Origin of the sequence: Caballeronia sp. LjRoot34 (assembly GCF_964253815.1) — a bacterium.
GTDB lineage: Bacteria > Pseudomonadota > Gammaproteobacteria > Burkholderiales > Burkholderiaceae > Caballeronia.
Genome location: NZ_CAXUSB020000003.1, coordinates 170,919 through 401,604 on the forward strand (window position 1 = coordinate 170,919; position 230,686 = coordinate 401,604).

Here is a 230,686-nt window from a genome sequence, read left to right on the forward strand (position 1 = left end):
GCCGCGGGAGCGCGTAGCAGCTTGTCTTTCCCTCGATCCCGCCGATATCCTCGTCGACGCTCACCCACCACAGGTCGCCTCGGTCGGCCTCCCGTTCGTCGTTGTTGAACTTGCGTCCCGGGATGCACTGCGCCGGTGTACACCCAACCTCGTCGCTTACAAAGGCTTGCTGCCCATTGATGGCGCTGTGTCCATCTACGCCTATACACGCGATGCAAGCCGCGACGCGACTAACGCTGACTGCGATCTGCAAGCCCGCATGTTCACGCCCCGCATGACGGAAGACCCGGCGACGGGCAGCGCAACGGCCGCCATGGCAGCGCTCGTCGCCCAGGTCCGGGGGCAATCGGATCTCGTGCTGCGCGTGGGTCAAGGCGTAGACATGGGGCGGCCGAGCGTCTTGATCGCCAGCGTGGATACTGACAACGGCAAGACAAGGGTCCGCATTGGCGGCAAATGTGTCAGCGTGATGGAAGGATCGTTTTGGCTCGCTTCTTCTGAGCTGACCTGAGCGTGAGCAGCAGCGCGGCCAACGTAGAGCTTCGTAGCCCGCTTTGGCTACGCCCTGCTCTATTCAGTGCCGATGATGCATCCACCAATGCCGAGGATGCTCAGTCGTGCGCTCGCGTTTTTGAGCGGGCCATTTCGACTCGTTAATTAACAGGATAATTGCCACCAGCGCCAAGCCGCCGAGACCGACCAGTACGTTGATTAAATCGATGGCGGAACTGTGCAAGGTTAGTCGCGACGCGGATCCAAGGATATCCATTACCGTGTTTACAAACTCGTCCATGATGCCCTCCTGCGTCCTCTGCACTTACCTCTTTATGATAGGTAAACAGAGGCTTAAGAGTAAGCGGTCAGTATTCAAAATTCTTAGGTATTTTCACGGGTGGATTCCAGCGTTTCCGGCTAACGTGCCGAAACAATCGCTCTTGCTACTCGATTAATGGGCGACCGGCCGATATCCATTGCTCCAGCTCTTTCAGCCTCAACCTGTAACGGGCAAAGTTGTGTTCGCCGAGCCTGGAAATGTCGCCTCTCACCATGTCGATAAGGCGCGCCGCTTCGTCGTCCCGAAGCTTGAACTCTGCGATAACGGTTCCCAGTGCTTCCCGATCCCGCACGATCCGCGAGACCATCTCATTGATGGCTTCGCGGTACCTTGCACGGAACGGATCTGGCACTCCGGCGGCGTCGATCTGCGCTGCATACTTGGCAATGGAGCGGCGATAAGTCCATGCAAAGAGATCCGCTGCAATACTCGTGTCGAGCCGCTCATAGACACCGATTTTTGCACGGGCATAGTCTTCGTCGCCCACATCCAGAAAGCTGAGCGGCGCGCAGTTGTACAGCAGCAGCGGGATGTTCGCACTAAGGCGGCTGGTTCGTTTGTTGCCGTCCTCGAAAGGCTGGAGGTAGGCCAGGTTCACCCAAAGGAAAAACGCGGCTTCGACGGGATTTTTAATGTGACGCGCCTTCTCGGTGATCTGCTCCAGCATTTCACCAAGCAAAGAAGGCACGTGAGACGGGATATAAACGGTATTGCTGATATTCACGACTCTTTCGCGAATCGAGCCAAGTGCGCCCTCATCATTAAGCAGTCCTTGCATCAGCAATGTGTGCAGATTGCGAATGACCATTGCAGTCAATCCGTACGATGGCACGTCGTCGATCAGGAACTCGATCGCCCTCTTATGGTTGAGCAACATGGTGGCGTCTTTATCGGCCGGATCGGCGGTTCCGGCGTCGAACAAGACCTCGGTGTCGAGCCTCGAATATCGATTGCCCTCAAGACGTGAGGAGGAGAAGGACAAATCGATCAGCAGCGGCTCAATGACCTTGCGCGCGTACGTGCCGGCGGGTTGCTGGCCCGGTGATCGTCCTTCTTGATACAGATCGTTGGCGAGCGCTTGGGGAAGAAGGTAGCTCTGGTTTGGCACGTAGCCGTCAACAAAATGCCGTTGATAGCTGATGGGCTGACGCGCCCCCAGCGGGACGTTCAGTTCGTCGATAAGCGCCGCAGCAGCCTCAGACCAGGCTGGCGAAGCCGTCAGTTTCGCCTTGGCCGGGCTTGCAGCCACCACTGAAGCCATGGGTTCGACTTTGCGCCCCGGCAACCTGTAACGGACAGCCGAAGTTGCTCCAACCCGTTCGACCTTGCCGTCGCCGATGAGTCTGTCCAGATAGCGCAGGACCGTTGCTGGCGGAGCGCCCATTGCCTCGGCGATCTCGCGGCGTGATAAGAGATCCTGGCCTGCTGCTGCCCGTCTCACCAGAAGGTCCGAAATGGCGCTGTACAGCTCGCGCTTTGCCATGGTGGCCACCTAAAAATGATTTAAGAATGATTCTTGAATCAATCTTAAATCAAAATTTGATTTGAGGGGCCATTTTGATTCGAGAATGAGGTGAGAATGATTCAAGAATGAGGCGATGGAGCACGAAATAAGCGATCCAATCGCTCTCCGCATTCGCGGAGCAACAGCCTGCTTTCGAGAGCACTCCGCCTAAGTGAGTGAGCGCTGGCGAAGGATTCAAGCCGTCATCCGAGCCAGCCATGCAGCCAAAGACGCCTTGCCGCGCGCGCAGTTTCCTGCGGCGTAACACCGCACGCCATCTCTTAAACGTAAAAACCTTTCAAGTTAAAGGGGTTAACTGCCGTTATGTCCTTGTAACGCGAAACGCGTTCTCGCGTTACGTTCCAGATCGAAGAAAGGACACAATAAATGCGCAATAACCAGCCCGTCTCGCAGCAGGAGTACGACTTTCCCGCATCAGACATGCTCGTTTCGGCCACGGATCTTTCAGGCAACATCAAATACTGCAATCCCGCCTTTGTCGAAGTCTCCGGCTATTCGAGAGAAGAACTCATCGGCCAGCCGCACAATCTGATCCGCCACCCCGACATGCCCCGCGAGGCTTTCGCCGACATGTGGTCGACGATCCAGGAAGGTCGCCCGTGGACTGCCCTGGTCAAGAACCGTCGCAAGAATGGCGATTACTACTGGGTTCGCGCGAACGTGACGCCGGTGATCGAGCATGGCAAGGCCGTCGGTTTTCTTAGCGTGCGCGTGAAGCCGGGCCGCGACGAAGTAGCAAGCGCGTCCGGCCTGTATGCGCGGATGCAGGCCGGCGCAATGGGTTCGCTGCGCCTGAAACGAGGCGCGCTTGTACGCACCGGCCTGGCCGGCAAGCTTGGGGAACTGATGCGCATGCCGGTCGCGTCGCGTATTGCGATTGGCTATGCAGCCGGACCGCTGGCGGTGCTCGCGACCGGGTTGATCGCGTACCAGGGACTTCCGCCACTGCCCTTGTGGATCGCCTTTGGCGTGAGCGCACTGACGGGCGCCATCGGCTGGGTGACCGTTTCACATCACGTAGGCGCGCCCGTGCGCGTCATGTCCCGATTTGCCGCGCGCATGGCCGCCGGTGATCTGACGGCGGCGATGGAAACCGGCGCTCGCGACGACCTCGGCGACGTCCAGCGCGCGCTGAACCAGCTCAAGGCGAACCTGTCCGCAATGGTCCTCGATGTACGCGGACAGATCGGCGGGATGATGGATGCTACGCGGGAAATTTCGAGCGGCAACATGGATCTGTCGCGCCGGACCGAATTGCAGGCTGCGTCGCTGCAGCAAACCGCCGCGACGATGGACCAGTTGACCGCCACGGTAAAGGGCAACGCGGACGCGAGCGTGCGCGCACTGGATCTGGTGAAGGACGCGCAGACCGCAGCCAGCGATGGCGGCAAGATCGCGATCCAGGTCGAGCAGACCATGGCCGGCATCAACACGGCGTCGCAGCGTATCGCGGACATTATCGGCGTGATCGACGGTATCGCGTTCCAGACGAATATCCTCGCATTGAACGCGGCGGTGGAAGCAGCGCGTGCAGGCGAAGCGGGCCGCTCGTTCGCGGTGGTCGCAACAGAAGTGCGCAATCTCGCGCAACGATGCGCGGCGTCGGCGAAGGAGATCAAGGCGGTGGTGGAAACCAGCGTGGCACAGATCGCGGAAGGGACCGACCTGGTGTCACGTACAACCCTCCAGATGCATGCAATCGACGCGGCCGTGCTGCGGGTGTCGACGATCATCGGAGAGGTGGCGAATGCGAGCAGCGAACAGGCCGAGGGCATTCGTCAAGTGAACCAGGCGGTAGCGCATCTGGACGGTTCAACCCAGCAGAACGCCGCGCTGGTCGAGCAAGCTGCTGTGACTGCGCAACGGCTGGCCGAACGAGCCGATGTGCTCGATGACGCCGTGCGGTTATTTACTGTTGGGCAAAGGTGAGAGGAGCGCTCGCGGTACGTTTGATGCGAGCGCAACCCCAGCTTAATCAGCATCGGCGGCAGGCTCAGCGTCCAGCGCCAGCACTGTCACCCCTACATCGATCCGATGTGACCCGCCGCCGAGAATCATCCCCCGCAGCAGCGATACGTCGCTATAGTCCCGCCCCGTCGCGAGCGTCACATGTTCGAGATCGGCGAGCACATCGTTTGTCGGATCAAGATCGATCCAGCCGCTGCCGGGACAAAACACCGACACCCAAGCATGCGATGCATCCGCGCCGATCAGCTTCTCCTGCCCCGGCGCGGGATCATTGCGCAAATATCCGCTCACGTACCGGGCCGGCAACCCGAGCGCACGCATGCAGCCGATCATCACCTGCGCAAAATCCTGACAGACGCCCCGGCGCATTTCAAACGCGCGATGCGCAGGCGTGTCATAGGACGTTGCCAACGGCTTGTACTTGAAGTCCCCGTGAATCCTGTGCATCAAGTCAATCGCGCCTTCCGCCAGCGGTTTGCCCGCGGGAAAACTCTCCAGCGCGTAATCCCGCAGGTCCTGTCCGAGACTGATATTGGGCGACGCAAAGCAAAACTCTGTCTCAGGGCGAAACGGCGCACTGGCGCTAAAACGCATACCCTTCGCGACCTCGTCCCACGCCGGCGTGGTCGCCGGATCGAGCGAGGCCCATCGCGGCGTCAGTTCAACGGTTGTTTCGCTGACCATCTGCAATGAGCGGTGCGGCGACTCGAGCGAAAAATACAGCACGTCGTTACCGAAGGTATCGACGCGACTATTGATGTAAGGCGGCTTCGGATCAATGCTTTCGGTGTGTGAGATCACACGTTGCCATGCGCAATTCTGCGGCCGGATAGTCGCGAGATGCTGGGCCGTTTCCACGTACGTTGAATAGCGGTAGGTCGTCCGGTGCGACACCCACAACACGGTTTTCGGAATCTTCACGACGACACCTGCAATGCCTGCGTATTCGCGTGGCTGAAGTAACGTGCGCTGATTTCATGCGCAGCGGCGCTCACGTGATCGCCGAGTGTCTCGCAGGCCTGGATGAGTTCGCCATAGTTGCCCTCCTCGTCGGTCGTACAGAGTTGCTCGAGTCCTCGCAGCGACTTCAGCAACAGCGTTGCTTCGCTGAACGCGCCGTGATTTGTATTGCCGGCCGCAATCGAAATCTCGTTGAGCTTCGTGCACAAGCGCGAATACACGCCATACAGCCCGCGCGGGTTGGTCGGCTCGACCACCAGCAGGTCGATCAGCGCGGGAACCTCGAAACGCCCCGGATAAAGCGATCGATACGTGAGCGTGCTGTCGAACAATTGCAGCAGCAGATCGAACCCGGCCGGCGTCGTCATCTGGCCATGCTCGGCGACTACGCGCAGGAAGGTGGTCATCGTCCATACCCGTTCGATATGCCGTCCCGCGAACACCAGCTTCCACGCTTCATCGCGCGTCATGCGGTCGCCCTGAGCGCCGCTGATCGCGAGCAGTTGCGTCGATAGTGCTTCAAGCGTTCGCGTCAGCTTCACCCGGTCGTAACGCTCCACGCCCGGTCCCGGCTTGAACTGCTGGATGGCGTCGCGGAAATCGTTTCGCGCGGCCAGGATGGTGCGCCAGTGATCGGTCGAAAGACGTCCGCGGATTTCGCTGCTCGCGCGCACCTGGCTCGCCAGGTTCTGGCCGATACTCGCCGCCGTGCCGTTCTCGCCTATGTTGGCGACCAGCAAACGTTCGAGCCCGCGCGCGGTGTGCCCCTGGAGCGGTGTGCCCGGCGGCAACAAGCCACTTTGCCACGCCAGGTCCACCATGGTCTCCAGCATGCCCTCGGAGTCGTTGCTATCAATAGACGAGAGGATCACGCGCAGCAGCCGCACGTTGTTCTCCGCGCGCTCTCCGTATCGTCCGGCCCAGAAGAGGTTTTCTGCAGCGCGGCTCGATACGGTCCGATGCTTGCGCGCAAGGTCGGCGGGTTTAATAGGCGTAGGGAGCAGCGAGAAGGTTGAACCCGGCTTGCTCGACAGCACCCAGGTGTCGACGCTGCTGCTGCCGTATTGCATCGATACCGACGGTTGCCGCTCAGCCCCAAGCCGCGTGAATCCGCCCGGCATCACGGACCAGCCGCCATCGATGTTCGCAATCGCATAAACACGCAGCACCGACGGCCGTCCCGTCAACGTGTTGTCTTCATAACGCGGCGCGTGTGAACTCGGAAACAGGTTCTGGATGGTGAACGCATCAGGCATGGCGTCGATCCGCGCGCGCCAGCCGGCCAGCGGTTGCAGGCCATCGCCGAAACCGCGCGGACCGCCGCCGTTGAGCGGCAAGCCCGGCCAGGTGGGAATCACGAATGCCTTGTCCAGACGTGCCAGCACCGCTTCGCGCGCCGCTGCTTCACCGCACCACCAGGTCGGCACGCTGGCGAGTTCCAGCGGCTCGCGCAGCAGCGCACGCGAGATGGCCGGCAGGAAACCATGCAGCGCCGGCGATTCGACAAAACCCGAACCCGGCACGTTGGACACCATCACGTTGCCGGCCCGCATCACCTGCAACAGGCCCGGCACGCCGATGGTCGAATCGGCGCGCAATTCGACCGGATCGCAGAAGGCATCGTCCAGTCGGCGCATCAGTACGTGAACCCGTTCCAGTCCGGCGAATGTCTTCAGGAACAGCATGTCGTCGCGCACGGTCAGGTCCTTGCCTTCGACCAGCGTAACGCCGAGATAACGCGCAAGGAACGCGTGCTCGAAGAAGGTTTCGCTGAAAGGCCCGGGCGTCAGCAATGCGATATGCGGCGAGCCTTCGCCCGACATCATCGCCCGGCCGCCCTGGACCAGCGCGGCGATCAGTTGCGAGTAGAACGGGGCGAGCCTCCGGACCTTCATGGAGCGGAACGGCTCGGTGAATACGTCGGAAACGATCAACCGGTTTTCCAGCGCATAACCCAGTCCGGACGGCGCTTCCGTGCGGTGCGCCATCACGGTCCAGGTGCCGTTGGGAGCACGCGTCAGGTCCACGGCAACAAGTTGCAGATACTGCGCGCCGGGCGGCACGAAGCCCTTCACCGAGCGCAGATAGCCTGGATGCCCGAACACCAGCGCGGGCGGCAGCAGGCCGTCATGCAGCAGCGTCTGCGGCCCGTAGATATCGGCGACGATGGCATTGAGCAGCTTCGCGCGCTGCGTCACCGCGCGCTCGATCACCGACCACTCGCTTTCATCGATAAGAAACGGCAGCAGGTCCAGCGCCCACGGACGCGGCTCGCCCTTGTCCGCGTAGACGTTGTAGCTGATGTCGTTGTCGCGGACCTGCTGCGCGATGGAAGCGGTCGCCCGGTCGAGGCCGGCTATGCCGTCGTCGCCGAGCGCATCGAAGAATTGCCGCCAGGGAGCGCGCAACTGGCCCGACGCGTCGCGCAGTTCGTCCCAATGACCCTCCCGGGCCGGTACCGCGCGAAGGTGTGACGACACACTCGCGCGGTTCGTGATTGCTTCAAACGGAAGCGTGGATTGGAAGGCCAAATTGAGCAGCTACCGTTGAAGAGTTGATGAGGCTACCGTCGGCGCAAATCGAGCGTGAACGGAAACTCCAGGCTGCGCTTCGGTTCTTCCACGACCATCCGTCCAGGCGTATGGCCGATTCTGAAAAAGCGCGCGCGCCGCCGGCTTTCCGCCTCGTATGCGTTGACCGGATAGGTCACGTAATTGCGGCCACCCGGATGGGCTACATGATACCGGCATCCGCCGATAGACCGGTTGCTCCAGGTGTCAACAATGTCAAACGTAAGCGGTGCATCCACGCCAATCGACGGATGCAGCGCCGTCGGCTGGGACCATGCCCGAAAGCGCACGCCGGCCACATGCTCGCTAACCCGGCCGGTGGGTTGCAGCGGCAGCGGCACGCCGTTGACCGTCACCACATGGCGGTTGTCGTTGAGACCGAGCACCCGCACTTCCATCCGTTCCACCGACGAATCCACATAGCGCACCGTCCCGCCCGGCGACCCCTGCTCGCCCATCACGTGCCACGGCTCCAGCGCGCTGCGCACGGTCAGTTCGATACCGTTCGTCTGGACCGCGCCCACCAGCGGGAACCGGAACTCGAAATGCGGCGCAAACCACGCGGTATCGAACGCATAACCGGCTTCGTTGAGGTCCGCGATGACATCGTGGAAATCCATTTCGATAAACGTACCAAGCAGGAAACGGTCATGCAGTTCCGTGCCCCAGCGCGTGAGGCGCGTGGTGTACGGCTTATCCCAGAACCGCGCGACCAGCGCCCGCAACAGCAATTGCTGGACGAGGCTCATGCGCGCGTGCGGCGGCATTTCAAAACCCCGCAGTTCGAGCAGGCCGAGGCGGCCGGTGGGACCATCGGGAGAATACAGCTTGTCGATGCAGAATTCCGCGCGGTGCGTGTTGCCGGTCACATCGATCAGCAGATTGCGCAACGTCCGGTCGATCAGCCACGGCGGCAGCAACGCGCTGTCGCGCCCGCCCAGGCGTTCAAGCTGATGCTCGATCTCCTTGAACGCGATCTCCAGCTCGTAAAGCTGGTCGTTGCGCGCTTCGTCAACGCGCGGCGCCTGGCTCGTCGGTCCGAGAAACAATCCCGAGAACAGGTACGACATCGAAGGATGGTTGATGAAGTACGCGATCAGGCTTGCAAGCAGGTCGGGACGCCGCAGGAACGGGCTGTCGGCAGGCGTCGCGCCGCCGAGCACGAAGTGATTGCCGCCGCCCGTGCCGGTGTGGCGCCCATCCGTCATGAACTTCTCGGTGCTGAGGTAACTTTCATGCGCCGATTGATACAGGAACTCGGTGTGATCGACGAGTTGATCCCAGCTCGACGCCGGATGAATGTTCACCTCGATCACGCCCGGGTCCGGCGTGACTTGCAGCATCTTGAGACGGGCATCGCGTGGCGGCGGATACCCTTCTATCACCACTTTCATGCGCAGATCGGCAGCGGTTGCTTCAATGGCCGCGAGCAGGTCGAGGTAGTCATCGAGTTCGGTCAGCGGCGGCATGAACACGTGCAGCAGGCTCTTGCCGCTTCCAAACGATTTCTCTTCAACTTCGGGTCCCGCCGCACGCGCCGGATCTCGCGCTTCAACGCACAACGCCGTACGCCGGATCCACGAAGCAGACTCGCCGCGTGAGGGCTCGCGGGTTGACGTTGCAGGCGCGCTTGCAGGCGCATGCCCGGTGCCCGAGGCTACGCCAGTGCCTGCTTCTACACCCTCGCCCGTTCTTCCTTCTACACCTTCTCCAACTACCGCTTCCCCGCGATATTGCATGCGCAATTCCATCGCCTGACGCAACGGCGCTGGCGGCCCGAACGGGTCGTGCGGATGTTGATACGGATAGTCCCCCGCACTCACCCACGGCAGCGATTCAAGCGGCAGCCGATACCCCATCGGCGAGTCGCCGGGAATCAGGTACATGCGGCCATCGCGGAAAAACCAGGGGCCGCTGACCCATGCCGGCGCTTGCATCGGGATATCGCGCTCGCGCGCTATAGGCAGCACATAACCCGTCACCTGCGACAAGCCTGCATCGAATACGCGACGCAAGCGCATGCGTTCCATCTCGTCGTCGAGTTCCGATTCGAACGGGTCCACATTCACCGGCAAGCGACGTTCACGCCACAGGTAGTAGAACGTGTCTTCGTAGCCGGGCTGGATATACGACGGATCCAGCGAGACTTTGCTCGCCAGATGCTCGATAAACCGCCTCGCATCTTCGGCCGTGTACTGGCCAGGATCGCGTTCATCGGCGAATAGCTTGGGGTCTTCCCAGATCGGCTCGCCATCGGCACGCCAGAACAGCGACATGGCCCAGCGCGGCAACTGCTCGCCCGGATACCACTTGCCTTGACCGAGATGCAGGAAGCCGCCTACGCCATAACGTGCACGCAGCTTGTCCATCAGCGAGACGGCATAACCGCGCTTCGTCGGCCCCAGTGCGTCGGTGTTCCATTCCGCCGCGTCGCGGTCGCTCACGGCGACGAACGTGGGCTCGCCGCCCATCGTCAGGCGAACGTCCATGTCGGTCAGTTCCTGATCGACTTGCGCGCCCATCTTCTGCACCGCGGCCCACACTTCTTCCGTGTACGGTTTCGTCACGCGCGGGGTTTCGAGTACGCGCTGCACCTGCATGATGTGCTCGAACTCGACTTCGCTTTCATCGACAGCGCCGGAGATCGGTGCGGCGCTCCCCGGTTCGGGCGTGCAAGCGACGGGGATATGCCCTTCGCCGGCCAGCAGCCCGGAGGTCGGGTCGAGTCCGATCCAGCCCGCGCCGGGCAGGAAAACTTCGCACCACGCGTGCAGGTCGGTGAAGTCGACTTCGGTGCCGCTGGGGCCATCGAGGGACTTCTGGTCGGGGGTAAGCTGGATCAGGTAACCCGAAACGAAACGCGCGGCCAGCCCGAGCTGACGCAAGGTTTCGACGAGCAGCCAACCTGTGTCGCGGCACGATCCCAACGCTTTTTCAAGCGTCTCTTCCGGCGTCTGAACGCCGGGTTCCATGCGGATCACATAGCCAATGTCGTGTTGCAGCCGCTGGTTCAGTTCGACGAGGAAATCGGCCGTTATCTTGGGCGTCTTGTCGATGCTCTCGACAAACTTCGCCAGCAACGGTGTTGGCTCGCGCTTGACCAGATACGGAGCCAACTCGACCGCGAGTTCCGGTTCGTACGCGAACGGGAATTTCTCGGCGTAGGGCTCGAGGAAGAAGTCGAAGGGGTTGTACACCGCCATCTCGGCGACCAGATCGACCGTGATCTTGAATTCCCGCGTTTTCTCGGGAAAGACAAGCCGCGCCTGATAGTTGGCGAACGCGTCCTGCTGCCAGTTGATGAAGTGTTCGGCTGGCTCGACCCGCATCGAATAGGAAATGATCGGGGTACGGCAATGCGGCGCAGGCCGCAGGCGCACGACCTGCGGTGAAAGGCCGACGAGGCGGTCATAACGGTAGTGCGTGACATGGTTCAACGCGACACGGATTGACACACCTGACTCCTGGACGAATTTTGGCAATCTTCAAAAGCAAACTCCATGCCGTTTGGTTGAACGCACCATCGGGCAAGGCTCCCGGGAACTTCCATGCACTCAATACTGCGGTTAAACCGTTTTCATCGTCCGCTGACGCACCAAATTAGAGCGTAAAACGCCCTTTACGTCTGGACTGGACCGTTCCTGCGGCGGCACGTGGCTTGCTTGATAACCACCATCGCAGTTACTACGCCCGCCTTCCAGCCTATCTCTTCAATATGAAAACATTCCATTGCGGCCGTTGCCAGCATCACGTTTTTTTCGAGAACGTGAAATGCGAATCCTGCGCGGCGTTGCTGGGCTTCGTGCCTGAATTGTCTGAAGTTTGCGCGTTCGAACCGGCCGGCGAGACGCTGTGGCGCGCGCTGAATCCATCGGCGAACGGTGCGCTGTTCCGGCAGTGCAACAACTACGCGCTCGAGAATGTCTGCAACTGGATGATCCCGGCCGACTCGCCTGACGTGTTGTGCCCGGCGTGCAGCCTGACGCGCACCATCCCCAACCTGTCCCAGCCGGAAAATCGCGTCTACTGGTACAAGCTGGAGACGGCCAAGCGGCGCCTGTTGTTCGCGCTCTCGGCGCTCGGGCTGAACACGGATTCGCGGCGGACCAATCCGGAAACCGGTTTGCAATTCGAGTTTCTTGAAGACGGCGACAGGGGGTCAAAGGTGCTGACCGGTCACGACAATGGCCTCATTACGATGAACATAGCCGAAGCCGACGACGCCCTGCGTGAACGCATGCGCGCGGATATGCACGAGCCGTACCGGACCTTGCTCGGGCATTTCCGGCACGAGATAGGCCACTACTATTTCGATCGTCTCGTGGCGAATACGAGCTGGGAAGAGCCGTTTCGCGAGATGTTCGGCGATGAGCGCGCCGACTACGCTCAGTCACTCCAGGCCCATTACGACAATGGACCGCCGGCCGACTGGGACCAGTCTTATGTGAGCGCGTACGCTACCACGCATCCGTGGGAAGACTGGGCGGAGACGTGGGCACATTACCTGCATATCGTCGACACGGTGGACACTGCGGCCGCATGCGGATTCAAGCTCGATCCGAAGTCCGACAACGAACCGTCGCTTACCGAGATCGAGCCGGTCGAGAACACCAGTTTCGATAACCTCATGAAGCAATGGTTTCCGCTGATGTATGCATTGAACAGCTTGAATCGAAGCCTGGGCCTGGCCGATGCATATCCGTTCACGCTCTCGCCAAAGGTCGTCGCCAAACTGCGTTTCGTGCATAGGGTAATTGCGAGCGCGAGTGCCCCGAAACAAGCGGACGAAGCGACTGCCGACGTTCAGCAAGACATCAAGCAGGATCAGCCGGCGGCAGCGGGTTGATCGGAAATTAATCAGGAGTTCGATGGTTTTAACTCCGCCTTGAACATCGTCCTGGTGAAGCAAGCGAGGTCGATGCCGAGGTCGATGCCGATGTCGATGCATTAACTCCCCGGCCACTCATGCGCCCCAACCTAAAAAGGTCAGTCCGATGAAGCTCCGCGTTGGTTACGAACTGGTCTATGAATGCGTGCAGCCAACCCCGATGCTGCTGATGTTGAACATGCACGCATCGCGGGCGCAGAACATCCTTGTCCCGGACATCCTGAGGGTCAACCCGCAGGTGCCCTACTCGCAGTATCACGATTCATTCGGCAACCTGTGCAGCCGGCTGGTTGCACCGCAAGGCTGGCTTACGCTGTCCACGCAGGGATTGATCGACGTGCCGCCTTATATGGAGTTGCCGGAGCCTAACGGTTATCAGCATGCCGTTGAAGAGTTGCCCGACGAGTGCATGCAATTCCTTCTCGGCAGCCGCTACTGCGAGACCGACCTGCTCTCCGATGCCGCCTGGCAGATGTTCGGCCATACGCCCCTCGGACGCGCCCGGGTGCAGGCTATTTGCGACTACGTTCACGGGCACATACGGTTCGACTACAACTGCGCGCGTCCGACCAAGACGGCATTCGAAGCGTACCGGGAAGGCGTGGGCGTGTGCCGGGACTTTGCTCATCTAGCCGTCGCGTTATGCCGCGCGATGAACATTCCGGCGCGTTATTGCACGGGGTATATCAGCGATGTCGGTTTGCCGCCGCCCTACGCGCCCATGGACTTCTGCGCCTGGATCGAGGTGTATCTGGGCAACACGTGGCAGACATTCGATCCCCGCAACAATGCGCCGCGCACCGGACGCGTATTGATGGCGCGAGGCCGCGACGCCGCCGACGTCGCGTTGAGCAACACGTTCGGCGCCACCACGCTGGTGAGGTTCAGCGTGGTCTGCGAACCTCAGTAATCCGCACGACGTATTCAACCAGGAAAATTCAGCAAAGCGCAGGCGCCGTGCGAGCCAGCCTATGGAAGTGGCGACCGAAATAAATCAGGCTGTCGCCGTCGCCGCGCACGACGATGTCCGCCACTTCCACGAACATCACGGAGTGCGAACCAACTGTTTTAGTATCGACGATACGGCCTTCAAGGCTGGCGAGTGCATCGGCGAGAACGGGCAAGCCGAGGCGTCCCGCGGTCCATGCCTGCTGCTCGAATCGTTCGCTCATCGGCAGGTTGGTCATGCCGGCGAAATGACGCGCCAGCTCCTGGTGATCGGCAGGCAGCACGTTGATGCAGACGTTGCCATTGCCCGCGAGCATGGCATGCGCCGCGCTGGACTGGTTCACGCAGACAAGCATGGTGGGCGGCGTGTCGGTAACCGAACACACCGCGCTGGCGGTCATGCCGCAGCGGCCGCGCGGACCGTCCGTGGTGATGATGTTGACGGCCGCCGACAGGTACGCCATGGCCTCCCGAAACAGCTTGCGGGTGCTTTCGTTATTCATGTCCTGTTCCCCGGTTCACGCTAATACCCCTGAAACACCCGAATACAACGGACTGTTGCGCCTGGTGCGTTTCATCGGGTCGTTCGCCGGGAATGGCGGGCTACATAACGACCGTGGCGACCGTGCGATGGGCAAACCAGGCGGCTGCATCCGGTAATGGCCGTAGCTTGCCGCGATCCCGGCAGGCCGGTATGCCTGCTGGACCACATCCGCGGACAAATGATCGGGGAACGGCCACGCTGCGTCAGCCGGATTGCCCGGCTGCCGCAGCAGTTCAGCGCATGGGTTCGCTACGTGGAAAGATGGCGCCCGATGTTACTTCGCAAACAGCGAAGCGATGTTCGCAAACGCCTTGATCTCTAGCGCATTGCCCGACGGGTCCAGGAAAAACATGGTCGCCTGTTCACCGACTTCGCCCTTGAAACGCACATGCGGCTCGATGATGAATTCCACTCCGGCCGCCGTGAGTTTGTCCGATGTCGCTTGCCACTGATCCATTGGCAGCACCACGCCGAAGTGCCGGACCGGGACTGCATCGCCGTCTACCGCGCTCGTCTTCCGATGACCGATTTCGTCCGGCGCGAGATGGGCCACGATCTGGTGCCCGTAGAAATTGAAGTCCACCCAGTCGGCAGAACTGCGGCCTTCCGGGCAACCGAGCAGGTCGCCATAAAACTCACGGGCGGCCGCAATGTCATGGACCGGAAAGGCGAGATGAAACGGGGAAATGGCAGCAGTGGTGTCGCTCATGGCAGGCTCGGATATCGGTTGAATTACGTATTCGACGACGCGGACGAGGTCTGTCCGCACCGCGTTCATGGTGCGCGAAAAATGGATGTCACGCCATGGATGGACAGTTTAGGGCAACGAGAATAGTTGAATAATGATAGTTTTTTTAGCTCAGCATCAATAAAATTGATTAATCAAAACCTGCCAAAGATCCACCAAAGCGGTCGACAAAGTCATGATGCGAGAGCTGAAAACCTTTCTGGCGGTGGTGCGTTTCGGGACGTTCGCGAGTGCCGGGGCGCATATCGGACTGACGCAATCCGCTGTCAGCGCGCAGATCCAGCGGCTGGAGGAAGACCTGGGTTTCCTGCTATTCGACCGGACCGGACGCTCGGCCACGCTCAATGCCGCCGGCAAGCAGACGGTCGACACGGCCGAGGAATTGTTGTCGGTTTACGCGCGCCTCGCCGCGCGTGGCGGCACAGCGGAACAGTCCGGCCTGCTGCGGGTGGGGGCTATTGCTTCTGCACAGGCTTCGTTTCTCGTCAGCGCAATCGAATTGTTCCGGCGGACTTCGCCCGGGTGGCGAATCCGCGTGGTTCCCGGCGTGTCGCTCAACTTGCTCGCGCAGGTGGACTCCGGCGAGGTCGACGTCGCGGTGATCATCAAACCCCCTTTCGCGTTGCCGGCCGAATTGCAATGGCGCACGCTGCTCACCGAAACCTTCGTGCTGCTGGTCCCGCGCGAGCTTGCGGACCGGCCGTGGCGCACGCTGCTCAAGTCAGAGCCCTTTATCCGATACGAGCGGAGCTCCTTTGGAGGCCGCCTTGTCGACCGCTTTCTCAGAAGGATTCGCGTGACGGTGCAGGACGTGGTCGAACTGGATGAATTGCAGGGAATCGTCGGGCTCGTGGCGCACGGGGCAGGCATTGCGCTCATCCCGCAATCGTCCGCGCTGCATATACCGGAGACCGTGCGCGCGTTGTCTCTTGGAGACGATACCTTCACGCGTGAAATCGGCCTCGTCCAGCGGCATACGAGAAATGAGCAAACCGTCACCGTGCAATTCGCCGGGTCTGTCTGTGCAGTTCTGCCACGGTGAGGGATGCCGCTTCATTGGGGTCCAAGGCGCAGGGGAACGGAAAACCGGGTTAAGCCGCGCTCTCGCAAGAGCGCCGGGATCTGGTTGGTCTTGGCTCCTCTTCTGAACGTGTCGCGCTAGGCCCAGTGGCGGCTCAGGAACGCCGCCACCTCGTCGAGCGCGCGGCGCGCGGTCGGCAGGTCTCTCGTCGCACCCTGGAAGACGTGGTGCAGCCCTTCGAAGATATCGAGCCGCACCTCGCCGCCCTTGTCCGCGGCCGCCTGCGCATAGCGCCGCGCGTCGTCCAGCAGGATCTCGTCGCCGCCCACCTGGATGAGCAACGGCGGCAGGACCTCGGGCACGGCGTAGAGCGGTGACGCCCGGCCGTCCTTCGGATCGGCGCCGGCAAGATAGGCTCCTGCAGGCCCAGCAAGCATTTCCGGCTGAAAGATAGGGTCGTGAATGTCGGGACTGGTGAACGAGGCGCCGGTCATCGCCAGATCGAGCCAGGGCGAAAAGACCGCGACGGCCGTTATCGCCGGCGAAGTCGCTGCATCGCCGAGCACGCTGAGGGCCAGCGCGCCGCCTGCGGAGTCGCCGACCAGCGCGACCTGCGAAACACCCTGGCCCTGGCTGCCCAACCAGCGGCGAACAGCGGCGGCGGCCTCAGGCGCGGCCGGGAACACGTGCTCCGGAGCCAATGGATAGTCGGCCACGAACGCCGATACCCCGGCGCGGACCGCGACCTGGCTGGCCAAGCCACGATAGGCCTTGGCCGAGCCCAGCAGGTAGGCACCGCCGTGCAGGAAGAGGATTGCCCGATCGGCCGGGGCACCGCTCGGGCGCACCCACCAGCCGCTGACGCCGTCTCGGTTAATGGCTTCGAGGGTGACGCCGTCGGCGATCGGTGTCCTGGCGATCAGCGTGTCATAGGTCTCGCGCTGATCGCCGGTCGGGTTCGAGAACAGCTGGTGGATCTCGGCGAGCACAGTTTGCTCAATTTGGCGCTCGTCGTCTGATAGAACGTGCCGGGTCTCGACAAAGGCTGTCGTGGCAACAGTGGTTGTGGTCATGGAATTTTCCTCAGGGTTTTTGAGGCCAGAAAGCACCGGCCCTCATCTGCCGACAGAATCATCCATTTCCATCTGGCGTAGAACCCCGGACCCTGGAATACAATCCATTCCCAATAGGAATTATTGGGAACCTTCAATGGATCGGCTCGACGCAATGCGCCTCTTCGTTCGTGTGGTCGAGCGCGGCAGCTTTTCGGCGGTTGCCCGGGAAGCCGGGGTCGGCCAGTCGGCGGTCAGCAAACAGATCGCCGCCCTTGAAGCCCACCTGGGTGCGCAACTGATGCGCCGCACCTCGCGGAGCATGACCCTCACCGACGCCGGCCAGATCTTCTACGAATCTGCCTTGCGGCTGGTCGACGAATTCGATGCAGCGGAGTCCCTGGTGGGCCGCGGCCAGTCGGCGCCGTCCGGCCTGATCCGGGTGACCGTCGCCCCGGTGTTCGGGCGACTCTACATAGTGCCGCGCCTCCCCGAGTTTTTTGCTCGCTATCCGGACATCTCCGTCGAGCTCACCGGCTCCGGGCGCAACATCAACCTGATCGAGGAAGGGGTCGACTTGGCGATCCGCAACGGCGAGCTCGCCGATTCGAGCATGATCGTGCGCCGCATCGCCATGGCGCCTTTCGCGACCGTCGCCACGCCGGCGTACCTCGCAGTTCGCGGCGAGCCGCGGACCCCCGCCGACCTGAACGCCCACGCTTGCCTGATTTTTGCCCCGCTCCACGAACCGCTACCGTGGGAGTTCCGGGACGGGTCGAGGTCTGTTCTGCATCATCCAAGGTCGAACTTCCGCACCGCCGACGCCGAACAGATCCGCGCTGCGGCGCTCGCCGACCTCGGCCTGGCCCACGGTCCGGTCTGGGCGTTCGCGCCCGAGATCACCTCGGGCGCGCTCCGCGTCGTGCTGGCCGATTACGTCCCAGGCCCGCTGGCCATCAGCGCCGTCCACCCCGCTGGCCGCCGCCTGCCCACCAAGGTCCGGGTGTTCATCGACTTCCTGGTAGAGACCCTGGCGGGTAATCCGGCGCTGACGGGGCAACTGGGTTAGGTCAGCATTTAACGGCGTCGGCGTTTCTCCGGTTTCGGTTCTTTTTGTTTTTCTCGGACAACAATAGGCCGGACGCGACGGCGCGCTTACCGCATCGATCATGATGGCGACGCAGCCGACGATGGGCCTGATTGTGAATTCGATCGCGCAGGATTGCGCCGCCGCTGTATTCGTTTCTGTTTATCCTGTGCCGTTTGCCGGGGTCGCGCTGGTCGTGACAAAAGGCGATATGCGGCACTGCTGAACGAGCCCCGGCATTACTCGGCGAACGCGTTGATTGTGGTGGGCGCGCTGTGCTGGGTGATCTACGCGTTCGGTGCATCGACCTTCAAAATTTGCGCCGTCGCACGCGGCGCGTTGCTGCCGGTTCGTAGAACCGCGCCGCTACCCAAACGGTATCGGCCCCCGTCCTCAAAGAACCTGGAACGGCGCTCTCGGTACTGTATCTCCGTCCAGAGTGGCTATCGCCCAGACGACCGCAAAATTCGTAGCGGCATTATGCGAAGCGAAACGGCCAAGTGTGCCGTGCGAGCGTTGATTTCCATGCTCGTCCCGGATGATCACAAATGAATCAAAGGCGCCCCGGGCGGGGGCAACCACGGGTCGTATAGTCGATCCTCGGTATTGCATTTCCATATTCAGCCCTCTCTCATAGGTTGATGCAATGGAAGCCAGAGTAAAAAACCAGAAACGTTTTAGTTGTCAATGCGTCTATGCGCAACGTTTTGGAATCAATATGTCAAAAACGTGAAACTCAAACCCGGATAACTGAATGTTGCGTGCGACGGTCCTTTAATTCACCTTACCGCACAATTCGTTGCATAACGCTCCGCGCCACCATCAAACTACCGGGTTCACGCATTCGAGCATTCGCTGCACAGTGGCGTGCTGGGTTGGCGTCAGTTCCGGATAACGCGCCAGATCGATGACACGCTTGCGCCAATAAGCCTGGCCGAGTAGCGAACCGCTGCCCTCGTCGCTCCAGCGCGGAACGATCCGTTCCAGATGCGCGATTTCCTGCTCGACCAGTAATGGATGTCGGGGGGCTGTTTCGAAGGTCTGGTCAAGGCTCACGGCTCATGCTCCAGTAGCAAGGCAGCCGACATTACCGCGACTTTGCCGACAGCGAATCCTCAATTCTGAGGATTTACGTTAGACGGTAACGTCTAGTCATCATCTTCAGGCAAAAACGATAAATAGCGCAGACGCACCATGCCAGTCCGACAAATGCCGTTATCAAACAAAAGGGGAATATTGTCCAGAGCGTGCGATAACCAGACCGACTTCAATTCAATTGGCATGCCAGACTGACATTTTCGCCGGACTTCTGTTGAAGCAGTTATTCCACTGTATTCAACTGTCTACGCACGCCAATTCGAACCGCACGTCGGCCGAACGCAGTGTTTAGAGAAGATTATTTCCGAGCAGCGGGCATTTATAAAAATACTTTTCACCCGTGTGCCGCCCTATTACCGGCCGTTCGTCTGCACCACGCGAATCAGTTTGGAGCGGCTTCCAACACCCAGCTTATGGAAAGAACGGTCAATATGCGTACGGACCGTCGTATAAGAAATACCCAGCCGGAATGCAATTTCCTTGTCGAGCAGACCTTCCACCACCAACCCGACTACATCTCGCTCACGCGCTGTCAGGTTCTTCAGCACGTCCTCTGAAATCAACTTGGCTTGCGGTCCAGACGGCTGCGTCATGCCCGCCGCGGCGCGCGCCCGCGCCAGTGCCGCGGTAAAAGCCGGGCGAACGAACTCGGCCATGGCAAGGTCGTGATCGGAGAAATCTTCCCGATGTTTGCCGCGCCAGATGCGCAGGTCGCCTATGTTCGAATCGCCGGCCCACGCATAGACATTCATGCCCCAGTGCAAACCGTCGCGACGCAGAAAGTCATTGAACAGTTCGGTCCGCATCAGCTCGCCCTGCGGAATCACGTTGGTCACACGAACGGCTTCACGGAAATTTTGTAGCCGCGGGGTCACCGTATCGCGGTATTGGTAGTACTGCTCATACTCGGACAGATTATCTTCCGACATGTTGAACGAGACCCGATTGACGAATTCTTTCTTCGTCTCGTCCCAGACATACGACCCGAGATGGTCAGCGCGCAGCAAGCTGAGCATGCGAACGCCCACCTCCTGACGCATCAACTGCTCAGGAAGTGAATCAGCAAGCACGGCGAAGATATCGGAAACCAGGCCGGTCTCCCGGCTCGTCAAATACATTTCACGGACATGCTGGTCAGTCCCCGGGTCAATGGCTCGCGTACGTTTTCTCCACGCGCAAGCCTGCATATTTTAAGATGCTGCCCCGCAGACTACACGGACGATATTGCCGATTCAAGTCTGTTTTATTCGTGCCGTTAAATAGTTTGCCGTCGTTTCAACTGACGGGCCAGTTGCTTGAACGCATCGCATCGCATCACGAAGCGGCGGCGGAACAGGATCAGGCCGCCGGCACCCAATCCCGACTTCTACCAACGCGGAAGTACTTTTACCAAACAGGGAAAATGCATGGCCTTCATTCCTAATCTACGTCGCCGCCAGCCCATTATTGCAGCCGGTGAAACCGCCCCAGCTTCACAACCGAGCTTTGGTTATATCGATACCCTCTTCGATTATGGCGCTTTGCTCGCTGAATCGCCGGATTCGCTCGGCAAACTGCCTGCGGCCGGCAACCGGACGGTAGCGATTATCGGCGCAGGCATAAGCGGCCTCGTGTCGGCATATGAACTTCTGCGTGCCGGCGCGTCGAATGTGGTGCTGTACGAAGCGTCCGGGCGCATTGGGGGCCGCGCCTACAGCATTCCCTTTACGGATCAAGCGTCCGCATTCCTGGCCGAACTCGGCGCCATGCGTTTCCCGCCCAGCGAATACAGCCTGTTCCACTACCTCAACCGCTTCGGTATCCAGGCAAACTCGAATTTCCCCGATCCCGGCGAAGTGCTGACCAATCTCGGTTATCAAGGACAGACCTACACGTGGCCGGCGCAAGGCAACCCGCCCGATATGTTCGCGACCGTCCATGCGGGCTGGAGCGCGTTCATCAGCGACGGTTTCACCCCCGCCTCCGGACCGGCCTTGCTCGCGCCGGTTGCCATCACCAATCTGTTGCGCAACGGACAGTTAGGGGCGGCGCGGAGCGCGTGGCAGGCGTATATCGACATGTTCGGTAACATCCCTCGCGTTCGCGCTGGGTTGATGCCGTTTATTGATCGCGCGTGGATAGCCGTTTGCCTGCCGTACATACGTAACTTGCCTGAAAGCGCGATTTTGCTGATCCAGGTTTATCTCACGGATCTGCACACGACACTGAAATCGAGGTATTGCAGGATAGGCTACCGCCGGTTTTGGGCGCCATCGTTATAAGCCCCATGAATTTGGCCAACCAGACTCCCACTCATGTCGGCGCCCGCTTGTTTGTGTCGAAGCACGAAGCGCTCAACCTGACGCACTGTCAGATGGCTAAGCGGGCAGCCCTGGCTCGAGCATCCACGAACGGCTTGAATCACTTTCAATCGGTCAAATTCGTGCGAGTTCAACGTCACCAGTTCGGCTGGCTGCACCTGGATGCCGTGCTGCATGGGGCGGGTGTCGGGTTCTTTTTCGTAGATCAAGTCATGAGTTACGTAGTAACAGGCAAACTATCTCTGGCGCTGGACGACTGGCTTCCCAAACGATCCGGCTTTCATCTTTACTATCCCAGCTGACGACACATGTCGCACGGCTTCCGTACGTTCCTGTCTTTCATAAAAGAACTGGATCGGTAGCAACGGGCTGGAACGCCCGAGCGTTATGACTGCATTAAGCAGTCGGAAGGCGCGTCAGCCCTATTGCAAGCGCGCATGTCCGCATGTCCTCATACCGCTTCCGAGGATTCTCCTGAACGAGGCGTTAAATAGTCAGGCAACACCGTTCGCAAATAAGCAATGCGTGCACGGTGAGCCATCCGCTCGGCCTCAGCACTGATCACTCCGTCTCGCAACAGGTAGAGAGACCAGATCGCATCGTTGATAGCGGCCATTTCTACAAAGCGCTCGTGCAGGTCAGGCAGTTCGAACAGAACGAAGTGTCGACGAAATCCGTCGAGAAGATGCTGGGCCAGAATTCGGTTGTTCTCCTGGTCGAGCCGGCGAATTTCCGACGAGTATCCGACGCCCAAAAGCACTTTGCGTACGGCAGGATTCGTGTCGAACACACGCAGCATTCCCGCGTGCTGAACCTTCAGTAAATCTTGCCATGCTTCGAAGTGACCGAGCTCGGCGGTTTCGACTGCGCGAAACGACGCCAGGTAACGCTCGGCAAGCGCAACAAAAACCAGCGAAACCTCAGGGAAAAAATGGTAAACGCTTTGCGGCGATATACCGAGACTAGCCGAGATATCATAGATGCCAATGTCTGACGGATCCCGATCCTGCAAAAGGCCCTCGACCGTATTCAAGATGTCCTCGTACCGCTGCTTGCCACGCTCCTGGGTCGGCCGACGGATTTCCGGCTTGCTCTTATCACCGACCTTAGTCGTCGCCTGCATAACCATTGGATCTGTCCTCCTCTCCGGTCAAACCATTTTCTTTACGCGCAGCAGCGAGCAGCACCACGTATAGGTTGATTCAATATGCGCGACCATCTCGGTCCGCGCTGCGTCCGCATCGCGCGAACGCAGCGCCTTGACCAGCGGATCGTGATCCATCGACAGCGTGTCGACCGGCTGCCGAAGCAACGGCAACGACGTATAGACGACGCCGAACTCGTCCTGGATCGCCCGCTCCTGCTCGACCAGATGATGCGACCCGGCAATCTCGGCAATCAGCAAATGAAAACGGGCGTCGGCTGATCGCCGGACATCGACGTCTGATATCCCGTCGACGAAAGCCTTTGCAGCCGTTTCAATCTCAGACAGTTGCGCGTCCGACGCACGCAGGGCCGCAAGAAAACACGCCTCGCCCGAAATAGCGCGCCGCCAATCGCACAGGCTGCGCAACGCTTCGCTGCTGATCTTCTTTTCCAGCGCCATTTCGCGCAACCGCTCGCGAACGTCGGCCGTGACGAAGGTGCCTCCGAACCGCCCTCTGGCGGTCGAGACCAGGCCCAACTCCCGAAGCACGACGAGCGCATTGCGCAATGTCATCCGTGCAACGCCGAACGACGTCGCGAGTTGCGCCTCGTCCGGCAACTTGTCACCGGCCCTTAATTCGCCCAACGTCAGCGCCTCAAGAATCCGCTCCACGATCGCTTCCGGCGCGCTGATGCTGCTAAAGGGCTTGCTGAATACAGCAGGAAGTGCCTCGGACATACGTTTAACCACATGTCTGTGAAATGGATTACCGCGAAGTATGGCATGACTGGAGATCGCAACGATGCCCGTGGGATCCACGGAACCCTCGCCCGTCGACCGTCCGGCCCTCTGCTGCTCTCGCAGCTAGGGGCAACTACCAGATTGCCGTTAAATTTAAATGTATATAGTCTAGTCAATATATGTTTTATCGGCAATGACGGGCTTTGATAGCCGCCCTTCCCACGTTCCCGGACGACTGCGGGCATCCCCGAATAGCGGCATGTATTTCGCGCCTGACGACAATCGGGTCGCGCATGAATCGCTTGGGCCTCCCGCTGTGAGCCTCTGACTGCAGTTTGAATCCGTGCGGATCGTGCAAGGTCCATCCCAACCTATTTATTTTGCATTACTAACAGATGGAGAAGACGATGGAAGGACAGAGAGGGTCAGCAACCGGCGTACTCAGCGCTGCGATTTTCGCCTGCGTGTTATGGAGCGGCGCATTCGTGGGCACGGTGGACGCCATTGCGAAGACTTCGGGCGCTGCCGCGCCGGCCGTGCTGACGGCCGCCGCGTATGCAGTCCCGGATAAATACAGCGCGGCCGCAGCCGAGCAGATCATGAAATTGGGCGGCAACGCGGTCGATGCCGCCGTCGCGATCGCATTTACGCTCGCTGTTACCTACCCGGAGGCGGGAAATATTGGAGGTGGCGGCTTCATGACGCTCTACGTGAACGGCGCGCCACATTTCCTCGATTATCGCGAGCGTGCGCCGCTCGCTGCCAGTGCGACCATGTATCTGGATAAGGACGGTAAGGTAATCCCGGACAGCAGATCGGCGCACGCGCGGTCGGCGTGCCTGGCACGGTGGACGGCATGTGGCAAGAGCAGCATCGGTTCGGCAGGCTGTCGTGGAAACAGGTTCTCGCGCCGGCGCTGCACTACGCGACGGACGGGTTCATCGTCGACGAACAACTGCAGTCGCGTCGCGACGACGCATCGAAATATTTTGCCGGCAAGACCAACTTCGACCGCTACTTCGGCAAGCTGAAGGCCGGCGAGACATTCCGGCAACCAGAGCTTGCGGCCGTATTGACCCGCATCACCGAAAAGGGCGAATCCGACTTTTACGACGGCGAAACGGCCAACCTGATCGCCAATTCAATGAAACAACACGGCGGCCTGATTACGCGCGCAGACCTTCGATCCTATAGGGCACTTTGGCGCCAGCCGGTGCAATCGAACTGGAACGGCTACCGTGTCATCACCGCGCCACCGCCGAGCTCCGGCGGCATTGGACTCGTCCAGTTGCTGAAGATGAAGGAAGACAATGCGCCGCTGTTCAACGGCGTCGAGCTGAACTCGCCGCACTATATTCATCTGATTGCAGAGATTGAAAAACGGGTGTTCGCGGACCGCGCGCAGTATCTTGGCGACCCTGACTTCTACAAAGTGCCTGTCGCAAGCCTGATCGACGAGGGTTATATCCGTAGGCGCGCGGCGGAAGTCAACCCAACGCAACCGTCGGATACGCTGTCGGTCAAGCCAGGTCTCGGGACGTCGATGCCGGAACGCGTGATGCCGGAGAAATCAGAAACCACGCATTTCTCCGTCATCGACAAGTGGGGCAACGCGGTATCGAACACGTACACGCTGAACGGAGGCTTCGGTTCGGGCCTCATTGCCGAAGGCACTGGCATGGCGTTGAACGACGAGATGGACGATTTCTCGTCGAAGCCCGGCGTGCCGAACATGTTCGGTGTGGTCGGCAGCGACGCGAATTCAATCGCACCGAAGAAGCGCCCTCTTTCATCGATGACGCCGACAATCCTGACGAAAAACGGGAAGGTGATGCTCGTCATCGGCACCCCGGGAGGGTCGCGCATCTTCACTTCGGTCTTCCAGGTGATCACGAACCTGTACGACTTCCGGATGCCGCTTAAAGAGGCCGTGGCGGCGATGCGCTTCCACCATCAACTGCTACCGCCAAACACGATCTTCTACGAGCCTTACATGCCGATCACCGGCAAGCTCGCCGATCAACTTGAAGCGCTCGGCTACACACTGGCTTCCCAGGATTTCTCCGGCGACATCCAGGCAATCCAGGTCGTCAGCGGCACGCCAAGTGCCATCGCCGATCCACGTGGCCGCGGTATTGCAGGACCATTTAATCCGGACTCCGATAGATAAACCGGGTCGTTTAAATCGGGCCACCAACTTTTAGCTGGCTTTGGAGGCCCGAATTCGTCAACCGGAAAGGCATGAGCGGCGCGCGTTGCCCTTGGCAAGTCCGATTCGCAAGTCTCCATTCCATAACAACATAGTTTCGATCATGCGTCGATTCAGGGAATCAACGCGTTTGCTCGAAGACAGGAATTCTGATATGTCCATTCGCCCCATTTTTCCATTAAGCGCACTGACGTACGCGGCACTCGTTTGCAGTCCGCCCGTCCACGCGCAGTCGTCGGTAACGCTATACGGTGTCGCGGATGCCAGCGTCGTCTGGCAAACTCACGCGGACTCGCAGGGCGACCATGCGGTACTGGTGAGCAACGGCGCGATCAATCACAGCCGTTTTGGCTTGATCGGCAATGAGGATCTTGGCGGCGGCACCAGCGCATTTTTTCAACTCGAGAGCGGCTTTAATCTGCAGGATGGCACGATGGCGGCGCCGGGCACAGTGTTCGACCGGATGGCGATAGTCGGTTTAAAGGGAAACTTCGGTTCGCTCAGCGTCGGCAATCAAGACACGCAGTTCTATTCAATCATGGGCGCGCTCGACCCGTTGACCGTCGGTGACTATTACGATACCGCGTGGTGGTACGCAACAGATACGTTCCGCAAACCCAGTTCAGTCAACTACACGAAGCAGTTCGGGCCGTTCACCGCGTCACTCAGTTACGCGTTCGGCGGTATCGCCGGCAGCGTCGCGCGCGGTTCACAGTGGGGCTCAGGACTCACCTATGCGCAGGGCGCGTTTTCGCTCGCCGCCGTGTATCAACAGACGAAAGCCGCCGTGTCCGGTGGATTGCAACAGATCTTCGGCGTAGCCTCTTCCTACAAGTACGGTGACGCGACGTTTTACGCGGGGTACCAGAACAACCACGACAACGCCGACATCGGCGACGCGCAACTTAACGTCGCGGGTGCGCCCTACGGAACCGCGAACGTCGCGCGCAAGGATCAGGGCGCATTCGCCGGCGTAGCGTGGCAACTGACACCGTATGTGTTGCTGCGCGAGGCGTACTACTACGACGACATTCACGACGCGATGAAGATCAGCGGCAACGATGGTGTCCGGTGGGCGGCGGTGTCGGAAGCGGAATATTCGTTTTCGAAGCGCAGCAGCGTCTACGCGCAGGTTGACTACAATCACACGTCCGGCGCTGCCCGCGTGCAATTGCCCTATTCGAACAATCAGACGGAGTTCGCAGTCGGCATGCGGCACTGGTTCTGATGCCGGCGATCGTCAGATTGCAGCCATGATCGCGGATACCCATTGTGTCGTCAGGAGATCTTGCTATGCGCCTGCGTAGTCGTTCAATTCCCCTTATTGCCTGCATACGGGGCATGAGAGGTGTAATGGCCGCACTGGGCGTGATGATCTCAATGTCCGGTGCCGCCGGCGCGGACGAGGTCGTCAAGATCGGCTTCGCCGCGCCGCTGACCGGCGCGCTCGCGCAGTTCGGCAAGGAGACCGAGACCGGCGCACAACTGGCGGTCGACGAACTCAACGCACATCCGTTGATCGTGAACGGCAAGGCGGTGCAACTCGTGCTCGATGCACAAGACGATGCCGGCGATCCGCGCGCTGCAACGCAGGTCGCGCAGCGGCTGATCGACGACAACGTCGTAGCGATCGTGGGTCACATGACGTCAGGAACGTCCGTGCCGGCTTCCCGCCTGTACCACAATGCCGGCGTTGCGCAATTGTAGCCCGGTGCGACTAGCCCCGTGTACACCCATCAGGGCTTCGCGACCGCGTTTCGCCTCGTCGCAACGGATGCGGCTCAGGGCGCCGCGCTCGCAGACTATGCGGCGCACAATCTGCTTGTGCGCAACATTGTGCTTATTGACGATCAGAGCGAATATGGGGAGAGCCTCGCGTCTTCTTTTGAAAGAGCGGCACGCAAGAACGGCATCAAGATTGCGCGGCGCGAGGCGATCAGCCCATACGGGATGGATTTTCATGCACTGCTTACTATATTGAAAGCGCTCAATCCCGATGCAATCCTGTTCAGCGGCTTCGTCAACGCCGGCGTGCCGTTTATTCGCCAGGCCCGTCAGTTGAACTTGCGCTCGTTGATCCTGGGCGGCGACGGTTTGTGCTCGGAAGCACTCGGGCGTCTCTCCGGAAAATCAGCTGACGGCGTGGTCTGTTCCATACCCGGCTCGGATTTCCGAAACAGCCAGCGCGGTGCGGCGTTCGCTCTGCGTTACCGGCAACGCTTTGGCACGGAGCCAGACGGTTTTGCGCCGTATTCGTACGATGCCGTCTATGTGATTGCCGATGTCATGACACGCGCCAAATCAACGGCAGCGGGCGACATCCTGCGGACAGTGCCGACAACCAATCTGGACGGGGTGACGGGCTCCATCGCCTTCGATCAACATGGCGACTTGCGGAAATCCATTACCAGCATTTTTCGTTACCGGAACGGCGATCGCGATGTCGTGTTTGTCGAAAGAGAGGCCAATTGACCGCCCGCGCCAGCCACTTCCGTCACTCACCTCTCCCGCTTCACTCGTCGAACACGTCAAGCCAACTTCGGTAAGATACCGTCAACGCCAGCCGCGTTGATGCGTTCGTATGCTTGCCCCACAAGTCGGACTGAGTAGGGATTGGGCAGAACAAGAGGACGAACTGGATGGCCAAAAGGGCGATAAAAGCAAACATGCACAAGCGAAAACCCGAAATCCGCCGACCTACGCAAGAACACGGCAAGCAGCGATTCGAGGAGATTCTGGATGCAGTCGAGACTTTATTGCGGGACCGCGATCCGTCGGACATCGGCATTTATGATATCTCCTCGCATTTGAACATTCAGCCCCAAAGCGTCTATCACTTCTTCCCTGAAGCTTCATTGGTCTTCGTGGCGCTCGCCGAACGCTACCTGGCGCTGTTTCGTGAGGTCCCAACCTCCAATCTTGGGCGCTACGAGCGTTGGCAGGATCTCCTGGATGCGCAACATACGGCAATGCTCGCTGTGTGCGAGGCCAATCCCGCAACCCTCAAGGTCTTGCTAGGCACGGGGTATTCCTCCGAGATCCGGCGGCTCGACCTGGAGAACAATCGGACCCTGGCGCAGCATTTACTCGATGGATTTCGCGAGCAATTCCTATTGCCGGAGATTCCTGACCTGCTCGAACGCTTTGTTGAAATGGCGGCGATCAATGACGCAATCTGGTCGGTGTATCTGCTTCGCGACGGGCATCTACCCGACGGCGCAAAGCTCTATGCACGCCGGGGACGCACCGCCTATCTGCGTACTGTGCTGCCGGAATATCTGACACCGAGGCCGTGCGATTAGCTCGGCGCCGCTGTCGGCCATTGCGCGCCCTCACCCCGTACTCACTATTCCAGCCGCAGCCAGGCGCAGAAATTCGTGCCGACCCGACCGTTTCGAATTCAGATAAATATCTAAAAAATGTTTTTTGTCTTCGTTGACGTTACAAAATTTCGCCGGTAACGTTCGATGTAACTTGATAAATATCAACTTAGGAGTAGCTGATGAATGTAAGCCTTGATGCGCTGAAGCAAGCTGATGCCCAATACCACCTGCACCCTATGACAAATCCAAGAGACCTTGACGCCAAAGGGCCAGAGATGGTGTCAAGTGCCGCTGGAATTCATATGACGATAGACGGCAAGACCGTGATCGACGGTTTGTCCGGACTGGGTTGCGTAAACATTGGCTACGGCAACGAAGTGGTCTCGAAGGCGGCTTACGATGCAATGCGTTCGTTGTCCTACTGCCATACGTTTGGCGGCTATTCGAACCAGGCCGCCAGTGCGTTGGCAGAAAAATTAGTTAAGCTAACTAATGGCGTGTTCCGCAAATTCTTTTTCGCATCGACCGGTTCCGACGCGAATGAATCCGCGGTGAAGATTGCGTACCACTATTGGCGCCTGCGGGGCGAACCGCAACGCAGAATGCTGCTGTCGCGACACCATTCGTACCATGGCAATACGGTGGTCGCGACGAGCCTGACCGGGATTGACCACTACCATCCACAATTCGGGCTGCCGCTGCCGAATCTCGTCGCGCACGCCGACGCGCCGTACTGGTACCGCTACGGGCAAGGTCAGACACCCTATGAATGTGGCCAGCAAGCGGCAGCTTCTCTTGAGCGCATGATTGAAGAAATCGGCGCGCATAACATTGCCGCTTTTTTTGCGGAGCCAGTGCAAGCAACCGGCGGGATGATCGTGCCGCCCGACGGCTATTGGGCTAGCGTGCGCGAGATCTGCACGCGTCATCGCATCCTGCTGGTCGCCGATGAAGTCGTCACCGGATTCGGCAAGACCGGCAATATGTTCTGCCATCAGACGTTGGGTTTCGTGCCGGACATGATGACGCTCGCCAAAGGCATGACCTCGTCATATTTCCCGATGTCGGCGGTCGGCATCAACGCTGATATTGATGCGGTGCTCAACAACGCGAATCACGACTTCGAACACGGTTTCACGAATTGCGGACATCCGGTCGGCGCGGCGGTCGCCCTGGCAAACATCAAGGTAATCGAAGAAAACGGTCTGGTCGCCCACGTTGCCGAGCGACTCGGACCACTGATCGCCCGCCGCGTCGCCCAGCTTGCTGAGCATCCTGCGATCGGCGACACACGATCGATTGGTGTGCTGGCGGGCGTCGAATTCAACGTCGCTGAAAGCGACCTCGAAAATAGCGCATTCTGCGAGCAGGTCGCGAAGCAAGCGTACGAACGCGGCTTGATCGTGCGCGCAATCGGCTCGACGTTGCACATCGTGTTGCCAATGATCACGACTATTGAGGAGGCAACGCAGTGCATGGACATTGTCCAGGCAGCGACCGATGCCGCCTACGCGATGCGCTATGCAATAAAAGGATAAGCGAAAAAATGAACCCGGCGAGCCTCCTCGTCAAGCATTGCGCGGGCAGCCCGGTACCGGAAAAGTCTTGGCCGGTGCCGTCCGAACATCGACACCGACACTCACTCTGAGGAACCGCCAATCAGGCGCTGGACATATGGAAATCGACCTTTCGCGGACTTCCGCCCCTCGCATCGAAAATTTGCGGCTATTCGTTGCGCTGTTCTTCCTTGGCACCTTTCCCAGCGCTGCGCTGCTCTACGCTCCCGCGATTGCGAACGAGCTGGTACGCACCCATCATCTTGATCCCCGTTCAATCGGGTTGTTCTTCTCGGTCGAATTCTGCGGCTATGCGGTAGCCGGATTTCTCGGCACCTACGTACTGGCGCGTGCCCGCCTGGCGTCGATCATGCGCGTCTCCCTGGTGCTGTTCGTGCTTGGCAATATCTTGTCGATCGTCGCCAGCGGCAGCTATCCGCTACTGCTGGTTATGCGCGGACTGACCGCCATTTTCGGCGGTTGCACGCTAACGATGATCGGCATTACAGCATGCGGCCGGAGTGAAAATCCGACCCGTGCGAATGGCGCTTTCCTGCTGGGGCAGATTGTCTCCGGCGTGATTGGTCTCGCGCTCCTGCCGTCGTTATTCCAGCGCTACGGCCTGTCAGCGTTCTTTCTTGGTGAAGTCCTCGCCGGCATGCTCGGATGGTTGATCGTGCCGTTCTTGCCCGATGAAGCGGGCGGCCCGGCAAAGGTACGGGCAGCGAGCATGGCGACCCGCGGCGACTTCCTGCGCGGACTCGCGCTGGTCACGATGATCTATATCAGCTTCAGCGGTGTCTGGACGTTCGCTGGCGCGATCGGCAAGAGCCTTGGCGTACCGGTTACGAACATCGGCATGATCCTGTCATTGTCGGCAGGCGCAGGCGTGCTAGGCGCCGGTGTTGCGACAATTTCCGGCAAGCGTTTTCCGTTAATCGCGGTCGTCACCATCGGCCTTGCCTTGCTCATCGCGGCCGTCGTCGGATTGGCTTCAGCACGGGACGTGACGGTCTTCGTCGTGTCCGCGATGCTATTCAAGTTCGCCTGGACCTACACGAGTCCGCCGCTGTTTGCCATCATCGCAGCGAGGGAAAAGAGCGGACGCCTGGTCACCTTCTCGTCGGCGGGTATAGGCGTTGGCTTGATCATCGGCCCATCGTTGTCCGGATGGCTGATCCAGTCCTTCCACGGTTTCACGCCGGCACTGACAGCGGCGGCCTGCTTCCTCGGCGCTGCCTGGATGCTGGCGCTAATCATGTATCGATCAGCCGCCGCTACATAAGGGCCATGGTCGTTACCGTCCAGAATCCGCAGTCCAGCCGTTTTTGATTAGTTATACGAATAAATTTTGTATTCCACGCTATTAAATGAAGAGACGATCATGGAAAAACTCATAGCCGCTTGTGTGCAATACACGGCGAGCACAGACTGGCAACGTGACGTCGACACGGCGCTGTATTGGCTCGATATCGCCGTCGTCCGTGGCGCGACGCTGGCGCTGCTGCCGGAGGTCTGTGCCGGTGTCGGCACGCGCGGCGGCCTGCCTGCGCCGGTTGCGTTTGCTGAAGACGAACATCCGGCATTGAAGGCCTTGTCCGCGTTTGCCAGGGAACGGGGCGTGGAGGTGATTGCCGGCTCGATCGGGATTCTTTCGGATGACGATCGAATCTTAAATTCGTCGTTCATGATTGGCGCTGACGGTGCAATCAGAAGCCGGTACGACAAGATTCACCTATGCGACATTGACCTGCCGGATCGCCAGATCCGCGAAAGCGCCACAGTCTCGCCGGGCACGGGTCCCGTGTTGAGTTCATGCGCACTCGGCAAGTTGGGCATGTCCATTTGCTACGACCTGCGTTTCCCGCATCTCTATCGTCATTACGCGCAGCAAGGCGCGACCGTGATCAGCGTTCCATCCGCGTTCATGCGCCATACGGGCGAAGCCCACTGGCACACGCTGCTGCGTGCCCGGGCAATCGAGACCGGGTGTTTCGTGCTGGCGGCTGGACAATGCGGCCGGTTTGAAAACGGCGTCGAACTGTACGGACATTCGCTGATCGTCGATCCGTGGGGACGTGTGCTCGCCGAGGCAGCCGACGAACCTGGCGTGATCACCGCCGAACTCGATGTCCGGCTGGTTCGGGAAGCACGCGGCAAGGTTCCCGCGTGGTCATTTCAACCCGGCGAGACACCGGGGTTCAAGCCTTCGCCCGTCATTGGCGAACGCACAGTTCCGCAGTAACCGGATCACTTTCCCTTCACATTCAACATTGACGCAATTGGAGAAACGCCCGATGAAAACGAAACTAGCAGTGGGGGCAGTCATGACGCTGTCCTTGTCGAGTGCCTATGCCCAGAGCAGTGTCACACTGTTCGGCGTCGTGGACGCGGGAATCGCGTTCACTTCTAACGCCGCCGGCGCTCATCAGTATGCCGAAGTTAGTGGCGCGAATGGCGCGAATCGCTGGGGGTTGACCGGCAGCGAAGATCTTGGCGGCGGACTGAAGGCGATCTTCACCGTCGAGGACGGATTCCTGATCAACTCCGGAAAGATGGGCACCAACGGCACCGAGTTCGGCCGCCAAGCGTTTGTCGGCCTGTCGAATCCGTACGGTACATTGACGCTCGGGCGGCAGTATTCGGCCACCTACATGGCGGTCGGCCCGTTGTCGGCGGGTGGCTACTGGGCTGCGATCGGCGCCGGTTACGGAACCCATCCGGGCGATGTGGACAATCTCGACAGCTCGAACCGGATCGCGAATGCGATCAAATATCAGAGCCCGATGTATCGCGGTCTGCAGGTGACGACGCTCTACAGCCTCGGTGGTGTCTCCGGTGATTTCACCCGCAACGAGATTATTGACGTTGCTACGACCTACACGAACGGATCAGTGACGCTGGCTGCGGGCTATCTGCTCGCGAAAGATCCGAACTTCTCGTTCTGGGGCAACAAGGCGAATGACAGCACGACGGGTGTCAACATTGTCAGCCCGGTCAACTCGGGTTACGCGTCAGCCGGTTCTCAACAAATCATTGGCGCGGGCGGCAACTACGTGTTCGGATCCGCGACCGTCGGACTGCTTTACACGAACACCCAATTCAAAAACCTGGGTTCCGTTGAGGTGGCGGGGCTCAATGCCGCCGAAAAGCACTACACCGGTTCCGCGATATTCAACACCGGTGAAGTCAACTTCAGATATCAATTGTCCCCCGCCCTCTTGCTGGGCGCGGCTTACACTTACATGAAGAACAGCGGCGCGGGAGACCTGGGTTCCGCGCACTATCAGCAGGCAGACGTCGGCGCCATCTATTCGCTGTCGCGCAGTACTTCGCTGTACGCTTTTGGCATCTATCAGCGCGCGGCGGGCACCGATTCAACCGGTGCGGCTGCGGTTGCCGCGATTACCGCGGCAACACCGTCGAGCAACAACCACCAGATTGTCGCGACAGTAGGTATGACGCATACGTTTTGAACGTGCAGAACGCATCTGAGTTTTGGGTCCGGCGCGAATCAACGCGACGGACCTGAACGGGATCATAGTCAACACATCAATACCAGAGGAAGAGCGATGGCGGAGTCCAATACGCTACGAATCCACGGCCTGCACGACACAGTTCAGCTGTGGCGAGATCAGTGGGGAATTCCCCATATCGATGCCCGTAGCGACCATGATGCGTTCGTCGCGCTCGGCTACGCCCACGCGCAAGATCGCCTGTGGCAAATGGAAATGCAGCGCCGCAAAGCGGTCGGTCGCTGGGCCGAATGGAAAGGCGCTGACGCCCTCTTCGGCGATACCCTCGCCCGACGGCTTGGCGGCGCGCGCGTGGCCCAGCGCGATTACGCCGCACTGGACGCGGAGACGGTGAACATGCTTGAAAGCTATGCGACCGGCGTGAACGCGTATATCAACAGCGTGGACATCGGCGACTTGCCGCTCGAGTATCAACTGCTCGGCACGCGCCCGGAGGCGTGGCTGCCCTGGCATTCGATCGCGGTGATGCGCCAGATTGGTTTCCTGATGGGCTCGTTCTGGATGAAGCTATTCCGCGCTGCCGCGCTCGCTCAGGTTGGCGAAGAAAACATCGGAAAGCTGCGTTACGACGATGGCGGCAACGACTTGCTCTGTGTGCCGAGCGGCGCATCGGGACAAAGGTGGGGCGTCGATCTCGCCATGCTTCAGCCTTCGATCGCCGAGTTGCTCCAGTTCGCGCCGCACGACGCAACGGGCGGCGGAAGCAACAACTGGGCGGTCGGGCCGCAACTGACCGAGAGTGGCCGGCCCATCCTGATGGGCGATCCACACCGCGAACTGGAAGTATTGTCGATGTATTCGCAAGCCCATCTGCGCAGTCCGAATTTCGACGTGATCGGCTTGACGATCCCGGGCGTGCCGGGATTTCCTCATGTTGGCCACAACGCGCATACCGCGTGGTGCGTGACCGTCGCGTTCGTCGATATGCACGATCTCTATATTGAGCGATTTCGTGATGGCGGTACCGAGTACCAGACATCGACGGGCTGGGAAAAGACGGTGCAGCGAACCGAGCTCATAGCAGTTCGCGGCGAAAAGACCGTCGAGATCGATATTGTTGAAACGGCACATGGCCCGCTGATCATTGGCGACCCAGCCGAGGGTTGCGGTCTCGCGTTGAAATCCATCCAGTTCGCCGAGACTGACCATTCTTTCGACTGCCTGCTGCGCATGCAGCGCGCGACGTCCATTGACGAACTGTTCGAGTCAACGCGTGATTGGGGGCTGATCGATCACAACCTGGTCGCGGCCGACACGCACGGCCACATTGGGCATCGAGTCCGTGGCAAGGTTCCCGATCGCAGTCGCCACAATGGCTGGCTGCCGGTGCCTGGATGGCTCGACGCATACGAGTGGCGCGGCATCGTACCGTTCGAGTCCATGCCGACAATGATCGACCCGGGCAACCACTTGATTGTCACCGCAAACAACCGCGTGAGTGCCGATGTCGACTGGCCTTATCTGTCGACCGACTGTATCCCGCCGCACCGCGCGCAACGCATCACGCGTCGCCTGGCGGAGCTTGACCGATATTCGATCGATTCGATGAAACCGATCTTCGGCGACCTGGTCAGCATTCCCGCAGCGCTGTTCCAGCGTCATCTCGCGGAACTTGCATTGGCGCATCCCGAAGCAGCGGCCCTGCGCGCGATGATCGTCAACTGGGACGGCCGGATGGGCGCGGACTCCGCGCACGCCGCTGCGTACAGTGTGTTCCGCGTAGAGCTTGCCCGTCTCGTCGGTGAACGATGTGGCCTCATTTCTTCGAACCCGGTGCATGAGGTCTGGCAGGGATGGGTCGACGCGCCAGCCGTCGTCTCACACCTCTGGTGGATTGTTCCTACCTTGCTACGCGACGACGACACGTCGCTCCTCGGCGGCCAGCGCTGGACAGACGTCCTCACCGAAGCATTGCAGCGTGCGGCGAGCGCGCTACCGGCAGCGGCTTGCTGGTCGGATCTGCACACTCCGAGGCTCGAGCATCCGCTGTCGCGCCTGTTCCCCGAGGCAGCAAATGTACTCAATCTCGACTGCGTGCCGGTTGGCGGCGACGGCGACACCGTGATGGCAACCGCGTTCAACGCCGGACAGGGACTACGGACCGTGTATTCATCGTTAGCGCGTTATGCATTCGATGTAGGCAACTGGTCGAATTCCGAATGGATCGCTTTTCAGGGCGTCTCTGGGGCGCCGGGAAACCCTCACCGCAGTGACCAGAATCGCAGGTGGGGTGAACTGGAAATGGTGCCGATGCTCTACGACTGGACCGACATCGCAAAGCAGGCTACCTTGTGCCGGCTTCTGCCTAACTTGTCTCGCGAAGGCCCCGCATAGATACTTGCCCCATTGATCGTTTTTCCCTCGGGAACGGAAAATCTGTTGAAGACCACCGTTTGGCTCTGAGTCGGGCGCCGTCGGCCTAGGTCGATTGGATTGAACCTGCGCGCGCCCTGATCACTGGCCCCACGAAGCCGATGCGCGCAGCATCGAAACAGTCCGGCACCGCCACGAAAAAGCAGAGGAGGCAAACCATCCGCTAAAACCTCGAGACGGCATGTGAATCGATGAATTCATCAATGCCCAGATATTCGTCTGCCCACATAGCGTTGGCTCATCGGTCCTCGTCTGCCCCGAACGCCGCTGCGCGATGCCATGCGCCCTTGCACCAGGCACGGCGCGTGGCACGAATTGCCTGCTCCGTTGCGGTCCATGGACCGCAACGGCAACGCCTTAGAACCGCTGAACGATGCCAACCCGACCGATGAACTGATGGTTCGTGCTCGATGGCGTCATGAGGTCGATATTCGCGACTGCGGGCTGACCCAGCGAGTCCGTGCCGGACGCAACCTGATAGACGCCGTAGAAATAAACCTCGGTGCGTTTCGAGAGGAAGTACTGCAGCGAGAAAATGCCTTGATGATAGGTCGCCGGGCCATTTCCGCCGGCGCCGCCGCCGTGCGTGTAGCTATAGCCTCCACCAATCTGAAAAGTGGACGTCGCGAAGTAGGACACCGTTGCCGTCGCCGTATTGAAGACTGCCGTGCCACGATAGTCGAACGGATTGGGGCCGGCTTCCAGATCACCAAGATTCTCGAATGCCGAATGACTGAACGATGCCGCCAGCGTCGCCTTGCCGAGCTTGTAGCTCGTGCCCGCCGAATAGATTTCAAACGTATGCGCGGAGGCATAGCCCGCATAGATCGGGTTGGACTCCGGTGAGGTCGCTGATCCGAGCGAGCCCATATTGTTCGTTCCGGCGCCACCGGAATTCGGGTTATTGCCAAAGGCGGAAAGATTCGGATCGCGCGCGTTGAAATACCCTACCCCAGCGGAGAAACCACCGGCCTCGTAGCTCGCGCCGAGCGCCAACACCTGAGAGCCGGTAAAATCACCAGCCTTGCCGCCGAGTGAATACAGGCCGCCAAACGTCAGACCGCGATAATTCTGGCTCAAGTATTTGATGGCGTTGTTCACACGTCGTGTGTGTCCGAGGCCATCCACGTCGCCAGGTGTCGTGCCGGAAATCGCAGCAATGAGAAACGGCGAATAGTTCGAGACGAAGTCAGCCTGTGAGTCATATTGCCTCCCGAAGGTCATCGTGCCGAACGTCTCGCTCTTGAGCCCTACGAAAGCCTGCCGGCCGAATAGCGCTCCGCCCTGCCCTAGCGCGCCATTCGCAATATTGAAACCATTTTCGATCGTGAAGATCGTCGAAAGTCCGCCACCGAGATCCTCGGACCCTTTGAGGCCCCAGCGGCTGCCGTAACCTCGCGTCGAGCCGTCCGTCATGTTCACCAGCGACTTGCCTTCGAGAGCCCCGTTCGCGCTTCTGCCGGTTTGAGCGCTGTTCGTATAGTTGATACCGGTGTCGATCAATCCATAAAGCGTGACCGAGTTCTGCGCGTGAGCTGTGTTCGCAGCCACCAGCGCGATGACCTGACCCAGCCAGAAGTGACTCTTTTTCATACCGTCTCCTTATTTCATTTAATTTATATGGTGTACTAATGATATACAGCGTATTGCTTGTATTACTCTTTGTTTAGCGACAGGAAGCGAATGCACCCGATTCCCGTCGCTTGGTGGTTTTCGCTTGAGTTCCGTCTCGCTCAGGTATCCGCGCGCGTCAACGATGCTCCGAGTTGCGCGCGCCGCTTCAGCCAGGGCGAAGGGCGATAGCGCGGATCGCCAAGCGCGTCTTGCATATTGTTCAGAATCTCAAGAATTCTTGCCGCCCCGATCGCGTCGCCCAGTGCCAGAGGACCTTTCGGATACCCCAATCCGAGCGTTACGGCACGATCGATGTCCTCCGGCGATGCAATTCTCTGCTGCGCGATATCGCAACCGACGTTGACGATGGTCGCCACAATGCGCTGCGCCACAAAACCATTGGAGTCGCGTATTATCGTCACGGCTGCGCCATCCTGTGCGAAAAGTGCTCGGGCCTGTTCACGCACTCGTGCGTCCGTGACGGGCGTCGTCATTAGCGTGCGGCGCGCGGAATTGCCGACCGGAAGCAGACAATCGAGCGCGACGACCCTCGTTGCGTCAAGCCCTTCTTCGATTGCGGCAGTCGTGGCGTCCTTGCCAAGCGGCGCCACGATGATTAACGCATGTTCCGAGGGCCGCCCGTCTTTCTCCAACGTGACTCCGGCCGCCGAAATCAAACCTGCGATCTGCGCGTACGCAACGGAATCTTGGCAACTTACCCAGACCCGCTCCGGTAGGTCCGTTGCGATGGCATCTTCCGGCGGCAAGGCCGGCTTGCCATTCACGTATTTGTAGAAACCCTCCCCGGTTTTTTTGCCAACCAGGCCGCCACTGAGACGAATCGCGGCCAAGGTGGACGGCCGGAATCGCGGCTCCTCATAAAATTGCTGATAGATCGACTCCATGACCGGATGCGAAACGTCAAGCGACGTGAGATCCATGAGCTCGAAGGGTCCGAGCCTGAATCCGGCCTGCTCCCGCATGATGCGATCAATATCGACGAAGTCCGCAATTCCTTCACCGACGATGCGAAGTCCCTCCGTATTCATCGCGCGCCCGGCGTGATTGACGATGAAGCCTGGCATGTCTTTCGCGCGCACCGGCGTGTGCCCAAGCCGACGCGCGAGTAGAACCAGCCGATCACCCGTCGAACGCGCGCCTCGCAGACCGTCGACCACCTCGATAACCTTCATCAACGGCACTGGGTTGAAAAAGTGAAAACCGGCGACGCGCTCGGGCTTTGAGCACGCCGCGGCGATCGCGGTGATGGAGAGCGACGACGTATTGGATGCGAGAATGCAGGTGTCGAGTACCATTGCATCGAGCTGCTTAAAAAGCGCGCGCTTCGCTTCCAGGTTCTCCGCGATCGCCTCGACGATGACATCGCAGTCTTTCAAAGCCTCGATCGAATCTGCGGGCTTGATTCTCGCGACAGCTTCGGTCGCTGCCGCAGCGGTGATACGGCCTTTTCCGGCGAGCATCGTGAGCGTGTCGCTCAAATATCCGCACGCCGCTTCGACCGCATCGCGACTGATGTCGTAGAGACGCACGTCAATGCCGGCGAGGGCGGAGATTTGCGCGATGCCACGTCCCATCGCACCGGATCCAACGATGCCGAGAGCGTGCGTCTTGAAATCTTCTTTCATTAGATATGGGTTCGGGTTTTCCAATTTTGTCATGCAATGCATTGGGGAGCAGGCCTGCACCCTCTATGCATTGCCCTTCGCGGCGAGCCGCGCATTCGCGGCAAGTCGCGCCGGTGCGAACGCCGGTTCGCCCAGCGCTTCATAGAGCGCCTGCGAGGTTTCCGCGTGTTCCGCAAGGCCAGTTCGATCGAGCAGCGCAAGCGGGCCTTCCGGATAACCCAGTCCCATTTTCAGCGTTGTGTCCAAATCCTCGGCGCTGGCCAGTTTCTCGTCGTAGCGGCGCAGCACGGCGTTGTAATAAGGGCGAATCAGGCGGTTGACGATACGGCCTGGAAAGTCGTTGCAGACGGCCACGACGAGGCCCGCATCCTCGAAAAGCGCCTTGAGTGTCAGAAGCGCCGTCCCGTCATATTTACGCGGTACTACGAGCTCGACCAATTGCGTGGGCGCTGCCTTGCCGAGGCGGAAACGCGCGAAACCAAACGCCCGCTCCGATACGCGTTGCGCGTCGAGCAACGCCTCGCCTTCGTCGGTATAAACGCCGAGGCACTCATCCTTGAGTTCGATAGCGACAATCGCGTCTGTGCGAAGGCTGGCGCGATCGGCGACGTACTCCTTGCCCGCGTACTCGCCCAGATAGATCTGGCAGTCGCCTTCGTCTGACGCGTTGTCGAGGAACGCGTGGCGCTCGGGAAACGACCGGCTAACGCCGGACAATTTGATGCAATAGCTCATCTCAAGCTCCAAACATCTTTGTGTCAGTGTATTGGTGGAATCCACGGCCCGATTTCTTGCCGAGCCAGCCCGCCGCGATCATTCTTTTGACCAACGGTGGGCAGGCCGATCGCGGTTCATTGGTAAGGCCATGCATTGCATCGCAGAGCAAGCGCTGCGTGTCCATGCCGACCAGATCCAGAAGCTCCATTGGCCCCATTGGATAGCCCAACGCCGTCTTGATCGCCTTGTCGATCTCGGCAGGTTCTGCAACCCCCGACTCCACAAGCCTGATGGCGTCGTTGTTGTATGGAATCAGGAAGTAATTGAGGATGAATCCTGGCGTGTCCTTCGTCTTGACCGGATGCTGCCCCATCGCAAGCGCGAATTCCCACGCACGACTCCAGGTATCGTCGCTAGTGATCAAGCCCGACGACATCTCGATGAGCTTCATCAACTGCGCCGGAAGGCAAAAGTGCATGCCGACGAACCGATCGGGTCGACCCGACCCAGCAGCAATCTCCGTGATCGAGATGGTCGACGTATTCGACGCGAATACGGTGTCCTTTCCACACAATCCGTCCAGCGCAGAGAACAGTTTGTGTTTGACATCGAGGTCCTCGAACACCGCCTCAATGACAACGTCGCTGTCTGCAAGATCTTCAAGCACGGTGGTGCTGGACCAACGCCCAAGGATCTCCGACACAGCTTCTTCGGTCAGCTTTCCGCGTGCGACTGATTTGCTGAGAAATCCTTCTGTCTGAGCACGAGCGCGGTCGAGCGCGTCCTGGCATGTATCGTAGATTTTCGTTTTGAAGCCAGCCCGTGCAGCAACAATTGCGATGCCGGTTCCCATTGTCCCGCTACCTGCAACTGCGACGGTCTTCACTTTCGTCATTTCAAACCTCTCATATCGTCAAATCGCGGTGGTTTTGTCGGCCCGACACGCTCTGCGTCGGCGATGCCGCGCGCCAATACCCGCGTGTTTCCGGTGGTCACGCATCCCTGAACTGCGGTTTGCGTTTCTCGATGAACGCAAGCATGCCTTCGTCAGCGTCCGCAGTCTGGTACGCGAGTGTCGAAAGGTCCGCTTCGATGCTTAAGCCTTCGTTGAGTCCAAGCCCGTAGGATCGCTGCACCGCCTGCCGCGCGAAAAGCAATGCAAGCTTGCTATGCCGCACGAACTGAGCACTGAATTCGCGGCCGATGTCCCGCGCGTCACCCGCTTCGACAACCCGGTTGACAAGGCCGATACGTTCGGCCTCGATTGCATCGACCGTGCGGCCGGACATGATGAGCTCCATCGCCTTCGCGGCTCCAACTAGGCGTGGTAGCCGTTGCGTGCCGCCGTAACCTGGCACAAGGCCCAGTTTGATTTCAGGCAAACCCATTTTGGCGTCCGGGGTCGCAACGCGAAATGTGCATGCCATCGCGAGTTCCAGTCCGCCCCCAAACGCATAGCCCCTTACCACCGCAATTGACGGGATAGGCAACGCGTCAAGTTGACAGAACACGGATTGTCCAAACACAGCGCCGTCGCGCTGCGCTGAAAGATCGCGTCCGGTCAACTCCTTGATATCCGCACCCGCACAGAACGCCTTTTCACCGCTGCCTAGTACGATCAAAGCGCGCGCGTCGGAACTACGCACCGCGTCCAGCTTGCCTGACAGTTCCTTAAGTACGGCAAAGCTCAACGCATTCAGTGCTTCGGGCCGATGCAACGTTAGAAAGGCGATTCCGTCTTCCACGGCGAGTTCAACGCTCATGAAACGCTCCTTCAGTGACCGAACTTCGATGCATCAGGCGCACGGCGTTCACCAAACGCAGCGGCAAGTTCAGCTTGTTCCTCCGTGTCCAGGTAACCGCGCAGCAGAAGATCGTGAGTGACACGTGAGAGTCCACTGACGCCACCGTGGCGCGCGTTAAATGCTCCCTTGATTGAAGCCAATGCGAACGCGCCGCGCTCCGCTACCTCCAGCGCGTAACGTCGTGTCGCGTCCTTCAATTCAAGGTCCGGTACAACCTTGTTGATTAATCCAATTTCCAACGCTTCCTGCGCACTGATCTTTGGATTGCGATACCAGATTTCCTTCGCGCGCTTCTTGCCTACCAGATCTTCCAGGTACCACGTTCCGTAGCCGGCGTCGAAGCTGCCTACCATAGGACCCACCTGCCGAAAGACCGCGCTTTCCTTCGCAATCGTCAGATCGCAAACTACTTGCAGCACGTTTCCCCCTCCAACGGCAAAACCATTGACCGATGCAATCACCGGCTTTTGCAAACGATCGATGCTCTCGTACATTTCGAGTGTCGGTAATACGCCCGCGTAGAGCGTGGAGTCCTGCATCCCGTCCTTCCGACCGCCTGTGCAAAAGAACTTGTCGCCCGCTCCCGTCAAAACGATGACTCGCGTTCGCGTCTCGCGCCGAATCTCATTGATGCAATCACGAATCTCATGACACATCCGTTCAGTGAACATATTTCCGTCATCGGGGCGATTGAGGGTGATCGTGCCGATCGGGCCGTCCTCCTCGTACAAAATTTCTTCGTAGGCCATGAAATTACTCCTTTAAACAACGCGTTTTGCGATCAGGTCATCAACATCCTGTTCCGACAAACCAAGCCAATCCCTCAGAATGTGTTCCGTGCTTTCCCCAAGCGCAGGCGGAGGACTTCGATGAACCTCGCTGCACCCATCGAACCAAATCCCCAGTCCCACTTGCGGAACAAGCCCATCCTGCCCACTCACCGCATAGAACATTCCTTCGTCTATCAGGTCCTGGTCATCGACGAGCTGATCGATACGGTTGATTGGACCGGAAGGAATCCTATTCTTTTCGAATAATTCCAACCATTCGGAACGTGGCTTTATCTTGAGGATTTCAGCCACCTGCGCAACGATCTCCGCGCGGGCGTTTCTTCTTAGCGCATTCGTTGCGAAATCCTTTCGGTTGCCGTAATCCGGATATTCGACCGCAGTCCAGAAACGCTGCCAGATCGCGTCGTTTCCAAGCCCCAGCGTAATCGGTTCGTCCGCTGTATCAAACACCTGGTAGATGGCAATGACGGAATCCCGGCCGCCTGAGCGTCCAGGACACTCACCAGAGCCCAGATAAGCAATGATGCGAGGCGACATGAAGCGGACCATGCTTCGCACCATTGACACGTCGATAGCCTTGCCGGCTCCCGTGCGCTGTCGCTCGACTATGGCTGCGAGCGTCGCAAGCGCGACATCCTGCCCCGCGAGCAGATCGGCCGCAGGTGTGCCGACCTTCTGCGGCCCGGACTCGGGCTCTCCTGTCAGGTCCATCACGCTGGAATAGCCTTCTGCGATCAGGTCATAGCACGGCAACTCGGCGCGGCGTCCGGTTAACCCGAAGCCCGTCAGGGACACGTGAATGATCTTTGGGTTGATCTCTTTCAAACGCGCGTGGTCAAGGCCCAGCTTCCGTTGCACTCCCGGCACCATGTTCACGACGATAACGTCACTTCCTTCGACCAGTCTCTCCAGGATCGCCCTTCCGTCAGGGTTCGTGACATCAAGCGTCATACTCTCCTTGTTGCGGTTGACGCTGGCAAACCAGAGCGACTGCTCCCCCAAAAACGGCGGACCCCACGCTCTTGTGTCGTCACCGACCCCGGGCCTTTCCAGCTTGAGGACGGCGGCGCCCATATCGGCTAGCAATTGCGTCGCATATGGACCTGCAATCGACGTTGTCAGGTCCAGAACGCGGATCCCCGCCAACATGCTAAGTCCTGCTGATTTATCCTGAGTGGGAAGTTTCTCGATTGTTTTCAACATTACTCCATCAAACCGTTTTCATTCCTGAGACTCATTCTTGCATCGCGCCGCGCTCCCCTCACACGTCGAGCGGGAGCGGCCGATTGGAGGTCTCGGGCATCAGCACAGACGCAATGAACGCGATCCCGGTCGCCGTCATCAGGAAGAACGCGGGCGATGCCGGATTGCCCGTATGGGCGACTAGCCATGTCGCGATGTACCCCGCTGACCCGCCTGCCAGGATCGATGCGATGTTGTAGCCGAGCGCAACCCCGCTGACACGCATGGAAGCGGGAAGCGTTTCCGCCAGCGTTGCCAGCAGATTCGCCAGATAGCATGCCGTGATCTGGCCGAGCACCAACTGCGCGATGATGCCGAGCGCGGCGCTATGCGTGGCCAACATGAATAGCGGATAGGCGGTGATGACAAACAGCGCGTTCGCGGTCGCCATGACAACTTTTCGCCCAACCCGATCCGAGAGCTTGGACCAGAATGGCATGGTGACAGCCGCAAGAATCAGCGTGGCGGTTGTTGTCCAAGCTGCGGTTTTCGCGTCGAGTACGTGCTGAGTCTGCAGGAAGGTGCTCATATACGTGAACACAGTCCAATAGCTCGCGTTCGAAGTGAGCGCAAGCGCGATCACGACGAGAACGGAGAGCGGCCTTGCCTTGACAACGCCCAGCGCGGGAGCACGTTTGATCTCATGCTCCTTGGCGATCTCTTCAAAGGCGATCGATTCTTCCATGCGCAGCCGGATTAGCATTGCAACGATGCCTAGCGGTAACGAGATCATGAACGGGACTCGCCATCCCCACGACGCGAAGTCGACGTCCGGGACAAGCGCTCGCGTCATGGCAACGGTAAAGGAGGCGAGCAAGGTACCTCCGACTGTACCGAGATTGACGAACCCGGTCAGATAGCCGCGACGGCCCATGGGAGACTGCTCGGCGACATAGGAGGTGGCCGTGCCTAGCTCACCGCCGGCCGAGAATGCCTGAACGCAACGCAGCATGACGAGCAGCACCGGAGCGGCGACACCGAGCGACTCGTATGCCGGAATAAAGCCGATCAGCACACTCGCGCCGACCATGCCGGCGACCGACCATGTCAGTGCCTTGCGACGTCCCAATCGGTCTGCCAAATGCCCGATGACAATGCCGCCGAACGGCCGGAGCAAAAATGACGCGGCAAAGATTGCGAACGTTGAGAGCAAACCGGCGGTCGGGTCCGATCTCGGAAAGAACACTTGCGCTATCGTGGTCGCAAGAAATGCGTAGATGGTGAAGTCGTAGTACTCGATCGCGGTTCCGATACCCGCACCAATGACGATTCGCCGTCGCCGGGCGGGGCTCTTGGCGAGACTCTGTTCGAGTTCATCTTCCACTCTTCCCGGCAGGGATTTATTCAGCGTGCTCATGTCTCCACCTCTTTCCTGAAAAAGGAAACCACTTTTGTCATAGATTATTTGTTATGGATGCTTGCATCGAACAGCATGAGTCACAAGTGAATTGACGCGCGTTGCTTACACGCCCGATCACTGCAGGCGCTACTTTTCGATAGCAACTTCACACCCTGCTGCCGGGCGGTGCTCGAGCACGCCTCGCTCAATAAGTGCGTCTATCGCTGCTGCGGACATGCCAAGTTCTTCGGTCAAAACCTCGAGCGTATGTTCCCCGAGGCGCGGTGCCGCCTTGCCGACGACCGGCGGCGTCTCGGAGAATCGCAACCCAGAGGTGACGACTGGATAACGTCCGTAGAGCGGATGCTCAACGTGGGAGACCTGGTTCAGATGCTTGACCTGCGGATCTTCGAATACCGCATCCATCTTGTTGATCGGGGCAACTGGCGCGCCGGTCGCCGATAACAAGTCTACCCAGTAGGCGGTTTGATGCGTCCGCGTGATCGCGCTGATCATGCCAACGAGTTCCGGCTTATGCTTGACACGTTCGCCGTTTGTCAGAAAGCGCGGATCTTCCTTCCATTCCGGTTTTCCAAGCGCGTCGCACATCTTGCGGAACAGCTTGTCGTTCGGCGAACCCATGAGCACCCAACCGTCCTCCGTTGGAAACGCTTGATAGGGCGCGACGTTTGCATGCCCCGAACCTTGGGGTTTCGCAATACTTCCGCCAATCAAATACTCGCTCGCGACGTTGATGAGTATGGCCAGCTCCGTGCTGAGCAAGGACGCATCGACACGCTGCCCCTCGCCTGTCAGGGTGCGGTGATGCAACGCCGCCAGCACCCCGATCGCCGCATGCAAGCCAGTCGATACGTCGATCAATGCGACACCCGTCTTGACCGGTTCTCCGTCTGTATTTCCCGTCACGCCCATAAGACCGCCGAGCGCTGAAATCATCAGATCATAGCCCGGCCGATCCATGTACGGTCCCGTCTGACCGAACGCGGAAATGGCGCAGTAAATCAGGCCAGGCTGTGTTTTTTTAAGCTCTTCGTAGCCGAGTCCAAGCCGGTCCATGACGCCCGGCCGAAAGCTTTCGACCACCACGTCCGCTCCGGCGATCAGCTTCCTGGCTATCTCAACGCCTTCCGGTGTTTGCAGATCGATCGCCACGCTGCGTCGATTGCGGTTCAGCCCGAGAAAATACGAACTCACTTCACCGATGAAAGGCGGGCCCCATCCGCGGCTATCGTCGCCCGTACCGGGCCGTTCGATCTTGATGATTTCAGCGCCGAGATCGCCCAGGATCGACGTCGAATAGGGACCGGCTACTACGCGCGTAAAGTCGATCACGCGCAGTCCGTGCAAGGAGGTTTTTTGATTCATGATTTTCACCTGCAATAAAAACTGTTCTATTTGGAGAGTCCAGGGCCGTCGCCGCCGGTTAGCTCCCCGGTTGTATCAACAAGGCTCCGCAAGATGGCGAGTTCTTCCATTGTTGGGCGGGGCGTTTCGGGCCACGGACCATCTGGCAAGTCGAAACCGGTATTGGCAATGACTTGCGCCGGGTCGACACCGGGATGAATTGACCGTACACGCATCGACTTTCCTTCGTCGAAGTCGAACGTAACCAACGGCGTAACGCACAGCACGGGGCCCTCGGTTGTTATGCCAAGCTTTTCACGCGCCCCGGCGCCATCCAGATGGCCCGCCGCAGTCAGATACTCGACGTTTTCGACAAACGTGCGCGATGTGTGGGCTGCGCTGAAGAGCAAGATCCGCTTCGATACCACGGCGAACGATGTATTTGCGAGGCCGGGGCCACGGAACCGCGGCCGGCCCGAATCCTGATAACCGGTACCGGTCAGATTGATGTTGCCGCGTTTGTCGATCTGCACGCCGCCATAAAACATCACATCAAGACGGCCGTTTTCCGACATTTCGAACAGGTCATACGCCGTCCCCACCGCCTCCGCACCGTTCAGCCACCGCCCATCCGATGCAGATCGATACAAACGGCCCGGCTGCGGATTCACAACGCCAGCCGGTGTGATCAGCGTCAGGTTCGGTGCGTGCGTCTGCTGCGCGAGCATGCACGCGGCTACCGGTACCAGCGAGCTTGCGCCAGTCACTGCAAGGTCGCCGTCGAGCAACTCGCGCGCCAGCAGAACCGTCATGAATTCGTCCACGCTGCAGGTGTTCATCGAACAGCCTCCGCGAGCTTAAGGATCCGCTCAGCACCACCGACCCGTTCGACATAATCCGAAAGCGATTCGGGGTCCTTAACATAGGGTTCAAAATAGTCTCGCCACCACGTGGCGACATCGGCGCCAGCCGCTATGTACTGATTGATCAGCTGTTCATCGTGCACATACACCCCATGGCTGGAGCACGGGTGAGCGCCAAAGGGCGCCTCAACCACGGCATCGACCAAATAGCCTGGAATAGTGGTGCGATGCGGCTCCTGGCGCACAATTCTGTTATCGACAATAAGGTCCGCCGTGACAATCACGTGCTTAGACGCTTTTGCGAAAAGCGGGTCACAGAACGGCGTGCCAAGGTCACGCACGTTACCGTAAATGTCCGCCTCCTGAACGTGCAGGATGCAGACGTCCGGACTCATTGCCAGAGGGGCGACAACACCCGCGCCATTACGCGGGGCGATAGACGAACGCGTGATGTCCGTGCCCTTCACCGACGTCACCGGATGCGAATCGAGGTGTTCCACTGTCGCCATCAGGCCGCCGAGGATGGTGGCCTCGTCGGCATCGATAATTGTGACCATGCCTTGCTGCGCAGCCCTGCGAAAATTGGGAGCGAATCCAAGGTGCTCGAAGGACACGTGACCCACCGTGGCGCGGGTAACGCATCCGGCGCCGATCAGCAAGTCAACGGCATAGCTTGAGGGCGGCGCGGCGACGATCTGCAAGTCTTTCGCCCCTCGCCGGGCCAGTGCGCGAACCGCCGCACTGGGATTGTTATGAAACCACAGTCCGCCAAGGGCGACGAGATGACCCGCCTTGACTACCGACAGCGCATCATCGAGTTCACGAAGCTTGCTCCGCCGCTGCGGATTCGATGGGGGTATCGATTCATGCTTTCGCATTTTGTCTCATCCATAATATGATCTTTGAATCCATAATATGGCTCTACAAACCGATTGTCAACGTCTTCTAATCATCCGAGGAGGATAAAAATGAATCGCCGGACTTTGCATTGCGAGCCCCGCACGTTTCCCATCCGTGGCGTTTTCCGCATCAGCCGTGGCTCGAAGACGCAAGCGGAAGCCGTGATCGTGCAGATCACCGAAGGGGGTGTGACCGGCCGTGGAGAATGCATCCCGTACGCGCGATACGGCGAGACTGTGCAAGGCGTGTCGGCGCAGATCGCCTCGGTAGCGGACGCCGTGCGCGATGGCCTCGATCTGCAAGGTTTGCAGACGCTGCTTCCACCGGGGTCCGCCCGCAATGCGCTGGATTGCGCGCTATGGGACTTGCGCAGCAAGATAAGCGGTCACGCAGTGTCCAGCTTCGCAGGACTGAAAGCTCCTTTGTCGCCGGTTACCACTGCTTTCACGCTGAGCCTGGACAGCGCCCCCGCCATGGCCGGGATAGCCCGCGCCAATAATCACTTACCGCTGTTGAAACTCAAGCTGGGAGGCGACGGAGATCTGGAGCGCGTCAGGGCGGTTCGCGAAGCGGCCCCTCAATGCAGGCTGATGGCCGATGCGAACGAGTCGTGGACGCCGGATCACCTGCGCCTTTACCTGCCGGAATTCGCGGCTCTCGGGGTCGAGCTGCTCGAACAGCCATTGCCCGCCGATGCAGACGATGCATTGATTGGCTACGCGAGTCCTGTCCCGCTGGCCGCCGACGAGTCGTGCCGGGACCTGAAGTCAATCGCCGGCATCCGCGACAAATACGCGTTCGCCAATATCAAACTGGATAAAACCGGGGGCTTGACCGAGGCGCTCGCGTTAGCCGGCGCGGCGCGCGCGGCCGGCATGAAGGTGATGGTGGGATGCATGGTGGCGTCATCGCTGTCGATGGCGCCTGGAATCGTGCTTGCCCAGGAAGCAGATGTGGTGCATCTGGACGGGCCGCTGCTACTGGCTGAGGATCAGGAACCCGCGCTTCGCTACGAGGGCGCAACGCTGTTCCCGGACGCCCGGGTTTGGTCCATTTAAGCCCAACCCGGGTGGGTATGCGGGCATCCGGGTGGCTGCCCGGATGCACTCATTCGAAATAGCTGAGCCTTCGCGAGATGTCCTGCCCCGCAGCAATTACTGCATCGATGAGCGCGCGTACGCGCTCGGGATCGGTCGCCCGCGACTTGAGTACCGGGATGCTGACTGCAGCAACGACCTCACGCGTATGGTCGCGTATGGGCGCGGCAACGGCCCATACGTCACGTTCCGTGTATTCGTCGTTGATTGCGTAGCCATTACTGCGCACATCGGCAAGCAGCGACAGGAATGCTTTGGGACTGGCAAGCGCCGGCGCCTGACCCGGCCGCCATTCGGCGGTAGACGGCAGCATCGCATTCAGCTGAGGCTGCGCAAGCCAGGCAAGCAGTATTTGTCCCGATGCACGGCCGTCCCAAGGCGGACGCCTGTAGCCAATGGGGCTGAATATCTTGATCGTCTGGTTCGTCACCCGGCGGTCGACGAAGACGACGTCGTTCTCGACCAGCACAGTGAGCTGCACGTTCTCACCTGTCTTGTCGCGCAAATCGTCAAGCGGCTGGCTTGCGCCCGAGATCAGGTCGTTACCCTGCACCGCCACCGCAGCAAGTCGCACGATCTCGACGAACGGTGAGTATTTTCCGCTACGCGGTTCAAGCCTGACGAACCCGCGCTGCACCAGTATGTCGAGGATCCGGCGGAGCGTGCTCGGCGCGAGGCCAAGTCTTGCGGTGATTTCCGCAACTGTCAGCGAAGGCTCGTCCGTCGAAAAAATCTTCAGTACGTCGAGCATTCGCTCGGCTGACCGCAACGTTTGTCCAGTTGCGAGTTTTGGCACGTCTTGTTTCCTCCAGATAGAAAAGCCATGCAGAGCGTAGGGCTTAAGCATTCGCCCCATTCTATGGTATGTTTAACCATATAATGAAAAACAGAACCATTATTTCAAGCGGTAGAAGATATCAGGAGAGTCTCATGCGCGTGAAGGACAAGGTTGTTCTCATAACGGGTGCAGCATCTGGGATTGGGCGTGCGATCAGTCTACGGCTGGCGTCGGAAGGAGCGAAGGTCGTTGCGACGGACAGGAACGCTGACGGCGGGGCCGACGTTGTCGCTCAGATCGGGAAAGAAGGCGGCCAAGCGTGCTTTCTCGAACTCGATACCGCATGTGAAGCCCAATGGGCAGAGGTCGCTGCGCGAACAGTCGACACGTTTGGAACGCCCGACGTGCTGGTAAATAACGCCGGAGTATATCTGATCCGCGCCCTTGCCAACACGACGCTGGACGACTGGGACCGCATGATGAACGTCAATGCGAAGGGCGTATTTCTGGGCATGCGCACGATCGCGCCGTTGATGGCGGCAGCCGGCGGCGGGGCGATCGTCAACATGTCGTCTACCAACGCGCTGACCGGGATTGCGGGACGCACCGCTTACGCAGCCAGCAAAGCTGCGGTGCGAATCATGAGCAAGACCGTAGCAGTCGAGTATGCATTCGACCAGGTCCGCGTGAACTCGGTGTATCCCGGTTTCGTGCGAACCGGAATAGCGGAGTACGGCGCCCAGGTCGCCGGCGCGACCGTGGACGACCTCGGCAAGATGGTGAGTCCGCTAGGAAGGATTGCCGAGCCGGAAGACATCGCCAGCATGGTCCTGTTTCTCTCATCCGATGAAGCCCGCCATATTACCGGCGCGGAATTCGTGGTTGATGGCGGTTTGACAGCGAGTCCCAATAGCCCGACTCATGTCAGCACACTACAACGTGCGGAGGCATGAAATGACGCTTGATGCCCAGCCTCTTCTGAACGTGAAGTTATTCATCGATGGCGAGTGGACGGACGGATCGACCGGTCGTACGCTCGAAAACCGCAATCCCGCCAATCACGCGCTGATTGGCCATGTCGCCGTCGCCGACGAAGCCGACCTGGCGCGGGCCGCACAAGCTGCGGCAAGCGCCTTTGAAATCTGGCGCTGTAAGCCGGCGATCGAGCGCTCGGGAAGGTTGCGTGCGGCAGCGGCGCTGCTACGCGAACGCTCTGACGTTATCAGCCGGGCAATGACCATCGAGCAGGGAAAACCGCTGGCCGAATCACGAATAGAAGCCGAGATGGCAGCGCAGATCATTGACTGGTTTGCCGAAGAGGGACGGCGCACCTATGGCCGGATCGTACCGAGCCGGCATCCAAACATCCAACAGAACGTCATACAGGTTCCGGTCGGGCCGGTCGCCTCGTTCGCACCCTGGAATTTTCCACTAACCCAGGTAGCCCGCAAGATTTCCGCCGCACTTGCATCAGGTTGCTCGATCATCATCAAGCCGCCGGAAGAAGCGCCAGTGTGCACGTCGGAACTCGCACGATGCTTCGTCGACGCAGGTGTGCCACGGGGCGTTGTCAACGTCGTATATGGCCTGCCCACCGAAATTTCTTCGTATCTGATTCCGCATCCGGCTATCAAAAAGATCTCGTTCACTGGCTCGGTGCCGGTCGGCAAACAGTTGGCGTCGCTTGCCGGCCTGCATATGAAGCGGACCACGATGGAACTCGGCGGACACGCTCCAGTGATCGTCACGGCGAGCGCCGATCTCGAAGCCGCGGCGAAATCGATTGCGCTTGCGAAGTACGCGAACTGCGGGCAAGTCTGCATCTCCCCTACTCGCATCCTGATCGATGATTCGGTGTACGATTTATTCACTTCGGCATTCCTCGATCAGGTCAAAAGCGTCAAGGTCGGCGACGGCCTGGAACCTGACACGAGAATGGGACCGCTCAACAACGAGCGGCGCCTCGCAGCCATGCAACGGTTGGTGACTGATGCACGCGAACACGGCGCCACCATCCTCGCGGGCGGCGAACGGCTCAATAAGCCCGGGTTCTTTTTCGAGCCCACCGTGATTGCAGATCTCGACAGCGAGAGCGCCTTGATGAACGAGGAGCCGTTTGGGCCTATCGCGCTGTTACGGCCCTACCGCGACCTCCATGAAGCGATTGCGGAATCAAACCGCCTTCCCTTCGGACTCGCCGCCTACGCATTTAGCGACTCGGCAAAAGACATCTCGCGCATTACAGCGGGCATACAAACCGGCATGCTCGGGATCAATCATACGGCCATCGCCTATGCGGAGACACCGTTCGGTGGTGTCAAGGACAGCGGTTACGGCTCGGATGGCGGTCTTGAAGCATTGCGCGGCTATCTTCAGCCAGAACTGGTGACAATCGCCGCGCATTGATCGCGCTGTGCTCTGCCGCTATCGACGGCGGGGCACGCAGCTTGATAAATTGATCTGGAAAACGATCTTTCCCCCTTGATTCGGCTCTACGCTGGGAAATCCGCACTGAAAATTTGCGTGAGGAAAGCCACTACGGCGTTGATGCGGGGCACACGTCTCAGATACTGGTGTGTGCTGATCCACACGTCGCGATGGACATCCACGAGTTGAGGGAGCACAGGCACGAGGCCGAAGCGTTCCGCTCGCGCGAACGCAGGCAGCATGACGATCCCGGCCCCCGCCGCCGCAGCGAACATCTGCGACAGCATGCTGCTCGAATAGAAGTCGATGACCGGATCGGTGATGACATCGTGAAGCCATCGCACGGCGTCGAGCTGAACAAGATCGTCAATATACCCAACGAAGGCGTGATCGCGCAGAGCCGAAAGCGAACGAGGTGTTCCCCGCCGCGCAAGATATTCGGCGCTCGCGTAAAGATGCAGCGGGAAGCGCCCTATACGCAGCGTCTCCAGGTTGGCGCCGCGCGACTCGAAGAAACCGAGAAAAATATCGGCTTCTCGCTGCGAGATGCGCACATCGTGCGACGAGGTCACCAGTTCGATCGAAATGCCGGGCCGGGTCTCCTTGAAGCGTGCGAAGTGGTCGCTCAAATACAGCGATGCGATGCCTTCCATGGTTGCGATGCGCACGTGGCCAGCCGGTCCCGGCGCACCGTTTTCGAGGATGTCGGCAAGCGCGAGCAGATTCGCTTCAATCGCCTCCACGTGCGTCAGCATTTCGCGCCCGTGCGCATTGAGCCGGCAGCCGATACGGTCGCGCTCGAAAACAGGCGTCTCCAACGCGAATTCGAGCGCGGAAATACGCCGGCCGACGGTTGCGTGATCCATGCCGAGGCTGCGTCCCGCGCGCGAGAAATTCCCATGGCGCGCGACTGCCAGAAAAATACGCAAATCGTCCCACGCCAGCCGGTTGATGTTCATGAAAGTCGCCCGATGAATTTTGCATTCGCAAATATTTTCGCTGTGCAAAATTGCACATGCCATAGATTCTTTTCCTGTTCCGTTCCTCATGGGGTACTCCGTAGACTCTTCCGCAGTTGCGGCGCTTTGCAATGCGCCATGCGTCTTTACATGGAGAGAGCTATGTCGAATAACAGTATCCCCTGGCAAGCGGTGCTTGAAAGCGAGCGCTTCCAGCGTCTGGCACGTCGCCGTCGGACCACCGTGCTTACGCTTGGCACGATCGCCGCCGTTTATTACTTTGCAATCCCGGCGCTGATCGCGTGGGCGCCCGGCTGGTTCCGTATCCACGTGACAGACGGCTTCAATCTGGGCACGCTATTCGCCGTATCGCAATACCCGCTCGGCGGACTGATCGCGTGGGCATTCCTGCACCGCACCGCCGCGCTGGATCGGGAAGCGCAAGGACTCGTCGAGCGGGACGATGCACCGGTTCTCTCAGGAGAGCACTGCAATGCGTATTGACGTCCGCTTCACAACGGCGGCCTGCATGCTGGCCGCCGCCCTCCCCGCACGCGCGCAAACCGGTGCCGGCGTGATCCAGCATCACGGACTGACGTTTCTCGTATTCGGCCTCGTGATTGCGTCGACGCTGCTCATCACGTACTTTGTGTCGCGCCGCAACCGCACCGCCGGAGACTTCTACACCGCAGGCGGCGCTATCAGTCCGGCAAGGAACGGCTTGGCGATCGCGGGCGACTATCTTTCCGCAGCGGCGTTTCTTGGCGCCTCGGGGCTGATCTCGCTCTATGGATTCGACGGCATCATCTATCTTGTCGGCTTTTTCGCGGCGTTCATTCCGGTACTGCTGGTCATTGCCGAGCCATGTCGCAACCTCGGCCACTACACAATCGGCGACGTCCTTGCAATGCGCAACGGTTTTCGCTCGACCAAGGCCGTGTCCGCGTTGTCGAGCGTAGTCGTGGCGCTGGTCTACATGATTCCGCAGGTGGTCGGCGGCGCCGTGATCGTCAGCACGCTTGTCGGCATCGATTACACCGTGTCAGTGCTTAGCGTCGGCTTGCTGATGTTGGTGTACGTGGCGTGCGGCGGCATGCGCGCGACGACCTGGGTGCAAGTCATCAAGGCTGTCCTGCTTATCGGCGCCTCGTTCGTGCTCGTAGTGCTCGCGTGGATACCGTTTGGCTTTCGCGTACCGGCATTCATGCAAGCCGTTGTATCAAGTCCGTTTGTTCATGCTCACGTGGCTTCGTTGACCACGGGAACGTCGCTCACCGGCGATGCGCTTGGCTGGCGCTTTCTCGAGCCCGGCTTATATCTGAAGCAGCCGCTTGAACTCCTCTCGCTCGGTCTGGCGCTTGTGCTTGGCACCGCCGCGATGCCGCACATCATGATGCGATTTTTCACCGTAAAGGATGCGAAGGCCGCACGCCATTCCGTCATGTGGGCGATGCTCGGCATCGGCACATGCCATCTCTTCATTGTCGTGATCGGCTTTGCTGCAGCGTACTTCGTCGGGGCTCCGCTCATCACGTCGCTAGACAAGGGCGGCAATCTCGCCGCGCCGCTGCTGGCTCAAGCACTAGCGGGCGGCCAGGGCAGCGTGGGCGGCGACCTGATGATCGCTTTCATTGCCGCTGTCGCGTTCGCCACGATCGTCGCCGTGGTCGCTGGACTCACCCTAGCCGCGGCTTCGTCACTGGCGCACGATGTCTACGTTGGCGCGCTGCACGGCGGCCAGGCGAGCGAGCGTCAGCAGGTCGTGGCCGCACGCATCGCGACGCTGTTCGTCGGTATCGTGGCGATTGGCGCCAGCATTTTGGCGCGCGGACAGAACGTCGTCCAACTCGTCGGCCTGGGATATGCGGTGGCGGCCTCCGCGAATCTGCCCGCGCTCGTACTGACGCTCTACTGGCGGCGCTGTACAACACAAGGCGTACTTGCGGGAATTGTGATCGGAACGCTCGCGGCGATCGCGCTCGTGCTCGTTTCGCCCAACATGACCTATCCCGGACTCGTGCGTGAGGCCGCCGAGCATCGAGCCGAAGCCATCGCATTGCACCTGCAGCACGAGCAGGATGTTGCTCAACGTAGCGCGCTGCTTGCCGAGGAGGCCGAGGCACGAGCGACGGTGCACAGCATTGCGCCGGACGCGACGAGCATCGTGGGTCTACACAAGCCGCTCATCGCGCTTCGTAATCCGGGCATTGTGTCGATTCCTTTGGGTTTCCTGCTTGTCGTGCTGGTTTCGCTCTTCACGCGCGATCCGCTGGCGTCGTCGCGCTGGGCCGAACTCGTGGTACGGCGCGAGACCGGATGGCATAGCGCCGCGACCGTCAATCATTGAACAGATAGCCCTCTTAAAGAGCTTGGTAACTACATTGCGAGCCTGAACATATGTCGAGTCTTCTCGTCGTCAAAGTCGCTGCCGTCCACGCCGCTCCCGTATTCCTGGACCGCCGCGCGACCGTTGAGAAAGCAGTTTCCATCATTCGCGAGGCGAGCCGCAATGGGGCAGAACTGGTCGCTTTCCCTGAGGCGTTCATACCCGCTTTTCCCGTATGGACCTCGCTGTGGGCGCCAATCGACAATCACGATCTCTTCGAACGCTTTGCCGCCGAAAGCATCTACGTTGACGGTCCCGAAATCGCCCGGATCGCTGCGGAAGCCAAACGTTGCAGTATCTTTGTCTCGCTGGGTTTCAGCGAGCGGTCGTACGCAAGCGTAGGCTGTTTGTGGAATTCGAACGTGCTGATCGATGATCGTGGATCGGTCGTCAATCACCATCGCAAACTTGTGCCGACGTTCTATGAAAAGCTGGTCTGGGCTGCAGGCGACGGTGCGGGACTGCGGGTCGCCGACACGCGTATTGGCCGCATCGGCGGCTTGATTTGCGGCGAGAACACCAACCTGCTTGCGCGTTACACACTCATGGCCCAAGGTGAACAGATCCACATCTCGAGCTGGCCCGCGCTGTGGCCGACACGCCGGCCCACCAGCGGTATCAACTACGACAACGTTGCGGCAAACCGGCTGCGTGCCGGCGCGCACTCATTCGAAGCAAAAGCGTTCGGTATCGTCTGCGCGGGTTACATGGATGCAGCCATGCGCGATTTCCTCGTCCAACGCGATCCAAATGCGGCGGCGGTACTGGACGGCTCGCCGCGCGCGGCGACGATGTTTGTCGATCCGACAGGCGCGCCGCTCGGCGACCTTTTGCACGAGGAAGAAGGCATTGCGTATGCGGAGTTTGACCTGAACCGCTGCGTGGAGCCCAAGCAATTCCACGACGTGGTGGGTTACTACAACCGTTTCGACGTGTTCTCGCTGACAGTAGACCGCACGCGCCAGGAACCAGTCACGTGGCGCGAGCAAGCCGCTGTAGCGTCTGCTCCGTCCGCTGAAAAAGAAGCTGCAACGTCTGATTCGATGTTCAAGTGATATGGACCAGGGAAAGCAACGCGAGGCGCCGTGTGCCAGCGGAATAACGGTTACCCATGAAGGGTATTTTCTGCGAGTCCCCGACCGTGGAGTGCACGCGCTAACCGAGTATGTCACCGACGATGAGCAGCTCTTCGTCGTTACTCACATGGCGCTGATCGAGGTTGATCCGCAAGTGTGGTCGTTGCGTGTCGACGGCATGGTAACGAATCCAATAAATATAACGCTCGATGAAATACTTGCGTTGCCGCGACACGATGTGCATTCGGTGCATGAATGCGCTGGCAGCCCGCTTACGCCCAAGGTCGCCAAGCGGCGAGTCGGCAACGTGGTATGGAGTGGCGTACGTTTATCCGACGTACTTGATCTTTGCGGTATCCAACCCGGAGCGGCGTACGTCTGGACCGAAGGACTTGAACGGGGCGAGTTCGCGGGAATCAAAGACGAGCCATTCGTCAAGGATCTCCCGCTGCACAAGGCCCTGGCGCCGGAGGTTCTTCTCGCTGTAGCGCTTAACGGCAAACCGCTACGGGCCGAACGTGGCGGTCCGGTTCGTCTTGTCGTTCCCGGGTGGTACGGCACGAACTCCGTAAAATGGGTGGGCAAGATCACGCTCGCCGATAGACGTGCGCCTGGGTCGTACACCACACGCTTTTACAACGACCCGACGCCCACCGGCCCGCGCCCGGTCTGGGATGTTGCGCCTGAGTGCGTGATAGTCTCGCCCGCGGACAAGAGTGTCGTGAGTGCCGGTGAACCCACGAATATAGAAGGTTGGGCGTGGTCCGATGCCGGGGTCACGCGCGTCGAAGTGAGCGTGGATGGAGGCGAGAACTGGAAGGTGGCGAAGCATGCCGGTCGCCGCGACTTTAGCTGGCAGCACTTCAGCCTTTCATGGACCTTTCTTGTAGGCGAACATCGTATTCTATGCCGGTGCTTTGATGCTAGCGGCGTAGGTCAGCCCGTATCGTCAGCGCGAAACGAAATACATTCGATCATGATCACAGCCATTTCGACTGCGGCCACGCACAATGCTATGCCGTCGTAAGGATATTCAAGGCGCACGTACACCATCGCGCGTTGGCGAGTAATAATCGAGCCATGAATACATCTCACCGCCCACAATGAAAGCGCTGGAGCTTCGACAATTTCGCTACTTTTCAATCCTTGCACGCGAGCTGCATTTCGGCCGGGCGGCAGATATTGCCTATGTAACGCAACCCGCCTTGAGTCAGCAGATTGCCAAGCTGGAAGAACTTGTCGGCACCCCGCTGTTCATTCGAAGCCCCCGCGGCGTCGCGCTCACCCCTGCCGGGGAAGTACTCCGCGACGGTATTGAAGAGATGCTGGGGCAGCTCGAAAGAACACTCCGGGCCGCACGCGAATCCGGCAAGGTGCAAAGCTTCACACTTTCGATCGGGCTGGTCGAATACACCAACCTGCCTTTTATTCCGCCCGCGCTAATACGCCTTCAGGCGCTATACCCCGATGTCAATATTGTCCGCCACGAGATGAACGCGAGGCGGCAAATAGCGGCGCTCGCAACGGACGAGATTGACGTAGGTTTTGGCGTACCTGTCGAGCAACCGGACCCAAAGGCGCACATAGGCTCTGAACGCCTGCTGGATTCCGGCTGGTGTCTGCTGGTTCGTCGCGATCATCGCTTTGCACAACGCACCCGTCTGCGTATTGAGGAGCTTGCCGGTGAGCGACTGATCGTTCCCGCGCGGGCCGTCAACGAACCGCTCTACGATTCGGTGCTCGCCCGCTTTGCCGACGCCAACGTCAAGCCGACTATCGTCTACGAGACCATGCAATCGCAAGTCGGCATCGCCCTGGTCGACCAGGGGCTCGGCTCGCTGCTCAGCGCAGCCTACGTTTTTGCATCGGTGCCCGACTCTCTCGAGCATTGTCCGGTCGACGGTTTCGAGCCGCTGGCCGTGGAGATATTCTTCCGCGAGCACGAGCGTAGTCCGCTAGTGCTCGATTTCATCGAACTCGCGATCGAGGAAGCACGTCGTACGCAATTGAGCCAGCTCCTCCTGCCCACCGGCGACAGGAAGGCCGATTAGCAAAACTTATCGCGAATCCCGCTACTTCGAATTGGCCCGATGAACCACGCTCTGCCACACTTCTCTCCTCGGTCAATGACCACAAGTCCCAAGGAGAATCATGAAATCCCGAAGTATTTCCGCGCGTGGTTTTGCGGCAGCGTCAGCGATAGCCGTCACGCTCGCCGCTACCGCTGTGCAGGCGCAAAGCGCCCCGCTGTCAAGTAGCGACGGTATCGCTGCCGTCAACGCCATGCGTCAACAATCCCTCGTCGGCACACACGACTTCATCGACCGGCGGGCCGCCTTCGAAAAGCTGATGGCGAGATTCCCGGTTCCGGATGGCGTGACGATCCGCACGGTCAGCGCGAACGGCGTGTCCGGCAAGTGGATCTCGCCGGACAATGGCAGTGCGTCCGGCGCACACAGGCGTGGCGTGATTCTGTATCTGCATGGCGGCGGCTTCTATAGCGGCTCCAGCGACAGCCATCGTGTGCTCGCCGCCACGCTCGCGAAGGACGCTCAAGCCGACGTATTGCTAATCGACTACCGGCGCATGCCCGAAGCCGTCTATCCGGCCCAGATCGACGACGCTGTCGCCAGCTACGAATGGCTGCTGCAACAAGGCTATTCGGCCTCGAATATCGCACTTGCAGGCGAATCGGCCGGCGGCAACCTTATGCTCGAACTGGCGTTGAGGCTGCGCGCGGCACACCGGCCGTTGCCATCGTCGATGGTCGCGATGAGTCCGATCATGGACCTGACCGCGTCGGGAGAATCGACCCGAACAAACGCCGATAGAGACCCGGTACTAACCCGCGATGGACTGCTAAACGTAACCCGTATCTACATGCATGGCGTCGATCCGCGCAGCCCCGACGCGTCGCCCTTGTTCGCCGACCTGCACGGATTGCCGCCGCTGCTTCTGCAGGTCGGCGCGGGCGAAATCCTGCTCGACGACAGCCTGCGTATCGCGCGAGTGGCCGCGATGGACGACGTAGCAGTTTCGGCCGAAGTCTGGCCCGGCATGGTGCACCAGTGGCAACTGTTCCCGAGCCTCGTACCCGATGCCCGCCGTGCGCTCAAGGACAGTGGCGAGTTCATCCAGACACGTCTGGCGGCCGCTGGAGACGCGCAGTGACTGTCATCCATACTAGCGTCGCCGGTCGTAGAGTCGGCGTACGCTACCAGGGATTAGCCTTCGGATTGACAGCTACACTGATCTGGGGCGGCTTTCTTGTTGTGTCCCGCTACGGTATTGGCTCTGGCCTGAAGGCAACCGATCTCGCCTTTCTGCGCTATCTGACGTCGGGGCTGCTTCTCCTACCCTGGCTGCTGCGGCATTCCCCGCGCCGCCTCGCCGGTGTGGGCTGGCGCAAGGGACTGTGCCTCGCTGCGCTTGCCGGCCCTTTGTTCATCATCGTGAGCGCCAGCGGCTATTACTTCGCGCCACTGGCACACGCAGCGGTGATCCAGCTCGGCATGCTGACCCTGGTCAGCATTCTGCTCGCAGCCGTGATTCTCCGTGAGCGTCCGAGCGCAAGTCGATTGACGGGACTCGCTGTCGTGGTATTCGGGCTCGCTGTCACAGCAGGTCCCGGCTTGCTGCATGGCAGCTCGATAGCATGGCTCGGCGACGCGCTCTTTGCACTGGCCGGATCAATGTGGGCACTCTTTTCAGTGCTGCAGCGACGCTGGGATATCGCGCCGCTTCCCGCCACCGCGGTCGTCTCTGTGTTGTCGGCGGCCGTCTATACGCCGGTCTATCTCGCTTGCTCCGGACTCCAGATCTTCACTACCACCAGTATGGCTGTACTCGTTGTTCAAATCATTGCCCAAGGCGGCCTGTCCGGTGTGGTTGCGCTGTTTGCTTTCTCACGGGCAGTGCAGGACCTGGGTCCCAGCCGGGCGGCTCTGTTCCCGGCACTCTCGCCGGGTGTGGCAATGCTGCTCGGCATCCCGGTGACCGGTGACCTTCCCTCGCCTGCTCAGCTTGCTGGGTTGGTCATCCTGACAGCCGGACTCATCGTTGCCGTACGCGCTCGTGGTGGCTGAGACTCATACTCTCGTTTCCGGGTTCTGTCCAGTAAGGAAATTAGGTGGAAGTGAGACAGAACGGATAGGAATGCTTATTTCGTGAGATCGTAGAATTGCTCGGCGACTGAACGACGCCGTCCATCGTCACTCTTCATCTGCCCCTTCGCTATCATGTGCATGAGTTCGATACCGCCTAAAATGATGCAGGCGCAACGGAAGCTCTTGAATCCTAGGATTGGTCGTACGATGCGTTTGATCGCTCGATGGTCCTGCTCCACCACGTTGTTCAGATACTTCGATTATCGAATTTTGATCGGCACTTCGCGATCAGCATTGATCGCATTTAGCCCTGCGAGATTCGCTCCGCTCTTGTCGATCGTCACCGTCTCCGGTACGCCGTTTCCAGCGATCGCCTTTTCGAAATAGCGCAGGGCCGCGGCCTTGTCCCGCTTGGCTCTGAACAGGAAATCAATGGTTTTGCCCGCCTTGTCCACCGCCCGATAGAGGTGGTAAGTAGGCCCGGGAGTTTCGCCCCGAACCTCTCGCAGAACCGTACGTGACACTCTCGCGTCATACGGCTCCCGTTATCCAACCAGTCCTTCGACGACACGCCAGTGGACAAACATCCGCGGCACGGACCTTTTCATCTTGCGGAGCCATTCCACACTACGGCGCCTGTGGCCCGACAGTGTCTTATACTTGCGTCTGGCCCATTGCTCAAGCCTTCCGTCAACGTATTGGAAGAGCTCGTGCATCGCAGTCTGATAGAACGCACCGTAGTAGTTCCACCACCCTTGCATCGTCAGGTTACATTGCTGCGCAAGGTCATTAAGTGTCGTTGGTGTCCGACGATGTATTCGCCAACCCCGCACTTTTTGCCGCATCCGGTTCAATGCATCTTTGCTCACCGCTGGCAGGAAACTGGTAAATCGCCGGTTGTATTTGCTGGATGCCACTCTTAGTCTGAACGTAAAACCGAGAAACGTAAACTGCACGTTCGGATACACATGGGTACGGTTGCTATCCTTGCAGTACACGATCTGCGACTTCTCCGGATGCATTGTTAATCCGCACTCCTCCAGTCGTGATGCGATCTCTCGCATCAGTTCTTCTGCCTGTGCCCGACTGCGGCAATGAACCACCGCATCATCGGCATACCGAGCAAAAGGAGAGTGAGGATAAGTTCGCTCCATCCAGAGGTCGAACGCATAATGCATGAATAGATTCATCAGGATGGGGCAGACCACTCCGCCTTGCGGAACGCCCCGCGCCCGTGGCAACTGAGTCCTATCCGCAGTCTCGAACGGCGCAATTAGCCACCGCTCGATGTACAGCAAGATCCGGTCTTCCTTGATGTGGCGTCGCACCGCCTTCATCAACAACGCATGATCGATCCAGTCAAATGCCGCCTTAATGTCAAACTCAACGACCCAGTCGTACTGCCAGCAACGCTTTCGCGTGACGGCAATCGCCTATTTTGCCGACTTGCCCGGCCGGTATCCATAGGAATTTTCATGGAATATCGGATCGAGCACCGGCTCAATCATGAGCTTGGCCACGCTTTGCGCAACTCGATCAGACACAGTGGGAACGCCCAACTTCCTAGTGCCGCCCTTGGCCTTCGGAATTTCAACCTGCTTAACCGGCGGCGGGAAGTACGACCCCGACGACATCCGGTTCCACAGCTTGTAAAGATTTCCCGATAAGTTCTGCTCGAACATGGCGATCGTTTCATCGTCCACGCCGGCAGCGCCACGGTTAGCCCTCACCAGTTGATACGCTTCCCACACCATACGCTTTGCTATGCAATAGGGTTTTGTTGATGTCACGTCACTCATCCCCGCAATGCAGGTTGGTGACCTTCGTCAACCGGATAACGCCGCCCCTTCGCTCCACCATCATTACAACGGCTTCAACACTACTACGGGCAGCTCCGCCCCTCACTCTGGCATCGGTATTCTTTCTCATGGTGTCTGCCACTTGTCATTTCCCTTCACATCCAGAGCAAGGTTCTCACGTTCCGTACCAAAGCCTGTATTGAGATCATGCCGCCTATACACCGACTGCCATCGGGACCGTAAGCAGGTATCGTCCCGACCTATCCTGGAGCTGGAAGTCGTCCCCAGTTTTGACAGTGCTTTAAGGCAATAACGATGCGTCATCGGACGGTTCACTTTCGTTCATCTTCTCAATACTTATCTGCCATCCTCAACGGCTGACTTTTCCACGGTCGCTCACTACCACGCCTTTTGAACGCAGCAGCACCGGGCGGTTTGAAGCCTGCCCCTGCAGGCCGGCTTCGGAAGGCCAACTTCCATCTTCAGTACAGCATCACAAGCTCCTCGCTTGTGTTCGTGACACACACTTCCATTCGCCCTTGACCTTGATGTAGGTCTCATCCATTCGCCAACTTCGACCAACCTTTTTCTTTTACGGTCCGAATGCCTTACCGAGCGCAGGCAGCAATTTGATAGCCCACCGGTGCACCGTCGAATGATCGACCGACACTGCCCGCTCGGACATCATTTCTTCCAGATGACGCAGACTCAACGGATAGGCGACGTACCAACGTACGCATGTCAGCATTATATCCAGCGGGTAATGCAGCCGCTTTAGCGCCTTGCTCACAGTGGCGTTCGGGGTCTTGGTCATTCGTTACATCGCTCGTCTCGGAACCGACCACCATAGGAGATCGGCTTACTGCGACAGAACCCATGGAGTTAGCGCCACGCTCGGACAGCAATGCCGTGGGCATTTCGGCAACCCCGCTGCTGACTCTGCCGGCACGTTGACGGGTCGTGCAACCACGCGCACTATCGCCAGCGCTATTTTGGCTGGGACACCCTCATCCAGCTTTCCCGAGTTCGTCCGAGCGCGGCGTTAGATATTCAGGCAGCACAGTTCGCAAATACGCAACGCGCGCGCGGTGCGCGATGCGCTCCGCCTCAGGATCGATCACTCCTCCCCGCAGTAGATAAAGCGACCAAATCGCGTCATTGATAGCAGCCATTTCGACAAAGCGTTCGTGCAGGTCAGGCAGATCAAACAAGATGAAATGTCGACGAAATCCATCGAGGAGATGCTGGGCCAAAATCCGGTTGTTCTCTTGGTCGAGCCGGCGGATTTCTGACGAGTATCCGACGCCCAGGAGCACTTTGCGTACTGCGGGATTTGTGCTGAACACCTCCAGCATTCCGGCGTGTTGCGCCTTCAGCAAATCCTGCCACGACTCGAAATGACCGAGTTCGGCGGTTTCTACAGCACGAAACGACGCCAAATAGCGTTCTGCAAGAGCAACAAAGACGAGCGAAACTTCAGGAAAAAAATGGTAGACGCTCTGCGGCGAAATACCGAGATTGGCCGAAATATCGTAGATACCGATATCTGACGGGTCTCGATCCTGCAACAGGACCTCGACCGTGTTCAATATATCCTCATACCGCTGCTTGCCCCGCTCTTGGGTCGGCCGACGGATTTCCGGCTTGTTCCTTTCGCCGGACTTCGTCGTCGCCTGCATAACCATCGAATCTCCCTCCTGTTAATCCCGTTAATACTGCTTCTCGCCGGTCTCTCGGCAAAACCGCCTCGACCTGAAATTTTCCGGCGCTCAAAGCAAAGTGACGGTAGCGAACCGCCCAACAGGTATCCTCCTCGCATGTTGCTCAACAGGCACCTGTCGACTTCCTCCAGGCAACGAGGCCTCACTGCACCTCGTGGAGGCATCCAATCGCCGGACCTGCCCGAATATGCAACTGTAGCTTATCAAACACCTGACTGACTGGGTTTGTCGCGTGCGAGCGGACCTATATGGCAATCGGAGACGGTAGTCAAAAACGAGGATTCAAAAAAGATCAAGTACCAAGGAGTCACTTCGGCCCTTGAGTGCCGAGATAAAACGAAGTCGAGAGTCTCGCTACAATGAAAGAGATCCCCGAGCAGGGAAACTGAAGCATCCAAGGTATTTGCAGACCTGACAACGCAGCTCAAGCTACCGCAAACCCACCGTCCACCGGGAGCACGATTCCCGTCACGTACCGCGATTTGTCCGAGCACAGAAAGTGCACCACTCGCGCGACTTCCTGCGGGGTTCCCCAGCGTCCCATCGGCAGCCTCGCCATAATCGCCTCGCTGCGCACAGGGTCGTCCAACGCACCGGCCGATAGTTCCGTGCGAATCCAGCCCGGCGCTACCGCATTCACCCTCACCCCATAACTCGCGAGCGCCACCGCGTAGGAGCGGGTCAGGCCGACGATGGCAGCCTTGCTGGTGGCATAAGCTGGATTCTTGGCCGAACCGAAGAAGCTCCACATCGAAGCGATATTGACCACTGCGCCGCGCGACGCGATCAAACGCTCCTGCAAGACGGCAATCAAGCGCTGTGAGCCGTTCAGGTTTACGTCCATGACAGAGCCGAAGCCGTCAGGCGTAAATTCCCGTCCTTCGTGCCTGATGATACCGGCCGCATTAATCAGGACCGCCACGGTATCTAGATCCGCGAGCGCTGCCTGCACGGCGTCGGTGCTCGTGACATCGGCGCGCACGAGTTCCAGATCACGATGCAGGTCGGGATCTGCATCCATTCCCAGGCAGCGCACGCGCATACCGCCTCGGGACAATTCCTCGGCTACGGCGCGCCCGATGCCGGTACCGCCGCCCGTCACAACCGCGATGAGTTGAGTCATATCCACTTTCTGCCAAGTTCTGCTCTTGCTCGCTACGCGGAGCAAGGCGATGAAAAAATCGGACTAACGAATGAACCTCTTCACATAGTCGGCGCCGAGGCCGATCGCCTCGTAGTGCTCTTTTGCCGCTTCGATGCGCGTGAACACGTCCTCGTAACCCAAGGCCTGCCCTTGCGGGTCGACGTAGGTATAGCCGCCGGTGACATGAAACCACGTAATCATTTCGTTGACGTCCGGCGGAACGTATAGCGTGTGAGTTTCGCCTGCGGGCTCGTAGGCATACGAGCCTTGTTCGGCGACCCAGTCGTGTTCGAGGTAATACCAGCGTCCCTTGAGAACCAGCGCATGGACGGGCCCGGCATGCCGGTGCCGGGACAATACACCGCTCTGACGAACTCGTAGCAATGTGACGAAATAGCCTTGGCTTGCGCTCAGGAGCAGCGGCTTGAATGCGACTGAGGGGGTGATCGGCACCCAGAGCTTATCGTCGGCCAACCAATCGCCGAGAACACCCAGGTGTATCAAGTCAGGCAACATGAAAGCGGACTGCGGCAGTTGATAAGGGACGGCCGTTTGGTCTGGCTTTCCGCCAGTGAATTCGGGCAATTTTAACTCCTGTGTTAAAAAGCAAAACGTGGATGGATTCATCGCGGATCTCCGACGCACGGCAGTCATTGTGCGAGTCCGCGCAGCAACTAACGTTATCGGTAGCAACCGCAGGCTTGGTTAACCGCTCCCGGTCGGATCAAACGGTTACCTGCACGCAAAGCCAGCGCGCCGTGTCGTCCAGCGCATTCACCGCGATGTTCCGGCGCCCAATCGGACGCTCGCCGAAGGAACACCAAGTCACCTACCGGAGCCGAGGCGTCGCGCCCCATGTCCTCGATCACACGGTCATTCTTGAGAAAATGACTTTCTCTTGCACGGCAAACCGTGCGACGCACGACAGCGTGACACTATAGAAACCTCTGCGCAGCCACGAAGGCCCTCTCGCAATACTCCAGTCCGCCAGGACGCTCAAACTGCTGCGCCGTACGCTCGCAAACCTCGGGCGAAGGAAACGTAAGCCCCGCACCGCCCGACATTGCCTTCACTTGCGCCTGGCACGCGCGCTCGAGGAAATGGATGTTCACGAAGGCTTGGGCGATGGTTTTCCCCCCAGCCAGCAATCCATGATTACGCAGGATCATCGCATCGTGTCGCCCGAGATTGCGAATCAGTCGTTCTCGTTCTTCAAGGTCCAGCGCGATTCCTTCGTACGCGTGATAGCCAATCCTGTTGTAGTAGCGCAGCGCGTGTTGAGTGATCGGCAACAGGCCGTCCTGCTGGCATGCAACCGCAATGCCGTCTACGGTATGCGTATGGATGACGCAAGCCAGATCGTGCCGCGCCGAGTGGATTGCCGAATGGATCGTGAAGCCTGCCGAGTTGATCCTCTGGCTTTCCTCGTCGCCCTCCTCGACCGGATTTCCATCGATATCTATCTTCACTAGGTCATCCGGCGTCATCTCATGAAACATCACGCCGTAGCGATTGATCAGGAACTGGTTCGCGGTGCCTGGCACGCGCGCGCTGATGTGCGTGTCGATCAGATCCGTCATGCGCAAATGGGCGACAAGCCTGTATAGCGTCGACAAGTCACGCCGCGCCTTCATCTCCGCGTCGTTTCGCCCCGGCTCGAGGCCGGGTTCAATAGGGTTTGTCATCTTAATTCCCGACCAAGTCATCGTTATGTATAGGCCGGACTGTCTCTCTGTCAGCCATCAATTGCGCCAGCATTTTGTCTTGAGCAGTACCCTCCCGTCGCAACGCGGCGATCACACCGTGGCGGTCGTCCGCCGAACGGTCTTGGTTCAGCTTGAACTTGCCTTCAATGCCGGTGATCGTCAGATCGAGGCCCGCGATCGCGCGAAGCCGCGGCGCGATGAGATCTTCCGGCATCGCACCAAATAACCATGATCCACCGACCGGCGTGTCATACGTAACGACCGTACGCGTGAGCACCTCGCGAATAGCTTCCGGATCGTCAATCCATTCAATCCGGACGTGCGCGTGGATCGCCGCATAGTTCCAGGTAGGAAACGTCCTTTGCTCGCGATACCAGCTCGGCGAGACGAACGCATGAGGACCATTGAAGACAACCACGACCTCGATCGCGGTGTGCAATGCATCGCAATGCGGATTCGCGCGAGCCAGATGAGTGGTCAGCGTTCCCAGCGGACCCCGTTGCGGGTCAATCAGGAACGGTAAATGAGAGACATGCAGGCCTGCATTCGAGCGGCTGATCAGGGTCGCGAAACTCCAGTCTTTCATGTGCGTGTGCAGGACTGAAAGATCGTCCTCGGCATAGGGTGGTTTGATATACATCGTGTTGCTCTCCAGATACGAAACCTCTCCGGCGTGGCGGGCGCTGCCCGTTTCCCGGTCTTGCGTTGTCAGCCACCCGACGCGCGGGCGGCCGTTCGATGAAGCCATTGCGCGGTGTCATCGAATGCGGTCGCGGCCACCTCGGCAATCGACACCGCTTCGAGGAAACTGTGTACCGTGCCGCGATAGGTGGTGGCCAGTACATCGACACCAGCCTGCTCAAGCTTGCGCTGGAACGCGACGCTGTCGTCATGCAGCGGATCGCATTCGGTGATGACCATCCACACCGGCGGCAGGCCCGCAACGTCAGCCCGCATCAGGTCGTAGCGCGGGTCGCGCAAATCCTGTCCACGTTCGATGTACATGCCGCGAAACCAGATCATCATGTGTGCGGACAGGCCGTAATCGCCCGCGCCGTAGCGCACCACGGAATTACGGAACAGGTTGTTGCCGAAGGTCCCATAGTTCAGTACAAGGCCTGCCAATGCGACTTCGCATTGGCCACCTTCGCCACACAATGCCAGCGCGACGCCGACCGCGAGGTTCGCTCCCGCGGAATCGCCGCCGATGAAAAGCTGGCCCGCATCAATGCGCAACGCGGACGCGTTTGCGGCGATCCATTGCACGGCATCAATGCAAGCTTCAAGGGGGCGGGGGAACCGCGCCTCGGGTGCACGCGGGTAATCGACGCCTATTACGACTATGCCAGCTCGCTCGGCATACTCGCGCATTAGACGGTCATGGGAGTCGACACTGAAAAGCACGAAGCCGCCACCGGGTAGGTAGATCAACGCGCCCGGCTGATGGCACACCGCCGGACGATAGACGCGGATACGCACGTCACCGTGGCGTGTCGGCACCCGCTGCTCGTCCACCTGCGCCATCGCCGGGCCACCCGCAGCCCACGGCGCGCGCACTTTTTCAGCAACGCGGCGCGCCTCGGCGATCGGCAAGGTATCGCGACGCGGATACTTGCGACCCTCCGCCGCCATTTGCTCGATGAACGAGGCAATCTGCGGATCGAGCGGCGCTGGCGAGCCGGTAGGGATGGTGAAGGCGGGATCGTCAAAATCCATGGTTACTCCGCTATGAAATCTGTGAATGACAGCGCCCGACGGCTCACGCCGCCCATCGCCGCTGTATGCTGGATATCCAGTCCCGTGCTCAGAAGCGCTTGTTGATACCGAACGACATGCCAAGCTGATTCTTTCCGGCCTCGGTCGTCGCATAGTTGTAGATACTGAGGTCGGCATTGCCCTGGTTAGCCATGTACCCAACGTTTGCATATAGATAAGTGGTCTTCGACAAGAAATAGCGACCGCTCGTCGTAAGCATCTGCGAGTGCTGGCCCTTTCCCTGATAGTCGTATCGCCCCGCTGTCAGGTCAAGATTGATATCCGGCGACAACCACACGCCGCCGGTCGCCCAGTACACGGTACCGCGCGGCGTCAGTTGCAGATCCCCACCCACTCGCGTAACGCCTGCCGACACGATGTAGCTGTTCGGCACTGACCAGCGCGCCGCCAGGCTGTAGCGGCGATCGGCGAGCCCTGACTGATCGATGCCGGTGCCCACCGTACCGCGGCTCTCTTCGTACACGAAGCGCGTCGCGAATGGACCCACCACGTATTCCAGCGACGCGCCGATATAGCGACCAGCCTCCGTGTTGCCGGCCAGCTGTTGTCCAAAGCCGTACATCGCTTCGACGTTGAGGCCGGCGAGTGTTGGCGACAGGTATTTGACTGAGTTGTTCAGTCGCAAGGTCGTGAGTGGAATCGGATCGATCGAGAGGATCGAATACGACGCGAGCGAGGTGGGATCGTAGTTCAGCGTCTTGTCGTACTGAACGCTGTATTGGCGTCCGGCGGTCAGCGTGCCCAAGCCGTTGTTGCCCAAACCGACCAGTGCGGTCCGGTTGAACAATGTCCCGGATGACACGAGCGCGCCGCTGGTCGAGTCGAAGCCGTTTTCAAGCTGAAACAGCACCGTGGTGCCACCGCCGATATCCTCCTGGCCACGCAAGCCGAAGCGTGACGGCCAGAAGCCCGCGTTGATCATGCCGACCTGGGAGTTGCCAGCCGAATTCGCATGGTTCAGGTACTGGATACCGGTGTCGAGCATTCCATAGAGCGTGACACTGCTCTGTGCATAGGAAAGGGCAGGTGCCAACGCGAGTAGCCCAAGCATCGATTTAAATCGCATTCGAAACCTCCATGAAATTATGTAAATGATTAGTAGACCTATAAATTCCGAAAAATAAAATTCTTAAACCCGGCACATCGATGGCAGCGCGCCGATCACGGCCGCGTCAAGCCGCCGGACTGGCGCAGGCGGACCGCGTCGCATCGCCGGGATGCGCGAAAATCTCCTTGCCCGGCATCGCATCGAGCAATTGGCGGGTGTACGCGTGCTGAGGCGCACCAAAGATCTGTGCGGATGAACCTTCCTCCACCACTTGTCCCCGCTGCAGCACGATGACCCGGTCAGAAATTTCCGCCGCCACGCGCAAGTCGTGGGTGATGAACAGCATCGTCAACTCGAGTTCGTTTTTAAGTTCCTCGAGTAACGCGAGCACTTGGGCCTGCACTGACACATCGAGCGCGGACACCGCCTCATCGGCGATCAGCACACGCGGCCGCAGCGCCAGCGCGCGTGCGATCGCAATGCGCTGGCGCTGGCCGCCCGAGAACTCGTGCGGGTAACGCGGTATCGCCGCAGCACCGAGCCCGACACGCTCCAGCAAGCGGGCGGTGAGTGCGCGGGCATCGGCACGCGGCATGCCGAATGCGACCGGCCCCCGCATGATGGCGTCGCCAATAGGCTGGCGCGGATTGAGCGAGGCGAATGGATCCTGGAAGACGATCTGCACCTGGCGCCGATACGCGCGCAACTGCGCGCCAGATGCCTGCAACACGTCGTTCCCGGCGAGTTTGATGGTGCCAGCATCGGGCTCGGTCAGCCGCATGATCATGCGCCCGAGCGTGGTCTTGCCCGAACCCGATTCGCCGACGATCGATACAGTCTCGCCCGCGCGCACCACGAAGTTGATGTCGTCGGCAGCCACCACCACGCGCGCTGGATTGAACCAGCCGCTGCGCGAAACAAAAGTCTTGTACAGGCCAGCAACTTCGAGCATCGGCGGCGCGACCCGGCGCGATATGTCCTGGACCGCGGCTCCAACGCTCGGCCGGCGCCCCGGCACGGCATCGATCAATTGCCGCGTATACGGCTGCGCCGGACGCGTGAGAATCTGCTCGCGCGTTCCCTGCTCGACGAGCCGGCCCTGACGCAACACGATCACCCGGTCTGCAATGTCCGCCACCACGCCAAAGTCATGCGTGATGAACAGAACACCCATGCGCCGCTCGACTTGCATGTGACGCAACAGATTGAGAATCTGTCGCTGGGTCGTCACATCCAGTGCGGTAGTCGGTTCGTCAGCAATCAGCAGCCTCGGACCGTTGAGCAGTGCCATCGCGATCATTACACGTTGGCGTTGTCCGCCCGACAATTGGAACGGGAAGCTGCGCATGATCTGTTGCGGAGATGGCAAACCCACCGAGCCGATCATCTCCGCGCAGCGCTCATCAAATTCGCGGACCGGCGAACGACCGCCGTCATGAAGGCGAACTGCTTCGGTTAGCTGACGACCGATAGTCTGCAAGGGATTGAGCGCGCTCATTGGATCCTGGAAAATCATCGCAACGTCGCGACCGCGCAGGCCGCGCATTCGCGCATCGTCGAGTCCGACTAGTTGCTTGCCGGCCAGGGACACGCTGGTCCCGGGCAGCGTTCGCACGCCTCGCGGCAGCAGCCCAAGTATCGAATGCGCGGTCATTGATTTGCCCGAGCCCGACTCGCCAACGAGGCAGACGATTTCACCTTCGCGCACGTCGAACGACAGATCAGTGACGGCCCGGTCGCGGTCCGCCGCGCTCGGGAGTGCAATCGACAAATTGCGGACCGCCAACAACGGGGTATCCTGCTGGTCCGGGAAAGTAATGGAGTTCTTCATCGACGCGATATTCTCGGGTTAAGGACATCGTTCAGGCCTTCGCCCACTAGGTTGATCGCCATCACCGTCAGCAGAATGGCCAGCCCCGGAAAGGCGCTCATCCACCAGGCAACGCGGATCATCGTGCGTGCTTCGCCAATCATGAAACCCCAACTCATCAGGTTCGGGTCTCCCAGCCCCATGAAGCTCAACGCACTCTCCATCAGCACTGCGTTTGCCACGCTCAGCGACGCGGTGACAATGATCGGTGACAACGCGTTGGGCAGTATCTGGCGCAGCACGATTGCCATTCCGGACTCGCCCTGGCAGCGTGCAGCCTGGACAAATTCGCGTTCGCGCAGCGCCATGAACTCGGCGCGCGTGAGGCGCGCAAGCTGCGGCCAGCTCACCAGCGCAATCGCCACGGTGAGCGTCTTGATCGACGGTGTGAGGATCGCGACCAAGAGGATCGCCAGTAGGAAGGCTGGAATCACCTGAAAGAGCTCGGTAAAGCGCATCAGCCAGTCGCCGATGCGGCCGCCCAGATACCCGGCGGTTGCACCGATCACCAATCCGATCGACACGGCGGCAAGCGTCGATACACAGCCGATCAGCAGCGACACGCTGGCGCCGTGGACAATACCGGAGGCGATGTCCCGACCGAGACTGTCGCTACCGAGCAGCAAGCCGGGGCTGTCGGGAGGCATAAACGGCTGGCCTGCTGAATCCCACGGACTGCCCGGACAGATCACCGGAGCCAACACCGCCAGCACGATGATCGCCAGCAGGATAACCAGGCCGATGACACCGCTGGGGTGGCGCAGATAGGAACGAATCAGTGCTTGCATAACAGGATCCTGATGAAGGAGACGTAAGCGGACGCGGCATCGGCGTTGCCGTGCGGCTAGGCAGCTCGAATGCGCGGATCGACGACCCGATACAGCAGATCGGTGAGCCAATTGAACAGGACCACCACGACCGACAGCACGAAAAAGACACCCTGCAGCGCTTGGTAATCGCGCGCCAGCACCGCTTCGTAGGTCAGCCGTCCGAGTCCGGGCCACGCGAATACCGTTTCGATCACCACCGAGCCGCCGATCAGCGTCCCAGCCTGGAGACCGGCCATTGTCACGACCGGCAGCAACGCATTGCGCACCATGTGCCGCCAGAGAACCTGGCGAGGTGAGGCGCCCTTCGCCCGGGCAGTCTTCACGTAGTCCTGGTGACTAACCTCGATGATCGACGCCCGCATCAGCCGCGTATAGACCGCGAGATACAGCATGCCAAGTGTCACAGCAGGCAGCACCAGATGCCGGGCTACGTCGATCGCGGCCGCCCAGCCGGTGAGTTCGCGTGAGACGTCCCGATACCCGAACGCCGGCAGCCACGGCAGACGCACCGCGAACAGCAGAACCATCATCAGGCCGAGCCAGAACACGGGCGTCGCATACACCACGAGGGAGATGACCGTGATGACCGTGTCCAACCATCGCCCGGCTCTCACGCCGGCAAGGCAGCCGAGCAGCATACCGCCCAGCAGCGACAGCGCGAATGCGCTGAGCGCGAGCAGCAGCGTCGCTGGTAGACGCTCAAGAATCAGCGAAAGCACCGAACGCTGTTGCCGGTACGAATAACCAAGGTCGAGATGCACGATCTTGTCGAGATATGTGCCGAGCTGGACCACGAGCGGCTTGTCGAGCCCGTACTCGCTGCGGATGCGCTCGACGAACTGCGCGTCGACCGCACCCGACTGGCCGGCAATCACAAGCGCAGGGTCCCCCGGCGCCGCGCGAATCAGCAGGAAATTGAACACGGCGATCAGCAACACGATGCAGATCATCTTGATGATCTGCGTGGAGAGCGCCATCGCCGAATTCCATGGCGCTCGCCCGGACCGCACAGCCACGGCAGGCTGCATGACTTCCGCACTCATTGCATCAACCCTTGAAATAGACGTTATCGAAACTTTCGTGAATGCCGATCGCGGTCGTCACGAGGTTCTGCAAGCGCTTGTCGTAGATTGTCGGGAACTCCAGCTCCACCAGCCACGCGATCGGCACGTCTTCCACAAGGATCTTCTGCATCTGGCTGTAAAGCGCCTGACGCTTTGCATCGACCGTCTCGCCGGCGGCCTGATCGGCCAGCCTGTCGACTTCTGGATTCGAATAACCCTCAGTGTTCGAGAACAGGATCTTGCGGATATTCGACGATACGTAGCTTCGGGTGACGCCAAGCGCAGGGTCGCCGAACTGATATAGCCAGTTGATGGTCATCTGGTAGTCCCAGTTCGCGATGCGCTGTGACCATCCGCCGGCATCCGTAGTCTGCAGCGTCACGGCGATGCCGACTTTGCCCAGCGACTCGCGCAGGAATTCGCAAGCACGGCTGACCATTTCGCCATACGGCGCAACTACCAAGCTGATCCGTGCGCGCACGCCGCTCGCGTCCGGCTTGAGACCCATCTCGTCGAGCAGCGCGGTCGCCTTGGCAAGTGAGTACTCGTACTTCTTGACGTTGGGCTCGTAGAACCGAGTGCGCGAATTGATCGGACCGGTAGCGACCCGGCCGAATCCGTAGAGAATTTTAGAGCGGATAAACTCACGGTCGATCGCGTACATGACTGCCTGTCGGAATCGTCTATCGTTCATCGGCGGGACACGGTTGTTCATCTCCAGCCACATGATCGGCGAGAAGTATTCGTAACCCTTGATCGTCATCGCCAGTTGCGGTTCGGCGGCCAGGCGGCGTGCGTCAAATAGTTCCAGATCTGTCCATTGGGTAAGCTGGACGTCGCCCTCTTCCAGCGCGAGCGCACGGGACGCACCGTCCGGGACGATGTGGTAAATAATCGCGTCGAGATACGGCTGGCCTTTCTTGAAGTAATCGTCGTTGCGTACGAGGCGGATATGCGAACCGCGGACCCATTCCTGGAATTTGAATGGTCCGGTACCGATCGGCTTGAGGTTGGCCGGGTTCTTGACCACGTCGGTGCCCGCGTAGATATGCTTCGGCATCACCGGCAAGTTGGCAATGTCGAACGCATTCAGGAACGGACCGAACGGCGCTTTCAGTTTGAAAACCACCGTGTTCGCATTGGGCGCGGTAATGGACGCGCAGCGGCCAAATATGTCGCGCGCACGCGGACTGGTTTGCGGTAGGAATTCTGTCGCTGTATAGACTACGTCATCCGCGCTGAAGGACTTGCCGTCGTGCCATTTGACGCCCTGAGCGAGATGGAACGTATAGGTCAGCGAGTCGGCGGAAACGTCCCACGACGTAGCGAGGCTCGGCAGCGGCTTGAGGTTGAAATCGTAGGTCAGCAAGCTGAGGAAAATTTTGCCGGCGACGGTTTGCGTCGGCGTCTGCTGATTGACAGCGATATTGAGCATCGGCGGCTCGGGCTGCAGGATCGAGTTGAGCGTTCCCCCGCGCGTCTGGCCCATCGCCCGCGTGATGCCCAATGGAAACTCGACGAGGCCCATTGCGGCGGCCGCGACCAGCAGCTTGTTGAAGTCTCGCTTCTTCATTCCTGCTCCTCTGTCAAAACGCTAATTGCTGTAAGAACCGCTTGCCGGCCAGTGCCGCCCGGATGATCAAAGACCGAATACCGAATCGTCAGCCGCAAGGGTATAAATCCGTTATTGCTCCGTCCAATACCGAAACAATTGGCTGACGATGCCTTTGTCTTATATGCTTGCCGTCATGAACCTGCGCCGTATCGAGTACTTCCTGACCGTCGTCGACACCGGGACCATCACCGCGGCTGCCGCCCAGTGCTTCATCGCACAGCCGGCGCTCAGCCGGCACGTGCAAACGCTCGAGGAAGAACTGGGCCTCAAGCTCTTCCATAACACCCGCAACCGGCTGCAACTCACGCCAGCGGGCCGCGAATTCGTGCCAATGGCACGCTCGCTGCTGACCATGGCGCGGCACGTCGACACCGCTGCCCGCGCGCTCGCCGGTGGCCAGGTGCGGCGCCTGCACGTGACGGCAACGCCCACCACGGTGCGCACGATCGTCGCCCCATTTCTCGCGACACTGCCCAGCACCGCGCCAATGATCCTCACGCATGAGGTCGATCATTTCCACGTCTACGACACCCTGCTCAATGGCAACGACTTGGTAATCTCGCCGGCGCCGTGCCCTAAGGATTTCGCTTTTCGCGTGCTGGGCCGGTTCCCGTTGCGCGCCTATGTATCGCCGGATCATGAGTGGGCACAACAACGCGTGACCCGCATCGGGCTCGCCGCTCTGCTTGCGCAGCCGCTGATCGCACACACCGCGCACAGCGTGAGCCGGCGCATGCTCGACATGGTCGTGGCCCAGCACGGGCTGCGCTACGACCGGCTCGAAGAATGCGATGACGGCCATACCATCCTCGCGCTCGCAGCAAGCGGACAAGGCGTCGCAATAACGACCGACCAGGCGCAGTTCGGTGCGTTCGGCGTCGACATCGAAGAGCCGGGCGGCGCCGACCCCGGCGGATCCGGGCGGCCCGAACTCGCACGACTCGCCGTGACGCTGTACGCCGCGTGGGATCCGGCACACTATGGCGCGAGCACCCTCGAGCAACTGGTGAGCGAGCTGCAGACCTATCTCGAACGCCGCTAGGCGTGCTGCCAGCAATGCCGCTCAGTAGCCACGGACACGGTCGACCGTGTTGAGCGGCGGTGTACCCGCGAAGACCTTACGCGCATTCGCCACGATCTGTTCCGCGATTACCTCCAGACGCGCCGCCGATGCCATGTGCGGCGTCACCACGACCCGTGGATCGCTCCACAGCGGGCTGTCGGCGGCCAACGGTTCTACGGGGAATACATCGAGCACCGCGCCGCGTAGCTGGCCGGCATCGAGCGCCGCGACTAGGTCGGACGCGACCAGGTGTTCACCACGTCCGCAGTTGATCAGCGCGGCGCCGCGCTTCATCAGCGCGAAGGTGGACTTGCCCAGGATGCCCCGCGTGAGCGGCGTCAGCGGCAACAGGCAGACCACGATGTCCCGATCAGCGAGGAACGCGGGCAGCTCTTCGATGCCGGCAAAGGTCGCGATGTCGCCGCCTTGCTTTTGGGTGCGTGACCATCCGCTGACGTCGAAGCCCAGTCCTCGCAGGAAGTTGGCCGCCGCGAGGCCCAGCACCCCGAGTCCCATTACGCCGACGCGCGTCTGCGCCGCGGCCCGCTGCTCGGGTGTGCGCCATTCGCGCAGGCGGCGTGAGGCCACGGCTTCATCGAAGCCACGGTGATAGTAAAGCGTCGCCCAGCCGACGTATTCGGCCATGCCCGGCGCCAGGTTCGGATCGATCACGCGACACACCGGCACCTCCGGCAGTTGCGGATCCGCCAGTATGCTGTCGACGCCGGCAGCCACTGAAGAGATCATCCGCAGGCGCGGGAATCCGCTTAGCACGCCGGACGGCGGATACCAGCACACGGCGGCACCGACGTCGTCGGGATCGAGGCCGGGCGCGGGCCAGACCTGGATGTCGAACTCAGGAGCGGTGCGCTGAAGAATCGATTGCAGACGCGAAAGGTCATGCGTCAAACTGCAAAGTAGGATCGTCGTCATGTTCAGGGAAACAGGGAAGAAATCCGGAGCGCGCAGACGCACTCAGGCCGCCATCTCGACGCACCGGGCTACACGCCGCCGGGCTCCAAACCACACCAGTCGGCAATGAACTGAGCGAATACGGTCGCTACGTTCACCATGCTTTCAATCGAAACGCATTCGTCGAAGCCATGCACGTTTTCCGCGATGGGTCCGTAGCAGGTCACCGGTACTTCAAGCATCTTCCTGAAGTGACGCGCGTCGGTGGTCGCGGTCAGCGCGATGCGACGAGCGGGCACGCCATTCACACGCGCATGCGCGTCGGCCAGCCGTTGCATCGCGGGCTCGTCCAGGTCGTATTCGCAGCCCGGCGCGTGAAATCCCTCGTAGCGAAATTCGACGCGAATGTCGTCCTGACTCAACGCGTCCAGAGCCGCTCGGACATGCGCTTCGACGAGCCGTTTCGCCTCGTCGATCGGCATGTCCGGATAGCAGGCCAGACGCAAGCCGAGCGTGCACGTGCTCGGCACCGACGAGTTCCAGTCGCCCGCATGCAACTGCCCGACATTGAAGTTGATCGGGTGATCGTGCTCGCGATACCGCGCGTGGCGATGCGCCAGCAAGTTCCATTCGCGCTCGAGAGCCTTGAGAGCGTCGATGATGCGCAGGCCCGCTTCCAGCGCGCTCACGCCGGTGCTCATATAGGCTGCGTGCGCGGGCTTGCCGGTAATGTCCAGGTATAACCAGAACACGCCAAGCTGAGCCTCGACCAAGGCTTCCCCGGTCGGCTCGGGAATCACGACCGCATCGAACGCGGTGAGTTTCGCCGCATCAATCGCCTGACGCAGCGCCGACACGGTGGCGAGCGTGCCGTTGCCGGTGCTCTCTTCTTCGAGCACGCCGTTGAAACCGACTACGCCAGCCGGCTGAACGCCGAGGATGCGCAACGCCCGGTAGGCGGAAAATGCGCATACGAGGCCTGCCTTCATGTCTCCCGCGCCGCGACCGAACAGCCATCCGTCGCGCAGTTCGCCGCTAAAAGGCGGACTGCTCCACAACGCTGCGGGACCAGCGGGCACCACGTCGAGGTGGCCATTGAACAACACTGAGCGACCGCCGCCGCGGGTTGGACGATGCGTGGCGAGTACGTTGTAGCGGCCGCCATCTGCGCAGCATGGCGGAGAAAAGAGCGGCTCCTCCCTGAGCAGGGCCGTACGCAGCACGATGCGCTCGGAAGCAAGTCCAAGCTCCCCAAGGACATCTTCGATGAATTCCGCTGCCGGCGTTTCCTCGCCGGACAAGCTCCGCACTGAAACGAACCGTGCCAGCGTATCGGTCATATATGGGATCGTCGCGCGCACCGCAGCGACGATCTGTGCGGCTGAGATAGCGACGGATGCCGGCATCGGCAAATCGGACGGCGTGAGTGCCACGGGTTCTCCTTGTAGTCGTTGACCTCGTCGCACGGCAGCGCTGCCACGACCTGTCCGGAAGCGGCACCACGCATGCCAGGCGACGACACGGCGCAAGAGTATAAATGCGGGTCAATAGTGTCCAATGCCAAAACAATTGGCCGACGATGCCGTTACCTTATACGGATTGAAGAATGCGTTCGGGGCGACTTGCGGCGAGATCGGAGAACATCCATCGATTGTGGAAGCCGTTACGACGGTAGTCAAAATGGACGTTCGTACAACGGCGTAGAACATCGGCGCTACTGTCGGCTTGGAGGAAGACTATTTCCTGCAGAAACGATAGCCAAGCGCTGGGATCATTGTTCTACCCTGCTGAGGGGAGTCCGCATCCGGTGGCTGGCGTGGCTGGACATAGCAGCAATGCCCGTCGAGTGTGTGATGTACGGCGCGAAGGGATCCATTTTCCTTGTGGTTATATTGTTGACTCTCATCGCAAAACAATAAAACATCCTACTTCCCGGATTGGCGGCTGCCGAATCGTCAACGCCACCCGCATGCCGTTCAGACGGCGTTTGAGTAACAAAGAAAACGGATAGTTATCGACAGAGCTCAACCAGACCGTTTTTGGCCTGCGAAAACGGTCCCGCAGCGAAAACTTGGAGCGACGCGTCAGAACCGATGCCGGATGCCCAGGCTGACGATGGTCTGGTTGCCACCGCTCGAAGGCGTTGCCGTGAACAGCGTAGCCTGGACGTCGCCGCCATGCACGTGCTCATAGTTGAGCAGGGCATAGAGGTCAGTTCGCTTCGAGAGGAAATAGTCAGCCGAGACCATGTATTGCCCCCAGCGGGTTTCATTCAGCTTCGAGTAGGCGTAGCCGCCGAGCACCGATACCGCCGGCGTCAGCCAATAGGTAACGCCTCCCTCCCAGGTGCTCAGCACGGCGGTTGAATTACCGCCCTTCATGTCGGTGAGCGAATACACGCCATGCAGCAACGCGGGACCGAACTTGTAGCTGCCTCCTGCCGCGAAAGTCGAAATCCGGTTGAGCGCAACCGTTCCGCTTTGTGGCGTGCCGAACAGGTCGGGTACGCCGATCGTCGCGGCCGGCGTGATGGTCGTATTGTTCACGCTCGTGTACGCGGCGGCGAGATTCAGATTGTCGCTGCTGTATGAGATGCCGTAACTTTGCGCGCTGCCTGCCGCCAGATGGCCGGGCTGGCCGCCCGGCGCGTAGAGCACGCCCACCTTCAACCCGTCGAACGTCGGGGTCTGGTAGGCAATGACGTTATTGAGCCGTTCCCCTCCGAGGCGATCGTAATCTCCCAAATGGAAACCGTACGTACCGGCGTTGAACAGGTTGGTCATCGAGTACAGGTAGATCAGGAAGTCGTATTGCCGTCCCAACGTGATCGTGCCGGCGGGCGTCGTGAGTCCGACGAAAGCCTGGCGTCCGAACTCCAGGCCGCCCTGACCGAATGCCCCGTTGTTCAGCGCGAAGCCATTTTCCAACGTAAAGATGGCCTGGTAGCCGCCGCCCAGGTCTTCCGTACCCTTGATGCCCCAGCGGCTGCCCTGCACGTTGCCGGACGTTTGCGTGAAAGCGCTGTGGCCGCCTTCATTGCTCACGTAGTTGAGGCTTTCGTCGATCAAACCGTACAGCGTCACATTGCTTTGCGCGTAGGCGGTGCCCATGCTGACCAGCGAGCATGCGATGGCAGCCAACGACAGCAACGCCGCCTTGATGGAAGTTTTCATTATTCGTCTCCAGAAAATTATTCTTGTAGCCATAAAATCAATATATTAATAGTAATACTAATCAATTAAATTAAACTAAAAATTTGTTTCGTCAGCTGCCTTAGTCCGCAAAGCAAACCTACCTCAATCCAGTAGCCCGATGGATAACATGAGTATGTGGAGATCTCGTCTACGGCCCGATATAGAGACATTGATTCGCATCGGAGGTGCATGTAATTCTCATCAATTTGTAAACTATTGCCGACCGCGCGTTCGCATGGGCCAAGCGCTTTCTCACTCTGCGGTAAGAGTTCGATCTTCGAGCAAAGCACCGCTGAGTGATCAACCCATTTTTCCGTTTTCAGTCATTCTTTTCTTAAGGTTGCGCAAGCTCAATGGACGAATCATGCATCGCAAGGCGACTTATCCCACCGAGAGTCCAACCGCTTGAACTGCTTCCCTCCCCCTATCCAAGCAATTGAAGCGTCGTTCCATAGGCCTTGTAAGACCTACAGCGTCGCAATGGCTTACTGCTACGGCCTTCTGCGGCACAACATCCAACTGCGATCGCAAGACAGCACTGGCACAGAGATATCCTCCGCACAATCATTTTCTGACGGACGTATGCTGCCCATGCAAAAAGCTATCCGATTGGTCTTTTGGCAGTCAGTACGGCGAGCGAGCCAGTAACAAGCAAAAGACCGGCTATCACGAAGGCCCAGTTATAAGTACCCGTTGATGCGATGACGTAGCCGGTCACTATCGGAGCCATGAGACCGAATCCGTTGGCGCCGATAGTCAGGATCGCCATCGCTTTGCCCTGATTGGACTCGCTAGACACAAGATCGGTCAAAAGCGAGAAGTTCAGGCCAACCGCTGTCGCCACCGCCGCTAGTGAAATACTGATGATGGCCAGCACTAGCCATAGCGGTTCGACGAATGGAATGAGCAGAACGATAGACGCACTGATGATGCTGGCTGCCGACAGCCAGCGGCGCTTTCCCGAAGCTGCGGTCTTTTCATTCAAAGTGCGATCACTCAGACGGGAAACGGTCAATCCGATGACAATGGCCGCCACGTAGGGCACAGAAGTGTAAAGGCCCATTTCCCTGATGGAAATATTCCGGGTTGCCTGGAGATAAGATGGCAACCAGGACAGAAACAAATACTGCGCGTAGACCGCAGTGCCTTGAGCCACGAACACGCCCCACATCGAACTCGACGAAAGAATCGCCGTGAACTGGCTAAGCGTCGTTGTAGCGCCGCCGGTGGGTTCTGTTGGTGCAAGGGACTCGGGAACGGTTCTGTCAGGGGAGTGAGAAGCAGCATTTCGATAGAACAACAGCCAAAACGCCAGCCAGATTATGCCGGTCAACCCGCTGACCGCAAATGTGCCGCGCCATCCTATCCACGCCATCAACGCGGCCAGGCTTACAGCACCGATCGCAGGTCCTGCATAGAAACCGCTGTTATACAAGGCGAAGGCAAGGCCCCGTCCCCTGACAGGCACCCAATCCCGGATAACCCGGCTCACGCCGGGCGTGCCGGCTGCTTCGCCACCGCCGAGAGCCAGGCGAGAGCAAAGCAGCAACGGGAAACTAGCGGCCATACCCGTGCCGACGGTGGCAAGCGACCATACCGCGACGCCAACAGATATCGGAAGCTTGGCACCCACCCGGTCGATCCACACGCCGAAGGGCACGACACATAAAACATAACCCCACAAAAATGACGAAAAGAGATACCCCATGGCCACTGGCGACAAGCCAAATTCCGTCGCGATTGGATGTGCAGCTACCGATACAACGACCCTGTCGATATAACTTAATGAAGCCAAGAGAAAAATCAGAATATAAATGGATATTCGGTAGGAGACTTTCGTCCCTACTTCTGTGCTGTATGTAGGTTCCAAGGTCTTGGCTGTCATATCTCCTCCAGTTTGTTAGTGGCGACTATTGTCTGCGCGCACGGCGTGGCCCACGGCGCGATGTCGTTTATAAAATTAAGGACTAGAAAGCGTCTGCAAGGACAGATCGCCTAAGGATGGTTTCTTTGGCATGCCGGCCAATCCTTCGCGTGAGTAAACTATCGGGCGACGGTCGGCCCGGCAGTGAGATATCGCTCGAGCAAGGAAAGATTCGGATCGCATCCCAAACCATGGCCTTCCGGAAGAGACAGCCAACCATTTTGCGGCCGAATCCACGGATCGAACGGACTTGGCTCCATATCCATCCACAATACTTCGATCGGCGGGGCCCGCAGTCGAGAGGCCGCAATGTGAAGCGTCGCCAGAAACCCTGGTCCAAAATAGGGGCTATGGGGCACGACTTCGACACCGGACCTTTTAGCCGCCTCAATGACGGCAAGCATGGCGGTAATCCCGCCAATCTTCGTTACGCTCGGTTGCACGACATCCACGGCGCCCGCGTCGAACATGCGTTGAAAATCGCTCAGCAGCGTGCAGTTCTCCCCTGCAGCAACCCGCACGCCTAGCTTGCGAACTTCAGCCAACGCATGAAAGTCTTCCGGTGGCCAAACCGGTTCCTCGAGCCACAACAGTCCGTCCTGAGCGAGCGAACGAGCGACAGAGACGGCATCTGTTCCCGACCATTGACAGTTTGTGTCGAGGATGATCTCTGCCTGTCCGCCGCAGGCCTTGTGCGCCGCCAGCAGCGATTCTCGAGAAATTTCGTGAAGCTTGACGGTACGATAGCCAGCTTCGCAGGCCGCCGCGGTGTTCTTGGCAACCAGCTTGCTATCGCCATACCAGATCAAGCTGGCGTAGGCAGGCAACCGGGTGTGCTTAAGGCCCCCCAGTAATTCATAAAGCGGCTTCTTTTCACGCTTTGCCGCAATGTCCCAAAGTGCTATATCGATCCCGGAGAGGGCGTAGATGAAGGGCCCGCTCCTGCCAAGCAGATGCAATTTTTTCGCTGTCTGAGCGATCAAGGAGCCAATATCGGTAGTGTCGGCACCGATCAGAAGCGGCGCCACCACGCTGTCGAGCGCCGCCTTGGTACTCGGGATGGCGACATGCCCGAACGCCTCGCCCCACCCGATCAGGCCATCTTCCGTCGTAATCTTGACCAACAAGGTGTCCAGCGTCGTCCACGGTCGGCCGGCGAACATGTTCTGTTGACCGTCCACCGAAAATGGTACCGCCACAACCATGGTTTCTATCGAGGTAATTTTCATCAACGGCTCTCCAGTCGAAGGACCTGCCGGTCTCTTCCAGGCTTACAATGTGTTGCCAGACAGCGGTTCAGGGGCAATGATGGCTTATGGGCATCACGAATATTCCGGCCTGCTTGGAGAAAATACATCGATGTTGATGACCGGTTCGTCCCCGATCACCTCGGCCCAATGTTCAACGTTCGGTGGTACCACTAGAAGCTCTTCCGCACCCAGCAGGTAGACGGCGTCGCCAACGTGAAAACGCACATTTCCGCTGACGATGTAAACGATCTGCTCGTGGGGATGCGAATGGGGACGCGGCTCATGCCCGGGCAACAGCCTGTTCAAGGCAATCGTCGCTCCGTTGCCCGAGAATCCTTTACGCTCGACGCCTTCGCGTACTTTCGTCCACGGAGCGAGATTCCAATTAATTCGTTGAATGTCCAACGGGATTCTCCCTTAGTCGTTTATCTCGTAACTTACGATTGCCCTTGCTTGAATAGCCGGTCGAAAGCGCTCTACGACGTGCTCTTCGTGCTCTTTGCTCGAGAGATAGGCTCTAAGAGCCGATTCATTTTCAAACTCTACTGAGAACGCGTATTCGAAGGTGTTATCTCTTTCGCTGATGTTTCTTCCGAAAGAAAAATTGCGCATTGAGGAGAAGGTTTTCGGGAACGATTTATACTCGGCGATGAGAGCTTTCCTAACCTCATCGTCCAAGTCACTTCTGAACCGAAACATCACGGTATGCTTTATCATCATGATCCTCTGGATTGCTGATTGATTCGGCCTTGCGCTTTCCGCCGCTAGCTGTTCAGGCGGCGGAGATCGGATTGGAGAGCGTACCCACGCCCTCGATTTCGATCTCGCAGATATCACCAGGTTGCATGAATACCGGAGGCTTGCGCGCGTAGCCTACACCCGCTGGCGTTCCGGTGATGATTACGTCGCCAGGCTCCAGCGTCATTGCGTCCGACAGAAGCGCGATAGTGCGGGGAATGCTGAAGATCATGTCGGCGGTATTGCCATCTTGCATGGTCTTGCCGTTCAGGCGCGTCAAGACACGCAGGCCATGAGCACCGATCGGCAATTCGTCCGCCGTGACCAGATCGGGACCGAAACCGCCGGTGGCGTCAAAGTTTTTGCCGACGGTCCACTGCGTGGATTTACGCTGATAGTCACGTATGGTGCCGTCGTTGAAGCAAGCATATCCCGCTATGCATGTCAGGGCATCACCCTCGGATACATTCTTCGCCTTACGGCCGATTACGATCGCCAGTTCAGCCTCGTAATCCAGCTTGTCGGAATTGGCCGGACGCAGGATTGGCTGACCGTGCCCGACCAGAGACGATGTCGCACGCAGAAAGACTGCCGGGTAGTCGGGAATCGGATTGCCGCCTTCCTTCGCATGGTCGGCGTAATTCAGGCCCAGGCAAATCACTTTGCCGGGCTGAGGAATAGGAGGCAGCAGATGCAACGCGTCCAAAGGATAAATCTGTCCGAGAGCCCCCGTACCGTCCCTGATAAGCTCAAGAGGTGAACGGATCGCCGGGTCGGTGATCACCCTGACTTGATTGCCATTGCGCAGGCCGATGCGGTGCTGCCCGTCTTGTAAGAAAGAAACAATACGCATGTGATTTCTCGAAAAAATGTTTAGCACGAGCATTTTTGCCGATAAAATCGTGAAACACAAGTTTTTTGTCGATAAAACAGGAACGCCATGGATGCTAACCTCGATCAACCTGCTCACACTCTCGCGCGCCGTACAGCCGACCTCCTGCGGCGAGACATCCTAGGGGCGACCCTCGCACCTGGCAGCCGATTAGGAATGGAGGAATTGCGGACACGCTACGGTGCCGGCGCGTCCCCGCTACGCGAGGCGCTGAGCCAGCTCGCGGCCGAGGGGCTCGTGCTTCGGGTCGACCAACGCGGCTTCCGCGTAGCCGCAGCCGATCCGGCTGAGCTGCGCGATCTCATAGCGACACGATGCCTGGCGGAAACGGCGGCTATCCGAGAGTCCGTTTCCTGTGGCGATACCGCGTGGGAGGAGCGGTTGCTGGTTGCCCATCATCGGATGTCTCAGTCGGCGCGCTCCGAGGAAGCCGGTAGATTCGTATCGAATCCTGTATGGGAAAACCACCATCGTGCCTTTCACATCGCCTTGATCGAAGCCTGTGGCGCGCGAGCGCTGATTGAGTTCTGCGGCGAATTGCATGACCGGGCGATGCGTTTTCGTCTGCTGTCAAATACGGTCGCCTGGCCTCAGCGTGACGTGGCAGCCGAACATGCGGAAATACTTAGCGCGGCCCTTGACCGACGCGGCGACGACGCCGCGATGCTGCTGGCCGCGCACTATCGCCGTACCGGCGCGTTCGTCGAATCCGCGCTCGAGACGGCTCCTGCATGCCAGTCACAGCGGCGCCCCGCTGCGACTGGCATGCAATCAAAATAACGGCATGGTCGAGCCCGGAACCGAATGGTGGCAAGCTGGAGAACGTCGCGGCGATGGCAATCCACGCGTCGACGCGCACAACGCAACTGTATGACCGGCGTTGCGAAATGTCCCCCAAAGATCTGACCTATGCTGCATGCCGGACTGTTGGCCCCAATGAGACGGACAATCAATTGACGCGCGCAACCCCAGCCCGAAGGGCACCGCATCAGCTCGTCAAGAATAGGCCCAGAACCATGGCGATGCGCTCGCCGCTAGCGAACTCGGACCAGAGTCGTGCACGTCGTCGCTCAATTAACAAGTTATCGTTTGTGGCCGTTCACCGCATCCTTGAACGCCTTACCGGCGCTGAATTTCTCAGTCTTCGCAGCCGGGATCTTTAATTCTTCATCGGTCGCCGGATTGAGACCGTTGCGCACCGCTCGCGCACCTACGCCGAACGAGCCACATCCAATCGATTGGACGGTGTCGCCTTTCACGAGCGCAGTGGTGATCGTCCCGATCACTGCATCGACCGCTTCTCCGGTTGCCGACTTGTTCGTTCCAGTCGACGACGCGATGGCATCAATCAACTCTTGGGCGGACCTGTGAAGTCCCGTCGCACATGAACCTGACGATAGCGCAGGGCCACACTCGATGGGTTTACTTCCCTTTGTAACAACCGGGGCTGCCGTTGTTTACCGGCAACGCTGGGCATTCAGCTCGCATAGCGGTACGGCCTTGCCGGATGGCGGCGCACGGCTTCAATGTCGATGCTCTCGAGCAGCCAGTGCAACTGTTCGGTCATCAACTCGATCACCGCCTGCTGTCGACGTGGCCAGACGAAGCGGTCCTCCTCGAGGCGCCGCGGCATCAGCCGGAAGCCAGCGCGATCGAAGAACAGCAACTTGATCGGGTTACGCGACCAAGTCTCATAGTGCTTCTCTCCCATTAAAATTCAGGCAGTCTCAACGTCTTTACGCCTTGTAGAGCCTTGAAGTTGCGGGGTCGTCGCTCAATCGCGCCTCGCCCCCCTATCTGCACGGCCTCTGAGTCTAGCGATGCCACTGGTGTCTGCCACGGGGCACACGGCATGAGCTGCAAGACGGGCATGATGCCTTCATCAATGAGGCGGTGAACGGAGCCAACGCAGTTCTGCAGCCGCCGGACTGCTTCCTCGACGCTAATCGTTTCGCTGCCTCTTGACGCCGGATCGAAGGCTGCAATTCCCAGCCGCTCGCGCAGTTCCCGTACCCCGCACAGTTGTTCAGGTCTTGCCGTCGGGCGATTTACACCGCATCAGGTTCATAGCCACGGTCAGGTCACGATCTTGCCATTTGCCACCGAGTTTTCGCATGACCTCCACCGACCCGTGCTAGGACTGTGCATCGGCATCCGGGTAACGACCGGCACGTATCCGTGCAGTACGCACTTGAGCGTGTCGCCCTCCTGTCCAATGGATTGCAAGCACGGCCTCATTGGACGAGTTATCCAGATCAATTACCACTTTCTGGATAAGAACCCGTGTTATCCGTTGCCTGGTTCTCGGAGTGGCGCCCGAAGCATTCCACGCAGTCGGCAAGTCGTGCGCGAGTAACATTAGTCGCTCACGATCGATTCCCGGACGGGCAAAGACCTTCGCATCAAGGCGTTCGATACGAATCTGAAGCTCGGCGACGCGCTCAAGAGTGCATTCCATCATGCCTTCAGTTCACGTCCCACCAGGCGCTTGCTTGGATCGACGGCCTCGTAGCGTCGTTCCGCCAGCGAAGCTTCATCGCGTGCTTCTTCCGCCTTGTGCATCAGTGCCTTTCGGACTTCATCGTCTACATGGGACTGCGTTTCGCCCGCTCGTATCGCTGCTTCTACCGCGTATGCCGCAAACCACCTCCAGCAGTTGAGTCTTACGGTCCTTGTCAACAGGTGCGCCGCCAATTCCAATGCAAAGTCCAGCACCAACGTGACTACCATCCCCGCGGCAGTGGTAGCGGTGAGCCTGCCCCGATCTCATGCCATAGAAGATCCGCATCATCCGGCCACATCGACAACATCGTACCAAGCCTCCCAACAACGCACGGCCACGTCGAGCAGACTTGCGGGACACGCGCTTTTGCATATGTACATTCTACGCAATCATCTTCTGATTTTCCTCGAATTCATTGCAGGTGACATAGCCCGGATGATGGCCTTCCAGCAAGACATTCCACGATTGCATGGGCTTGCTGCGTGGACTACCTTTTCTTGGCCGCCCGTCAACCACATGCGTCTGTGAACTCTTCCTGCCGAATACATAGGCTCCAGCGTAAACAGGATGCTGCAGTAGCTTGATAACGCTGTGATAAGCGGAGTGATTCCCACGCAATTCGATTGCCAACGGCGCTTTGCCTCACAGCGGGAATTGAACTTTTTCCAGCTTGGCCCATAGAAATACCTGCCGAGCGCTTGCCAACTCGCGAAACCGCCGAAACACGAGACGGATTGTTTCCGTAACGCGTTCATCCGGGTCCAGCTCGATGCGCCCCAACTCATTCCAGCAGTATCCCGGCGGCAATGCGAAACGGAGCTCTCCTCGCGCAGTAGGCTGAGCTCGTACTCCGACATCGATCCGTTCAGTCCTAATAGAAGGCGATCGTTCGTCAGCCGCAGATCGTGGGCACCATCGGGATCGACAATCAAGGTACCTGTCAATGCACACAGATTGACCAGGTGATGCCAGTCCCGGCCGTTGCGCGTGAGCCGTGACGCCTCAATACAGAACACCGCACAGACCGTACTGCTGCATATTGCAGCCACAAGTTTTTGAAACCCGGGCCGCTTCGTAAGCCCTGATCCCGAACGACCCAGGTCATCGTCGATCACAGTAACGTTGGCGAAACCGGCTTTGCGCGCGGACTCGGCAAGATCATACTGATGGCGCTTGTTCTCTGTGGCCATGAACCTTGCCAAGCGTCGACTGGCGGATGGTTACGACGGCGCCGCGACTCAGATACCCGGAACTGATTTTAGAATTTATCTCCGGCGCCTGAGCCACATTCTCCATCGGCATCCTCAGAGCTTCCAGAAGCAGGTCGGCGACGGCCTATACCAGCTCTTCGTGCGATGACGCCGGGAGGAGGAGCACCTGTTCTTCCCGTTCTAGCAAAGAACCAGTTGTTTCTTGGAATCAGCGGCGATGGGCTCATCTGAAGTGCCTTCCTTTTCTCGGCGATGACCACAGGAGGAACAGGCAATCGTCTCGGGATCGATTTTTGAGTCGCTAGCGATAAAGTCCTCTGACCCACAAGCGTCGCATTCAACGATAAAGCCGTAGAACTGCTGGCGGCAGCACTGGCAAGTGAGTTGGTGAAGTTCTCCTGCAGCCAGCAGTTCCCAGTCATCGTGAGTCGGAACGCCGCATTTAGGGCAAACAAGCCCCAGTTCGGAAATTACGTTTGTCATGATTCGAAAGCTTTTTGAAAAAACAATCGCGTTACGACAGTAAACGTCTGGTGATTACATTAGCACCGTATGCGTAGGTCTGCTCGAAGGTGATCAGCGGGGTACCCAACAACCAGTATCGATGGGTCGTTCCCCCAATTCGCCGCCGACCGCCATGCAGACATCTGCAAGCGCTTGTACAGCGCTCGGCGCGATCACATGTTTCAGTCCGATGGCGGGGGCAGTTGCGGGCAGGCGAGCGCTCGCAGCACGGCCACGAGCGAGGCAGCGGACGAGAAGGCAGCAGACGATGATGGCTCGGATGGTGATTCAGAAGGGGAGCCTGAACGGCGCCGGCATTCTTACATCCCTGGCAAGAGACTGCTGCGTTTGCCGCAGGATTTGGACATGATCGGCTTTAGCAAACCGATGGTGCACAAGATGATGAATCTGGAGCGTTTCCGCAACCGCGGAAAATACACCACGCTACAGTTTTGGGTCGAGTCAGAAGTGCAAAACTGGATTAAGGAAATCGTAACCCCCTAATCCAGCCGGCTAAAAACCGGGTATCGTTTCAGTTCGTCGACGACCAAACCCATACCAGCAAGGGACTACGCGCTGAGTGTAGCCATGTCGATCACGAAGCGATATTTCACATCGCTTTTGATCATGCGTTCGTACGCCTTGTCGATCTCGTCCATGCGGATCATCTCGATGTCCGACGTGATGCCATGCTTGCCGCAAAAATCGAGCATTTCCTGCGTTTCCGCGATACCGCCGATCAACGAGCCAGCCAGCGCACGGCGCTTGAAAATCAGGTTGCCGACAGATGGCGACGGATGCGCATGCTCCGGCACGCCGACGAGCGTCATTGTTCCGTCACGCTTGAGCAGCGCGGTGAACTGGTCGAGGTCGTGCGAGGCGGCGACGGTGTTGAGAATGAAGTCGAACGAGTTGACGTGTTCAGCCATCTGTTCCGGATCTTTCGAGATCACGACTTCATGCGCGCCAAGCCGCTTCGCGTCCTCGACCTTACCGGCCGACGTCGTGAACAGCACCACATGCGCGCCGAACGCCGCCGCGAGCTTCACGCCCATATGACCGAGCCCGCCCAGCCCGACAATCCCGACCTTCTGCCCGGCCTGGACATTCCAGTGACGCAGCGGCGAATAGGTGGTGATCCCCGCGCACAACAACGGCGCAACGGCGGCAAGTTCAAGGTTCTCGGGAACAAGCAGCGTAAAAGCTTCGTCCACGACGATCGACTTGGAATAACCGCCGTACGTCACGCCACCCGTGTGTTTATCGGGCCCGTTGTAGGTGCCGACAAAACCACTGCCTTCACAATACTGCTCGAGGCCTTCCTTGCAAGACGGGCAAGTCCGGCACGAATCCACCATGCAGCCGACACCCGCCAGCGTGCCCACCTTGAACTTCGTGACTTCAGAGCCGACTTCAGTCACCCGGCCGACAATTTCGTGTCCCGGCACGTTCGGGTACACCGTACCCGCCCATTCGCCGCGCGCGGTGTGCAGGTCCGAATGGCACACGCCGCAATACAGGATCTCGATGCGGACATCGTGCGGACCGGTGTCCCGGCGATCGAAGGCAAAAGGAGCAAACGGCGTACTGGCTGAGTGCGCGGCATAGCCATAGGTCTTGTACATGGTGTGGTCCTTGAAATGATTCGTTGGTTCGTTATGTGTTCGTTGCTTGTTCGTCGATACCGGGGGCGCTCGCTGTCTGTTCAAAAACCGCGAACATCCGCGTCGGCAGGCAACCCTGGCAACTTGCGTCACAACGGCAGGTCGGTAGGCAACAAGTTTGCAGGAAGGCTCTTGGGCTTGACGACGTCTGGAACCGCGTCAAAACCCCGCGTCAAAACCTGACCCAGCTTCACGTGTATCGACATTGCCCGATTGTGCGGTTGCACAATCGCAGATGCGCCTGAGTGCGCGCTGCCGGGCTTCGTTTGCGAATCTGAATCTGAAACCGAACGCCCGGGAGATGCGAGCGCCCCTTCACAGAACAGTATGCGAATTCTGGGCCAACCGCTCAATGGAAATATTGCGATTTCACAATTCCAATTAATGGAATGTCGTGTTGCAGCAGTTACAGCAATTTGCGGATCGATATCAGGACGTTATTTGCAGAAGCGAGCCCCCTGTTTGCGCACCGCTTGATCGTGATCAAACCGGATCACGCATCATCATGCCTGGATCAATGCGACGCAACATAAATGGAATTGGGTCCGGCCTGAGGAACAGCGAAGGTCTTTTTCATCCGGTCCGCCTCTTCTATCGGACTACGCCCGAACAGGCGCTTGAACTCGCGGCTGAACTGCGACGAACTTTCATATCCCACCTGCGCGCACGCAACCGCCGCGGTCACGTCGTTTCTCACCATTAAAAGGCGCGCCTGATGAAGCCGCGTCGACTTCAGATATTGCATCGGCGAGGTATTGGTGACCGCTTTGAAGTGCGAATGAAATGACGGCACGCTCATGCTCGCCTCCAAAGCAAGCCGTTCGACGTCCAGTGGTTCGCGAAATGAAATATGGATCTTTCGGAGCGCCTTCGCGATCTTGCCGAAATGCCCTTGTCGCGTGAGTGCTGCGCGCATCGACCCGCCCTGCTCGCCTGTCAGCACGCGATAGTAGATTTCACGCACGAGGCCGGGTCCGAGAATCCCAGCCTCCAGGGGCAAACTCATCGTCTCCAGAAAGCGTAGTACCGATGCAGCCAGCCGGGCGTCGAGCGGAGTCGACATCATCCCTTTGGGCTTCGCTGGAACCCCGCCCGCCCGTTCGTCGAGCTGCAGCATCAAGTCAGCCGCAACGTTGAAGTCGAGGCGAAAGTAGATGGCCAGCATGGGCTCGGCTTCGCTTGCTTCGGTTTCCATCGAAAACGGCACCGGCACCGACACCGCAAGATAGTGCTGCGCGTCATAAACATAGACGTCGTCGCCGAGAAATCCGCGCTTGGTGCCCTGGCAGACGATCACAATACCCGGGTCGTACAGCACGGGGGTCCGGCTCAACGGACGGTTCGACCGCAGGAACCGCACGTCGGGCAGCGCGGTCAGGTTGTATCCCTCCGCAGGCGCCAACACCTCCAGCAACGCGGCCATGCGTTGCTGCGCTGTAGTCCGGTCATCGGGTTCATCGCGTTCAGGGGTCACGTCCGGTCTCGTCAGATTTTGCGGCCAGCTTGCAATGTGCCACTTGCCAGCGCCGAAATCCACCGGCTCATAGGATTAGGCAAACACAACAGATGAACCGGCATTCGCGTTCCGGCGCGACGCTCCTAACATGCGGCCATTGCTGAGGTCGCGCGTGTCATGCGTCATTGGAGATGCATCGCGACGCTCAGCCTGTCCACGACCACCGACAAGGAGTGCAGCACCATGAACCCCATCCAGGGCAAGAAGACGTTCCTCATTACCGGCGTGAGCTCGGGTTTCGGCCGCGCGTTCGCGGAAGCCGCGTTGAATGCCGGCCACGTCGTCGCGGGTACGATGCGCCGCGAAGCCGACATACACACATTCGAGGCGCTCGCAGCCGGCCGTGCACACGCGATTGTGCTCGACGTGACCGATTTCGCGGCTATCGGCCCGGCTGTCACGACGATAACGGAAAAAATCGGCTCTATCGATGTGCTGGTCAACAATGCAGGATACGGCCACGAGGGCGTGCTTGAGGAGTCGCCGCTGGAAGACCTGCGCCGTCAGTTCGACGTCAACGTATTCGGCGCCGTCGCGATGATCAAAGCCGTGCTTCCCGCCATGCGCGAACGCCGGTCGGGTCACATCATCAACATCACGTCGATGGGCGGCTTCGTCACCATGCCGGGGATTGCTTACTACTGCGGCAGCAAGTTCGCGCTCGAAGGCATCTCTGAAACGCTGGCGAAAGAAGTGGCGGGTTTCGGCATCAAGGTAACCGCCGTTGCACCCGGCTCTTTCCGCACGGACTGGGCTGGCCGCTCGATGGTGCGCGCGGGCCGCAGCATCGCGGATTACGATGCGCTGTTCACCCCGATCCGTCAGGCGCGAGAGGCGAAAAGCGGCAAGCAGGCCGGTGACCCGGTCAAGGCGGCCCGCGTGCTGCTGGAGGTGATTGCGGCAGAACATCCGCCAGTACATCTGCTGCTCGGCACCGACGCGCTCAGCCTGGTCAGGGACAAATTGGCGGCCCTCGGCAGCGAGATTGAAACGTGGGAAAAGGTATCGCGCTCGACGGACTTCTCGTGACGCCTTCATGATCCGATAGCCACGAAAACCCCTACTGCAGCCCGTTGTGATTGTGAAAACCGGGCTGCCGCTCTCGTGTACGATGGACTTCACGTCGAGCCCCTCGGCCAAGCCGAGCGTTACAGGCAACGCCATGCCGCGAGCACGCTGCAATAGCCCGCGCTTGAGCCGGATTTGCGCGCCGATTCGATGAATCCGGAAGCTACCCGTACCAAAGCTCGTTGAGCGGAATCGTATTTCCAACCCCGGCTTATTCGTACACTATTCGCCCACACACGATGAGGTTCCGATGACCCGTACTGTCGCCGAAAAACGCGCCGCCTTTCGCGCGCTTCACCAGCAAGGTTGTTTCGTGTTGCCCAACCCTTGGGATGCAGGCAGCGCGCGGATGCTGCAGCATCTCGGCTTTGCCGCGCTGGCATCGACCAGTTCGGGCTTCGCGTGGTCTACAGGCCGGCCCGACTACGCGGTGACCTGCGCCGATGTCCTGCAGCATCTGGGCGCCCTCTGCGAGGCGGTGGACCTGCCGGTCAACGCCGATTTCGAGTCCGGGTTCGCCTCCGACCCGGCGACGCTCGCGGCCAACGTGAGCCTCGCGATCCAGACGGGCGTGGCGGGTTTATCGATTGAAGATCGCGACGTGGAAGCGCCGTTCGGACTCTACGACACCGCTCTCTCGGTCGAGCGCGTTCGTGCGGCCCGTGCGGCGATCGACCGGTCGGGCGACGACGTCATCCTGGTCGCGCGCACGGAAGGCCTGCTAAGCGATCCAACCGCGCTCAGCCAGTCCATCGACAAACTCGTGGCCTTCGCAGCCGCTGGTGCGGACTGTTTGTATGCGCCGGGCGTGGTCGATAAGGCCGACATAGCGGTCATGGTTCGTGCCGTGGCGCCCAAGCCGCTCAACGTACTGATGATGCGGCCCGGCATGAGCGTTGCCGAACTGGCCGACCTTGGCGTGCGGCGAATCAGTGTTGGCGGAGGGTTGGCGCGGGTTGCGTGGCAGGCCATGCTGACGGCCGCCGAGCAAATGAAGGCCGGCTCTTTCGATGGCCTCGCTGGCGCCGCATCCAGCAAGCAATTGAACGATGTCTTCGGCGGATTCGCCTGAGTCTGAACCTGAGCCTGAGCGCTCGGCGCGAGCGCGGTCATTTCGTCAACTGTGCCTGCAGCGCAGGGACATTCATGCATCGGGATCGATCGTACAGCGACTCTGCAGCAGTCCCTTGCGCTGTTTCGGCTCGACAACATGTGTGTGGCCGAAAGTGGTTGGCAAGCGCTATAAGCGCCTGATAATATTGGGACATGGATAGCCGCCCGGCTCCATGTCAATCAACTTTCATTTCTCAAAGGGAGGCGAAAAGATGCTCGCATTCAATACCGTCGTCCCTTACATGGCGCGCCGGCCAGTTTAAGCCGCCGTCCGCGCGGGCACAGCAGCCCGCGCCATGTCCAGACAGTCCATTTCAGTTCGCCCGCACATGCGGGCGTGCTGTGGCTGTCGCTCTCATTTTCTTTCGACCGGATAGCCTCGTCGCGCTTGGGCGCTACGGGCTGTGGCAAATGGCTTACACAAAAAAACTCGACTTCGGCGGACGGGCGTTCAAAGACGTTCTTGGTTTCACTGTGGTTCACTGGGGCAAACAACCGTGGCGCATCGTAGCCATTGTCGTGCTCGCGCTGCTGTCGGCACTGGCCGACGTCCTCACGCCGCTCTTCGCAGGCCGGCTCGTGGATGCACTCGCCGCGGGCGCGTCCGGCAAGGAGCTGGCATGGCGCGCGGCCACGACGGCGTTCGGCATCCTGGCTTGCCTTGGGTTGGCAGGCACGCTGCTGCGTCAGCTCGTTTTCATGAACATCATCGTGTTGACGCTCAGGATGATGAGCGAGATTGCCGCGAACGCGTTTCATCGCGTGCAACGGTTTTCCTCTGACTGGCACGGCAACAGCTTCGCCGGTTCGACCGTGCGCAAGATCACGCGCGGCATGTGGGCGCTCGACCTGCTCAACGACACGTTGCTCATCGCCCTGCTCCCGTCACTCGTCATGCTGGTCGGCGCGACCGTGCTGCTCGGCATGCACTGGGCCGTCATGGGCGTGGTCGTGGGCCTCGGGTCGCTGCTCTACATCGCGGTGACGGTCGGCCTGTCGCTTGGCTTTGTCGCACCGGCCGCTCGTTTGGGCAACGCGTGGGACACCCGCATGGGCGGTGCACTGGCAGATGCGGTGAGTTGCAACACGGTCGTCAAGGCCTTCGGTGCGGAAACGCGCGAGGAAGCGCGGCTTGCCCGCGTGATCGGCAAGTGGCGTCACCGGACGCGGCGCACATGGGCGCGCGGCACGATCAACGGCGGTGTGCAGGGCGGCATGCTGGTGGTCATGCAGGCGGCAATCCTGGGTGCTGCGCTGTTGCTGTGGGAAGCCGGCAAGGCCAGCGTGGGCGACATCACGTTCACGCTGACCATGTTCTTCATGTTGCAGGGTTATCTGCGCGAAGTCGGCATGCACGTACGCAATCTGCAGCGCTCGGTCAACGACATGGAAGAGCTGGTATCGCTTGAAGGTCAGCCGCTCGGCGTGGAAGACAAGCCCGACGCCGGGCCGATCGCGATCCGTGAAGGCGAGATCCGCTTCGAGCATGTGACCTTCAGCTACGACGGCCACACGAAGCCGCTCTATGAGGACTTCTCGGTGTGGATTGCGCCGGGAGAGCGCGTAGGGTTGATCGGGCATTCGGGGTCCGGCAAGACCACGTTGATCAAGCTGATCCAGCGGCTGTACGACGTCTCGGGCGGCAGGATCATGATCGACGGGCAGAACATTGCCGATGTCAGCCAAGCGTCGCTGCGCGGCCAGATCGCGATCGTCCAGCAGGAGCCGGTGCTGTTCCATCGCTCGCTCGCGGAGAACATTGCGTACGCCCGGCCCGGTGCTACGCGTGCGGAAATCGAGCGGGCCGCACGGCAGGCCAGCGCCCACGATTTCATCGCGGCGCTGCCTCAGGGTTATGAAACGCTCGTGGGTGAGCGCGGCATCAAGTTGTCGGGTGGCGAACGCCAGCGTGTGGCGATTGCCCGGGCATTCCTCGCGGATGCGCCCATTCTGATCCTGGACGAAGCAACGTCGAGCCTCGACAGCGAGAGCGAAGTGCTGATCCAGCAGGCAATGGAGCGGCTGATGGTCGGCCGTACCACGCTGGTGATTGCTCACCGGCTTTCAACGGTGCGGGCGCTGGACAGGCTGCTGGTGCTCGACAAAGGCAGGATTGCTGAAGAAGGCAGCCACGAGAAGCTGATCCAGCTCCATAACGGCTTGTACCGGCGGTTGTTCGAACGGCAGGCGCTCGGGTTGACGACCGATCGTGCGGACCCGGCCGGTGCAGTAAAAACCGGCCATCCAGCAGGTGGTTATGCCACCGATCCGATGACGACCGGGAGATGATGCGACGGTCCGGGTAGACCCCGGACCGTTGTATCAAAGTCCGGGGCATTGCAAACGCGTGATCTCGTTCACTCTTGATCTTTGAATTACGTAAGGCCTTCGCCGAATCCAGCGCGATGCGCCTCACGTTCCTCAAGCACTAAAACCCTTTTGCACGAACCAGAAACGGTGCCGGCGAGTGAATCGACGCGTGCAGTCCTGTGTCTGGCCCGGGGAGATAGTCCGTGTGCGGTTGCTTCGACTCATCAGCTTGCTTGAGCAGATTGGCAGCGGATGCATCGATAGAATCGGTCAGCGGTTTCGGATAAACGCCGATCGCCAGCACCAGCACCGCGAGCGCACCCAGCATCCCAAACTCGCGTTTGCCGAGATCGCCGAGACCGGCTACGCCCGCATTGCCGACCGGTCCGTAGATGGTTCGCTTGTACATCCACAGCGTGTACGAAGCGCTCAGGATCAGCGTCGTGCAAGCCAGCGCTCCGATCCAGAAATTGAACTTGACCGCACCCATGATGACCATGAATTCGCCGACAAAACCCGAGGTGCCGGGCAAGCCTACATTAGCCATCGAAAACAGCATGGCGAAGACCGCGAAACGCGGCATCACGTTGGCGACGCCGCCGTAGGCATCCATTGAACGCGTGTGCATCCGCTCCCACAGAATGCCGATGCACAGAAACATCGCGCCCGAGACAAAGCCATACGAAATCATCTGCACGATGGCGCCGTCCAAGCCGATGTCGTTGAACAGGAACAGCCCCAACGTGACGAGCCCCATGTGCGCGATGGCCGAGTACGCGAGCAGCTTGCTCATGTCCGTTTGCGCCAGCGCGACCAGGCTTGCATAGATCACCGCAATCAACGACAGCACGATGATCACCGGCGAAAAGAAATGCGCCACGTCCGGCGTGACAGGCAACGCGAACCGGAGGAAGCCGTATGCGCCGAGCTTCAACATGCCGAGCACGACCGAAGCGCCCGTGGGCGCTTCAAGGTGGACCTGTGGCAGCCATGTATGGATCGGCCACATCGGAACCTTGACGGCAAAGGCCGCAAAGAACGCGATGAACACCAGCACCTGCGGCGTGAAGCTCATGGGCAGCGCCTGCCAGCTGGCGAGGTCGAAGGTATGCGATTGCTGATACAGATTCAACATCGCCATCAGCATCATCAGCGAGCCAACCAGCGAAAAGAAGAAGAACTTGACGGCCGCAAGCACGCGTCCGGTTCCGCCCCAGGAGCCAATCAGCAAATACATGGGAATCAGCGTCGCTTCGAAAAAGACGAAGAACAGCATGCCGTCGAGCGAGGCGAAGGTCCCGATCATCAGGCCCGACAGAAACATGAACGACGCGAGATATTGCGCAACGCGCACCGTGATCACGTTCCACGAAGCAATGGTCACGATCAGCGTCGTGAACGCGGTGAGCACCGTGAGCCACATCGAGATGCCATCGACACCGAGGTGATACGAGATATCGAAAGCCGGCAGCCAGTTCACGCGTTCGACGAACTGCATCGCAGCAGAATGGGTTTCAAATCCGCTGACCAGCGGCAGCGTGACGACGAAGCAGACGGCCGACCCGGCAAGCGCGAGCCAGCGCGCAGGCATCGGGTTGCGGTCGGACCCGATCCTGAGGATCGCGACGCCAAAGATGATTGGAAGCCAAATGGCAAGACTGAGAAGCGGTAAGGATGACATCGCTGAGATAAGACCTTGTTTGAGCGCTAATCGGCACTGCCTGGGGCAAATCCGCTACTAAGTGTGAAAGAATGAAAGTCAATCGTTAGCCTGTTTCCCCCGGTCTGTCGTTAAACCGTGGACGTAAGGAAACGAAAGCTCGCCAGCGAGTACGAGCATCCTGCGTAAGGGTTAACGAGCATAATTCAGTCACAAATATTTTGCAGCGCAACAGTGATGAATTTTTCGTGATGCAGGCTTGTGGCTTGATTTAAAAGTGTTTCATGACGTCCGATGGACCATAAAAATGTGCGAACGCACAATATTTTTCGGGAGCATGACCCGCAATATGGGACGTCTCGACGAGCATCCGGCGGGTTGAAAACCCGTGGGGCTATCTCGAACGTCTCTTACAGTCGTGCTTTCGTTTCACTGTCACGGAAAATCAGATCCGTTCAGCGTCGGTATAGGTGAAGCACCTCTACGCTGCTAGACGGGATTCGGACGTACCGCGAAAACGCCGGGCCGAGTCGGCCCGGGAATCGTCATTTCGTTCCAGATCTTCAGTGTCATTTACTTCGTATGACTATGTATTTCGCCGAACCACTCACCCATTGTTGGCCGGCAAGCGGCCTGCAGCGACCGCAGCAGCGCCCACGATCCGGTCAAATCTAAAAAAAACTTCATTCTCCGATAGCGTTGTTTCAGATTTCGCAAGTCGCGAAATTCCATAATGAATGGACCGATTACACATTGGGAGTTTCGCGATGTACCAAACACTATTAGTCGAGGCGGTCCACGATTCCGGGCGTCAGGCAGTACGCTTCGATATTGGATCGAACGCGGCAATCCTCGATGTCGATGACGTCGACCTGCTGATAGAACGTCTTGGCCAGATTCGCTCGGGGCTGTCGCCGGCCTTGCCGCACGAACCGTCGCGCACGCATAACTATGTGATCGAAATTGATCCGTGCTGGTATCTGGACAAGAATCCGTTGTTCGACGGGGTCGTGCTGCTGCTGCGTCATACCGGGCTCGGTTGGGCTGGCTTTGCGATTCCTCAGTCGAGCCTCGAGCGCCTGCAGGACGCTATCGTCAAGCCGGTGCCACAGTCGTTTGAAGTGAGCCAGATACCGAGTTGAACACGCGTGCCGCCGGCACGTTTGTCGTACGTGTGCTGAGTCACCCCACTGCCAACACGTTGGCTGTGATGTGGCGCGAAACAGCCCGCTACTGCTATCAGGAGCAGAAATGGAGACGGGCGCGCGCCGAAGGTCCGGGGCAATGCGCCCTTTCGTTCGTGTCCTTCAAGGCAGGTGCGTGGGTCTTCAGGCCCGCAGGTTCATCACGTCCGCTGAATCGGGAGTGCAGCATTGCCGAGACATCGCTAACTGCAATGCTGGACGATCGAAAATCTTTAAACTTCGATGCAACAAGCCGCTAAGAACTTTAAGGCTAGCCGATTTCCTTGTCGGCTAGCCTTTAGTTTTTTTATCCGCCCCGCATACCCATCTACAAGCAAAAAAACGACGCCGCATGAAACCACGCGGCGTCGATCATTTACTCACTCACGCCCAGCGACTTAGAACCGGTGACGCATGCCGACCGTTACGGCCACTTGCTTGTCCGTTGTAGACGGGCTCAGGCCGTTGATCGCTGCATCACCCAACGCCGTGCCGTCGCCACCCGACGCGTGTTGAAACACGCCTTCCGCATATACGTCGGTGCGTTTGCTCAAGTCATAGTCTGCAAGCAGCGAGAACTGGTGATACTTCGGCTTAGCATCGCCGGCCGCCGTGTTGAACGAGCCGTTCGTGAACGTGTAAGCGCCTTCGAGACTCATCGCCGGTGTCAACGCGTAACGCGTATTCACTTCGTAGTTGTCCAGACGCAGACTGTTACCCGACAAGGCCGTATAACCGTCGTTCATGTTGATCGCATCGAGGCCGTCAAGCTTCGTGTGCGTGTACACGAATCCCACCGTGGCCGGGCCGAAAGCGTAGTTGACACCACCGCCGAACGTGCGTTGACGCGCGGCGACGAACGTTGATGTGTTATTCGCTCCCGACACTGCACCATTCGCGTTGTCGCCCTGGCCGGGATTGTTGATCTGCAAATACGACGCAGCGAAGCTCAACGGGCCATTGGAGTAAGACGCGCCCGCGCTATAAGCGCGATTGTCCGAGAATGCGCCCGCCTTGTTCGAAAAGCCGTACAAACCGCCGAACTTGAAACCGGCGTAATCAATGCTCGCGAACTTCACCGAGTTGCTGATGCTGAAGCTATTGTCCAGATTGTCGTTATCGAACGGGTGGGCGGCAAGGTTGTTGCCCAGACCCTGGCCGGCTTCCGACAGCGGCGCCAGATAATCAACCGTGGAATCGTATTGCTTGCCGAGCGTCACCGTACCGTACTGGTTCGATTGCAAACCAACATATGCCTGACGGCCGAAGATCTCATTCGACTGCGAGAACGCGCCGTTGTTCACGTTGAAGCCATCTTCCAACTTGAAGATGGCGTGCATGCCGCCACCCAGGTCTTCGCTGCCCTTCAAGCCCCACAGCGTGTCACTGACGTTGCCGCTACCCACACCCCACGATTGGCCCGACGAGGCCGAACCCGGCGTGTGCGAGTTGTTCGCATACACCACCCCGGCATCGATCACGCCATACAGCGTGACGCTGCTTTGCGCGTGAGCGGCTACTGCGAACAGGCTGGAAATAGTTGCAGCCAACAGAACTTTCTTCATCTTGAACTCCACATAGATAACGGGTTCCGGGTCAGGAGGCAGCTTGCAACGCTGCGTGACTTCGGCCGTACGCTTAAGCGAAGCAGGCAATGCTTCGAGCGGGAGGACATGCAGCGTTGAGTGCGGCCCTGACCTCAGAGCATCGAAGTCTACGGAGCGAGCGTCGCCAGGCAGCGTGGTCGAACTGAATGACAGATTTTCAGTTTTCGAAAGCAAGGCTTGGGCGATCAGCGCGAAGGCAGACGTGCGCTAGGTTTGAGCGCTGTTCTTGTTTTGTGGCATTCCCATCATCGAGGGTTTGCGTGTATCGAATGCGCCACGCCATTGATTTATGGTTGCCTTAAGAACGGCCGACAAAGTTAAAAAAGACTTAATAAAGCAGGCGCGTCCTTGTTACGTCACGTAGCAGATCATGCGGTCAGTCAAATCGATACAGGCTGCCCGTCATGAATCAGCTACAAGCAATGCGCGTGTTCACCCGCGTGGTCGATCTCACCAGCTTCAGTCTGGCCGCCAAGCAACTCGGCATGTCGGCCGCAGCAGTCACCCGTAGCATCAGCATGCTGGAAGCGCACCTGAACATGCGCCTCCTGAATCGCTCCACGCGTCGGCTCTCGTTGACCGAAGCGGGACAGTCCTATGTGGACGGTTGCCGCACGATCATCCAGCAACTCGATACGATTGAAGAGAGCCTCGTGCGCTCAACCCGCGATCTCAGCGGAACGTTGCGCGTGGCGGCGTCGACGACCTACGCCGCGTGCGGCTTGAGCAATCTGCTCGCGGCGTATCGTGCAGCGTATCCGCGCATTGGCTTTGATGTGACGACCTACGACTCGCCGATCGAGTTAATCGAGGGAGGTTTCGATGTCGGTTTTTCTGCCGATCGCAACCTGCCGAACTCGTCGCTGGTCTGCCGTCATCTCACCGCGTTCAAGGAGGTCACGGTCGCTTCGCCCGGTTATCTCTCCCAGAACGGCACGCCCGTGAATCCCGCAGCGCTCGCGCATCATCATCTGCTGTCGATCTCCGACGGCTCCGCGCGTAATTGGGAATTCTCGGATCAGAACGGCGTGTATCGCGTGGCGACCGGAAATGCGCTGCACGCAACCAGCAGTGCAACGGTGCGTTCGGCAGCGCTGGCGGACATGGGGATCGCGTTGTTGCCGGCACCGCTGGTCAAGGACGATCTGGCGAAAGGCCTCCTGCTGCCCATCCTCGGCCAGTTCCAGATTGCGGGTGGCGTACGCCAGGTGTCCATTCTCTATACGGGTCGCAACTATCTCTCGGCGAAGGTCCGGCATTTCATCGACTTCTCGGTGAGCCAGTACCGTGCCCCTGATAACACGGTAGGACTTCGTGCCGCGGCCTGACGTGCATCCCCCACTCTGGAGCGCGTTGTAATGCCGAAAGTACTTGCCATAGAAGATGACGAACTGATGGCGCAGGAAGTGACACGTGCATTGTCCGCACCGGGCTATACGGTCCAGGTTGCCCGCACGGGCCGCGACGGTATTGCGAAAGCCATTGGCGGCGGTTATGACATCGTCACGCTTGATCGCATGTTGCCGGACCTGGATGGCCTCACGATTGTGACGACCATGCGAGGCGTCGGCATAGACACGCCTGTGCTGATCGTCAGTTCAATGAGCCATGTGGATGACCGCGTGCGCGGACTGCGAGCAGGCGGTGACGACTATCTCACCAAGCCTTTCTCTCACGATGAAATGCGCGCCCGCGTGGAAGCCTTGCTTCGACGCAAGGCGGGACCCGCATCCGACGAAACGGTCTTGCGCGTGCATGGCCTGGAGCTCAATCTCGTGCGCCGCCGCGCCACGCTTCACGGCCGTGTGCTCGACCTGCAGCCGACCGAGTTTCGCGTGCTCGAATTCATGATGCGTCATGTAGGTCAGGTGCTCACGCGAACCATGATTTTCGAAGGCGTATGGGGCTGCCGTTTCGATCCTGGTACTAATCTGATCGATGTTCACGTCGGCCGCCTGAGAAAGAAAGTGGATGACGCCAGCGGCCGGCCGGCGATCCGCACCATTCGCGGCTCCGGCTATTTGCTGGACTAATTTCTTCATCGTCGAGCGCAGCCACAAGGTGTTCCGCACCTTGTGGCTGCGCTCGATTTTCGTCACGTCCCCCTTGCCTTCTCGAAACTAAAACTAGTTTCATTTTTCCCGTGCGTGGGTGTTAACCCGATCCTTCCAGAATGACTGACACCGGCGCTGTCATTGCGCAATCAGTCCGATGTCCTGATGTTGTTAAGTCACCAAGTCACTAAGTTAGCGCGAATCATGCGCACCCTGAACGGAGCCGTTCTCAATGTTGAAAATTGTCCGATTAGCTTTGACTCGGCCCTATACGTTCATCGTGCTGGCGATGCTGATCGTGTTGATCGGTCCGCTCGCGGCACTCCGTACGCCGACGGACATCTTCCCCGATATCCGCATTCCCGTCATCAGTGTCATCTGGAACTACGCAGGGCTTCAACCGGACGACATGTCGGGCCGAATTGTCACGTACTACGAACGTACGCTCGGCACGACCGTCAACGACGTCCAGCATATTGAATCGCAGTCGTTCCGGGGTTATGGCATCGTCAAGATCTTCTTCCAGCCGACCGTCGATATCCGGACGGCGACTGCTCAAGTCACTTCAGTTTCGCAGACGGTACTCAAGCAGATGCCGCCAGGCATTACGCCACCCCAGATCCTTAACTACAACGCATCGACGGTTCCGGTCCTGCAGATCGCGCTCACCAGCAACACGCTCGATGAGCAGAAGCTTGCCGATTACGCTACCAACTTCATTCGACCCGCGCTGCTGAGCGTACCCGGAGTGGCGATTCCGACGCCTTACGGCGGCAAGACGCGCGAAGTGCAGATCGACCTGGATCCGCACGCATTGCAGGCGGACCGGCTGTCCGCTACGGACGTAGCGAACGCATTGGCGCAGCAGAACCAGATCGTGCCGGCGGGGACCGAGAAGATCGGCGACTTCGAATACAACATCAAGCTGAACAACAGCCCGCTTGCGCTCGACCAACTCAACAACCTGCCCGTCAAGACGATCAACGGCGCAACCATCTATATCCGCGATATCGCACACGTTCGCGACGGCAATCCGCCGCAGAGCAATATTGTGCGTCTCGACGGCCATCGCGCCGTGCTGATGAGTATTCTGAAAAACGGTTCGGCCTCGACGCTCGACATCATCGCGGGCGTCAAGGCGAAGCTACCGCTGATTCGCGAAACCCTGCCGCCTGGCCTCAAGCTCGTGACGATGGGCGATCAGTCCGTATTCGTGAAGGGCGCGGTGAGCGGCGTGGCGCGTGAAGGCATCATTGCTGCCGCGCTGACCTCGCTCATGATCCTGTTGTTCCTGGGAAGCTGGCGCTCCACGCTGATCATTGCGTCGTCCATCCCGCTTGCGGTTCTGGCCGCGATTGCGGCGCTGTCGGCGATGGGCGAGACGCTCAACGTCATGACGCTCGGAGGACTCGCGCTTGCAGTGGGTATTCTCGTCGATGATGCAACTGTCACCATCGAAAATATCAACTGGCACCTGGAACAGGGCAAGCCCGTCAGGGACGCTATTCTCGACGGCGCCGCGCAGATCGTGACGCCTGCCCTCGTCTCGCTGCTGTGCATCTGTATTGTGTTCGTGCCCATGCTGCTGCTCGACGGTATTGCACGTTTCCTGTTCGTGCCCATGGCCGAGGCCGTGATCTTCGCGATGATCGCCTCATTCGTGCTCTCACGAACCTTCGTGCCGATGATGGCGCAGTACCTGCTGCGGCCGCACGCGTCAGGGGGGCATGCATCCGGTGAGCTTGCCGCGAGCATGGACCCGCACGGCATCATGCAGCATGCGCCTTCGAAAAATCCGCTGGTCCGATTCCAGCGCGGCTTTGAACAACTGTTCGGGCGCTTTCGCGGCATGTACCGCATTCTGCTGGGGATGGCGCTCAGCAGCCGCAAGCGGTTCATCATCGGCTTCCTCGCGGTGGTCGCGGCGTCCTTTTTACTGTCGCCATTCCTTGGGCGCAACTTCTTTCCGAATATCGACTCGGGTGAAATCGCGTTGCATGTGCGGGGTCCGGTTGGCTTGCGGATCGAGCAGACCGCGGACCTCTTCGATCATGTCGAGGCCACTGTTCGCCGGACTATTCCACCGAACCAGTTGCGTGCTGTGATCGACAATATCGGCTTACCGAACAGCGGTATCAACCTGACGTATAACAACAGCGGCACGATGGGACCGTCGGACGGTGACATCCTCATCTCGCTCGGCGAGGACCACGCGCCAACGGCTGAGTATGTCAAGAAATTACGCAGGCTGCTGCCGCGTGCATATCCGGGCATGACCTTCTCGTTCCTGCCTGCCGACATCATTTCGCAAATTCTTAACTTCGGTTCACCGGCCCCGATCGATATCCAGGTGGCCGGTCCGAATCAGGCCGGCAACTATGCGTATGCCCAGCAACTGCTGCGCAAGGTACAACTAATCCCGGGCATTGCCGACACGCGCATTCAGCAGGCGACGACCTACCCGCAATTCACCGTCTCGGTTGACCGGACCCGTGCCGCCGAACTGGGCATTACCGAGGGCGACGTGACCAACTCGGTAGTGGCCAATCTCTCGGGCACGAGTCAGGTTGCCCCAACCTACTGGCTCAACCCGCGCAATGGTGTGTCGTATGCGGTCGTCGCGCAAACGCCGCAATATCGAATGACGTCGCTCAACGATCTCGGCAACCTGATGGTCACCGGCAAGACCGGCGAAGCGCAGATTCTGGGCGGCATTGCGACGATCAAGCGCGGCGTGGGAAACGCCGTTGTTTCGCACTACAACATTGAACCCCTGTTCGACATCTATGCGACCACGCAAGGCCGGGATCTCGGCGCCGTTGCCGCACAGATCAACACAATCGTGCACCAGACCGCGAAGGAAGTACCGAAGGGTTCGCAAGTGACCGTGCGAGGCCAGGTTCAAACCATGAACAGCGCATTCATGGGACTAGGCCTCGGCCTGATCGCGGCAATCGTGCTGATCTACCTGCTGATCGTGGTGAACTTCCATTCGTGGAGTGATGCGTTCGTGATCGTGACCGCGTTGCCGGCGGCGCTCGCGGGCATCGTGTGGATGCTGTTCATTACGCACACGCCATTGTCGGTCCCGGCGCTAACGGGCGCGATCCTCTGCATGGGGGTGGCCACGGCGAACTCCATCCTGGTCGTCACCTTCGCCCGCGAACGGCTGGTCATTACCGGCAACGCGTTGGTCGCCGCGATGGAAGCAGGATTCACGCGGTTTCGCCCGGTGCTGATGACCGCACTCGCGATGATCATCGGCATGTTGCCGATGGCACTGGGTCTCGGCGACGGCGGCGAACAGAACGCCCCGCTCGGCCGTGCTGTGATCGGCGGCCTGATGTGCGCCACCATCGCCACGCTGCTGTTCGTGCCTGTTGTGTTCAGCCTCGTGCATCGCAATGAAAAGGCTCAAGAGGATCACCCACTTTCCGGATCAGGAGAATCGCATGTCCACTGAAATTGAAATCAATTCCCCTAAGCGCTTGCGTCATCTGAAGCTGGTCAGCGTGATCATCGCGTTGATTACCGCGGGCGTGGTGACCGACGGCATCATCAGCCGCTCGCACGCGGAGCGTGAACTGACGACCTGGACCGACGCGCAAGCGATACCGACCGTGGCAACTGTCGCGCCCCAATTGCCTGCGGCCGAGCAGTCGCTGGAATTGCCGGGGCAGCTCGCCGCCTTCGTCAATGCACCGATCTATGCCCGCGTGTCCGGCTATCTGCAAACGTGGTCCGCCGACATCGGCACGCACGTGAAGGCCGGCCAGTTGCTCGGCCTGATCGATACGCCCGATCTCGATCAGCAACTGAAACAGGCACGGGCCGACCTCGCCAATACGGTGGCGAACGAAAACCTCGCGGCGACCACCGCAAAACGCTGGACGCAGATGCTGAAGCAGGACTCGGTCTCGCAGCAGGACGCCGATGAAAAGACCAGCGACCTGATCGCGAAGCAGGCCACGGTCGACGCCAGCCGCGCCAACGTCGCGCGCCTCGAAGCGCTTGAATCGTTCAAGCGCATCACGGCCCCGTTTGACGGTATCGTCACGGCGCGCAAAACCGATATCGGCGCGTTGATCGATGCGGGCGGCGGCACCGGCCCGGAATTGTTCGCTGTCTCCGACGCGCGCCGCCTCCGGCTCTATGTGAACGTGCCGCAAAGCGACGCAGCGGCGATCAAGCCCGGACTCACTGCCAAGCTGACTGTGCCGGAGCGGCCGGGCATGACCTTCGACGCGAAACTTGTCGACACGGACGACGCCATCACGCCTGCATCCGGCACGTTGCTCGTGCAGTTGTCGGTGGACAATGCATCGGGCTTGCTGCTGCCCGGGGAATACACACAGGTTCACTTCGCGCTGCCTAACGCCGGCAGCGCGTTGCTGGTTCCGGCGAGCACGCTGATCTTCCGTACTGACAACATGCAGGTCGCGGTCATCGACCCAAACAACCACGTGCATCTGAAAGACGTGAAGATCGCGACCGACCTCGGTACCCATGTCCTGATTGAATCGGGATTGTCAGCGAGCGACCGGATCATCGACAACCCGCCGGACTCGCTTGCGGAAGGCGAACTCGTGCGCGGCGCCGCGACTGCCGTGGCCACCGCAGCGACCGGGCAGCCGGAGCATGAGCATGGTTAAGCGCCGTCTCCTGGCAGCGGCAGCCTGCGCTGTCGCGCTGAACGCGTGTTCGTTCGCGCCCACCTACACCGTGCCCGCCACGGCGATTCCTACCACCTTCAAGGAAGCCGGCCCTTGGCAACCGGCAAAACCCGCGGACCGCATCCCGCGTGATGGCTGGTGGACCATGTATCGCGATCCGGTATTGAGCGGGCTCGAAGCAAAGATCGCGACAGCCAATCCGAATGTGGCGGCAGCGGTCGCCCGGCATGACGAAGCCAGCGCGTACCTTCAGGAAGCGCGTTCCGGGCTGTTTCCGACTATTGGTGCCGAATCCGATGTCTCGCGGCAACGGCAATCGGATAACCGGCCGTTGCGCGGCACAGGTCAGCCGTCGACTTACAACTCGGCGACGGCGGGTGTCGGTATAGGCTATGACCTTGATTTGTGGGGCAAGGTGCGCAATCAGGTCAGCGCGGGCCGCTCGCAAGAAGAGGCCAGTGCGGACGATCTCGAGTCGCTGCGCCTTAGCCTTCAGTCAAGCCTCGCATCGACCTATTTCGAACTGCGCGGCCTCGATCAGCGCGCCAAGCTGCTCAACGACACCATCGATACGTATAAGCGTGCACTGAAGCTGACCGTCAGCCGTCACAACGGCGGCCTCGCCTCCGGCATGGATGTCTCGCGGGCGCAGACGCAACTTGCATCCGCCCGTGCCGCCGCCGACGATACCCAGGCGAGCCGTGCGCTGCTCGAACATGCGATCGCGACGCTCACCGGAACGCCGGCATCGTCGTTCTCCCTGCCGCCGGACGTTGCGTTCAACTATCTGCCCCGCGTGCCCCTTGGGCTGCCTTCAACACTCTTGCAACGCAGGCCCGATGTTGCGGCGGCGGAACGGCGCGTGGCGGCGGCGAACGCGAATATCGGTGTAGCGAAGGCTGCGTTCTACCCCGACATTTCACTCGGCCTGGACGGCGGATATCAAAGCGATACCTTCTCGCCCTGGCTCGCGGCACCCAACGAAATCTGGTCGGTGGGACCGCAATTGCTGTTCACGATCTTCGATGGCGGCAAGCGCAGCGCGGCCGTGGCGAATTCGCGGGCGGAACTCGCCGAGAACGGTGCGAAGTACCGGCAGACCGTGCTTGTGGCTTTCCAGCAGGTCGAGGACGGCTTGGCGCTGCTGCATCATCTCGGCGACGAATCAGTCAACGAAGATCAGGCGTTGAGCGCCGCGCAGCAGACGCTCGCGCTGGCGACGTCGCAGTATCGCGACGGTGTGGTGAGCTATCTGGATGTCGTCACGGCCCAAACCACAGAACTGACTGCGCAGATTTCGTCGCTGGACCTGCGTACGCGACAGCTGACGGCTTCGGTGTCCCTGATCCGGGCTCTCGGTGGTGGATGGACCGGGAAGCCCGCCTGAGGCATATTCAGCCGTAGAAGTTAAAACGCCGCCGGGGGTATTTCATGGCCCTCGGCGGCGTATTTACATCAAGCTCTGGTCGGACAGGATCAGAAGTGGAGACGCACACCCGCTGCGACCACTGCTTGTTTGCCGTTCGACGACGCAGCCAGGTTGTAGATCGACGCATTGCCCAACGCATTCACCCCCGTTGCGCCGGTCGCATGCTGGTAGACACCTTCGAGATAGACGTCGGTACGGCGGCTCAGCGCGTAGTCCGCTTGCAGCATGAACGCATTCCACTTCGGCGAGAGGCTCGACGTGGCGGCGTCGAACTTGCCGTCGGTGAACGTGTACGAGCCGCCCAGGGTCAATGCCGGCGTCAGTGCATAGCGGGCATTCAACTCATAGTTGTTGAACGTGAGCTTGTTGCCCGATAGCGCCGTGTATGAGCCGCCCTGTGAGATCTCGCTTGGGTCGTCGAGTGTCGTGCGCGTGAACACCGCGCCGATGGTCGCGGCACCAATCACGTAACGCGCGCCGGCGCCCATGATGCGCTGGCGACCGCCGACCAGCGTTGCGTCGCCGTCGCCGCTCGAGAGCGCGCCACCGGTGTTAGCCGGTGCCGTGACACCGCCCGGATCGTTGGCCTGGAAGTATGCTGCAGCCAGACTCAAAGGACCGTTGTTATACGACGCGCCCGCCGTATAGGCGTTGTTGTTGCTGAAGCCATTCGATGAATTGCTGAACGCGTACGCACCGCCGAACACGAGCCCGGCGTAGTTCACGCTGCGAAACTTCACCGCATTGTTCATGCGGAAATCGTTGTTCAGGTTGTCGTTGTCGAACGGGTGATCGGCTATGTTCCCGCCAAAGCCCGAACCGGTTGCCGACAACGGCGCCACGAAGTCCACCATGGAGTCGTACTGGCGCCCCAGCGTAACGGTTCCGTAAACGGAGCTTGAAATACCGACCCATGCCTGACGGCCGAACTCGTCGCCGCCGTTCGAGAACTTGCCGCTGTCAATGTTAAAACCGTTCTCGAGGTCGAACACGGCCGCCAGACCACCGCCAAGATCTTCTGTGCCTTTCAGGCCCCACCGATCCGTACTCACGTTACCGCTCTGCATGCCCCACGCGGCATTGCCACCCCTTGAGGATTTCTGGTTGGAAATATAGTCGATACCCGTATCAAGTGTGCCGTACAGGGTAACGCTGCTTTGTGCGTTCGCGGCTTGAGAGACCGCGGCCGCGATCAGGCTCAAGGAGGCGATCAACGCTTTGTTCATGTGTGCAATTCCAGAATGATGCGGCTGCTGTTCCGCTCCCCGGCAGGGCGGAGACAGGATGGCGAAGTGCAGCCGCCCGACTCGCCATGCGGACCGGGGCAAATTTAGGCGACGGGCATGACGTGGCCGTGTCGGAATCGCGTTACTTCATGAAGAATAATTTATAAAGCCGACACAAAATATTTAACTTAGCTATCCGATGTTATTTAGTTGTTTTTTTGCGCGTTTCATGAGCTTCTCTACATGAACAACTCTTCACGTTTGAGCGTCTTTCCCGATAGGGCTGCTTCGTTAATCTGCATTCACCGGACAACGATCACACCTCTGCATCGAAGCCCGGTCACTCGTTAAACGGACTTTTAGGAAAGCACCATGAAGACCATGATGATCGCCCTCGCTTTTGCCGGCCTGGCCACCACGGGCTCAGCCTTTGCCCAGAGCACGACGCCGGCTCAAGCCCCTGCTCAAGCACCCGCCCCTGTCATCGTCGCACAAGCAGGTCAATGGGTACCACCGGATGGACAGACCATTGCGCCTAAAACACGCGCGGAGGTTTATCAGGACCTCGTGAAGTCTGAGCAGGATGGCCAACTCGATTACCTGAACCGCACGTTGTACTGGCATCACTAGGCATGGAGCGTCGATTGCCACTTGCCGTGACGGATGGAATGAGCTTGTGTGTGACGACCGTTTCCGGTTCCGCCGCCGCAGCTTCACGCCTTCCGTCACGCACTGCCGGCCCACATCCTGGTTCGCCGCAATGCGAACGTTCAAACCATAGATTCGAATGACAGGCGTGTTCGCCAAGGTGATGTCATGAGCCGCTTAAGACGCATACTCGCTTCCTTACGATTGCCGCTTTGCGCGCTGGCGTTGGGCTTTTCATTGGCGGGTTGCGCGTCGATGCAAGGCGCATCGACCGATCCTAATGCTTGTGTGGGACCGGTGGATTACTGCCAACCCTTCTTCGGTTCCTGATCTCGTCTGACACTAGCGCAATGAAAGCGTGAAAGCGCGAACTCCCTACACGGGAGCATCGCGCTTACGCATTTCCAAGGTTCGATCGAGAAACGGACAAGGCGAGAACCGGCGGCGGTTGGGTCGTGATGATCTGATAACCGAAGCGGCTGACGGTTTCAAGACGCGCACCGAAGGTATGCAACTCAAGCTTGCGGCGCAGCCGCGAGACAACCAGGTTAACGCTCGACGGATCCACGACGTCCTTGTCGGGCCACGCATACCGAATCAACTGGTCGCGCGCGACGGGGGCATCGGGCTGGCGCAGCAGCGACTCAACCAACAGGAACTCGCGCTTGGTCAGGGGGAAACGCTTGTCTCCTTCCACCAGCTCCCGCGTAAGTGGATCCAGCCTCAGCGAAAGGTCAAGCGTGGGGTCGCCCACGCCCTGCACCGACGATCGATGCAACGCCAGCATACGTTCCTGCATTTCGATAAACGAATACGGCTGCACGAAGCACGCGTCCGCACCCGCGCGCAGCATGCGCGCTCTCTCTACAGGCGTCGCGCGTCCGAGCACGACCAGGATCGCGGGCGAACCCGGCAAACGCGCGAACTCGGACAACAGCGTAGCCAGGTTGCAGATGGATTCAGTATCGACGGCTACGATCAGCACCGCGTCAAAGGTGTCTTGCGACGCGAGATGAAGCCCGTCGCGTAGATCGTCGGTCATTTGCAGGCTGTGCGCGCTTTCGCGTAAAGCCTTATGCAAATAAGCGCCTTCAGTGCAGACGGTGGAAATGAGCAGAACGCGCATAGGGGTGGCTCTTACTCGGTTAATCGGTTGATCGGGTAATCAGGGCCGGCAATCAGCACGCGCATCATTCGAGCGCGTGGGGCCAGCATTCAACCGTCATCGTCGTGCCGGGGGTGGTACCGGTCCCATTGGCGCCCACACGAAGCGCGAAATCGTGCAGCCGCATCACGGCCGACACAATGCTGAGACCGAGTCCCGAGCCTGCCAGATGACGCGTCTGATCGGCTCGGTAGAAGCGCTGCAACACCGCTTCCCGCTCGCGCTCCGGGATACCTGGACCATTATCCGAAATGACCAGTAGGGCGCCCTGCGGATGATCCGTCAGTTCAATACGCACGGACCCGTTGTCCGGCGCGAACTTGATCGCGTTGTCGAGCAAGTTACTGAATGCTTCGAATAGCAACGCGCGATCGCCATGGACAGCGGGAACCTGTTCGACCACAACCGCCCAGCTAATTCCCCGGTCCTCGGCGAGCGGGTTATACAGTTCGCTTAATTCATGAACCAGCGTAGTGAGATCCACTGAAGAGAATCCGCCACGCCGCTTCAAGGCGCCAATCTCCGAAATGCGGAGCATCGCACCGAAACGGTCGAGCAGCATATCGGCCTCGACTCGCGCACGATCGAGCATTTGCGCGACGCCGTCGTCCTGGATCACGTGCATGCGTTCGGCCACGTTGGCGAGCAAGGTGCGGATATGCGCGGCCGGGGTACGCAAGTCATGGGCTATTCCGTCGCACGCGCTCTTGACCTCCGTCATCAGCCGTTCGATTTCCTCGAGCATGTGATTCACCAGATGCGCGAGCATGTCCAACTCGTCTCGGCCGCCGATCGGCAAACGCCGGTTCAGGTCACCCTCTGCGATCCGCAAGGTTACGTTACGAATATCGCGCACACGCCGCATCTGCCGCAGGTTGAGCAACAAGCCACTGGCTATGCTCACCAGCAAGCAGAACAGGCCACCGCCAACCAATGCGTTGATCATTGTCTCGCGAACAGCCAGCACGTGCGTGAGATCGCGGGCCACCACGATCTGTTCGCCGCTGTGCCGACGCACGCCCACGGCTCGAACGACCGGCGACTTCGCCTGGTTGGCGACGATCAGGCTATCGTTGAGCGTATGACCTTGACGATCGAGCGGCAGGTCCGGCGGCAGCACGCGGATATCGCCGGCGAGATGGGTGCCGTCGGGGGCAAACAGCCCAAAGTAATTGGTATTCAGGTGTTCGCCTTCCGTGCGCCGATAAATGGTCGCCGGAAGTGCCTGGTCCTCAATGGACCCGAAGTAGAAGATCTGCCAATGCAACACCGAGTCCGCATCGAACTCCATGCGAGTGGTTGCGGACCAGCCGATAAATCCGATCAGCACCATGACCGACAGCGCGAAGATGACGGCGTAGACCGAAAGCCACCTGAAGGTCGTGTTATGCCAGCGGCGCCCCATTTCTACGGGATGCGTTCGATTCGTTGAGTCAGCCAAGGTGTTCTTATAGGAGAGGGATCACGTCAGGATGTAGCCCGAACCGCGCACGGTCTGAATCGTTGCTTTGGCACCGGGGGGATCGATCTTCTTGCGCAAGCGTCCCATGTGAACGTCAATCAGATTGGTGCCGGGATCGAAGTGATAACCCCACACCGCTTCGAACAGCATGGTGCGAGTGATGGTTTGACCGGCGTGCCGCATCATGAACTCCAGGATCCGATACTCGGTTGGCAGCAACGACACTTCAATGCCGTCGCGCGTCACCTTGCGCAAAATCAGATCGATGAGGAGCGGTCCTGCATTCAGCGTTGTTTCATTGCGTGTGGGCGTCTCGCGCCGGCGTCGCAGCAGTACTTCGAGACGTGCTGTGAGTTCGTCTGAATTAAACGGCTTGGTCAGGTAGTCGTCACCGCCTGCGCGCAGGCCGCGAATACGCTCATCTACGTCGCCAAGCGCGCTTAGCATCAACACCGGTGCCTGTATGCCAACCGTTCGTAAAGTGGTGAGAATAGTCAGGCCGTCGAGTCCCGGGAGCATGCGATCGAGCATGATCACGTCATAGTCGCCGCTCATCGCACGGGCAAGACCGTCGGGTCCGTTATCCACCCAGTCCACCTCGAACCCGCATTTTTCAAGCTCTGCCACGATCTCATTCGCTGCTAGCGGATCGTCCTCTACCGTGAGCACTCGTGTCGTCATTGTTCCCAATCCAAAGTCGGCACCGGCGAAAAACCGGGTGCCGTCTGCACTACCAGAGGGTAAATGATGCCACAACCGACTCGATGAGATCGGCGAATGGAATTGACGGACAGGCATCAGAAAGGTGCCTGACCTTAGTGGCCGCCGCGATAAACCACCGAATCGAGGTAATTAAGCTGACCGTCTTTTTCAGCGTGAACAAGCGAGCGCTCAACCTGCGCGCGGGTGAGCGTCGAGACCGGCGGCTTCCACGATTGGTCTTGAGCAGGTTTCGCCGGTGACTGGGCAAATGCCGAAGAACACACTGCGCATGAGAGAAGACTGGCTGCGAAAAAAAGTTTTTTCATGTCGCTACTCCTGGGAAATCGGGTGAATTAAGCGTCGCTGTCCGCTAATGGCGTTGCGACGATGTTGAGACTACGCGGTGACCCTTAACGGTCCGTCATCTGCTTCATGAAAAGATATTTACTGAAATTCGCTTAGGGGAAAGCCTCTAAGACAACATTGAAATGTTTGCGAACCATTGCTTGGTGCGACAGGTCGAATTGCCGGCTTGCTTCGTCCACGGCCGGTTGTCCGGAGGCAACGCTCAGGACTTAGTTCGTGGACGGACTGGCGGGATCGCCTGCGACCTGCGCCGGCATGCAGTCGTGACGGAACTCCTGATGCAGCTTGACTTCGGCGGTTTGTAGATCATCCGGATATTCGTTGTCGTCGGAGGTCGGCTGATATCCGACCGCTTCCAGTTCGCTTAACTCCTGCATCAGTTGTTTGTGCGTAACGGTGTGCTTGAGTTGCGTGAACGGATAGTCATGACATTCAGCCTGCGTGAGGCTTGGGGCGGCAAAGGCCGATGCGCTGGTAAGGGCGAGTGAAAACGTAATCAATGCAGCGGAAAGGCGTTTCATGGGTGTTCTCCGTAAAGATATCGGTCTTGAGTAGTCGCCTGCGCCTCGCTGGTTTTGTCTAGCGACGGGTGACGAGATTCAGGATAGCGAACTGATTACGACGGAAAGTCCGCTGTAACATGAAGAGTAATTTAAGATTCGTTAAGGTCAGCGCAGTGCCTCTATGCAAGGGCCGGCCGAACGTCAGGATCGTCTGCTGCCGCGTGCGCACTGAACGAACCGGCAAGCGCGTTTGATTCAGGAGCACCGGGCTTTCGATGATGGCGTGGAGTTGACACCCTGCTTGCGTGAAGGCTCGTTTCGCTTACAAACCACATTTCACCCATCACACTTCCCTGCCTGTTTGGAGAGGCCGTACTTTCACGCCGTCCCTTTTTGGCGATGCGTATACGGACTCTGTGAAGCATTGGGCACGGTCCCAATACATCAATTCAAATTGTTTGGAAGTTGGCTGTATCGGATTCACGACACGCATCGTCCTCGTTCGTCCCTGCCTGATGCTCCACGCTGAAATCCGTCCCCTCGCCAGCAAGCCGCAACGCGCTTTTGACGCGTCTCTTCCTGCGCCTGAAAGTCTGAATTTCAGTTAGTCGCCGCAGCTATGAATAACGGCTCATTAACCTTCGTGGGCGCTTTCATGAAGTCTTAAGTTCGTCATTACGTTTGCGCTGCAAGAACCGACATCAAGCGACACACACGCGTCTGAATCTATATATTGGGATTGAAAATCATGAAGAGAACCTTGCTAGCCGCTGCGATTCCGGCAATTTTTCTGAGCACCGTCGCGCATGCGCAAAGCAGCGTCACGCTCTATGGCTTGATCGACGAAGGGTTTGACTTTACGAGTAATGGTCAAGGCCATCGCGGCTACGAAATGGTCAGTGGCGACACCGTGGGTAGCCGCTGGGGCCTGAAAGGCAGTGAGGACCTGGGCAATGGACTGAAGGGAATCTTCCTGTTGGAGAATGGCTTCAACACGAACAACGGGCAACTGGGTCAAGGCGGTCTTGAGTTTGGGCGGCAAGCTTACGTTGGCTTATCGTCAGATCAGTATGGTACGTTCACGATGGGTCGCCAGTACGATCCCACCATCGACATGTGGAGCGGCTTCACGGCAGCGGGCAACACCATTGGCGATCTGGCGGCGCATCCGTTCGACAACGATAACTCGGACTGGGATTATCGTATCCAGAACTCGGTCAAGTATGTGTCGCCGACCTATAGCGGCTTTACTGGCGAAGCCATGTATGGCTTCAGCAACCAGGCGGGCGGGTTCGCGACGAACCGCATGTACAGTGCCGCGGGTACCTATAAGATGGGAGGCTTTGCTGCGGCTCTCGCGTACATGAAGACCAATAGTGGCGGAGCCAATGCGTCGGGCGCCGTGTCGAACGATACAACGGTCTTTACGGCTGACTCGCAACAGAACATTGACGCGGGCGTGTCGTACACATTCTCGAACAAGGCAATGTTGGCGTTCGCGTATTCGCATATAGACGTGTACAACCCGACTGGCAATGCGTACTTTACGGATCAGCCGGTGGCGGGTACTCAGAACTCGTGGAAGTTCGACAACTTTGAGGTCAATGGCCAGTACTTCTTCAAGCCTGATTTCTGGATGGCGGCTGCCTACACTTATACGTTCGCTCACATTTCCGCTACGACCGGGCGCTCGATGCCTAAGTACAATCAGTTCTCGTTGATGCTTGACTATGACCTTAGCACGCGTACGTCGGTCTACATTCAAGGAGCCTATCAACACGTGAATGGCAACACGGGAACGCAGTTCGACAATGCGGATATTCCGGGTTCATCGGGGATTTCTTCAACCGGGAATCAGTTGATGGCCCGGCTCGCGATGACACACAGGTTCTGATCGTTCGCATAGAAAGGGGGCGGCGCTGGCAACACTTGCGCGTGCAGCTTGTTGCAAGAGGTCCGCGCAACAGGCTGCACAAAACCATCGCATCGCTAAGCCCCGAAAACCACACGCTTCAAACCAAGACAGATTCAACAGGTTTTCAGCGATGCTGCGCACCTCCTTGCCACTAATCACAACCTCCGGGACAGGACCGTCCACATCGTAGGCGGACAGGTCACCGAGATAACTATGCAGCATCGCAAGCCCGCTGAGCGGATCGATCAGCGCCTGCGGTTCATCGAATTTTGCCTGCGCCTCGCCTCGGCGAATCGACCGATTAATCCCACTCATTCGTCGCCAGCCGGGACACGCGTCGTCTGGCTAACTTAGCCAAAATTTTCACCCAATCCTTATTGTTTGCTTGAAAACAATAATTTTTTGGCAGAAACTTCATCACAGTGTAATTTTCCCATCTGCCTCCACAAGGCGACACCGTGTCCGAAGACTCCTTGCCGTTGACGAATGCCCCTGTGCACGAGCAAGACGTGGTCATCGGCGGCCGCTTGCGCGCCATGCGCAAGGCGCAGGACCTACGCCTCAAACACGTGGCAGAGCAAGCCGGCCTGTCCGTCAGCATGCTCAGCCAGATCGAGCGCGGCATCAGTTCCCCGTCCATTCGCGTGCTTCGCAACATCTGCCATGCGCTGGGCGTCGATGGCGCCGCGTTGTTCGATGAGAGCAACACGCCCGCTCCGCAAGACGGCGCAGGCGCGGACTTTGTCGTGCGGCTCGCGGACCGCAAGCCAGTGAGCGTCGGCGGCGTCACTAAATATCGGGTGACACCCGCGGGCTGCTCGGTCATGGAAGGGTTCCTCATGGAGATTGGCGCGGGCGCTGTGTCCGACGTGAACTTCGTCTTGCAGACCGGCGACAAGATTGGTTATATCGTGCGCGGCAAGCTGCGCCTGTTCGTCGACGACCAGGAAATGTTGCTGGAAGCCGGGGACATATATGGGTTTCCGTCAGGCCACCGGTATAGATGGGAGAACGGCTGGGAGTCGCCCACCACCATTCTCGTCATCAACAGCAATCATTTCTACGTTTAGTTTTTCGCCCGGGCGCGGCCAGTCTTGTGCGCCTACTTAGCTGTACTGGACACACCGCGCCCTGACCGGCCGGTGCTCACCACACAGGACGCAAAGATGAAGCAGGCGATCGGCAGTATCGGCTCGGACGGCATTCCATCATCCTCGCAGGCATCCACGCACAAGATTCGTGACGTGGTGGCGGCAAACGTGGGCACATTCTTCGAGTGGTTCGACCTGCTCGTCTATGCGATGTTCGCGATCACCATCTCGCACCTGTTTTTCCCCACTGGAAATCCGCAGTCGGCCTTGTTATACAGCCTGCTGACCTTCGCGAGTGCGTATGTCGTACGGCCCGTTGGCGCGGTCGTACTGGGCATCTATGCCGATAAACGCGGCCGCCGCGCCGCGCTGACCATCGCTGCGTTCCTGATGCTCTGCGGCACCGTCCTGATGGCGGTGATTCCGACGTATCGGATGATTGGTGCATGGGCACCCGCCCTGCTCGTGTTCGGACGCCTGCTGCAAGGGTTCTCGGTCGGCGGTGAATTCGGCTGCGCGAACTCTTACCTGACCGAGCAAAACTCGCGCACGAAAGCGTTCTTCGCCAGCCTGCAGTTCTCGACCTCCGGCCTCGCGGTGTTGACCGCCTCGCTATTTGCTTACCTGATCAATCACTATCTTTCGCAAGAGCAAGTCGATTCGTGGGGATGGCGCACGCCGTTCATCTTCGGCTGCCTGATCGGTCCCGTTGGGCTGTATATCCGCACCAAGATCAACGAGACGCGCGAGTTCGAAGAAGTCGCGGACAAACCGCATCGGCCGCTTGCGGAAGTCTTTACCTTTCACAAGCGTTTCCTGCTGATTGGCGCGGCAGTCGTGGCGGCGGGCAATGTAGCCAGTTTTCTTAATATCTACATGCCGACGTTCGCCATCAATAATCTTGGCATAGCTAAGGACTCCGCTTTCATTGCATCCATCTTCAGTGGCCTCGTCAGCACGATCTTCCCGATCTTCGGCGGACTGGCTGCCGACCGTTTCGGGACCATCAAGGTCATGCGGATTGCGTTGATCGCGGGCCTGATCATGGTCTTTCCCATGTTCTTCATGCTGACGCATACGCCCTCGTTCCAGTCACTTATCTTGTTCCAATGCGCGATGTCGCTGGTGTTCTACAGCTTCTATTACGCACCGGTCGGTTCGCTGTTGTCGCAGCTCTTTCCAACGTCGTGCCGGACAACGGGCGTGTCGATCGCCTACGTTGCATCGCAGACATTTTTTGGTGGCGTCACGCCGCTCGTGGTCGGCTTCCTTGTCGCGCAGACGGGCAGCATCATGTCGCCGGCTTATTACGTGATCGTGATCGGCGTGGTCGCGCTAGTGGGCTTGTCGGCTAGCCAAAGCCGTGCTCACTGACATGAACGACCGCTTTTCTTCAAGGACATAACATGCGTTCGACATTGCCTGCGGAGATCGACGTTGCGATCGTCGGGGGCGGAATTATCGGCATCAGCACTGCACTCGCGTTGGCACGCGAGGGGGTACGCGTCGCTGTATTCGAAAAAGGCATGATCGCGGGCGAACAGTCGTCGCGCAACTGGGGATGGATTCGCACGGTCGGGCGCGATCCAAAGGAGTTGCCGCTATCCGCCATAGCGAACGATATGTGGGCCGACATCCAGGCGCGCATCAACGTGGGTTACCGGCGCACCGGCCTCGCCTATCTGGCGGAGACGGACAATGAGATGGCCCGTCATCAGGCGTGGCTCAACTCGGCCAAAGACACGGGCACGGAAGGAAGCCTGTTGGGACGGGATGAACTTGCGCGTCTTATTCCCGCCTCGAACCGCCCGTGGATCGGCGCTTTGTACAGTGCGGGCGACGGCGTTGCCGAACCCACGCTAGCCACCGCCGCAATCGCCAGACTGGCGACCGAAGCCGGTGCAATGGTGTTCGAACGGTGCGCGGTTCGCGGGCTAGAGACCAGCGCGGGAAGAACGTCGGCGGTTGTCACCGAGCTTGGCGTGGTGAAGTGTGCGTCAGTGGTACTGGCAGGCGGCGCATGGTCACGGCTTTTTTGCGGCAACAACGCGATCGACTTTCCGCAGTTGAAGGTACATGCGTCAGTGCTGCGAACGGGGCCATTAGAGACCGGCTTGGAGATGGCGATCAATGGGTCGGATTTTACGTGCCGCAAGCGCGCTGACGGGGGGTATACGGTGTCGCAACTCGGTGCGTCGATAGCAGACCTCACACCGGACAGCATCCGTTTGTGCCGTCAATTCCTGCCGGCGTGGATGGCAGAGCGCAAGTACTTAAAGCTTCGCGTAGGCAGGTGTTTTATAGAAGAGATGAGCATTCCGCGCCACTTTCGCCTCGATACCCCCACGCCATTCGAAGCTTGCCGGACGCTCGATCCGCCGCCGACCATGAAGATGGTCGACGGCGCACTCGACAAGTTAAAGCATGCGTTCCCAGCGTTCAAGAATGCGACGGTCGCCGAAGCCTGGGCCGGGTTTATCGATGTGACGCCAGATGCGGTGCCGGTTATCTCGGAGGTCGGCAAAATTCCAGGATTCTTTCTGGCAGCGGGATTTTCAGGGCATGGTTTCGGCATTGGCCCGGCAGCCGGCGCGTTGATGGCAGATCTGGTGACCGGAAACACGCCAAGAGTGGACCCGAAGGCGTTCCGTCTGGACAGGTTCAATGCCTGAGACTGGACCGGATACGAATCGACAATAACAACGTCCAGCACCCACTCCGGCGACGCGCACTCGCGCTGCCGGAGCCCGCCGATCAGAACTCCTGCATGGTCGGACGAAGCACGATCTCGTTGATATCGACATCGCCGGGTTGCTCGATCGCGTAAGCAATCGCCCGCGCCACCGAGTCCGCGGGAATCGCTTGCTGATAAAACTGCCCCACCACCTTCGCGCTCTCTTCATGGGAGCTGCCGAGCTTCAGTTCGGAATCGACCGCGCCCGGCAGGATGATCGTCGTACGGATCGACGCGCCGACTTCGTGACGCAGTCCTTCGGAAATCGCGCGTACGGCAAACTTGGTGCCGCTATAGACGGTGCCGCCGGGACTAAAGACCTTGATGCCCGCCACCGAAGAAATGTTGATGAAGTGGCCGCTGTCCTGCTTCTGGAATACCGGTAACGCGGCGGCGATCCCGTACAGCACGCCCTTGATGTTGATGTCGATCATGCGTTCCCACTCGTCGACCTTCATCTCCGAGATCGGCGCGATCGCCATGAGCCCTGCGTTATTGATCATGACATCCACGCGTCCGTAGGCGCTCACTGTCTGATCGACCAGCGCCTGCACGTCGGCGCGGCGCGTGACATCGGCGGCCAGTACCTCGACCTTGCCGCCCGCTTCGCGCAACTCGGCGGCGATGCTCTCAAGCCGGTCCAGACGACGCGCACCCAATACAAGCGACGCGCCTTTCGCCGACAAATGACGCGCTGTGGCTTCACCAAGCCCGCTGCTCGCGCCGGTGATGACAACGACCTTGCCTTCAATTCCATTGCTGACGTGATTGCTCATTATTGACAGGCTCCTGTGTTTCTGAGAGGGCGAATGCCCCCGCGACAGAACACAGTATGGGAATCTCAAGCCAGCCATTCAATGGAAATGATACGATTTCATAATTCCATTTTATGGAAGCAAAACCGAGAACCCATCATGCAGAATCGCCTTGAAATGTTGCGCATCTATTGTGCGGCCGTTGAAGCACAGAGCTTTAAGGAAGCGGCTACCCGGCTGGGCACCTCGCCTCAGGCAATCACGCGAGCCGTTCAGGAAGCGGAAGCGCTGGTGGGCGAAATCCTGTTCCATCGCAACACCCGGCGCGTGCGCGCCACGCAAGCAGGAGAAGCGTTTGCGCAGCGGGCGCGCAAACTCGTGCAGCAGATGGATGATCTATTAAGACCGAAGGACAGCGAGATCGATGCCGAGATTGCCGGCCTGGTCCGGCTGACCGCGCCCAAGTCCATCGGCGAACGTTTTCTCATGCCCGCGCTTGTGCGGCTCGCCGAGAAGCATCCCCGCATCACGCTTGACCTGCGTTTATCCGATGCGATCAGCGACCCCATCGCGGAGCAAATCGATATTGGCGTGCGGATCGGCTTCATGCGGGATAGTCGCTTCGTGGTGCGTCCTGCATCGCACGTGGGCTTCTCCGTGATTGCCAGTCCAAAGCTTGTCACACGCGTGGGCCATCCCGCGGACCTGGCTGAGCTTGCGCTGCTGCCGTCGACGGGATTCATCGACAGGAACACCGGGCGAGTGTGGCCCTGGCAGTTTTCCAATGGGCAGCAAATGACGCCGACAAACCTTGCGTTCCAGACCGACGACGGCGAGTGCGAGTGCCGCGCCGTGGTGGCGGGAATGGGGTTTGGGCAGATCGTGAGTTATCTCGCCCTGCCCTTGCTGCGCGCGGGCAAGGTGATAAGCGTACTCGACGACGTCGCGCCGGAACCGTGGCCAGTCTACGTCTACAGACCGCAGCGGGGACCTGTGCCCGCACGCATCCGGCTCGTGTTCGACGCCGTGCTGGCAGCGCTGGAGAAATCAGAACTGCAGCATGGGCCTTATGTGTCGGGCTGACTTCACGCTCCGAGGACGAAAAAAACGCCGTGCGAACATGCGAACCATCGACCAAGCCCTGCCGGCGCTTGGAATTCGCTATGCGCGCTCTAAGGTGCCGGCCGATGTTGGGATGATGGCTAGCTAGGGATAACCCCATAGACCAGATAGGAGCCCGGCCCTGCTGCGTCCAGGCTTTGCTATGTTCATACAAATAATCAAGCCAAATCGCTATTTTCATCCTAGATTGGTATTTGCTTCCATTGCCGATCACGAAAGTCCGTTAAACGGCGCCTGATTCGAACTCGCCGGCCGTGTCGCGTTCTCATAACAATCGCGCCTGCTCGATACCCGCATGGGCGAACGTGAAATAACGTGAAATAATGAGTCGTGGCGGCAAAAAGTAAACAGCCGGCTACACGCGCAGATAACATATGCGAATAAGAGCCGTAAAAAGCTTATTGCCGCACAAAAAATGCTTGCCGGCGAGAATCAGAAGACTTGTTACTTGATTCTTACTTGATGCTCCTCCGAAAACGGGACGCGAACTTCAAACGGGGTTTTATGGCATGACCAACACAGCCGATCAACCTTCGATTCCTTCAAGTTTCCGCGTACTGAGTCGATATAACTAAAGCGCGTGCAGTTTTCGTGAGGCCGGCAACTGCAACTTATCGCCACGTGCCCAAAATGTGCTGACCCCGCAGCGACTTGATAGCGGCGGTCGCTATAACTAACCGGTATGACTTTCATGGCTGCTTCTTCATCGCTTCCCAGGCATTTGTTTTACGTAGGCGATCCTTTGACGCTCGAACTTCGCTCGCTCCTGGATGCGCGCGGCTGGACAGTCAAATCCCTGGAACTGGACCGTGAACCGGGGAATTTCTCGTCGAAGCCCAGCGGCGGTTTGCTCGATTTCTCGGCGCGAAACGTTCTGGCTAATCTGCGGCTGGCTGAAACCTGGCTATCGGTAAAAACAGTGGGCTGGTTAGCGCTCTTGTCGCCGGCGCAACTTGAAGATTCAACTATTCGGCGTCTCGTCCGGGATTTTTGCTTTGATTATGTAACGCTCCCCGCATCGGGCGAGCGGATTTTGAACGCGCTGGGTCATGCTTACGGAATCGCCGCCTTGCATGACGGAGGGACGCGCGATCCCGCTAACGCGAAGAACGACAGCAACGCCGAAGGCGACATGATCGGCTCATGCGACGCCATGCTTGCGCTCTTCCGCGCGATCCGAAAAGTGGCCATGACCGACGCGCCCGTGTTTATCTCCGGCGAATCGGGAACAGGTAAGGAATTGACGGCGGTAGCCATTCACGCGCGGTCGGTACGGCGCAACGAGCCGTTTGTCGCGATCAACTGTGGGGCCATTCCCGCGCATCTTTTGCAATCCGAGTTATTCGGTTATGAACGCGGCGCGTTCACCGGCGCGAATCAGCGCAAGATCGGGCGCGTTGAAGCGGCCAACGGCGGCACGCTGTTCCTCGATGAGATAGGCGACTTGCCGCTGGAGAGCCAGGCGAGCCTGTTGCGTTTCCTTCAGGAACGCAAGATCGAGCGCCTGGGCGGTCATGAGTCCACTTCCGTCGATGTGCGCATTGTCTCGGCTACGCACGTGGACATGCAGACTGCAATGATCGAGGGCCGGTTTCGCTCTGACCTTTACCACCGGTTGTGCGTGCTGCAGATCGAGGAGCCGCCGTTGCGCTCGCGTGGCAAGGACATTGAATTGCTGGCCCGGCACATGCTGGATCGATTCGAGAAAGACGCCAACCGGCGTCTGCGCGGTTTCGCCCCTGACGCTATCGCCGCGATCCATAACTATGGCTGGCCCGGTAATGTGCGTGAGCTGATCAACCGCGTACGGCGCGCGATCGTGATGGCCGAAGGCCGCTTGATCGGCGCGCATGATCTCGAACTCGGCGAGTTTGCGGAATGCGTGCCCATGTCGCTTGCGCAGGCGCGCGAAGTGGGAGAACGGCAGGCTATCGAAATGGCCCTGCTGAGGAATCGCGGGCGCGTCGGCGACGCGGCGCGCGAACTCGGCGTGTCCCGTGTGACCCTGTACCGGATCCTGTCCGCCTACAACATGCGCAATGTAGAGACGCCGTCGGGTCTTGGCCTGGACTAGTTCATTCCTGCGGCAGCGGCCGTTGGAGCATCTGCGACGCTAGTGCTCCTGCCCACCCGGCCCGCCCTGCCCGTGAGCCAAACAGAGTCCGGAGTGCTGGAATCGCTTTCATTAACATCCGATACATCCAAAGTTTCGTAGCGGTTCTCAAGTGCGGCTCGATTGCCGAAGCCGCACGCCGGCTTGACCTTACCGCCGCGGCGGTCGCCGCGCGCGCTCATTCTCTTTCTCCTGCTGCAGACTTTCGCTCTGCAGGAAATCGAAATCCATGCCCTCATCCGCTTGCGTCACCGTCTGCAAAAACAACTTCCGGTAACCACGTCCTGCGGTCGGACGAACGACGGGGTTGTCGAGCGCACGCTGATGCAATTCCGCTTCCGGCACAAGCAGCGCAATCTCCCGGTTGATCACGCTCAAACGAATCCGGTCCCCATTGCGGACATGGGCAAGCGGGCCGCCAATGGCCGCTTCCGGCGTGACGTGCAGAACGATCGTGCCGAACGCGGTGCCGCTCATGCGGCCATCGGAGATCCGCACCATGTCCTTGACACCCGTTCGCGCCAGCTTGCGTGGAATGGGGATATAACCCGCTTCGGGCATCCCCGGCGCACCGACCGGGCCAATGTTCTTCAGCACAAGAATGTCTTGCGCGGTGACGTCCAGCGCTTCGTCGTCGATCCGGCTAGCCATGTCCTCCAGATCGTCGAAGACGACCGCACGTCCTTCATGCTCCATCAACGCCGGATCAGCCGCCGACTGCTTGATGATCGCGCCGCCCGGTGCAAGATTGCCGCGCAGTACGGCAAGTCCGCCCTCCGGATAGATCGGATGACTAAATGATCGCACGACGTCCTGCTGATACCCGGGTCCGCCAAGCTCGATCTCCTCCCCCAGCGTGCGCCCGGTGACGGTCAGCGCGTCCAGATGGAGCAACGGCTTGAGTTCGCGCAGCAGCGTAGCCATGCCGCCCGCCTTGTGGAAGTCTTCCATGTAGTGCTGGCCGGTTGGTTTCAGATCCAGCAGCACCGGCGTTTCCTTGCCCATCCGGTCGAGCGTGTCCAGATCGATCCGATGCCCCAGCCGTCCGGCAATAGCCGTCAGATGAACAATCGCGTTGGTCGAGCCTCCGATTGCCAGCAGCACGCGCATCGCATTTTCAAAGGCTTTTACGGTAAGTATCTTGTCGATGGTGAGACCGTCGACTGCCATCTGAACTGCCCGTGCGCCCGTTTCTTCCGCCACGCGAATCCGGTCGGCTGTGACGGCAGGAGGCGACGCGCCGCCGGGAACCGTCATGCCCAATGCTTCCGCGACACAGGCCATGGTGCTAGCGGTGCCCATCACCGAACATGTTCCCACGCTCGCGACCAACTGGTTGTTGACGTCGGCGACCTCTTCCTCGTCAATCTCGGCCGCACGAAACCTGGCCCAATAGCGACGGCAATCGGTACATGCACCCACGCGTCCGCCACGATGCGAGCCGGTCAGCATGGACCCAGTGATGAGCTGGATGGCAGGCGTGCCCGCGGACGCCGCGCCCATCAATTGCGCGGGCACGGTCTTGTCGCAACCGCCTATGAGAACGACCGCGTCCATGGGCTGCGCGCGAATCATTTCCTCGGTATCCATCGACATCAGATTGCGCAGGTACATCGATGTCGGCGACGCAAAGCTTTCGTGAATGGAGATGGTCGGGAAGTCCATCGGCAAACCGCCGGCAAGCATCACGCCGCGCTTCACCGCTTCAATCAGTTGCGGCATGTTGCCGTGACACGGGTTGTACGCACTCCCCGTATTGACGATACCGATTACCGGCCGGTTCAAGGCCTTGTCGGTATAACCGGCGCCCTTGATGAACGCCTTGCGCAAGAACAGCGAAAAATCCTGGTCGCCGTACGACGTAAGTCCTCGCTTCATGCCGGTCGCGCGGACCGGGGCTTGCTTGTCGTCCGGTCTGTCAGCCGGCTTGTCGGATTGATCGGTCACTGGGGAATTCCCTATGAAGTAAATGATGGTTCGCGCCTGGGCGTCGGTTGGATTCCAGTTTGCCCGGCCGCGGGAGCGTATATAGAGACTATTGCGACGCCCCCCGGCATAGTGAAGCCTACCGCCGTCAACTGTTCGACCGGGCGTGCCGCCACCCGCTCCGATCGCTTGAGCGTTGGACGTACTGTGCGCCATTGCTCATTGTTTAGCCAATGCGCGATCGCATGTTTCATGGCGGTGATGATCGGCAACGCCTGGAATATCGCGCGGATCGCCGTGGTGCGTTCCTGCAATGCGGGCGCGTTTACTGGCTTTCCACGGGCCTGTTAGCGCCGCACAAAGTGGCCCACGAGCATCGCGCGTTTCCACCCAAAGCCTGCCACTTTCCGATATTCAAAACCCGCTTGCAGCAGCGCGCGTTTCACATCGCCGGCGCTGGTGTAGGTGGAAAACGTTGCGTCGTCACTTGCCAGGGCGGCGAGTGAATTGAAGATCGCGGGCGTCCAAAGTTCAGGATTTTTCGCCGGCGCAAAACCGTCGAGATAAAACGCATCCGCGCGCAACCGCAGCGTGGGCAGGATATCCACGGCGTCGCCGAATATAAGCGTCAACGTGACGCTGCCATCGTCGAAATCGAGCTGGTGCGTGCCGGGGTCCAGCGCCGGCCACGCCGCGGCGAGCGTGTCGGCCAGCGCGAGAACCGATGCATCGTCCACGGTCACCGCGTAGGCGCGAAGCAGATCGTCCGCCGAAAACGGGTGCTTTTCGATCGACACGAAATGGAGCCGTTCGCTGCGCGCGGGATCGGCGCGCCACGCGGCCCATGTCGTCAGGAAATTGATGCCCATGCCGAAACCGGTTTCAAGCACGGTAAATGCCTGACGCTCCTGCCATCGTCCGGGCAAGCCGTTGCCCTGCAAGAATACATACTGCGACTGGGCAAGACTGCCCACGATGCTGTGATAGATATCGCCGTATTCAGGTGAATACGGCGACCCGTTGGGGCGGAACGCAAGCGTGGCGGGAATCAGCGGATCGGTCATGCGGGTCGGTTGTCAGGGAGGGACTGCGGGGGAATCATGTTTGACGGGCCACGGCCGCGTCATTGTCGCGCGGTCCGGTAAAGGTTCAGCACGTTAGCAAAAACGGCCGGCCTTCGGCAAAAAATGCACCGAAGAAAGCCTCGCCATGGCGCGATGCTCAATCGCGATTTATCCGGCAGGCGGCAAAGTATCCCCGTTTTGCCATGAAGACGAGCTAAGATAAATCGAGCGGTTCCGGTTTGACCGGGCCGCGTTCGCGCGTGATTTTCTTTGACAGGAGAACAACATGGCAGCCAAGAAGATCTTATTTCTGACCGGCGATTTTGCGGAAGATTATGAAACGATGGTGCCTTTCCAGGCGCTGCAAATGGTCGGCCATACGGTGCACGCCGTGTGCCCTGGGAAGAAAAGCGGAGACAAGATCAAGACCGCGATTCACGACTTCGAGGGCGACCAGACATACACTGAAAAGCCGGGTCATCTGTTCGCGCTGAATGCGAATTTCGATGACGTCGATGTCACCCGTTACGACGCGCTGATGATCGCCGGTGGCCGTGCGCCCGAATACCTGCGGCTGAACAAACGGGTAATCGAAATCGTACGGCAGTTCGCCGCTGCCGAAAAACCGATCGCCGCGGTCTGTCACGGCGCGCAGTTGCTGGCGGCAGCCGACGTCATTCGCGGCAAGCGGATTTCCGCCTACCCCGCTTGTGCGCCGGAAGTCCGGTTGGCCGGCGCCGACTACGCGGACATCGAAGTGGACAGCGCCGTCACTGACGGCAATTTCGTTACGGCTCCGGCGTGGCCCGCTCATCCGCAATGGCTAGGTCAGTTCCTCGCACGGCTTGGGACCGAAATCTCGCTCTGAGCGATACGGCGATTGCAGCGGCGGCTATAGTAGCGGCCGCCGGGGGCACGATTAGAGGGCCCTGAGAGCGTTCCTGGAAGGTGGATGCACGTCGCGTCCACCCTGCTATTCATCGGCGTATGGCGGCCGCTTTCGGGCCGTTGCCGGCGTCGACGGGTGCTGCAATTGACTGAGGATTGTTCCGCCTGCCCGGACAAGTAGAACACCGGGAGTGGCGGGCTGCTAGAATTGACCTTTTACTTGCCTGGTCATGTGCTATGGGCTTTGAACAGCTCGCTGTATTGAAACAACAACTCGAGAAAGAGCAACAGGCGAAACGCGCGCAATCGAAGCCCGTGGCGAAGCCTGCGCATAAGCCTGCCCCCAAGCATGCCTCTAAGCAGCCCGCCCCCACACCGGTCTCGAAGCCCGTCACCAAGCCGCCGCGCCCTCCTCGGCCAGCCCGGCCTGCCGCTCCCGTCGCGGTCAGGTCGAAACCCGTGGACCCTGTGGTATTGACCATCGGGAAGCTGCAAAAACGGTTTCCTAAAGCGTTCCCGAAAAACCCGTCGCCCAAGGTGCCGCTGAAGATCGGAATTTTCGAAGATCTTCTCGCACACGCCGCAGAGTTGGCGCTGACCGAGACCGAGTTGCGGGCGGCGATCAAGATCTGGTGCCGTGGCAGCCGTTACTGGACGTCGATGGTTGAAGGCGCAATTCGGGTCGACCTCTCGGGCGAGGAAGCCGGACGGGTATCGCCTGAAGATGGCGTCCGCGCGACGAAGCTGGAAGAAGGCCGTTTGGCGAGAGTCGCGTCGAAGGCGGCGGCTCCTGAAAAGGTGGCGGTTGTTGAGAATGCAGTGGTTGCTGAAAAGGCAGCCGTTGCGGATTCTGAGAAGGTTGCTGGATAAAGCGGATGGGAGCGGGAGGTTTGCGGCGCCGCCGCAGCCTCTCCCCCGCGCGCTCAGTTAACGACGGTGTCCTGATAAATTCCGTATTCGGACCGGATGATTCAATGCCCTGTTCCAAGCGCACACGTGTGTCACGCGTCGGCTGCCGGCGCATCGATCGCAGCCAGACCGTTTTCGTTGAGCGCGGGAATGGCGGCGAAAGCCTCCGCTATGAAATCCATGAAAACCACCGCGCGTCGTGGCAACAGCCGACTTGCCGCGTAGACAATCTGCAGCGGCACCGGCGGCCCAATGTAGTCGCGCAGTATCAAACGTGCGGACCCAGTTCGCAGCGCGTCTTCAAACAGCCAAAGAGGTCCATATCCAACGCCGATGCCTTGCAGCACCGCCTCGCGGACAGCGTCCGGTGAATTGACGCGCAGACGCCCCGTAACGGAGACCTCGGTATCGCAAAAGTGCCATGTTCCGGCCGACGACAACAATGTATAGACGATGCAATCGTGATCGCGCAAGTCACCCGGCGTGCGCGGCATGCCGCGACGCGCAAGGTAATCGACGCTTGCGACGCAAACCCTTTGGAACATACCGATACGCCGAGCACGCAGCGTACTGTCCTCAAGATTGCCGATGCGAATGGCCAGTTCGACCGCTTCATTGACCAGATCGACGTAGCGATCGCTGATCTGCAATTCGAGCTCAAGTTTGGGATGACGCTCCAGAAGCGGACGCACCAACGGCAGCAAGTGGATCCTCCCAAGCGTCGTGGGACATGCCACGCGTAGCAGGCCTGAAGGCTGATCGTCACCACGGGCGGTCGATTCGGCCTCGGTGACAGCGTCCAGTATCCGTCGGGCCTCGGCGTAGTAGCGCTCACCTTCGGGAGTAAGGGTCAGCCTGCGCGTGGATCGCTGCATCAGCCGTGTTTCAAGATGCTGTTCCAGCGCAGCGACATAGCGGCTGACGTTAGGCTGGCCAATGCCCAGTTCCCTGGCGGCCGCAGAAAAACTCCCGGTCTCGACCGCCCGGGCAAAGCATTTCATCAAGAGGAAACGATCCAAGGTGCGTCCTGATCATTTATGCAATGAGAGCATGAATGATATACCTTTCGACCCACTTATCCCCGCACGCAAATGACTCCATTCTGTCTGTACAGCGAGGCGGCGCCAGCTAAGCACCGTCGACTGTTCATTCATTTACCGGAGATTTTCCATGCCTCGTCTTCAAGGCAAACGCACCCTCATTACCGGCGGTACCAGCGGCATTGGTTTGGAAACTGCGAAGCAGTTTCTGACCGAAGGCGCACGCGTCATTGTCACTGGCGTCAACCTGGACTCTATCGAGAACGCCCGCAATATCCTCGGCAAGGAAGTGCCCGTGCTGTGCGCCGACTCCGCTAGTGTCGACGCACAGAACGCGCTCGCGCAAGCGGTCAAGGAGCACTATGGTCAACTCGATGTAGCTTTCCTCAATGCCGGTATATCGGTATGGGTACCGATCGAGGAATGGACGGAAGCGCTGTTCGATCACTCCTTCGCTATCAACGTCAAGGGACCGTACTTCCTGACTCAGGCGCTACTGCCCATCTTCAGCAAACCCGCCTCGGTGGTGTTGAACACGTCGATCAATGCGCACGTCGGCGCCGCCCAGTCGAGCGTCTATGCAGCGACCAAGGCAGCCTTGCTCAGCCTGTCCCGAACCCTGTCAAGCGAACTGCTGCCGCGTGGTATCCGCGTCAATGCGGTCAGTCCCGGGCCCGTCGATACTCCGCTATACGACAAGCTCAACATTCCCGACGCCTACCGCGAGCAAGTTACTCAACAGATCATCAATACCATTCCTGCCGGACGGTTCGGAACACCTGAGGAAGTGGCCAAGGCCGTGGTCTATCTGGCGTCGGATGAGTCCGCGTGGACGCTCGGTGCAGAAATCGTGGTGGATGGCGGACGGATACTGAACGGTTGATTGCGGGTGGCCAGCGCGGGTGGTTCACAGGCGCGCTGGCCTGTCCGTCCAAGCGCGCCTGCGTGCGCTGCTACACTTGCCGCAGTGTCAATTTCCACACAATCCTTGCCGCCCGGCGGATGCCAACCGGCATCCGCCGCAGCCGCGCGGCCATTCTTCTTCTGACAAAGTCTGCAACCCATGCTTCGATTCGAGAACCTCTGCAAACGTTACGACGAGCGCATTATCTTTCAAGGACTGCGCTATGGCGCCGGCACTGGATGCGTGGCGCTGAACGATGAAACCGGCAGCGGAAAATCCATCTTGCTCGGTATCCTCGCTGGTGAGATCGAACCTGACGAAGGTGAGGTATGGATAAACAAGCACTCGATGCGTAGCGCCCCGCTCGAGGCGAAGTCGCTAGTCGCGTACGTGCCCGACGACTGCATGCCGTACTCGCTGCAGACGGGTCGCGAGTATCTGGAATGGGTGGCATCGAACCGAAAAACCACCGTCGACAGTCAGGCGCTCGACTTGGCCGACCGCTTTGGCTTGACACCACATCTCGAGAAGCGTTTCGAGCAAATGTCGTTTGGTACACGCAAGAAAATCTTCCTGACGGCGGCGGTACTGGGCGATGTGAAGGTCGTTATCGCGGATGAGCCAGTGGCTGGCCTCGATGCCCCCGCGCGCGCTGTTCTGATCGATTTGTTCAAGACCTTGAGCGAAGACCGGACGGTTTTCTTTTCGAGCTATGACGTGGATTTTACGCAGGCTTGTAGCGCGAAAATGATCAGTTTTGCTGAGCTTGGCGCGGGGGTGTAGGCGGATGCTCGAGGCGCATGCTCCCACGATAGTCGCGGTTGCGCGATGCTTCATCCAAGCCTCATTGCTCGCAGGATCAGGACCAACCCCGCCACGACGACAACCCCTCCGATAGCCCTCATCACGCGCTCACCGGCCGGTGCAAGACGTTCGGCAGTGATAGCTGCCGTCACGGCGGCCATCACGCGCAGATCCATGACACCAATCACCAGAAGAATCGCCGTCAGGCCGGCACAGCAGGTGCTGCAGTGAAGACCAAGGCGCAGGCCATGTCGCCAGGCCGTGCCGACGTCCGTCTGCAACGCCTTCAACATACAACCCTGCCCCGGCATAGCCCGGCAGCACGCCAGATGATGCGCCTTCCACGGTGTGAACTGGAGCGCGCCGGCGATCAGGACGACCACGCCGGACGCGACCGGAACGGCGCGCGCGAGCGATGGCGACTGCATCTCGACCGCCGCCAGCGTGCCCCCCAGCGCAAAGACGGCCACTCCAGACACGGCCCACACGAAGAAGTACCCGGCGCCCACCAGCGCGGTCAGCCGATCCAGCCCTGTCTCGCCAGTCCTGCCAACGGCCTGACGGTAGCGCCACAACATCGGCGCGAGGGATGGCAGCATCATCGCAATCATCATTGCGACCCACATGCCGATGAACGAGGCCGCAGTGCCGGGCCACGTCTGTCCGCACATCGGCATCCACGCCATGGACATGGTCCAGCCGCCGGGCATTGGCATCTCGCCCATCGCCGACATGGACGCACACCAGACGATTGTCACCGCTGCACTGGCGGAGAAAAGCAGCGCCGAGACGCCAAAGAAAGCTCTCTGGGAAACTCGTTCGGAAACCATGCTTTGTGGCATCTTCTGCCTCCCGTTTGTGCGAGCGAGACCCTGGTCTCGAATCGGTAGTCCTTGTCGACTCAGACCCACCGCAGCGCCTGACGTTGCCGTGCCAACTCGTCCTCACGGCGTGTGAATTTCTTCTCCGCTTCGAGCAACTCGAGTCACGCTGACAACTATTCTTCACGCGTCCCGGCTATGCGTGTCGTCACGCATCTTCCCACCGTCAGGTGTTCTTCGTCGTTCGTTCAACTCCCGATCCGACATGCAGGTTGGTGATAGATTAGTACCGGGCATCGAACGATGGGAGTGACAAGTGTGGCGGGATTCAGATAGACCATGGACCCATTAATTGCGGTCGCGGCGCGTGCGCTCGCCTCGGGTGACCCTCTCGGCGCACTGAACCGGATAGCCTTGCGCGACGACGCGCCCGCACTCGCGCTCCGAGGCATCGCAATGGCACAGCTCGGCGATCTTGTTCGAGCGAAGGCTCTCATGCGAAGTGCCGCGCGTGCGTTCGGTCCGAAAGAAGCCGCAGCGCGCGCGAGGTGTGTCGTCGCCGAGGTCGAGATCGCGCTCGCCTCAAGAGACCTGGGCTGGTCTGCGAAGACGCTCGACGCAGCGCGGGCGACACTCGAAGCACACGGTGACCGCGTCAACGCCGCGCATGCGCGGTATTTGGAAGTCCGGCGCCTCCTCCTGATCGGACGTCTCGATGAAGCTGAGCGGAAGCTCGCCAAGCTAGACCCCACGCCCTTCCCGCCCGCGTTGAAGGCCGTCCACGAACTGGTCGTTGCGGGGATCGCGATGCGGCGCCTCCAGACCAAGACAGCGCGCGCGGCGCTTGCCCGGGCCAAACGCGCCGCGCACCATGCGGGTATTCTTGCGCTCATCGCGGAGGTCGCAAGTGCATCCCTCATACTGAATACGCCCGCCGCGCGCTTGATTTCGGGTGGTGAGGAGCGACTCCTATTCCTTGAGGATATCGAAGTATTACTGGCGTCGAAGGTGCTTGTTGTGGATGCATGCCGCCAGCTCGTACGCGATGCAAGCGCCGTGGTCTCGCTCGCGAGACGTCCAATCTTGTTCGCGCTCGCACGCGCGCTGGGCGAAGCGTGGCCCGAAGACGTGCCCAGGGACACGCTCATCGCGCGGGCATTCCGGGCGAAACACGCCGATGAATCGCATCGCGCGCGCTTGCGTGTCGAAGTCGGACGGCTTCGTACCGTGCTTGGAACGCTGGCCGGCGTGAGCGCGACGAAGCGAGGGTTCGTGCTGGTGCCGCGTATTGCGCGCGAAGTGGTCGTGATGGCACGGCCCGTTGAAGACAAGCATGCGGCGGTGCTTGTCTTCCTCGCCGACGGTGAGTCGTGGACGAGCTCAGCTCTCGCGCTTGTGCTGGGAGCCAGCCAGCGTACCGTACAGCGTTCATTGGACTCGCTTGCTGCAGCAGGCAAGGTGCAGTCGTTTGGCCGCGGACGGGCACGTCGCTGGATGACACCGCCCGTGCCGGGATTCGCGACAAGCTTGTTACTCCCCACTTCACTACCCAGTGATTAGGATGGCAACATGAAACGATCAGAAGCCGAAATCATCCGTGAATATGGACCCTTTCCGGGTGTCGACAGCGTGTCTGGGGTCACGTTTGACGGTCAGCATGTCTGGTTCGGATCCGGAGACAAGCTGAACGCCTTCGACCCGGCGAGCGGAAACCCGCTGCACTCGCTTGATGTCGCCGCCGATGCAGGAACGGCCTTCGACGGCCAACACTTGTTCCAGATTGCCGGGGATCTTATCCAGAAGATCGATCCTGAAACCGGCCGGGTGCTCGCCACGATCCCGGCACCCGGTGGCGGCGGTAACTCGGGGCTCGCGTGGGCCGAAGGGACGCTCTGGGTGGGGCAGTATCGGAGCCGGAAGATCCATCAGGTCGATCCTGAAACGGGGGCGATTCTTCGCGCCATAGAATCCAACCGCTTCGTCACCGGTGTCACCTGGGTTGACGGCGAGCTCTGGCACGGCACCTGGGAAGACGACGCGAGCGAGCTGAGACATGTCGATTCGCAAACGGGAGAGGTCCTGGAGAGCCTTGAGATGCCGCCCGGAGCCGGCGTGTCGGGACTTGAATCCGATGGCGGCGAGCAATTCTTCTGCGGCGGTGGAAACAGCGGGAAGGTAAGAGCTGTTCGCCGCCCCAGGCGAGACTCCTCGGCCAGCAGCGACGCCGGGATTCCCGTCGACTCTACTAGCGAATAGTCCAGGCAGACCGGCGCGCTGCGCGGAAAGACCTCACGCGCTCCGCAAGCATCGGGCAGACATCACGGCCTGTTGCAATCAACCCCCGCTGCCGCATTTCAGCGTAGGTCCGCACCGGGATTCGTCTAAGTTCAGGCTGCCAACTACTGAACTAATGCGTAAGCTCAGTATCCCTAATCACCATTCCATGGCGCTGCTGGGCGATGTCGCGGGACGATTCGATTTCGCGCCGCATGCGGATAGCATCCCATCCCAGCGAACTCGCCGCGATCGCCGCAGTTTCAGCCAGCACGGCGCCGGTCAATTGACCGGAGATGGCGATCGTCGTGCGACGGAAAAGCAGATCTGCAAGATGCGTCACTGCTTCGTGCTCGCATAGGTACTGAACCTCTCGCACTGTATAACTCGGCTCACTTGCGAGCGGGCTGTCAGGGAGCCCGTCGTGTATCGACGAGCAGAATGCTGCGATGACCGATGCACTTGTACCGTAACGCGAGAATAAGGTTTCAGCTCGTTCAACCGGAACGTCGCAACGCGCGGCAAGCTCGTTGATCCAGGTAGTCCGATCCCCTGAGGTCAGTGGAAAATCATGGCCTCCACCGATAGCTTCGTCGCGAGTGCTGACCCTGCGCGAACGTCCGAGACGCTTGAGCGTATCGTCGGCGACGGATTCGGCAAATCCCCGGAAGGTTGTCCATTTGCCGCCCACCAGCGAAAGCACAGCAGTTTGAGTGTCAGGCAGATGATCGACGTGCACCACGTGATCGCGACTCACGTCGCCCGGATTCGTGGCATCGGAATAGGGCAACGGCCGCACGCCGCTATAGCGAAACGTGATGTTCGATGCATCCAGTTCCAGGCGAGGAAAAATCTCCCGCAATACGCCGAGCATATAGTCGACCTCACTGTCCTCGCAGCGAACCTGGTCAGGATCACTTACGCGGATATCGGTCGAACCGACCAGAAGCCGGTCCATAAACGGATAGACAAGACAAATGCGACCGTCCTTCGAGCCGAAGTACACCATGCGGCCCCGCAGTTGCGCATGAAGCTCAGCATGCGTCACGATCAGGTGAGACCCCTTTGCCCCACCGATGTACTTTCGCTTGATACCGAGCGCCTGGTTCACACTGTCGATCCAGGCCCCACCGGCGTTGACGATGAGGGTCGGTGTCACAGGAAAAAACCGCTCTGACACGAGATCCCGCAGCCAGACCGTGTCGCCTTCCACGTGATCAACCGTCACGTAGTTCGCAGCCGCAGCTTCCTCGCAAGCGGCCAGTCCGTCTGCTACCAATTCGTAGTTCAGTCGTTCGGCTTGCGTCACCTGTGCGTCGAAATACGTGGCGGTTGCCTTGATGGCGGGATCGAGCAATGGCAGGCTTTGAAGAGAACGTCTTCTGAGCGCGACGTGGTGGCGCGGCATCGTCCGGTGATGGCGACCGAGAAAATCGTAGATCGTGAGACCGAGTTTTGAAATGATCGCACCGCGGTCGGCGAGCTTCGACTTGACACCGAAAAATCGCAGCGTAGACGCAACGATGCCGCCAAAGTACGAATGAATCGGCAGTACCGTCTCCAGTGGCCGTACAAAATGCGGTGCGTTTTTCAGCAAGAGATTGCGTTCCAGCGTGGATTCGGCAACGAGGCCAAATTCACCGGTTTCAAGATACTTGAGGCCGCCGTGAATGAGCCTCGATGGCGCCGAACTTGCACCTGAGGCGAAGTCCGCTTTATCGATCAGCAGGCAATCGACCTGTTGCAACGACAGGTCGCGGAATAGTCCTGCTCCATTAATTCCGCCACCAACAATTAGCACGCTGACACGGCGCTGTTGCGTAAGCCGGTCGAGAAAGAATTCGCGGGATCGTTCGGTCATTGCTTGTCTCGTGATCAATGTCATCATCAATGTCGTCATCAATGCGCAGTGGCTGCGCGGTCGAGCGCCGGCCACAATGGGTTCATGCCTGAAATGAGCTGCATGTACAGGGTATACGCCTCGGTGAGCTGGCCGTGACGTTCCGCGTCCGGCTGGTGTGTCCGCTGGATGCGGCATGCGCGCGCGGCGGCCTCCGCCAGGGATGCGAACACTCCTGCGCTCACGCCGGCACAGAGCGCTGCGCCAAGTGCACTCGCTTCCTGACTTTCCGGCATATCGATAGGAATCCCGATGGTATCGGCAAACAACTGGGCGAGCATGGGGCTTGATGATCCTCCACCGGTCAGCCCCGCCCGCTGCGCCGGAAGCGCGCTGGTCAGTGCTTCGACATGGTATCGGTGATTGAAGACCATGCCTTCGAGCACGGCCCGCGCCAGATGGGCGCGACGGTGCCAGCCGCGGATGCCAAAAAACGAGGCGCTCGCGGGCTGCTCGAAGGGGGAGCCGAACAGGAATGGATGGAACATGACGGAACTCGGCTCGGCGAATGCCGCCTGTAATTCGTCTCCGATCAGGTCGAACAGCGAGCATCCGCGTTGCGAAGCCTGTTGCGCTTCGTGGGCAAAAAATTCACGCAGGAACCAGTCGACATTGCTCGATGAGGCCGGTGAAATCGACATGTTCATCCATTGACCGGGACGTGTGCCGTTACGGCACGACCAGCGCGGATCCAGTTGCGGACGGTCCGACAGGATCTCGTTGATGCTGAACGTCCCCGCCGTGATGGACAAGATACCCGGCTCGGTGTTGCCTAGCCCCACGGCACTGGAGGTGACATCGTGCAACCCGCAGGCGACCGGCGTGCCCTCCTTCAGACCGGTTAGCGCGGCAGCTTGTGCGGTGACCCGTCCTGCGAGTGCCGTGGACGACACGATTTGCGGTAACGCGCGGCCAATGGACGCGAGGCCGTATAGATCCAGAACATCGCCGCTGTACTGTTGCGTGCGGACATCGGTAAAGGATGAACTGGCTTCCGTTGGGTCCGTTGCCGGGACGCCAGTCAGACAGAGACGAAGCCAGTCCTTGCAGAAGAGCACATGGCCGATTTTTGCGTACCGCTCGGGTTCGTTGACCTGGATCCATTTGAGCAGGCTGACGGCGGCGTAGGGATACGGCTGCTGCCCGGTCAATTCCAGTGCCTGTTGCAGCACGCCGGCTTCGCGCCATTGATCGCGAACGTCGAAGGCCCGGCTGTCGAGCGACAGAATGCCGGGGCCGAGCGGAGCACCGGCGTGGTCGACCAGGTAGAGGCCGTCGCCGTGTCCGGTTACGCCGATAGCGGCGATCGCCTCGGCGGGCACTTGGCTAAGCGCGAGCGCATCGCGAATGGCGCCACTTGCCGCTGCCCAGGTTTCTTCCATGTCGCGTTCGACGTAGCGGGGACGCGGCTGCCGCTGCTCCACACGCCGGGAGCCTACGGCCACGGTGCGACCGGTGGTGTCGAAGATAACGGCCTTGGTCGCGGTCGAGCCGCTGTCTAGGCCCAGCAGATATGTCGCCATTGTGGCTCCGATCCATTAGAGGTTTTTTTCCGTTCGCACTCGGGGTTGGGGGGCAGGTTGCTAGGTTTGGGGGTCGTGGCTTCGGTGTTAGGGGTATGTGCCGGGTTGGTGCTTTCGGTGTTAGCGGTCGGGGTCAATGCCGGGTTGGTGCTTTCGGCCGTGGTGGTCTGCGTGAGTTGGATTTTCTCTTTATCACTATTAGCCACTGTGCGTGGCGGCACGTCATTTCTTTGTCCAAAGCGACAAAGAAACGAAGCAAAGAAAACGCTTTCAACCACGCTACCCTAAGTGTCCACAGCGTGCAGTTTCTATTCATAGGTGCCCCAAAAGCACGGTGCTCGCCAGAGCGAAGGATGTTTGAACCCCTCCTTCTCGCGAATCCTGACACGAACACGCTTCGCCCCGTACGCTCTCGGGCAAGCACAATTGCCAAGGAACCATACGCTTCGCCACCAGTGATTGAACCTGCCCAAGGAGCACCCCGCGCTATCCGCGGACGACCTCCCTCCAATGTGTACGCGCCTCGAACCTCGTCGCCAACCCGCCAAGAAACGAAGCCGCGAAGATGCGGGCGGCCGTAACCGACGAAAATAGCCGTACAGAACGCGCAGCCAATTCACAAAAAACTGAAGCAGTAAACACAAACACGCATGAAGCTGCGGCCTATGAATACGGTCGCACGGACCCGGTAGCTAACCTGTCAAAAAACCGTAGCCGTAAATACCCGTAAGGCCGTGCGGGTTCCTTAGCAATTGTGCTTGCCCGAGAGCGTACGGGGCGAAGCGTGTTCGTGTCAGGATTCGCGAGAAGGAGGGGTTCACACATCCGTCGCTCTGGCGAGCACCGTGCTTTTGGGGCACCTATGAATCAAAACTGCACGCTGTGGACACTTAGGGTAGCGTGTTTTAAAAGCGCTTTCTTTGCTTCGTTTCTTTGTCGCTTTGGACAAAGAAATGACGTGCCGCCACGCACAGTGGCTAATAGTGATAAAGAGAAAATCCAACTCACGCAGACCGCTAACGCCGAAAGCAGCAACCCGGCATTAACCTCGACCACTAACCCGAGAACCGACCACCCCGGCATCAACCCCTGACCGCTAACACTGAAACCACCACCCCGGCGCATACCCCTAACCCCAACATCCCATCCCCCCACCACAAAACCCCTCCGGCGACAGCGCCCGCGCCCGGGCCCCTCACCGATGGTACTTGGAATCAACCTCATTAATCGCCGCCACATTGCCAGCGCTACGGCCATTCTCATCGAAGGTCTGCGCCAGAAAAGCATCGGCAATGCTCTTGGCCACCTCCGTCCCAATCACCCGCGAACCCATCGTGATGATCTGCGCATTATTCGACAGCGCCGCGCGTTCCGCCGAATAGGTATCGTGACACAACGCAGCGCGAATTCCGGGTATCTTGTTAGCCGAAATACTGACACCGATCCCCGTGCCACAGACCAGAATAGCCCGGTCGTAATCACCGCGTATCACGCCCGAAGCCACACGATCAGACAAATTCGCATAGAACTCCTTCGGATCTGCCTCATTGGTCGAAACTTCAAAAACCTCAAAGCGGTCCTTAAGGTGTTCAGCCAGCACATGGGCCAGCCCCGCCCCCGCGCTATCTCCGGCAACTGCAAGTTTCATGATGATCTCCTTCAGTTTGAAGTTCCACGCATGCGGACAGCTCAGAGCACCGCCCTGACACGCTCCAGGATGTCCAGATACCCATTCACGTCCCAGGCAGAGCGCCCAATGAACAGTCCGTCAATATGTTCGCAAGCAGCGAGTTCAGCACAGTTGCCGGGGTTGACCGAGCCGCCATAAAGGCACGGTACACGGCGGCCAAGAATGTCTCGCGCCACCGCGATGATCTCCGCCTGCCGAGCATCGGCATAGTCGGCACTGGCCGGTATGCCGCCCTCGCCGATAGCCCAAACCGGCTCGTACGCGAGCAGGATCGGGGCCGTGTGTTGTTCCGGCGTCAATCGAGCCAGCGCGCCGCGTACTTCGGCAGCCAGCACGTCGGCTGCTCGCCCGCCTTCGCGATCGGCAAGCGTCTCGCCAATGCAGATCAGCGGCGTCAACCCGTGGCGCACCGCCGCCTCGACCTTCAGTCCTACCGTGACATCGGCCTCGCCAAAATGTTCGCGCCGCTCGGAGTGACCGAGTTCGACCAGATCCATGGCGCAATCGACCAGCATCGACGGTGAGATTTCACCGGTCCAGGCGCCATGATCGGCCCAGTGCATGTTCTGCGCGCCGACCTTCACCGTGGTATCCGCGAGTATTGCCTTGACTTCGCGGATCGCGGTGAAGGGCGGAATCACGAAGCGCTGCATCCGCGGGTCGGCGGCGCCGGTGAGCAGACCCTCGGCGAAAGCGCGCGCCTCCGCCAGGGTCTTGTTCATTTTCCAGCTGGTACCGATCCAGAAAGGGGAATGGGTCATGATGATGTCGTCAATCAGATGCACGAACTGGCGCTGCTGCGCGCCGCGCCGGGGTGAGTCGTACCACCCCGGTGCGCAGGGTGAAAAACCGCAAGCGCCCTTCGGCGGGCTGCGGGTTCAAGCCGTAGCATCACTTCGAAAGCGTAAATGCAGAGGTGTACTTATCCACGTTAGCCTTGGTGATAAGAATGCAATCGAAGAGCTGCTTTTCAGTCTTGGCGCCCGTCTTGCCGGTCTTCAGAAACTGATCGGCCTCTTGCACCGCCTTGACCGAAAACGTGGCAACCGGTTGCAGTACCGTGTACTGCAACTCGCCGGCCTTGACCGCTGCAACCGCCGTCGGCGAACCGTCAAAACCACCCACCTTGATGCTCGAGAGTTTGCCCGCTTGCTTAAGCGCGGCAATCCCACCCAGCGCCATTTCGTCGTTGCCGCTGATCACACCAATGATGTCCGGGTGCGCTTGCAACAGGCTCTGCATGGCGTTAAAGCCCTTGGTGCGATCCCAGTCAGCCACTTGCGATCCGACCTTCTTCAGATCGGGATACTGACTGAGCACGGACGTGTAGCCGTTGGAACGCGTGGCGGCATTGTTGTCGGACGGCGAGCCGAGCAGCTCGACGTAGTTGCCCTTCGACCCGACGTCCTTCACCCATTGCTGCGCGCCCAGCGCCGCACCCTGTGCATTGTTGGAAACGAGCTGCGCCTTGGCCAGGCCCTCCTGGTTGATCTCGGCATTGACGAGGAAAACCGGAATATTGGCAGCCACCGCTTTTTTCACCGCACCGACGGACCCGCTGGCATTCGCCGGATCAAGAATGATCGCGACCGATTTGTTGGTGATGGCGGTGTCGATCAGTTGGCTCTCGGCGTTGGTGTCGCCCTTCGAAGCCGCAACGTTCGCGGTGTATCCGAGCCTCTTCGCCTCGGCGGCGGCAACGTTGCCTTCGGTGAGCCAGTAGGGGTTCGAGGGATCGTTGACGATGATGGTCACGAGCCCTCCCGCTGCATGAGCCTGGCTTGCGAACAAAGGCGCAGCCAAGGCGACGGCGGCGGCGAGCAGCAGGGTTCTTCTCTTGGTTGTCATGGTAAGTCTCCTTTTATGATTAGTGATGGCGTCGGGATAAGACATTCTTCTCGGGGTCCGGTGGCGCGGCTCAGGCCTTGCCGCCTTGTGGAGAAGTGGGTTGACCGGCGGTCGGCGCAGGGCGCTTGACGCGGCGGCGATATTGAATGGCGTTGAGCAACACCGCGAGCACGATGACCGCACCGGTGAACACCGTTTGCCAGTAGGAGGAAATGCCGATGATCACGAGGCCGTCGGACAGGAAACCGATCACGAAGGCGCCGAGCAGCGTTCCGCGGATGTTGCCGGTGCCGCCCATCAGTGACGCGCCTCCTATCACCACGGCGGCGATGGCCGTCAGTTCATAGGTCGTGCCGGCCGTCGGACCTGCGGACGTGAGCTGCGAGGACAGGATCAACCCGGCGATGGCGGCACAGACGCCGGACATCATGTACACGCTGATCTGCACTCTTTTCACCGGAACGCCGGAGAGCTGGGCTGCGCGCTCGTTGCCGCCGGAGGCGTAGAGCCAGCGACCGAAGGCGGTGCGGGTAAGCATGACGCTGCCCAAGATCCCGATGACCGCGAGGATCAGGACGCCGACGGGGACATTGAACAGACGGTCAAAGCCGAGCCCATTGAATCCGACATTACCCAGATCCGCGTGGCCGCCCAGGTTGTTGTAGGTCAGGCCGTTGGTCATCAGGAGAGCAAGTCCCCGTACCACATACATCACCCCGAGCGTGGCGACGAAGGCCGGCACTTTGAAACGCGCGATAAGCACGCCATTAACCAGGCCGATGAAAGCGCCAAGCAGGCAGCACAGCACCACCACGACCCAGACCGCCGGATACAGCACGACACCAAACAGGTTCAGCGTCACACCCTGCAGGAAGAACCCCGCGACCACGCCGGACAGGCCGAGCGTGGACCCGACCGACAGGTCGATTCCGCCGTTGATGATCACCAGCAGCATGCCAATTGCGAGGATGCCGTAGATGGCCACATGCGAGGCCATCGTAAGGAAGTTTTCGACTGCGAAGTAATACGGCGAGAGAAACGAAAATACGATGATGATCACGATCAGCGCAAAGAATGCACGTCCTTCGAGCAGCATCTTGCCGATGTCGAAACCGTCGCCGAACCGGCTGGCGCGGGTTGACGTGGAAGTTTTGGCGGAGTCGTTCATGTTCAGGTCTCCAGGCATTTCTATGATCAGATCACCACGGCTTCGCCGGAGGCGGCCATGATCTGGTCTTTGGTGGCATCAGTGCCGAATTCTGCGGAAATCTTGCCGCGGCGCATGACGACGATGCGATGCGCGATGCTCAGGCATTCACCCACTTCGGACGTGGAGAACACCACGGCCAGGCCTTTCGTGGCGCTCTCGCTGAGCAGGCGAAAGACTTCTGCCTTGGCGCCGATATCAATGCCACGGCTGGGTTCGTCGAGCAGAATGACTTTTGGACGCGTAGCGAGCATCTTGCCGATGACAACCTTTTGCTGGTTGCCGCCCGACAACGAGCCGATAGGCGCACCCGGGCCCGCCGTCTTGACGTGAACGTTCCGGATCGACTGGTCGACGAGCGCACGCTCGCGGGAGAAGGACAGCAGCAACCCTCTGACGAAGGTGCCGATGCTCGCGAGCGACAGGTTGGCGCCGACGTTCATGGTCGGCACCAGGCCATCGCGCTGGCGATCCTCCGGCACCAGCACAAGGCCCCTGCCAATACGTCCGGCGATGCTCAAGGGGGCAATGTCCTCGCCTTCGAGAAGGACCTTTCCACCCGTCACCGCAGAGCGGCCGGCCACAGCCTCAAGCAGTTCCGTGCGCCCTGCCCCCATCAATCCGTAGATGCACACGATCTCGCCCGCTCGCACGTCGAGTGACAAATGGTCAACCACGGAAATGCCGGACCCGGCGTCATCGGCAACGCTGACATCTTCGATAGCCAGTGCTACGTCACCGAACGCGTAGCCTGTCGGCGGCGAACCGAGATCGAAGTTCTCTCCCACCATGTTGCGCACGATCCACGCGAGGTCGATATCGCGGGCTTCGGCCGTTGCCGTCATCCTGCCGTCGCGCAACACCACCGCGTAGTCGGTGATTTGCAGCGCCTCTTCGAGATGATGCGAGATGTAGACAATCGACACGCCGCGGCTGGTCAGATCGCGGATCACCTTGAAGAGCACCTCGACCTCGGACGCGCTCAGCGCTGAAGTCGGCTCATCCATGATGAGGATGCGCGATTGCACGGAGAGCGCGCGAGCAATTTCGACGACCTGCTGCTGGCCCAGGCGCAAATCCTGCACGCGCGTCAACGGGTCGATTTCCTCCTCGAGATCGGCCATCAGCGCCCGCGCCTGCCGCGCTTCTTCGGCGAAGTTCACGCCGGTCGCCGAGCGCAGTTCCCGGCCCATGAAGATGTTGTCACGCACGCTGAGGTTGGGCGCGAGGCTCAACTCCTGATGGATGATCGAGATACCGTGATCGCGCGCATCATTTGACGAAGCAAAAGCGACGCGCTGACCATCGAGTTCGATATGTCCCGATGTGGGCCTCTCCACTCCGGCGAGAATCTTCATCAAGGTCGATTTGCCCGCGCCGTTCTCGCCGAACAAAGTGGTGACCTTGCCGCGATGGATGTCGAAATTCACACCCTTCAGCGCATGCACGCCGCCATACGACTTGACGATGTCGCGTGCCGACAGCAGGACTTCGCCGGCCGCGGATTGGGTTTGGGAGGGTTGGTTCAGGGTGCTCATTTCACGTCCAGCTTCACCGGCGTCACCAGCCAGCCATTCGGATTGATCAACTGGAATACGCCCACAACGGAGATAGTTTTGCCCGTCAGCTTGGCCGCATCGACCTTCGACAGCACCGCCTTTTTCATCGCCGTGTTGATCGCGTATCCGGCGTTCTGATAGTCGATCTGGTTGGTGAATTGCTCAAAGCTGATGGTGCCGGTTGCGTCGCGCAAGTCGGTGCCGTTGATCGCCGGGCCGGTCTGCACGCGGATGATCACCGAGTCAGGCACGTTCGGCACCTTCACGGTATAGATCCCGCTGTCCTCACTACCTGCCACGCCGTCGAACTTGACCGAGATTTCAGGGCCAATGCCGCCGCCTGCCACGCCGTACTGCTTGCCGGCGGCGTCCTGGTCCTTGGCGATTGCCGCGGCCAGTGTGTCGGCGCTGACCGCGCGACTCTCGATTGCCGCCTGTGTTTTCGGAAATTGCGCCTCGCCGTAGGCAGCGGGATCGAAAGTCTTGACTTGGGTATCGCTGGCAGACCCGATCTTCACGGCCTTGGTGCTCAAGGCCATCGCTACGATCAGAATCACCGCCAGCACCGCGGCGATTGCTGCGCGCACGCCGCGCCGGGAGCGACGATTTATCGTTGGGCTAATTGTGCTCATGAGAACACCTCCTGACCTTCTGAACTACGGAAATGCAAAGCGGGCGTGGTGCTGAATCCTTCCGCGTCCACCGCGCATAAGGGCTTACTGTCCCGGTCACGCCTGTCGTCTGTCAGTTCATGCTGTGCCACGTTGCCCCCAATCTTCAGCGATCACATTGAGTACTATCGTCGCGGACGCCGCCCCCGGATCGATATGTCCAAGACTGCGCTCACCGAGCCGCGCCGATCGCCCCTTGGTCGCTACCATCGATTTGGTGGACTCAGCGCCTTCCGTTGCTGCGTCGCGTATCCGCGTCATGATCTCGCGCAGCGGCAGCCCGCTCGCCATGCCTTGCTCCGCCGCTGCGGCGGCAGGCGTCCAGACGTCGACCATGGTCTTTTCGCCCTGCTCCGCCTTGCCACGCGACCGGATGCCATCGGCCATCGCTATGATCAGCGTCGGCGCTTCGATCATCGGCATTTCTGCGCGTGCTCCAGCCGCCTTGGCCGCACGCATGAACGCGGTGGCGTAAAGCGGCCCCGACGACGCGCCGACCGCGTTCAGGAATCCCTTCGCCGCCGCGTTGAATTGATCGGCAAGCGTGGCTTCCTCAGACAGCGCATCAATCGCAGAGGATGCCGCAGCAAATCCGTCCGCCATCGCGATACCGTGGTCGGCATCGCCGATCACACCGTCGAGCCGGCACAGCTCATCTCGCGCCGCGCCAATGGTTTCCGCGAGCTGGCGGAACAAGCGCGCAATGTCACCGGTCGTCAGCATCGCCAGCCTCCTGTTGGTACATCGCGCACTTGCACGGATGATCCAGCAAGCGCTGCAGTTCCTCGTCAAGATGAATCAGCGTGATCGAGGCGCCGGCCATTTCGAGCGATGTACACAGCGGCCCGACCAGCGTGCGATGTACGATCAACCCAGCCTCCGCCAATCGCTGCGAGACGCGGCGGTTCATGATGTACAGCTCCATCAGCGGCGTTGCGCCAAGCGAGTTCACCAGCACCGCCACGCGGTCTCCCTTCTCCGCGCCCATCTCAGCCAGGATGGCGTCCATGATCTCGTCAACCACGGCATCGGCTGGACGTAGCTCCTCGCGGCGCATCCCCGGCTCGCCGTGAATGCCCATGCCGATTTCCATCTCGCCCGCGGCGATGTCGAAATTCGCGCGCCGCGTCTGAGGCAACGAACACGGCGCAAGCGCTACGCCTAACGTGAAGGTGCGGGCGTTGGCGTGACGCGCCACCCGCTCCACCTCGTCCAGTGACATCATCAGATCGGCTGCCGCACCGGCAGCTTTGAAAATGAACACGTTGCCTGCCACGCCGCGTCGTTGTTCGCGCTGATCGCGCGGCGCGGAGGCAATGTCATCGGTGGTCAGCACCGTGCGCGCCTCGACGCCCTCCAACTCAAGCAACTCCGTAGCCATGTCGAAATTCATCACGTCGCCGGCATAGTTGCCGTACATGAACAGCACCCCGGCACCTCCGTGCGTGGCCAGTGCCGCATCGACGGCCGGTTGCGGCGGCGGCGAGGCGAAGACATTGCCGACCGCCGCTGCGTCGGCCAATCCCTTGCCGACAAAACCCAAAAAAGTCGGCTCGTGCCCCGATCCGCCGCCGATCACCAGCGCCACTTTTCCGGGGCGCGGTCCGTGGCGCGCGACGATCGCACGCGGCGCACCGTCGAGGCGTTGCAGCAAGTCGCCGTGTGCGGCCATCACGCCGTCCAGCATCTCGTCGACGGCGGCATTGCCGTCGTTGATCAGTTTCTGTGTCATCGCGCCTTGCATCGCAGTCACGTCCTTCAAATGTTCAGGTCGGAAACGCCGGTATCGAAATGCGGAGCCCAGAACGCCACCGATTCAGCGATCTGCTCGACGACCTGTCGATCCTTCGGTTCGCGTTCCTTGAACGACAACTCCAGACATATTTCGTTATCCTTTCCACCGCCTTCCTGAAGCGCTGAGATCAGCGGAGCGGGCTGAATACGGCCACGCGCATTGAACTCGGCAGTGAACGGATGATGGCCGCCCTTGTCCATCAACGATTGCTTGATATGGATGATCGGCGAGACACGCGGCACCGCGCGTGCCCAGGCATAGGGATCGAAGTCATCGGGGTTCGCGCTGGTAATGTCGCCGTGATCTATGTCGGCCATCATCCACATAGGCACCGCCATGTTTGCAGCGCTCAACCGTTTTTGCAGCGCCAAACACGCGGCGATCGTCTCGCCGAACTCGCGCCCGACCGACATCGGCTCCCAGAACACGTATTGCAACCCGGCGGCCTTGGCGTGTTCGGCGACCTCGGCCCAGCAATCGATGGCGGTCTGGATCAGCGCCTCGCGCCGGTTGATATCGTCGTAGTCGCGGTAGGTAAAGATGGCGAACTGGGTGCCGATTGACTTGCCGCCCAGATCGGCGGTGATGTCCGCGAATGTCTTGAACCAGTCGACGTAATAGCGCCGCACGTCGGCATCCGGATGCCCGAAGTGGTTCAGCCGCCCGTAGGGGCCGGTCATGCCCGAGGTGATCCGCACACCGGTTCGCGCCATCGCCGCGCGCATCTGGCGCGTAAGACGCCGCGTCACTGCAGCGGGCCACGACGGGTTGATGAATTCGTGCGTGAGCTGCACGTCGCGGATCTTCATCTTGTGCGCGATGGCGTCGATGAGATCATCCGGCTCGGCGAAGCGATTCACCAATGGGTTGGTGTTGAGTGCGAGCGTGAAAGCCATTTTCGTCTCGTGTTGTCTCGTGTTGTAGGTGGATCGATCGTGGCTCGGCTCAGGCGGATTTTCTGTCGAGGCCGTCGAACCAGGCACCGAACGCAGCCGTTTGCTCAGTACTCATGTGCAGTCCGTGCTTGGTGCGCCGCGTCAGGATGTCCGGCACCGTCTCGGCCCACTCATTCGTCATGAGGTAGCGCACTTCCGCCTCGTAGAAATTCGGTCCGAACTGTCGACCGAGATCGGCAACCGAGTTGGCGGAGTCGATCACCTGCGCCGTGCGTGCACCGTAGGTTCGCGCGTAATGAAGCATCAAAGCCCGCGGCAGCCAGGCAAACTCGCGCTGCAAACGCGCAATGAATTGCGGCACGTCGGCGTTCTCGATCTCACCGCCGGGCAGCGTCGCCGTGGCCGTCCAGTCTTTCCCCATGTCGGGAAAAGTCGACCGCAGGTGTTGCAACGCGTGCTCGGAGAGCTTGCGAAAAGTCGTGATCTTGCCGCCGAAGACGTTGAGCAGAGGCGCGCCGCCAGTGGTATCGAGATCGAACACATAGTCGCGCGTCACCGCTGAAGGATTGCCTTTGCCGTCGTCGTAAAGCGGGCGCACGCCCGAGAAGGTCTGCACCACGTCCTGGCGCCGCAGCGGCTGCTTGAAGTAACGATTCACCGCCGCCAGCAGGTAGTCGACTTCCGCTTCATCGATCGCCACGTTTTCCGGCGCACCGTTCCAGGGGATATCCGTGGTGCCGATGAGCGCCTTGTCCCCTTCGTAGGGATTGATGAAAATCACGCGCTTGTCATGGTTCTGCACCAGGTAGGAATGCGGACCGTCCCAGAACTTCGGCGTGACGATATGGCTGCCCTTGACCAGCCGCACCTTGCGGGTCGAATGACCGCCTGCCACGCGCTCGATGACATCGGCCACCCAAGGCCCCGCGGCATTGACCAGGGCCCGGGCGGTGACCACACGTGTGGCGCCGGTGCGCGTGTTACGCAACTCGATGCGCCACGCGCCACCTTCGCGCCGCGCCGAGGTACACGCTGTGCGCGTGAACACCTGCGCGCCGCGCTGCGCCGCATCCACCGCGTTGAGCACCACGAGGCGCGCGTCATCGACCCAGCAGTCGGAATATTCGAAACCCCTGCGGTACTGGTCCTTGATCGGCGCGCCTTCGGGACTGCGCAGCAGGTCGAGGGTTCGCGTGCCCGGCAGCTTCTTGCGCCCGCCAAGGTGATCGTATAAAAACAAGCCTAGCCGAACCAGCCACGCCGGGCGATCGTCCGGACTATGCGGAAGCACGAAACGCATCGGCCAGATGATGTGCGGCGCGGCGTTGAGCAGCACTTCGCGCTCGATCAACGCCTCGCGCACGAGCCGAAATTCGTAGTACTCAAGGTAGCGCAGCCCGCCATGCACCAGCTTACCCGAGCGCGACGAGGTACCCTGCGCCAGGTCATCCTTCTCGCACAGGATCACCGACAGCCCGCGGCCCGCGGCATCGCGCGCAATGCCCGCGCCGTTGATGCCGCCGCCAATGACGAACAGGTCGACCATCTGGCTGTCGCTCATCTCACCACCCTCCGTTCGACTTCTTGCCTGACCGCGCCAAGGGCGTCGAGATGACTCCTGCCCCTCGCCTGCCGTGCCATTGCATCCCACACGGGTTCCAAAGCGCGTCGCGCCTCCCGGTACACAGGGAACGCCTGCGAGTAGGTCATCACAAGGTCCTGATCGGGCGTCTCGACCGGTCCCAACAGCGGCGTGACCCAATCGGCGATGCACGCCTGCATGTCGGGATAAACGCCAAGCGCGACCGCTGCCATCATGGCCGCACCGGCCGCGCCCGCCTCTTCGCGCGTGGACGTTCGCACCGGAGCGCCGACCACCGCGCCGAGCACCGCACGCACCGCACGCGACCGGGTCGCACCGCCGGTCAGGCGCAACTCCGCCGGCATCGCGCCGCCCATTGCCGCGTAGCAGTCGCGCGCGGCCATCCCGAGCCCCTCGACTACGGCAAGCAACAAATCCGGGAAACGGCTTTCGCTTGTGAGTCCTATGAAGTTGGCGCGCGCGTTGGCGTTGACGAACGGGCCGCGCTCGCCCGCGTCGGAGATATAGGGGTGGTAAAGGTGCGCGCCCGGACGGCCGGCTTGCAGCCATCCATCGATGCGTTTCACCCGATCAACTTGCGATAGCTGCGTGCCGAATTCCGCGAGCAGGTCGCATGCCAGATTCAAAACCCAGTCGACGTTCAGGGTCGCAGCCATGTTCGACTGAACCTGCGCCGACATACCTGGTATTGGCAGCGGGATGACGTACCCGGTGCTCTCGTCGTTCAGGTACACGTCGCTGTTCTGCACTGCACGCATATGCATTCCCGTCGACCCGATGATCGAGCAGGTGGCGCCGACGGCACCAGCGGTATGGATGCCCGCGCCCAACGCCGTCAGCACGATGTCGACGAACCCCAGGCACACCGGCGTGCCAGCCAGCAGGCCCGTTGCCGCCGCGGCTTCAGGCGACAGCGCATGGGTGAGCTCGGTGCCATCGACAATCTCGGGCAACAAGCCACGCCGCGCCGTCAGCCCGAGGGCGTCGATCACCGAGTCGTCATAGCGCCGGGTGCGGAAGTTGCCATAAGTGAAGCTCGCCTCCGACGGATCCGTTGCGCGCACCCCGGTGAGATTGAGATACAGCCAGTCCTTGCAATGCAGCGCGACTTCGGAGCGGTCGAGCACGTCGGGCGTCGTTGCCGCCATATGCGCGATCTGCGCGCCCTGACTGCACGCCGCCAGCCCGGTACCGGTGGCCTCGAATCGAGCACGGCTTGCCGCGCTGCCCTGTAGCCGCAGCACGGTATCCGCGGCACGCGCGTCCAGCCATAGCCAGGCGTCGCTCGCGGGCCTGTTGTCCGCGCCGACCAGCCAGGTACCGTCGCCCTGCCCCGTCACCGCCACCGCCGCGGTGCGCCGTGCCAGGCCCTCGACCTTGGCGCCAAGATCACGCAGCGTCTGCGCGCAATCCGCCCAGGTCTGGTCCAGCGACTGAAAGGCTGCGCCATCGGCACTCGTGGTATAGCGGTTAGGAACCGATGCAACGGCGATCTGCCGCCCTGCCAGATCGAAGGCCACCGCCTTGATGACCGAGGTGCCGGCGTCGATACCGACCAGGAGATCGCGTCCGACGCTAGCCATCACGCTGCCTCCTCGCTGAGTGTTCCATCATTCAGCGCCAGGGCAGTGGCTTCATCGGTGATCAACCCGCTGAGAAGGCCGCTGTTCAGAACGGCACGGATCGCCTCTATTTTTTCAGCGCCACCCGCGATGGCGACGATTCGCCGGCCGGTCAGATCAGCGAGATTGGGGGCCACCGTGCGCGCAGCCAACGATGTTTCAACGGATTTTCCGGCGTGATCGAAAAAGTGACCGAGCACCTCGCCCAGGCCACCCATGTCGCGCACTTCGTGAATTTCTGCTGGCTCGATCATCTGCGACGCAACGAGTTGCGCGTCGGGCTGTGCGGTGCCGATACCGACGATCATCAGGTCCGCATGCGCGGCCAGATCGAACACCTCGCGCACGCCGCGCTGCGACAGCAATACCTCCCGGTCTTCAGCCGTATTGGCGAAAAATGGCAGCGGCAGCACATAAGATACGGCGCCGGTTTTTTCCGCCAGACGGTGGATCACATCGTACGGATTCGCCGTGTAGTTGCGCGTGACCCCGCCCAGCAGCGACACGAAACGCACCTTGCCGGCATCCATGCGCGGCATGTCGGCCACGACGGCCGCAAGCGTACGGCCATGCCCCATGCCGATCACCCCCCCTTGGCGAGCCGCGATCTCGCGTTGCAGGAAGTGCGCTCCGGCTACGCCCAAGGCACGCAGCGGCAGGCCAACCTCGTGCAGATCCGGCACCACCTCGCAATACGCAAGCCCGTAACGATCGGCAATTTCCGCTTCCAGCACGACGCATTCCGCCACGTCGCCGTCGATGGTGACCTTCACCGCGCCGCTCTGGTTGGCGCGCGTGATAAGCCGATGCGCCTTGACGTTGCTTACCCCAAGGCGCATGGCGACATCGGCCTGCGTCTGCCCTGCGGCGTAATGTAACCACGCCGCTCTGATAGCGAGACTGTCTTCGGCATCACGCCTGTCGGCGGATTTCGTCATGTCTTCTCCACGTGCAAAACGAAAATTGATTTTTTTTTCGTCTGCTGTAATTTATTTCATCTTTGCCAAGGATAGCAAGCAAATGCTCGGTTGCCATCCGCTATAACCCTTACTCGATATGCGTCATGCTCCCGAAAGCTTGGCCGCCTGGATCGAGGGTCTAGGCTGCAATGGCGCGGTTCAGGGATTTTTTTGATGGCCGTTTGAACAGGCCGGCTGCGTGGGATGATTTGCGCTCGACATGACGGATGGATGAGCGATGAACATCGACCCTTTGAGCGACGGCAAGATAATCGAGTCATGGAAGCGGAACGCTTCGCACTGGACGAATGCGGTACGTGCCGGCGAAATCGAGAGCCGCCGATTGGTGACCGATCGCGCAATCCTGGACGCGGTCCTCGCGTGCAGGCCGCGGACCGTTATAGATATCGGTTGTGGCGAAGGCTGGCTTGCCCTTGCGCTCCAGCAGAATGGGATCGAGGTAACAGCAATAGATGGCGTGCCGGCATTAGCCCTCGCCGCGAAGCAGGCGGGCGTGATCGACAGCCGCGTGATGTCTTACGAAGAGATTGCAGAAGGGCGGCTCAAACTTGGCGCCGATGTCGTGGTCTGCAATTTCTCATTGCTCGGCAAGGAATCGGTAGAGGGTCTGCTGCGGGCCATTCCAATGTTGCTTACGCCGGATGGGGCCTTGATCGTACAAACGCTGCATCCGCTTGTTTCATGCGGTGATCTGCCGTACGTGGACGGCTGGCGGACAGGTTCACGGGCAGGGTTTGGTCCCGAATTCAGCGATGCCCCGCCCTGGTACTTCAGGACATTGGGAACGTGGCTCGAACTCATAGGGACTAGCGGACTGACGCTTCGCGCACTGCAAGAGCCGATAGACCCGCGAACTCGCAGGCCAGCATCCGTGGTGTTTCGTGCGCATCGGATTGGATGACTGACCTCAACCACGCGCTACACGGACTGCAACGCCAATACGATCATGGTCATGAGAGACACGACGAAGATCGAGGCGCCAATCGTTTTGCGGCGAGTGAGTTCGGTCCAAAGCAACACGCCGGTGAGCGACAGCAGAATGAGGCTGCCCGCGATCGAATCCGCAAACAGGATCCAGCCGACACCGGCTCCTTCGGAGCGATGCAAGCCTTCAAGAGTGCTTATCAAACCCTGATCACGGCGTTCGACGCTGACAAGGTTGCTACCTTTCCACATATCCGCCGTTACCAGATAATGCGGCGCGATGAAGCGGACCACCCAGTGTTCGGGCTGGATCACGGATTGGTCGCCCCACGTGACGGGTTTAGCCTTTTCACGCGTCACTCGCTCGGCAGGCCGGTCGAGCTTCAATTCGGCCTGTAGATACTGCGCGAGTTCAGCAGGCGATTTCGGCGGCGGCGTCGGAATGGCGACCTGGATTGTCGATACGCTCTGACCGCCGACCTTGATCTTCATCGTTGCGCGATGATTCTGGAGAATTCCTGTCACACCAAAGAGCAGGCCGAGTACCGCGCCCCACAATCCAATCCAGCCGTGGACGCGGCGCAGCCACTTAAGAAAGGTGCTGCGGCGAGAGCGCGATTTCTGCGCCCTGTCTTGGGGTCCCGCCGCCGGTTCGACGTTGGTTTTCAGTGTGCTTGCGTGCATGGTTTCGTCCGGGTTTGCTTGGGGGAAGGCGCAAAGCGCTAGAAATCGAATGTCGAACTAAGCTCGAGCGTGCGCCCAAGGCCGACACCGATCTGGTTCGATCCGACGGCGCTCCAGTAACGCTTGTTGGTCGCGTTTTCGAGGTTCGCCTGGATCGTCGCCCGCTTGCCGAAGAGTCGCGTCGTGTAGCGCAGGCCGGCGGTCAACAGCGTATAGCCGCCGATCGAGGCCTGGTCGAGATCGTTCACAGCGCGAGGCCCGATGTAGTACAGGCCGCCGTTGATCGAGAGTCCAGCGACGGCTGGTATGCGGTAGTCGGCAAACAGGCTCGCTGTGACGTGAGCAGCGTTTTCGGGTGTCTTTCCTACCAGCGTCGGATCGGGTGAATCGACCTGGGTCGCATCGAGATAGACCGCGGAAGCGATGACCGACAGATCGCGCGTCAGATCCCCTTGCAGTGAAAATTCGACACCTCGATACCGCGCATTGCCGTTCGTCACGAAGACGTTGTCGGCATTGGTATCGGCCGATGGCTGACGCAGGTTGAACAGCGCCACCGACGCAAGCATGTTGTTCGTGACCCGGGTCCGGATGCCGATTTCTTCCTGCTTGCTGACACCCGCAGGCAGGATCTGGTTGGCATTTTCGGCAGTGGCCGGTGCGCTGCCTTCAGACTCCAGCGCCTCGACATAGCTCGCATAGACGCTGGTGTTTGGCGTCACCCTGAAGCTCAGGCTTGCAGACGGTGTTGTCCTGCTGATGTCCGAGTTGGGCGTTCCCGCCTGCGACGTGATGTATTCGGATTGCCGCAGCCCCGGGATGAATTGCAGCCGCGAAGTCAGGTCGATCCGATCGAACACATAGGCGCCACCGTTGCGGACATGCTGCGCGAAGAATTGCTTTGGCGTGCCGCTTGGCGTCAGCGCGGTGATGTCGACGGGGTTGTAAAGGTTTTGCGGCGCAGTGAATGTGTAGGACGTGAAATTCGGCTGATACATCCAGTCCTGCGAGACGCCCATCGTCAGGTCATGACTGATCGAGCCGGTCTTGAACACGCCATTCGTCTCGAGGCGGACTGTCTCGTTCTGATACCGCTGACCATTCTGCTGGGTGGCCTGCACGGTGCCGGCACCCGTTGTCACGTTGTATTTCTGGAAGACCCAGTTCCAGCGGTCGCGCCGTGTGATCGACTCGCCTGCGGCGAGGTTCACGCTCCAGTTGTCCGATAAAGCGTAGTTAGCCCGGAACAGGTTCGTGTCTGCGCTTGAACGCGTCGGATAGCCGGCACCCGACAGCAATTTGTTCGGATTCGGAATACCGGGCAGAGAGATGACGCCCTGCTTGTTCGCCGCGAGCGGCACGATACCCGCCTGCTCGACAACACTGGTCTCGATGTGTTCGAGATCGTACTGCAGTGTAAGGCGGCTGTTCACACGCCAGTCGAGCGCCGCGCTGATGAACTTTCGATAGCCGTGATCACCCTCGATCGGAGTCTCGACATGCTCATCCATCGCATTGACGCGCACGCCGAACTGGTCGTCCGTGCCGAACCGCCGGGCAATGTCGACATGCGTGCCGTACGACCCTCGCGAATCACCGAGCAGCGACACGCTCGTGACCGGCTCGGTGCCGGCGCGCTTGGTCACCATGTTCACGATGCCGGCCGGTGCGGCAAAGCCGTAATAGAGCGCGGACGCCGCTTTCAGTACCTCGACGCGCTCCTTGTCCTCCATCGGCATCCAGATGTTGTTGTCGATCGGAAGGATTCCGTTGAAATAGAAGCTTGCGCGGTTATCGAGCGGGACGCCGCGAATGGAAAGGTTATCGTAAGCAAGACCGCTGAGCTGCTGGCGGGTCACGCCCGCCACGTTGCGCAGCGCGTCGTAGAGACCGGTGTCGCCTTGAGCATCCATCACGCTGCGCGTCACGACATTCACGGTTGCGGGCACGTCCAGCACATCCATTCCGCGATACGGGCCCGTTTCGACTGATGCGGGCGCAAAGCCGTGTGCCCGCTGGCTGGTGACCGTTACCTGAGGAAGCTGCGGAGCGTTGGACTCATCAGTCGTCGGAACTGCTGCGCTGCCGGTTATATCGGCCATCGCAGGCCGTGCTGAGATACCAAACAAGCCCACCGCGAGCAAAGCACTGACGAGCGGAGCTCTTCTATTTTTTCTACCAAGCGGCAAGCGCCTGCCCGCCCCTTTTCTGCGACACATATATACAAACCCCCGAATGAGCGTGTGAGCGCGATCCCGAATGCCGGCAGTTCAAGCCAACATGACGACATGCGCATTCCCATTCACTTAACAAATACGAATGATTCGCGTTTATATTCGTATTTATTTAAAAAATCAAGTGATACTTTTGCGTCACAAGACTGGATGCGTGCAATGTGTTCATCGAGCAATGGCCCGCAGTCAGGGAAAAGGTCGAAAGCGAGCACCAGCATGTCAATGTCTCCCACACCGTAGCTCTCGAAACTTCCCGACGGTGCCGTGCCATTGCCTTGTTTAAATGGCTGGCTGAGCCCGGCGGCCGTCGCGTCCGCAATTCACCATGCCGGAAAGTAATAAATAGGAATCCGAATCTAATGGCTTATACCTGACGCTTTGGAACAGCCCGCTCATGCGCGTACGGCCCGTCATCGGCTTGAAGTACTTTAGCCGCCCGAACCGTGCTGCCCGCTCAGCGCCATGCGGGGCTTCGACCAAGGTCGCGCCCCTGTTCTTCACGGAGTCATCGCGGCCCTGGCGGCTCAGTTCGACCGTTCGACATTGCGGTCCAGATCGCCGACAATCACAAATAGGGTGCTTCCCGGCGACCACATATCCAAAGCCTCTCGATCCGCTTTGCACAAAACAATGCACATACAAACCGAAGGAAGACTTTCCGCACGGCGATCACAATACCGAAATGCGCAATGTTTCCGATAACCTGAATCCAGCCCTCCTACCGCCAATCCATGCTTTCAACTTCAAGTGCCACACTGATGACGTTAGGTAGCGTTATCGTGCTGGTCATGCCGGGTCCCACAAACACGTTGCTCGCCACCGCAGGTCTGAGGTCTGAGGTCGGGTGTCCGGCGCTCGGCTCATCTGACTGGCGCCGAATTCGCCGGCTATCTCGTGTCGATTTCAGGCTGGGGATATTTCCTTTCGCATGCGGCTACCTCGCTAACCTGGCTACCAACGCTCTTGCGTATTGCGAGCGGTCTATATCTTGCCTACCTCTCGGTCCGCATGTGGCACACGGCGAACTCGTTTCCTTCGCCGGCGCAAGGGACGATCGGGCTGCGCGTGTTGTTCATCGCTACCTTGCTCAATCCGAAAGCAATCCTGTTCGCTGGCACGATTTTTCCCGCGGCCGCGTTCGAAAATTTGGCGGCCTATCTGGAAGCGATGGCAATCTTCACGACCCTGCTGATTCCAATCGGTCTGGCGTGGATCGCATTTGGCGCAGAACTCGGTAGCGGCCGCCTGATGCGGATCAGTCCGGTGCATGTGCAACGCTGTGCGTCGATCATCCTGGCTGCCTTTTCCTTGTCTCTTGCGTGGGCGGCATTGCACTAAGTGGCATGGGTTCAGGCTTGGCACACGTCGCTTGGCCGTCTCAACTGCCACGACCGCCGCATCGGGCAGTTCGCAAACGGCGGTTAAAGAGAAGGTCAGCCATTGACAAGGAAACGATCATTTCCTAATATGGGAAGCGATCGTTTCCTATTAAAGTCCAATATGACATTGCTCCAGTCGTCAAAACACCCCCGTGGTCCGGGCCGCCCTCGCGAGTTCGACATGGAGAAAGCATTAGATGGGGCGCTCCTGACGTTCCGTGAACGAGGCTTCCACGCCGCGTCCATAGCCGATCTCAGCTCGGCGATGGATCTCACCGCCGGCAGTATCTATAAGGCATTCAGCGACAAGCGCGCGATTTTTCTCGCCGCCTTCGACCGCTACACAAGCCGACGCAACGCTCGCCTGCAGCAACTGCTCGAAGTCGAAGTGAGCGGGCTCAACAAGATCAGGGCCATGCTCGCCTTTTACGCGGAGTCGTCGCATGGCGTTGAAGGACGGCGCGGCTGCCTTGTGGCAGGTAGCGCAACAGAGCTTGCAACCTTCGACTCGGAAATGGCCGCACGAGTGACAACGGCCTTGCGGCGCGTGGAAACGTCGTTGCGCACCCTCATCCAGCTTGGCCAATCCGACGGTTCGATCCCTTCTGACATAGACGTAGAAGCCACAGCCCGGGTCTTGCTCTGCCTGTTGCAAGGTTTTCGCGTTATCGGCAAGACCGGGCGCACGCGCGCCGACATGATCGCAGCAGTCGATCAAACCATGCGATTGCTTGCTTAAAAAATTTCCTGATTTAGGAAACGATTATTTCCATATAGATAGGACTGTAACCCACGTTCATTAGAGGAACCGACAGCCACTCACTATCAGTCTTCGTGGCAGCGGCAACCGATCTCACTTTAGGAAAGGAGTATCACTCATGACGCAACCGCAAACAGAATCAACATTACAACCTGCACGCCGCACGATCGAAGCTTTACCGGCGTCCCGGTCCGACGCCAGGTTGACTGGCTTCGAGCATCGTTTCGAAACCGTCAACGGTGTGAGATTGCATTATGTTTCCGGCGGCAGAACCGACGGCGACACCGTCGTTCTGCTCGCAGGTTTCCCGGAGAGTTGGTACGCATGGCGTAAGGTCATGCCGCTGCTTGCCGAGCGCTACAAGATCGTTGCCCTGGACCTCCCCGGGCAAGGCGACTCCGATCGCCCTGCGCACGGATACGACACACAGAGTCTCGCAGATAGGGTTCACGGCCTGCTTCAGCAACTTGGTATTAGCGAGTATTTCCTGGCCGCCCACGACGTAGGCGCATGGGTCGCCTATCCTTACGCAGCGCTTTTTGGCAACGAAGTCCGGCGGCTCGCGTTGCTGGATGCGGGAATTCCGGGCATCACCCTGCCGGACGCCTTGCCTATTGCCCAGGAGCGGGCATGGCGCACCTGGCACTTCGCGTTTCATGCCATACCCGACCTTCCCGAGATGCTGATAGCCGGCCGGGAGCGCGAATATCTGGACTGGTTTTTACGCCGAAAGACAGCGAACCCTGAGTCATTCTCAGACGCCGACGTGGAAGAATATTTGCGTATCTTCAAGAAAGATGGCGGCTTACGAGCGGGGCTCGCCTATTACCGCGCCGCAGCCCTGTCTGCGCAACAGAATCGCGCACGATGCGCCAAGGGAAAATTGAAAATGCCTGTGCTGGCGCTAGGCTCCGACCAAGGGTCCATTCCGGACATGGCTGCTCCGCTCAGAGCTTTTGCCGAAGACGTTCACGACGGAACGATCGCGTTCTGCGGCCACTTTCTTCCGGAAGAACAACCGGCAGCGGTCGCCGCCGAACTGACCGCCTTCTTTCGTTGATCCCAGCCAGTCACCCCACAGCCCCCGACGAGCGCCTTAACACGGGAAGCGCGGCCTTCCGCCCTCCGGCAATCATGATGAACAAGCTGTAGTTTTGGTAAATATCAAACAGCAATCCGCCGATGCTGCCACCTGCGATAGCGGCGATGCCAACCACAATATAGAGGGCGCCGAGAATCGCACCAAGGTTCGCCACTCAAGCAGGTCGCCTCTCGTTATCTTCGGACACCGAATAAATAACCGCAAACCAAAGACCGGCGTATCTCGCCCGTATGTCTGTACAGCGCCCCGGGAAAACCCCCTGTGTACCCCCTCCTACTCATGGCTGACCTGCGAAAGCGCCGCAATCAAGTCACCAAAGCGTTCACCCTGAACCACAATGTGCCCGCGCAACGCGACAGCGGCTGCTTCGCCGTCGCCTTTGGCGAGAGCGTCCACCACTGCCTGATGCTCGTCGAAGGACGAGGTCATGCGCCCCTTCACCCGTAGCTGCAGCCGTCTATACGGTCTTAGCAGCTTATGCAATGCCTTCGCCTGGTCATGAAGGAAGCTGTTATGGCTGCCCTCATAGATCAGGCAATGGAAACGCTCGTTCAAATGGTAGTAGTCGTCGGGATCGTCCGAATCGCGCGCTTCCAAACAGGCAAGATGCGCCGCACCAAGCGCCTCAAGCTGCCCGGCGCTCATCCGCCTTGCGGCAAGCCGGCCACACATTGCCTCAAGCTCGGCCATCACTTCGAACATCTCGATCAGCCGATGCAAGCTGATCTTTGCCACCACCGCGCCATGTCGTGGCCGCATTTCTACCATGCCGGCGGCAACAAGCTGCAAAAGCGCTTCGCGAACTGGCGTACGAGACACCTGGAAACGCGCGGTAAGTTCGGATTCATCCAGCGAGGCGCCCGGCGGAAGGACCCCGGTTGCGATGTCTTCCTCGATGGATTCGCGAAGCTGATCGGCGCGAGTGAGCTTGTTCGTCATGATCGACCTTTTACGGTTGCGGGTTGGCCGGAGCACTCAAGGCCAGACAGTACGCGTAAACGATAGTTGAGAATGCGGTGGGGAGAATTATAAATACACAAGGTTCCTTTAAATATATTTCTAAACGTCACACAGCTTACAAAGCTTTTGCGACGGTTTCAATGGTCCTCTTCCCGAGGTTCATTGTGTCCTTCAAGTTTGCTCGCGCTCGCCAGAAACGGGCGCCCGTTTGCCTATGCGAAACCGGCGTCGCTTATCCCTTTCCGTTTGCGGACGTGGGGCGTCCTTAAGCGCAATCCGATTCGAGATCCTTGTTCCATGAAGCTGGCCATGTTCGGAGAAACTGATCATGAAAGTAAAATCAGTAGGTGTACTACTGGGAATGAGTGTGATGGGTGTGGGCGTAGCGTTGATCGGTGGATGCGGGCACAGCGACAATGGTTCGGCGAATACCAACAAGGGCGCGGGCTTTATCAACAGCTTCCAGATCATCTCTAGCGCGCCCGCTTTCGGGGGCGCCACGCCGGCCGGAGCAGCCGGCCCTTATCAGGTCATTACAGCCGTCGTGCACGGCGAGCTTGATCCGAACAATCCGCTCAACGCCGGTATCGTGAACATCAAGAACGCGCCGGTCGGCTCCGACGGGTACGTGGCCTACGCGACCGATGTCGTGATCCTGCGGCCCCAGAGCGCATCGACCGCAAACCGCGTTCTGTTCTATGACGTCGTCAACCGCGGCAGCAAAATTGGCGACGCTTCGTTCGTTGGCGGTGGCGCACTCGATACCGGCGCGGCCCCCACGTCCAGTTTCCCCTCGCTATTGCGCAATAACTACACCATCCTGTGGAGCGGCTGGCAAGGCGATGTTCCACTCACCGGCAACAGTACGCTCGCCGGCGCCGGGCTCCTGGGCACCAGCTTTCCGGTTGCGACCAACAAGGATGGCACGCCAATGACGGCGCTGAGCCGCGAGGAGTTTATCCCTGACTACGCGGGCGGCCCCGCCACCACCATCCCGTTGACCTATGCACCCGCCAATCTGAACGACAAGACTTCCGTGACGTTTACGGCGCGGCAGTCGTGGCTGACAGCTTATGGCAGCATTCCCGGTGGATTCCAGACGTACACGGCGCCATCGGTATCCGTACCCACCTGGAGTTATGTCAGTACACCAAACAATGTCTACGAGGGTAATTACTCAGTGACGTTTACGCCACCGACCACCGTGCCCGGACCCAACGGCTCGAGTGTCGCGCCTGACGCAGGCACCATCTACAGCTTTGTCTATATGGCGGCCGCGCCCACCGTCGACGGTATTGGTTTCGCGGCATTGCGCGACCTGGTGTCGTTCCTTCGATACGACTCAACGGATGCTCAGGGCGTCGCCAATCCGCTCAACGATCTGAAGACTGCCCCTTGCGCCGCGGCCTCTTGCTCGCAGAACACCAACTTCGACATCGCTATTGGAGAAGGCATCTCGCAATCGGGCCGATTCATGAAGGACTTTCTGTACGAGGGTTTCAATGTAGACAAGAACGGCAAGATCGTTTTCGACGGCATGTTCCCGATCATCTCCGCTGCCCGCCGCACGTGGACCAACGCGGCATTCGCGCAGCCCGGCCGCTGGTCAAAGCAGCATGAAGACCATTTCATGCCCGGCTTCCAGTTCCCGTTCACCTACTCGACGCTCACGGACCCCGTCAGCGGCGCGACGGATGGCCTGCTCAAGCAATGCTCGGCGACCAACACCTGCCCGAAGATCATGCAACTCGACGGCGCGTTCGAATGGTGGGGTGGCGCGGCGTCGCTGGTGGTCACAGACGGGCGCGGCAACGACATCCAGCTCCCGCCCAATGTTCGCTACTACTTCGTGCCAGGGACGCAACACGGCGGCGGCAGTGGCGTAACCACGGGGAACTTTGTCGTGCCTGCGACCGGCAGTCAGTGCCAGTTGCCGGCTTCACCGGTCGAAGAGACGCCTATCGAGCGAGCGCTTATTCCCGCGCTTGTGAACTGGGTCGCCAATGGCACCCCGCCGCCGGCGTCGCAGTATCCGACCGTTGCAGCCGGCACGCTTGTAGCGCCAACCCAGACCGCTACCGGGTTTCCGAGCCTGACGAACGTCTTTGTACCGAGCGGACCGGCGGCCACCCCAGTCCAGTTGCAACTGACCTTTAACGGTGAGTACAACCAGCTGTTCGTGACCGACTACAGCAACGCCGTGCCGGTGGTCAATACCGCGCAGCAGTACACCATTCTTGTGCCGAAAGTCGATGCCAACGGCAACGAGACAACCGGCGTGCTCGTACCCGATGTCAGCGTGCCGCTCGCCACGTACACCGGCTGGAATTACCGCGGGTTGGGCCACGCAATAGGCGACGGCTGCATCTCGAACGGCGCGGCAATTCCGTTAGCCACGAACGCTGCCGCAGAAGCAGGCGGGACGGATTCCCGAGCCACGCTCACGACGCTCTATGGCGCCAGCAGGTCGAAGTATCAGGCTGCCGTATCGGCAGCGGCCGATACGCTCGTGAGCCAGGGCTATCTGTTGCAGGCCGACGCCGACAACGTCTTCGTTGCCAACGCCGCAAGCATTTCGCCTACCTTGTTGCCCTTGCCCTGAAGCGAAAATGAGGGAGCCGGATCGTGGCGCCACCCGGCGTCACGACTGACTCCTCATGCCGATTCCTGACTTCCTGACCGCGACGCACGATGAACAGGATGGAGCGATGACCGGAACGAGAAGACGCACAGCCGCCGGGTTTATCGCTGCCGCAATGATGGCGCTCAATGGCTGCGGCGGAGGTGGAGGCAGTTCTGACACAGCGAACCCCGGTGCGCCCGCACCGGCCGCGCCGAGCGCAGTGGTCTATCAGGATAGCTTGATGCTCGGCAGCATCACTCCGCAATCATTGTCTTTCGTTCCGGCAACAACGACCGTGAACGCCATGATCGTGAGTCCTGCGGCCGCGCCGCTTGTTGCCGCCGGCAACACCCCGCTTGTATCGAGCTATTTTCCGGGCACTGTTCCCGGCGCGGGCATAACCTGTATCTCTGCGCCAACGAACAGTATTGGAACGGTGACAGGCGTCAACGCCGGCGTGAACATCAAGAGTGTTGCTGTGATGCTGGATGGCTCCTGGACAGCATCGACCACTCCCGATGCAAACTGGAGTGCTCTTGGTGCCAGCGCTGCAGTGTTTGATGGCTGGGAAAACTGCGGAGCCAAAGCGGAAGGCAGTCCGTCGCCGTCGTCCACCTTGACGATCAATGCGGACGGCAGCTTCTCTGATAACGTATTCGACGGCAACCCCTCCACGACAGTTACCATCGTCGATCAAAGCTTCAGTTCGACACAGGCCGCGTCGATGCTCACGGACGCCGGTTATCTCGATGCGAGCCAGGCTGACAATCCGCAGACCATTCGCCTGAAGGTATTCCAGAACGCTGCCAAGCAGACACTTCTCGTTGAGCAAGGCATTCCGGCCAGCGGCGCGACCAACGCAAATCCTGGTTTTGTTGCGATCTATTTTCAGCGGTAAGACCGATCGACAACGGACTGCAGGTTCACAACGAAGGCCGCCGAGAACCCTTTCCATCTTCTATCCGATACCACCATGCGCGGCAGCTGGCGTGTTTCAACGCCGGTCGCGCAGCGCTATTTACCTCTCCTTCACATGCATCACCCGAGCGGAAAGGTCACGATCCTCCATCGATCCGGGCGCTAAATTTGTCGTCGATGGTTTCTTTTTCGACGAGAATATCGAATATACAAAGCATTACTTATCATATTAAATGGCAGACATGCCAGCAGGTCTTGCTCGACCTATTGTTCAGATATTTGACCTTTTGAATTCAGACGCCTCTTTGGACTGGGTATTCATCTGACCTCGGCGCTGCAACCCATACTGCGTCAGCAGTTCAATACAAAACCGTTCAATGCAAGAGAGCGAGGAGAACGTCCCGCCTCCTCAGGCGCTTTTCTTGCTGATGCAGGACGCCGTACCTCGCGTTGTTATGCTGGGCTGCAGCGAGCGATTCGCGCTTGCACGCTGTGGATATGACGTGTTGTGGACCGCTCGACAGCCGCCGGAGAATCGCCATGAAATCTCTGCAACGCAAATCCGCTTTTTGCCCAGTCTCTCGTCGCCACTTGTTCAAAACATGTACGCAATTGCTGATAGCGGTGTGCCTCGGGTCGTGCGGCGGCGGTTCCAGCAACAGCCCGACCACCACCACGACCACCAGTGCGGGCGGCGCCAGCAGTACGCCCGCGAGCCCAAGTACAACACCCGCGCCGTCCACGACCACGCCAAACAGCACGACACCCACGCCGGCCCCGACAACCCCTGCCGCCACTCCCGCGCCGAGCACGACCACACCCGCCGGAACGACTACCGGCTCGACGCCAACGGCTGTGGCAGCCTACGCGACAGACGTGCTGATGCACCACAACGACCTCGCACGAACCGGCCAGATGCTCTCCGAAACGACGCTCACGCTGACCAATGTCAACTCCACAACGTTCGGGAAGTTGCGCTTCCTTCCTGCCGACGGCAAAGTCGACGGGCAGCCGCTATTCGTGACGAATCTCACGATGGGCACGGTCGCGCATAACGTCGTTTATGTCGTGACGGAGCACGACAGCATCTATGCCTACGACGCAGACAGCGGTGCCGCGTTGTGGCAAATATCGCTGGCGCCTGCGGGCGAATCCTCGAGCGCTGACGTCGGCTGCACGGACATCACGCCGGAAATCGGTATCACGTCGACGCCGGTCATCGACCGCTCGCGCGGTCCGAATGGGACGCTATATGCCGTCGCCATGACCACGGACGGCAGCGGGAACGTCCATCACCGCCTGCACGCGATCGATCTTGCGACAGGAGCCGAACTGTTCGGCGGCCCGACCGAAATTGCCGCTACCTATCCAGGCAGCGGTTCGGAAGGTGCGAACGGCGTCCTTACCTTCAATCCGGTGCTGCACACCGTACGCTCGGCGCTGACGCTGGTCAACGGCACTATCTACATGGGATGGACCGCTCACTGCATGTCGGGCAACTATAACGGCTGGCTGATGGCCTACAGCGCCGATACGTTGAAGCAAACCGGCGCGCTTCCGGTTACGCCAAACGGCACCAAGGGATCGATCTGGATGGCGGGCTCGGGCATGGCGTCGGACGGGACATCGATCTATTTTATCGACGGCAACGGCACCTTCGGTACGACGCTCAACGCGCAGGGATTTCCATCCGATGGCGATTTTGGCGACACGTTCGTCAAGCTGTCCGCTCTTCCGACGCCGGTCGTAACCGATTACTTCGCGATGTATAACACCGTGGCCGAATCCGACGTGGACGGCGATTTCGGCTCCGGCGGACCGATGCTGCTGCCCGATCAAACCGCGTCGGACGGCACGGTCAAGCATCTGGCTTTAGGAGCGGGCAAGGACACCAATATCTACGTCGTCGATCGCGACAACATGGGCAAGTTCAGCCCGACGTCCAACAACATCTGGCAGGAGCTGATCGGCGTCCTGGCTGACGGTATCTGGGGCTCGCCGGCGTACTTCAACCATGTCGTCTATTACGGAGGCCAGACCGATACGCTCAAGGCGCTGCCTGTCACCAACGCACTGCTCGCCACCGCACCGTCTTCGCAGACCGCGTTGCAGTTTCCTTATCCCGGCGCGACGCCGGCCGTTTCGGCGAACGGCACGAGCAACGGCATTGTGTGGGCGGCAGAAAACGGCACGATTGGCGCGCTTCACGCATACGACTCGACCAATCTTGCGCACGAGTTGTACAACAGCAATCAGGCCGGCACGCGGGACCAGTTTGGCGCGGGCAACAAGTTCATCACGCCGATGATCGCGGAGGGGAAGGTGTATGTAGGAGCGACGAACGGCGTTGCGGTGTTCGGCTTGCTACAGTAATGCTGAGATACGAGGGGGGGCGGATGCGGATATCCTCCCCTTCGCGTCAATTGTGCAAACCGCCCGGCCTATGTCACCGCTCTTAGCGCTTTTACAAGTTCAGCCAGGCGATAGGGCTTGTTGACGAAGGCAAAATCCTCGATACGCCCGTACCGCTCGCGTAATGCCGGAATGGGATATCCCGAGGCCACTATCACCTTGAGACCGGGTCGAAGCTCGCGCGCCAGGCGCGCCAGTTGAATACCGCTGATGCCCTTCGGCATGACGACGTCAGTGAACAGGAGGTCGATGTCGGAACGGCGTTCAAGGATCGCCATGGCTTCGACGCCGTTGGCCGCTGTCGCAACCTCGTAGCCTATGCTGCGAAAAAGCTGCCCCGCCGCGTCGAGCACGTCGGGCTCATCTTCCACGATAAGAACCGTATCCACGTTGTCGCCGGCCGCGGCAATCCTGTCGTCTGGCGCGCCTTCAATCACGGGCAAGTACATGCTGATGGTCGTACCTTTGCCCTCTTCGCTGTCGATCACGACGTCGCCGCCGGATTGCGCGATGAATCCATAGACCTGGCTTAAGCCAAGTCCCGTGCCCTTGCCCACCTCCTTGGTCGTGAAGAACGGCTCGAACGCGCGTGCAACAACCGCCGGCGGCATGCCCGAGCCTGTATCGGAGACAGAGACCCAGACGTAAGCACCCGGCGCCAGACTCCCGACCTCCACGGCACCCAGCTCTACGTTCTCGACGGCGATTACCAGCTTTCCGCCAGTGGGCATGGCGTCGCGGGCATTGACGACCAGGTTCAGCAACGCCGCCTCGAAACGGGCGGCATCCAGCAAAATGGTCCGGGCGTGGCGTGCCAGCCGGATGTCCATTTCGATAGCGGAATTTCCCGCGCGGCGCAGCACGGGTTCGAAATTGCTGATCACAGCGTTCACGTCATATTTTTCAACCTTGAGCGGTTGCCGACGGGCGAACGAAAGCAGTTGCTGGGTCAGGAGCGCCCCGCGCTCGACGGCGCGTCGCATGGCGTCCAGTATCTTTGTATCGGCATAATTCTGCGCGCGCGCGGCCAGTACATCCACGCTGCTTGAAACGATCGCCAGCAGGTTATTGAAGTCATGGGCAATGCCGCCGGTGAGCTGCCCGATCGCTTCCATTTTCTGCGACTGGAAAAGTGCCGCATTGGCTCGCTCAAGCGCCTCCGCTGCCTGCTTTCGTTCTGTTATATCTCGCGTGACCTTCGCGAATCCCAGCAGCCTCCCCGCTTCGTCGCGGATCGAATCGACCACCACGTGCGCCCAGAATCGCGTTCCGTCTCGGCGCACACGCCAGCTCTCCTGTTCAAACCGGCCTTCGCTCGCGGCCGTTGCCAGCGTCTGGGCAGGCATGCCATTAGCACGGTCTTCTTCCGTGTAGAAGACCGCGAAATTCGAACCGACAATTTCCTCTTGCTTGTAGCCCTTGATGCGTTCGGCGCCGGCGTTCCAGTTCGTGATCACCCCCGTCGGGGAGATCATGTAGATCGCATAATCTGTCACGCTCTGAACGAGCAGGCGGAACCTGTCCTCACTTTCGCGCAGCGCCTCTTCGGTCGCTTTGCGCTCGGTAATGTCGCGTGTGATTTTGGCAAAGCCGATCAGCTGGCCTGAGGGAGTGCGGATCGGATCGACCACGACGCTTGCCCAGAATCGCGTGCCGTCTCTTCGCACCCGCCAACCTTCATCTTCGAACTTACCTTGTTCGCGGGCGGTTTGTAACGCCCGGGTCGGCTTGCCTGAACGCCGGTCCTCCTCCGTATAAAAAACGGAAAAATGCTGGCCGATGATCTCGTGGGCGGCATAGCCTTTGAACCGTTCCGCCCCGGCGTTCCAGCTATTGACAATCCCCTCGGGGTTCAGCATGTAGATGGCGTAATCGCTGATGCTCGTGACGAGCAATTCAAAGCGCTTTTCTTCGCTCACGCCACACAACTTCGCACGGTCGTCGGTTTTCATTGTTCAGACTTCCACGTGTCGTAATTTTAGTTGTGGTCCAAGAAGGCTGTATCGCATCACGCGACGCTTGTTCATCGATGATAGTACTGGATTGATTCATTTATCGACACGTCTTACGGAAACGTATCGACAGGTGACAAGCAAGGCGAAAAGGAAGAGGCGCGGTCTGATCAGTCGACGTCGCAGGCGGCGTGTCGGGCACTCTGAAATTCCGCGCTCGGCAGCCCCGTTGATCAGGACACGGCGGCTCCCACCGCGTCCGCGTGTAAACTAGCGAACTTTTTGACTCTGGTGGTATGGTGCAAGCCCCTCAGCGCACAGCTTTCAACGGACCGACGCTCATTCGCTTGCTGGCTCGCCTGGCGGATGTCGATGTGACCGAATCCAGACAACCGCTCTCGGACAGGCTGAGCCAATGGCTCCACTGGACAGACGCCATCGCGCTGTCCACGGCGCTCAACGGTAATCCGCCTGCCGTAGCCCCCGGCGCGCAAGCCCTCGGCAGCGCGGAGGAGACCGAGTGCGCCCGCGTGCGCAGCACGTTGGTGAATGCCATCGTTAGCGGTAGTGCGCCTGCCGCCGCCAAGCGCCATGGGTCCGCGCAAACGGCCTCTCATGGAGCTTCCCTGGACGCTGCCGTCGACTATCCGGCTTTTCGTCAGATGTATCTGTCCATGCAGCAGACGATGGAAACGGGCATCGGCAACTTGCGTAGCCGCTTGCGGGCAAAGCTGGCTGCCAGAACACCCGGCATGAGCCGGCTCGCGGAGGTGGATGCCGTCATGGAGCGTGCACTGGGTCCGCGCGAGCGGAGTCTGCTGGCCACCGTGCCCGCGTTGCTCGGCGCGCATTTCGAGCGGTTGCGCAAGACCGAGCGGGAGACGCTGGCCGACGCGCAGGCGTCGGAACACACCCCGACGATTGCACCGGGCGCGTGGCTGAACGTGTTCCGCAAAGATATGCAGAGCGTGTTGCTGGCCGAACTGGATCTTCGTTTTCAACCGGTCGAAGGGTTGCTCGCGGCCCTTCGCACCCGCTAACTGGGACGCTATGTCCAGATATCTGAATCTTGTCGTTTTTTTGGTGGGTCTGGCCGCTGTGTGCTGGATCGGCGCCGGTTACGTTGGCTCGAACGCGCTGGCGTTGGCCGTCACCGTGCTCGTGGGGGCCTGCTATCTGGCGGGCGCGCTCGAATTGCAACGCTACAGCCAAGCCACTTCCACCCTGGCGCGTGCCCTGGCGGACCTGTCCAAACCTCCGCCAAGCCTCGCCGCCTGGCTCGACCGATTGCATCCCAGCTTGCGTAATGCGGTGCGCCTGCGTATCGAAGGCGAGCGTGTCGCGTTGCCGGGGCCGGCGCTTGCGCCCTATCTGGTTGGCTTGCTCGTGTTGCTAGGCATGCTGGGCACGCTCCTGGGCATGGTGGCGACCCTGAGGGGCACAGGCATGGCGCTGGAAAGCGCGACGGACCTGCAGGCTATACGCGACTCGCTGGCCGCACCGGTCAAAGGATTGGGATTTGCGTTCGGCACCTCGATTGCAGGCGTAGCCACATCCGCCATGCTCGGGCTGCTTTCCGCGCTGTGCCGGCGCGAGCGGATCGAGGCCGGGCAGATGCTCGACGTGAAGATCGCGACCACATTACGCATCTACTCGCAGACCCATCAGCGCGAGGAAACCTTCAAGCTCCTGCAGCGGCAGGCCGAGGGGATGCCTGAACTGGTCGATCGGCTGCAGATGATGATAGCGGCCATCGAACAACAGAACCTTGCCGTCAGCGCGCAGCAGATCGCCAGCCAGGAGGCTTTCCACGGCAAGGCCGAGGCAACTTACGCTCGCCTCGCTTCGTCGGTGGAGCGGTCGTTGAAGGAGAGCGTCGCCGACAGCACCCGCGCCGCCGGCGCGGCGCTGCAGCCGGTCATGGAAGCCACGATGGCAGGCCTTGCCCGCGAGACGGCTTCGTTGCATGCCACCGTCACGCAGGCCGTGCAACGGCAGTTGGACGGGCTGTCGAGCGGATTCGAGGCGAGTACCACCACCGTGGCCAGTATCTGGAATCAGGCACTGGAGGGACACCGGCGATCAAGCGAGGCGCTGGTCCAGCAGCTAGGCACCTCACTGGATCGATTCACCGGCACCTTCGAGCAACGTTCGGCCGGCCTGCTGGAAGGTGTCGCCGCGCGCCTGGACGCTACGGCCGGCAGTGTGTCTGCGGCGTGGAACGAAGCGCTGGCACGGCAAGAACGCGCTGGCGAGACGCTGGCGAATCACAACCAGCAGGCCTTGACCGAGGCCGCAGCGACCTTCGAGCAGCATTCGGCGTCGCTCCTGCGCACGGTCGGCCAGTCGCAGGCGGACTTGCAGGGTGAATTGGTATCGCGGGACGAGCAACGGCTCGCGGTCTGGACCGAGACGCTCGGTTCGATGGCCGCTATGTTGAGCCGCGAGTGGGAGCAGGCGGGCACGCGCACCGCGACCCGGCAACAGGAGATGTGCGACACGCTGGCGCAAACTGCACGCGATATATCGGCCCAGACGCAGGCGCACGCCAGCAACACGATCGCAGAAATCGACCGGCTGGTACAAGCTGCGTCGGAAGCGCCCAAGGCCGCGGCGAACCTGCAGGCGGAATTGGCATCGCGGGACCAGCAGCGGCTGGCGGCCTGGACCGAAACGCTTGCTTCGATGGCCGCTACGCTGAGCCGCGAATGGGAGCAGGCGGGCACGCGCACCGCGACCCGGCAGCAGGAAATTTGCGACACGCTGGAGCGGACCGCGCACGACATATCGGCCCGGACGCAGGCGCACGCAAGCGACACGATCGCCGAGATCTCCCGGCTCGTGCAAGCGGCATCGGAAGCCCCCAAGGCCGCCGCCGAAGTCGTCGCCGAACTGCGCCAGAAGCTCTCCGACAGCATGGTCCGCGACACCGCGATGCTGGACGAACGCACCCGTCTGCTGGCAACGCTGGAAACCCTGCTCGATGCCGTGAACCATGCGTCCACCGAGCAGCGCGCAGCCGTTGACGCGCTGGTCGCGACATCGGCGGGTCTGCTGGAGCGTGTGGGCACCCAGTTCGCCGACAAGGTTGAAGCCGAAACCGGCAAACTCGGCGCCGTTGCCGCGCAGGTCACCGGCAGCGCCGTCGAGGTGGCGAGCCTGGGCGAAGCATTCGGCATGGCCGTGCAGTTGTTCGGCGATTCGAACGAGAAGCTGGTGACTCACCTTCAACGTATTGAAGTCGCGCTGGACAAGTCACTCGCGCGCAGTGACGAACAGCTTGCCTATTACGTGGCGCAGGCTCGGGAAGTCATCGACCTGAGCATGATGTCGCAGAAGCAGATTGTTGAGGACCTGCAACAGCTCGCCGGCCGGCGTGCGTCCGCCGAAGCCGGGGATGGAGCCACGGTCGCATGAGCGAGGATATCGACGGCGGTGTGGAGACGATCGCGCCTGTATGGCCTGCCTTCGCCGATTTGATGTCGGTGCTGCTGGGGGCCTTCATGCTGATCATGGTGGGTGTCATCGGCATGCAACTGGAGCTGTCTTCCAAGCTTGAGCATGAGGTCAAGCAACGGCAGATGGAAACGCAACGCCGCAAGACCCTGGAGCAGGCGCTGGCCGGGCCGCTGGCAGCGGGGCGGGTGACGCTGGTCAACGGACGTATTGGCATCAACGGCAGCGTGTTGTTCGCGCTCAACTCCGATCAATTGCAGCCCGAAGGCCGGGACGTATTGAAGAGCCTGGCCGGGCCGCTGACCGCTTATCTCCAGGCCAACGATCAGATCCTGATGGTGAGTGGTTTTACCGATGACCGGCAGTTGCGGGAGAGTAACCGCCGCTTTGCCGACAACTGGGAGCTGTCAGCGCAGCGCGCGTTGACGGTAACCCGTGCGTTGATCGATGCAGGCGTCCCTTCCGCCTCCGTATTCGCGGCCGCTTTCGGCTCACAGCAGCCCGTCAGCTCGAATGCCGACAACGAGGGACGGGCGAGGAACCGGCGAGTGGAAATTGCGCCGGTCCCCAGGCTGTCGAACGCAACGGTGAAGCCCGGTGAATAGCGAAGCGAGTGATGTGACGGTTAGCATCCGCTCGACGCTCGATGCATGGCGCGAGCGCGGCGCCGATCGGCTGGATCCCGTCCGCTTTCATTTTATCGAAGCGCTGCATCGGCGAGCGGCCAGCCACAGCGGCGAGGCGCGACGGATTCTGGATGACAGGCTGTCCACACTGCTCGCGGCCTATGCTCGCGATCTCGAGAACGCCGCGTCCCAAACCGCCCATGCCGCCGAGCCCGCTCGCGGGGCGCTTGCCGGGCTGATCGAGTACATGAGCCTGTGTGCATCGGTGGCTAGCGACGGCCCCAAAGCGGGCCACACCTTGCCCCGCTCCTCCTATCCAGAAATGGAGGCGCTCGATTACTTCAGGAAAACCTGGACCAAGATCAGTGCCGAGAGACAGTTCCGGCAGTCGCTTGCACAAGTGCCCGGGAATGCCGGTCCGCTCAATTCGAGTAGCCTCGTGCATCGCTCGCTCTCGCTAATGCGCGAGTTGTCGCCAGGGTATCTGCAGCAGTTCTTGTCGTACCTCGACGCCTTGTCGTGGATGGAACAGATGAACGGCGGCGGCGCCTTGCCGGATAAAGATGCGCCTCGCTCTGGGAGTCCCCGGAAAAGCACGCGCGGCAAACAACGCTAGCGCCAGGAGTAGAAGTCAAAGGTTGCGACGACGCGCGGTACTGCCCGTGTCTCACTCATCGTCCCGCGCTGTCAGTTCGCGGACGAGCGGTATGACCTCTTGTGCGAACCGTTTCATATCCGCTTCAAACGGCTGAAACTGCAGCATGAACAATTCGATTCCCGCTCGATGAAACTCGACAATACGCCGCGCTACCGTTTCGTAGCTGCCAACCAGCCCCGCTGCGGTCCCGCCATTCGATCCAACGCGCGCTGACTTGGCGAACGTCTGGTGCATGACCGCCTTCGGATCGATGTTTTCCTTCTGCGATGCACGCAAGGGAGCATCCTTCGCAGCGAGCGCGAACAGGTGATCGAGATGCTCCTGCGCCTGCCCGTCCGTTGGCCGCGCAATCACGAAGGCGGAAAGCCCGAAGCGCAATGGCGCACCGGTACGGGCACGCCCTCCCACGTCTTCGATCAGCCGACGCACATCGGGCAACGGTTGGCCGTTGATGAACCAGAAATCGCCGCGTTCAGCCACGAGTGCCCTCGCCGGCTCCGACTCGCCGCCGACATAGATGCGCGGTCTCTCCCGAAAGCGGTCGGCCGGGCGCAAGACATAGTCTTCCACGTCGAAGAACCGCCCCTTGAAATTGGTACGCTTTCCAAGCATCAGGTCATTCACAACCGTGATCCATTCACGGCCGTATGCATATCGTTCGTCATGCTCAGCAAAACCGATACCGGCCTTGGCCAGCTCAGGACGATTCCACGCGTTGACCAGATTGATCGCGAATCGCCCGCCGCTGATGTCTTCAATCTGCATGGCCATTTTGGCCAGGGTGACGGGATGATAGAGATAGGGCTTGATCGCCGTGATGATCTCGATGCGCGTAGTTAAGGCAGCCAACGCTGCCGACGCAGTCCACGCCTCCAGTTGATCAAGCTTTTCGTCATGGGGATTGATCGTATGCTGCGCGACCAGGGTCGAGTCGAAACCGAGTCGCTCGGCTTCCAGGATGAGGTCGCGGTTGCGAGCCCATGACGCATCGTAGGGCTCGTCAGGATCCTGCAGCGCGGCACGGCTACCGTGCACCAGCGCCCAAATGCCGAAGCGGGGAGTTGACGAAGGCATCAGTCGACCTAATGTGGATTGAAAAAGACAAGAATCAGAACCTGCAAGCATGCGTCGACCACATCGCGCAGGTCAATGCAACGCTTCCAGTTTGTTCGCATATCGATAGAAGGAAAACCGGAATGACAATTCGTCTGCAATACGGCCATTCCTGGTGAGAGTTTCCGTCTCTCCGCATCTTCTCAGTTCCTTATATCCGAACATGAAATCACGTTGCGGCGTTATGGCGATAAGGTTCAGCCGATTTATTGTTAGATCAAATCGTGCCTGGTTCTTATACTCGCTCAAGTAACTGCTTGATTCGAACCGAGCCACTCAACCGCTTCACCGTGCCGTTTCCTTCGCGGCTCCCTTGTGAACGACTACCCAGCGAGCGACTACCCATCATGACAACGCCGAACCCTCGCAGCGCAGATCACCCTATCGATCCGCAATTCGTCAATCGCTGGTCGCCCCGCGCCTTTAGCCAGGAACCTATAGACAATGCAACGCTGCTGACCTTTCTCGAGGCCGCCCGTTGGGCGCCGTCCTCGTATAACTCGCAGCCGTGGCGGTTCGTCTACGCGACGCGCGACAGTGAACACTGGCCGCAATTTCTGGGTTTCCTGAACGACTTCAATCGCACCTGGGCAAATCATGCAGCGGCGTTGGTCATCGTCCTTTCAAAGAGTACGTTTGTCCCCCCGGGCGGAACAGGCGAGGTGCCGACCATCAGTCATTCGTTCGATACGGGTGCCGCGTGGGGCTATCTTGCGCTGCAGGCAAGTCTGGCCGGATGGCATGCGCACGGGCTGGCCGGAATCGAGCGAGACAGAATCCGGACAGAGTTGAAAATCCCGGATATCTACTCGATTGAAGCGGGGATCGCGATAGGCCGTCTCGGCGACAAGGCTTCGCTGTCGGAGGCGCTACAGGCGCGAGAAACGCCCAGTCCGCGCAAACCCCTTGGCGAAATCGCAACCGAAGGTCGATTTGCCGCCTGACTTATGCCGCCTGACCTATTCAAGGAAACACGCCAATGTCCCATCACGTCTACAAGCAAATTGAACTGACCGGCTCGTCAACGCAATCGAGTGACGACGCGGTGTCGGTCGCCCTGGCAAGGGCTAACAAAACCTTGCACAACATTGACTGGTTTCAGGTCATTGAAACGCGTGGTCATGTCGAGGGCGGCAAAGTTGCGCACTGGCAAGTGACGCTAAAGGTCGGCATTCGTCTCGACGACTAGTCGCGGTGGCCGCGTCGGCGCACGTTATAGGAACCTTGGCTCAAGAGGACGATGCTTTCCATAGCCGAAATACTTGGTTCGCGCGCGTGCGAGGCGGCGTTAAATTGCGCGCTCAACAACCAAGTACTCAGTGAAGGAATATAAGGTGGCCTTTTTGCTGCGTTTCTCCCGACGTATCGCCCTGTTTTCACTCGCCTGTCTCGTCTTGACAGGCAGCTTGAATGCGAACGCGGAAGAGCAAGTTCTGAAGATCGGTGTGACGACGGGCCCTCACGAAGAGATTTTCGAAGCCGTCAAAAAGGTGGCAGAACGCGATTACGGCCTGCATATCCGGATTGTGGCCTTCAGCGACTACATACAGCCGGACGCCGCGCTCGATGCGGGCGATCTTGACGCCAACAGTTATCAGCATCGTCCTTTTCTCGCCTCCCAGATTCGTGCACGTGGCTATAAGCTGGTGGGCGTCGGGCGTACGTGGATCGGCCCTATTGGCATCTACTCAAAAAAGTACAAGCAGTTCTCAGCGCTTCCCGATGGTGCCAGCATCGGCATTCCGAACGATCCGGCAAATGAGAGCCGAACGCTGCTGCTGTTGCAGAAAGCAGGCGCGATCAAACTGCGCTCCGGGATCGACCCCGTCACGGGCATCAACGCGACGCCTCGCGATATCACTAGTAATCCGAAGCATTTCAAGTTCACTGAGATCGACGCTGCGCAACTGCCGCGCACACTCGACGATTTCGATGCAACCACGATAAACGCCGACTATGCGATCAAGGCCGGTCTGAATCCCGGTCACGACACCATCCTGGTAGAGGATGCGGATGGACCATACGCCTGCTTGATTGCCGTTCGGGAACAGGATGCCGGCAAGCCGTGGGTGCAGCAGATCGTCAAGGCATATCAATCCGACGAGGTGCGCAACTTCATTCTCACGCGCTATAAAGGCGCGATCATACCGGCGTTTTAATACCCGGCAGATCAGGCTGCGTCGGCGGTCCAAGCCTTCATGCGCATACGCACATGCGTCATGCCGCAAGGGCAATCTCGCCGCTCAGTGCCTGGCCAGCCGTTTCACCACGGCGATCATCCGGTCGACCTCTTCCGGCGTGTTGTAGAACGCGAGCGACGGCCGCACGGTCGCCTCCACGCCGAAGCGCCGCAAGATAGGCTGTGCGCAATGATGCCCGGCCCGTACTGCAATACCCTCTTCGCTGAGCGCACGCCCCACCTCTTCGGGCGTGTAGCCGTTCAGAACGAATGACAGCACGCTCGCTTTGTCCTGCGCCGTGCCGATCAGGCGCACGCCCGGAATCGGCTTCATCAACGCGGTGGCATAGTCGAGCAACTCGTGCTCGTAACGCGCGATGTTTTCTATGCCGACGCGCGTCACATAGTCGATCGCAGCACCCAGGCCGACTGCATCCGCGATGTTCCCGGTGCCCGCCTCGAAGCGATGTGGCGCCGGTTGAAACACCGTCCGCTCAAATGTCACGTCCGAGATCATGTTGCCGCCGCCCTGCCACGGCGGCATTGCATCGAGCAGCGCCCGCTTGCCATAGACCGCACCTATTCCGGTCGGCCCGAACACCTTGTGACCCGAAAAGACAAAGAAGTCCGCATCGAGTGCCTGCACATCCACGCGCATATGCGACACCGACTGCGCGCCATCGATCAATGCAACCGCGCCGACGCGGTGCGCCATCTCCACCATTTCCTTGACCGGCACGACAGTGCCGAGCGCATTCGACACCTGCGTCACCGCGACGATCTTCGTCTTGCCGTTCAACAACCGGCTGTACTCTTCGAGCAGCACCTGGCCCGAATCGTCAACCGGAATCACCCGCAGCGTCGCGCCAGTCAGCGAAGCCAGTTGCTGCCACGGCACGATGTTCGCGTGATGTTCAAGATGCGACACGACGATCTCGTCGCCCGCCCCGACGTTCTGCACTCCCCACGACTTCGCAATCAGGTTGATCGCCTCGGTCGTGCCGCGCACAAACACGATCTCCTCGGGCTGCGAGGCGCCGATAAAGCGTTGAACCCTGTTGCGGGCTCCCTCATAGGCATCAGTCGCGCGACCCGCCAACGCATGTGCCGCACGATGAATGTTGGAGTTCTCGTGCAGATAGAAATAGGCGAGACGATCGATGACGGTCTGCGGCTTTTGTGTAGTGGCCGCGTTATCGAACCATACAAGCTGCCGGCCGTTCACACGCTCCTGCAGGATCGGGAAGTCGCGTCGGATCGCGTTTACATCGAACTGGGGATGGCCAGACTGCGCCTGCGCGGCAGGGTCCGATGTGCGGCCCGATGCCGGCGTCCCGGGCGAGCGGATATCCTCGAGAAAATAACGCTCGGTGGCGTCCGGCCGGGCGGGAGCCGACTCCGCAAAACCGCGCGGCAATCCAAACGACGATCCTTGCGGCGGGCCAGCGTTCGCGGACTCTCCAGCAGGCAGCAGTGACGGAACACCCAACGGATCGAGCAGCGATGCCGTGGGCAATGGTCCGTCCTCAACGCCATACGACGGAGGCCTAGCGATATCGATGAAATAGTAAGGTGATGCGCTGCTGCGACCGGCAGCCCCATCGGCCGGCAGATTCGCCGCCGCGGCTTCCGGCACACCGAGCGCGGTACCCCCGTAGCGACTGTCAAGCGCGGGTGCGATCGTCACCAGATTGTCGGGCAAACCGTTCTGCGCAGCGGCATGCGGCAACAAGGCAGGCGCACGATTGCCGAGCGATAGAACGTGGGTCGGCGCTGAAGGCGCAAGGTTGGCACCCGGCACCTTGCCTTGCGGTATCGCTGCACCCGGTATGCCGCTGCCTGCGCCGGACGGTCCCGCCATCGGAGAGCCCGGCGGCACCGGATTCGTCGAAGCCGGCAAGGCAGGCGCCGCCGCGGCAAGCTCGGAGGGCGCACTGCCAGGCACACCGTTGCCGCCAAGCGTGCTGCCCGGCAACGCGGCAAAAAACGCGTTTGCAAGACGCGCCAGCATCGCTGGATCGGGCAAACCGGCAGGAAGCGCTGACGTTGGGTCGGGATAAGCTGTCGGCGAACTACTGGTAGGTGTGGGCATAGTCATGGTACTTGCCAACCTCAACGTCCTCGAGGACCGCCAACGCGTCCGGCGTGTGCACTGCAAGCGAGCAATACAGCGACACCAGGTAGGAAGCGATTGCCTGATTGTTGATTCCCATGAAACGCACCGATAACCCCGGCCCCTGCTCGCCTGCCACGCCCGGCTGATAAAGACCGACCACACCCTGGCGCTTGTCGCCGACTCGCAGCAGCAGGATCTTGGTCTTGCCGTCGTCCACGGTTACCTTGTCTGACGGAATCAGCGGGATGCCACGCCATGTGAGGAATTGCGAGCCGAACAGGCTGATGGTTGGAGGCGGCACGCCACGGCGCGTACACTCGCGGCCGAAGGCGGCGATCGCCAGCGGATGGGTCAGGAAAAACGCTGGTTCCTTCCATACCCTGGTCAACAGTTCGTCGAGATCATCCGGAGTCGGCGCGCCGGTCAGCGGCAGCACGCGCTGCTCTTCCGCGACATTCGCAATTAACCCGTAGTCAGGGTTGTTGATCAACTGGCTCTCCTGCAATTCCTTGATCGTCTCAATCGTCAGGCGCAGTTGTTCCTTGATCTGGTCGTGCGGGCTGCTGTAAAGATCGGAGATGCGCGTATGCACCTCGACAATCGTGCTCACGGCGTTCAGAAAATATTCGCGCGGCTCCTCTTCATAAGGCACAAAGGTGGTCGGCAATTGGCTTTCGTCTTCGCGCGCGGTGCATGTGGCAGTCACGGCTTCCGGATTCTTCACCTGATTCAGACGATAGATGCCTGCCTCGACCGGCACCCATTGCAGCAGATGCGTGAGCCAGCGAGGTGTAATGGTTGCAAGCTGCGGGACAGTTTTGGTGGCGTTCGCCAACTGCCGTGCGGCATGGTCGCCGAGTGCGCTGTGACCGGGTGTTGCCATTTTCAAACCCCCTTTCTGTAAGAAATACGGGAATGCTTATAGGCAAAATTGATCTGGAACGAGTAGCAAAGGTACTTCGTCTTTTTTGATCCGGCAAGGATTACGTGGCGATAAACGCCGGCTCTGCGTTCGATGGAAAACATTGGGCGGAATGCGCCTGGCGCATCGAGCAGGATCGATAGATATGAGGATTGTCAGTGAGCTAATGGGTTTTATCGCGAGACGGATGCGGGGAAATTCGGGCTGACATTCTCTGGAAAAGAAGCGTGTGAGGATCGCATTAATCGGGTGTCACGCGCAAACCGGTCGCGCCAAGCGAGCCCGCGATGGCCTTTTCGATTTCACGCCCAGTCGATACCAGCGCGCGTTCGCTAAATGCGGGGCCAACCAGGGACAAACCGAAAGGCAAGCCGTCCGGCGTAAAGCCGGACGGCACGCTCAGTGCCGCCAGGTTGAGCGGATTCGCGAAGTACGTGTAATACCCCATGTTCGCATTCAGGCGTTGTGGATCGCGTTCAACGTCATCGCAACGGTAAATGGTGGGGACAGTAGGCAGCGCAAGAAAATCAACAGTTTGAAAAAGCTGCGCTGCGTAGCGCGTCAGCGTTCGTTGCGTATAGAGCGCCTGGAATGCATCGGCGGCGCTGTAGCTTTGCGCCGCGTCGATCGACGCGCGCACCGCCGGGTGAACCGCGTCGGGATAGCGGGAAATTACATCGTGATAGGTAAGCCAGCGCTCGGCGATGAACGCGCTCCCGAACACAAGCCGGCCAGCGTCGACGAACGGCTTGTAGTCAATCCGGACTTCTTGCGCCCCTAGCGAGCGAAGCACGTCGAGCGACGCAAGATACGACGAACGGGCCGCATCATTGCCGAAGAATTTCAGGTCTTCAGCGTGTGGCACACCGAAGCGCAAAGGCGTTGTTCTACGATGCAATGTGGTTGATGGACGGTCGACCGAGAACGGGTCCGTCGGATCGTATCTGGCAATGACGTCGAGCACATCGGAGGCGTCCTGCACGGTGAGCGCGAATACCGGAGCGACATCGAAACTACGGTTGCAATAGACAAATCCGCGCATGCTGACGAGCCCCGGCGTCGGCTTCAACCCGACGATGTTATTCAGCGCCGCTGGAACGCGCCCCGAGCCGCCCGTGTCCGACCCGATCGAAAACGAGACCTGGCCCGTGCTGACCGCGACCGCCGAGCCTGAACTCGATCCGCCCGGAATGTAGCGGGAGTCGAATGGATTGCGGCAGTAGCCCGACAATGAGCGGATGCCGACCAAACCCGTGGCGAACTGATCCATGTTCTGCTTGCCGATCAGGATGGAGCCGGCGGCCTCCAGGCGCTCGACAACAGCCGCCGACTGCGTGGCTTCGTAGCCGAACGCGGGGCATCCCGCGGTCGTCGGCAATCCGGCTGCATCGATGTTGTCTTTCAGCCCGAACGGGATGCCGTACAACGGCAAGCTCGAACCGCCGTTCCCCAATCGTTCGAGCCGGGCCGCTGCGGCCAATGCGACCTCGCGCGGCACGACATGGGTCCAGACGTGATCGCCGGCACGATGCGCCAGCCGTCGATAGACCTCATCGATTACGCTCGACGGCGTCCAGGAACCATCGGCATAGGCGTGCTTCAGGCTGTTGAAATCGAGGCTCAGTGGCGAGGAGTGCATAAAGGCTTGGATCGGGAAGAGTCAGGAGGACCAGTGAACGACACGGCGCGAAATCATCTCGAACAGACGATCCGCCAGCGATGATAAAAAGCCCAAGACCAGCAACCCCGCCATCATCGTGGCGATCTGCAGGTTCTGTTGTGTGATCTCAAGACGGTAGGCGACGCCCGCGTACGCGCCCGCCAGTTCCGCCGATACCAGCGCATAAAAAGCGATCGTGATCGCGGTGCGTAACCCGACGAACACAAACGGCAGCGCGTCGGGCAACTGCACGGTCCACAACAACTGGCGGCGAGTCGCACCCAGCGCCTGCGCCGCGCGCACATACGTAGGATTTGCCCGTTGCAAACCGAGATGCGTGGCAAGCCACACGGTGAAAAACACGCCCCAGAATACGAGGAACCACTTGCCCAGTTCGCTCAGTCCGAACCAGACGATCACAATCGGCACGAATGCGATTGGCGGGATCGGGCGCAGCAATTGGAACACGGGCGTGAGCAAACCCGCCGCAACACGGTTCGAACCACTAAGTAATCCGATTGCGATGCCGACCAGGGCACCGGCCGCGTAGCCGATAACTGCCCGCTCGACGCTCGCATCAATATCAACCCATCCTTCCTTTGCGCCGAGATAGCGGTATAACGCGGCGATCACGCGCGTAGGCGGAGGAAACAGCAGAGGATTGACGAGATGCGCCTGGCACAGCGCCTGCCATAACAGCAGGAATAACGGCAGCGAAAACAGTTTCGCGACAAATGGAGCGTGTTTCATGCTGGTTATCCGCGGCCTAGTCCGACGCTGCGGGCAACCGTACCCGCGCCTTGTCCACCTGAGCCAGCGGCGCACTGAAAATAATGCGGCGGAAATCCGGGAGCGTCGCCCCGGCCGGCGCGTTGCCGCTCGCCAAGCGCCATTGCGCGTGTTGCGTGAGCGTGTCGAGCGTACGCTGGTCGAGCACCACATCAAACACATAGTCATGCCAGATCGAGGCAAGATCGGCACGCTCCATATGGGTCGCCTGCGCGATAGTAGTGATGGCGTCGTCGGGATGCGCCTTCAGCCACGTTTCGGCCTCGACGACCGAGCGCAAAAACGCGACCACCGTTGCGGGATGTGCCTGCAGATAAGTTTGCTGGACAACAAGGTTGAACGTCTCGGCATAAACGCCTTTGGCCGGAAGCTCCCTGGCGTCGTCGCCGAGCGCTTTCTTGCCGTTCGCGATGAATGGCTCCCAGCTGTTGTAAGCGTCAATACTGCCACCGGCGAGCGCGGCCGGCATGTCCTGCGGGCGCAAGTTCACCAGCTGAACCTGCGCAGGGGTCAGTCCTGCGCGCTTGAGCAACATGCCCGTATAGATTTCGCTGCCCGTACCCGCCGAAAACCCGATGCGCTTGCCCTTGAGATCGGCCGGCGTTGTGATCCGCGCGGCGCTGCGGGTGAGTGTCTTGTCGTCGGAGTATTCCATCCTTGCGAGCACTGCAATCTTCTGGTCGGCGAGTGCCGCCGCCGTAATCGGCGCTTCGGCGGTGGTGGCCACATCGGCACCATTGCCAAGCACGGTTTCCAGTGCCTGCCGACCGCTGCTGAAGTTGCTGACCTGAACATCGAGTCCGTTCTTTTCGAAGAAATGTTGTTCCTGCGCGATAATCACGATGCCGGATATCGGGGCCAGATTTTGCGCAAGCCGAACGGTTTCGGCCGCGTTGCCCGTTGCCTGCAGCGCGGTGATCAGAATTCCCGAAACGAACAATTGTTTTGTGATACTAAGCATGGTTAGAATTTCCCGATGGCATTGGCTAACGTGTCAAGGTGTCGTTGCTTTAAAGCAGAACTGTAAGCACTTGCCGCCAAAAAATGGCGCTTCAGTCAAGCGTCGTTGTCAGGACAGACGGTGGACTTGCCTCGCCGACATCACCGCCCTCGCCGGCCGCCCTTCCTGGCGGCAATACTTGAGCTTCTGTATCGAATGCTTTCTGACTCTCCTCCCGAATCAGCGAAAGGAGCCGGGACCGGATCGAAAAGAACTCCATCGACTCCATCGTAGCTTCGCTGCGCGGGCGGGCAAGCGGCACCGGCACGATCTCCTTGATGTGTCCGGGACGAGCCGTCATGACATAAATGCGATCGGCCAGAAACACCGCTTCGTCAATATCGTGCGTGATGAACAGCACCGACAAGTTCAGGCTGCGCCACATGGTCGTCAGCAACTGCTGCATGATCGTGCGGGTCTGCGCGTCGAGGGCGCCGAACGGCTCGTCCATCAACAGGATGCGTGGTGTGGTCGCCAGCGCGCGCAGGATGCCCACGCGCTGCTTCATGCCGCCCGAAAGCTGCTCGGGGAAATACGTTTCGATGTTCGACAACCCGGCCATCGCCAGTAACGAGCGGGCGCGGTCACGGCGTTGCGCCGACGGCACGCCTTTCAGCTTGAGGCCGTACTCGACATTCGAACGTACGGTCATCCAGGGGAACAGCGAATATTGCTGGAACACGACGCCCCGATCGGCTCCCGGCGATATCACCCGCTGACCGTCGATGGTGACGCTGCCTGATGCTGGCGCCTGAAATCCGGCGACCGCGTTGAGCAGCGAAGACTTGCCGCACCCTGAGGGCCCCACCACGACGACGAATTCGCCGGGTGCGACTTCGATCGAAACGTCGTCGAGCACTCGCGTTGCTACGCCTGCGCGCTGCCACGGCCAGCGTCCCGCGCGTTGCGCGAATTCGACCGAGAGCCGGTCGACCCTAAGGTGTCCGAGGGCCTGTGTCATGCCGCAACCGCCCCAAGCGCTTCGAGAAACGGCCACGGGAAAATCCCCTGCGCGTGACCGTCGCTGAAGATGATCTGCACGCCATACGCCATTGAATGAATGTCCACGATTGCGACGTCCTCGGCTGCCTGCACGGAACTCGCGGCGAGGCGAATACGGCGGCACGCGGCGCAAGGGCATGCACGGCGCAAGGCCGCGTGACTGACGCACTGGGCCCGCGCGCCGGGCCAGTGCAGCGTCAGGGTATGGGCGCGCGAGTCCAGGTCGATGCGCTCGGGTACGTTCATGCTGGAAGACCTTCGATCTGTTGCAACGCGATGCGAATGGCCTTGCGTACTTCCGGGTCCGGGTCGCCTTGGGCAGCTTGCAGGGCCGGCAGCAAACCGCGGTCGCCAAGCTCGCCGAGCGCAAGCGCCGCTTCCTTGCGCAGATTGCTGATGGAGTGCGACAGCAGCCGGGCAAGCGCCGCTCCCGCGCCCGGGTCACGCAACCGGCCGAGCGCTCGCGCAGACTTCAACCTGACCTGCCAGTAGGGATCGTCGAGCGACGCGATCAACGCGTCACGTGCCTGGCCCGCGCGCAGCTTGCCCAGCGTCGCGGCGGCTTCCTCACGCACTTGCCACGCGTCGTCGCGCAACGCACTGAGCAACGCATCGACAATGGCTTGCGCCGGCTCCGAGCCCAGTCCTAACGATCCCACTGCGGCCCGGCGCACATCGGGATCGGTATCGCCTGCGGCCACTTGCGCGAGTTGCGCAAGTGCGCGCTCGTCCTTGAGCCAGCCTGCGACGCCGACGGCCTCCAGGCGCACCGACGCAAGCGGATGCGAGAGTGCTCGCATGGCGGGGTCCAGTGCGTCGGACAGGCGCAATTCACGCAATGCGCGGAGTATCGCGGCCTGCACGAACGGGTCGGGATTGGCGACCCATTCAAGCAACACGTGGCCGGACGTTGCTTCCTTGAGTTCCGAGAGGCTTTGAGCGGCAGCAAGGCGCACCGTTTCATCCGCGTCGAGAAGGGAGCGGCACAGCGCGTCGACAACCTCCGCCCCTTCCCAGGCCGCCAGCACACGCGCGGCCTCCCGGCGGACATCTGCCGAATCGTCATGGCGCAGCGCATGGACGATCGGCGGCAACAGGTTCTCGTCCTCCAGATCCGCGAGTTCAAGGAGCGCGATGCGGCGAACCACCGGGTCGGCGCTGGACAGGCGCGGCAGCACGGCCGCTGCTTCGGGGTCGAGCGCGTCCGGGTCGAAAGTCAGCGGAGAGAAAACAGTCATGGGTGGATGGGTTGTCAAATGAGCGATTGAAGCAATGAATATTCAGAATGGCGTGGCGCGCAATTTCATGTCGTCTCGCGCAGCAATGCAAGGCAACGGCGCTTGATGTCGACGAACTCCGCCGCCACCGTGCTTTCGTCATCGCGTGGACGGGAAAGTGGCACCACGATATCGGCGATGATTCGCGCCGGCCGTCGCGACAGCACGAGAATGCGATCGGCCAGGAACAATGCCTCGTCAATATCGTGAGTCACGAACATCACGGTCGTGCGCATACGCGCCCACACATCAAGCAGCAGGCTCTGCATCATCCGGCGCGTCTGTGCGTCGAGTGCACCGAACGGTTCGTCCATCAGCAGGATGCGCGGCCGATTGATCAGCGCGCGTGCAATTTCCACCCGCTGTTGCATGCCGCCCGACAGTTGCGCCGGATAACGCGCTTCGAATCCCTGCAGGCCGACGAGTTCGAGCAACGCACGCGCCTCGCGATGCCGTTCCGCGAGACCGAGCCCGCTCATCTTCAGTCCGAACGCAACGTTGTCGATCACCCGCTTCCACGGAAACAACGTGTGCTGCTGAAACACAAGGCCACGGTTTCGATGCGGCCCTTCGACCCGTTCGCCATCCACGGCGATCTCGCCACGGGTGGACGCCACATGTCCCGCAATAGCGCCCAGCAACGTGGACTTGCCACAACCTGACGGTCCGAGCACACAGACGAATTCGCCCGGCTCGACGGTGAAATCGAGGCGATCGAGCGCCGTCAATCGTTCGCTCGGCAACCCCACCTCAACGCTTAGCGAACGCACGTCCACACGGCCCAGGGTGGCCTCGGTCGACACCTCGGTTAACGCGATACTCATCGACGTGCCTCGCTCAGCCGATGCCACGGCATCAGCATCAGTCCGAGCCTTTTGACAAGCACGCTGCTGCCCATGCCAAGCGCGCCGATCAGCAGCATGCCGACGACGATATCGGCGTAGTTCTGCAAGGTGTACGACTCCCACGTGAAATAGCCGATCCCGTACTGCCCCGCGATCATCTCGGCCGTGATCAGGCAAAACCACGCAGTGCCCATGCCGATCGACAAACCGGTCAGGATCGCCGGCGCCGCGCCGGGCAGGATCACTTCGCTGAACAGGGCGAGGCGGCGCGTGCCAAGGCTTCGCGCGGTGGCGACCAGGCGTGGATCGACGCCTTCCACGCCGTGAATGGTATTGAGCAGAATAGGAAACAGCGCGCCGATGAACGTGATGAACATCATGCTCACCTCCGACGACGGAAACATCAGGATCGCCAGCGGAATCCATGCAACAGCGGGAATGGGCCGCAGCACTTCCAGCGACGGCAGCACTGTATCTTCGAACGCGCGATACCGTCCGATGGCCAGGCCAAAGCCGATCCCAACCAAAGCCGCCGCGCTGAATCCGACCAGCACCCGCATGATGCTGGCGAAGAGGTGCATCGGCAGCTTGGGTGAATGCAGCAGATGCCAGAACGCCTGTGCGACCTCCGTCGGTGCGGGCACATTCGCCATTGTCACGAAGCCGAGCGAGACCTTGTACTGCGTAGCGATCTGCCACAGGCCGAGGCAGGCGACAAGTGACGCGCAACGCCAGATCGAACGGCTGACAGGCGTGCGCGTCAACACCGCCGACGAACGTTGTCCGTCAAGCGCCGGCAAGTCGCGGCTTTCGATGCTTTCGAGCGAAGTGGCCATTATCGATTTCCTGTAGAAGGCGTCGAACCTGCTGCGCGTCAGCGTGCGGCCACGGCCTGAGCCGCACCAGCCCGAACCGATGCATAGTCCGAGACTTGGCCACTGACCTTTTTCGCGTAATCGTCCGCACTGGCGCGCAGCAGGAAAGCCGCAATCTGCCCGGTGCCTGAGCGGACATACCAGGCTTGGCCCGCCAACAGCTTCAGCCCGCTCGTGTGATCCTGCACAAACACCGCGCGCACGGTCTTGCCCTGTTTCGTCAACGCTTCCTGCGCAGTGAGAGCTTCTTGCGGTTGCGCGTAACTGCGAACGGCGTCTTCACCTTCGACCCACACTTGAGCAACGTCATTGAAATCGGTGATTCTCTTGCCCGTTTGCGCGTCATTGGCCGTCAACGGCTGCTTCGCGTAGTTCTTGAGCGCGGCGTCGTAGTCGAGGCCGGACTGCTTGAACGCCTCGCGGATAAAGTGGTCGTCAATGATGCTGTTCGCATCGAGCTCGACGTCCGTCTTTTTCAGCAGCTTGAGTGTGTCGATCGCGCTCGCCACGGCCTGCCGATACTCCGGCTTCCAGGTCAGGTCGCGGGTCTGCAAGCCGAGCGGCCCGTGATACAGGTAATCGACCGGCGCTTCAATGCCCGTCACTTTCTCTATCAGCAGGCTGTACTTTTCCGGGTCCTGCGCCATCAGGCGATTCGCCTCAATGGTCGCGCGCAAATAGGCAACGACAATTTCCGGGTACTTCTTTGCGTAGTCCGCGTCGACGAGCGCACCATGAAAAGTCGGTGCGTGGCTTTGCGAACCGTCATAGATCTTGGTCGCGAAGCCGCGATACGGAAACAGGTCGGCGAACGGCACAAAGTCGGCATGCGCGTCAATCTTGTGCGCCTTGAGCGCACTGCCCGCCACTTCCGGCGCTTGCGTGATGATGTTGACGTCGGTCTCAGGATCCCAGCCTTGCGCCTTGATAGCGCGCAGCAACATGCTATGCGCGGTCGATGCGAACGGCACCGAGATTGTCTTGCCCTTCAGGTCGGCCAAGGAATGAATCGGGGACCCGATCGGGACGACAATGCCATTGCCGCTGCCCTCGATGCTCCCCGACAGAACCGTGATGAACTCACTCCGCTTGCCGGCTTTCTTGAATGCCGCCGCGTTGAGCGTGCCAGGAAAATCCGCCATCGCGCCGAAATCGAGTTTGCCCGCGACCATTTCATTAGTCAGCGGCGCGCCGGATGTGAAGTCCTTCCACTGGATGTCGTACTGGACGTCCTTGTATTTGCCGTCGTGCGGAAGATACTTATCGAGCAGATGCAGTTCCCGGATCATGAGACCGCCGGTCGCGCAGTTGATCGTGGTGTCCTGCGTGCCGATAGCCACGCGGATCGTTTCCGCCTGCGCGGCGCTCAATGACGCCATGACGATGCCTAACGCCGTGGAAGCCCGAAGCAGTTTTCGAATATTCCGAATGTTCATTACTCAACCCCGAGTAGATAGTGACTACGCCGCGAATCTGAACGCCGCGTCAGCGCAGCAAATAAGGAATCTCTACCTTGACCGCACCGGTCGGGCAATCCTGTTCGCACGGCATGCAGTACCAGCATTCATCGAACTTCATGAAGGCCTTGCCCTTCGAGAGGTCGATCGCCAGCAAGTCGAGCGGACAGACATCCACACAGACGGTGCAGCCCTTGTCAGCGATACATTTGTCTTCGTCGACGGTGACAGGCGCCGAGCTTCGCTGGAAAATTTCATGAGACGTATAGGACATGGAGACTCCGTTCAGGCGGATTCCGGCACGGCTGCGGGCACGGACACACGCTCGCCAATGCGCAACTTTTGATAGGCATCGCTTTCGTCGTTGTCGAGCGGAAGCACATAGGGCTCGACCGCGCGTTTCGCGCTCGTCATCCTGCCGAACTGATCCTTGAAGAGGTGCGTATGGCAGAACCACTCGCTGTCGTTACGCTGCGGATAATCCACCCGGTGGTGATAAAGCCCCCAGCGGCTCTCGGTCCTGAAGAGCGACGCACGTGCGGCCATTTCCGCGCAGTCCCTGATGGCTCGCACTTCTGCGGCGCGCATCAGTTCGTGCGGGTTATCGGCTTTCATCTCATCGATATCGGCGCTGATTTCCTCGAACCGCTGCAGCCCGATCTCCATCTTTCGCGTGACCTTGGGCGGTTGCAGATAATCGTTCACCATGCGCCGCAACTTGTATTCGACCTGCGCCGGGGCAAGCCCCGATTCGCGTTCGAGCGGTGCGTAGATGCGTTGACGCTCTGCCGCTATCTGTTCGTCGTCGAGCGGTGAAAACTCGCGGCCCGCGACATCGCCGGCCGCGTTCCATCCCGCGAACCAGCCGTAAGTGAACGCGCCAAGCATGTAGTTGTGCGGCACCGCGGCCATGTCGCCCGCTGCATATAAACCCGCCACCGTGGTCTCCGCGCGCTCGTTGACATACACGCCCGACGCGCTGTGGCCGCTGCAAAAGCCGATCTCCGAGATGTGCATCTCGACCATCTGCTGCCGGTAGTCAGTGCCTCGTCCCGCATGGAAACGCCCCCGACTCGGACGCTCGTTGGTATGAAGGATGTCTTCGATCGTCTTGATCGTTTCTTCCGCCAGATGATCGAGCTTCAGGAACACCGGCCCATTGCCGCTTTGCAGTTCCTGGTAGAACTCCCACATCATCTGACCGCTCCAGTAGTCGCATTCAATAAAGCGTTCGCCCTTGCCATTCGCCGTGAAGCCGCCAAGCGGTCCGGTCACATAAGCGCAAGCCGGACCGTTATAGTCCTTGATTAAAGGGTTGATCTGGAAACACTCAAGGTTGGAAAGCGCGGCGCCGGCGTGATAGGCCATGGCATAACCGTCACCTGCGTTGGTCGGGTTTTCATAAGTGCCCATCAGGTATCCCGACGCCGGCAACCCCAGCCGGCCTGCGGCGCCACAACTCAGGATCACGGCCTTCGCGCGCACGATATAAAAGTCGGCGGTGCGGCAGTCGAAACCCATTACGCCGCAGACGCGTCCCGTTGCATCGGTCAGGAGGCGTGTCGCGACAATCCGGTTGGTAATGGCGACCCGGGAACGCTTGAGCTGACGATAAAGTACTTTCTTGATGCTGTGCCCTTCCGGCATGGGCAGCACATAGGAACCCATGTGATGCACCTTCTTGACAGCGTAGTCGCCAGTACTGTCCTTCTCGAATTTCACACCCCAGCGATCCAGTTCCTCGATCGTCTTGAAGCTATGCCGCGCATAGGCGTACACCGCTGACTGGTCGACAATACCGTCGTTCGCGATCGTGATCTCCCGCGTATATTGCTCAGGCGTTGCGTGCCCGGGAACAATCGCGTTGTTGAGACCGTCCATGCCCATGGAAATTGCGCCGCTACGCTTGACGTTTGCTTTCTCCAGCAGCAACACCCTGAGCGAGGGATCGCGTTCCTTCGCTTTGACCGCGGCCATGGGTCCGGCTGTTCCGCCTCCCACCACCACGACGTCGTATTCGAGAACATGTGTATTCATCGCGCTTTCCTCGCATTCCTGCGTTTCTTTTCCCGGTCGATACGCATCCGGTACTGGAATGCATCGCCGCGAAAATAAAGGTATTCATAGTCGATAGGCGTGCCGTCAGCGCAGTGCGTGAGGCGTTCGATCCGCAGCACCGGACTGCCCTCCTCTACCTGCAGCGCGGCGCCGATTTCGTCATCGGCGAGAATCGCGTCGATCGATACATCGGCGTGGCCGAGCGAAAGTCCACAGTCGTTCTCAAGGATCAAAAAGATGTCGCGGGTCACGAGGTCGGCATTGGCCAGACGCTTTTCGAGCGCCTCCGGAACGTAGGTAATTTCCAGCGACACGGGCGCCCGGTTGAGCAGCCGCACCCGATGGATTTCGACTACCCCCGAGCCCTCGGCAACATTCAGGCGGCTTGCAACGTGGCGGTCAGCCTTGATCACCCTGAACGTGCGCAGCTGGTTGACGATTTCATATCCCATCGATGACATCGCCTCTGCAAAGCCTTGTAGCGACGTTACGTTCTGAAAGGCTTTCGGCTTGGAAACGAAAGTTCCCTTTCCATGGATCTTGAACAGCAAGCCCTCTTTCTGCAGGTCGCCAAGCGCCTGACGCACGGTGATGCGGCTGACCTCGAACATTGCGCAGAGCTCGTGCTCGGATGGCATCTGCCCATGCGGCGCGTACGTCCCGTCAAGGATGCGGGCGCGCAGTACTTCCTTTAACCGGGCATAGAGCGGGGCGGCGGACAGCGGCAACAAGGTGGCGGTGGGAGCAGTCATTTCAACTTGTTATGACAAGATGAAATGGAGTCTAAACACGCCGATAAATCCGACCAACGAAGATTTTCTGATATCGATCAAAGCAGAGTCGTTGATTTTCAGCAGAGCTTTCAGCAGGGCTTCAGCGCAGTGCGTCGCGCCACGAGCGTCATATCTTTCGCACGAATCCTTCGTTGCGATACGTCCATGTGAACCGTAGGGTTTACGTTTGTCATCCGTCACACATCGTCGCGCATCGTCACGTTGACGGAACCGCCTCTCAAGCAGACACCGGCACGGCGTGTCCGCGCTCCATCAAAAAAAATAGAAGGAATCAGCAGATGTCAGATAGTCATCCCAAGGATTCGCCGCCACCGAGCAAAAAACAAAATTCGGCAGGACGTCGGAGCTTCATTGTTGGCGGCGCGTTGCTGGGTGTCGGCGCGATCGGCTATGGGCTGATCAGCAGGCATGGTACGCAAGGTTCAGTCAATCCGGCGGCGCTCATTCATGCTGCATCGGACGGCACGCCTCGGGTGGGCGGCACACTTGTCGTGGGCGAGTATCAGGAGCCGACCGTCTTTGATCCCAATCATCAATACTCCTGGGAAACGTACCGGGTAGACCGGCATATCTACGAGTCGCTGGTCGGCGAAGATCTCAGCAGACCCTCCTCCGATGGGCCGCCGCCTCTGATTCCGGCGCTGGCTGAAAGCTGGCAGGTCAGCGATGACGCGACCACGTTCACGTTCAAGCTGCGCCGCGGCGTGAAATTCCACGATGGCGCCCAGTTCGATGCGCACGCCGTGGAGTTCAACGTGCGCCGCTTCCATGACAAGAGCTTCGAGTACTACGACGTCAAGGCTAACGCCTTCATGAAAGCGGTGTACGGCGATCTGAAGTCCTTTGACGTGGTCGATGATTACACCGTGCGCTACGTCTTTAACAAACCGTTTCGCGACTTTCCGCGCATGCTGCCGCAAGGCAATTACGTGTCGGGAATCTTTAGTCCCGAGGCGCTGAAGACCTGGGGCCAGGATGGTCTTGCCGAACATGCTTCGGGCACAGGGCCCTTCAAGCTGGTCACACGAGTTCACGGGGAAAAGACTGAACTGGCGCGTCACGAACAGTACTGGGGGCCACGTCCCTACCTCGACAAAATTGTATTCCGGCCCATCATTGACGACTCCACGCGCCTCGCCGCGCTCCAGGCGGGCGAGATCGACATCCTTACCCGCACGCCCGCCGACGCGGTTCAGCCGTTGTCCTCGAACGGCTATGCCGTGCCCGAGGGCACGGGCGCGGGATTGCTTTATCTAGGCTGGAATTTCAAGAACAAGTTCGCACAAGATGTGCGTGTCCGGCAGGCGATCATTCAGTCGATTGATCGCGAAGGGCTCGCCAAAACGCTCTTCAAAGGTCACGCCATTGCGTCGTACAACATTCTTAACCCCGGCAACACCGCCTACGATCCTGCCCAAAAGGACTTCGCCTACGATCCCGATGCTGCGCGCCGGCTGTTGAGCGAAGCGGGCTTCAAGGATGGCGACATCAGCTTCACCATTGCGACCGACGAGGCGAATCAACCGAGCATCGAATGGATACAGCGCGATCTCGCGAAGGTCGGCATCAACGTGAAGATCCTCTCGCAGGAGTGGCTGACCTATACGTCCAATCTCCCGCACCTGTCCGACGACATCGCGCTCGCCAGCATGGAATGGGGCTTCGTCACCCCTCTGTGGCTGCGTATTGTGTATCAAGGGTATGTTGTGGCGCGCGGCGGCAAGGACCTGCTTGGGCCGGAACTGGCGGCATCGATCGACGTGGCGTCAGTAGAACCCGACGAGGCCCGCGCGATCCCTCTATGGAAGAGCGCCAATGGCTTGCTGCAGAAGCAGGCCGGTGTCGTGCCGCTGCTTTCGTTCACCCGTTACTTTTCTACCAGCCCCAAGGTCAGGGGCTTTAACGTGCCGGCGCAGAATTGGTACGACCTGAGCCACGTGTGGCTGTCAACATGACGCGCACCATCATCAGTCGCCTGGCGCAGGCCATTCCGGTCTTCCTGACCATCTCGGTGCTGGTGTTTCTTTCGGCGCATCTGGCCCCGGGCGATCCGATCTCGAACGCGCTCACGGGGCAGATGCCGCAATCGTCCATTGACGCCCTTCGGCATGAATACGGCTTCGACCGGCCGCTGGTTACGCAGTACTTCATCTGGCTGTCGCATTTGCTGAGCGGCCATTGGGGCGACTCCATCGTCCTCAAGGTGCCGGTCATGGACGTACTCGGCCGCGCGTTCATCAATACCGCGATCCTCACCGCCGCAGCAACGCTGATCTGCGTCGTGTTCGGTGTCGCCGTGGGCGTGGTGTCCGGTTTGAATCGAGGATCAAAGGGCGATTCGGTCTCCATGTTCGTGATTCAGATTGGCCACAACATGCCGGTATTCTGGCTCGGACTCGTGCTGATGTGGCTGTTCGCGCTCAAGCTTCACTGGCTGCCGTCATCCGGCATTGCGGACATGCGTGGCGACGGCGGCCTGCCGGACTTGCTGCGCCATCTCCTCCTGCCGGCGTTTTCGGCGGCGCTCATTTCGATGCTCATTCTTGCGCGGCTAGTCAGGGCAAGCGTGATCGACATCGCAGGGGCGGATTACATCAGGACCTATCGATCGCTGGGATTTTCACGCGCCCGGATTCTGCGGCGTCACATGGGACGCAACCTGCTTAGTCCGGTGATCAACGTCACCGGCCTGCAGATAGGCTATTTGCTGAGCGGCGTGATTCTTGTGGAAAACGTGTTCGCGTGGCCCGGCCTGGGTTCGCAACTCTATGTGGCAGCAGCCGGCCGGGACTATCCAATGACGCAAGCTGGCGTGATGCTGATCGCAGCATGTTTTGTGGGCGTGAATCTTGTGACCGACATCGCGCTCGACCTGCTCAACCCGCGCCTTGGCGCTTAACGCAGATCTTCCATAGGAACTACTCGATGCCACCGTCAGAACTGGTTCGGGAAAAAGCATACGCCGAGAGCTGCAGCGCGTGCGAGCGGCTCGCGCCGTCGCGCATGAGCGAAGCCGCCACGCGACTGGCATCGAATGGACTTGCGTTCGGTGGACTGATTTTCATCCTGCTGGTCTTCGCCGTTTCGGCAGCTGCACCCTGGCTCGCGCCCTATGACCCGAACGCCGCCGACCCGGTGCTGCGCCTTGGCGGCATCGGCACACCGGGGCACCTCCTTGGCCTCGACGCTCAAGGACGCGACATGCTGAGCCGCCTGATCTGGGGCGGCAGGACGTCGCTCGTCGTGGTGATCCCCGCCGTGCTCGGAGCCTGCGTGCTCGGTCTCCTGCTTGGTCTGTACGCCGGCTATTCACGAAGCCGTGCGAGTGCGGTCGTCATGCGCTTCATCGACATCCTGTTTGCGTTTCCGATGATCCTGTTTGCGATCAATCTCGCCACGACGTTCGGACCGGGCATCTTTACGGTGACCGCGACCGTGCTGTTCTGCGCGCTGCCCTATGTCACGCGGGTGGTCTATGCCGAAGTGCGGGCAGAGCGGGATAAGGAGTATGTGGAGGCTGCGCGTGCGCTGGGTGCATCGTCCTTCGAGATCGTCTCGCGCGAGATCCTGCCGAACGTGCTGACGTCGGTAGTGGTGTATGGCACGACGCTGATCGGCGGAATGATCGTGTTCCTCGCGGGCCTGAGCTTTCTAGGGCTTGGCGTACAGCCGCCCACGGCTGATTGGGGCCGCATGGTCGGCGAAGGCGCTCGAGTGATGCTACTCGGCGGCGGTCATGTGGCAACCCTTCCCGCGCTGGTGATCGTCGCCTTCGCGCTTGCGTTCAACTGGTTCGGGGACGGTCTGCGCGATGTGCTTGATCCACGCGATTGACCGGTCCTTGAACGAACCCGCTTAACCGTCACACGCCCTTGCGGAGATCCATGTGCCACTGCTGAAGATTGAACAACTGAAGGTGGATTTCACTGGACGACGCGGCCTTGAAAGCGCCGTACGCGGTCTGGACCTGAGTATCGAAGCGGGAGAAATCGTCGCGCTGGTCGGGGAATCCGGTTCGGGCAAGAGCGTCACGGCGGCAGCCATTGCCGGCCTGTTACCGCGTGAGGCGAGCGTGCGCGGAACGGTTGAGTTCGAAGGGAGCGCGCTGTTGGGCATGCCGGAAGCCGCACTCGAACAAGTTCGTGGCAACAGCATCGCGATGGTCTTTCAAAACCCGCTCAGTTCGCTCGATCCGTCGTTCAGGGTGGGCGCGCAGCTTCAGGAGGTCGCACGGCATCGTCGCCATGTCAGCCAGGCTGAGGCGCTTGAGCAAGCGGCCACGTGGCTCCAGCGCGTGGGTATCGCCGATACAAAACGGGTCTTGCACGCATGGCCGCATGAGCTGAGCGGCGGGATGCGGCAGCGCGTGATGATCGCGATGGCGGCGATGGGTCAACCCCGCCTGCTGATTGCCGACGAACCGACTACCGCGCTCGACGCCACGCTTCAGAAAGAAATTCTCGCGCTGCTGAAGAGTCTGAACCGTGAGTTCGGAATGGCCATTCTTATCATCACGCATGACTTCGGCGTGGTGTCATACCTGAGCGATCGGGTGGCCGTAATGACGGCCGGGCGGATCGTCGAACATGGGCCAACAGCGCAAGTGCTGACGGCGCCTCGCCATCCGTATACGGCGAAACTTATTGCAGCGGTGCCGGAACTGGGGCTGCGGCGCCTGGACCCATCGCCTGCACGACGGCTTGGGGAAAGCGCTGGTAGCGAAGCCTCGGGATCGACTGTTTCGAAACCACGCACCTCTGAGACCTTGCTGAAAGTCGAGGGACTGTCCAAAACATTTGTTATTGAAAAATCATGGCTGCGTTCGCGTGTGCGCACACTCGATGCTGTAAGCGACGTCCATTTCGAAGTCCTCCGTGGCGAGATCTTTGGCCTGATCGGGACATCGGGTTCCGGCAAGTCGACACTGGCACGCCTGGTCGCGCACCTGCTTGCATCGACTGGCGGCAGCGTGCACTTTGCGGGCGCTGACCTGGCACAGTTCGACGCCGTCGCACTACGGCGCTTCCGTCAGCGCTTTCAGTTCGTGTTCCAGGACAGTACGTCATCGCTTAATCCGCGCCGCACGATCGGCGAGCAACTTTGCGACCCGGCGCTGCGGCTCGGCGCGGCCCGCGACCAGGCTCACGCTTACGAACTTGCCGTTGAAGCCATTGAGCGCGTCGGGCTGAAAGCCGAGCATCTCCGGCGCTTTCCCCACGCGTTTTCCGGCGGGCAGCGGCAGCGGATCGGGATCGCCCGGGCGTTGGTTGTAAAGCCCGAATTCATTGTGCTCGATGAACCGACTTCCGCGCTCGATGTATCGATTCAGGCGGACATACTCAACCTGTTGCTCGAACTTCGACAGACCCTCGATCTGACCTATCTGTTCATCGGCCATAGCTTGCCGGTGATCGAATTCATGTGCGACCGCGTGGCGGTGATGGAGAACGGCCGGATCATCGAGACCTTCAATGCCGCTGATCTCAACGCCAATGCACGCAAATCTTCCACCCGCACCCTGATCGACGCCGTGCTGTCCTTGCCTTCGCCGTCGCGCAAGCCGTCAGGCGCCGGCTCGACCCAGAATGCCCCTGCCGCAGAGTTCACGCCATGACGCGACGCCTGATCTACAACGCATTCACACATGTCACGCCCAATCACCACAGCCACGGCTACTGGCGTCACCCCGAAGGCCGCATCCAGCTCGACTACAAGCGGCTGCAACCCTGGCTGGATCTTGCGCGCACGGTCGAGCGCGGCAAGTTCGATACCGTATTCCTCGCCGATGTAGTGGGCGTCTACGATAAATTCCGCGGCAGCGGCGACACCTCGATTCGCACAGCGATGCAGTTTCCGAGCCTCGACCCGGCCAGCCTCGTCTCGGCATTGGGCGCGGTGACCGAGCACCTGGGCTTTGCGGTCACCAGCTCCGTCATCCAGGATCATCCCTTCGATTTCGCCCGCAAGATGTCCACGCTCGACCATATGACGGACGGGCGCGTGGCATGGAACATCGTCACGTCATACCTCGATAACGCCGCCCGCAATCATGGGCAAAGCGCGTTGACGGAACACGATGAACGCTACCGCTGGGCGGAGGAATATGCCGATGTTGCCTACAAGCTTTGGGAGGCAAGCTGGGAAGACGATGCGCTAGTGACGGACCCGGAGCGAGGAGTATTCGCCGATCCCGCCAAGGTGCATAAGATCCATCATCGCGGGCAGCGTTACTCGGTCGAGGGACCTCACCTCTCCGAACCTTCGCCGCAACGCACACCGCTCCTGTTCCAGGCCGGAGGATCGGAAGCCGGGCGCTCGTTTGCGGCACGCCATGCCGAAGCCACGTTCATTGCGTCGCGCACACCTGAAAGCGCCGCCCTGACGGCTGCCGATCTGCGGGCACGCGCGCGTGCCTTCGGTCGTGCCGAGGACGAGCTGAAGATCATCGTGTCGCTTGCGCCGGTTATTGGTTCCACCGAAGCCGAAGCGCTCGCGCGCCGTCGCGAACTGAAAGAGTGGCTGAGCGTGGAAGCATTGCAGTCGTTCTGGAGCGGCGGTCTTGGCGTGGACCTGTCGAACATCGACCCCGCACGGCCCATTTCCGAACTGCTGCTGACGAACCACGTGCGCGGCAACGTGCGGGCTTTCATCGAGGCCGCGCCGGACCATGTGGTGACATTCGGCGAGTTGTTGCGCGAGACCGTGTCCGGCCGTTTTGCCGGCACGCCGGAACAGATCGCCGATGAAGTCCAGCGCTATGCCGACGCCGGTGTGGACGGATTCAACGTGGTGCCGGTGACGACCCTGGGCTGGTGGAGCGAATTCGTCGACCATGTGGTGCCCGTGCTGCAAAGGCGTGGCCTGATGCAGAAAGAATACGCGCCCGGGACCTTGCGCGAGAAGATTCAGGGACACGGGCCTTACTTACCCGACCATCATCCGGCACGCGTTACACGCTCGGCGGTACGGACGTTTTCATCGAGGAATGTGGAGGCGGTGTCCTGAACCTGCACGCCGATAGTCGCCGTCATAACCGAAACCCGAAGGCAAAACCAGATCGAGTACCGTCCAGCAGACATCCTGATTTGCAAATCATCAATTGATGGTGGCGCGCTCATCCAGCGCGTCGCCATAATCGCTGAACGCAATGGTTCATATAAGGAGCCGCTGGATGTCAAACGTTCCAAGCGAAGTCGACGCGTTGCCCGTTTCACGGACTGCTCAGGCAAAAGGGTCCGTAACGTCCCGTACCCCTCGCGCCCCCCGCGCCCCATTACTCAGCGACGCGTTGCTCGCGCGCATCGGCGAACGCGCCGCCGGCTATGACCGAGAAAACCGCTTCTTCACCGAAGACCTCGACGACCTGCAACGCGCCGGCTTTCTCCACGCCGCCGTTCCTGTTTCACTGGGTGGGCTCGGCCTCACGCTACCGGAGTTGCTGCGAGAACAAGTCCGCCTCGCTTATCGCGCGCCGGCGACCGCCCTCGCGTTGAACATGCATCAATACTGGATCGGTGCCGCGCTTCATCTGTTACGCAAGGGCGATACCTCCGCGCAATGGATACTCGAAGAAGCCAGCGCCGGCAAGGTGTTCGCCGCCGGACATGGCGAACCCGGCAACGACCTGGGCCTGGCTCATTCCTTCGTCACGGCGACGCCGCTACCCGACGGGAGTTATCGTTTCAACGGCCACAAGGTCATGACCTCGCTTGCACCGGCATGGGACTGGCTCGGCGTGCATGGCCTGGATGACTCCGATCCGGCGCACCCGAAGATCGTGCATGCGTTTATCCGGCGCGAATCGCCGGGGCATCGCACGGTCCAGACCTGGGACGCTCTTGGGTTGCGCGCCACACGCAGCGACGATACCTATCTTGAAGGAGCCATCGCAGCGCGGGAACATGTGACGCGCGTGCTGCCCGCCGGCATACCCAACGATCCGTTCGTGGATGGCATCCTGGGCGCCGTGCTGCCAGGGCTCGGCGCGGTGTATTACGGCATCGCGAAGCGTGCGTTCGACCTGGCCGTAGGCGAAGCGCGCAACCGCAAGTCGGCGGCACCGCACGGGCAGACCTACGCGCATAAGCCGTTCACGCAAGCTGCGGTGGCAGAAGCTGCGATCGAGCTCGACAGTATCGAAGCGTTGATCGAGCGCGTGGCGGCGCAGTGGTGGGAAGGTTATGCCGAGGATGAACTCTGGATCGCGAAATTGCTGGCAGCAAAACAGCATGCCGTGGACGGCGCGCTGCGGGTGGTAAACCTGTCGCTGGGCATAGCGGGCGCGGCGTCTTTGTCGCGGCGGAACGAACTCGAGCGTTTGTATCGCGATGTCCGCGCTGGCGCATTTCATCCGCCGAATGCCGACGCCTCGCATGAGGTCATCGGCCGCGCGTATCTCGGCGTGCTCGATGAGCTTTGACGAAGCGGAACCCCGCCGCCCATGTCAGATCGCCGAGCGCTCAAGCATGAAATTCTGAAACTGAATCAGCGTCGGATCGGATGAGCGGTGGGGATGGAGGCGAATAACAAACTGCCACGACCCCGGTAATTCATGCTCCGGAAACAGGCGAACCAGACGGCCGTGGGCCAAGTCAAAATCGATCAGCGGTGAACGGCCCAGCGCAACACCCTTCCCCGCAATCGCAGCGCCGATGATCGGGCTGAAACTGCTCAACCGGACCAGGTTCTGCTCTGGAAGCGCTCCCGCGCCGAGCAGCGCAAACCACGTCTGCCAGTCTATTTCACGACTCGATGCGTGGTGTTCCTCCTGCAGCAGCCGATGCTCGGTCAGTGTCTGCGCAGTAGCGGTCCGTGGGTCCATCAACAGCGGGCTGCACACGGGGAACACGGTCTCCCGGACCAGCGCCCGATCGCCCGGGTGCGGGTCCGGCTCATCGCCTGACGAGCTTGTCAACGGCACGCGCAGAATCGCGATATCGATAGTGTCATTCTGCCAGTCGGGCTCGTCGTCAAACACCCTCAGGTTCACCGCAATCTCCGGATAGCGCGTCGAGAATTCAACCACATGAGGCGCGAGCCACAGCGATGAAAATGGCGCATTGGCGGAGACCGTCAACGTGCGGCGACGCTTGCGCCGCCGCATGGTCAACCGCTCGCAGGCTTCGCCCAGCGGAATCAGGCTGGCCTCAATAGCCGCCAGCAACTCCTGCCCGGCGGACGTGGGTTGCGCGCGTGAAGTCGTGCCGCCACGGTGCATCAACGTTGTACCCAGTGCGGATTCCAGCGCGCGCAATTGATGACTGATGGCGCTCTTGGTAACGTTGAGCTCTTCCGCCGCGCGGCTCAGGCTGCCAAGTCTGGCCACGGCTTCGAACGCCTTCAGGGCGGCTAAGGGTGGAATAGGCGGAATGTGCGGAGAGGGTCTTGGCATGATGGGTAAAGTTTAGCTCAACCCCGGTTGAGAAAGCATCGCTCGCGCGCAGCGCGGGTCCATGCCACGATGATCCAATACCTTGAGGAGTCACCCTGATGTATTTCGATCTTCGCCTTTGGCAACTGACTAAAGGACTACGCGGGCACATGGTGCTTAGCATCGTCGTCGGACTGCTGGCCCTGCTGGCCGGAATCGCACGCTTTGTGTTTCTCGGCCAGTTGCTCGCACTGGTCTTGCGAGGCAGTCAGTGGCAATCATGGGTAGCACCCTCGGTCGCCGTGGCGGCGGCTATCGTGCTGCGTGCGTTGCTGGATCACTGGCGCGCGGGCATCGCCTGTCGCACCGCAGCACGAGCCCAGGAAACCCTGCGTGGCCGGTTGTACGACCGCATCGTGGCGCTTGGACCGGCCTGGTTCGCCGAACAACGTACGGGCGGCGTGATGCTGTCGGTCATCGACGGCGTTGAGCAGTTGCAGACCTTCTTTGGGCAGTATCTGCCGCAACTGGCCGTGGCCCTCTGCGCGCCATTTGCCATCTTCGGTTTCATCGCGTTCTGGGACCTGCCCGTGGCCACCGTGCTCCTGGTCGCGGCCCTGGTGGCGTTGTTCGGACCGATCGCCGTGCATATGCATGAACGCCGCACCAGCCTCTCGCGCGCCCAGGCATTCAAGGAGTTCGGTGAAACATTTCTCGACGCAGTCCAGGGCCTGCCGACGCTCAAAGCGTTCGGGCAAAGCCGCGTATGGGGCGAACGCCTCGCCGCGCAGGCGCGCGCTGTCTCCGACAACACCTTCTGGGTGCTCGCGGCGGGCCTTCTTACACGCGGCATCGTCGATCTTGGAGCCGCTCTGGGCGCCGCGCTGGCGCTCGTTCTTGGCGCGTGGCGCGTGACCCACGGGGAGATGGGCCTGACCACGCTCCTGATCGTCCTGATGGCGGGTACGGAGATTTTCCGGCCGCTGCGCGACCTTCGGAGCGTCTTGCATCAGGGCATGCTCGGGCAGGCCGCGACGGCGGGCATTCGCTCGCTGCTGGAGGCGAGCCCGCCCATGCCGGAAGCCGGCACGGACGCGTTGCGCGACGCCCCTTCGTCGCTGGATTTCGACAACGTACGCTTCGCCTATGCCGGCGGTCGGGGACTCGCGCACCGCGGACTGACATTCTCGGTGGCGGCAGGCGAGCGCATCGGCATCGTGGGGCCGAGCGGCGCAGGCAAGTCGTCGATCGTTCGCCTGCTTCTGCGTCAGTACGATCCGCAGGGCGGCAGCATCCGCATTGCAGGACAGGACGTGCGGTCGCTGGACCCGGATGCGCTGCGCGCGAAGATTGCGGTGGTCGCGCAGGACACCATGCTGTTCGCGGGTACCGTCGACGAAAACCTTCGGCTCGGGCGCCCTGACGCCACCGCTGATGAAGTAGAAGCGGCCGCGCGGGCAGCTTACGCTCACGACTTTATCGCGAGTCTGCCTGACGGGTATCAGACCTCTATCGGCGAACGCGGTGTTCAGCTTTCGGGCGGCCAGCGCCAACGGCTTGCCATTGCCCGGGCGCTGCTGCGCGATGCCCCGATTCTCATATTGGATGAAGCGCTCTCCGCCGTCGATGCGGAAAACGAGGCGCTGATTCAACGGGCGCTGGATCGTCTGATGCAAGGCCGTACCACGCTGATTCTCGCGCACCGGCTGTCGAGCGTGATCGACGCTGATCGTATCCTGGTGCTGGACGATGGCCTTGTCGCGGAGAGTGGTACGCACGACGAACTGATGAAAAGAAGCGGGCTGTATCACCGGTTGATGGCGGCTCAAGCAACGCCTCACAATGTATCTGCATTGCGCGCCGATGCCGCTGCACCCGGTCCTCAGGCAGGCGCGCCCGGAACAACAACCGCGCTAACAAGCGAGACGGAAGAAGAGACCGCGCAAGGTCCGCGCGAGCTGGATGCTGATGCGAAGACCCTGGACTGGAAGGCGACCCTGGCGTCCCTGGTCACAGCAATCCACCCGTGGCGAGTACGATTGGTGCTGACCATTCTATTGGGCGTCGGGCGAGTGACGGCCTTCATCGGCGTCGGTGTGCTGGGCGCATGGCTGGTCGCCGCACTGCGTGCCGGCAGCCCGCATCAGACGATCGAGGTGTGGCTGTTGCTCGTTGCCCCGCTGGCGGCCATTCTTCACTGGCTTGAATCCTGGCTCGCACACGACATGGCGTACCGGCTGCTCGCGGATCTGCGAATACGCCTGTTCGCCCAACTTGACCGCCTCGCGCCGGGCTACCTGCTCCGCCGTCGCTCCGGTGACCTCGTCACGCTGGCCACGCAAGACGTCGAGACCATCGAATATTTCTATGCGCATACGGTCGCCCCGGCGATCGTCGCAGTGCTGGTCCCGGCCGCGGTGATAGCCGTCCTCGCGCTGGCAGCCTGGCCGCTTGCGCTCGCACTGCTGCCGTTCCTCGCATACGCGATGCTCTCGCCAGTGCGCGGACGCAGCCGTATCGATGTGCTGGGCAGCAAGGCGCGGGAATCCTTGGGCCTGCTCGGCGCGCATATGACCGAGACCATCCAGGGTTTGTCCGATCTGCTCGCGTTCCAGGCGACCGGGCGCCGGCGGGAAGCGTTCATGACGCTGGCGCGCGAATACAGCGTGACCCGGCTCGCGTTGCTGGCGGATCTGGCTCGACAAACCGCGCTACTGGATGTCGTAACCGGCCTCGGCGGATTGGCAATCGCGGTAGGGGGCGCGTTTCTGGTCTCGGCCGGGCAGCTTTCCGCGGCCTGGCTGCCGATGCTGATCCTGCTCGCCATAGCGGCCTTCATGCCCGTGGCGGAGATCGCGCAAGTGGGCAGGCAACTAGCCGATACGATCGCGTCGGCACGGCGGTTAAGGGTCGTGCATGACGAGCCGGTTCAGGTACTCGACGGAGACCTCGACTTGCATGCAGCGCCGGGTGGTTCGGAGGTTCGCTTTGAAGACGCGCGTTTCGCCTACGCCGAGCGCACGCAACCCGTATTGAACGGCGTGTCTTTTCGCGTGCGCGCCGGCTCTACCGCGGCGCTTGTGGGGGCCTCAGGCGCCGGCAAGAGCACCATTGCAAATCTGCTGTTGCGGTTCTGGGACCCGGATACAGGTTCGGTGCAAGTGGATGGTGTCGACTTGCGGCGCTTGCGGCTCGACTCGCTACGCGCTCACGTTGCCCTCGTGTCACAGGACACGTATCTGTTCAACGACACGCTTGAGGCCAACATCCGTCTCGCCCGGCCCGACGCCAGCGAGGAAGCGCTGCGACTCGCGTTGGCGCAAGCGTCGCTCGGCGACTTCGTGGCAACGTTGCCGGAAGGACTCGCCACACGAGTCGGTGAACGTGGCGTGCAGTTGTCGGGAGGCCAGCGTCAGCGTGTTGCCATCGCGCGCGCTTTTCTCAAGGATGCACCGGTACTGGTTCTGGATGAAGCAACGTCACATCTGGACGCCATCAGCGAAGCACAGGTACACGCGGCGCTGAAAACCCTGATGGCCAACCGCACGACTTTGATCATCGCGCATCGTCTCGCGACCGTACGCGAGGCCGATCTGATCATCGTGCTGGACCAGGGCTCGGTCATTGAAGTGGGACCCCATGCGCAACTGCTCGCCAATAACTCGATCTATGCGCAGCTCGTCAACCGGCAACAGGTTGGCAACGGCGTGCAGCAGTCCGCGTGAGGCGATTGGTCCTGGGCGCCACCGCCGCTTATAGGGATATGCCAACGCTGGCCAACGCTGCCGGCTGGTTCCCCGTTCATCAATGAACCTTGGGAAAACCGTGGCGCTCGGCGAGCAGATCCAGGATGCGACGGGTATCGGTCACGAAGCGTTTGTCGCCGAGCGTCTGTGCGTCGGCGGGCACCGGATGCTCATCTCCGAGAATCAGCACGGGCAAGCTCTGATGGTCCTCGTCGAGCGCCGCGACGACTGCCTCGCGCGGGCGCGCAAACGGCAGGCGATGAATATCGAGGCGTGAGGTTTTCGACGGATCGCTGGCCAGCAGGCCCTCGATAGGCGCGCCGTCCGGGCAGATGAAACGCTCCCCAGGATATTTCGGATCGGTGAAACCGGGTTCCAGCAGCAATAAAAGGTCTTGGCTCACGATGTGACAATCCTCGAAGAAGAAAGACGAATCGAACGACCCCGCTCCATTGGAGCGCAGTCGTTGTGAATAAATCGACAACTCGAACCACTGCACGCCGATGCATGTGAACCGACTGCGTGTCTCACACCCCGAGACCTCTAGAACACGCGGCCTTCAGTCAGATGCGTGGTATCGCCGTTCAATTGATAACCGCCGATCACTCGTGCCTTGTGCAACAACGGGTTGTGGCTGAAAATCGTGCGCAGGTTGCGCCAGTGACGATCGAAATTGTGCACGCGCGACGTGGCGGACGCGCCGCCCGCCTCGAACAAACGTTCTCCCGCATGCAACGCCAGCTTGCTCACCACCAGCTGTGTCTTGGCCGTAGCCAGCGCGCCCTCCAACACCCATGCTTCGGCATCGTCAGCCTGAGCGCGAATGGCGTTCGCCGACCGGTCCAGTACGCGCGCATTCTGCTGCACCAACGCATCGATCGCGTGACTGTGTGCCGCAAGATCGCCCACCACCTGTTGAATGAAATGATCCTCGCGCGCCGATGCAGCCGGACTGTGAAGCACCGGTCGTCCATGCTTGAGCACGTAGTTTTCAGCATCTGCAAGAACGTTGCGGACTATGCCGGCGGCAACCGCGACCAAGTGGAGTTGCCGCAGCGCCCCGCCATGCCGCCCTGCCAGGGTCGTATTGCCGCGCGGCGCGACTTCGCTCGCATAGACCTGCACGTTATCGAGTACCAGGCTGCCACTGGCGGTCATCCGCTGACCCATGCCGTCCCAGTCATCCAGTATCTGGATGCCCTCTCGAGTCACAGGAACGACGGCAACCACGGTGTTGCCCGCTTCATCCTGCACGTTGATGCGCGCATAGTCGGAAAATGCCGTTCCGGTCGAGTAGTATTTCTTGCCTGTCACGCGATAGTCGTCGCCGTCGCGTCGTAATATCGTGCCGATTTCACCGGGCCTCGACGTGCCGCGCTCGGTTGAAGCCCCCCCGAATATCGCGCCCTCCAGCAAGCGCTGGATTTGCGTGTCGTTGAACGCTGAACGGGGCGACAGAAGGAGCGACTCGGTCAGGTCGAAATGGATGCGCAACGCATGGGCTACGTTCGATTCCTCGGCAGCAAGGGTCGCGATTACATGAAAGAGGTCTTCCAGCGAGCCGCCCAGTCCGCCCCATTCGACCGGGAGTCGCAGCAAGCCCAGGCCGGACTTGCGAAACAGCGCGAAACCATCGAACGGCAATTCGCGCCGCGCCTCGCGCGCTGCCGCGTCCTCGCCTATTTCATGTGCCAACGCCGGCAGTGCGGCTAACGCGGCATGCAGTCGCGACGTTGCGGGGACTTCAGAGGGTGCATTCATAGTTTTTAATCCTTCTGGTAGCTTACCGGGCTTACAACGCGCAGTCGGCAAGGCGTCACCTGAACTGTTATCCCGAGAGTGGATCGCACTGTGACAGCGCAATAATGTAGTCGTCGGTTCACTGCGTCGCTCTATCGATTTCAGCTTTGCATATGCATTGTTCTGTGAAGACCAGCGTGATCGAGGGTTGCGCCGAATCGCCCGCGGTCACCCAGCGTCCGGCCAATTTAGATGGAGGTGTCGTGCCTTACGCCCTTGATGCCGTCGACGCTGAACGCCTTTGGGGTATTTCCCGACACTCATTGACTGAGCGACCTTAAAATAAAATCAACCACAGGTATCGCCTTCCTCGATCTCCAGGTGAATTCTCAGTCGGCCGACGTGTCCTCAAAACAAAGGAAACTATCTGATGTTCAGTGCAAAGTTCAGACGACTATTCATGCTGGCCATCGCGACCGCCATCGGCACATCGGCGGTAGTTGCTGCGCCGCTGCTGGTCATAGGCGACGGCGGTGTCCCCGCGTTCTACACCTGGACGGAGCAAGTGCCGCCAACGCCCGGGCAAATGCTGCGCACCGGGCAGTTGACGCCGCAGCAAAGCCTCGCCGAAGCCGGCCAGAATATCCGGATCCTGTATACGTCAACCGATGGTCTCGACAACCGCGCCCCGATTGTCGTGTCCGGTGCGCTGTTTGTGCCGAAGGGTACGCCGCCGCAAGGCGGCTGGCCACTGATGGCGTGGGCGCACGGCACTGTCGGCAGCGCCGACGTGTGTGCGCCGTCGTTTGCAGGCCGCAGCGAACGTGACACGCGCTACCTGGATTACTGGCTCGCACGGGGATACGCAATCGTCGCGACGGACTATCAAGGTCTCGGGACACCCGGCCTGCATCCGTACGGGCTCACACGCCCTCTCGCGTACGGCGTGCTCGACAGCATCCGCGCGGTTATCGGTGGCGGTTTCGACCTGTCGGCGCGGGTGGTTGTATTCGGGCAGTCGCAAGGTGGTCGCGCCGCGTTCGCGACGGCCGTCTATGCAAAGACCTATGCGCCCGAGCTGAACATTGTCGGCGTGGTAGCGACCGGCACGCCGTACGCGGCGGCCCATGAGCACGCGGATGACACGGATCTGGCGAACGCACGCAAGTCAGTTGTCCCGACCTTTGCGTACGATATGCTGCGACTCAGCACCGCAACGCTGCTCGATCCGTCGTTCGTACCCGCCGACTACCTGAACGACCGCGCGATGCCGGCGTTCGAAACCAGTCAGCGAGCATGCTTGCACGCAATTGAGCAGAGGATCGTGGCAGACGGGCTCACGTTCGACAGCAGCTTCAAGCGCTCGCCGAAGCCGGCGCTCGCTGCGATCAACCGCGAAGCGGCGTATCCGACGCTGAAGTCGGACATCCCGATCTTTATCGGAACGGGCGGAAAGGATCGCGATGTGTTTGTGCCCGGCCAGGTCGCACTCGTCACCAACGCATGCAAGGCTGGCGACAGAATCGAATGGCATGTATATCCGGGGCTTGACCATTCCGGAACCGTCAACGGCTCGCTTCCCGATTCCACGCAGTTTGTCGCAAGGGCATTTGCGGACGAGCACATTATCGGTAATTGCGAATCCTTACCCAAGCTTTAGCGGGATTCATTCCTGGAGGGAGGCCCTATCGCTAACCGATGATGGCTTTCCAGCGTCACCACGGATGCCTGTTCACAGGCCTTGCTTCGTCAACAAAGCCGTTCGTCTTCGCGTCCCAGGCATAGGCGAGCGCCATACTGCGACAACGCCCTGACCTGCATCAACTGCGCACAAACAGCGACAGCGATGGAAGCGGGCGCCTTATCGACGATCCCCTCCACGCCGATCGGACAGGTCATCTCAGTCAATCGCCCAGGGTCCACACCTCGATCAGTTAACCGCCGCTCGAATTTCACGCGTTTCGTCTTCGACCCGATCATGCCGAAGTAAGCGAAATCGTTTCGTCTCATGATTCGGAAAGCTAACGAAAAATCCAGCGAGTGGTCATGCGTCATCACCAGAAAACAGGCGCCGGCCGGCGCCGAATCGACAATCGCATCCGGCGTATCAGTCGCTTCGATCTGCACGTTGCCGGGCACTTCGTCGGGAAAAAGTTCGTCGCGTGCATCGACCCACTGGACCACGCAAGGGAGCATGCCCAGCAAGGTAACGAGCGCATGCCCGACGTGCCCCGCGCCAAACAGGACGATATGCGTTGGCAGTGCAGCCGATGGTGTCAACAACCCACTACGACGGCCGATAACCACAGATTCACGGAGCATTTCCATAGCAAGCCTCGGCTCAACGAGCGGCAGCCGCCGCAGCCACTGCAGTGCGAACGGCGCCCACTGCTTTCAAGATTTCTTCGCTGGTCGCGGGTGCATTCAGCGGCGGATTCACGGTGTTATTGCCTACACTCGCCACTGCATCGCGGATCGCGAAGAACACCGAAAACGGCAGCAGCAAGGGCGGTTCGCCGACAGCCTTCGACCGATGAATGCTGTCCTCCGAATTACGGTTCTTGAACAACCGGACGTCGAACACAGGCGGGCAATCATTGACAGTCGGGATCTTGTAGGTCGATGGCGCATGGGTCATCAGCTTGCCGCCCGCGTTCCACCACAGTTCCTCGGTCGTCAGCCAGCCCATTCCCTGGATGAAACCGCCTTCGACCTGCCCCACATCCAAAGCCGGATTGAGCGATGCGCCCACGTCGTGCAATGCATCAGCGCGCAGCACGCGCATTTCGCCGGTCAGCGTGTCGATCACGACTTCGGAAACCGCCGCGCCATAAGAGTAGTAAGAGAACGGCCGACCCTGCATCTTCGACTGGTCCCAGTAGAGCTTAGGGGTCTTGTAGAAGCCATCGGACCACAACTGCACCCGCGCGCGGTACGCCTGCATGATCACTTCGTCGAAAGGGATCGCCTTGTCGCCGACCACAATCCGGTCGTCGACAAAACGCACGTCGTGCGCATCGACCTGCCCCTCGCCATAGTGTTCCGCAGCCAGCGCCGCAAGCCGTTCGCGCAATTGCCGGGCGGCGTCCTGCGCCGCCTTGCCGTTCAGATCGCTGCCGGTCGACGCCGCGGTCGCCGACGTGTTCGCGACCTTGCTCGTGTCGGTCGCTGTGACACGGACACGGTTGAAACGGATGCCAAGCTCATGCGCGACTACCTGCGCGACCTTCGTATTGAGCCCCTGGCCCATCTCCGTGCCGCCGTGATTCACGAGCACCGAGCCGTCGGTATAAATGTGCACCAGCGCACCGGCCTGGTTGAAGTGAGTCACGTTGAACGCAATGCCGAACTTCACCGGCGTCAGCGCGAGCCCCTTTTTCAGCACATCGTTGTTCGCGTTGAATTCGCGCACAGCCTCGCGGCGAGCGCGGTAATTGCTGGTCGCTTCGAGTTCGTCAAGCAGTTCGTGGATCACGTTGTCTTCGACCGCCTGCCCGTACGGCGTCACGTTGTGCTCGGCCTTGCCGTACAAATTTCGGCGGCGCACATCGAGCGAATCGAGCCCCACCGAACGCGCGATGTTGTCGACAATGTATTCGATCGCAAACGCGCCCTGCGGTCCGCCAAAGCCGCGAAACGCCGTGTTCGACTGGGTGTTGGTCTTGCCGCAGAACCCGTCGATAGACACATGCGGCAGCCAGTACGCATTGTCGAAATGGCACAGCGCGCGGGTCATCACCGGACCTGAAAGGTCAGCCGAAAAACCGCAACGCGACGTCATGTCAACGGTCACGCCATCGATCAGGCCGCTGTCGTCATAGCCGACTTCGTACGTGTAGTGAAAATCGTGCCGCTTGCCGGTGACCATCATGTCGTCGTCGCGATCCGGACGCAGTTTCACGGGGCACAGAAGCTTCCATGCGGCAAGCGCTGCGCAGCACGCGAACAGTCCCGATTGCGACTCCTTGCCGCCAAAGCCGCCACCCATCCGCCTGCATTCGACCAGCACGTTGTGCGACGCGACGTTGAGCATATGCGCGACCATGTGCTGCATTTCCGACGGATGCTGCGTGGAGCACCACACGTGCATGCCATCGTCGTCCTTCGGCACTGCGTATGAAATCTGACCTTCCAGGTAAAACTGTTCCTGGCCGCCGAGCAGCATTTCGCCGGTTTCGCGATGCGCGGCCCACGCGATCTTCGCACTGGCGTCGCCACGCGCGAGCTTCATTGGGGGCAGCACGTGCGCGTTGGCCGCGCGCGCCTGTTGCGCCGTGAGGATCGCCGGCAACTCGTCATACACGACCTCCGCCCGGCGCGCGGCGCGGCGGGCGATGTCGTGCGACATCGCGACGACAATGAACATCGGCTGACCGACGAACTGCACGATGCCATCGGCGAGGATCGGGTCGTCACCGTGGATGATGGGGCCGACATCATTCGCGCCGGGGATGTCGTCGGCAGTGAGGACGGCGACCACGCCAGGCGTCGCGCGCACGGCATCGAACGACATCGATACGATCCTTGCGTGCGCCTTCGCCGACAATCCGAGGGCTGCGTGCAGCGTGCCGGCGATCACCGGAATGTCGTCGGTGTAGCTCGCGCGGCCGCTGACGTGCAGATGCGCGGATTCGTGCGGACGCGAAACGTGGACCTGCGCGAAGTCTGCTTCGAGGAGATCCTTTGCTTCCTTCATGTCCTTCAGGAACGGTTCGGCTTGCTGATTCATTCTGTTGTTCTCCGTGTCCTTTGAGGTTCAGGAAGCCGTCACTGCGCGTACGTCCAGCGCCGCTTTCGGCAACGGATTATTCGGACGTGTTTCGAGCCAGAATCGATGCAACGTGTTCTTCGCGGCTTCGAGCCGGTAGTCGCTCGACGCGCGCATGTCGGACAGCGGCGCGTAGTCCTTCGCGAGCGCGAGCATGGCTGCCTGCGCGGTGGCTTCGTGCCAGTCGGCATCGCGCAGCACGGCTTCTACATGCGTCGCGCGCTTGGGCGTTGCGGCCATTCCGCCGAACGCGATGCGTGGATCGCGAATCGTGTTGCCGTCGGCGATAAAAGAAAGCGCCGCGCACACCGCCGAGATATCCGAGTCGAAACGCTTCGACAACTTATAGGTGCGGAACTGCAGATTCACGCGCACGCCGGTGCGCGTCGGCACTTTCAACCCGAGGACAAATTCGTGCTCGGCCATGTCCTTCTTCTGATACGCAAGGTACAAGTCTTCGAGCGGCATCTCGCGCTCGACATCGTTTCCGCGAACGATCACGTGTGCGCCGAGTGCGATCAGGCCCGGCATGGAGTCGCCAATCGGTGAACCGTTCGCGATGTTGCCGCCGAGCGTGCCGGCGTTGCGGATCGGCAGCGACGCGAAGCGCTTCCACATTTCCTTCAGTTCGGGATAGTGCTTCGCGAGTTCTTCGTAGGCCCGCTCCACGGTGACACCCGCGCCAATTTCGATCCAGTCATTCGACGTTTCGATCTTCTGCAGCGCGCCGATTCGCCCGACGTAGACGATATCGCCCAGATCGCGCATCAGTTTCGTGACCCACAGGCCGATGTCGGTGCTGCCGGAGAGAATGCGCGTCGATGGTTTCGCGGCCTTGATACGCGCGAGTTCATCGACGGTACGCGGCGCGTCGAAGCGCTGGCCCGCATGTTCGTAGCGGAACATGTCTTCGCGTTCGAGCGTAGCGAGCGTGCGGGACAACGCGGCGAGATTGACCGGCGCTTTGGGCGCGGGGACTTCGAACATCCGTACCGCTGCATCGACGATAGGCCGGTAGCCGGTACAGCGGCACAGGTTGCCGGTCAACGCGTCGGATATATCGGCGCGTGACGGTACGGTTTTGTGCGCGCACGAATGCTCGTGGCCGTGCTTTTCGTATAACGACCACATCGACATCACGAAACCGGGCGTGCAGAAGCCGCACTGCGAGCCGTGGCATTCGACCATCGCTTGCTGCACCGGATGCAGCGAACCGTCGGGCTGACGCAGGTCTTCGACGGTGAATAGCGCTCGGCCGTCGAGCGTCGGCAGAAACTGAATGCACGCGTTGACCGCCTTGAACTTTACGCCGCCCGCTTCGTCTCGTTCACCGAGAACAACCGTGCACGCGCCGCAATCGCCTTCGGCGCAGCCCTCTTTCGTGCCAGTGCAAAGCGCGTCTTCGCGCAGGTACTGGAGGACGGTGCGCGTGACGGCTGCGTCGCTGACTTCGCGGATCGCGTTGCGGTGGTAAAAGCGGATGGGCTGGCTCATGTCTCGATGCTCGCGTTGGTTTGCGTTATTGCTCTACGGGTAGGTGTAGCAGTTGTAGCGTCCCGCGGCTTTTTTCCGGCTGGCCTGACCGCCGACGCAGTGACGGTTCGAAAAGTATCACTGTCAATATTTAGAACCCATAGCGGGGGAGATATGCGCGTCATATCGCTGCGGCGATAAGTCACGGGCTGTACGGAGGGTTGGGGGTATATCGACGCGTCTTTCTGGTCGACGGAAGCCGTCGGGACCTCGGGGTTCGCGCGATCGGCAAAGCTGTCGTGATGAATCCACGGACGCATTTGGGGGCTGTCGTCGACATTCCGGCCACCTTGCCGCCTATGCCGTCATGCGCGACCACCGCTTTTGCTATATTCCCTGTTTTCTCTGGCAACCTTTAAATCATGCGAGTCGGCCGTCCGGTTCAAGCTCTGCCTCATCCGAATTGCGACTATTGCGGCGCAAAGGCGACGCTTGTGCGGCCCGGAGAGGCGGCTTACCCCTATCAGGACGGACACGGGCCGCTATGGCTATGCGCACCGTGCGAGGCCTGGATCGGGATATTCGCACGCAGTACGCGCAACCTCCCGCTCGGCCGGCTGGCGAATGCCGAATTGCGGGAATGGAAAGCGAAACTCCACGCCGCGCTGGAACCCATGGCTGAGACAAAGGCCAGGCGCGACGGCGTGAGCATCTTCGAGGCAAGATCAAAGGGCTATAAGTGGCTGGCGGGGGAACTGGAGATAGAGCCGAAAGCCTGCAACATCAATTTGCTGGACCTTGAGCAATGCAAGGCGGCTGTCGGCGTAATCGAAGAATTCGAACAAAATCGCCGGACTGCCACCCCTTCAGAATAACCGCGACCTGTACGTTAACCTGTGGACAACTCTCCTGACAACTCCATGGCCCGTACCCTACCGTTTAACCGCAGCGCGCAAGCAACGCGTGTCCGCTTGTCCAAAATGCAGCTTCTTCCGATGCCCAGGGCGGAGGCGGACACACTTTCATTGCACGCTCATTGCGCACTGCAGGCGCTGCGCGACGGCACCGGATGGATGGCCGGAACCCAATCCCTTGCAGAAGTCCTGATCCTGACGGCGTACGTCGCCGAGGCCGGATACGGACACGTCACCCGCGAGGCGTGGCTGCAGGGCGAGATAGCGATTAACGCTGCGTTTGCGCAAGGCCAGGCCACGGGCGTCTGGAAACTGGACGACGCAAGCTGCCAGCAGCTCGCCGGCATCGTATGCGTGCACGATGCGCAACTCCACAACGCCCCATTGGGCGTACTCGCCGCGGCCAGCGAGCGGCTTGAGCGCCTTAAAGCTGGCGAAGCGGATCCGATGCCAAAACTAAAGAGGGCGTGAACGGAAAATCTTTCTTACTTTCCTGGTCTCGCTCCGAATTTCCCTTGAAGCCGCCTACCGGATTCGCCGCGCCACCCATAAGCCAATTGCCTTGTCCGCACGAGCGGGTTTCCACGGTGTCAAAACTTCACAACACTGCATGCGTCATTCGTGAAATAAAGTGACATGGGTCATAGCAAAATGATTAAATTGATCCGGCTGCTCCCGATGTGACCGGACTTGCACCGCCTGCGGAGAGTCGTCTTGTTGTGCATTGGCATCTGTGAAGATCGGCAGAAGACGCGCCGGTCAAATCTAGCGAGAGCACTATGTCGCCTTGGTTAGCCGTCGCCTTAGGCGCTGGAGTTTTCAGCGCGGTCGTCAACGTGGCTTGCAATGCGGTTGCTCGCAAGCGCAACTCAGCGCGCAGCGCCACCGAGCGTGTCCATGCCGGTCGTCATACCGCATTGGCTACGGCCATCGTCCTCGAAGAGTTTGCCCACCGCTGTCAGGTGACCATCGATCGCGCAGAACGCAGAGACCTGTCAGAGCAGCGGCATGTGCAGTTGGGCGACATAGAGATACCGCCTTTTGCGTTTTCCAATGACATCCAGTGGCGCGATCTCGACGCCGGAAAGGCATCGTACCTTCGGGCCTTCAGCGCCGATCAAACGCATAACGCCGAGCGGATCCAGTCGAATGACCGATGCTCGAATGTTGACGAGTTCGCCGCCTACATCAAAGGGCATTGTGCTGAATTCGGGCGACGCGCATGGCTGATGGCAGTTGAATTGCGCGAAGAAAACGAATTGGGCGCGGTCAAGGATCACGACTACCTGATCGAGTTCGACGCAGCACTCAGCCGATACACGGCATGGGAACAGCGCCATAAAGTCCGCAACGAAAGAGTCCCCGCCGCTCCTTCGCACGTGACTCAAAGTCCGCACCGTTCCGGAAACAGAGGAAGGGGACTCGCCGTGGGCGGCTCGGCGTAGGTCTATGTTTGTTGTTGGTAATCGTGCATAGGCTGCGTTCGGTGTTGCCGTGTGCGGACTCCTACAGCCTGTGAGGACCTGTTTCCCGTATATTCTCACCGGTTGCCATTCACTCCGCCCTCACCATATCGAAACGCGAAACCGCATTGTTTCGAATTTTTGATTCGCATGCCAAATTAAACCAGCGATGAATAACGTACGGCGGCAACCGATTGATTGCTACTGGCAAAACCATGACCTTGATAAGGCACCTTGCATATTTCATCGCTTGATCTTACGCAAGCGCCCCGGTACCCGCTGGTTTGAACGGCCGTCCACCAAACGAAGGCCGCGTCAGAAACATAATTCGGCGCAGTATGGTTTCAAGCAAAAATGCGACAATCACGCATCATTCGTCTGAACCCACGAGTCCGATTACGGAACTGAAAGTATCTGGGGTGTCGTTAGTTTGCCGATCTTCCTGCGTACATGATTCCTCCTGAGTTCGCCGCACTCCTTCTTCGTCAAATAGAAAGCTGATTTCCGAAATGCATACACCCATGAAGCTTTCACGTCGCGCAGTGCTTGGCCGCGGCCTCGCCGTTCCCTTAAGCCTGAGTCTGTCGCCATTTATGGCGCTCCGGTCTGAAATCGCTAACGCCGCCACATCTTCGCTAGCCATCGTGATGAATTCCGGCGAAGCCAGTGTCTCGGTCATCGACATGGTGTCGCACAAAGTGGTTCGTACCTTACCCACGCTGCGCGAGCCGAGTCACTGGGCACTTTCGCAGGACCGCAACAAACTCTATATAGCTGATGCGAGCGGCAATGCGTTATTCATCGTCGATCCACATACCGGTACCGCGCTCGGTCACAAGGTCATTGCCGATCCTTACCAACTTGGCTTTACGCCGGATCATCGTTACCTCGTCGTCAACGCGCTTCGACTCGATTATGTCGATGTTTATCGCGCTGACGACCTGAGCCTCGCCAAGCGTTTCTCACCCGGCTCCATGCCGAGCCATCTGGATTTCTCGCCGGACTCGCGGTGGAGCTTCAATTCCATGCAAGGGTCGGGAACACTTGTCTCATTCGACCTGACCACCATGGCGATACGGTGGAAGTCGAAGGTAGGTTCAACCCCGGCCGGCGTGCTGTGGCATAACGGCAAGGTGCTTGTCTGCGTCATGGGTAGCGATCACGTGGCGGAGGTCGATCCGGTTACGGGTGACGTGCTGCGACGAGTCAAGACGGGAATTGGTCCGCACAATATCTTCCTCTCGCCGGACGGCAGCACGCTCTACGTGTCCAACCGTATCGGCGGCTCCCTGGTCGCCCTCGACCCCACCACCTTTGCGATACAACGCACGTATCCGTTCCACGCCGGCGGCCCGGACGACATTGGCATCGCACCGGATGGCAAGCTATGGGTTACGTTGCGCTTTCGTGAACAGGTCGCGGTGCTGGACCCAAAAAGCGGCGCTTACGAGACTATCGATGTGGGACGCTCGCCGCATGGCATTTTCCTTAGTTCAGAATTGAGCCGTAAGGGTCCAATCACCGCGGAAGCTTTGTAAAGAACGCCATGCTGATATTCCTCGACAGGTTGTTCAACGCTCTGGCCGGCGAGATCGATCAGTACCTCGTCCTGCCGCTGCTGTATCACTTCGGCTGGATGCAGTGGGAAGAGCTGTCTTTCGACTGGGTACTCGTGTGCGTGTATGGGATGTTCGCTGTCGTCGTCACCTATGCCGTGTGCTGGCCGCTGGAAGCACTTTTTCCGATCGAGCACTGGAAAGATCGAAAAACGGTGATGACAGACGCGTTCTATACGGTGCTCAATCGCGTCGGTGTATTGCCGGTCGTCAGCTTCCTGCTGTTCTATCAGGTGCAGGTGTGGGTCAACGGATTCGTGGTCGACCACGGCTATATCCCGCCAACGCTGGAGACTGTCGTACCGGCGCTGCTCGGACACCCGATCATCACGTTCTTCGCATACGCGCTGATTCTCGACTGCGCGGACTACTGGCGTCACCGCCTGTCGCACTCATGGCGCGGCTGGTACGCATTGCATGCGCTGCATCACGCGCAACGGCAGATGAGCTTCTGGTCCGACGACCGCAACCACCTGCTGGACGACCTTGTTGCGGCAATCTGGTTTGGCGTGGTCGGTCTGGCGATCGGCATTCCGCCGCTGCAATTTCCGCTGCTGTTCCTGTTCATGCGCTTCGTCGAAAGCCTGAGTCACGCCAATATCCGCATGTCCTTTGGCTGGCTTGGTGACAGGCTGCTTGTCTCGCCGCGCTTTCACCGCCTGCATCATGGACTGCGTGCGGCTGGCCGTAACTCCTGCAATTACGGCGCTGTTTTCCCGATCTGGGACATCGTGTTTCGCACGGCCGACTTCTCGGCGGAGTATCCCCCCACCGGAGACCGGCGCGCGCCTGAGTCGATGGCAAGCGGCGGTTACTTCGCTCAGCAACTGGGCGGTTTGCAGTTTTTCCTCGATGAAATCCGGCAGCCATCGAAAAAGGCGCGCCGCAGTTCTTGACGGCGTTGGCACGGCCGCGTGCGCAGCCCGGCATCTGATAACCGATGCCGGGCTGCGGGTACTACGACGAGCGCGACACCCGCGAACATTGCCCAAAGCTCACGCCACTTTTCCCCCACCAGCAAGCCTCCCACCCACCTGCTAACATGCGGGTCGCTGAGGCGCAAACGCGAGCGCGTCAAGCCTCTCTTACCTATTCTGACCCGCCATGTCTCTGCTTAACCTGCTCGTCCCATGGGAACCTTCTTTCGGGCTCGTGGCAGTTTTCGTTATCACAGCCTTTCTGTATGCGCGAGGATCGCGCCACGTTCGTATCAGCATTGCCCGGCGAATAGCGTTTTGGGTGGGTCTTGCGCTCTTCTACATAGCCCTTCACACGCGGCTCGACTACTACGCCGAGCACGAGTTCTTTGTACATCGGCTCCAGCATCTGGTACTGCACCATCTTGCCCCGCTGATCCTGATGTCGTCTTATCCAGGCAGTACACTCCGGGCCGGCCTGCCGTTGCGTTGGCGCAGTGCGCTGCGGCGTTGGCAATACCGCAGGCCAGCGCGTGTACTCGCTGCCGTTGTGCTGAATCCGGCCTTCATCTCGGCGGCGTTCGTCATCTCGGTTGTCTTCTGGCTGATTCCATCCGTGCAGTTCGTCGCCATGCTGGACTGGCGCATCTACACGTTCATGAACTGGTCAGTCGCAGTGAGCGGGCTGCTGTATTGGTGGATGCTGCTCGATCATCGACCGCATCCGCCGAGTCGTACCCGGCCCGGCTTGCGAGTGCTGTCGCCGGTCATCACCATGACCCCTCAGATTCTGGTCGGCGCGATCATTACATTCTCGGCGCACGACCTCTATCCGGTCTTTACGCTTTGCGGCCGTGCGTTCACGTCGGTTCCGGCGACGCTCGACCAGAGTCTCGGCGGACTCATCATGTGGGTGCCGGCCGGAGTGCTTGAGGCGATCGGCGCCATGATGGCCTTGCGCCATCTGATGCGTCTGTCCGAACTCCCCGCCCGTGTGCCACCCAAACCGAGGCCTGCGAAACGGCGAGCGAAGCCTGCCCTGGGGAATTGACGGTATGGTGAGATCCGCCCAAGCATTCGGTTAGAAATCCGCGGCGGTATCGGCAGGCAAAACTACGCGGTCAACGCACGTTATTTTGGCTCTCGCATAACAACAGGTAATATCAACATTAGCAGTCCGGACGCAAGTTGCCATGCGAGCAACTCAAGCGGGTCCCCGAAGAAAACTGGAAGCGCGAGAAATGAAAGGATACCGTCGCCTGATTCCTTCGCTAAACGCATTGGTCGACTTTGAAGCCGTTGCGCGGCTCAAGAGTTTCACGCTCGCAGCCGACGAACTCGGTGTCACGCAGGCCGCCGTCAGCCGGCAGATCCGCTTTCTGGAAGACGCCATGAAGCTGCAGTTGTTTCATCGGCTGCATCGCTCGATCGCGCTCACGAAAGAAGGCGAAGCCCTCTTTTTCGTCACATCGGAATCGCTCCAGAAGATCGCGGGCACCTTCGACAGTCTCAGCAGCAACACACGCGAGCAGGAGTTCGCCATCCTGGCGACCGCCGCGTTTTCACAATTCCGCATCTTGCCCAGGCTGCCGCTGCTCAAGCGCTCGCAGCCGCAATTGAAGCTTCGCCTGACCACGCAGATGTTCACCGCGGACCTGCGTCATAACGAAGTGGATATTGCTATTCGCTATGGTTCGGGCAACTGGCGCGACGGTCACTCAACGCTGCTCTTCAATGAGGAGGTGGTGCCTGTCTGCTCGCCATCATGGCTCGAAGCACATGGCGAATTTCAGTCGCCGCATGACCTGAGCGATGCCCCGCTCATTGCCTACGACTCCACGTCGGAGGGCTGGATGGGCTGGGAAGACTGGTTCGACGCAGTGGGCATCAAGCGCAGCCGGCTGAATTATGTCCTGCGTTGCAGCCTGTACACCGATGCCATTCATGCCGCGTTGCAGGGCCAGGGCATCGTGCTCGGCTGGCGGCGGATGCTGGGCGACATGCTGACGTCGGGACGCCTGGTGCCGCTCGGCGACGCGTGCGTGAAAATGACCGACGCGTATTACGCCGTCGTGCCGCACGGACACGCCGTCACGCCCGCGGTGGATGCCGTCATCGAATGGCTTCGTGAGGAACCGGCGGCGTGAATCGAGGGTGTTTCGGCTCCTCACCGCTGCCATTACTTATTGTTATGCGAGCGAGCAAATAAAGCGCATTGACGCTTCGAATTGGCCTGTCGATACTCCGTTCATCACGCAACTCATGTCGCGCCTGACAACGTAGGGAATCTGATAGGGACCAGCGGATGTCGAGCACCAATGGCACTATGCACGGCACTACGCACGGCGCTTTGTTTCGCAGTCGGGCTTCAGGTCACGGCATGCCCGGCGCCCTGTTCGGGCGGCAGGACGTGTTTGAGAACGACGTCGATATCTTCTTCCACAAGCACTGGATCATGGCGGGTGTCACTGCCGACGTACGCGAGCCTGGCGATGTCTCGGCGGTCGATATTGGCCGCGCCTCGATCATCATCGTTCGCGACGATGACAACGTCGTTCGAGCGTATCGGAACGTGTGCCGTCATCGCGGCGCGCGCCTGCGCGAGCAAGGCAAGGGTTCCGTGGGAATGCTCGTCTGCCCCTACCATCAGTGGACGTACAGCCTCGACGGCGATCTTAAACACGCAGCGCACATGGGACAGGATTTCGATCCGACCTGCCGCAGCCTGATGCCCGTCCCCCTACGCGTAATAGGCGGGTTGATCTTTGTGTGCCTGAACGACGAAGCGCCCGCGGACATTGCGGCGCTTGACGAGACCATGGCGCCACGCCTGGAACCGTTCGATCTGGCCCGCACAAAAATTGCCTACGAAACGGACATCATTGAAAACGGCAACTGGAAGCTGGCAATTGAAAACAATCGCGAATGCTATCACTGCGGCGCAACGCATCCCGAGCTTACCGTATCGTTCCTGGCCGAAGATTTCGGCTTCTGCCCCGACGGCTTAAGTGAGGAATCGGAGCGCGCGCTCGTTGAATATCGGGCGCGTAACGCGGCTTCGCTGGCGAGCTGGCACAAGGAGGGACTGCTCAGCGAAGCCGTAGAACGACTGGATGACGTAGCCACGCTGTTCCGAACACAGCGCCTGGTCATAGCCGGCAACGGCGAATCGCAAACGATGAATACAAAGGTCGCCAGCACCCGGCTGCTCGGCGACAACACGCGCCGAGATCTCGGCGATACCCATTTGTGGACGCACAACTCGTGGTCGCATGTCATGAGCGACCACGCGGTCATTTCGTACCTCATCCCGCTTGCACCGGATCGGACACTGGTCAGAACCAAGTGGCTCGTTCACGAGGATGCGATCGAGGGCGTTGACTACGCGCTGTCCGATCTGATCGAGGTATGGCAGGCAACCAATGCTCAGGACGCCCGCCTTGTTGCGATCAATCACCAGGGTACGCAAGACCCCGGCTACCGGCCCGGACCTTTCTCGCCTTTCACCGAGTCGTATCTCGAACGATTTTCAAGCTGGTACGCGACGCGGCTGGAAGCGCACGGCATCTGATGCCATGACTCGCGTCACGCTTGTGATCTGGCGCGGTCACCGGATATTGATGTGCCTAGCGTTTAATTCATACAGGAATACTATTCAAATACAAATTTTCGCGGTCGTCGACGAACTCGCGAACACTTCTATTCGACTAGCCGGCAAGCTTGGCGACCTTCATTCGCCCAGGTATAGAAATGACTGTTCGTCTTCGATACTGTTTCTAACAAACTCACCATTGGTCGCGTGGCACCCGCATTCGTAGATGATCTAAATCGCTCAACAACACCAAGCGGCAACGTAGCTTAAACGCCGACCAATCCCATTACATCAATCAATCGGCTAGCACAATAATGACGACCCGGCGGTTTTGCTCGCGGCCCTCCGCCGTACGGTTGTCAGCAACAGGATTGCGCTTGCCTAAACTCTGTTGTCGGATGTGACTCGGCGCGATGCCTGCATCCACCAATATACGGGTCACTGCAGCCGCGCGCCTCATTGAAAGAGCGTCGTTGTAGGTCAAGCTGCCAACCGAGTCGGTATAACCCAGTACTCTTAGATCGACGAGACCAACTGCGTTGAGCGAGCGCCCGATTTCCAGAACAACCTGGCGGCTCTCGGGCGTAAGTTGGTCCTCGTCTGTATCGAACAGAAGCTTGTCCGATAATCCCAGTATCCACCCGTCTTCGGTCTTCACAAACCCGTCCCGCTCCAGGACCGCCACCCGCATACCCGCCAGGTCCTGTGGCGCGCTCGCAGGGATTGTCTTGCAGCCGCTCAGCGCCGCGGCACACAGCAACACCACGGCCAGCAGGCGCGTTCTGCGCGAAAACAGCGTTAACGTTTTAAGCATTTCCCCTACTCATTAAAATGAACCATGCGACCTCGAAGACCGGCGGCGTTGTAACGCCACTCCTTGTTGCCTCGAGCCTTGGCCAGGTACATTGCTATGTCGGCCGCGCGGATCAGACCGATGCCATCCAGCGCATCATCGGGATAGACCGCCATGCCCACGCTCACCGAAGACATGACCGTCGTGCCGTCATCGAATACGATAGGCTCCCGCATCGCCACGGCGATGTTCCAGGCGACGCGACTGGCATCCTCCGCGTCCCGCAGGGGCGAAAGCAGCGCGGCGAATTCGTCGCCGCCCAGCCGCGCAACGAGGTCCCCCGCGCGAAGCTGCTCACGAACGCGCGCCGCCACGGCGACGAGCACCTTGTCGCCCGCTGCATGACCCATGGTGTCGTTCACCTCCTTGAATCGATCGGCATCAAGGAAAAGCACCGCAAACCTTTGCTTGTCCCGTGTCGCGCGCTCCACCTCGTGCGCGAGGCGACGCTCGAAAAGCGTCCGGTTAGGAAGACCCGTCAGACTGTCATGGGTGGCCTGATGTGCAAGCGACTTATTTTCGAGCTGCATGCCCGCCTCCCACTTCTCAAGTTGTTCGAGCAGAGCATTAAAATCGCTTGCGAGATCGTTCAACTCCGTAATGTGCGCAGGCGGCACTCGCTGCCCGAACGAGCGGGCGCTACGCACCTGATGCGTCACGCGAGCAAGCTCGCCAAGTGGAATAGTGATGCGATTGAAGATTCGTCTCGAAAGATATAGCGTGCTCGCCACGCTCAAGGCCATGCCCGCAGCAATCCACAAGAAGCCCGTCACGATAAAAGCGAGCAGTCCGTTTGGGCTGCCGTGAAGCCGGATTTCACCGACCGGTACGCCTTCGTTAAGGATCGGCACCGCAACCGCACTGCGCCATGGAAGCCTGTCGACGAGCCCCCAGATCTTCTCGTGCGAGTCGTTACGTGTGCGCTGCCACGTGGCCAGGCGGCCGCCATGGATATCGAAGACGGAAACCGACTCCACCTCATCACTCGATGCAATACGGGCAATTGAATCGAGTGCCGCACGCTGATCGTTGAAGACAACGGCGGCCTCCGCACTATAAGCAATTGATCGGGCGAGCAGTTGCAGGTTATGGTTCTCGAGCGCCTGCAGCCTGATCATTCCCACTATCATCAGTGAGCCGCCTGTGAGGCTTACCGCGATGAGCGCACACACGAGATGCACGCGCCGCAAGGTACGCGCGAGCGTCAGCGGCGGTGACGTGGTCCGGATGCCAGGAGGTGTCATCTCCTGTCCTCCCTACGCGCAAGCAGCAGCACGTCTGGGTCTATTCGCAGACCGCTACGGGCGATTCCATCGAGGTTCGCGGCAAACGAAACCGCACCGCTCACGCGCGTCAGGCAAAAGAGACTGCCCTGTGCACACGCTTCGTCATCGCCTCCTACGCTGAGTACCGGGAGCCCTGCCAGCCGGCGGAAAAGTTGTTGTGCGGCTGCGCCGGTCACTTCGATATACAGCACGTCGCAGTCGGTCTCAAGGCGCGTGTCTGCGATCGCGTAGTGCCGTGTTACCACCGGCCGGCCCGTGTTTTCCGCAGTGAACCGGCTTAAGCTGCCGGCGTAGAGCGCGGGAGTCACGACGCAAAGCCGCCTGACGGAATAACTGGCCGGCCAGCGCGTAAAGCTGACGATTCCTTTAATAATGCGCGCCACCTGATCTGCACGCGCTGGCCCATCGGCAATCTCCGGAGGCGCTGCCGTTTGCCCCTGCGCCACGCATGACGTCAGTCCGCTCACCAAAACCACCGAGCAAAATGCCATATATGACAGAGCCCGAACAGCGAGGCGTCGCAACGCGTGCAATCCACCGGAGACAGGTAGGTTATCAGTGTACGTATGTGGCTCAATCATAAATCCGTGAGGCTCAGCTAACACTTGTCTCTGCGATAGGCTTACGGGGCCAGGATCGTCAATTCGATCAGGATGTCTTAATACTGTTTCCTGATTTTTCCGAGCCTGTCCAAGAGGGAGAACATCCAAGGATTGGCGTGAGCGAAAGGAAGATGCGTCAGGTTAAAGCACCTTGATAACCTCGGCCATGTCAGCTAAGCCAGTCTTATTGGTGAATTCTTTCACGCCTTCCCCGCCTCATGCTAATCCTGTTTAGGTTGGCGGTTTGTCAACCTTTGTTAGACGCAACCCGCCGTCCACACAATCGCCGTCCTTGAGGCAGTGTTCAGGACAAGTCGGAGGGTGATCGACGGCGTCATCAATCGACCTATAGTCAACGCACAGCCGATAAAGTCTACTGTTAAATACGGTTAAATTATCGAGAAATCGAACACGCTCGCCAGTGCATGATTAGAATGAAGAAAATTGAATTTTCTTAGCAACAATGGCAAATCCATCTTTCTCTGGAAAGAGAAGTCAGGGTTCCACATTATCCACTTGGAGTCACTAACTAGGTCTTGCGAGACAACCACGGGAACCCCGGAGCAAGCGTTCGACACTACGCATCGTAGGACGCCAGGCTTATCCGGCCCGTGCTGGAACATGTGTGCACGTATTCATTCGGGTTGCATATGATTGAAAGTTCCGACGATATCCGCCTGGCACCGCCCGCCTCACCCGTCCTCGTTCTTTTGATTGATGATCAAGCCTGTGTTGGCGAAGTCATCAGACGCGCCCTCTCGTCCGAAGCCGATATTGAGCTTCACGTCTGCACGGATCCGCGAAGAGCCTTGAACACGGCGATGCAGTTGCAACCATCCGTCATCTTGCAGGATCTCGTGATGCCGGGTATCGACGGACTGGACCTCGTGCGGGTCTGGCGCACGACTCCGGCTACGTCAAAGATTCCGGTCATCGTGTTGTCCACGGAAGAAGAATCAACGGTGAAGCACGCCGCCTTTCTGGCGGGTGCTAACGATTACCTTGTAAAGCTACCCGACGCAATTGAATTGATTGCACGTATTCGCTATCACTCGAGCGCCTACCAGGCAATGCGTCACCGGGACGAGGCACTCGACTTTCTCTCGCATGACATGCGCTTGCCGCAAGTATCAATTCTAGCGTTGGTCGACAACCATCGCGATGAATTCGGTCACGCGTCGGTCGTCTTCGAAAGGATCGAAATGCATGCGCGGCGTACGCTCGCGCTAGCGGACGGGTTCATCCGCCTGACACTTGCCCAGTCAGAAACGAAAGCGCTGGAAATGACGGATCTGAGCGAGATCGTGGTCGACGCAGTCGATCAGTTGTGGGAAAAGGCACGTCGATTTGGGAGCCGGATTGTCATGGATGTTCCTGCCACGCAGTGTCTTTACCTGGCGGATCGCATGATGCTCACGCGCGCCATCAGCAACCTGATCGATAACGCGCTGAAGTATGGCCCTGCGCGCTCCGAGGTCCGTTGCCGTCTTGTGTCCGATGCTAACGAATGGGTAATCAGCGTGGAGGACGCAGGCACCGGAATTTCTTCATCCGGGACTCAACAAGCCGTGGAACCGTTCGTGAGAATCCAGCCAGGCGCGAACTCCGCCGACGACGGCTTCGGACTCGGCCTTGCGTTTGTGAAGATGACCGCGCTCAAGCACCGCGGCGATCTTTCGATGCAGCACGCTCCCGTGGGGTTCGTGGTTGCGATCAAGCTTCCCAGGCAGTGACGGAGATCAGCCATCTACCATTCGAACCTATGATTGAAGCAACCAATAAAACAAGGCCCGGCGCAATCGGCGGTCGTCGCCCTGCGCGCGTGGTGCAACTTGACCCTGCGCCACATCGGCTGCGCCGGTTCCGTTCACACGCGCTTCATCAAGGCGTTCGCATCTGGCGCAATGCGAACGCCTGTGGTGACCTGTGGATCGAGTTGCTGAACAGCTACGGATTCGATCCGTGTGCGGCGCTCAGCTTTACCGTAATGCAAGATTTTGAAGGCGACCAGTTCACGCTCTTCAAATTTCCGCATGTTGACCTGGATAACCTCTACGGCCTGCAAGTACAGGAACTGGCGATCTACGACTCGCTTGAAGAGCGGCTATCTGGGCAAACACAGCGTGATAACACCGTCATTATGGAAGTGGATGGCTTCTATCTACCCGACATGAAGGGGACGTGGTACCGGTCCGACCACGTCAAGACAACCATAGGAATTGACTACATCAATACACGGACACGACAACTAGGCTATTTTCATAACGCCGGTTATTTCTTTTTGTATGGTAAGGACTACGACGGGGTACTTCATCGGTTACCCGAGTTTTACAAACAATCCAATCTTCTATTACCCTACGTTGAATTTTCCAAGCGGATACGACCGGCGCTTGAAGGAACTGCCCTTGCGGAAGCATCCGCCGACCTGTTGATTGTGCATCTGGCCCGGCGCCCGGCAAGCAATCCCATAGATCGTTGGCGCAGCGCGTTTCCCGGGCACATGGATACGATCCTGGAACGTGGAAACCCTTACCTCCAACTCTACGCATTCAATCTGATGCAGCAACTAGGTGCGAATTTTCAGTACCTGGCGAAATATCTGGACTGGATGCGCACACAAGGATTCGATATCCCCACAGCCATTTCAGCCGCGGCGCAAAAGATCGCTAGCGAAGCGATGATGATGAAGTTCCGTGTGGCCAGAGCGAACCTGGACAAGCGGACGGACCTGTGCGACGACTGCTTCGACGTATTGGCGGCATCTTATGACCAGACCATCGGTTCCCTCGATGCGCTCATAGGTTAGGCGCGCGCTGTACCTATAAACAACGGGAACAAACACCGCTCAGGATTGTTCCTCTGACACCCTGTCGAATCGATACCCGTAGCCATAGATGGGGACGATCCGATAGCCATTCTGGGGCCGCAGTTGAAGCTTCGAACGAATATGGGAGATGTGCGTATCCATCGTCCGCGAGGGCAGCTCGACATCCCGCCGCCACACCGTTTCGCGTATGTGCGTACGCGACAGGGGTCTGGCGAGGTTCCGGAATAGCAGCAAGGCGAGTTCGAATTCCTTGTGCGTCAGGCTGACGGGAATTCCGCCTACTGAGACGTGTTGCGTAGCGCAATCGAAATCGTAGACGCCGAAGATTTGGTGAGCCTCTGCTGAGACGAGCGGATAGACGCGCCTCAGGATGGTCTCCACGCGGGCCAGCAGCATGCAACGCGACACCGGCTTGACAATGTAATCGTCGGCGCCCGCATTGAGCATGGCGACCATATCTGCCTCAAAGCTTCTGTTGGTCACGAACAGGACGGCGAGATTGGGTTTTAACTTCTCCCTGATCCATTTCAGGACCAGGTCGCCGGACATGCTCGGCATGTTCCAGTCGAGCACCAGCAAGTCGTAAGTCTGCCGCCTCAACTCGTAGATAAACACTCTTGCATCGGTGAAGATATGACAGGTGTGGCCAGCCGCCGTAAGGGTTTGAGTCACAAAATCGTTGTGCTCAAGGTCATCATCTAACACGCAGATTCGCATTGCCACGGGTCCTTGATAATCGCGTTGATCTTTTGCCGGTCCTCATGGGCAAACAGTGCCGGTTCATGCCTGCAATCAAACTGCCGAGAGTGGTACTCGCTGTTTTCATGTCATCGCATTCGCGCAAGCCAGCGAGAGATGAAACAGCGCAAGGTGGTTGTCGATATCGATTAAAGCGAGCCGTTTTGAGGTGCTAAAACTTGCCCCTTGCATCTTGGCGTTAGCGGACGTGCCCAGCGCTGGCGAGAGAGCCCTGATTTCCGCGAATTGCCGCGTTCATTCGCCTGATCAAATGCTGCATCGATGACGGTATCAAGCATATCCAAAAAAGCCGCGATGAAATGTCAATCAATGCAAGGTGGCGTTAGCGCCGAGATTCCAGATTTCCAGGCGGGTGCTGAAGACGCGTGAGCAAGCGCCTCGTCAATTTTCGGCACAAGCTAATCGCGCGTCAGAAGATCAATCCCGCTATAACCGCCGCAAGCGAGATCTGGATTCAAGCAAACACCGGACATATTAAGTTCTTAGTTAAATCACAATGGGGCGCGCGCAGCTCGCCCTTATCCCAAAGCGTCCAAGCCTCAACATGCCGTCCAGCGACATGCGCCGACTCACGCTAAAATGTCCAACTAACGCGATGCAGCACGCACCTGCCTGCGCTCAAGGTCGCTTGAGTCGACACCGGGATCACAGGAGACATTCGTTCAATGAACGGCGCAGACTTACCAGGCATGCTTCCCGCGATGCTGCCGCGACTATGGGCGTTCGCGCTTCGCATTTCAGGCGATCGGCACGACGCCGAGGATCTCGTCCAGAGAGCTTGCGTCCGGGCGCTTGAACGAGCGCATCAATTGCAGCCCGACACATCCCCGCTAAGCTGGATGTTTTCAATCGTCCATTCCACCTGGATCAACGAGCTGCGAGCGCGCAGCGTACGCAAGCGCTCCAGCATGGATTGGGACGATGACTTTCTCGAAAACATCGCCGACCCCGTCGACAAAGGTCCGGAAACCCAGCTCATGCACGGCCAGATCATCAGCGCCGTTGAACGGCTGCCCGAAACGCAGCGTGTGGTCATGTTGCTGGTCGCGGTGGAAGGCTTGAGCTATCAGGAAGCGGCCGATGTTCTGGAGGTCCCCATCGGCACTATCATGAGCCGGTTGTCGCGGGCACGTCAGGCGGTTGGCGCGTTGTTAGGCACGCCTGATTCGAAAGCCCGGGCCTCGGTCGCACGCAAGGACTCCATCGCATGAAAGCCGACGACCTCATGCTAATGGCGTACGTAGACGGCGAACTGGCTCCCGAAGAGAGCCGGGAAGTCGAGGCGCTCATCCGCGCTTCTGCTGAAGCCGCGGAGCTGGTAGCGCTGCTGCAAGCATCGCGTCTTGACTACAAGCGGGCGTTCGCTACGCAAAAATTGCCGCCGGTGCCGGACTCGCTGACCCGGAAGATCGAAGCGATGGCCCTTGCACACAGCGCTAAAAGCGCGGCTGCAGGCGCAAACGATCCTTCAGTTCCAGCGCCCTCCGTTACCCCCGCCGCCGCACCGGTTCGCTCGCGTTTGCGCGCGGTTCCCACGTGGCTCGCGGCGGCGTGCGTCGCCGCCGCGTTTTGCGGTGGACTCTTTTTGCGGCCCGGAACGTTTGCTCTTCTCAGCCCGGGCTTGCCGAGTTCCGGCAGCGCCGCCATGGCAAGCTCCGGCCTCTCGCCTTGGGTAAC

193 protein-coding genes and 8 pseudogenes (2 of these 201 only partly in view) are annotated in these 230,686 nt (G+C 59.9%); 89 read left to right on the forward strand and 112 right to left on the reverse strand.

Annotated features, from left to right (window positions below; translation table 11 throughout):
* Positions 1-511, forward strand: the 3' portion of a protein-coding gene (locus ACSQ36_RS31790) for a PhzF family phenazine biosynthesis protein (RefSeq protein ID WP_436185114.1). Its footprint begins 410 nt before the window's first position; the window shows 511 of its 921 coding nt (coding positions 411-921); its start codon lies beyond the left edge, outside the window; the stop codon is at positions 509-511.
* A 63-nt stretch (positions 512-574) separates the two neighbouring features.
* Here the strand turns inward: ACSQ36_RS31790 and ACSQ36_RS31795 are convergent, their stop codons facing one another.
* Both ACSQ36_RS31795 and ACSQ36_RS31800 read right to left on the reverse strand, forming a co-directional pair.
* Positions 575-793 (reverse strand): hypothetical protein, encoded by a 219-nt coding sequence (locus ACSQ36_RS31795; protein ID WP_436185115.1) that lies wholly within the window; start codon positions 791-793, stop codon positions 575-577.
* Between the two features lie 145 nt (positions 794-938).
* Complete coding sequence (locus tag ACSQ36_RS31800) at positions 939-2,318, reverse strand: Fic family protein (RefSeq protein WP_436185116.1); 1,380 nt, start codon at positions 2,316-2,318, stop codon at positions 939-941.
* A gap of 408 nt (positions 2,319-2,726) precedes the next feature.
* Between ACSQ36_RS31800 and ACSQ36_RS31805 the strand changes: the two genes are divergently transcribed.
* Positions 2,727-4,289, forward strand: a complete 1,563-nt coding sequence (locus ACSQ36_RS31805; RefSeq protein ID WP_436185117.1) for a methyl-accepting chemotaxis protein — start codon at positions 2,727-2,729, stop codon at positions 4,287-4,289.
* A gap of 42 nt (positions 4,290-4,331) precedes the next feature.
* Here ACSQ36_RS31805 and ACSQ36_RS31810 read toward each other — a convergent pair whose 3' ends face one another.
* The 3 genes from ACSQ36_RS31810 to ACSQ36_RS31820 are packed head-to-tail and all read right to left on the reverse strand — an operon-like array spanning position 4,332 to position 11,313.
* Positions 4,332-5,249: a transglutaminase family protein gene (locus ACSQ36_RS31810; RefSeq protein WP_436185118.1), complete on the reverse strand. Its 918-nt coding sequence runs from the start codon at positions 5,247-5,249 to the stop codon at positions 4,332-4,334.
* Entirely contained in the window at positions 5,246-7,819 is a 2,574-nt protein-coding gene (locus ACSQ36_RS31815) for a circularly permuted type 2 ATP-grasp protein (protein WP_436185119.1), read from the reverse strand. Before ACSQ36_RS31815 ends, ACSQ36_RS31810 begins: the two co-directional genes overlap by 4 nt.
* A gap of 32 nt (positions 7,820-7,851) precedes the next feature.
* Positions 7,852-11,313 (reverse strand): DUF2126 domain-containing protein, encoded by a 3,462-nt coding sequence (locus tag ACSQ36_RS31820; protein ID WP_436185120.1) that lies wholly within the window; start codon positions 11,311-11,313, stop codon positions 7,852-7,854.
* 260 nt (positions 11,314-11,573) lie between these two features.
* On the opposite strand from ACSQ36_RS31820, the gene ACSQ36_RS31825 reads away from it, so the two are divergent.
* The gene (locus ACSQ36_RS31825; RefSeq protein WP_436185121.1) at positions 11,574-12,704 is read left to right on the forward strand and encodes a zinc-binding metallopeptidase family protein; all 1,131 of its coding nucleotides are present in this window, start codon (positions 11,574-11,576) and stop codon (positions 12,702-12,704) included.
* A gap of 148 nt (positions 12,705-12,852) precedes the next feature.
* The gene (locus tag ACSQ36_RS31830; protein ID WP_436185122.1) at positions 12,853-13,656 is read left to right on the forward strand and encodes a transglutaminase-like domain-containing protein; all 804 of its coding nucleotides are present in this window, start codon (positions 12,853-12,855) and stop codon (positions 13,654-13,656) included.
* A gap of 28 nt (positions 13,657-13,684) precedes the next feature.
* Here ACSQ36_RS31830 and hpaC read toward each other — a convergent pair whose 3' ends face one another.
* Together hpaC and ACSQ36_RS31840 are read right to left on the reverse strand one after the other, a co-directional pair.
* Positions 13,685-14,197 carry a 4-hydroxyphenylacetate 3-monooxygenase, reductase component gene (hpaC, locus tag ACSQ36_RS31835; protein ID WP_436185123.1) on the reverse strand — a complete coding sequence of 171 codons (513 nt, stop codon included), beginning with the start codon at positions 14,195-14,197 and terminating at the stop codon, positions 13,685-13,687.
* Positions 14,198-14,512: 315 nt separating this feature from the next.
* Entirely contained in the window at positions 14,513-14,947 is a 435-nt protein-coding gene (locus ACSQ36_RS31840; RefSeq protein ID WP_213763723.1) for a VOC family protein, read from the reverse strand.
* 214 nt (positions 14,948-15,161) lie between these two features.
* On the opposite strand from ACSQ36_RS31840, the gene ACSQ36_RS31845 reads away from it, so the two are divergent.
* The gene (locus tag ACSQ36_RS31845; protein WP_213763724.1) at positions 15,162-16,028 is read left to right on the forward strand and encodes a LysR family transcriptional regulator; all 867 of its coding nucleotides are present in this window, start codon (positions 15,162-15,164) and stop codon (positions 16,026-16,028) included.
* Positions 16,029-16,144: 116 nt separating this feature from the next.
* On the opposite strand, the gene ACSQ36_RS31850 is transcribed toward ACSQ36_RS31845, so the two are convergent.
* On the reverse strand, positions 16,145-17,080 hold the full coding sequence (locus tag ACSQ36_RS31850; RefSeq protein WP_436185124.1) for an alpha/beta hydrolase: 936 nt from the start codon (positions 17,078-17,080) through the stop codon (positions 16,145-16,147).
* A 136-nt stretch (positions 17,081-17,216) separates the two neighbouring features.
* Between ACSQ36_RS31850 and ACSQ36_RS31855 the strand changes: the two genes are divergently transcribed.
* Both ACSQ36_RS31855 and ACSQ36_RS31860 read left to right on the forward strand, forming a co-directional pair.
* Entirely contained in the window at positions 17,217-18,128 is a 912-nt protein-coding gene (locus tag ACSQ36_RS31855) for a LysR family transcriptional regulator (RefSeq protein WP_436185125.1), read from the forward strand.
* A 100-nt stretch (positions 18,129-18,228) separates the two neighbouring features.
* Positions 18,229-18,372, forward strand: coding sequence for a hypothetical protein (locus ACSQ36_RS31860; RefSeq protein WP_436185126.1), 144 nt, complete (start codon positions 18,229-18,231; stop codon positions 18,370-18,372).
* 596 nt (positions 18,373-18,968) lie between these two features.
* On the opposite strand, the gene ACSQ36_RS31865 is transcribed toward ACSQ36_RS31860, so the two are convergent.
* Positions 18,969-19,202 (reverse strand): hypothetical protein, encoded by a 234-nt coding sequence (locus ACSQ36_RS31865; protein WP_436185127.1) that lies wholly within the window; start codon positions 19,200-19,202, stop codon positions 18,969-18,971.
* 395 nt (positions 19,203-19,597) lie between these two features.
* Positions 19,598-20,362, reverse strand: coding sequence for a response regulator transcription factor (locus ACSQ36_RS31870; protein ID WP_213763729.1), 765 nt, complete (start codon positions 20,360-20,362; stop codon positions 19,598-19,600).
* Between the two features lie 288 nt (positions 20,363-20,650).
* On the opposite strand from ACSQ36_RS31870, the gene ACSQ36_RS31875 reads away from it, so the two are divergent.
* Both ACSQ36_RS31875 and ACSQ36_RS31880 read left to right on the forward strand, forming a co-directional pair.
* Positions 20,651-21,505, forward strand: coding sequence for an FAD-dependent oxidoreductase (locus ACSQ36_RS31875; RefSeq protein ID WP_436185128.1), 855 nt, complete (start codon positions 20,651-20,653; stop codon positions 21,503-21,505).
* 5 nt (positions 21,506-21,510) lie between these two features.
* The gene (locus ACSQ36_RS31880; protein ID WP_436185129.1) at positions 21,511-21,846 is read left to right on the forward strand and encodes a hypothetical protein; all 336 of its coding nucleotides are present in this window, start codon (positions 21,511-21,513) and stop codon (positions 21,844-21,846) included.
* 149 nt (positions 21,847-21,995) lie between these two features.
* Here the strand turns inward: ACSQ36_RS31880 and ACSQ36_RS31885 are convergent, their stop codons facing one another.
* The gene (locus tag ACSQ36_RS31885) at positions 21,996-22,673 is read right to left on the reverse strand and encodes a TetR/AcrR family transcriptional regulator (protein WP_436185130.1); all 678 of its coding nucleotides are present in this window, start codon (positions 22,671-22,673) and stop codon (positions 21,996-21,998) included.
* A 21-nt stretch (positions 22,674-22,694) separates the two neighbouring features.
* Positions 22,695-23,429: a FadR/GntR family transcriptional regulator gene (locus ACSQ36_RS31890; RefSeq protein WP_436185131.1), complete on the reverse strand. Its 735-nt coding sequence runs from the start codon at positions 23,427-23,429 to the stop codon at positions 22,695-22,697.
* A gap of 410 nt (positions 23,430-23,839) precedes the next feature.
* Between ACSQ36_RS31890 and ggt the strand changes: the two are divergent.
* The 9 genes and pseudogenes from ggt to ACSQ36_RS31935 all read left to right on the forward strand — a co-directional run bounded on the left by ggt (position 23,840) and on the right by ACSQ36_RS31935 (position 36,390).
* Positions 23,840-25,602: pseudogene (gene ggt, locus ACSQ36_RS31895) on the forward strand (gamma-glutamyltransferase).
* Positions 25,603-25,795: 193 nt separating this feature from the next.
* A complete protein-coding gene (locus tag ACSQ36_RS31900) occupies positions 25,796-26,869 on the forward strand; it encodes a porin (RefSeq protein ID WP_436185132.1) in 1,074 nt (357 codons plus the stop codon).
* Positions 26,870-27,021: 152 nt separating this feature from the next.
* Positions 27,022-28,113: pseudogene (locus ACSQ36_RS31905) on the forward strand (branched-chain amino acid ABC transporter substrate-binding protein).
* 194 nt (positions 28,114-28,307) lie between these two features.
* Positions 28,308-28,943 (forward strand): TetR/AcrR family transcriptional regulator, encoded by a 636-nt coding sequence (locus tag ACSQ36_RS31910; RefSeq protein WP_436185133.1) that lies wholly within the window; start codon positions 28,308-28,310, stop codon positions 28,941-28,943.
* A gap of 200 nt (positions 28,944-29,143) precedes the next feature.
* The gene (locus tag ACSQ36_RS31915) at positions 29,144-30,502 is read left to right on the forward strand and encodes an aminotransferase family protein (RefSeq protein ID WP_436185134.1); all 1,359 of its coding nucleotides are present in this window, start codon (positions 29,144-29,146) and stop codon (positions 30,500-30,502) included.
* Positions 30,503-30,638: 136 nt separating this feature from the next.
* Positions 30,639-31,805: an MFS transporter gene (locus ACSQ36_RS31920; RefSeq protein WP_436185135.1), complete on the forward strand. Its 1,167-nt coding sequence runs from the start codon at positions 30,639-30,641 to the stop codon at positions 31,803-31,805.
* A 99-nt stretch (positions 31,806-31,904) separates the two neighbouring features.
* Positions 31,905-32,765, forward strand: a complete 861-nt coding sequence (locus ACSQ36_RS31925) for a carbon-nitrogen hydrolase family protein (RefSeq protein WP_436185136.1) — start codon at positions 31,905-31,907, stop codon at positions 32,763-32,765.
* A 52-nt stretch (positions 32,766-32,817) separates the two neighbouring features.
* Positions 32,818-33,996 carry a porin gene (locus ACSQ36_RS31930; RefSeq protein WP_436185137.1) on the forward strand — a complete coding sequence of 393 codons (1,179 nt, stop codon included), beginning with the start codon at positions 32,818-32,820 and terminating at the stop codon, positions 33,994-33,996.
* A gap of 96 nt (positions 33,997-34,092) precedes the next feature.
* Positions 34,093-36,390 carry a penicillin acylase family protein gene (locus ACSQ36_RS31935; protein WP_436185138.1) on the forward strand — a complete coding sequence of 766 codons (2,298 nt, stop codon included), beginning with the start codon at positions 34,093-34,095 and terminating at the stop codon, positions 36,388-36,390.
* Between the two features lie 396 nt (positions 36,391-36,786).
* On the opposite strand, the gene ACSQ36_RS31940 is transcribed toward ACSQ36_RS31935, so the two are convergent.
* The 11 genes from ACSQ36_RS31940 to ACSQ36_RS31990 form a co-directional block, all read right to left on the reverse strand.
* On the reverse strand, positions 36,787-38,022 hold the full coding sequence (locus ACSQ36_RS31940; protein WP_436185139.1) for a porin: 1,236 nt from the start codon (positions 38,020-38,022) through the stop codon (positions 36,787-36,789).
* Positions 38,023-38,162: 140 nt separating this feature from the next.
* Positions 38,163-39,689 (reverse strand): 3-hydroxyacyl-CoA dehydrogenase, encoded by a 1,527-nt coding sequence (locus ACSQ36_RS31945; protein ID WP_436185140.1) that lies wholly within the window; start codon positions 39,687-39,689, stop codon positions 38,163-38,165.
* A 63-nt stretch (positions 39,690-39,752) separates the two neighbouring features.
* Positions 39,753-40,424 carry a 3-hydroxyacyl-CoA dehydrogenase family protein gene (locus ACSQ36_RS31950; RefSeq protein ID WP_436185141.1) on the reverse strand — a complete coding sequence of 224 codons (672 nt, stop codon included), beginning with the start codon at positions 40,422-40,424 and terminating at the stop codon, positions 39,753-39,755.
* A 1-nt stretch (position 40,425) separates the two neighbouring features.
* Positions 40,426-41,301 carry a 3-hydroxyacyl-CoA dehydrogenase family protein gene (locus tag ACSQ36_RS31955; protein ID WP_436185142.1) on the reverse strand — a complete coding sequence of 292 codons (876 nt, stop codon included), beginning with the start codon at positions 41,299-41,301 and terminating at the stop codon, positions 40,426-40,428.
* A gap of 97 nt (positions 41,302-41,398) precedes the next feature.
* Positions 41,399-42,169 (reverse strand): enoyl-CoA hydratase/isomerase family protein, encoded by a 771-nt coding sequence (locus tag ACSQ36_RS31960; RefSeq protein ID WP_436185143.1) that lies wholly within the window; start codon positions 42,167-42,169, stop codon positions 41,399-41,401.
* 11 nt (positions 42,170-42,180) lie between these two features.
* Positions 42,181-42,960 (reverse strand): enoyl-CoA hydratase-related protein, encoded by a 780-nt coding sequence (locus ACSQ36_RS31965; protein WP_436185144.1) that lies wholly within the window; start codon positions 42,958-42,960, stop codon positions 42,181-42,183.
* A 12-nt stretch (positions 42,961-42,972) separates the two neighbouring features.
* Entirely contained in the window at positions 42,973-44,205 is a 1,233-nt protein-coding gene (locus tag ACSQ36_RS31970; protein ID WP_436185145.1) for a CaiB/BaiF CoA transferase family protein, read from the reverse strand.
* A 58-nt stretch (positions 44,206-44,263) separates the two neighbouring features.
* A complete protein-coding gene (locus ACSQ36_RS31975) occupies positions 44,264-45,601 on the reverse strand; it encodes an MFS transporter (protein ID WP_436185146.1) in 1,338 nt (445 codons plus the stop codon).
* Positions 45,602-45,730: 129 nt separating this feature from the next.
* On the reverse strand, positions 45,731-46,969 hold the full coding sequence (locus tag ACSQ36_RS31980) for a CaiB/BaiF CoA transferase family protein (protein WP_436185147.1): 1,239 nt from the start codon (positions 46,967-46,969) through the stop codon (positions 45,731-45,733).
* A 26-nt stretch (positions 46,970-46,995) separates the two neighbouring features.
* The gene (locus ACSQ36_RS31985; protein ID WP_436185148.1) at positions 46,996-47,787 is read right to left on the reverse strand and encodes a CoA-transferase subunit beta; all 792 of its coding nucleotides are present in this window, start codon (positions 47,785-47,787) and stop codon (positions 46,996-46,998) included.
* Positions 47,784-48,689 carry a CoA transferase subunit A gene (locus tag ACSQ36_RS31990; RefSeq protein ID WP_436185149.1) on the reverse strand — a complete coding sequence of 302 codons (906 nt, stop codon included), beginning with the start codon at positions 48,687-48,689 and terminating at the stop codon, positions 47,784-47,786. Before ACSQ36_RS31990 ends, ACSQ36_RS31985 begins: the two co-directional genes overlap by 4 nt.
* 90 nt (positions 48,690-48,779) lie before the next feature.
* Between ACSQ36_RS31990 and dgcA the strand changes: the two genes are divergently transcribed.
* Positions 48,780-49,769 carry an N-acetyl-D-Glu racemase DgcA gene (gene dgcA, locus ACSQ36_RS31995; protein WP_436185150.1) on the forward strand — a complete coding sequence of 330 codons (990 nt, stop codon included), beginning with the start codon at positions 48,780-48,782 and terminating at the stop codon, positions 49,767-49,769.
* 49 nt (positions 49,770-49,818) lie between these two features.
* Here dgcA and ACSQ36_RS32000 read toward each other — a convergent pair whose 3' ends face one another.
* Positions 49,819-50,604 (reverse strand): IclR family transcriptional regulator, encoded by a 786-nt coding sequence (locus ACSQ36_RS32000; protein WP_436185151.1) that lies wholly within the window; start codon positions 50,602-50,604, stop codon positions 49,819-49,821.
* A gap of 134 nt (positions 50,605-50,738) precedes the next feature.
* Between ACSQ36_RS32000 and ACSQ36_RS32005 the strand changes: the two genes are divergently transcribed.
* Together ACSQ36_RS32005 and ACSQ36_RS32010 are read left to right on the forward strand one after the other, a co-directional pair.
* Positions 50,739-51,539: an SDR family NAD(P)-dependent oxidoreductase gene (locus ACSQ36_RS32005; RefSeq protein ID WP_436185152.1), complete on the forward strand. Its 801-nt coding sequence runs from the start codon at positions 50,739-50,741 to the stop codon at positions 51,537-51,539.
* A 1-nt stretch (position 51,540) separates the two neighbouring features.
* Entirely contained in the window at positions 51,541-52,992 is a 1,452-nt protein-coding gene (locus ACSQ36_RS32010) for an NAD-dependent succinate-semialdehyde dehydrogenase (RefSeq protein WP_436185153.1), read from the forward strand.
* Positions 52,993-53,078: 86 nt separating this feature from the next.
* On the opposite strand, the gene ACSQ36_RS32015 is transcribed toward ACSQ36_RS32010, so the two are convergent.
* Positions 53,079-53,972: a LysR family transcriptional regulator gene (locus ACSQ36_RS32015; RefSeq protein WP_414969123.1), complete on the reverse strand. Its 894-nt coding sequence runs from the start codon at positions 53,970-53,972 to the stop codon at positions 53,079-53,081.
* A 162-nt stretch (positions 53,973-54,134) separates the two neighbouring features.
* Between ACSQ36_RS32015 and ACSQ36_RS32020 the strand changes: the two genes are divergently transcribed.
* The 7 genes from ACSQ36_RS32020 to ACSQ36_RS32050 all read left to right on the forward strand — a co-directional run bounded on the left by ACSQ36_RS32020 (position 54,135) and on the right by ACSQ36_RS32050 (position 61,519).
* Positions 54,135-54,476 carry a DUF485 domain-containing protein gene (locus ACSQ36_RS32020; protein WP_436185154.1) on the forward strand — a complete coding sequence of 114 codons (342 nt, stop codon included), beginning with the start codon at positions 54,135-54,137 and terminating at the stop codon, positions 54,474-54,476.
* Complete coding sequence (locus tag ACSQ36_RS32025) at positions 54,466-56,319, forward strand: solute symporter family protein (protein ID WP_436185155.1); 1,854 nt, start codon at positions 54,466-54,468, stop codon at positions 56,317-56,319. The genes ACSQ36_RS32020 and ACSQ36_RS32025 overlap by 11 nt, the downstream gene beginning before the upstream one ends.
* Positions 56,320-56,369: 50 nt before the next feature.
* Positions 56,370-57,413: a carbon-nitrogen hydrolase family protein gene (locus ACSQ36_RS32030; RefSeq protein WP_436185156.1), complete on the forward strand. Its 1,044-nt coding sequence runs from the start codon at positions 56,370-56,372 to the stop codon at positions 57,411-57,413.
* 91 nt (positions 57,414-57,504) lie between these two features.
* A complete protein-coding gene (locus ACSQ36_RS32035; protein ID WP_436185157.1) occupies positions 57,505-58,461 on the forward strand; it encodes a molybdopterin-dependent oxidoreductase in 957 nt (318 codons plus the stop codon).
* A 76-nt stretch (positions 58,462-58,537) separates the two neighbouring features.
* A complete protein-coding gene (locus ACSQ36_RS32040; protein WP_436185158.1) occupies positions 58,538-59,485 on the forward strand; it encodes a LysR substrate-binding domain-containing protein in 948 nt (315 codons plus the stop codon).
* A 100-nt stretch (positions 59,486-59,585) separates the two neighbouring features.
* Entirely contained in the window at positions 59,586-60,605 is a 1,020-nt protein-coding gene (locus ACSQ36_RS32045) for an alpha/beta hydrolase (RefSeq protein ID WP_436185159.1), read from the forward strand.
* A complete protein-coding gene (locus ACSQ36_RS32050) occupies positions 60,602-61,519 on the forward strand; it encodes a DMT family transporter (RefSeq protein WP_436185160.1) in 918 nt (305 codons plus the stop codon). Before ACSQ36_RS32045 ends, ACSQ36_RS32050 begins: the two co-directional genes overlap by 4 nt.
* A gap of 74 nt (positions 61,520-61,593) precedes the next feature.
* Here ACSQ36_RS32050 and ACSQ36_RS32055 read toward each other — a convergent pair.
* The 15 genes and pseudogenes from ACSQ36_RS32055 to ACSQ36_RS32125 all read right to left on the reverse strand — a co-directional run.
* Positions 61,594-62,022 (reverse strand): annotated as a pseudogene (locus tag ACSQ36_RS32055) (IS6 family transposase); the annotation flags it as partial.
* A gap of 63 nt (positions 62,023-62,085) precedes the next feature.
* The gene (locus ACSQ36_RS32060; protein WP_436186428.1) at positions 62,086-62,970 is read right to left on the reverse strand and encodes a reverse transcriptase domain-containing protein; all 885 of its coding nucleotides are present in this window, start codon (positions 62,968-62,970) and stop codon (positions 62,086-62,088) included.
* A gap of 3 nt (positions 62,971-62,973) precedes the next feature.
* Entirely contained in the window at positions 62,974-63,339 is a 366-nt protein-coding gene (locus ACSQ36_RS32065; protein WP_436185161.1) for a hypothetical protein, read from the reverse strand.
* A gap of 514 nt (positions 63,340-63,853) precedes the next feature.
* Positions 63,854-64,153: pseudogene (locus ACSQ36_RS32070) on the reverse strand (IS6 family transposase); the annotation flags it as partial.
* A gap of 193 nt (positions 64,154-64,346) precedes the next feature.
* Entirely contained in the window at positions 64,347-65,024 is a 678-nt protein-coding gene (locus ACSQ36_RS32075) for a TetR/AcrR family transcriptional regulator (protein ID WP_436185162.1), read from the reverse strand.
* A gap of 460 nt (positions 65,025-65,484) precedes the next feature.
* Entirely contained in the window at positions 65,485-66,183 is a 699-nt protein-coding gene (locus ACSQ36_RS32080) for an SDR family NAD(P)-dependent oxidoreductase (RefSeq protein WP_436185163.1), read from the reverse strand.
* A gap of 63 nt (positions 66,184-66,246) precedes the next feature.
* Positions 66,247-66,720: a 2,4'-dihydroxyacetophenone dioxygenase family protein gene (locus ACSQ36_RS32085; RefSeq protein WP_436186429.1), complete on the reverse strand. Its 474-nt coding sequence runs from the start codon at positions 66,718-66,720 to the stop codon at positions 66,247-66,249.
* 419 nt (positions 66,721-67,139) lie between these two features.
* Positions 67,140-67,889 (reverse strand): class II aldolase/adducin family protein, encoded by a 750-nt coding sequence (locus ACSQ36_RS32090; protein WP_436185164.1) that lies wholly within the window; start codon positions 67,887-67,889, stop codon positions 67,140-67,142.
* Between the two features lies 1 nt (position 67,890).
* Positions 67,891-68,658: an FMN-binding negative transcriptional regulator gene (locus ACSQ36_RS32095; RefSeq protein ID WP_436185165.1), complete on the reverse strand. Its 768-nt coding sequence runs from the start codon at positions 68,656-68,658 to the stop codon at positions 67,891-67,893.
* A complete protein-coding gene (locus ACSQ36_RS32100) occupies positions 68,619-69,626 on the reverse strand; it encodes an alpha/beta hydrolase (RefSeq protein ID WP_436185166.1) in 1,008 nt (335 codons plus the stop codon). The genes ACSQ36_RS32095 and ACSQ36_RS32100 overlap by 40 nt, the downstream gene beginning before the upstream one ends.
* A gap of 88 nt (positions 69,627-69,714) precedes the next feature.
* The gene (locus ACSQ36_RS32105; protein WP_436185167.1) at positions 69,715-70,752 is read right to left on the reverse strand and encodes a porin; all 1,038 of its coding nucleotides are present in this window, start codon (positions 70,750-70,752) and stop codon (positions 69,715-69,717) included.
* Between the two features lie 106 nt (positions 70,753-70,858).
* A complete protein-coding gene (locus ACSQ36_RS32110) occupies positions 70,859-72,565 on the reverse strand; it encodes a dipeptide ABC transporter ATP-binding protein (protein ID WP_436185168.1) in 1,707 nt (568 codons plus the stop codon).
* The gene (locus tag ACSQ36_RS32115) at positions 72,562-73,392 is read right to left on the reverse strand and encodes an ABC transporter permease (protein ID WP_436185169.1); all 831 of its coding nucleotides are present in this window, start codon (positions 73,390-73,392) and stop codon (positions 72,562-72,564) included. Before ACSQ36_RS32115 ends, ACSQ36_RS32110 begins: the two co-directional genes overlap by 4 nt.
* A 56-nt stretch (positions 73,393-73,448) precedes the next feature.
* Positions 73,449-74,411 carry an ABC transporter permease gene (locus ACSQ36_RS32120; protein ID WP_436186430.1) on the reverse strand — a complete coding sequence of 321 codons (963 nt, stop codon included), beginning with the start codon at positions 74,409-74,411 and terminating at the stop codon, positions 73,449-73,451.
* Between the two features lie 70 nt (positions 74,412-74,481).
* A complete protein-coding gene (locus tag ACSQ36_RS32125; protein ID WP_436185170.1) occupies positions 74,482-76,071 on the reverse strand; it encodes an ABC transporter substrate-binding protein in 1,590 nt (529 codons plus the stop codon).
* 163 nt (positions 76,072-76,234) lie between these two features.
* Between ACSQ36_RS32125 and ACSQ36_RS32130 the strand changes: the two genes are divergently transcribed.
* Positions 76,235-77,155, forward strand: coding sequence for a LysR family transcriptional regulator (locus ACSQ36_RS32130; RefSeq protein ID WP_436185171.1), 921 nt, complete (start codon positions 76,235-76,237; stop codon positions 77,153-77,155).
* Between the two features lie 21 nt (positions 77,156-77,176).
* On the opposite strand, the gene ACSQ36_RS32135 is transcribed toward ACSQ36_RS32130, so the two are convergent.
* From ACSQ36_RS32135 to ACSQ36_RS32170, 8 genes are all read right to left on the reverse strand, one after another.
* Positions 77,177-78,109, reverse strand: a complete 933-nt coding sequence (locus ACSQ36_RS32135) for a 2-hydroxyacid dehydrogenase (RefSeq protein ID WP_436185172.1) — start codon at positions 78,107-78,109, stop codon at positions 77,177-77,179.
* 68 nt (positions 78,110-78,177) lie between these two features.
* On the reverse strand, positions 78,178-79,494 hold the full coding sequence (locus ACSQ36_RS32140; protein ID WP_436186431.1) for an ArgE/DapE family deacylase: 1,317 nt from the start codon (positions 79,492-79,494) through the stop codon (positions 78,178-78,180).
* Positions 79,495-80,172: 678 nt separating this feature from the next.
* The gene (locus ACSQ36_RS32145) at positions 80,173-81,261 is read right to left on the reverse strand and encodes a porin (protein ID WP_436185173.1); all 1,089 of its coding nucleotides are present in this window, start codon (positions 81,259-81,261) and stop codon (positions 80,173-80,175) included.
* Positions 81,262-81,883: 622 nt separating this feature from the next.
* Positions 81,884-83,167 carry an MFS transporter gene (locus tag ACSQ36_RS32150; protein ID WP_436185174.1) on the reverse strand — a complete coding sequence of 428 codons (1,284 nt, stop codon included), beginning with the start codon at positions 83,165-83,167 and terminating at the stop codon, positions 81,884-81,886.
* Positions 83,168-83,325: 158 nt separating this feature from the next.
* The gene (locus tag ACSQ36_RS32155) at positions 83,326-84,435 is read right to left on the reverse strand and encodes a mandelate racemase/muconate lactonizing enzyme family protein (protein ID WP_436185175.1); all 1,110 of its coding nucleotides are present in this window, start codon (positions 84,433-84,435) and stop codon (positions 83,326-83,328) included.
* A gap of 93 nt (positions 84,436-84,528) precedes the next feature.
* Entirely contained in the window at positions 84,529-84,861 is a 333-nt protein-coding gene (locus ACSQ36_RS32160; protein ID WP_436185176.1) for a cupin domain-containing protein, read from the reverse strand.
* Between the two features lie 12 nt (positions 84,862-84,873).
* Positions 84,874-85,176: a Dabb family protein gene (locus ACSQ36_RS32165; RefSeq protein ID WP_436185177.1), complete on the reverse strand. Its 303-nt coding sequence runs from the start codon at positions 85,174-85,176 to the stop codon at positions 84,874-84,876.
* A 52-nt stretch (positions 85,177-85,228) separates the two neighbouring features.
* On the reverse strand, positions 85,229-86,047 hold the full coding sequence (locus ACSQ36_RS32170; RefSeq protein WP_436185178.1) for a fumarylacetoacetate hydrolase family protein: 819 nt from the start codon (positions 86,045-86,047) through the stop codon (positions 85,229-85,231).
* An 87-nt stretch (positions 86,048-86,134) separates the two neighbouring features.
* Here ACSQ36_RS32170 and ACSQ36_RS32175 point away from each other — a divergent pair, with 87 nt between their 5' ends.
* Positions 86,135-86,866, forward strand: a complete 732-nt coding sequence (locus ACSQ36_RS32175; RefSeq protein WP_436185179.1) for a GntR family transcriptional regulator — start codon at positions 86,135-86,137, stop codon at positions 86,864-86,866.
* A 302-nt stretch (positions 86,867-87,168) separates the two neighbouring features.
* On the opposite strand, the gene ACSQ36_RS32180 is transcribed toward ACSQ36_RS32175, so the two are convergent.
* The 5 genes and pseudogenes from ACSQ36_RS32180 to ACSQ36_RS32200 form a co-directional block, all read right to left on the reverse strand.
* Positions 87,169-87,438, reverse strand: a complete 270-nt coding sequence (locus tag ACSQ36_RS32180; RefSeq protein ID WP_436185180.1) for an HU family DNA-binding protein — start codon at positions 87,436-87,438, stop codon at positions 87,169-87,171.
* A 125-nt stretch (positions 87,439-87,563) separates the two neighbouring features.
* Positions 87,564-87,797: an IS66 family insertion sequence element accessory protein TnpB gene (gene tnpB, locus ACSQ36_RS32185; protein ID WP_436185181.1), complete on the reverse strand. Its 234-nt coding sequence runs from the start codon at positions 87,795-87,797 to the stop codon at positions 87,564-87,566.
* Between the two features lie 1,173 nt (positions 87,798-88,970).
* Positions 88,971-89,219: a recombinase family protein gene (locus ACSQ36_RS32190; protein WP_436186432.1), complete on the reverse strand. Its 249-nt coding sequence runs from the start codon at positions 89,217-89,219 to the stop codon at positions 88,971-88,973.
* A 197-nt stretch (positions 89,220-89,416) separates the two neighbouring features.
* Positions 89,417-89,779, reverse strand: a pseudogene (locus ACSQ36_RS32195) (recombinase family protein); the annotation flags it as partial.
* A gap of 201 nt (positions 89,780-89,980) precedes the next feature.
* The gene (locus ACSQ36_RS32200; protein ID WP_436185182.1) at positions 89,981-90,283 is read right to left on the reverse strand and encodes a hypothetical protein; all 303 of its coding nucleotides are present in this window, start codon (positions 90,281-90,283) and stop codon (positions 89,981-89,983) included.
* A gap of 198 nt (positions 90,284-90,481) precedes the next feature.
* On the opposite strand from ACSQ36_RS32200, the gene ACSQ36_RS32205 reads away from it, so the two are divergent.
* A complete protein-coding gene (locus tag ACSQ36_RS32205) occupies positions 90,482-90,808 on the forward strand; it encodes a helix-turn-helix transcriptional regulator (protein ID WP_436185183.1) in 327 nt (108 codons plus the stop codon).
* Positions 90,809-90,873: 65 nt separating this feature from the next.
* Here the strand turns inward: ACSQ36_RS32205 and ACSQ36_RS32210 are convergent, their stop codons facing one another.
* Together ACSQ36_RS32210 and ACSQ36_RS32215 are read right to left on the reverse strand one after the other, a co-directional pair.
* Positions 90,874-91,929, reverse strand: coding sequence for an NAD(P)-dependent alcohol dehydrogenase (locus tag ACSQ36_RS32210; protein ID WP_436185184.1), 1,056 nt, complete (start codon positions 91,927-91,929; stop codon positions 90,874-90,876).
* Between the two features lie 553 nt (positions 91,930-92,482).
* The gene (locus ACSQ36_RS32215; protein WP_436186433.1) at positions 92,483-93,391 is read right to left on the reverse strand and encodes an AraC family transcriptional regulator; all 909 of its coding nucleotides are present in this window, start codon (positions 93,389-93,391) and stop codon (positions 92,483-92,485) included.
* 276 nt (positions 93,392-93,667) lie between these two features.
* Between ACSQ36_RS32215 and ACSQ36_RS32220 the strand changes: the two genes are divergently transcribed.
* The 3 genes from ACSQ36_RS32220 to ACSQ36_RS32230 all read left to right on the forward strand — a co-directional run bounded on the left by ACSQ36_RS32220 (position 93,668) and on the right by ACSQ36_RS32230 (position 97,954).
* Positions 93,668-94,513, forward strand: a complete 846-nt coding sequence (locus ACSQ36_RS32220) for an oxidoreductase (RefSeq protein ID WP_436185185.1) — start codon at positions 93,668-93,670, stop codon at positions 94,511-94,513.
* 289 nt (positions 94,514-94,802) lie between these two features.
* Complete coding sequence (locus ACSQ36_RS32225; protein WP_213763733.1) at positions 94,803-95,624, forward strand: isocitrate lyase/PEP mutase family protein; 822 nt, start codon at positions 94,803-94,805, stop codon at positions 95,622-95,624.
* A 452-nt stretch (positions 95,625-96,076) separates the two neighbouring features.
* The gene (locus ACSQ36_RS32230) at positions 96,077-97,954 is read left to right on the forward strand and encodes an ABC transporter ATP-binding protein (RefSeq protein ID WP_436185186.1); all 1,878 of its coding nucleotides are present in this window, start codon (positions 96,077-96,079) and stop codon (positions 97,952-97,954) included.
* A 139-nt stretch (positions 97,955-98,093) separates the two neighbouring features.
* Here the strand turns inward: ACSQ36_RS32230 and ACSQ36_RS32235 are convergent, their stop codons facing one another.
* The gene (locus ACSQ36_RS32235) at positions 98,094-99,656 is read right to left on the reverse strand and encodes an NADH-quinone oxidoreductase subunit M (protein WP_213763735.1); all 1,563 of its coding nucleotides are present in this window, start codon (positions 99,654-99,656) and stop codon (positions 98,094-98,096) included.
* Between the two features lie 746 nt (positions 99,657-100,402).
* Here ACSQ36_RS32235 and ACSQ36_RS32240 point away from each other — a divergent pair.
* Both ACSQ36_RS32240 and ACSQ36_RS32245 read left to right on the forward strand, forming a co-directional pair.
* A complete protein-coding gene (locus ACSQ36_RS32240; protein ID WP_213763736.1) occupies positions 100,403-100,777 on the forward strand; it encodes a hypothetical protein in 375 nt (124 codons plus the stop codon).
* 32 nt (positions 100,778-100,809) lie between these two features.
* Positions 100,810-101,079 carry a DUF3331 domain-containing protein gene (locus ACSQ36_RS32245; protein ID WP_436186434.1) on the forward strand — a complete coding sequence of 90 codons (270 nt, stop codon included), beginning with the start codon at positions 100,810-100,812 and terminating at the stop codon, positions 101,077-101,079.
* Between the two features lie 138 nt (positions 101,080-101,217).
* Here the strand turns inward: ACSQ36_RS32245 and ACSQ36_RS32250 are convergent, their stop codons facing one another.
* Positions 101,218-102,384: a porin gene (locus ACSQ36_RS32250; protein WP_213763738.1), complete on the reverse strand. Its 1,167-nt coding sequence runs from the start codon at positions 102,382-102,384 to the stop codon at positions 101,218-101,220.
* 446 nt (positions 102,385-102,830) lie between these two features.
* Here ACSQ36_RS32250 and ACSQ36_RS32255 point away from each other — a divergent pair, with 446 nt between their 5' ends.
* The 5 genes from ACSQ36_RS32255 to ACSQ36_RS32275 all read left to right on the forward strand — a co-directional run bounded on the left by ACSQ36_RS32255 (position 102,831) and on the right by ACSQ36_RS32275 (position 110,540).
* A complete protein-coding gene (locus ACSQ36_RS32255; protein ID WP_213763739.1) occupies positions 102,831-103,754 on the forward strand; it encodes a LysR family transcriptional regulator in 924 nt (307 codons plus the stop codon).
* Positions 103,755-103,784: 30 nt separating this feature from the next.
* Entirely contained in the window at positions 103,785-104,459 is a 675-nt protein-coding gene (locus ACSQ36_RS32260) for a response regulator transcription factor (RefSeq protein WP_213763740.1), read from the forward strand.
* A 253-nt stretch (positions 104,460-104,712) separates the two neighbouring features.
* Entirely contained in the window at positions 104,713-107,943 is a 3,231-nt protein-coding gene (locus ACSQ36_RS32265) for an efflux RND transporter permease subunit (protein ID WP_436185187.1), read from the forward strand.
* On the forward strand, positions 107,933-109,132 hold the full coding sequence (locus ACSQ36_RS32270; protein WP_213763742.1) for an efflux RND transporter periplasmic adaptor subunit: 1,200 nt from the start codon (positions 107,933-107,935) through the stop codon (positions 109,130-109,132). Before ACSQ36_RS32265 ends, ACSQ36_RS32270 begins: the two co-directional genes overlap by 11 nt.
* The gene (locus ACSQ36_RS32275) at positions 109,125-110,540 is read left to right on the forward strand and encodes an efflux transporter outer membrane subunit (protein WP_436185188.1); all 1,416 of its coding nucleotides are present in this window, start codon (positions 109,125-109,127) and stop codon (positions 110,538-110,540) included. The genes ACSQ36_RS32270 and ACSQ36_RS32275 overlap by 8 nt, the downstream gene beginning before the upstream one ends.
* Positions 110,541-110,629: 89 nt before the next feature.
* On the opposite strand, the gene ACSQ36_RS32280 is transcribed toward ACSQ36_RS32275, so the two are convergent.
* Complete coding sequence (locus tag ACSQ36_RS32280) at positions 110,630-111,808, reverse strand: porin (protein WP_436185189.1); 1,179 nt, start codon at positions 111,806-111,808, stop codon at positions 110,630-110,632.
* Between the two features lie 372 nt (positions 111,809-112,180).
* On the opposite strand from ACSQ36_RS32280, the gene ACSQ36_RS32285 reads away from it, so the two are divergent.
* On the forward strand, positions 112,181-112,438 hold the full coding sequence (locus ACSQ36_RS32285; protein ID WP_213763745.1) for a DUF4148 domain-containing protein: 258 nt from the start codon (positions 112,181-112,183) through the stop codon (positions 112,436-112,438).
* Positions 112,439-112,850: 412 nt separating this feature from the next.
* Here the strand turns inward: ACSQ36_RS32285 and ACSQ36_RS32290 are convergent, their stop codons facing one another.
* The 5 genes from ACSQ36_RS32290 to ACSQ36_RS32310 form a co-directional block, all read right to left on the reverse strand.
* A complete protein-coding gene (locus tag ACSQ36_RS32290; RefSeq protein ID WP_213763746.1) occupies positions 112,851-113,582 on the reverse strand; it encodes a response regulator transcription factor in 732 nt (243 codons plus the stop codon).
* A gap of 64 nt (positions 113,583-113,646) precedes the next feature.
* Positions 113,647-115,026 (reverse strand): ATP-binding protein, encoded by a 1,380-nt coding sequence (locus ACSQ36_RS32295; RefSeq protein ID WP_436186435.1) that lies wholly within the window; start codon positions 115,024-115,026, stop codon positions 113,647-113,649.
* Between the two features lie 57 nt (positions 115,027-115,083).
* Positions 115,084-115,764 carry a response regulator transcription factor gene (locus tag ACSQ36_RS32300; protein ID WP_213763747.1) on the reverse strand — a complete coding sequence of 227 codons (681 nt, stop codon included), beginning with the start codon at positions 115,762-115,764 and terminating at the stop codon, positions 115,084-115,086.
* Between the two features lie 134 nt (positions 115,765-115,898).
* Entirely contained in the window at positions 115,899-116,111 is a 213-nt protein-coding gene (locus ACSQ36_RS32305; RefSeq protein ID WP_089164691.1) for a DUF4148 domain-containing protein, read from the reverse strand.
* 249 nt (positions 116,112-116,360) lie between these two features.
* The gene (locus ACSQ36_RS32310) at positions 116,361-116,672 is read right to left on the reverse strand and encodes a DUF4148 domain-containing protein (protein WP_213763749.1); all 312 of its coding nucleotides are present in this window, start codon (positions 116,670-116,672) and stop codon (positions 116,361-116,363) included.
* A 730-nt stretch (positions 116,673-117,402) separates the two neighbouring features.
* Here ACSQ36_RS32310 and ACSQ36_RS32315 point away from each other — a divergent pair.
* The 4 genes from ACSQ36_RS32315 to ACSQ36_RS32330 all read left to right on the forward strand — a co-directional run bounded on the left by ACSQ36_RS32315 (position 117,403) and on the right by ACSQ36_RS32330 (position 122,332).
* On the forward strand, positions 117,403-118,548 hold the full coding sequence (locus ACSQ36_RS32315) for a porin (protein WP_436185190.1): 1,146 nt from the start codon (positions 117,403-117,405) through the stop codon (positions 118,546-118,548).
* Positions 118,549-119,027: 479 nt separating this feature from the next.
* Positions 119,028-119,639 (forward strand): helix-turn-helix domain-containing protein, encoded by a 612-nt coding sequence (locus tag ACSQ36_RS32320; protein ID WP_213763751.1) that lies wholly within the window; start codon positions 119,028-119,030, stop codon positions 119,637-119,639.
* Between the two features lie 96 nt (positions 119,640-119,735).
* Positions 119,736-121,034 (forward strand): MFS transporter, encoded by a 1,299-nt coding sequence (locus tag ACSQ36_RS32325; RefSeq protein ID WP_436185191.1) that lies wholly within the window; start codon positions 119,736-119,738, stop codon positions 121,032-121,034.
* 32 nt (positions 121,035-121,066) lie between these two features.
* On the forward strand, positions 121,067-122,332 hold the full coding sequence (locus tag ACSQ36_RS32330) for an NAD(P)/FAD-dependent oxidoreductase (RefSeq protein WP_436185192.1): 1,266 nt from the start codon (positions 121,067-121,069) through the stop codon (positions 122,330-122,332).
* Between the two features lie 82 nt (positions 122,333-122,414).
* On the opposite strand, the gene ACSQ36_RS32335 is transcribed toward ACSQ36_RS32330, so the two are convergent.
* A complete protein-coding gene (locus tag ACSQ36_RS32335) occupies positions 122,415-123,170 on the reverse strand; it encodes an SDR family oxidoreductase (RefSeq protein WP_436185193.1) in 756 nt (251 codons plus the stop codon).
* A 138-nt stretch (positions 123,171-123,308) separates the two neighbouring features.
* On the opposite strand from ACSQ36_RS32335, the gene ACSQ36_RS32340 reads away from it, so the two are divergent.
* From ACSQ36_RS32340 to ACSQ36_RS32350, 3 genes and pseudogenes are all read left to right on the forward strand, one after another.
* Complete coding sequence (locus ACSQ36_RS32340) at positions 123,309-124,232, forward strand: LysR family transcriptional regulator (RefSeq protein WP_436185194.1); 924 nt, start codon at positions 123,309-123,311, stop codon at positions 124,230-124,232.
* A 730-nt stretch (positions 124,233-124,962) separates the two neighbouring features.
* Complete coding sequence (locus tag ACSQ36_RS32345; protein ID WP_213763756.1) at positions 124,963-126,345, forward strand: sigma-54 dependent transcriptional regulator; 1,383 nt, start codon at positions 124,963-124,965, stop codon at positions 126,343-126,345.
* Between the two features lie 110 nt (positions 126,346-126,455).
* Positions 126,456-126,572, forward strand: a pseudogene (locus tag ACSQ36_RS32350) (LysR family transcriptional regulator); the annotation flags it as partial.
* On the opposite strand, the gene ACSQ36_RS32355 reads toward ACSQ36_RS32350, so the two are convergent.
* Entirely contained in the window at positions 126,535-128,262 is a 1,728-nt protein-coding gene (locus ACSQ36_RS32355) for an IlvD/Edd family dehydratase (protein ID WP_436186436.1), read from the reverse strand. The pseudogene ACSQ36_RS32350 and the gene ACSQ36_RS32355 overlap by 38 nt on opposite strands.
* Positions 128,263-128,660: 398 nt before the next feature.
* Positions 128,661-129,374 (reverse strand): annotated as a pseudogene (gene mnmD, locus ACSQ36_RS32360) (tRNA (5-methylaminomethyl-2-thiouridine)(34)-methyltransferase MnmD); the annotation flags it as partial.
* Positions 129,375-129,660: 286 nt separating this feature from the next.
* Here mnmD and ACSQ36_RS32365 point away from each other — a divergent pair.
* Positions 129,661-130,242: a DJ-1/PfpI family protein gene (locus ACSQ36_RS32365; protein ID WP_436185195.1), complete on the forward strand. Its 582-nt coding sequence runs from the start codon at positions 129,661-129,663 to the stop codon at positions 130,240-130,242.
* A 176-nt stretch (positions 130,243-130,418) separates the two neighbouring features.
* Positions 130,419-131,132: a ProQ/FinO family protein gene (locus ACSQ36_RS32370; protein ID WP_436185196.1), complete on the forward strand. Its 714-nt coding sequence runs from the start codon at positions 130,419-130,421 to the stop codon at positions 131,130-131,132.
* A 131-nt stretch (positions 131,133-131,263) separates the two neighbouring features.
* Here the strand turns inward: ACSQ36_RS32370 and ACSQ36_RS32375 are convergent, their stop codons facing one another.
* Positions 131,264-132,190 carry a LysR family transcriptional regulator gene (locus ACSQ36_RS32375; RefSeq protein WP_436185197.1) on the reverse strand — a complete coding sequence of 309 codons (927 nt, stop codon included), beginning with the start codon at positions 132,188-132,190 and terminating at the stop codon, positions 131,264-131,266.
* Between the two features lie 151 nt (positions 132,191-132,341).
* On the opposite strand from ACSQ36_RS32375, the gene ACSQ36_RS32380 reads away from it, so the two are divergent.
* The gene (locus ACSQ36_RS32380; protein WP_436185198.1) at positions 132,342-133,094 is read left to right on the forward strand and encodes an SDR family oxidoreductase; all 753 of its coding nucleotides are present in this window, start codon (positions 132,342-132,344) and stop codon (positions 133,092-133,094) included.
* A 180-nt stretch (positions 133,095-133,274) separates the two neighbouring features.
* A complete protein-coding gene (locus ACSQ36_RS32385; protein WP_436185199.1) occupies positions 133,275-133,898 on the forward strand; it encodes an ABC transporter ATP-binding protein in 624 nt (207 codons plus the stop codon).
* A 50-nt stretch (positions 133,899-133,948) separates the two neighbouring features.
* On the opposite strand, the gene ACSQ36_RS32390 is transcribed toward ACSQ36_RS32385, so the two are convergent.
* Entirely contained in the window at positions 133,949-134,749 is an 801-nt protein-coding gene (locus ACSQ36_RS32390) for a DUF2182 domain-containing protein (RefSeq protein WP_436185200.1), read from the reverse strand.
* A gap of 330 nt (positions 134,750-135,079) precedes the next feature.
* On the opposite strand from ACSQ36_RS32390, the gene ACSQ36_RS32395 reads away from it, so the two are divergent.
* Together ACSQ36_RS32395 and ACSQ36_RS32400 are read left to right on the forward strand one after the other, a co-directional pair.
* Positions 135,080-136,300 carry a helix-turn-helix domain-containing protein gene (locus ACSQ36_RS32395; RefSeq protein WP_436185201.1) on the forward strand — a complete coding sequence of 407 codons (1,221 nt, stop codon included), beginning with the start codon at positions 135,080-135,082 and terminating at the stop codon, positions 136,298-136,300.
* A gap of 9 nt (positions 136,301-136,309) precedes the next feature.
* Entirely contained in the window at positions 136,310-136,996 is a 687-nt protein-coding gene (locus ACSQ36_RS32400; protein WP_213763765.1) for a Vgb family protein, read from the forward strand.
* A gap of 151 nt (positions 136,997-137,147) precedes the next feature.
* On the opposite strand, the gene ACSQ36_RS32405 is transcribed toward ACSQ36_RS32400, so the two are convergent.
* From ACSQ36_RS32405 to ACSQ36_RS32470, 14 genes are all read right to left on the reverse strand, one after another.
* Positions 137,148-138,875: a glycerol-3-phosphate dehydrogenase/oxidase gene (locus ACSQ36_RS32405; protein WP_436185202.1), complete on the reverse strand. Its 1,728-nt coding sequence runs from the start codon at positions 138,873-138,875 to the stop codon at positions 137,148-137,150.
* Between the two features lie 38 nt (positions 138,876-138,913).
* Positions 138,914-140,437 (reverse strand): FGGY-family carbohydrate kinase, encoded by a 1,524-nt coding sequence (locus ACSQ36_RS32410; protein ID WP_436185203.1) that lies wholly within the window; start codon positions 140,435-140,437, stop codon positions 138,914-138,916.
* Between the two features lie 1,195 nt (positions 140,438-141,632).
* A complete protein-coding gene (gene derI, locus ACSQ36_RS32415; RefSeq protein WP_436185204.1) occupies positions 141,633-142,085 on the reverse strand; it encodes a D-erythrulose-4-phosphate isomerase in 453 nt (150 codons plus the stop codon).
* 41 nt (positions 142,086-142,126) lie between these two features.
* Entirely contained in the window at positions 142,127-142,888 is a 762-nt protein-coding gene (locus ACSQ36_RS32420) for a triose-phosphate isomerase (protein ID WP_436185205.1), read from the reverse strand.
* Between the two features lie 130 nt (positions 142,889-143,018).
* The gene (locus ACSQ36_RS32425) at positions 143,019-144,020 is read right to left on the reverse strand and encodes a D-ribose ABC transporter substrate-binding protein (protein ID WP_436185206.1); all 1,002 of its coding nucleotides are present in this window, start codon (positions 144,018-144,020) and stop codon (positions 143,019-143,021) included.
* 25 nt (positions 144,021-144,045) lie between these two features.
* Positions 144,046-145,143 carry an ABC transporter permease gene (locus tag ACSQ36_RS32430; RefSeq protein ID WP_213763770.1) on the reverse strand — a complete coding sequence of 366 codons (1,098 nt, stop codon included), beginning with the start codon at positions 145,141-145,143 and terminating at the stop codon, positions 144,046-144,048.
* Positions 145,144-145,169: 26 nt separating this feature from the next.
* Positions 145,170-146,720: a sugar ABC transporter ATP-binding protein gene (locus tag ACSQ36_RS32435; protein ID WP_436185207.1), complete on the reverse strand. Its 1,551-nt coding sequence runs from the start codon at positions 146,718-146,720 to the stop codon at positions 145,170-145,172.
* Positions 146,717-147,373 (reverse strand): DUF2291 family protein, encoded by a 657-nt coding sequence (locus tag ACSQ36_RS32440; protein WP_213763772.1) that lies wholly within the window; start codon positions 147,371-147,373, stop codon positions 146,717-146,719. The genes ACSQ36_RS32435 and ACSQ36_RS32440 overlap by 4 nt, the downstream gene beginning before the upstream one ends.
* 117 nt (positions 147,374-147,490) lie before the next feature.
* Positions 147,491-148,135, reverse strand: a complete 645-nt coding sequence (dhaL, locus tag ACSQ36_RS32445; RefSeq protein WP_436185208.1) for a dihydroxyacetone kinase subunit DhaL — start codon at positions 148,133-148,135, stop codon at positions 147,491-147,493.
* The gene (locus tag ACSQ36_RS32450; protein ID WP_436185209.1) at positions 148,119-149,144 is read right to left on the reverse strand and encodes a dihydroxyacetone kinase subunit DhaK; all 1,026 of its coding nucleotides are present in this window, start codon (positions 149,142-149,144) and stop codon (positions 148,119-148,121) included. Before ACSQ36_RS32450 ends, dhaL begins: the two co-directional genes overlap by 17 nt.
* A 26-nt stretch (positions 149,145-149,170) precedes the next feature.
* On the reverse strand, positions 149,171-150,103 hold the full coding sequence (locus tag ACSQ36_RS32455; RefSeq protein ID WP_436185210.1) for a sugar phosphate isomerase/epimerase family protein: 933 nt from the start codon (positions 150,101-150,103) through the stop codon (positions 149,171-149,173).
* A 49-nt stretch (positions 150,104-150,152) separates the two neighbouring features.
* Positions 150,153-151,664 carry a glycerol-3-phosphate dehydrogenase gene (locus ACSQ36_RS32460; RefSeq protein ID WP_213763776.1) on the reverse strand — a complete coding sequence of 504 codons (1,512 nt, stop codon included), beginning with the start codon at positions 151,662-151,664 and terminating at the stop codon, positions 150,153-150,155.
* Positions 151,661-153,289, reverse strand: coding sequence for an FGGY-family carbohydrate kinase (locus ACSQ36_RS32465; protein WP_436185211.1), 1,629 nt, complete (start codon positions 153,287-153,289; stop codon positions 151,661-151,663). The genes ACSQ36_RS32460 and ACSQ36_RS32465 overlap by 4 nt, the downstream gene beginning before the upstream one ends.
* Positions 153,289-154,266: a sugar-binding transcriptional regulator gene (locus ACSQ36_RS32470; protein WP_213763778.1), complete on the reverse strand. Its 978-nt coding sequence runs from the start codon at positions 154,264-154,266 to the stop codon at positions 153,289-153,291. Before ACSQ36_RS32470 ends, ACSQ36_RS32465 begins: the two co-directional genes overlap by 1 nt.
* Positions 154,267-154,525: 259 nt before the next feature.
* On the opposite strand from ACSQ36_RS32470, the gene ACSQ36_RS32475 reads away from it, so the two are divergent.
* Positions 154,526-155,209: a class I SAM-dependent methyltransferase gene (locus tag ACSQ36_RS32475; protein ID WP_436185212.1), complete on the forward strand. Its 684-nt coding sequence runs from the start codon at positions 154,526-154,528 to the stop codon at positions 155,207-155,209.
* A 17-nt stretch (positions 155,210-155,226) separates the two neighbouring features.
* Here ACSQ36_RS32475 and ACSQ36_RS32480 read toward each other — a convergent pair whose 3' ends face one another.
* Positions 155,227-155,916, reverse strand: a complete 690-nt coding sequence (locus tag ACSQ36_RS32480) for a PepSY-associated TM helix domain-containing protein (protein ID WP_436185213.1) — start codon at positions 155,914-155,916, stop codon at positions 155,227-155,229.
* Positions 155,917-155,954: 38 nt separating this feature from the next.
* A complete protein-coding gene (locus ACSQ36_RS32485) occupies positions 155,955-158,018 on the reverse strand; it encodes a TonB-dependent siderophore receptor (protein ID WP_436185214.1) in 2,064 nt (687 codons plus the stop codon).
* An 863-nt stretch (positions 158,019-158,881) separates the two neighbouring features.
* Here ACSQ36_RS32485 and ACSQ36_RS32490 point away from each other — a divergent pair.
* The 3 genes and pseudogenes from ACSQ36_RS32490 (at position 158,882) to ACSQ36_RS32500 (ending at position 161,349) form a co-directional block, all read left to right on the forward strand.
* Positions 158,882-159,488: pseudogene (locus ACSQ36_RS32490) on the forward strand (LysE family translocator).
* Positions 159,489-159,710: 222 nt separating this feature from the next.
* A complete protein-coding gene (locus ACSQ36_RS32495; RefSeq protein ID WP_436185215.1) occupies positions 159,711-160,268 on the forward strand; it encodes a TetR/AcrR family transcriptional regulator in 558 nt (185 codons plus the stop codon).
* 139 nt (positions 160,269-160,407) lie between these two features.
* On the forward strand, positions 160,408-161,349 hold the full coding sequence (locus ACSQ36_RS32500; protein ID WP_436185216.1) for an alpha/beta fold hydrolase: 942 nt from the start codon (positions 160,408-160,410) through the stop codon (positions 161,347-161,349).
* A 10-nt stretch (positions 161,350-161,359) separates the two neighbouring features.
* On the opposite strand, the gene ACSQ36_RS32505 is transcribed toward ACSQ36_RS32500, so the two are convergent.
* Both ACSQ36_RS32505 and ACSQ36_RS32510 read right to left on the reverse strand, forming a co-directional pair.
* The gene (locus tag ACSQ36_RS32505) at positions 161,360-161,545 is read right to left on the reverse strand and encodes a hypothetical protein (RefSeq protein WP_436185217.1); all 186 of its coding nucleotides are present in this window, start codon (positions 161,543-161,545) and stop codon (positions 161,360-161,362) included.
* Positions 161,546-161,664: 119 nt separating this feature from the next.
* The gene (locus ACSQ36_RS32510; RefSeq protein ID WP_213763784.1) at positions 161,665-162,330 is read right to left on the reverse strand and encodes a GntR family transcriptional regulator; all 666 of its coding nucleotides are present in this window, start codon (positions 162,328-162,330) and stop codon (positions 161,665-161,667) included.
* A 349-nt stretch (positions 162,331-162,679) separates the two neighbouring features.
* Between ACSQ36_RS32510 and ACSQ36_RS32515 the strand changes: the two genes are divergently transcribed.
* The 3 genes from ACSQ36_RS32515 (at position 162,680) to ACSQ36_RS32525 (ending at position 168,265) form a co-directional block, all read left to right on the forward strand.
* Complete coding sequence (locus tag ACSQ36_RS32515) at positions 162,680-164,953, forward strand: alpha/beta hydrolase domain-containing protein (RefSeq protein WP_436185218.1); 2,274 nt, start codon at positions 162,680-162,682, stop codon at positions 164,951-164,953.
* A gap of 55 nt (positions 164,954-165,008) precedes the next feature.
* Positions 165,009-165,872: a hypothetical protein gene (locus tag ACSQ36_RS32520; RefSeq protein WP_436185219.1), complete on the forward strand. Its 864-nt coding sequence runs from the start codon at positions 165,009-165,011 to the stop codon at positions 165,870-165,872.
* A 560-nt stretch (positions 165,873-166,432) separates the two neighbouring features.
* Positions 166,433-168,265 (forward strand): pyrrolo-quinoline quinone, encoded by a 1,833-nt coding sequence (locus tag ACSQ36_RS32525; protein WP_436185220.1) that lies wholly within the window; start codon positions 166,433-166,435, stop codon positions 168,263-168,265.
* Positions 168,266-168,333: 68 nt separating this feature from the next.
* Here the strand turns inward: ACSQ36_RS32525 and ACSQ36_RS32530 are convergent, their stop codons facing one another.
* Positions 168,334-170,256: a PAS domain S-box protein gene (locus tag ACSQ36_RS32530; protein WP_436185221.1), complete on the reverse strand. Its 1,923-nt coding sequence runs from the start codon at positions 170,254-170,256 to the stop codon at positions 168,334-168,336.
* A gap of 296 nt (positions 170,257-170,552) precedes the next feature.
* Here ACSQ36_RS32530 and ACSQ36_RS32535 point away from each other — a divergent pair, with 296 nt between their 5' ends.
* The 4 genes from ACSQ36_RS32535 to ACSQ36_RS32550 are packed head-to-tail and all read left to right on the forward strand — an operon-like array spanning position 170,553 to position 174,954.
* A complete protein-coding gene (locus ACSQ36_RS32535; protein WP_436185222.1) occupies positions 170,553-171,296 on the forward strand; it encodes a DUF3348 domain-containing protein in 744 nt (247 codons plus the stop codon).
* A 10-nt stretch (positions 171,297-171,306) separates the two neighbouring features.
* Complete coding sequence (locus ACSQ36_RS32540) at positions 171,307-173,673, forward strand: DUF802 domain-containing protein (RefSeq protein WP_436185223.1); 2,367 nt, start codon at positions 171,307-171,309, stop codon at positions 173,671-173,673.
* Positions 173,670-174,317, forward strand: a complete 648-nt coding sequence (locus tag ACSQ36_RS32545) for an OmpA family protein (RefSeq protein ID WP_436185224.1) — start codon at positions 173,670-173,672, stop codon at positions 174,315-174,317. The genes ACSQ36_RS32540 and ACSQ36_RS32545 overlap by 4 nt, the downstream gene beginning before the upstream one ends.
* The gene (locus ACSQ36_RS32550; protein WP_436185225.1) at positions 174,310-174,954 is read left to right on the forward strand and encodes a DUF2894 domain-containing protein; all 645 of its coding nucleotides are present in this window, start codon (positions 174,310-174,312) and stop codon (positions 174,952-174,954) included. The genes ACSQ36_RS32545 and ACSQ36_RS32550 overlap by 8 nt, the downstream gene beginning before the upstream one ends.
* Before the next feature lie 51 nt (positions 174,955-175,005).
* Here the strand turns inward: ACSQ36_RS32550 and ACSQ36_RS32555 are convergent, their stop codons facing one another.
* Complete coding sequence (locus ACSQ36_RS32555) at positions 175,006-176,070, reverse strand: LLM class flavin-dependent oxidoreductase (RefSeq protein WP_213763791.1); 1,065 nt, start codon at positions 176,068-176,070, stop codon at positions 175,006-175,008.
* Between the two features lie 386 nt (positions 176,071-176,456).
* Here ACSQ36_RS32555 and ACSQ36_RS32560 point away from each other — a divergent pair, with 386 nt between their 5' ends.
* The 3 genes from ACSQ36_RS32560 to ACSQ36_RS32570 all read left to right on the forward strand — a co-directional run bounded on the left by ACSQ36_RS32560 (position 176,457) and on the right by ACSQ36_RS32570 (position 178,268).
* Positions 176,457-177,053, forward strand: a complete 597-nt coding sequence (locus tag ACSQ36_RS32560) for a nitroreductase family protein (protein WP_436185226.1) — start codon at positions 176,457-176,459, stop codon at positions 177,051-177,053.
* 35 nt (positions 177,054-177,088) lie between these two features.
* Complete coding sequence (locus ACSQ36_RS32565) at positions 177,089-177,298, forward strand: dodecin (protein ID WP_213763793.1); 210 nt, start codon at positions 177,089-177,091, stop codon at positions 177,296-177,298.
* Positions 177,299-177,479: 181 nt separating this feature from the next.
* A complete protein-coding gene (locus tag ACSQ36_RS32570) occupies positions 177,480-178,268 on the forward strand; it encodes a MetQ/NlpA family ABC transporter substrate-binding protein (protein ID WP_436186437.1) in 789 nt (262 codons plus the stop codon).
* A gap of 84 nt (positions 178,269-178,352) precedes the next feature.
* On the opposite strand, the gene ACSQ36_RS32575 is transcribed toward ACSQ36_RS32570, so the two are convergent.
* The 14 genes from ACSQ36_RS32575 to ACSQ36_RS32640 form a co-directional block, all read right to left on the reverse strand.
* Complete coding sequence (locus ACSQ36_RS32575) at positions 178,353-180,386, reverse strand: family 2A encapsulin nanocompartment cargo protein cysteine desulfurase (RefSeq protein WP_436185227.1); 2,034 nt, start codon at positions 180,384-180,386, stop codon at positions 178,353-178,355.
* Positions 180,361-181,287, reverse strand: a complete 927-nt coding sequence (locus ACSQ36_RS32580; protein WP_436185228.1) for a family 2A encapsulin nanocompartment shell protein — start codon at positions 181,285-181,287, stop codon at positions 180,361-180,363. Before ACSQ36_RS32580 ends, ACSQ36_RS32575 begins: the two co-directional genes overlap by 26 nt.
* A gap of 280 nt (positions 181,288-181,567) precedes the next feature.
* The gene (locus ACSQ36_RS32585) at positions 181,568-182,965 is read right to left on the reverse strand and encodes an allophanate hydrolase (protein ID WP_436185229.1); all 1,398 of its coding nucleotides are present in this window, start codon (positions 182,963-182,965) and stop codon (positions 181,568-181,570) included.
* A 21-nt stretch (positions 182,966-182,986) separates the two neighbouring features.
* Positions 182,987-183,736, reverse strand: coding sequence for an ABC transporter permease (locus ACSQ36_RS32590; protein WP_436185230.1), 750 nt, complete (start codon positions 183,734-183,736; stop codon positions 182,987-182,989).
* A 16-nt stretch (positions 183,737-183,752) separates the two neighbouring features.
* Positions 183,753-184,736, reverse strand: a complete 984-nt coding sequence (locus ACSQ36_RS32595; protein WP_436185231.1) for an ABC transporter substrate-binding protein — start codon at positions 184,734-184,736, stop codon at positions 183,753-183,755.
* Between the two features lie 91 nt (positions 184,737-184,827).
* The gene (locus ACSQ36_RS32600) at positions 184,828-185,736 is read right to left on the reverse strand and encodes an ABC transporter ATP-binding protein (RefSeq protein WP_436185232.1); all 909 of its coding nucleotides are present in this window, start codon (positions 185,734-185,736) and stop codon (positions 184,828-184,830) included.
* The gene (locus ACSQ36_RS32605; RefSeq protein ID WP_436185233.1) at positions 185,733-186,023 is read right to left on the reverse strand and encodes a gamma-butyrobetaine hydroxylase-like domain-containing protein; all 291 of its coding nucleotides are present in this window, start codon (positions 186,021-186,023) and stop codon (positions 185,733-185,735) included. Before ACSQ36_RS32605 ends, ACSQ36_RS32600 begins: the two co-directional genes overlap by 4 nt.
* Positions 186,020-187,015, reverse strand: coding sequence for a HEAT repeat domain-containing protein (locus tag ACSQ36_RS32610; protein WP_436185234.1), 996 nt, complete (start codon positions 187,013-187,015; stop codon positions 186,020-186,022). The genes ACSQ36_RS32605 and ACSQ36_RS32610 overlap by 4 nt, the downstream gene beginning before the upstream one ends.
* A gap of 65 nt (positions 187,016-187,080) precedes the next feature.
* A complete protein-coding gene (locus tag ACSQ36_RS32615; RefSeq protein WP_436185235.1) occupies positions 187,081-187,878 on the reverse strand; it encodes an ABC transporter ATP-binding protein in 798 nt (265 codons plus the stop codon).
* Positions 187,875-188,735, reverse strand: a complete 861-nt coding sequence (locus ACSQ36_RS32620) for an ABC transporter permease (RefSeq protein WP_436185236.1) — start codon at positions 188,733-188,735, stop codon at positions 187,875-187,877. Before ACSQ36_RS32620 ends, ACSQ36_RS32615 begins: the two co-directional genes overlap by 4 nt.
* A 38-nt stretch (positions 188,736-188,773) precedes the next feature.
* Positions 188,774-190,210, reverse strand: a complete 1,437-nt coding sequence (locus ACSQ36_RS32625; RefSeq protein ID WP_436185237.1) for an ABC transporter substrate-binding protein — start codon at positions 190,208-190,210, stop codon at positions 188,774-188,776.
* Between the two features lie 49 nt (positions 190,211-190,259).
* Complete coding sequence (locus ACSQ36_RS32630; RefSeq protein WP_213763804.1) at positions 190,260-190,505, reverse strand: 4Fe-4S dicluster domain-containing protein; 246 nt, start codon at positions 190,503-190,505, stop codon at positions 190,260-190,262.
* Between the two features lie 11 nt (positions 190,506-190,516).
* On the reverse strand, positions 190,517-192,268 hold the full coding sequence (locus ACSQ36_RS32635; RefSeq protein ID WP_436185238.1) for a fumarate reductase/succinate dehydrogenase flavoprotein subunit: 1,752 nt from the start codon (positions 192,266-192,268) through the stop codon (positions 190,517-190,519).
* Entirely contained in the window at positions 192,265-193,041 is a 777-nt protein-coding gene (locus ACSQ36_RS32640; RefSeq protein ID WP_436185239.1) for a GntR family transcriptional regulator, read from the reverse strand. The genes ACSQ36_RS32635 and ACSQ36_RS32640 overlap by 4 nt, the downstream gene beginning before the upstream one ends.
* A 320-nt stretch (positions 193,042-193,361) precedes the next feature.
* Here ACSQ36_RS32640 and ACSQ36_RS32645 point away from each other — a divergent pair, with 320 nt between their 5' ends.
* The 6 genes from ACSQ36_RS32645 (at position 193,362) to ACSQ36_RS32670 (ending at position 201,502) form a co-directional block, all read left to right on the forward strand.
* Positions 193,362-195,038: an ABC transporter substrate-binding protein gene (locus tag ACSQ36_RS32645; RefSeq protein WP_436185240.1), complete on the forward strand. Its 1,677-nt coding sequence runs from the start codon at positions 193,362-193,364 to the stop codon at positions 195,036-195,038.
* Positions 195,035-195,982 (forward strand): ABC transporter permease, encoded by a 948-nt coding sequence (locus tag ACSQ36_RS32650; RefSeq protein ID WP_436185241.1) that lies wholly within the window; start codon positions 195,035-195,037, stop codon positions 195,980-195,982. Before ACSQ36_RS32645 ends, ACSQ36_RS32650 begins: the two co-directional genes overlap by 4 nt.
* Positions 195,983-196,008: 26 nt before the next feature.
* On the forward strand, positions 196,009-196,917 hold the full coding sequence (locus ACSQ36_RS32655) for an ABC transporter permease (RefSeq protein ID WP_436185242.1): 909 nt from the start codon (positions 196,009-196,011) through the stop codon (positions 196,915-196,917).
* A 52-nt stretch (positions 196,918-196,969) separates the two neighbouring features.
* A complete protein-coding gene (locus ACSQ36_RS32660) occupies positions 196,970-198,697 on the forward strand; it encodes a dipeptide ABC transporter ATP-binding protein (RefSeq protein WP_436185243.1) in 1,728 nt (575 codons plus the stop codon).
* Positions 198,694-200,088, forward strand: a complete 1,395-nt coding sequence (locus ACSQ36_RS32665) for an LLM class flavin-dependent oxidoreductase (RefSeq protein WP_436185244.1) — start codon at positions 198,694-198,696, stop codon at positions 200,086-200,088. Before ACSQ36_RS32660 ends, ACSQ36_RS32665 begins: the two co-directional genes overlap by 4 nt.
* Positions 200,089-200,254: 166 nt before the next feature.
* Positions 200,255-201,502, forward strand: a complete 1,248-nt coding sequence (locus ACSQ36_RS32670; protein ID WP_436185245.1) for an acyl-CoA dehydrogenase family protein — start codon at positions 200,255-200,257, stop codon at positions 201,500-201,502.
* 24 nt (positions 201,503-201,526) lie between these two features.
* Here the strand turns inward: ACSQ36_RS32670 and ACSQ36_RS32675 are convergent, their stop codons facing one another.
* Complete coding sequence (locus tag ACSQ36_RS32675) at positions 201,527-202,474, reverse strand: LysR substrate-binding domain-containing protein (protein WP_436185246.1); 948 nt, start codon at positions 202,472-202,474, stop codon at positions 201,527-201,529.
* A 98-nt stretch (positions 202,475-202,572) separates the two neighbouring features.
* Here ACSQ36_RS32675 and ACSQ36_RS32680 point away from each other — a divergent pair, with 98 nt between their 5' ends.
* Positions 202,573-206,178, forward strand: coding sequence for an ABC transporter ATP-binding protein (locus tag ACSQ36_RS32680; protein ID WP_436185247.1), 3,606 nt, complete (start codon positions 202,573-202,575; stop codon positions 206,176-206,178).
* A gap of 79 nt (positions 206,179-206,257) precedes the next feature.
* Here ACSQ36_RS32680 and ACSQ36_RS32685 read toward each other — a convergent pair whose 3' ends face one another.
* Complete coding sequence (locus tag ACSQ36_RS32685) at positions 206,258-206,602, reverse strand: DUF3088 domain-containing protein (RefSeq protein ID WP_436185248.1); 345 nt, start codon at positions 206,600-206,602, stop codon at positions 206,258-206,260.
* Positions 206,603-206,742: 140 nt separating this feature from the next.
* A complete protein-coding gene (locus tag ACSQ36_RS32690; protein ID WP_436185249.1) occupies positions 206,743-207,960 on the reverse strand; it encodes an acyl-CoA dehydrogenase family protein in 1,218 nt (405 codons plus the stop codon).
* 409 nt (positions 207,961-208,369) lie between these two features.
* Between ACSQ36_RS32690 and ACSQ36_RS32695 the strand changes: the two genes are divergently transcribed.
* Positions 208,370-209,599, forward strand: coding sequence for a lipase family protein (locus ACSQ36_RS32695; protein ID WP_436185250.1), 1,230 nt, complete (start codon positions 208,370-208,372; stop codon positions 209,597-209,599).
* Between the two features lie 89 nt (positions 209,600-209,688).
* On the opposite strand, the gene xdhC is transcribed toward ACSQ36_RS32695, so the two are convergent.
* Genes xdhC through xdhA form a run of 3 tightly spaced genes read right to left on the reverse strand, consistent with a single transcriptional unit; the run spans position 209,689 to position 214,201 of the window.
* Entirely contained in the window at positions 209,689-210,267 is a 579-nt protein-coding gene (gene xdhC / locus ACSQ36_RS32700; protein ID WP_436185251.1) for a xanthine dehydrogenase accessory protein XdhC, read from the reverse strand.
* 13 nt (positions 210,268-210,280) lie between these two features.
* The gene (xdhB, locus tag ACSQ36_RS32705) at positions 210,281-212,668 is read right to left on the reverse strand and encodes a xanthine dehydrogenase molybdopterin binding subunit (protein WP_436185252.1); all 2,388 of its coding nucleotides are present in this window, start codon (positions 212,666-212,668) and stop codon (positions 210,281-210,283) included.
* Between the two features lie 27 nt (positions 212,669-212,695).
* The gene (gene xdhA / locus ACSQ36_RS32710) at positions 212,696-214,201 is read right to left on the reverse strand and encodes a xanthine dehydrogenase small subunit (protein ID WP_436185253.1); all 1,506 of its coding nucleotides are present in this window, start codon (positions 214,199-214,201) and stop codon (positions 212,696-212,698) included.
* A gap of 401 nt (positions 214,202-214,602) precedes the next feature.
* Between xdhA and ACSQ36_RS32715 the strand changes: the two genes are divergently transcribed.
* The 8 genes from ACSQ36_RS32715 (at position 214,603) to ACSQ36_RS32750 (ending at position 222,661) form a co-directional block, all read left to right on the forward strand.
* Positions 214,603-215,055, forward strand: coding sequence for a zinc-finger-containing protein (locus tag ACSQ36_RS32715; protein WP_436185254.1), 453 nt, complete (start codon positions 214,603-214,605; stop codon positions 215,053-215,055).
* Positions 215,056-215,100: 45 nt separating this feature from the next.
* On the forward strand, positions 215,101-215,565 hold the full coding sequence (locus tag ACSQ36_RS32720; protein ID WP_436185255.1) for a hypothetical protein: 465 nt from the start codon (positions 215,101-215,103) through the stop codon (positions 215,563-215,565).
* 308 nt (positions 215,566-215,873) lie between these two features.
* Positions 215,874-216,539, forward strand: coding sequence for a hypothetical protein (locus ACSQ36_RS32725; protein WP_436185256.1), 666 nt, complete (start codon positions 215,874-215,876; stop codon positions 216,537-216,539).
* Positions 216,540-217,078: 539 nt separating this feature from the next.
* Positions 217,079-218,095 (forward strand): YncE family protein, encoded by a 1,017-nt coding sequence (locus tag ACSQ36_RS32730; RefSeq protein WP_436185257.1) that lies wholly within the window; start codon positions 217,079-217,081, stop codon positions 218,093-218,095.
* Positions 218,096-218,103: 8 nt separating this feature from the next.
* Positions 218,104-219,069: a sterol desaturase family protein gene (locus ACSQ36_RS32735; RefSeq protein ID WP_213763823.1), complete on the forward strand. Its 966-nt coding sequence runs from the start codon at positions 218,104-218,106 to the stop codon at positions 219,067-219,069.
* A 208-nt stretch (positions 219,070-219,277) separates the two neighbouring features.
* Positions 219,278-220,141 (forward strand): cytochrome c oxidase assembly protein, encoded by an 864-nt coding sequence (locus ACSQ36_RS32740; protein ID WP_436185258.1) that lies wholly within the window; start codon positions 219,278-219,280, stop codon positions 220,139-220,141.
* Positions 220,142-220,331: 190 nt separating this feature from the next.
* Positions 220,332-221,237 (forward strand): LysR substrate-binding domain-containing protein, encoded by a 906-nt coding sequence (locus ACSQ36_RS32745; RefSeq protein WP_436185259.1) that lies wholly within the window; start codon positions 220,332-220,334, stop codon positions 221,235-221,237.
* A 158-nt stretch (positions 221,238-221,395) separates the two neighbouring features.
* A complete protein-coding gene (locus tag ACSQ36_RS32750; RefSeq protein ID WP_436185260.1) occupies positions 221,396-222,661 on the forward strand; it encodes an aromatic ring-hydroxylating oxygenase subunit alpha in 1,266 nt (421 codons plus the stop codon).
* Positions 222,662-222,977: 316 nt separating this feature from the next.
* On the opposite strand, the gene ACSQ36_RS32755 is transcribed toward ACSQ36_RS32750, so the two are convergent.
* The 3 genes from ACSQ36_RS32755 to ACSQ36_RS32765 are packed head-to-tail and all read right to left on the reverse strand — an operon-like array spanning position 222,978 to position 225,288.
* Positions 222,978-223,496 (reverse strand): OmpA family protein, encoded by a 519-nt coding sequence (locus ACSQ36_RS32755; RefSeq protein WP_436185261.1) that lies wholly within the window; start codon positions 223,494-223,496, stop codon positions 222,978-222,980.
* A gap of 5 nt (positions 223,497-223,501) precedes the next feature.
* Positions 223,502-224,779 (reverse strand): diguanylate cyclase, encoded by a 1,278-nt coding sequence (locus ACSQ36_RS32760; protein ID WP_436185262.1) that lies wholly within the window; start codon positions 224,777-224,779, stop codon positions 223,502-223,504.
* A complete protein-coding gene (locus tag ACSQ36_RS32765) occupies positions 224,776-225,288 on the reverse strand; it encodes a YfiR family protein (RefSeq protein ID WP_436185263.1) in 513 nt (170 codons plus the stop codon). The genes ACSQ36_RS32760 and ACSQ36_RS32765 overlap by 4 nt, the downstream gene beginning before the upstream one ends.
* Positions 225,289-226,073: 785 nt before the next feature.
* Between ACSQ36_RS32765 and ACSQ36_RS32770 the strand changes: the two genes are divergently transcribed.
* Positions 226,074-227,156 carry a hybrid sensor histidine kinase/response regulator gene (locus ACSQ36_RS32770; RefSeq protein ID WP_436185264.1) on the forward strand — a complete coding sequence of 361 codons (1,083 nt, stop codon included), beginning with the start codon at positions 226,074-226,076 and terminating at the stop codon, positions 227,154-227,156.
* Positions 227,157-227,185: 29 nt separating this feature from the next.
* Positions 227,186-228,229: a DUF1839 family protein gene (locus tag ACSQ36_RS32775; RefSeq protein WP_436185265.1), complete on the forward strand. Its 1,044-nt coding sequence runs from the start codon at positions 227,186-227,188 to the stop codon at positions 228,227-228,229.
* Positions 228,230-228,268: 39 nt separating this feature from the next.
* Here ACSQ36_RS32775 and ACSQ36_RS32780 read toward each other — a convergent pair whose 3' ends face one another.
* Positions 228,269-228,967: a response regulator transcription factor gene (locus ACSQ36_RS32780; protein ID WP_436185266.1), complete on the reverse strand. Its 699-nt coding sequence runs from the start codon at positions 228,965-228,967 to the stop codon at positions 228,269-228,271.
* A 707-nt stretch (positions 228,968-229,674) separates the two neighbouring features.
* Here ACSQ36_RS32780 and ACSQ36_RS32785 point away from each other — a divergent pair.
* Both ACSQ36_RS32785 and ACSQ36_RS32790 read left to right on the forward strand, forming a co-directional pair.
* Positions 229,675-230,220, forward strand: a complete 546-nt coding sequence (locus ACSQ36_RS32785) for an RNA polymerase sigma factor (RefSeq protein ID WP_213763833.1) — start codon at positions 229,675-229,677, stop codon at positions 230,218-230,220.
* Positions 230,217-230,686: the 5' portion of an anti-sigma factor family protein gene (locus ACSQ36_RS32790; protein WP_436185267.1), read on the forward strand. Its footprint extends 454 nt past the window's final position; 470 of the gene's 924 nt are visible here — the first part of the coding sequence; the start codon lies at positions 230,217-230,219; the stop codon falls past the right edge of the window. Before ACSQ36_RS32785 ends, ACSQ36_RS32790 begins: the two co-directional genes overlap by 4 nt.

Bases quoted from the DNA above. Each gene is read 5' to 3' on its own strand.
- ACSQ36_RS31795 (WP_436185115.1), bottom strand. From the start codon at position 793: ATGGACGAGTTTGTAAACACGGTAATGGATATCCTTGGATCCGCGTCG.
- ACSQ36_RS31800 (WP_436185116.1), bottom strand. From the start codon at position 2,318: ATGGCAAAGCGCGAGCTGTACAGCGCCATTTCGGACCTTCTGGTGAGA.
- ACSQ36_RS31805 (WP_436185117.1), top strand. From the start codon at position 2,727: ATGCGCAATAACCAGCCCGTCTCGCAGCAGGAGTACGACTTTCCCGCA.
- ACSQ36_RS31825 (WP_436185121.1), top strand. From the start codon at position 11,574: ATGAAAACATTCCATTGCGGCCGTTGCCAGCATCACGTTTTTTTCGAG.
- ACSQ36_RS31830 (WP_436185122.1), top strand. From the start codon at position 12,853: ATGAAGCTCCGCGTTGGTTACGAACTGGTCTATGAATGCGTGCAGCCA.
- hpaC (WP_436185123.1), bottom strand. From the start codon at position 14,197: ATGAATAACGAAAGCACCCGCAAGCTGTTTCGGGAGGCCATGGCGTAC.
- ACSQ36_RS31840 (WP_213763723.1), bottom strand. From the start codon at position 14,947: ATGAGCGACACCACTGCTGCCATTTCCCCGTTTCATCTCGCCTTTCCG.
- ACSQ36_RS31845 (WP_213763724.1), top strand. From the start codon at position 15,162: ATGATGCGAGAGCTGAAAACCTTTCTGGCGGTGGTGCGTTTCGGGACG.
- ACSQ36_RS31850 (WP_436185124.1), bottom strand. From the start codon at position 17,080: ATGACCACAACCACTGTTGCCACGACAGCCTTTGTCGAGACCCGGCAC.
- ACSQ36_RS31855 (WP_436185125.1), top strand. From the start codon at position 17,217: ATGGATCGGCTCGACGCAATGCGCCTCTTCGTTCGTGTGGTCGAGCGC.
- ACSQ36_RS31860 (WP_436185126.1), top strand. From the start codon at position 18,229: ATGATGGCGACGCAGCCGACGATGGGCCTGATTGTGAATTCGATCGCG.
- ACSQ36_RS31870 (WP_213763729.1), bottom strand. From the start codon at position 20,362: ATGTATTTGACGAGCCGGGAGACCGGCCTGGTTTCCGATATCTTCGCC.
- ACSQ36_RS31875 (WP_436185128.1), top strand. From the start codon at position 20,651: ATGGCCTTCATTCCTAATCTACGTCGCCGCCAGCCCATTATTGCAGCC.
- ACSQ36_RS31880 (WP_436185129.1), top strand. From the start codon at position 21,511: ATGAATTTGGCCAACCAGACTCCCACTCATGTCGGCGCCCGCTTGTTT.
- ACSQ36_RS31885 (WP_436185130.1), bottom strand. From the start codon at position 22,673: ATGGTTATGCAGGCGACGACTAAGGTCGGTGATAAGAGCAAGCCGGAA.
- ACSQ36_RS31890 (WP_436185131.1), bottom strand. From the start codon at position 23,429: ATGTCCGAGGCACTTCCTGCTGTATTCAGCAAGCCCTTTAGCAGCATC.
- ACSQ36_RS31900 (WP_436185132.1), top strand. From the start codon at position 25,796: ATGTCCATTCGCCCCATTTTTCCATTAAGCGCACTGACGTACGCGGCA.
- ACSQ36_RS31910 (WP_436185133.1), top strand. From the start codon at position 28,308: ATGCACAAGCGAAAACCCGAAATCCGCCGACCTACGCAAGAACACGGC.
- ACSQ36_RS31915 (WP_436185134.1), top strand. From the start codon at position 29,144: ATGAATGTAAGCCTTGATGCGCTGAAGCAAGCTGATGCCCAATACCAC.
- ACSQ36_RS31920 (WP_436185135.1), top strand. From the start codon at position 30,639: ATGGAAATCGACCTTTCGCGGACTTCCGCCCCTCGCATCGAAAATTTG.
- ACSQ36_RS31925 (WP_436185136.1), top strand. From the start codon at position 31,905: ATGGAAAAACTCATAGCCGCTTGTGTGCAATACACGGCGAGCACAGAC.
- ACSQ36_RS31930 (WP_436185137.1), top strand. From the start codon at position 32,818: ATGAAAACGAAACTAGCAGTGGGGGCAGTCATGACGCTGTCCTTGTCG.
- ACSQ36_RS31935 (WP_436185138.1), top strand. From the start codon at position 34,093: ATGGCGGAGTCCAATACGCTACGAATCCACGGCCTGCACGACACAGTT.
- ACSQ36_RS31940 (WP_436185139.1), bottom strand. From the start codon at position 38,022: ATGAAAAAGAGTCACTTCTGGCTGGGTCAGGTCATCGCGCTGGTGGCT.
- ACSQ36_RS31945 (WP_436185140.1), bottom strand. From the start codon at position 39,689: ATGAAAGAAGATTTCAAGACGCACGCTCTCGGCATCGTTGGATCCGGT.
- ACSQ36_RS31950 (WP_436185141.1), bottom strand. From the start codon at position 40,424: ATGAGCTATTGCATCAAATTGTCCGGCGTTAGCCGGTCGTTTCCCGAG.
- ACSQ36_RS31955 (WP_436185142.1), bottom strand. From the start codon at position 41,301: ATGACGAAAGTGAAGACCGTCGCAGTTGCAGGTAGCGGGACAATGGGA.
- ACSQ36_RS31960 (WP_436185143.1), bottom strand. From the start codon at position 42,169: ATGAGCGTTGAACTCGCCGTGGAAGACGGAATCGCCTTTCTAACGTTG.
- ACSQ36_RS31965 (WP_436185144.1), bottom strand. From the start codon at position 42,960: ATGGCCTACGAAGAAATTTTGTACGAGGAGGACGGCCCGATCGGCACG.
- ACSQ36_RS31970 (WP_436185145.1), bottom strand. From the start codon at position 44,205: ATGTTGAAAACAATCGAGAAACTTCCCACTCAGGATAAATCAGCAGGA.
- ACSQ36_RS31975 (WP_436185146.1), bottom strand. From the start codon at position 45,601: ATGAGCACGCTGAATAAATCCCTGCCGGGAAGAGTGGAAGATGAACTC.
- ACSQ36_RS31980 (WP_436185147.1), bottom strand. From the start codon at position 46,969: ATGAATCAAAAAACCTCCTTGCACGGACTGCGCGTGATCGACTTTACG.
- ACSQ36_RS31985 (WP_436185148.1), bottom strand. From the start codon at position 47,787: ATGAACACCTGCAGCGTGGACGAATTCATGACGGTTCTGCTGGCGCGC.
- ACSQ36_RS31990 (WP_436185149.1), bottom strand. From the start codon at position 48,689: ATGCGAAAGCATGAATCGATACCCCCATCGAATCCGCAGCGGCGGAGC.
- dgcA (WP_436185150.1), top strand. From the start codon at position 48,780: ATGAATCGCCGGACTTTGCATTGCGAGCCCCGCACGTTTCCCATCCGT.
- ACSQ36_RS32005 (WP_436185152.1), top strand. From the start codon at position 50,739: ATGCGCGTGAAGGACAAGGTTGTTCTCATAACGGGTGCAGCATCTGGG.
- ACSQ36_RS32010 (WP_436185153.1), top strand. From the start codon at position 51,541: ATGACGCTTGATGCCCAGCCTCTTCTGAACGTGAAGTTATTCATCGAT.
- ACSQ36_RS32015 (WP_414969123.1), bottom strand. From the start codon at position 53,972: ATGAACATCAACCGGCTGGCGTGGGACGATTTGCGTATTTTTCTGGCA.
- ACSQ36_RS32020 (WP_436185154.1), top strand. From the start codon at position 54,135: ATGTCGAATAACAGTATCCCCTGGCAAGCGGTGCTTGAAAGCGAGCGC.
- ACSQ36_RS32025 (WP_436185155.1), top strand. From the start codon at position 54,466: ATGCGTATTGACGTCCGCTTCACAACGGCGGCCTGCATGCTGGCCGCC.
- ACSQ36_RS32030 (WP_436185156.1), top strand. From the start codon at position 56,370: ATGTCGAGTCTTCTCGTCGTCAAAGTCGCTGCCGTCCACGCCGCTCCC.
- ACSQ36_RS32040 (WP_436185158.1), top strand. From the start codon at position 58,538: ATGAAAGCGCTGGAGCTTCGACAATTTCGCTACTTTTCAATCCTTGCA.
- ACSQ36_RS32045 (WP_436185159.1), top strand. From the start codon at position 59,586: ATGAAATCCCGAAGTATTTCCGCGCGTGGTTTTGCGGCAGCGTCAGCG.
- ACSQ36_RS32065 (WP_436185161.1), bottom strand. From the start codon at position 63,339: ATGAGTGACGTGACATCAACAAAACCCTATTGCATAGCAAAGCGTATG.
- ACSQ36_RS32075 (WP_436185162.1), bottom strand. From the start codon at position 65,024: ATGGTTATGCAGGCGACGACGAAGTCCGGCGAAAGGAACAAGCCGGAA.
- ACSQ36_RS32080 (WP_436185163.1), bottom strand. From the start codon at position 66,183: ATGACTCAACTCATCGCGGTTGTGACGGGCGGCGGTACCGGCATCGGG.
- ACSQ36_RS32085 (WP_436186429.1), bottom strand. From the start codon at position 66,720: ATGTTGCCTGACTTGATACACCTGGGTGTTCTCGGCGATTGGTTGGCC.
- ACSQ36_RS32090 (WP_436185164.1), bottom strand. From the start codon at position 67,889: ATGACAAACCCTATTGAACCCGGCCTCGAGCCGGGGCGAAACGACGCG.
- ACSQ36_RS32095 (WP_436185165.1), bottom strand. From the start codon at position 68,658: ATGGCTTCATCGAACGGCCGCCCGCGCGTCGGGTGGCTGACAACGCAA.
- ACSQ36_RS32100 (WP_436185166.1), bottom strand. From the start codon at position 69,626: ATGGATTTTGACGATCCCGCCTTCACCATCCCTACCGGCTCGCCAGCG.
- ACSQ36_RS32105 (WP_436185167.1), bottom strand. From the start codon at position 70,752: ATGCGATTTAAATCGATGCTTGGGCTACTCGCGTTGGCACCTGCCCTT.
- ACSQ36_RS32110 (WP_436185168.1), bottom strand. From the start codon at position 72,565: ATGAAGAACTCCATTACTTTCCCGGACCAGCAGGATACCCCGTTGTTG.
- ACSQ36_RS32115 (WP_436185169.1), bottom strand. From the start codon at position 73,392: ATGCAAGCACTGATTCGTTCCTATCTGCGCCACCCCAGCGGTGTCATC.
- ACSQ36_RS32120 (WP_436186430.1), bottom strand. From the start codon at position 74,411: ATGGCGCTCTCCACGCAGATCATCAAGATGATCTGCATCGTGTTGCTG.
- ACSQ36_RS32125 (WP_436185170.1), bottom strand. From the start codon at position 76,071: ATGAAGAAGCGAGACTTCAACAAGCTGCTGGTCGCGGCCGCCGCAATG.
- ACSQ36_RS32130 (WP_436185171.1), top strand. From the start codon at position 76,235: ATGCTTGCCGTCATGAACCTGCGCCGTATCGAGTACTTCCTGACCGTC.
- ACSQ36_RS32135 (WP_436185172.1), bottom strand. From the start codon at position 78,109: ATGACGACGATCCTACTTTGCAGTTTGACGCATGACCTTTCGCGTCTG.
- ACSQ36_RS32140 (WP_436186431.1), bottom strand. From the start codon at position 79,494: ATGCCGGCATCCGTCGCTATCTCAGCCGCACAGATCGTCGCTGCGGTG.
- ACSQ36_RS32145 (WP_436185173.1), bottom strand. From the start codon at position 81,261: ATGAAAACTTCCATCAAGGCGGCGTTGCTGTCGTTGGCTGCCATCGCA.
- ACSQ36_RS32150 (WP_436185174.1), bottom strand. From the start codon at position 83,167: ATGACAGCCAAGACCTTGGAACCTACATACAGCACAGAAGTAGGGACG.
- ACSQ36_RS32155 (WP_436185175.1), bottom strand. From the start codon at position 84,435: ATGAAAATTACCTCGATAGAAACCATGGTTGTGGCGGTACCATTTTCG.
- ACSQ36_RS32165 (WP_436185177.1), bottom strand. From the start codon at position 85,176: ATGATGATAAAGCATACCGTGATGTTTCGGTTCAGAAGTGACTTGGAC.
- ACSQ36_RS32170 (WP_436185178.1), bottom strand. From the start codon at position 86,047: ATGCGTATTGTTTCTTTCTTACAAGACGGGCAGCACCGCATCGGCCTG.
- ACSQ36_RS32175 (WP_436185179.1), top strand. From the start codon at position 86,135: ATGGATGCTAACCTCGATCAACCTGCTCACACTCTCGCGCGCCGTACA.
- tnpB (WP_436185181.1), bottom strand. From the start codon at position 87,797: ATGGGAGAGAAGCACTATGAGACTTGGTCGCGTAACCCGATCAAGTTG.
- ACSQ36_RS32200 (WP_436185182.1), bottom strand. From the start codon at position 90,283: ATGACAAACGTAATTTCCGAACTGGGGCTTGTTTGCCCTAAATGCGGC.
- ACSQ36_RS32205 (WP_436185183.1), top strand. From the start codon at position 90,482: ATGTTTCAGTCCGATGGCGGGGGCAGTTGCGGGCAGGCGAGCGCTCGC.
- ACSQ36_RS32210 (WP_436185184.1), bottom strand. From the start codon at position 91,929: ATGTACAAGACCTATGGCTATGCCGCGCACTCAGCCAGTACGCCGTTT.
- ACSQ36_RS32215 (WP_436186433.1), bottom strand. From the start codon at position 93,391: ATGGCCGCGTTGCTGGAGGTGTTGGCGCCTGCGGAGGGATACAACCTG.
- ACSQ36_RS32220 (WP_436185185.1), top strand. From the start codon at position 93,668: ATGAACCCCATCCAGGGCAAGAAGACGTTCCTCATTACCGGCGTGAGC.
- ACSQ36_RS32225 (WP_213763733.1), top strand. From the start codon at position 94,803: ATGACCCGTACTGTCGCCGAAAAACGCGCCGCCTTTCGCGCGCTTCAC.
- ACSQ36_RS32230 (WP_436185186.1), top strand. From the start codon at position 96,077: ATGGCTTACACAAAAAAACTCGACTTCGGCGGACGGGCGTTCAAAGAC.
- ACSQ36_RS32235 (WP_213763735.1), bottom strand. From the start codon at position 99,656: ATGTCATCCTTACCGCTTCTCAGTCTTGCCATTTGGCTTCCAATCATC.
- ACSQ36_RS32240 (WP_213763736.1), top strand. From the start codon at position 100,403: ATGTACCAAACACTATTAGTCGAGGCGGTCCACGATTCCGGGCGTCAG.
- ACSQ36_RS32250 (WP_213763738.1), bottom strand. From the start codon at position 102,384: ATGAAGAAAGTTCTGTTGGCTGCAACTATTTCCAGCCTGTTCGCAGTA.
- ACSQ36_RS32255 (WP_213763739.1), top strand. From the start codon at position 102,831: ATGAATCAGCTACAAGCAATGCGCGTGTTCACCCGCGTGGTCGATCTC.
- ACSQ36_RS32260 (WP_213763740.1), top strand. From the start codon at position 103,785: ATGCCGAAAGTACTTGCCATAGAAGATGACGAACTGATGGCGCAGGAA.
- ACSQ36_RS32265 (WP_436185187.1), top strand. From the start codon at position 104,713: ATGTTGAAAATTGTCCGATTAGCTTTGACTCGGCCCTATACGTTCATC.
- ACSQ36_RS32270 (WP_213763742.1), top strand. From the start codon at position 107,933: ATGTCCACTGAAATTGAAATCAATTCCCCTAAGCGCTTGCGTCATCTG.
- ACSQ36_RS32275 (WP_436185188.1), top strand. From the start codon at position 109,125: ATGGTTAAGCGCCGTCTCCTGGCAGCGGCAGCCTGCGCTGTCGCGCTG.
- ACSQ36_RS32280 (WP_436185189.1), bottom strand. From the start codon at position 111,808: ATGAACAAAGCGTTGATCGCCTCCTTGAGCCTGATCGCGGCCGCGGTC.
- ACSQ36_RS32285 (WP_213763745.1), top strand. From the start codon at position 112,181: ATGAAGACCATGATGATCGCCCTCGCTTTTGCCGGCCTGGCCACCACG.
- ACSQ36_RS32290 (WP_213763746.1), bottom strand. From the start codon at position 113,582: ATGCGCGTTCTGCTCATTTCCACCGTCTGCACTGAAGGCGCTTATTTG.
- ACSQ36_RS32295 (WP_436186435.1), bottom strand. From the start codon at position 115,026: ATGGGGCGCCGCTGGCATAACACGACCTTCAGGTGGCTTTCGGTCTAC.
- ACSQ36_RS32300 (WP_213763747.1), bottom strand. From the start codon at position 115,764: ATGACGACACGAGTGCTCACGGTAGAGGACGATCCGCTAGCAGCGAAT.
- ACSQ36_RS32305 (WP_089164691.1), bottom strand. From the start codon at position 116,111: ATGAAAAAACTTTTTTTCGCAGCCAGTCTTCTCTCATGCGCAGTGTGT.
- ACSQ36_RS32310 (WP_213763749.1), bottom strand. From the start codon at position 116,672: ATGAAACGCCTTTCCGCTGCATTGATTACGTTTTCACTCGCCCTTACC.
- ACSQ36_RS32315 (WP_436185190.1), top strand. From the start codon at position 117,403: ATGAAGAGAACCTTGCTAGCCGCTGCGATTCCGGCAATTTTTCTGAGC.
- ACSQ36_RS32325 (WP_436185191.1), top strand. From the start codon at position 119,736: ATGAAGCAGGCGATCGGCAGTATCGGCTCGGACGGCATTCCATCATCC.
- ACSQ36_RS32330 (WP_436185192.1), top strand. From the start codon at position 121,067: ATGCGTTCGACATTGCCTGCGGAGATCGACGTTGCGATCGTCGGGGGC.
- ACSQ36_RS32335 (WP_436185193.1), bottom strand. From the start codon at position 123,170: ATGAGCAATCACGTCAGCAATGGAATTGAAGGCAAGGTCGTTGTCATC.
- ACSQ36_RS32340 (WP_436185194.1), top strand. From the start codon at position 123,309: ATGCAGAATCGCCTTGAAATGTTGCGCATCTATTGTGCGGCCGTTGAA.
- ACSQ36_RS32345 (WP_213763756.1), top strand. From the start codon at position 124,963: ATGGCTGCTTCTTCATCGCTTCCCAGGCATTTGTTTTACGTAGGCGAT.
- ACSQ36_RS32355 (WP_436186436.1), bottom strand. From the start codon at position 128,262: ATGAAGCGAGGACTTACGTCGTACGGCGACCAGGATTTTTCGCTGTTC.
- ACSQ36_RS32365 (WP_436185195.1), top strand. From the start codon at position 129,661: ATGGCAGCCAAGAAGATCTTATTTCTGACCGGCGATTTTGCGGAAGAT.
- ACSQ36_RS32380 (WP_436185198.1), top strand. From the start codon at position 132,342: ATGCCTCGTCTTCAAGGCAAACGCACCCTCATTACCGGCGGTACCAGC.
- ACSQ36_RS32385 (WP_436185199.1), top strand. From the start codon at position 133,275: ATGCTTCGATTCGAGAACCTCTGCAAACGTTACGACGAGCGCATTATC.
- ACSQ36_RS32390 (WP_436185200.1), bottom strand. From the start codon at position 134,749: ATGGTTTCCGAACGAGTTTCCCAGAGAGCTTTCTTTGGCGTCTCGGCG.
- ACSQ36_RS32395 (WP_436185201.1), top strand. From the start codon at position 135,080: ATGGACCCATTAATTGCGGTCGCGGCGCGTGCGCTCGCCTCGGGTGAC.
- ACSQ36_RS32400 (WP_213763765.1), top strand. From the start codon at position 136,310: ATGAAACGATCAGAAGCCGAAATCATCCGTGAATATGGACCCTTTCCG.
- ACSQ36_RS32405 (WP_436185202.1), bottom strand. From the start codon at position 138,875: ATGACCGAACGATCCCGCGAATTCTTTCTCGACCGGCTTACGCAACAG.
- ACSQ36_RS32410 (WP_436185203.1), bottom strand. From the start codon at position 140,437: ATGGCGACATATCTGCTGGGCCTAGACAGCGGCTCGACCGCGACCAAG.
- derI (WP_436185204.1), bottom strand. From the start codon at position 142,085: ATGAAACTTGCAGTTGCCGGAGATAGCGCGGGGGCGGGGCTGGCCCAT.
- ACSQ36_RS32420 (WP_436185205.1), bottom strand. From the start codon at position 142,888: ATGACCCATTCCCCTTTCTGGATCGGTACCAGCTGGAAAATGAACAAG.
- ACSQ36_RS32425 (WP_436185206.1), bottom strand. From the start codon at position 144,020: ATGTCTTATCCCGACGCCATCACTAATCATAAAAGGAGACTTACCATG.
- ACSQ36_RS32430 (WP_213763770.1), bottom strand. From the start codon at position 145,143: ATGAACGACTCCGCCAAAACTTCCACGTCAACCCGCGCCAGCCGGTTC.
- ACSQ36_RS32435 (WP_436185207.1), bottom strand. From the start codon at position 146,720: ATGAGCACCCTGAACCAACCCTCCCAAACCCAATCCGCGGCCGGCGAA.
- ACSQ36_RS32440 (WP_213763772.1), bottom strand. From the start codon at position 147,373: ATGAGCACAATTAGCCCAACGATAAATCGTCGCTCCCGGCGCGGCGTG.
- dhaL (WP_436185208.1), bottom strand. From the start codon at position 148,135: ATGCTGACGACCGGTGACATTGCGCGCTTGTTCCGCCAGCTCGCGGAA.
- ACSQ36_RS32450 (WP_436185209.1), bottom strand. From the start codon at position 149,144: ATGACACAGAAACTGATCAACGACGGCAATGCCGCCGTCGACGAGATG.
- ACSQ36_RS32455 (WP_436185210.1), bottom strand. From the start codon at position 150,103: ATGGCTTTCACGCTCGCACTCAACACCAACCCATTGGTGAATCGCTTC.
- ACSQ36_RS32460 (WP_213763776.1), bottom strand. From the start codon at position 151,664: ATGAGCGACAGCCAGATGGTCGACCTGTTCGTCATTGGCGGCGGCATC.
- ACSQ36_RS32465 (WP_436185211.1), bottom strand. From the start codon at position 153,289: ATGGCTAGCGTCGGACGCGATCTCCTGGTCGGTATCGACGCCGGCACC.
- ACSQ36_RS32470 (WP_213763778.1), bottom strand. From the start codon at position 154,266: ATGACGAAATCCGCCGACAGGCGTGATGCCGAAGACAGTCTCGCTATC.
- ACSQ36_RS32475 (WP_436185212.1), top strand. From the start codon at position 154,526: ATGAACATCGACCCTTTGAGCGACGGCAAGATAATCGAGTCATGGAAG.
- ACSQ36_RS32480 (WP_436185213.1), bottom strand. From the start codon at position 155,916: ATGCACGCAAGCACACTGAAAACCAACGTCGAACCGGCGGCGGGACCC.
- ACSQ36_RS32485 (WP_436185214.1), bottom strand. From the start codon at position 158,018: ATGGCCGATATAACCGGCAGCGCAGCAGTTCCGACGACTGATGAGTCC.
- ACSQ36_RS32495 (WP_436185215.1), top strand. From the start codon at position 159,711: ATGGAGAAAGCATTAGATGGGGCGCTCCTGACGTTCCGTGAACGAGGC.
- ACSQ36_RS32500 (WP_436185216.1), top strand. From the start codon at position 160,408: ATGACGCAACCGCAAACAGAATCAACATTACAACCTGCACGCCGCACG.
- ACSQ36_RS32510 (WP_213763784.1), bottom strand. From the start codon at position 162,330: ATGACGAACAAGCTCACTCGCGCCGATCAGCTTCGCGAATCCATCGAG.
- ACSQ36_RS32515 (WP_436185218.1), top strand. From the start codon at position 162,680: ATGAAAGTAAAATCAGTAGGTGTACTACTGGGAATGAGTGTGATGGGT.
- ACSQ36_RS32520 (WP_436185219.1), top strand. From the start codon at position 165,009: ATGCCGATTCCTGACTTCCTGACCGCGACGCACGATGAACAGGATGGA.
- ACSQ36_RS32525 (WP_436185220.1), top strand. From the start codon at position 166,433: ATGAAATCTCTGCAACGCAAATCCGCTTTTTGCCCAGTCTCTCGTCGC.
- ACSQ36_RS32530 (WP_436185221.1), bottom strand. From the start codon at position 170,256: ATGAAAACCGACGACCGTGCGAAGTTGTGTGGCGTGAGCGAAGAAAAG.
- ACSQ36_RS32535 (WP_436185222.1), top strand. From the start codon at position 170,553: ATGGTGCAAGCCCCTCAGCGCACAGCTTTCAACGGACCGACGCTCATT.
- ACSQ36_RS32540 (WP_436185223.1), top strand. From the start codon at position 171,307: ATGTCCAGATATCTGAATCTTGTCGTTTTTTTGGTGGGTCTGGCCGCT.
- ACSQ36_RS32545 (WP_436185224.1), top strand. From the start codon at position 173,670: ATGAGCGAGGATATCGACGGCGGTGTGGAGACGATCGCGCCTGTATGG.
- ACSQ36_RS32555 (WP_213763791.1), bottom strand. From the start codon at position 176,070: ATGCCTTCGTCAACTCCCCGCTTCGGCATTTGGGCGCTGGTGCACGGT.
- ACSQ36_RS32560 (WP_436185226.1), top strand. From the start codon at position 176,457: ATGACAACGCCGAACCCTCGCAGCGCAGATCACCCTATCGATCCGCAA.
- ACSQ36_RS32565 (WP_213763793.1), top strand. From the start codon at position 177,089: ATGTCCCATCACGTCTACAAGCAAATTGAACTGACCGGCTCGTCAACG.
- ACSQ36_RS32575 (WP_436185227.1), bottom strand. From the start codon at position 180,386: ATGACTATGCCCACACCTACCAGTAGTTCGCCGACAGCTTATCCCGAC.
- ACSQ36_RS32580 (WP_436185228.1), bottom strand. From the start codon at position 181,287: ATGGCAACACCCGGTCACAGCGCACTCGGCGACCATGCCGCACGGCAG.
- ACSQ36_RS32585 (WP_436185229.1), bottom strand. From the start codon at position 182,965: ATGCACTCCTCGCCACTGAGCCTCGATTTCAACAGCCTGAAGCACGCC.
- ACSQ36_RS32590 (WP_436185230.1), bottom strand. From the start codon at position 183,736: ATGAAACACGCTCCATTTGTCGCGAAACTGTTTTCGCTGCCGTTATTC.
- ACSQ36_RS32595 (WP_436185231.1), bottom strand. From the start codon at position 184,736: ATGCTTAGTATCACAAAACAATTGTTCGTTTCGGGAATTCTGATCACC.
- ACSQ36_RS32600 (WP_436185232.1), bottom strand. From the start codon at position 185,736: ATGACACAGGCCCTCGGACACCTTAGGGTCGACCGGCTCTCGGTCGAA.
- ACSQ36_RS32605 (WP_436185233.1), bottom strand. From the start codon at position 186,023: ATGAACGTACCCGAGCGCATCGACCTGGACTCGCGCGCCCATACCCTG.
- ACSQ36_RS32610 (WP_436185234.1), bottom strand. From the start codon at position 187,015: ATGACTGTTTTCTCTCCGCTGACTTTCGACCCGGACGCGCTCGACCCC.
- ACSQ36_RS32615 (WP_436185235.1), bottom strand. From the start codon at position 187,878: ATGAGTATCGCGTTAACCGAGGTGTCGACCGAGGCCACCCTGGGCCGT.
- ACSQ36_RS32620 (WP_436185236.1), bottom strand. From the start codon at position 188,735: ATGGCCACTTCGCTCGAAAGCATCGAAAGCCGCGACTTGCCGGCGCTT.
- ACSQ36_RS32625 (WP_436185237.1), bottom strand. From the start codon at position 190,210: ATGAACATTCGGAATATTCGAAAACTGCTTCGGGCTTCCACGGCGTTA.
- ACSQ36_RS32630 (WP_213763804.1), bottom strand. From the start codon at position 190,505: ATGTCCTATACGTCTCATGAAATTTTCCAGCGAAGCTCGGCGCCTGTC.
- ACSQ36_RS32635 (WP_436185238.1), bottom strand. From the start codon at position 192,268: ATGAATACACATGTTCTCGAATACGACGTCGTGGTGGTGGGAGGCGGA.
- ACSQ36_RS32640 (WP_436185239.1), bottom strand. From the start codon at position 193,041: ATGACTGCTCCCACCGCCACCTTGTTGCCGCTGTCCGCCGCCCCGCTC.
- ACSQ36_RS32645 (WP_436185240.1), top strand. From the start codon at position 193,362: ATGTCAGATAGTCATCCCAAGGATTCGCCGCCACCGAGCAAAAAACAA.
- ACSQ36_RS32650 (WP_436185241.1), top strand. From the start codon at position 195,035: ATGACGCGCACCATCATCAGTCGCCTGGCGCAGGCCATTCCGGTCTTC.
- ACSQ36_RS32655 (WP_436185242.1), top strand. From the start codon at position 196,009: ATGCCACCGTCAGAACTGGTTCGGGAAAAAGCATACGCCGAGAGCTGC.
- ACSQ36_RS32665 (WP_436185244.1), top strand. From the start codon at position 198,694: ATGACGCGACGCCTGATCTACAACGCATTCACACATGTCACGCCCAAT.
- ACSQ36_RS32670 (WP_436185245.1), top strand. From the start codon at position 200,255: ATGTCAAACGTTCCAAGCGAAGTCGACGCGTTGCCCGTTTCACGGACT.
- ACSQ36_RS32675 (WP_436185246.1), bottom strand. From the start codon at position 202,474: ATGCCAAGACCCTCTCCGCACATTCCGCCTATTCCACCCTTAGCCGCC.
- ACSQ36_RS32680 (WP_436185247.1), top strand. From the start codon at position 202,573: ATGTATTTCGATCTTCGCCTTTGGCAACTGACTAAAGGACTACGCGGG.
- ACSQ36_RS32690 (WP_436185249.1), bottom strand. From the start codon at position 207,960: ATGAATGCACCCTCTGAAGTCCCCGCAACGTCGCGACTGCATGCCGCG.
- ACSQ36_RS32695 (WP_436185250.1), top strand. From the start codon at position 208,370: ATGTTCAGTGCAAAGTTCAGACGACTATTCATGCTGGCCATCGCGACC.
- xdhC (WP_436185251.1), bottom strand. From the start codon at position 210,267: ATGGAAATGCTCCGTGAATCTGTGGTTATCGGCCGTCGTAGTGGGTTG.
- xdhB (WP_436185252.1), bottom strand. From the start codon at position 212,668: ATGAATCAGCAAGCCGAACCGTTCCTGAAGGACATGAAGGAAGCAAAG.
- xdhA (WP_436185253.1), bottom strand. From the start codon at position 214,201: ATGAGCCAGCCCATCCGCTTTTACCACCGCAACGCGATCCGCGAAGTC.
- ACSQ36_RS32715 (WP_436185254.1), top strand. From the start codon at position 214,603: ATGCGAGTCGGCCGTCCGGTTCAAGCTCTGCCTCATCCGAATTGCGAC.
- ACSQ36_RS32720 (WP_436185255.1), top strand. From the start codon at position 215,101: ATGGCCCGTACCCTACCGTTTAACCGCAGCGCGCAAGCAACGCGTGTC.
- ACSQ36_RS32725 (WP_436185256.1), top strand. From the start codon at position 215,874: ATGTCGCCTTGGTTAGCCGTCGCCTTAGGCGCTGGAGTTTTCAGCGCG.
- ACSQ36_RS32730 (WP_436185257.1), top strand. From the start codon at position 217,079: ATGAAGCTTTCACGTCGCGCAGTGCTTGGCCGCGGCCTCGCCGTTCCC.
- ACSQ36_RS32735 (WP_213763823.1), top strand. From the start codon at position 218,104: ATGCTGATATTCCTCGACAGGTTGTTCAACGCTCTGGCCGGCGAGATC.
- ACSQ36_RS32740 (WP_436185258.1), top strand. From the start codon at position 219,278: ATGTCTCTGCTTAACCTGCTCGTCCCATGGGAACCTTCTTTCGGGCTC.
- ACSQ36_RS32745 (WP_436185259.1), top strand. From the start codon at position 220,332: ATGAAAGGATACCGTCGCCTGATTCCTTCGCTAAACGCATTGGTCGAC.
- ACSQ36_RS32750 (WP_436185260.1), top strand. From the start codon at position 221,396: ATGTCGAGCACCAATGGCACTATGCACGGCACTACGCACGGCGCTTTG.
- ACSQ36_RS32755 (WP_436185261.1), bottom strand. From the start codon at position 223,496: ATGCTTAAAACGTTAACGCTGTTTTCGCGCAGAACGCGCCTGCTGGCC.
- ACSQ36_RS32760 (WP_436185262.1), bottom strand. From the start codon at position 224,779: ATGACACCTCCTGGCATCCGGACCACGTCACCGCCGCTGACGCTCGCG.
- ACSQ36_RS32770 (WP_436185264.1), top strand. From the start codon at position 226,074: ATGATTGAAAGTTCCGACGATATCCGCCTGGCACCGCCCGCCTCACCC.
- ACSQ36_RS32775 (WP_436185265.1), top strand. From the start codon at position 227,186: ATGATTGAAGCAACCAATAAAACAAGGCCCGGCGCAATCGGCGGTCGT.
- ACSQ36_RS32780 (WP_436185266.1), bottom strand. From the start codon at position 228,967: ATGCGAATCTGCGTGTTAGATGATGACCTTGAGCACAACGATTTTGTG.
- ACSQ36_RS32785 (WP_213763833.1), top strand. From the start codon at position 229,675: ATGAACGGCGCAGACTTACCAGGCATGCTTCCCGCGATGCTGCCGCGA.